The sequence below is a fragment of the Pseudomonas proteolytica genome (assembly GCF_007858275.1).
Taxonomy (GTDB): domain Bacteria; phylum Pseudomonadota; class Gammaproteobacteria; order Pseudomonadales; family Pseudomonadaceae; genus Aquipseudomonas; species Aquipseudomonas proteolytica.
Window position 1 is genome coordinate 1 of sequence record NZ_VFEV01000002.1, and the last position, 226,881, is coordinate 226,881.

The window sequence follows — 226,881 nt, forward strand, 5'->3', positions numbered from 1 at the left end:
TGGGCTGCGAAGCAGCCCTAAACCCTGCCATCGCGGTTTACCTGAAGAAACGCGGCGGGCTTTTCGGGGCTGCTTCGCAGCCCAGCGCGGGGCAAGCCCGCTCGCCACGGGGGGTGTCAGTTTCTGAAAGTTGTGTAGATACCTATGCTGCGATAGCGCCAGCCCAACCAACACATACTTAACGTTACAAAAAAGGGCGGCACCCTAACGGATGCCGCCCTTTTTACCGCGCCCGCTTTTTACAGCTTGGCGCTCAGCAATGCCTCCAGCTTCTCCTGGTCACGAGCAAACTGGCGAATGCCCTCAGCCAGCTTCTCCGTGGCCATCGCATCCTCGTTGGACTCCCAGCGGAACTGCGCTTCTGTCATATGCACACGAGGTTCACCGGCATGGCCTGGCGCCAGTTTGCGTTCCAGCTTGCCATTGTCGGCCGCCAGTTTCTCCAGCAAGTCCGGGCTGATGGTCAGGCGGTCGCAGCCGGCCAACTCTTCGATCTGGCTCAGGTTGCGGAAGCTCGCGCCCATCACCACCGTCTTGTAGCCATTGGCCTTGTAGTAGTTGTAGATGCGCGTTACCGACTGCACGCCTGGATCATCGGTGCCGGTGTAGTCGTTGCCATTGGCCTTTTTGTACCAGTCGTAGATACGACCGACAAACGGCGAAATCAGGAACACCCCGGCTTCAGCGCAGGCCACAGCCTGGGCGAAGGAGAACAGCAGGGTCAGGTTGGTCTGGATGCCTTCCTTTTCCAATTGCTCGGCGGCGCGAATGCCTTCCCAGGTGGATGCAATCTTGATCAGCACGCGGTCGCGGCCAATACCTGCCTTTTCGTACAGGTCGATCAGGCGATGCGCACGCTTGAGTACCGCGTCAGTGTCGAACGACAGGCGCGCATCCACCTCGGTGGAAATACGCCCCGGCACCACTTTGAGGATCTCTTGACCTACAGCCACCGCAAAACGGTCACTGGCCAGGCCCACATCACCGTTGCAATCCTGCACGCAGGCATCCAGCAGCTTGGCGTAGGCTGGAATTGACGCAGCCTTGAGCAAGAGGGAAGGGTTAGTGGTGGCATCCTGCGGCTTGACGCGAGCGATAGCTTCAAAATCGCCGGTGTCGGCAACTACAGTGGTGAATTGCTTGAGTTGTTCCAGCTTGGAAGTCATGGGCGTGCTCTGTCCTATGGGTCTGATGACATTACCCGAGGGCTGCTAGCCGCTCAAGGGCGCAAATGCGTTCGATCGTTTGCGAGGGCAACAACCTGAAAACAGGCGTTTGAATGACCGACCTTGCAGGTAAATAGGAGGGCAAAATCGTAATCGGGTTCAACCCGATGCAATAAACACCGAGAGCAAAGGTGGGAGCGGGCTTGCCCGCGATAGCGACGGACCGAGCACCGCATAAACTGACTGGCACCCTCCGTCAGCGACCCTCCAGCAGCGCCCCAGCCTGATCCAGCAAAGCCAGCGGGTCCGCAGCCTTATGAATATCCACCGACAACAACTGCCGAAACCTGCGCGCCCCAGGAAACCCGGTGCCCAACCCCAGCACGTGCCGCGTAATGTGATGCATCGCCCCACCCGTAGCCAGGTGCGCGGCGATATACGGCCGCAACTGCGCCAACGCCTCGGCCCGACTGATCACCGGCGCTGTACTGCCAAATAGCCGCTGATCCACTTCTGCCAGCAAATACGGGTTGTGATAGGCCTCGCGCCCCAGCATCACCCCATCAAACACCTGCAAATGCTCCGCGCACTGCTCCAGCGTCTTGATCCCGCCATTGAGAACAATCTCCAGCTCGGGAAAATCGCGCTTCAACTGCGCCGCCACGTCATAACGCAGCGGCGGAATGTCCCGATTCTCCTTGGGCGAGAGCCCCTCCAGAATCGCAATCCGCGCATGCACGGTAAAACTGGTGCAACCGGCGTCCTTCACCTGCCCGACGAAATCACACAGCTGGGCATAACTGTCCCGCCCGTTAATCCCGATACGATGCTTGACCGTCACCGGAATCGACACCGCATCGCGCATTGCCTTCACACAGTCCGCCACAAGAGCGGGGTGCCCCATCAGGCATGCCCCGATCATATTGTTCTGCACCCGGTCGCTGGGGCAGCCGACGTTCAGATTCACCTCGTCATAACCCGCGTCCTGGGCCATGCGGGCACAAGCGGCCAAATCCGCCGGAACACTGCCGCCCAACTGCAACGCCAACGGGTGCTCGGCTTCGTTGTGACGCAGGAAACGTTCGTGATCGCCATGGAGGATGGCGCCAGTGGTGACCATCTCGGTGTAGAGCAGGGCGTGCTTGGAGAGCAGGCGCAGGAAGTAGCGGCAGTGGTGGTCGGTCCAGTCCATCATAGGTGCAACGCTAAAGCGCCGAGACAGTGCGGGGCTTGATTCTGCTGGGCTAAAGCTCTGTTTATCTAGCATTTTACTCAACGTGTTCTTGGCGTGTTATAGGGCGTTTTCAGGCGTTTTTCAGGGCTCGGTGGTACGATGTACCACCTCAAAACTGACGCGTACCACTTTCGATATGGCGACTATCAGGGCAAGAAAACTGGCGGATGGGACTGTGAGCTACACGGCTCAGATCCGCATCAAGCGCGACGGAGTGCAAGTCTACCAAGAGAGCCAGACCTTCGCCCGGAAACAGGCAGCCCAGGCGTGGACGCGTAAGCGTGAGTCGGAGCTTGATGAGCCCGGCGCGATAGAAAGGGCGAGCCGGCAGGGCGTCACCGTCAAAGAAATGATCGAGCAGTACCTGCTGGAAGTGGAAAAGGCCCGGCCGTTGGGCAAAACCAAGAAAGCCACGCTTGAAGCCATCGGCAAGATGGATATCGGCAAGCTCAACGATACTGACGTCACCACCCAATGCCTGGTCGACTTCGCCCTTTGGCGAATGAGCCGAGAGGGTGGTGGGGTTCAGCCACAAACCGCTGGCAACGACCTGGCGCACCTCGGCGCTGTCCTGGCCATCGCCAAAGATGCCTGGGGCTACCAGGTCGATCCGCTCGCCATGGGCGGTGCCAGGCGTGTGCTGCGTAAGCTGGGCTACAACCTAAAAAGCCGGGAGCGTGACCGCCGACCAACTTTGGACGAGCTGGGAAAGGTGCTGACGCACTACCAGGCTATGCAGGCAAGGCGCCCGACGGTCATCAACATGTTGAAAGTCGTGGGTTTTGCCCTGTTCTCCACACGGCGGCTGGATGAAATAACCCGTATTCGCTGGGCGGACGTCGACGAGCCTGGTCAGCGGGTGCTGGTGCGCGACATGAAGAACCCCGGCCAGAAGATCGGCAACGATGTTTGGTGTTTTCTGCCGGACGAGGCGTGGCAGATCGTCCAGTCAATGCCAAAGGCTGGCGACGAAATATTCCCCTACAGCCCTGAATCTATCTCGACGTCCTGGGCGAAAGCCTGCAAGTTCCTGGAAATTGTAGACCTGCACTTTCACGACCTCCGTCATGAAGGTGTGAGCCGCCTGTTTGAGATGGACTGGGATATCCCGCGTGTGGCGAGTGTTTCCGGGCACAGGGATTGGAACTCTATGCGGCGATACACCCACCTGCGTGGGAAGGGTGACCGATATGTTGGCTGGGAATGGCACGAGAAAATATTGAGGGCGCCCGTCCAACTGGGCGCCGCATCAATGAAGTGGCTCAAACGGCGGGTTTTATCCCGTTGAGCTGGTTGTGTTCTTTAACTGCTGCGGCGCGCTGTAGGTCGAGGTAGACGGCCAGATCAGTGAGGTGGATGCCCCTGGCAGACTTTTGGCTCGGCTCCATGCGGGTGATGGGCAACTTGATCTGACCGCCCATCACCTTGCGCTGAAACATGTCTGGCGTCAGGTGCGTGAAGTAGTCCCGACAAACCAGCTCCAGCGGGATAATTGCTTGGCCGGCGTATTGGGCCATCAGGATAAAGGCTGTATTCATAGCTAAACTCCTGGGCGGCCTTTGAAGGCGATCCAAATGTAGTGGCGACCCTTGGCGGTAACCTTGATTTTGCCCACCTGTTTATTCCAGCTGATCAGGCGAAGCTCTTGCAGGATGGTGGTCAGCGTGTGGCCCTGGTGCCAACCCGCCAACGCCTTTATGCAGCCCTGGGCCAGGAGACCACGGAAGTCTGTGTGCCCGAAGTTGGTGCCTTGGAATGCGGCTTGCATTTGCTCATCGCTCACCAGGTCGGTGATGACGCGCACGTTCGGGTCGCGTCGGTAGCACTTATGCGTCATCGCGGCCGCCCTCTGTTACCCGGCCTTGCGTGACCCGTTTGAAACCGATCACCCAAACCCAAGGATTCGCGAAGTAGTCGCCTCCGGTGCTTTCCCAGATGTATCGGAAGTGCTCTTGCACCGTTGCGTTGTAGATGTAGCCGGGAATTGACCCGTGACCGCCCTTAGCTCCCTCGGCAATGCATTGCTCATTTGTAATCGCGTGCAGTCGCTCGACGCGCACGTCGGTTATCTCCAGCAGGATGCGGCTGACCCAGCGCGGCATGTGAATGGACGGGCGGCTCTTTCCTAACGTGACCATTGCGCATCCGGTTTGCCTGACAGCCCCATCTGCTGGGTAATGGATCGGCTCACCTTTGCTCAGGTCTCGCGGCGCGACCGCATCAACCTGTGCGTCCGCCGCCCAGGTCTCGCGCACCCACAGGCGGTCGCCGGGTGTCCCGTAGGGGCATTTGGCGGGAATCGGCACCAGCTCACCCGTGGCAGAGGTCTCCCAAAAGCCATGCGGTATCTTGAGTACCCGCCGCGTGACTGTCTTCTGGCCGGAAAGGATGGTTTGCACCATGGTGCCGCTGAACAAAATTGGTCGTTCAGTTGTTGTGCTCATGATTTTCTCCCCATCACATCCAAAGCGATTGATGAATGAACGTCGGGCGGGTCTTCAGTTCTGCGGGATGCGCGCCATCCGCCTGGACCTCGCACACAAATCGGTGCCTCTCGCGGTTTGGTGCAGTCAGGGCTTTCGTGAGATCAGGCACTGCACCTATGCATTGCTCGTATGCATCTGGTCCTTGCCAGAGTTGAGCCGGCAGCACCTGGCAATCTGTGCGGGTTGCGTCTGCGCACAGATAAAGCAGGAGAAGGACGGTCATAGAGTGACCTCCCGTTGTGCCACGCTCAGGGCAATTGCTACCGGCTGCACCCAAATCGACACGTTGCTGAGCATGAACGTCTCCCCAGCTTCGGAAAGCAGCAACGTCATGCCAAACACGTCTGCCATGGCCTTTGCCGCTGCGCGCGGTACCGCGTTTCCGATCCGCTCCCGGTGGTTACCGTCGTTGATGCCATCCAGCATGAAGAACTGCGCCTGCTCAATCTTGCGCACACGTTGCATCACCTGAATTTCATGGGCTGTCTGCGGATCTGTTGACCAGTGATCCTCTGGATCAAACAGCGATTGCAGCGCGGCCAGCTCTAGGGTGGTGAACGGGCGGTGCCAGGTGCCGTCGAGACTGGTGATCATGCAGGTCAGTCGGTCGTTGGGCGCCGGCATACGCTGATCGGCAACCGACCATCGGCCATTGTCGTGGCAGGCACTGGCGGAAACGGCACCGGCCGGGGTGTTGTAGTCGACCACTCCGTAATGCCCGCCGGTCAGGTATGCGTCGCCCTTGGTGCGCGACATGCCCGGGCGCGGATCTGCGATCGATAAAGCACCGCTGGCAACCTGCTGCGAGCCGGTCACTGTCTTGGCGCTCTCGCTCCAGGGAGTGATCCGTAGCTTTTGCGTGCTGGCGTTCGGGTGCCAATTTTTGTAAGCCGGATCTGCCACAGCGAAAGCGCCTTGCCCGGTGGTGCTGCCGGCGATCACGGTGCCGGCCGGCTTGCTGTAGTCGGTGACCAGGTATTTGCCGAAGCCTTTCCCGGCGCGGCGTGGATCTTGGACGCAATGCCCTGAGCCGTGGGCGCTGGTCACTGATTGTGCTGATCGATTCCACGGCACAACGCGGAATTCGTTGCTGTGTTTGGCGGGGCCGGCATGGCGAGGGTCGGCAACGCTGAACGTGCCTTGTCCTGGGCTGCGCTGCCCGGTGACAACACCACAGTGCCGGTCGAAGGGCAGCACTCCGTACTGGGTGTATTCAAACTTGCTAGTAGGCCGAGGGTCGGCCACCGAGAACTTGCCGTTGGTTGGGCTCGACCGGCCAGCCACGGTGCCGGCGGTGTCCTGCCAGTCATGCACACCGAGATAACCAGCGCGATATTCCGGCACGATCACAAAGTCCCGCAGATGCCCGTCCTCAATTGCAAACCGGCTCAGACTGCGCCAGTCCTTCCCTGCTTCGACCAGGGCGAGGCGCACCCACGTTTTCCATTGCAGCGCGGGCACCCGGTGCATTGGCCCCGCCTGATCGATATCGCCGGCAAGCGGCATACGACTTAAAACGTCGCCAACTGCCTGTAGGCTACGTTTTTCCGGCTCATACAAGAAAGCCGGCACCTTCTCGACGTGCCTGGCCACCAGCAAGAAACGCTTGCGGCTTTGCGCCAATCCGCCGATTTCGCCGCAGTCATGGGTGGTTTCGGCCACGGCATAGCCGTAGAAGCTGAGCAGTTTGTTGATCTGGTCCAGCAGGTGACGACCACGGGTCGCCAGCCGTGGCACGTTTTCAAATACGATCAGCGACACTGGGTTGTGCTTCCAAGCCTCGCACATCAACCAAACACAGCGCAGTGTCAGCTCGTTGAGTGCCTGGTACTTCGGTGTCTGGCTCATGGTTTCTGACAAGAGGCCCGAGGCGCCTTTGCAGGGGCTGCTGATAAACACCGCGTTCGGATCTTCGTTGCCGGCGGCACGGCGTAGATCCTCGGCAGTGGCTTCTTTCCAGCCTGGGGGCGGCTGCTGGCCGTGGAACGCGGTGTATTGCTCGCGGGTGAACAAGTCCATCAGCGTGCCAGGTACGCCGGTCATCATCTGGAAGTCACGTAACCCGGCCGGGTCGACGTCGACCCCACCCAAGCAGCGCCATTCGGCTTGGACTGGGCCCAGAGCTGGCTTGGAGTCGCTGAAACCAGCGGCGCCGCTGCCGAGGCCGCAGCAGAGGTGGAAGTGGGTCAGGGTGCGCTTAAACATTAGAAGCACCTCGCGCACCGGAGCATTTTTTGCACTCTTGGTCGGCTGTGTTTGCGAGCAACTCGTCTGCATTCCAGCCGTGGTCGCGCCGTAGATTCATCAGGTCTAAGACTTTTTGCGCTCGTACAGCGATGAAAGCCGGGTATGAGCAGTCTCCAGCCGCCAGATCTTCGACAAACTCTTCCAAAGCGAACATGGCCGCCATTTCATGGCCGCGACTCCAAGAGACGACTTCACCGCCGTCTACTTCTTTTGGTACAACAGATCCCTTTGCACCACGGATAACAATGGTGTCGTATCGTGGTGTGGTAGCCTCTACGGTGCCGCCTTTGGGTTGATTCACTTGCATGGTGCTTCTCCTTTGGGTGGTCGGTGTCGAGGGGTTGCAGCCCCTCGGCACCACCTTCTTACTGGCTTTCGCCGATAGGGTTTTGCTTGCGCACCAGGTGCACCAGCAGGTTTTCAAACTCGACAACTTCATCTGTCTCGGATTGCCACTCCAGAACTGCCTGGATCTGTTCCCGGCTGCACTCCAACACCAGGATCTCTTCGTTGTTAACCGCCTGAACCTCCAGAATATCGACCAGCCCGGCTGGGTCGTAGGCTTCGGCGTGAACGATTTTCCCGGTCTCGCCAATCCAGTCCTTAAGGCCTTTCAGAAGCCTGAGCCGGATTGTTTCCCCGTTCTGGCCGTCACCGGTGATGACTTGTACGTGCATGGTGCTTCTCCTTTGGGTGGCAGGCGTTGCAGCGCCAAAACCGAGGATTTCAGAACTGAACGAAGTCGGTTTCGACGACATGCCGAACCGCGCTCAATGAATTGAGGCGTTGTTCACTGGTGAGGTTGAGCAGCAGGCTGAGAGCGTCCACAAGAGCCATCAACTGCCCAGCGTTTTTTGCTTCGCGCAGACTTAACTGATGGCCGTGTTCATCGAGCAGCGAGGCCGTGTAGGCAGGCGCGAGCTTGTTGAAGGTGCTGACTAACTGGTCTTCACGCTGTGCTACGGCGTGGCCGAAAGCCCCCGCTTGTTGGGCGGTGAGTTGACTCAGGGCAGAAGCGCTCTTCTGGCTTTCTGTTGTGTGAGTAATGCCGAGGTGAATATGGGCAATGCGGCTTTCGAGGGCTTCACTGCACTGGATGGGCTGGCTGCTAACGATTGTTAGCGCACCTCGAAAGTACGTTGTTTGCGATTCGCTCTGCAGGGCGTGCCGGGTGGTGCCGCCGCTGCTGTACAACTCGCGGAGTTCGTCCCAGTCAAAAGTTGATTCAGCGTTTGATATCGATTCGAAAATAACGATGGGCTTGCTTGCGTCGAACAGAGCGCGCGTACGGCCAGTCGGCGTCGCATATTCCGGCGAACAGGCTGTGAACTCTTCTTCGCCGAGGAGTTTCCAGAGGTAGCTGATAAGGAAGGATTTGCCGCTGCCCGCTGCGCCTTCGACGTGCAGGAAGGGGAAGCTATGATGATCTGAGCGGATTCGGTCGGCGTGCACCGCTCCGAGCCACCAGGCCATTGCGACAATCCCTTTCGTGCCAAAAACGGTGAAAAAGTCGTCAAATTGAATCGCTGCTTTCAGTTCGTTTTGCATGGTGCTGCTCCTGTTGTTGCGGTGGTTACACGCCCTGGAATACCCAGCAGCGAATGGTTTTCGGTTTGTCGAAAGCGTCCAGCGCCCGCGCCGAGTTGACGGCCTTGTTGGACTCCAGAAACTTGGGTGATTTGCTGGTCTTGAGCAGGCGCTTCAGGTCACTGAGTGCCGGTACCTGCTGGCGCTTGTTGGCCGCCATCTCTACAAATTCGTTGAGGTTCACGGCAATCAGCTCATCCCGGCGGGCGTGGTTGAGCGCCCCTGTTTCGTCCATACCGTTGAGGAAGTCGTACAGGTCCCAAAACTCAGTAACGGTTGGGTGGTCGGCGTTGATTGCTTGCTGGCGCTCCAGGGCCATGCGACTGACCTCGGCGTGTGCCAGGGCTTTACGGTGCTCGCCAAGCGGTACAACGTCGGCCAGGGCGTCCACCAGGCTGCGCAACTGGGCGTGGTTTTTCGCGATACGCACCGTGCGAATGCCGGGTTGTGCCAGCAGCTCCTGCTCGTAGCCGGAGGTGTTTTCTTCCATCAGGCGCATGGTGTTGGCTTCGCGTTGCAACGCCTTGACCAGGAAGCCGCTGATCCTTTCCATCGGCATGCGCTCCAGCTGCTCGGCGAACTGCTTGGTTTCCGGGGTGTGGTGCTCGCGGGTCAGGTGGACGTGGCAGAGGCGCTGAAGGATCGGTTCTGAGGCGTTCACTGCGTTGTTCTGCGCAATCAGCAGCGCGGCGCGGAATGGCGGTTCGTGGGTGTCGTTGCCATTGTTTTTCACGCCAGTAGAGCGAACGCTGCGCCCGTTGTAGGCGGTTTTCAGTTCGTCCCAGTCGAAGTGCTTTACGGGCTGGCCTTCCTTCTGTTCACGCTCGGACTCGATCAGTACCACCGGCAGGTTGCTGACCTGCGAGAAGTTGCGCGCCCTGCTGGCCGCTGTTGCTTTGGATGGGTCGAAACCTTCGTAATCAGTGCGTCCGACCAGTTTCCACAGCAGCTCGACCAGGGTGGTTTTACCTGAGCCGGCCTCGCCTACCAGTTCCAGGAACATCAGTGATTTGTGGATCTGGCGGATCTGCTCGGCATGCAAAGCGCCCAGCCACCAGGCCAGCACCACAAGGCCCTGGACGCCAAAGCAGCGCCAGTAGATGTCGAACCAACCTTCGTTGTAGGCATTGAGGTCGGTATTGATATGCAGCACGGGCGACTGGCTCTGGGACTTGATACTCAGCTTGCCCAGGTCGAAAAAGTCTTCTTTGTTGCGCACCTGTGCCGCCCCGCCGAAGAAGGCAAGGTCGTTGAAAACATAAGCGCCGTGCTCGCGGCTGTAACCAATCCATTCGATGGTGTTGACGGTTTTCAGGCAATCGAGCTGTGGCGCCAGAATCCGTTTCAGTTGTTGGGCGCTGCCCTCAAACATCGCCCCGTTAGAGACGTTGAGCAGGCGATTGGCGAACTCAGGCGCCGACGTGAGTTGCTTGGCCGTGAACGTGCTTTTAATGGCAGGCCCTTGTGGGCGCTCGATACGGAAGTAGTACCAGGCCTCGTCGGTAAGGTCGTTGCGCATGTAGTACAGCGCTTGGAAGTTGCAGTTGGCGATGCAGGCCACTGAGCCGGCTTGGCGCAGTGCCTTGTAACGCTTTTGTTCATCGTTGAGCAGTTGGTCCTCGTGACGCTGTGAACTCTCAAGGTCACTCATGGCGCGGTCGTACTTATCAATGTCAAGCCGGAACCAGTACAGGCGCTTGCGGAATGTGAAGTTGAATTCCTTGCGTTCGTCGCGCAGGTAGATGAGGAACCCCTTTTCCTCAGCCGAGTCAGCCAGCAGCAGGTCACCCTGGTGGCGAGCGTCATCAAGGTCTTGCTCGATGCGCTCAGCACGTTTCTCGTCGCCCTCGATCGACTTCCAGCGGTGGTGCAGATCGTTCCAGTCGACCTTTTTACCGTTGGGCTGCGGGATCACTGCCGCTTTGCAGGTGAAGCCCAGGTCGCGGGCCTCTTTGACCCAGCGGCGTGTATTGGCTTTAGCCACCGGTTCGTTATCCAGTGCCCACACCAGGGTCGGCAGGCGCTTGTCAGCGTCATGGCGCAGCTTGACCAGGGCCTTGAGTGAGTCAATCGGGCAGGGAGCACTGGACATCATCGACACAGCCGACACGTCGTTATGCAGCAGCGCGATAGCGTCGAAGATCCCTTCGACGATAAACAGCTCGTCGACCTCCAACAGGTCTACGCTTGGCGGGCACCACCACACGCCTTTGTAGCCTGTTGCACCTTCGCCGGTAGGGCGAAAGCGCGCTTTCATCTTGCCGAAGCGGTCAGGCCGATCTATCAGGCGTTCCCAGTAGCCGCCTTTCTCCAGGGCAAAACGCACCGTGGCGCTGCCGATATTGAGCCGGCTATCCCAGTAGTTTTCCTGGGTGAACCATCCGGCGATCAGCTCAAATTTGAAGCCCCGCGCAAACTCCAGGTAGGCGCGGGCGGTGGCAAGGGGATTGTCCGGTGTCGACGGGGCGGTCTTGCTCCAGTCGTTGAACAGGTCGTCATACACGTCCTTTATATAGACGCGGTGGTCGCACTTTTCCGGCCGTCCACAGATCAACGTCCAGGGCGAATCGTAGAAGGTGTACAGAGTCTTCTGGCCACAGGCAGGGCAAACACCCTTACGCATATAGTCGGTGCCGCGCATGTGCTTGAGCTGGTAATCCCGCTCAATGCGTTGGATGACGTCGGCGCGCAGCCTTTCTTTCATTTCCATCGGGGCTTACTTCGCTTCGTCGAGACTGTGTTTAAGGGCGCCGATCAGGCGTTTCTGTGCAGCCATCACCGGGAAGGCGACGAGCAGCGAGCCATGCCGCAAACCCTCGGGGATCATGCGAAAGCGGTCGTCGTACCAATGCTCGTTGAACTGCTGTGCGTACTGAGCACGCAGCACCTGAAGCAGGGCCTCGGCCTGGTCGCGAGGCAGTTTTGCGGTGATGGCGACGTCGATTTCCATGGTCCACCTCGGATTTCGGGCAAAGCTCACCCAAACCCACGGCAACCGGGGAAGGGCGGGATGTTAAAAAGGGGCTTACTGAGGGTGTGGTTTGTGCACGGTGTTGCGTTGGTCGAGCAGTTTTTGCGGGAGCAGTCGTCCCGAAATAGGGCGGCGCTGTTGGGTCAAGGTGTCCAGCAGCCAAATGACAGGCCGGAATGGGCCGCTACTGGGGTAGATCCCGAGCCAGGCAATGCGGTTGCACGTCATGCTTTCAAACTCGGCCACGGCCAATTCAGCAATGCGTTGCACCAGGTGCGGCGGCACTTCCAATGACAGCGTCAGGTACTGGGCGCAGTTATCCAGCAGTTGGGTGTCACCGGCCAGGTGTTGGGAGCGGTGGCGGTACAGATAGGCCACGGCCGCTTGCTGCATCGCTACGCGATAGTCGCTGGTGGGGTTGGCGGTTAAGTTGATGGCGTTCATACGGATGCAGTCTCCACGTCCAGTTGGTCCAGCAAATCGGGTTGGTTGGTATCGGAGCGGCTATCGCGTATCGCCTTTTGGCGAGCTATGTACGGCGCGATTGGGACTATGGTCAGCGGCTTATCAACACCCGATGGACTGAGTTGAAAGTCGATGGTTTGAGTGCCAGTGAAAGTTGCTCCGCACACCACGTTCGTGCATTGGTAATACAAAGAGCGGAAACATGGCGTTTGCCCCTCAGACGTCCGAATACGCAGCGGGCCGTAGCAGGCAGGGCAAACCAGCTTGTAGGTGCTCAATGCTTTTGCCCCCGGCCGTGCAGCATGATCGTTGCCAGAACCTCGGAATGGCGCGCCGCTTGGTAATGGCTATGAGCGCTCAAAATGGCCTCAGCTTCGTCTCGCTCAATGACCCCGTCGTCCAATGCCTTGGCGATGATCTGGTCGACGACGCCGCGCTTGGCGGCAGCGTTTACTGACCGGCTGTAGAGGTCGACGTTGTCGAGCGTTTCAGGCTTGGCCAGGGGCACAAACATGCCGCCGTACATGGCTGCTATGTATTCCGGCAGATGGGTGGTGCCGGCGTCCTGCTCCAGCATATGGATCTGCTCATCACTCAAAGGCCGGCTGCCGGCATTTTCGTAGATGTGGTTATCGAATTTTTTGATTTCGTAACCGAGGCGCGCCGCAGCGCATTCGCGACCACCTTTGTAGTCGCTGATGACAGCGCTCATGACTTGCCGCTTGGTCGCTAGAACTGGGCGTTTCATCTTCTGGTTTCCCCTTGGAGCCAGAGGCCCTAGTTTGTAATGACGCCGTCTTTGATTCCGAGCAGCACGGCGGCGCGGTGAGCTTCACCGCGCAAACACTTCTTCTGTCCGTTCAAAACCGCGTACACCGTCGACGGGTTGAATTCATTTTTTTCAGCCCAGTCTTTGGCCGAGATCCCGAGACGTGCGAGACGGTCACGGGCCTCTTGGCAGGCTTGCTCGATAGGGGATGCGTTCGGCATAGTCTCGTTTCGTGTGGTTTCGTGTGGTGATAGGCGAAGTATTTCCCATGTTTGTGGGATCGTCAAGTCTTGATGGAGACAAATGTGGGTATTGGTGACCGCCTCAAAGAGGAACGGGAGCGCTTAGGGTTCAGTCAGACTGAATTTGCAGCCGTCGCAGGGGCTTCGAAAAATAGCCAGTACAACTACGAGAAAGGTGAACGAAGCCCAGATGCGGTTTACCTCGCAGCTGTGGCTGGGAAAGGGGTGGACATTCTTTATGTGGTGACTGGAGAGCGTAAGCCGCGGTCGACCGACAGCATCGGTGCTGATGCTGCAGAGCTACTGGATGCTTATCAGCACATCAATGAAGCAGATCGTCAGGTCTTGCTACGCATGGCCTTGGCGTTTGCATTGGTGGGTAGGGCCGCCACCGAGTAGCTGAGGTTAGGCAGACGGATGCAACACACCGACCAAGATGGTCGGTTTTTTATGGAAGCTCAAAGGAGAAGATGAATGGCGCTGAAGCCTTGTAAATCTTGTAAGCACACCGTGGATACCACAGCAAAACTCTGTCCAAGCTGCGGCGTTAAAGATCCAGGTGTAACCGTAGGGCAGCAGGTGTTCGGGCTTGTAATTCTGCTTGTCATCATCGCGGTGACTGTTTCGATGTGCTCAGGCAGTGGCGATAACAAGCCTGCCGAAAAAGCAACTCAAAGCGCTGCTTTGCCCTCTTACTCAATTACCCAAGACGATTATCGAGAGGGCAGGCCTCGAAAAGTTGAGGTCATGCTGACCAAGCGTTTGAGTGACGCAGAGCTTGCCGAAGTAGCCAAAGCTGTTCGCGCTGATACAAATGTTAAGGCTGAAAAAACTTTCATCGGGTTCCGAGTGGAAGGGCAAAGCGACAAAGCATATTGGGCCAACGCTAGTTTCGACCCTGACTACAGAGCGTCTCTCATCGGCACTAGCGCTCAGGACTACCAAACCCTGAAAACGATGGACCTCAAGTCCTACCCGGACATGATTGGTAGTTGGTTGCAGGATGGGGCGCTGGGCCATGTGATGGTGCTGTACAAGCGGGATGGCAAGTACTTCATTGACTCTATTTTCCCCGGTGGAGGGAAAAACACAGAGAGCTTCACCGCCAAAAAACTACCTGATGGGGGGTTACGTCTGGACGATCCCGAGCAAGACTTTGGCGAGTATTACGTCGTCGACGCAAAGGGTAATTTGCAGGGTTGGGGCGAGAATGGTGTGTACATGACGTTGCAGCCCCACAAGCCAGAGTTGTAACAGAGGCTCACAGTTTTTTTGTTCGTGGGCTGATGACACACCAACTTTGTGATGAGCATCCGTTGTTCTCCGGGAGACCTTGACGGTGCCGTGTTGGCACCGGGCTCCCGTTGCATGTGAAAGGAGTAATCGCATGATGGGGAACAATAGCGTCTCGAACAGCCAGTCGTCAGCCGTAAACTCGGACTGCCTGAGTGAACAAGAAGTCATATTGTTGGCGTTGTTTCGGGCCATAAGTGCCCAACAACAAAATGATGTGATACGACTTTTGGAAGTGTTTGCGCAGGCTCCTGAGTAACGCCCACAGGGCCCCGGCCAGGTGCCGGGGTTTATGCCAACTTGTCGGCTTGCGCCTTTTTCCACTCACGATCTACGGCGCGTTTGGCCGTCTTCTCACTGGCATACAACCACCGCAACCGCCTCGGCTTCGCCTGATCTCCCGCAGTTATGGTTTTTTCCTTCCCGCTTTTCTCATCCCGGTAGTACGCAATAATCCCTGTGTAATCCCCCGCGTTTTCCTCTGCCAGATCCTCAACATTGTCCTCGGGCAGCTTGCTCTCCAGCTCCAGGCTCACGGTGTAACCGCCGTCAGCAGTGAGGCTGTGTTGCACATTCCCGCCGTACCAGATGATCTCGTCGATTTCCGTCTTAACGCCCTGGAGCGTATAGGTCAGTTCGGGAATCAGATCCGGCCGGCCCATGGCGAGGGTATAGCTGAGGGTGGCGCTGCCGCGTTGCAGGCGCCGGAATTCGGCACGGGCAGCGCGCAGGGCTGATTGTTGGTCGCTGTAAGTGTGGCGCAGGTCTTTGAGGTTGTCGCCGCCGCCGGCAATGGCTTCCTGTTTCTTGGCGCTGTTGACGTCGTAGTAATAGGCACGCACGCCGTCGTAGCTGTCGCGGTCGGCTTGCAGGTAACGGTGCTGGTCACCGTCGATGCGGGTCAGGGTGATGTGTGGCAGATCCAGGCCGCTGGCGGTCTTGCCGCCTCCGGCCGGGAGGCACAGCAGGCAGCCGGCTTTGACGCTGGCCACCGCGTCGAACTCTTCGCCCAGGCGGCTGATCAGGTTGGCGTCGGATTCGTTGGCCTGGTCCAACTGCAGGATGGGCAGGCTGTCCAGGGCGCCGGCAATGGTGGCGGTGAGGTTGTTGCCGATGGCGATATCGCCCAGGACTTCGCCGAGGGTGGTGTTGCTCCAGCTGCGCTCGCGTTTGGTCTTCAGGCCCTTGCGCAGGTCCGCTGAGCGGGCGCGGATGCTCAGGACGTCCGGCGCGCCGCTGTGTTCGGTTTCGTCGACGGTGTAGGTGCCTTTGTCTACCAGGCCTGTATCACTCCAACCCAGCCACAGCCGCAACACTGCGCCCTTGGGCGGGATGGTCAGCATGCCGTCGTGGTCGCTGAGGGTGATGGTGAGTTGATCGGCCTCGACGCCGCGATTGTCGGTCAGCTCCAGGCTCATCAGGCGCGGGCTGATCTTCTGGGCGATATCGAGGCCGTCCACGGACAGACGGAACGCCGGCACCGGGTAGGCCGCGTCACGGATGAAGCGTTGGGCTGTGTCCTTGAGGTAGCCGGTGACCTTGGACAGGGCGGCCTCGATCACAGCAACCCCCGCAGGATGTTGACGCCGATGTTGGTGGCAGCGCCGAGCAGGTCGATACGGTCGTCGTCGGTGCGTTTGAGGCTCAGGGTGAACTCAATACGCCGTGGTGTGCCATTGCTGAAAAATATGGTTTTGGTTTCGCTGAGGCTCTCGATCACCCAAAGGCCGTAGATTCGGCCGCTGCCTTCAACCATCGGCCAGGCCTTGCCGGTGTTTGCCATCAGGCGCAGGGCGTCCAGGCTGAGGGCGCTGCCGGCCAGTTCCGGGAAAATGATGCCGGGGAGGGTGATGGAGTCGTCGCCACGGCCCACGAACTGCCGCGCGGGAGCGGCGCCGACGCGGTTGTTGCTGGCGTGGCGCCAATCGGTTTGGCGTTGCAGCTCTTGGTAAGCGGCTGTGGAGAGGCTGAACACGAACATGCCGAGGGCACACATCATGGTGATTATTCCCGGTCAGAGAGTTTGCTGCGCTGACGCGCCTTTTTTTCGTTTTCGATCTTGTTGAGCATGGCGCGCAGGGTCTTTTCCATGCCCTGCAGGTCCATGCCTGGCGCCGCTGTTATGGTGAATTCATAGGTGTCGTGGCTGTCGTACACGGCTGCGGCCGGTGAGCTGCTGATGGGCGGGCGGTTATCCACGGCCAGCGCCGGCATGGCGGTGGCGCTCAGGGCCAGGGTACCGGCTGCTGTAAGTTGCTTGCCCATGCTACTCAGTGCGTCGAGCGGACCTTTCTGGCCGCCCTCCAAGCCTTTGGTCAGGCCTGCCATGGTGAACCCACCCAACTCGGCGAACACTCGTGACGGGCTGTGAATGCCGAGCTTTTCCTTGAACCAACCGATGCTGGCGTCGCCGATTGAGCTGATGGCCGTCTTGACGCTGCCAAGTCCAGCCATGAGGCCGTTGACCAGGCCGTTGACGATCATGTTGCCGAACTCGGTAAAGCGGCTGGGCAGATCCACGCCCAGGTAACTCAGCACCCCGGCGAAGGCCTGGTAAATCAGGCCGATGGGGCTGAAGTTGGCCAGGGTGTTGATGATGCCGCCGATCCCGCCGCTGAAGCCGGCTTTGATCTCCGTCCAGGCGTTGGCGAAGTAGTTTTTCACCGCGTCCCAGTTGGTGTAGATCAGGTAGGCACCTGCGGCCAGGGCGGCGACCACGGCGGCGATGACCAGGACAATCGGGTTAGCCGAAAGCCCCCACAAAGCGATGCCGACAGTGCGCAATGCAGTCACCAGCGGCCCGATCAAGATGCCGCCCAAGGTTCGTAGAACCGTTCCGAACACCTTGAAGATGCCGATGATGCTAGGCAGTTTGATACCGAACATTGCCAGGCCGAAACGCAGCATCAGGAACGGCCCGAGAATGCCCGCGAGTGTAAGGGCGAGACCGCCGAACAAGGCGGACAGTACAGCCACGCTGGCGACAACCTTCAACAGGGACGCGGTGAGGGCGGGGTTGGCCTTGACCCATCCGTTGACTTTGTCCAGCACGCCGCCGAGTGCATCCATGACGTCGACCATGGTGGCTCGCATGGTCTCTCCCGCACTGCTTTTGGTGTTGAACAGCTTGTTCTGTAACACCTGCCACCGGCCTTCGATGGCATCGGCACGGATATCCATTTCTTTTTGCATGGAGCCATTGGCGGCTGTGTCATCGACCAGTTTGAGCTGGCGGCGCAGTTCATCCAGGTTGTTGACCAGCTTGGCGGCGTCCTTGCCGTACTCTTTACCGAAAATTCGCGTGGCTACTTCGGTCCGTTGCTTGGGGTCTATCGTTTTGATGCGTTCAAGTACCGCCATCATCGTGCCCATGGCATCGGTGGTCATGCCGCCCTGGACCTCATTCAGGTCCATGTTCACCATTTTCATGCCTTCACGGAATGTCTTGCTCTGCATGTTCGCGATAGCCAGCTCGCGCACCATCGCCCGGGAGGCGCTGGCGGCGACTTCGGGTGCCGCGCCCAGCGACAGGAACGTGCTGCCCAGGGCCGCAGCCTTGCGATAGTCGAGCTTGTCGGCCACGTCACTCATGCGGGTAAGCGTTTCAATGATGTCGCCACCCTTCGAGCGGGTGCTGTCATCGAGGTAGTTGAGCGCGTCACCCAACTCGGCGATGTTCTTGATCGGCACCTTGTACAAGCCGGCGATCCGGCCCATGTCTTCGCCGACCTGCTCAGCGGGAAGGTCAAAGGCAACTGCGGCAGTGGCCGAGACTTTTGCCATGGTCAGCAAATTTTCTTTGCCCTGGATACCGGCCCGGGCCTGGGCTTCGACCAGGGCGGCAAATTCGGTCGTGGCGATGGGCATTTCGTTGCTGGCCGCTTTGATCGCGTCTGCAAACTCGTAGTAGGTGCTGGTGAGTTTGCCGTTGTCGTCGCGCGCGCCGTCCACCTGTTTGGCAACGCCCATCATGGCGCTTTCGAAGTCGACGTATTCCTTGACCACGCCGATGACCGGGCGGCTGGCCGCGTAGGCCACACCCAGGCTGGCACCACCTGCGACAGCCGCGCTGCCGGCGAACTGCTGCCCCTTGTCATACGCACTACGGGCCGTCGCTGCGCGCTTGTGCTGGGCGGTCAGCTCGGCCATCCGCTTACCCTGCGCGCTGATGCTGGCGTTGGTGGCGCTGATTTGCTCGCGCAGCTGGCGTTCGTGTGTGCCCAGGTTCTTGGTGCTGATCCCCGCGTCATACAGTCGTGAGCGCAGCCCCTGGAGCTGCTCGCTCTGCTGTTGGTGCTGCTGTTTCAGCCGCTGGGCCTCGCGCACGGCCGTTCGAAAATCCTTTGCCATCGCCCTGGTCGGCACGCCGGTCGCGGCAAACTGCTGGCTGAGGGTTTTGACTTTGGCCTGCGCAGCATTCAACGCCTCGTTGGTCTGCTCGACAGCTGCACGCTGTGACCGCCAGACGGTGACGTCTTTCTGCTGGGTGTTGAGTTCCTTCAGGCGGTCGCGGGCAGCCTTGAGTGCGCGGGCGGTCTCCAGGCTGCCGTTGTTGATTTGCTTCAGCGGGCGGGTGGCTTTGTCGATGGCACTGAGCAGCACCTGAAGTTTCAGATCATTTGCCATCGGTGGAACTCCGCACCCTGGCACGCTCGCGCCAGTCCATCAGGTCTTGCAGGCCCAACTGATCCATATCAGCCGGTGCCCAGTGAAAAACCACGGCCAGATCGGCCATGGCGTCCTCTACGCAACGAGGGATGCATCCGTCTTCGCCGACTTCTGCAACAAAAAACCACTGATCTTGCTGCTGAGGGCGAGCAGATCGGCCGGGTCCATGCCGGAGACTTCAATGGCGGTGAGGGTTGGGCTGCTGATGCGCGGTACGACCTTGATCAGGCTGGCGACGTCCATTTGCAGCAGGTCCACCAGGCTCACGCCGCGCAGCTCGCCCGAGCTGGGTTTGCGCAGGGTGATGCTGTCGATGGTGGTGACGCCGCGACGGATCGGGGAGTCGAGGACGACGGTGTTGTCGTCGGCCAGTGGTTGAACGTCGGGTTGCTCGGTGGCTGCTGGTTTCATTGGAAAAGCTCCTAGTGATGAACGTGTGGGGTTGTCGATCGAGGGCGGGGATCAGACCCCGATGGCCTTGCGCTGTTTCTCCAGCATGTCCTTGCCACCGACCTTCTCGATGAAGTTGAGCAGGTCGATTTCGATGATTTCTTCGTTGTCGACGGTCAGCTTGTAGTAGGTGCAAGTGGTGGTGATGGAGTGTTCGGTGTCTTCGCCTGGCTGGGCGTCGCCCATTTCGATGGTTTCGTGACGGCCGCGCACCACGATTTCCACGGCGCTGACTTCGCCTGTGTCGTCCTGCTCATAGGCGCCGGAAAAGCGCAGTGCCACACCCGAGGCGTTGACTGCGCCGAACTGTTTGAGGCTGATCAGGTCGAGGCCACCGGTTTTCCATTCCAACTGGATGCCGTCATCGGAAAAGCCCAGGTCTGCCTTGACCGGGCCGTTCATGCCGCCGCCGCGATAGGCTTCCATTTTGCGGCCGAGGGCGGGCAGGGTGACGGACTTAACCAAGCCACGGTAGATGTTGGCGTCGTTGAACAACATGAGGTTTTTGAGCTTGTGGGGCAGGGCCATGGCGGTGTTCTCCGGGGGGATGGCACAGGGTTAACTCCCCTCGCGGGGAGGCCCGGTTTAGCTGTTGATCTGGCTGGCGAACTGCATCAGGTAGCGGTCGGTGATGCGCTGGCGAAGCGTGAGGTCTTCCAGGGGCGGCACTGGGGTGTAGTCGTAGTCCAGGGTCAGCTTGCCGGCCTTGAGGGTGTCCTTGTCGTTAATGTCTTCGGGGTACCAGCAACTGCCGCCGATCAGGTAGCCCTGGGCGATCCATTCGCGGAACTTGGCGTTAACGCCCTCGATGATGTCCCGCACCAGGGAGGCGTGCATGGGCTTGTCGACCGCCCACATGTGCGCCTCGGCCATGGTGTCGGCAAGGATCTGCGCGGTACGGGTGTAGTTTTCGAAGGCGAACAGCGGATCGTCGCTGCACGTACGGCTGCCCCAGAATCGGAAGCCGCCCTCGTTGATCAGCGTGGTGACTTCGTTGCTGTTGAGGTAGTTGGCATCGGTTGCCGGGTTTTGCAGATCCCAGAACACGTCGGCGCTGATGCCGGTCACGCCATTGACGGCGACGTTGGAGATAGTTTTGTGCCAGCCGATTTCCTGATCGATCTTGGCTCGCAGGCCCAGGGCGCGCGCCACTGCCGAGGCGGTAACGGTTGCATTGGTGACGGTGCTCCAGTTCTGGAACTCCGGCCAGATCACCATCACTTCACGGGCGCCGAAGCTTTCGCGGTAGGCGACCACTTCTTCCTTGGTTTTGCAGTCCCAAGCACTGACGTAAGCGAAGGCGCGCAGGTCCTTGGCAATCGATACCAGGGCGGTGGCTACCGGCTGGCTGTCGAGGCCTGGCACGCCGAGAATGCGCGGCGTCATGCCCACACGGGCTTTGGCAGCGAGCAAGGCTTTCATGCCGGTGTACTTGCCATCGGCGGTGGTGGTGCCGATCAGGGCGCTGGTGGTGGCCGCTTCGTCGGCGCCTTCCTTGACTCGCACCACGATGGTATAGGGCTTGGTCTGGTCTGCGATGGCTTGCAGGCTGGATGCCAGGGTGCCTTTGACACCGGCTTTGGCAATGGCGCTTTGCACATTGGTCAGCAGGACCGGGGTGTCCAGCGGAAACATCAGGGGGTCTGCATCCTCAGCCGTGCAAACCAGGCCGATGACTGCGGTGGAGATGGTGCGAATGGGGCGGGTGCCGTCGTTGAGTTCGATGACCCGCACGCCGTGGAGATAGTCTGAACCGGCCATGGGTGGTTGCCTGCGCTGTGATGGAATGACAGTGCACAGGCTGCCGCGCGCGCGCCGATTGGGCGAGCGCGCGGGCTTGTAGTCGCAACGCTTACAAGTTCTTGGCAGCGACCCAATCTGGTATTACTGGCCGGAATTGTCTGTCTGGAAAATGTTCCGCGACGGGCCAGGCTCGCAGGTCCAAGCGATAACGCTGCAACTGCTGATACTGTTCAGTTGTAAGCGTTGTAGCCTGTTGAAGCTCTAACTCGTCACGATGGCGCACAACCAAGCCGTCGGTGTTTGCCAGCGCTGAGTCGCGCCAAATTCGTTCGCGCCGTTCAAGTTCTGCGTCACTGGGCAGTGGTGGGTCAACGGCAACAGGCTCTCCCTTTGAATTGGCTTGAATGACTTTACCTTGGGACTGTGCGACTAGGAGCGCCAGGTACTTGTCCTGGGGCAGGTCCCGCAGTTCGGCCTTCGGAGGCAGCGAGCATTTAGGGTTCGGCACTTCAATTAGGGGCGGAGCCGCGTCAGGGTCGGGGACGCTAATCTGTGGGGCCTCTGCGCCTTCATCAGCATCACCAGGAACCCAATCGGGATCAGTAATCTTGATTTCTGGTTGTTCCCACTTGGGATCAACTACCAGGATAGTCCGGGGGCCGTGAACCTCATCGGTATAGAACCCGACACTTTTTGAGTGAAAATACGCGCTCATCTTAATAACCCTCCGCTTCTACGATAAGTGTCAGCCCGTACTGCGGATTTAACCCCCATTCATCTACGCGCAAATTGCATCCTGTGCGGGTCAGGTCGGCATACGCACATGAAACGGTTGCCGGCGAGCCATTGGTATGAAGAAACGAAAGTTTCACTGAGTCAGCTTGCTCTGCAAAGGCAACAGGCCATGTAACCGCACCCGCCCATGCCGTCGAGACATCACCGATATAGATGGAGACCCGCTGACGTAGCAGGCCGGTATCGGCGCATTTCCACCAGCCTGGAATACCTTTCTGGCAGGTGTTTTTCGGCAGGGTGGTTTGGGTGATGAAGTAAACCGGCTGTTCATCAAAAGCCCTCCTGAAGTACGGAAGATTTATGTCGCCGCCCCATAATCCAGCCACGCTAATCGCGTCGCGGGTCAGCTTTTGATTGAACTTTACATCTGACTGAGATACGGAGTAGACGTCGTAGATCCCATGCCCAACAGCGGTAGGCGGAAGCCCATCCAGATCGGAAAATGCATGACGATGCACTTTGCGAGCAAGTTGCAAAATATTGCCGGTTGAAGTCTGCAAAAAGTAAGGAAGGTCGGGGTTATCCGATACCAATCCTGCTTGGCTAATCCAATCACTGACAATGCGCTGGGCTAAGCGCACATCTGTCTGCCCAATGGTGTAGGTATTGTTCTTATCTGCTTTGTCAGCCGGGTTGAAATTGGTGCTGTACCACAGGTGCCCAAGCTCTACCGCATCAACCTTTGCCGCCAATCCCTCATTGCCCCAGGCTAGGGACAAAAGGTTGCTAGCACCGTTCGCAACATAGCGCTGTCTTGTTTCGTCTATGGTGAGAACGTCCCGAAGGTCGTAACCATTCCTTGTCGTGGGCTTGTTACTCAAGCTATCGAAGCTGTGTCCGTGGGAAGACAATGACAGGTTAATGATATGGCCCACTGAGCCATCAGGTTTCTTGAACCTAAAATACGGGGCGGCTGGATCTCCATTCACCACACCCGCCGCCAGTATGCTGTCTGCTGCAACCCGCTGTTCAAGCAGATCATTGGTCTGGTCTTTGGTGTAAGCGTTGTTGATGCCGAATCCGTCGAGCGTGGTTGGATTGCTGCCCGACTCCACAATGCCCCGCGCGTTGATCGTAACTCGGTGATAAGTACCCGGCGCTTTGTCCGCCGGCAGCACAGCACCAATCGAGCGATCCACATAATCCCGAGTTGCCAGGACTACTGACGGATCAATCTTCAGCACGATGTTGGCCAGGCTGGAAACGATCAGATTCATTCGAATAATCTGCGTTCGACCGGACCCTTGAGTCAGCAGCGGCTTGAAAGTTGGTGCGCAGTTGGCGACGGCCACCAGATCGCCGTCCGTGTCGTACAGGCCTATTTCCCGAATCCAGAAACCGCCGACGTTTTCTGGGATGACTTGTTCGGCAATGATGATGCCGGCGTTTTTCGGGTCTGGCTTGAGCTGGTTGAGCGGTGCACGGCGCCACTCGTTGATCAGCTTGGTTTGCAGGCGGTCGGGGAACGGGTCGGTGCCGTTGGCATCACCCACACCCATCTGCGCGAACGTCCAGGGGACGCCCAGGGCATCCGCGTTTGCCTGTTTGGCCTCGCCGATGGCCGTAAGAATGGCTTGAAACTGGCTGTTCTGGTCGATCATGGGAGGATGTCCATCGTATCAATGTGATGTTCGCGACCGCCCAGGCGCAGATAGCCGCTGACTTCGATGTCGCGTTGGGTCGGTGGGTAAACGCTGAGTTCATCGCCTTCGTTGACGCAGGCGCCGATATAGAAACTGCCGGTGGTTTCCAGGCTGATGGCCAGGCCGGTGAGGTGGCGGCTGCGAGGTTTGGCGTCATCGATCAGGAAGGTCAGCTCCTGATACATTTCTTCGGTGATACCGGTTTCCAGCACGCCGACTTTGAGCTTGAAGGTGCCCGGTACACCGACCGGCACGTCCTGCCACCACTCAATAATCTCGATCAGATAGCCCAGGGGCTCGACCACTCGGCGCAACGCCCCGATGGTGCCCTTGTGCGAATGCAGGTAGTACGCGGCCCGGATCGCCGCGCGCTTGGTTGACTCCGACCAGGTGCTGTCCCAGCGGTCGACCGAAAATGACCAGGCCAGGTACGGCAACACAGCGAGCGGGCACAGGTCCGGGTTCCACAGCAGACGAATCGGAATAGGCACCCGCTGGATCTGCGCCAGTGCCACGGCCGCGTCACGCTCCAACTGCGTCGAGTTGCCGGGTAGCAGGTGCTGGGCGCCCATCACTCCACCCCAACCGATAATTGAATCTCGGTGCAGAACGGCGCCTGGTAAGGCGTGGCGATGATGTCGGTCCAGCCTTCCAGCACGACCTTGCGCACGCCCTCGACGTGCAGCGCGGCGTGGATTGCTGATTCTGAGACTTCCATGCCCAGTCGACGGCGTTGATAGACGTAGTCCCTCAGGCGTTGTTCGGCTGCGGCCCGTGCAGGTTCAGTTTCCGGGCCACTGGTTTTCAGGTAGAGCTTGGCTTTGACCTGGTAGCGCAGGATCTGCGCGGCCTGGACGGTGAGCCGGTCGGCGACTGGGCGGCGGTCATCGTCACTGAGGTAGGCATTCACTACGGCCAGCAGCCCAGGTTCGGCGCTGCCATCGTTGAGCATGCCTTGCACTGTCACCACGACCACGGCCGGGGAAGGGCTTTCCGCCGTGGCGTCGGCAACCCGGCCGTCAGCAGCGCGGGCGTGGAAGATATAGCTGTTGCGCGGGCCGGCGGTGCTGAGGCCTTCCCAGGCCATCTGCGTGCGTTCGCGCAGGCTATCTTCATCTTCCATGACGCGCGCCACGGGCGGGGATGCTGATGCATTGCCCTCCTGAATCACCAGGCGCTTGACGTTGAAGTTGGAGGCCAGGTTGTCGAGGTCGGAGCCTTTGGCAAAGGGCAGCAGATTGGCGATTGCCGCTTCGTTGACGCGCTGACGCCAGATCGTCTCGCGGTAAGCGTTCTCTTGCAGCAGCTTGGTCAGCGGCTCCGACTCCAGCTCAAGGCGCGCGGCGATTTTTGCCTGTTCCTCGACCGGCCACAGGCTGATAGCGTAGGCCTTGCGCTCGGCAAGGATCTGCTCGTAATCGATCTGCTCGACGATCTGCGGCGCGGGCAACAGGCTGAGGTCGATGGCGGCGAACGTGTTCATACACTGGCCCCCAATTGCAGCGGCAGGCTCATGCTCAACGGCTCATTGGTGTCGACCAGGGTGCCGTCCAGGTCCAGCACCGATTGGCCTTGCAGATTGGCGCCAAGGAACTGCACCCGGTTCAGGCTGATACGCGGTTCCCAGCGCATCAACGCCATGACCGTTGCCGCGTACACGCGCAGGCGTGTGGCATCGTTGAAGGGGTGGTCCACCAGCTCGGGCAGCAGGCTGCCGTATTCGCGGCGCATGACGCGGGTGCCGATCCGGGTGGTGAGGATGTCGGTAATCGACTGGCTGATGAGGTCCAGATCGCCGATGGCGCCGCCGGTTTCTCGGTTCATTCTGGTTTCCCCGTCTTGCCGCTGCCTGGCATGACACCGCCGTGCGGGTGTTCCACCAGGCTGATACCGGCCGCAACCACGTCTTCGGAGACGGTTACGAGGCCGACCACGTTCTGGTTGCCGGTTTGGTTGTAATCGCCCTGGTGATTGATAGGGCCGATGATGTTGATGCCGCCCTTGCTGACCAAGCTGGTTGTGCCGCTGTCGGGCAGGGTGGCGTTCAGGTGGTGGGTGACACTGTCGTACTCGATCACCGCGCCATCGGCGTAGGTGCGACGGTGCAGGCCGGCGCGGTTGCCGTTGGCGGGGATGTGATCGCTGAACAGACCGGTCACGACGACGCCATTGGCGAGCTGGCCGGATGGGCTGAACAACATGACTTGTTCGCCCTCTGTCGGCGGGTCCCATGCCTGATCGGCTCCCGCGCGTTGAGCGATCCATGGCAGCCAGGCGGTGGTCAATTCGCCGGTCTTTACCTTCACGCGCGGGGGCATCATCTGGACTTCGGCGATGACGCCGAGGCGGATGAGGTTTTCGAGCATGCGGGAGAGGGCGGCGAAATTGTTCATGGCGCCGATGGTGGCGCCACGCGTGCGCGGGTGCAGCTTCGCTGCCTTGTAGGGAGGGGTTTTACAGTGTCAGGTGCGCAAGCAAGCTGTCACGGATCACATCAAGATCCGCCTCGGTGAATCCCAGCACTTCACGTTGTTCGTATTGCACGTCTGGAGCGCCACGCTCTGCGCGGTCCTTCAGCCCGTACTGGTGAACCCTGGCAATTCGGGCGATTCGCCCGGTAAAGCCCACGGATATGGCGTTGCTGTCGCCTCGGGCCTTGAGGTAGGTGGCGTTCTTCAGCTTCTTGAACATTTCCAACTTGCGGCGGATATGCCCCTGCTTACCACGCAGATTGCGCTGTTTACGGGGGGCAAACTTGCTGCCGTCCGGGTTCTGCTGGGCAGTAACCCGTTTTTGTTGGCTGCGGCGCAGCTCCTGGCCGATGCTGCGGGCCAGTTGATTGCGTGCCCCAGGCTCAAGCCGTTCCAGCAGCGTCGCTGCCCAGGTCTCGAGGGCTTCCAGATCATTTGCCATCGGGCACAAACCATTCGCTGGTGTTGCCCTGGGCGCCAGGCTTCCAGTTCGGGTCGAGGTATCCCGCTACACGCTGTGGCTCGTTTGGGTGCTTGACGGTGGTGTTGCCCTGGTCATCTTGGCCGACGATCACTTTCTCTGTCAGCGGCAGGGTAATACTGAGGTCCACCAGGTCTTTATTGAGAATTTCGGCCTCAAATTGGAAGCCGTTCTTCACTTTATCGAGGTTGTCGAGCAGCTCGGATTGGTTGACGCTGAGCCAGCCCAGCAGTGGGAGCATTACGCTATCAGGGTGTCCTGCGAACTCTGTGAGGATGATCTGCAGTTCAAAGCTGTACTCAAAAGAGAGGCTTGGCGCAGAGGTGCAACGAACTTTGCCGTTGTTGATAAAGATCAGCAGCCGGTCAGGGTTGTGCTTGAACTCGGCGACCGTGGCCAGGAGGTGGGCGCGCAGGCTTTCGGGTTTGTTCATGGTGCTGCCTGCTGATGTTGATAAACCATATCGACCTGCGCCGCACAGTCGGCCCAGGCGGCTTCGACGCGGTCCTGGTCGGTGAGCTGGTCGCCATTATTGCGTGGGCTGGTCGCCGGCAACTGGCACGGCACCACGGCCGGACATCCACTGACGATAAGCGTCGGCGCCGGTAAGGGCGGGGCGCTCCCGCAGCCGGCGAGCAGCATCAGGCAAAGGCTGAGTAGCCCAGGTGCGTAGTTCGGCGTTTTCACGTTTCAGTTCCTCTATGGTTCGCTTGCGCTTTGCCAGGCCTTGGCGCAACTGATCCTGTTGAGTGCGCAGGGCGCTCTGGGCGTCTCGCTCCTGCTTCAGGGTTTTAGTGAGCGTGTTTGCGGTGGTCAGGTTGCGGTCGGCGTCTGCGCGGGCGGTCTCGGCCGCCGCCTTTGCCAGCTCTGTGTTGCCCTCGGCGATGTTGATGCGCTGTTGCTGACCCCAGATCAGCAGCGCCAAGGCCCCGAGCAGGGCAATGCCGTACAGGGCCTGGCGCAGTGTGCTCATGCGCGGTACCAGCCCAGTTTGTTCATGACTTCGCTATCAAGGTGAGTGATTGGGCCGCGCACTATCACGCATCTGCATCTGTTCATTAGGTGGAGTGCTTCGCCCAATTCCCGCATGTCGTCCTGTTCTGTGCTTTCCGGCACCACCAGCAGATCGCCGTCCTGCACCCGCAGTTTTTGCACCGCTTTGAAGTCGATCATGCCGCCACCCCTTGCCCGCAACCGCAGTCGGTGTGGCGTTCGTAGGCGCGCTGTAGCTTCACGTCGTAGAGGTTTCGCTGATAGTTCGGGCCGTTGTAGAGCTTGGCGAATTCGGCCCATTTGCGGGCTTTCAGCGCCTTGTGCAACACCGGGTCGGTTTCAATGAAACGGGTGAAGGCGTCGAACTGCTGCGATTCGCCGGCACTCATGGCCGCCACGAAGTCCTGCACGCTGGTGTAGCCCAGGCGCTGCCAGTGAAAGCCCATGATCTGGAACGCCCCCCAGGACGCAGATTCAAGGGCGGCGTTGTCGTCGATCAGACGGGCCATCGCCAAGCGCTGGTGTTCGGCGGTACCGCCGGAGTATCCGCCCGACTTTGGGTTGACCAGGGCGGGATTGACGGCGGCGAGCTGGTCGGCGTGATATTTGAGTTCGGCGGCGTCGTCGCCTTCGTGCCGAACCTTGGCGAGCTGGCGGTACATGATGTGCCGTTCGAAAAGGATCACTGGTTTGCCGTTGTCGAGGAAGCCCTTGCCCTTGGATTCCACTTCGTTGATGGCATAGATGCTTGCCAGCGGCACGCCGAGGCGTTCGGCGGCAGCGATCAGATCGTTGTTGCGCAGCAGCTGGGCGCAGTCACCGCCGGCCAGGCTGGTTTGGGTTTTTTCGCCGGCTACGCCATCAACGACCAGACCAACCTTGAGCTGATAGGCACGGACAGCGATTTCGGTGTTGTCGCCGTAGCTGCCGTCCACATCCAGCTTGGCGCCGTGGGTGTTGAGGTTCTTTTGCAGTGTGCGGACGGCTTGCGAGCGGTCGCCGTGGCGTAGGGTGGTGGTCATGCGCTGGGCCTCAACAGGGCGGCGACGTTGCCGCGAGAACGGAATATCAGGGTGCAGAGCAGCACGATGGAGACGGCTTGCCAGAGGCTGGTGGGCTGGCGGTACAGGAGGATTTCCAGACCGCAGATGCACAGCGCGGATCCAAACAGGCTGGCGAGTAGCGAGATGCTGCGCCGGTACCGCGCAGCGCCTCGGGTGTAGCAGGCCAGGCGCAAGGCGCTGAGCAGATAGGCCACGGCCGTGATCAACTGCACGATCAATTCGATGTTTGGCATCTCAGCTGCCCCCTCTGATGCGGCGGACGATTTCCCAAAAGTCAGCTTTCTCAACCCAGACCATGAGCTTGATGCTGATGGGGATGATCACCAGGGCGCAGCCGAACGCGGCGCCGCCGCTGGTGATAAATGGCAGGGCTTGCAGCGCCATGGGGGCAAAGAGGTAGCCCACACCGGCCGACAGGAACAGAGAGCCCAGACGCTGCCAGACCTTGAGGTCGTGCTTGGTACTGGTCACCAGCCAAGCGCCGAGGATCGCGCCGAACAGGGCTTCCCCGTCGATGATGGGCGTGATGGTTGCCAGGCCCAGGCCCATGAGCAGGCCGGTCACGGCGCTGGAAGTCGGATCAGCCATGGTGTGGGTTTCCTTGGTTACAGGGGATCAGTCCCATAGCTGCACCATCTGCCGCTGCGGGGCGCTGGCTTGGGCTTCGGGCATGTTGACGACAAGGCCTTGCGGCAGGATTGGGCCGTGATCGGCCAGGCCGGGGTTGGCTTCAAGGACGGCTTCGGTGACGCCTGCGGTGCGGCCGTAGAAACGCCAGCACAGCACGTCGACCGTGTCGTTTTGATTGGCACGGACGGCGACGGCCATCACACCAGCTCCACGGTGGTACGGGGGCGATCAAGAAAGTCGCGCACAGCCCAGCGCAGGTCGCGGCGGTAGTCGTCGATGGTGGGGGTGACTTCTTCGGCCTTCTGGCTGCCAGTATTGGTGGCGCTGTAATCGCGGTAACGCTCGCAGACTTCGGCACCGGTAGCGGCTTCAATGGCACGGCGGTAGAGGTGGACCTTTACCGACACGTCTTTGATGCGGTCACCTGGTACGTCTTCCAGCGTGGCGTGGCCGGCCGCTTGCTGGGTTTCCCGCCACTCGGCCAGCTCGCGGTTGAGGTTGATGGCGGCAGAAATAACGGCAGTTTCCAGGCGCGCCGGGGTGACGCTGTCGTTGATGCGCAGCGTGGCGCGCAAGTGGTCCAGGTCAATCGACGGCCAGAAGGGGTCGGTGTTGATATGACCGCCTGCGACTGGGCCGCTGGCTACAAATGCGCTCATGAACTGCACTCGAAAATAGGTCGCCGGTGGTCGGGGCTTCACGTTCAGGAGGAGCGGCCTGGCCGATCCGCCCCGAGCCGGCGGGGTGCGTGGGGACGCTCGGTTAGCTGCTTGGTGCAGCGTGTTTCTTGAGGAGACGCTCAACGCGCTCCAGATCCTTCTTGCCGCCGCAGTTGGTGTTCAGCTCAATAGCGCGGGCCAAATGTTTCTTCGCGGAGTCCAGGTAGCCGAAGACGATTACCTGATTTTCGGAGGTGTCATCGTCAGCAACCTTTTCGGCGAATGCCTTGCCCAACGCCAGATGCAGCTTGGCTTTAGCCTGGTCGGGCATGTCTTCTTCACCCGCGATCTGCTCGGTGCGCAGCAGCAGACCCAGATCAAAGGTGCCACCAGCCTTTTGCGCCTTCAGGGCCACTTCGGCGATTTCTTCCGCGACGATGGTGCCGGTGGTGCGTTCGAAGCGGTCAGGCATCAGCAGCGCGTAGTTGATGACGTATTCGGCAATGTCCAGGGCCCCGGCAAAGTCCCCGGCGTCCATCCGCCAGACCATTAACGTGGTCAGCACCTGGTCCTGGGCGCCTTTGCCTTCGGCAAGAACACCCTCCACATAGGGGACGTACTCCGGCAACAGCTGCCGTTTCAGCTCCGCTTTGCCTTCGGTCGACTGCACCTGTTTCAGGCGCAGATAGTCCTGTTGGAGCTTGGCGAGGTGCAGTTCGTAAACGGTTGAACCTTCCATGGTCATGGCAGGACCGGCCACGGCAGCCGCTGCAACGGCTGCTGTGACGCGCTGGAAGTGACGACGGCAAGGGTTGGTCATGATTGCCGGCCTCAGCTCAAGGTGATGTTTTCGGCCATGGCAGCGCAGCCCAGGTCTTCAATCACGTAGCTTTCATTGACCGATTCGAAGTTTTCGATGCGGTCGCGTTTGGCGTTGTCGACGACAGTGCGGCGGCGGGTGTTTTCCTGCCAGTAGATCGACAGGTTGTCGAGACGAGTCACCAGCAGCCCGTTGGCCGGGAAGTGCGGCACACGCACGGCTGGCAAGTTGCCGATGCGTTTTTGGCTGGTGACGATATCGGCCGCAAGCATTTCGGTCGGAGCCTGGGTTTTGTTGATGATCGGGAAGTACTTGTCGGCCAGCAGTTGGCGACCGCAGATCACGACCAGGTCGGTGTCTTCCTGGTACCAGGGCTCGATAAGCTCGTTGACCATGCTCACGACCAGGGCGTCGATGTTTTCGAAGTCCTTGCCGGCGCCGATCTGGATTTTTCCGCTGCCATCGACCACTTCCTTCATCACCCGGGCGGGGTTTTCCAGGCGCATTTTTTCCAGCCAGCCGACGTTGACGTCCTGCAACAGTTGGTTGATTGCCGGGTTGGAGGTTGCGGCGCGGCTGGTACCGTTCCAGCCGATCATGATCCGGTTGAGTGCTTGGGCCTTGATGATGGCGTCGCGAATGCGCGCCTGAAAGTCCTTGAACTTGGCCCATTGGTCCAGCTTCTGGTAGCGGATGCCCGTGTCGAAGTTGGTCTGAGTACAGACGTACCCACGGTTGTCCAGGCCGCTTGGGTCGCGGGGTTCACGGTCTTTGACGGTGGTGTCGGTGGTACTGGCAATGGTGCCGTCGATACCAATACCGATTTTTTCACCCGACTGCTCGGAGACACCAAACACGTTGATGGAGCTGAGGAACGCGCTGGATTCCTGAATACGGGTTTCCAGAGTCTGCGCGACGCTTGGGGCGGCGGTGAATTTGGTGGTGACGTCGCCCACCCCGTGCAATTGGGCGAGTTGTTGCAGGTAGGCGTTGAAAAGGACGCGAGTATCGTTACGCATGGTGTTCTCCGATGTTCCTTGGCTGGGTGTTGTCCGTGATGTGGATCAGCAGTCGGTGACGAGCTTCCCGTCACCACCCGTAGCAGCAGGGCGAGCGGCGAACTGCGTTTTCGTGCCGTTGTTGTCCGGGGTGTTTTCGAGCTTTTTGACCAGATCGCTGAAGTCAGCAGATAGCTTTTCGTGGGCTGCCTGCAGCTTCTCGCGAGCGGATTTTTCAGCGGCAAAGGCTTCGCCTTGGCTGGCAACATGCTCGGCCATGGCCTCAACGGATTCGCCGAGTTCTGCAAAAATAGCGGCGTCCTTGCCTTCCTTGTCCTTGCTCTTGCCGAGGGCTTCGAGAACGCGGCTGAAAATGCCTACAACTTTGCTGCTTTCGTCCTCGACGTCTTCGAATTCAAGTGCGACCTCGATAGCCTCGGAAAACAGGTTTTCGGGGTTGCTTTTGCGACTTGCCAGCGGGTTTTTGTCCGGGTGCTGGGAGCTGAAGGCAAGCATTTCAGTGCCCAGGCTCGCCGGGCTGTCGGTGACCGCGATACCGTCCAGATAGGCGCGGCCGGTGTCTGCGAACTTTGGGCGAATCTCGATGCTGGTGAACATTTTCTGCCGGGCCTTGTTCATGGTGACCAGGTCGGCAGTCGGTTCGATTTGGGCAAACAGCGCCAGCTTTTTAGCCCCGGCAATTTCGATTTCTTCAGTCTTCAGCGCAACCACATCACCGTAGGCACGGAAAGGGCTGTCGGGCAGCATGCTGCGCATGTGCTCGATCCAAACTCGTGCCCCGTAGGTGTTTTGGCTGTAGGTCTCGGCGGCATCGACCAGCCATTGCCGTTCGATCTGGCGACCGTCAGTGGTGGCGCCTTCAACGGCGACGCGGAAAAACTTGGAGCGTTGTTTCTTGGCTGGGGTGTCGGTTTTGCCGGCCATGCGTGAATCCTCAGTGCGGTGGCTGTGTGCCTTGGCGATGAGCGCATGTTGTTGAGCGCGAGCGTGACGGGCAATGACGTGCTCTTGTAGAACGGGCTGTTACAAGGACGGGCGCGGGTACTGTACGCGCGCGGGCGGCAGCATCTGCGCCATGAATGCCATCGTCGAATTACCTACCGATCACCGCCGCCATGCCAAACACCTGTATTGGCAGGGCTATCGCGTGTGCGAGATCGCCGAACTGATCGGGGAGAAGGAAAAAACCCTGCACAGCTGGAAGGCCCGTGACGAATGGGACCGGGCCACGCCTCTGGAGCGTATTCAGGCCGCGACCGAAGCGCGGTTGGTGCAGTTGATCCTCAAAGACCCCAAGTCAGGATCGGACTACAAGGAAATTGACCTGCTGCACCGCCAGCTTGAGCGGCAGGCGCGCATTCAGCGCTTCAATGAGGGCGGTACCGAAACCGAACTGAATCCGAACCTGGCCAAGCGCAACGAAGGGCCGAAGAAAGCGCCGAAACGCAACGAGTTCGACGAAGAACATATCGAAAAGCTGACCGAGGCCTTCATTGATGGCTGTTTCGGCTACCAGCTCGATTGGTACAAGGCCGGCAATCAACGCACCCGCGCAATCCTCAAATCCCGGCAGATCGGCGCGACGTACTATTTTGCTCGGGAGGCGTTGATTGATGCGCTGACCACAGGGCGCAACCAGATTTTCCTGTCGGCTTCGAAGAATCAAGCGCACATCTTCAAGGCCTATATCCAGGCGTTTGCCCGTGAGGTGGTCGGTGTTGAACTGACTGGCGACCCGATCATTCTGAGCAACGGCGCCGAGCTGCACTTTCTGGGCACCAACGCCCGGACGGCCCAGGGCTATCACGGCAATTTCTACTTCGACGAATTCTTCTGGACGTTCAAGTTCAAGGAACTGAACAAGGTCGCCAGCGGCATGGCGATGCAGAAGCAGTACCGCCGGACCTACTTTTCGACGCCTTCCAGCATGGCGCACGAAGCCTATACGTTCTGGACGGGGGAGCGCTTCAACAAGGGCAAGCCAGCGGCGCAGCGGGTCAAAATCGACGTTTCCCACGACTCGCTGCAACAGGGCCGGCTTTGCGAGGACCGTGTCTGGCGGCAGATCGTCACCATCCTGGATGCTGAAGACCGTGGCTGCGACCTGTTCGACCTCGACGAACTGCGGCAGGAGTACGACGCCGAGGCGTTCCAGAACCTGCTGATGTGCCAGTTCATCGACGACGGCGCCAGTATTTTCCCGCTGGCAATGCTGCAGCCTTGCATGGTCGACAGTTGGGACCTATGGGCCGAGGACTACAAACCGTTTGCTGCCCGGCCGTTTGGGGATCGTCAGGTCTGGGTCGGTTACGACCCCGCCGAGAATGGTGACAGCGCGGGGCTGGTGGTAATCGGCCCGCCCACGGTGCCTGGCGGCAAATTCAGGGTGCTGGAAAAACACCAGTTCCGGGGTATGGACTTTGCGGCCCAGGCCGAAGCCATCCGCCAGGTCACCAGGCGCTATTGGGTGACATATATCGGGATCGACATCACTGGCATGGGCTCCGGCGTGGCGCAGTTGGTGAAGCAGTTCTTCCCGAACATCACCACTTTCAGCTATTCGCCCGAAGTCAAAACCCGCCTGGTGCTGAAGGCTTATGACGTCATCAAAAACGGCCGCCTGGAGTTCGATGCCGGCTGGACGAACATGGCGCAATCACTGATGGCTATCCGCAAAACAATCACCGCCTCCGGGCGCATGTTCACTTACACGGCCGGTCGCACAGACGAGACGGGCCATGCCGACTTGGCGTGGGCGCTGTTCCACGCGCTGCACAACGAACCCCTTGAAGGGCAGACCACGGCGAATACCGGATTTATGGAGTCTTACTGATGAGCAGACGCAAGCGCGGAACCCAATTAGCCACCGCCCAGCCTCCCATTGAGGGGGATCTGCTGCCACCCGAGGCTGGACCCGTTGAGGCGTTTACCTTTGGCGACCCGACGCCGGTACTCGATGGCAGGGAAGTCCTGGACTATCTGGAGTGCTGGGCCAATGGGCGTTGGTTTGAAACCCCCATGTCCATGGATGGCCTGGCGAAGACGACGCGGGCCAGCGTGTACCTTCAGTCGGGGCTGAACTTCAAACGCAACATGTTGGCCCGCACGTTCGTTCCCCACCGGCTGCTGAGTCGCCAGGCCTTTGAGCAATTCGCCCTGGACTGGCTCTGGTGCGGCAACTGCTACCTGGAGAAACGCAGCAACATGCTGCGCGGCACCATGGGCCTGCTGCCACCGCTGGCGAAGTACATGCGCCGGGGTGTCGACTTGGAGACCTATTACCAGGTGCGTGGCTGGAAAGATGAGCACGAATTTGCCCCCGGCTCGATCTGCCACCTGCGTGAGGCGGATATCAATCAGGAGATCTACGGCTTGCCAGAGTGGCTGGCTGCGCTGCAAAGCGCGTTGCTCAACGAGAGCGCCACGCTGTTCCGTCGCAAGTACTACAACAACGGCAGCCATGCCGGTTTCATCCTGTACATGACCGACGCGGCGCAGAAGGAAGAGGACATTGACTCACTGCGCACGGCGCTGAAGAACTCCAAGGGACCAGGCAACTTTCGCAACCTGTTCGTCTATGCCCCGGCCGGGAAGAAGGACGGTATCCAACTCATTCCCGTGAGTGAGGTAGCGGCCAAGGATGAATTCAGCTCGATCAAGAACATCAGCCGCGACGACTTGCTCGCGGCGTTGCGCATTCCGCCACAGTTGATGGGCATCGTGCCACAGAACGCGGGTGGGTTTGGATCGTTGCGGGAGGCTGCTGAGGTTTGGGCGGTCAACGAGCTGGAGCCGCTGCAGGCTCGCCTGGCCCAGGTCAATGACTGGCTGGGTGAGGAGGTTGTCAGCTTTAAGGAGTTTGAGCTTCCAACGGGGGGGAAGTAGTACCCCCGCGCAGTAAACGAGGCGACGAGCTGGTGCGCTAACACCCGCTCGACGCTGAATCACTCGTACATGCCGAGTGCTCCAACCAAGGCCTCGCCCCACTGCGCAGGGGGTGCGAAGCCTAAGCGAATCCAATTGTCGAAACAAGGATCACTTATGAGCACACCAATAATCCCGTGGATGGGCGGCAAGCGTCGCCTGGCAGATCGCCTTATTCCGCTGTTTCCGCCTCACGAATGCTACGTCGAGGTCTTTGCCGGCGGCGCTGCGCTTTACTTCATGCGGCCCCAAGCGGCACCCGTTGAAGTCCTCAACGATATCAACGGCGACCTGGTGACGTTGTACCGGGTTGTGCAGAACCACCTGGAAGAGTTCGTGCGCCAGTTCAAGTGGGCGCTCAGCTCCCGCCAGGTGTTCGAATGGCAGAAGATGACCAGGCCGGAAACCCTCACCGATATCCAGCGGGCTGCCCGGTTTTTCTACCTGCAGCACCATGCCTTCGCCGGCAAGGTCAGCGGGCAGACCTTCGGGACCGCCACCACTGGACCGGCTATCAACCTGCTGCGGATCGAGGAAAACTTGTCAGCAGCCTGGCAACGGCTGTCTGGCACCTACGTTGAGAACCTGGGCTGGCTTGAATGCGCCGAGCGGTACGACCGCCCGCACACCTTCCATTACATGGACCCGCCTTACTGGCAAACCGCTGGTTATGGGGTGGACTTCCCGTTTGAGAACTATGAGCGGATGGCCGAGTTCATGCGGCGCTGCAAGGGCAAGGTGATGGTCAGCATTAACGACCACCCAGATATCCGACGTGTGTTTTCGGGGTTCCATTTCGAGACGGTGGACATTCGATACAGCACGGCGAATCAACGGCAGGGGAAAGCCGAGGTCAGTGGAGAGCTGGTGATCATGAACTGGGAGCCGTCGGCATTGGGAGGGTTGTTCTGATCTGATTGCAGCGTCAAAACAATGAGCCGCCCTTGAGGCGGCTTTTTGCTGTCTGGAGGTTGGCTTTCACCATGGAAAAGTCCGCACGGAACGATGAAAGTTCGCCCATCTTCGGCGTGAAAAAACCCAGTCCAACATAGCATTTGCACGGTATCACGGCAAGGTTAAAGGGTTGTTCGGGCCAGTAAATGCTGGGCTTTCTTGGGGGTGAGGCTCTATCGCCAGTGGCGGCAGTGAGGGTCGATGACTCGCGTTCGTGGAGTTGGCGTGCCACAGGTCGAGCGTGGGGGACTGACGTGCTACATGGCGAGCCAGTGACGTGGTCCTGCACCTGGCGCGCGCCGTCGTCCCCCCACCTCGCCTGCGGGCTAAATGGGTCGCTTTTTCTGCACACCTGCACCCCCCTCAACACGGGGCTGGCTGGGGGCCGCTTTCCGATTTCCGAACTCGGAAATACCTGCGGAACCCTGCACCGAGGGGGTATTTTGTGGAAGGGCCTTGGAGGCTCTGTTGTTGAGTGGGAGGGGGGGAGTTTCAAAAAGAGTAATTTCAGTAATCTCCCCACAGGAACGGTCTGGAGACCACGTATTCCGTGGGTTTTGAGATTACAAAAAGGAGTAACAGAGAAGTAATTGAAAAGGTAATTTATTATCAAGCTGTTGATTTTAAAGGGTTTTATAAAAGTGGAGAATTACATTTATAAAGAGTAATCAGATTACTTCAATATTACTTAAAGATTACCTTTTTCTCGAAACATAAAACCATTTAATTTCAATGGCTTGAGCGTGAAAGGCGGTCAAGATTACTTATGTTACTCTTTTTTTTTGCCCGAAAAATTTTCGAGTCTCAGCCCCCTCTACGTGCATGTGCGCACGTGTGGACCGCTTCTGTTGATCACGGTGATTAATCTGGGCGATAGGAGATGCTTGGGCGGTGTGTGGATAGTGCCGGGGTTGGAGCGACAGAACATCGCGACAGGAGTAAGCGCGGTGGCTCTAGCGGTCCTGGTGGAATGCTGGTTTGGCAGGTAGGTGGTACGAAAGTGGTACGGGGAGTTTTTGAGTGGTCTGTATGCCTTGTGTTTCGTGGCCTACAGAATTAATAGTTCCAATCCATCATGGGTGCAACAGAAAACCTCCTAGATACCGTATCTGCTGGGTTAGCTATTGTTTCTGGGGGAATTGTCTGCATTTAGGTACTTCTCATTTACTACCATTTACCACTGTTTTTGCTTATTTTCGAAAGTCCGTTGCTACAATGTAGCAACTCAATCCAGTCGTGTAGCAAAACCCATGGGATCTATCACCGTTCGCAAGCGCAAGGATGGCTCTGTAGCGTACACCGCACAGATCCGCATCATGCAAAAGGGTGTGACAGTTTATCAGGAAAGCCAGACTTTCGACCGCAAGACCACGGCCCAGGCTTGGCTCAAGCGACGCGAAACCGAAATGGCCGAGCCGGGTGCAATTACCAAGGCCAACCGCAAGGGCGCGACGGTAAAGGAGATGATCGAGCGCTATCTTGATGAATACGAAAGGCTCCGGCCGCTGGGCAAGACGAAGCGCGCCACCCTCAAGGCGATCAGTGAGACCTGGCTGGGCAAGCTCGAAGACAAGGGCATCACCAGTCAGAAGCTGGTCGAGTACGCCAATGACCGAATGCAGAAAGACGGCATTCAGCCGCAGACCGTGGGTAACGATTTGGCGCATTTGGGTGCAGTGCTGTCGGTGGCTCGGCCCGCCTGGGGTTACGACATTGATCCGATGGCGATGCCGGATGCGCGCAGGGTGCTGCGCAAGATGGGTGCGGTATCTAAGAGCAAGGAGCGCGAGCGCCGGCCGACCCTGAAAGAGCTGGACGCCCTGCTGCAATATTTCGGCGAGATGCGCGACCGCCGCAAGCAAGAGATCGACATGGTCAGGGTGACCGTGTTTGCGCTGTTCTCCACGCGCCGTCAGGAAGAGATCACGCGGATCAAGTGGGGTTCTATAGATGAGGCGCGCCGGATGGTCCTGATCACCGATATGAAGAACCCCGGCCAGAAATACGGCAATGACGTCTGGTGCCTTGTGCCTGACGAGGCCTGGGCGGTCATGCAGTCGATGCCGAAAGTGGCGGATGAGGTGTTTCCGTACAATGCACGGTCGGTGTCAGCCTCATTTACCCGGGCGTGCCACTTTCTGGAAATTGACGACCTGCATTTTCACGACCTGCGGCATGACGGCGTAAGCCGGTTATTTGAAATGGGATGGGATATCCCGAAAGTCGCCTCTGTTTCTGGGCACCGGGATTGGAACTCGATGCGTCGGTACACGCATTTGAAGGGAAGCGGCGATCACTACAAAGATTGGCCGTGGCTGGAGCGGGTTATATCGGGCCCCACGATCGAGGCCCGGAAGCGTGTCAGGAAACCCGACGCAAGCTAGATCTCCCCATCAGTTTTTCATGCTCGGTTCGCGCCCTGGCGTGCTGAGCATCCAGATAGGCGGCCAAGTCGTTGAGGTGCACGCCGCGCGCTGACTTTTGGCTGCTTTCCAGGCGCACCAGCGGCAGGTCGATCTCGCCGGCAGCCACCTTAAGCTTCATTTTCTCTGGGGTCAGGTGGCTGAAGTAGTCAGCACAAACGCGCTCCAGGGGAATGATGGCCATGCCGCTGTACTGGGCCAATAGGAGAAACGGGGTATTCATTTGATGCTCCATGCCGCGCGTGGCGGCAGAAGGTTGGTAGGGGTTAGCCGGCAACAGCATCTTCGCAGCGGATATCCATTGTGTGTTTCGCTTTCACGCAAGAAAAGCGACGGAAATCAAAAGGCGGAAAATTCCCTGCCAGGGGATGAGCCCTCCTCAACGTGATGTGAATCCGGTAGTCCTGTAAAACTCAAGGGCCACCTTAGGTCGGCTGTGGTTTTTTCTGCTCGTATGCGATGCGGTTCATTACGCAAACTGGAATTGCAAATCCTTGGATATTTGTTTTGAGGGTTTCACAACCGTCTTCGACGATTCCGCAGGCCACACCTCGACGGAAACGCATTCCCCTCCCGAGGTAATTGCGCAGGATGATTTCCCATGACTCGTCGTCGTAATAGAAACCCGTGATCTCAGTCCACTTGGCCGTAAAGCCGTTTCCAACAATGCCTTTAGATGTGAGGCAGAAAATTTCTATTTGGTGTTCCTGTTTGACTGGTACGGCGTAAATTCGGCCGTTCGGTGCTACTGGCGGGAACGTCTGTCCATTGCCTAAGTGACGAAATTCCATGGTGCCGCTCCGCATGCATAAGGTTGCATGACACCGTATGCCAGGCTCTGAAAAGCCCAAGCCTACAAATCTCAACGCCTTACGCCATTGGGTTTCCTAAAAGCCTTCGTAAGCTGTCGGAATCAAAAGAAGGAGTGGCGCCATGGGTAAAAAAACAACAACGATACGACACGGTTTGCTGGCCGCGGCACTGGCCTTTCTGGTTGGGTGCTCTGGCACGCAGGGGGCTAGGGCTGTGCAGCTTCCTGAGCCAAAGGATGTGCCGAGAGAAAAGTGGTCTGATGCTATGCATGTCTTGACCTCAATGGGGATTTCGGGGCAGCGGGATGTTCCAATCGAGCGGTCGGATGCAGTTGATGAAGCAGGCCCTGTCGGCGGCTCTGGAGTAGTGCTTGGGGATGCTGGATTAAGCGCGGTTAGCTTCGCGTCGCCACCTACAGACCAGAGTGATGGCGCAGCAGCGGGAATTGGCATGGGTTTGATGCTGTTAGGTGGGGCGAGCGATCCGGCGCGCGCAATCCAGGTCGTTGCTTGGGTGCCCGCTGACCAGGCAAACACATCGGACGAAGCATCTGCTCTTGCATTGCGTAAGGTCGAAGAGGCCCGTAAGAAGGTCTTTACCAATGGCTTATCGAAGCTGCTAATGCAGACAGGCAAATATCCTGATGGCCATTCCCGCGGCTACGCCTCCCTGACAGATAGCTACGCGGAGAAGCCGATTCCATACAGTGATGAGATTGCTAAATCGCCGAGTTTTCTGAGATCGCCTTTCAGCTACGGGCCGATCTTCATTCGTAACAACCAGTTCACCCTTGATGCCTACAAGAACAACATGACGACTTCGGAAGCCATGCTGCTTGCATCGAAACACCTGCCAGAGTGGATCTACATCTACCACCCTGGACAGCGGCTGAGAAAAAACTCGATCCCTGCAGCAATCTTCAATCAGGGCAGGGCACTCTACTTTGTAGGGAAGTAGATCTGCTGGACTGTAGCGCCGTGGGTTTTCGAAAACCTGCGGCGATTTGTTGGGTATGCCTATCCAGATACAGGCTTATTTTACCTATTTCGGGCTTCCTGCTTGATAAGTAACACCCAAAGTGCAACAGTATTAGTAGAACGCCCTAACTGATACAGGCACCCATCATGTTCATCCGCGCATACCTCCGAGCATCCACCGAAGAGCAAGACGCCGGCCGCGCCCGCGCCTCGCTCGAGCAGTTCGCCAGCGACCATAACAAGGTCATCGCCAGCGTGTACCTAGAGAACGCCAGCGGCGCCACCGCTGACCGGCCGGAGCTGCTGCGCCTGTTGAAAGATGCGCGCAAGGGTGACGTGTTGCTGGTGGAGTCGATAGATCGGCTATCCCGTCTCCCGGTGGAGGACTGGCAAAAGCTCAAGGCGGCTATTGACTCCAAGGGCCTGCGCATCGTCGCGCTCGATCTGCCGACCAGCCACCAGGGAATGCAGGACACGAAGGGGGACGAGTTCACCGGGCGAATGCTGGGTGCGATCAATTCAATGCTCGTGGAAATGATGGCCGCTATTGCGCGCAAGGATTACGAACAGCGCCGCGAGCGCCAGGCTCAAGGCATCGAGAAGGCGAAGGCCGCCGGCAAGTACCAGGGGCGCCCAGTGGACGCCGATCTGCACAAGCGCGTGACCGAGTTACTCGGCGCCGGCCTGGGGATTCGCGCGACGGCACGGCACGCCAACTGCTCGACCACCACCGTGCTGAGGATCAGGGACCAGATCGCTTTAGCCTGAAAAGGGCAAAGTGGAAATCAAAAATAAACGCTTTTTGGTTTGGCTTGGCGTGCAAAGGAAAATGCACATATTCTCAGAGCTCTACTCGGCCAGTGCTGTCGAGCTCTATTCCCCAACCCTGCGGAAAAAAGAATGGAAGCAAACTGGGTTTTTGGCATCGGTACCATCGTTGCCACACTGCTTGGACCGATCCTTGCGGTTCAAGCACAAAAATATCTTGAGCGCGTAAACGAGTCCAGAAACCAAAAAACCTGGATCTTCAGCACCTTGATGGCGACTCGGGGGGCAAGGCTCTCACCCGATCATGTTCGCGCATTGAACATGATTGATCTCGCTTTCAACGGGGGCCGCTCAAACCGCCGAAAGGCGTCAGAAACAGACGTGTTGGATACCTGGCGCGATTATCTGGACCACCTTACCTCAACGATAAACGAGAGCAACGCGGAAAGGTGGATAGAGAAGCAGCAAGAGCTACTGATCCTAATGTTGAGTGCAATGGCCGCGGATCTAAATCTTCGGTATGACCGGGTCCTTCTACGAAACGGAGCCTACATTCCAAAAGGCCACACAGATCTTGAGCTCGACCAGCAAAAGCTCAGACACTACGCAATTGAAGTCCTTTCAGGGCAGCAACCGATTAGCATGAACGTGACCGGCTTCCCTTTCAGCGAGGAAATGACAAATTCGCAAATTAAGTTGCAGGAAGGACTTTCTGACGTTTTGGCCGGGCAAGGTCACTTGAAAGTTAGGATAGAGCCCACAAGCGCACCAGAAACTGACGAGAAGGCTCCCACCTAAACACTGTCAGATCGGCGGCCGGAAAAAAGTAGATCCATTATCGGTAACAAAAAAGCCCCACCAGAAAGATTCTGAGTGGGGCTTTTTCAGGCCTACTGCTGCCACCCTGCTGTCACGGAGAAATGATACCGACAGAGGAATAGCGTCAAAGGCCTGATTTATATGGTGTCCCAGGGCCGGTTCGAACGGCCAACCTTCCCCTTAGGAGGGGCAAAATTTTCCGATGTTTACAAAGGTCAGCCTGAAAAGGGGCTGCATCAGCGCGTTGGTGGGCTGCTTGGCGCTGGCCAGGGCATTCGGGCAACAGGGTTCAGTACCACCACAGCGCTTAAATCCGCTATGAAATGAACAAGTAGCGACGCGGCTTTGCGCACTGTCGAGCAGCAGTGACATCCTTTCCGAGTTCTACCCAGGCTGTATTCGCCGCCTGAGTAGTATTCCGGCCGCATGGAATGCGCTGGCTCGTCTAACGGCTCAGGTGCCGTAGCAATGTCCTGATAATTCTGGCGCGCAGGAGGAAGCTTGCGACTGACACCGCAAGCGTCATACCGCCTGCCAGTTCGCCGAAACGGGCGAACGCAGCGATGTTCACCAAGGCGAGAAGCATGATGCCGTAGAACTCGGCATTGGCCTTGCCGGCAGCCAGAACCTGATGTTCGGTGAGCATCCACTTCTGCGACAGGCAGAAGGGGCATACGGACGACTCCGGCTCACGGCCGCCCACCGGTACTCCATTGATGTAGAAAGGCGCGCTGGTGACCACCTTTGGAACCATCATCTTCTTGCAGCACTGGCACTTAACTTTGCTCATGACGTGAACCGGCTGGACTTGGCACATGCCTGAACGTTACCCGAGCACTGGCGAATCCCAAGCCACCACCATGCGCATCTGCCGATGTGCTGAAAAATCAGTCGGTGTGATGCTTCTTATCGAGATGATCTGCGACCTTGTAGCCAATCACCGCAGCCGCTCCCAGCGTGCCGACCACGCCGATGACCGCATAAACCAGTAGCTCAATCGAGTCCATGTCTTGCTCCTTCTGGGTTGAAAAATTTGCACTGGCTTCAGCTTCTCACCCGTTGTGCCAATCCCAAGGATTTCAATTCTTCTCAACTCCCTTTCCGCCGGTAGCTGGCTGATTGAATTCGAGGGCAACCAGCGCACCGCTGATATCCGCTTCGCGACACGTTTCAAAAAAGCATGCTCACTCCCCATCTATTGCTTATGGAAGTCTGACGCGTAACTTCCCATAGAGAATCGCCGGTTTAGGCGAAGGGGTGTCGTGAAGAGGTGTTGCCGCTGTAGCCCGCATGGTTACTGGGTTTCAGGTTTTTTAGGGTGTCTTTTACAGGTTAAGGGGTGTCGTAAAGGGGTTTTGTCGCCCAGGTAAGGGGTGTCGTGAAGAGGTGTTGCCGCTGTAGCCCGCATGGTTACTGGGTTTCAGGTTTTTTAGGGTGTCTTTTACAGGTTAAGGGGTGTCGTAAAGGGGTTTTGTCGCCCAGGTAAGGGGTGTCGTGAAGAGGTGTTGCCGCTGGTGTCGTAAAGGGGTTTTGTCGCCCAGGTAAGGGGTGTCGTGAAGAGGTGTTGCCGCTGCAACCCGCATGGTTGCTGGGGTGCAGGTTTTTCAGGGCGTCTTGTGCAGGTTAAGGGGTGTTATAAAGGGGTGTCGTCGTCCAGGTAAGGGGTGTCGTAAGAAAGTGTCGTCGCTACAGTCCCGGGACTTCACAGTTACAATGTGCCGTATGACAGCGGGGGATCGACGACGGATGACAACAGAGGGTCTGAAGGCATCCGTCAGGCGCGCAATGTTACAACAAATGGTCGATAGATGACGATCTACTCACAGAGGGAAAGGGTGTGTTCGGCACAGAAAAGATTTAAGGTGTCAAGCCATAAGCTTGATGGAACTGCGGGATAAGCCCCCCCTATCATTTGAGGGGCTTGGGTATTGATTGCGTTCGACTACGAAGCGGTTGCCTGTGGTCGACCTTAGCTATGGATACTGGCTTCGCACCACTTCTATGTCATCTGCGGTAAGCTCAGGATCAATAGTACTCATGAAATCGTGAATTTCTTGCTTGGCTTGAAACTGTTCAAACCAGAGGAGGAAAGCAGTTTCATATACTATTGTCTTTACTACTCCATAAATAATTTTTGAAATTTCTTCGAATTTATCGTGCAACTCAAATCCTTGACAGAGTCGTACAGCATCAGCGAGCCTGTCTGGTCGAACACCAAGTTTCCGGGCGAATCCATGCATATCGGATTGAACGACTGACATTAACTCTTCTTCAGGGGCAAGGCTGCCAGGAAGGAAGTCAAATATAGGCGCAGTGTATTTGACTACTCCTTTCTGGTCTGCATCAATAATCCCTTTTATCGCGAAATTTTTACTCTGCCTAGCATATCTGACAACCACCTCGTATACGTGTGACTCTCCGTTTAAAAAAATTATCTCATGAGTTCTTCTGATATTGCTTCCGTATATATCCAGAAGTTTCTCAAAAAAAACTTTGGCTTTATTATCCTCAAGGAAAAAAACCCCTTTTCTAACGGGGGCTACTCCTAGTTCATTAAGGTAATTGTTGTTTAATGCTGCCCCCCAATGAGCAACCTCAGGCCGCTTCATAACTATTACGCGCTCAGCACCGAGCTTAGAAACTATGAAAGGTGAGTGAGTTGCTAAGAAAAGTTGCTTTTTCCTATCAGAGGAGAGGTAAGCTAATAAATCTACAATACGATCTTGTGCCGCTGGAGTAAGGCCTGTTTCGGGCTCTTCTACAAAAAACACTCCTGGCCGATTGTATTTCTTCGACAACGTCCAGTAAATGAACAATACAAGTTGCTCACCCATTGAGGCTGTGAAGTTGTCGTGCTCATTTCCATTTTTTGTAAAGACGAAACGAGGGCAGCTTTCATCGTCCCCCGTCGCAACTTCTTCAATACAAATTGAGTCGTAACTGCTGCCTAACACGTAATTTACCAGGCTGAGTTCTTTTTCTGGCAACTCAGCTATACCCCCTTGACCAAAAGTACTTTTGAAATTTACAAGGGTAGCGTTGGCTGTACGAAGGTCGGAAAGTGGTTCCGTGACGATCGCCGACAATGCGCCACCAGGAAAGTTAATGACCTCCCCGTTATGAAGCACCACTTCATGCCTATAGAATTCAATCCTGTTGTAGCCTAGATCTGTAAGATAAGAAAAGAAGCTACTCTTTCCCGCACCGTTTGCGCCCACAACGGCGAAAATCCCCCCAGTTGCAAATTCACGGTCGGCACTACCCGGAATAAATTGCTTCAAAGATATTATACCTTTAGCAGCAACAGGGACATCTTTTAGTCTGTTCCAGTAGTCAGCAATAGCGGCCTTTTTCATTGTAAGCCCCAGTGCTCTTCTTCCATAAATGTAATGACCATTTCCTCGGTCAAACTGTCCGACTGATAAATTTTATCTAGTATCGCCCGCGCGCTCTTTCCAACATGGCTGTCATAGACTTGGCCTTCCATCCAGCCAATCAGATAAATAACTAGTAGCCGCAATTGAACAGGAATAGCGTCGTTCACACTTGATGCGGCGCGCTCTTGGTAAATACCTAGCAGGAAAACAAGCTTACTATTATCCTCGCTATTGCCCTTGATGGACTCTCTCATGCGTTCAAAGCTAGACAGGTGTAAAATATTCTGTTCTGACCGATCATTAGCAAAGTATATAAGCCACGTTAGCAGAGTAGACTTATTTAGTTTGAACTTACTGCCAGAGCGGACGTTAGCGCTACATGCCGCAGCAAGTGCGTCGATAGCGCTTGTCACCTGCATCTCAGTGTCTCTTGGAACAGGCGTCCCTGCTCTATAGAACTCAACAAGATTTACGTCAGTTATTTTTTTGCTGATAATCTTGGTGTGAACTGCATATGTGAAACGAGCAATGACATCATCATAAGCCAATCTATTATTGTTGAAGCCTATTCGCGATCCATCAATATCCAAACTACTCATGTAGGAGACGAAGTTTTTAATCTGTTCGCGAACAGGGCCAAAGAAGGTGTTTCGTTTTTCCGCAGGTGTTAATGTTACACCTTGATTGAGCCTAAAAAATAACTCATAAGGTTCACCTTCCTGATAATCATACAGTTCATGGATTCTAATGGAGTACTGCTCAATCCGAAATCGCACACGGTCTGGAAGTTGGTCAAATCGTAGCCCGTTCAGCTTTTGGATCTCTTCGTCGTAAGGTTCGATGTTGCCATCAATAGCGAACTCATTTTCAAGAAACTCAACTATAGCACTTAATCTTTGCTGTCCGTCGAGTACTTCCATCAATTGATCATTTCCCGTTACCACAAAAAACACAGGAGGGAACTTCCAATCTCTAAGTATAGTATCAATAAGACCTTGCTTCTTGGCCCTGTTCCATACCATGTCGCGCTGAAAATCTGGACGGAGGTCTATGCTTCCTCGCTTGATCCTTTGATATATGCTTGAAATGTCTGGATCTTTAGCGTTTATTTTCATGACTTCCTTCTCGTGTATCCGACGGTTTCGCGGCATTTGAAGCGCGCATTCATATTGCTAACGGTTGTCATAACTCATGTGTATTTCGTGCTATCACTATTATTAGAGTATTGCTGTAGTACGATCCGAGTAGGTGGCTACGAATCGTTTGGCTTAATTGCCAATCAATAGTCCCCCTAGTGAGCCCCGAAATTTACTCGCTCATTGGGAAACGATCAAAACCCTCAGCTTGATGCCATATACGGCTCGGGTAAACTCGAAAGCTACTATTTGGCCAGCTCTCTGTCTACGTTCGACTCATTCTTGCTGCCTACACCGAGTTGGCTCTAACCGAATTCTGCCGTTGCCCACCGGCGATTTTTGGCCGACTCCAGCCCGATGCAAATGATGATTCCCGGGCAATAGCGGCCGGTCGCGACCCGCAGCTCTCGACCTGTGGCGGCCTCTCGGATATTTAAGCTAGTCAAGCATTCATGATGTCACTAGGGGTACTCTCTATCCCTTTGAAACATGCTCAGGGAGCGTATTAGGACAAATTGCTCCATGTCTCATGATGGCCATTTTTTCCACAGTTGTGGCTAGGCAGCGTCAGCTGAATGAGCCAAGCTGAAGCGACCATCAAGCACAGGGATTTGCGGAAATGCGCGTTATCAATCTGAAGATTGAGAATTTTCGTGGTGTTAAGTCGGCTGACCTCACGTTTGACGGGCACACCCTGTTGGTAGGGGGCAACAACGTCGGGAAGAGTACGATTTGCGAAGCCTTGGATCTGGTTCTAAGCCCCGACAGGCTTTCCCGCTTTCCCCCGGTTCAAGAATTCGACTTTTACAACGCCTCGTACCTGGATGCTGACGGGGCGATTCCTGTAAAGATCAAGATCGAAGTCATGCTGATAGACCTCAGTGGAGAGGTTGAGCGCACCTGCGCCGCTCACACGGAGCTGTGGCATGTCAAAGATAAACGTCTGCTGGAGGCTGGTGAGATAGATGCCGCCGCGCCTCCCGATGTCATTCGATGCCTGCGCATTGAAACCCAAGCTTTCTACAACCCGGAGGAGGACGAGTTCGAGGCGGACACGTTCTTTTCATACAGCCCCAGCCTCGATGATGGCGAGCTTCAGCGTGTAAAGAAAACAGTGAAGCGGCTGTTTGGATTCCTATATCTCAGGACCTTGCGCACAGGCTCACGCGCTCTCAGTCTTGAGCGGGGTTCTCTGCTCGACCTGATCCTCCGGTTGCAAGGCGTACGCACGGGCTTATGGGAAAAGTCCATCAAGCGGCTTCGAGAGCTGGATCCTCCGATTGATTCGGATGCCGCTGACCTTCGACCCGTACTGGACTCGATTGAAGACAGGCTTGCCCAGTACATTTCCGTGGGTGGAGCTTGTAAGACCACTCAGCTATTCGTTTCGCAGCTGACGAGAGAACACCTACGCAAGACGATGTCGTTCTTTATTTCCATCACAGCGGATCAAAAGCCAGTCCCATTCCAGCATGTTGGGACCGGTACACTGAACACGCTTGTGCTGGCACTGTTGTCTTTCATCGCTGAGGTGAAGAAGGATAACGTGATTTTCGCAATGGAAGAGCCTGAGATAGCCCTGCCTCCGCATACGCAGCGCAGAATTGCGAAGTACCTCTTAGAGGAGACGACTCAGTGTTTTGTCACCTCGCACTCGCCGTATGTGATCGAACGATTCGACCCCTCACAGATCATCATCCTACGGCGTAATGGCGAGGCAGCAGTGGAGTCGACGACCGTAGCATCCGGCACGACGCTAAAAGGCAAGATGTACAAACGCCATGCGCGCCGTGGCTTGGCGGAAGCGATGTTGGGGCCTGGGGTGATTATTGCGGAGGGGATCACTGAGCACAGTGCACTGACCGCAGTCGCTGAGAAGATGGAGCAGGCCAACCCGGATCTGTTCGCCTTGGATCTAGCAGGCATCACAATTTTCCCGGTCGAGGGCGACGGTTCGTTGCCTAATTTCGGTGCTTTCTTCAAGGCACTTGGGCTACGTACGTATGCGTTCTATGACTACAAGCCACGCAAGGCCGAGGAAAATCAGAAGTTTGCTGAGGCCTTCGATTTTCCGAACGAGATTCCATACCCAAACATCGAACAACTCCTGGTAACTCAGACACCGGTCGAGCACCAATGGACATTCCTGTCCGCACTCCGTGAATCTGGTGATCAGGGGAACATTGGCATTCCTGCCGAGCGCCCTGACGACAAGGGAGTTAAAGACAATATGCTCAAGGCGCTTAAGAGCAATAAGGGGAATGGATATGCAGCCCGGTTGCTGGATCTTTGCGCGCTGCATGAGCTACCTCCGGGCATCACCGACTTCCTTACGCGTGTTTATAACGACTTTCCAAAACCTGCTCCTGCTGCTCGGCCTGGTGATGGACCGGCTGAGGAAGAGGATGAAGAAGATCTAGTAGGCGCCTCATGATCATCTGTGAGCGGCGTCAGACGATTCTGGACGAAGATGGCCACCTCCTGATAGTCGGAGGGCCTGGCAGCGGGAAAACCACTATCGCCCTCCAGAAAGCCACGAGGATTATTGCTGCTGGGTTGCTGCCGGGGCAATCAATACTCTTCCTCAGTTTTTCTCGCGCAGCTGTGGCTCGGGTTGCAGAGGCGTCCAGCTTGCTGGTCGAGAAGACGGTACGTTCGCAGCTAAGTCTTCAGACCTTTCATTCCTTTTGCTGGTCATTGCTCAAAAGCCATGGCTACCTGCTTGGCTCACCCAAGGGCAAGCTCAAGATACTACTGCCTCAAGATGAAAAGTCCCTGTCCGGTGGTGTGAAAGCACCGAAGAAAGGAGAGCAGGGGACGGCCGAGTGGCTCTCGTGGCAAACCGAGCGGGAGCGGTTGTTCGCTGAAGATGGACGAATCTGTTTTGACTGGTTTGCCCCGAAAACAAGTGAACTGCTCGAAAGGTGTCAGTTGCTTCGTGAGCTGGTGGCAGACACTCACCCTGTGATCATTGTTGATGAAGCTCAAGACACTGGGAGTGCGGCTTGGGGTTGCATTCAGAAGCTAGCCGACCTTTGTCAAATCATTTGCCTGGCTGATCTTGATCAGCAGATTTTTGACCACTTGGAAGGTGTAGGTCCGGAGCGAATCGAGAGTATCAAAGAGGCTTTAGCTCCCGTTTTTGTAGATCTTGGCTCCGAAAACAACCGTAGCCCAGGCACAGACATCGCTGCTTTCGGCAATGACATCTTGGCGAAAACGCCGAGAAAAGTCCCATACGCCGGTGTTGGTCGCATGCTGTACGACCCAAAAAAGGAACCACTTCAGTGGATACGTGTGGCGCTCGGTCGATTTTTCAATGGCGCTAAAGCTGATGGTCTGAAATTGGAAAACTTGGTCATCCTCGCAACAACCGGCAGTGGCGTCGCCAAAATTTCAGCTGCCTTGAACGGGGGCGCCAAGCCTATTCCCCACAAAGTGTTGTTCGACGAAGCCGCAGTTCTGCTTTCGGCCAGATTGGCAGCCTTCCTTCTGGAGCCCAAGCTTCCTGAGCGGCGTGCAGCTGATATCGCAACATGCCTCGAATTGCTTGCCTCAATCAGGCGTGCGGATGGAAGTGCTACGGCGATCAAGCAGGCAGCAACCTACTTGATGTGGAGTGCCAATATTGCCGCAGGCAAGCCCCCAAAGACGAATCTCGCGAAGAGCGCTGAAGCAATCATCAGCGGTGCTGCTGACCTTGTACTTACCGGTGACCCTGGCAGGGATTGGATACTAATCAAAACGCTGCTCTACCGGACCGGAGTTACGGAGTTCATACAGGTCGCGGGAGCCCTCGACTATTTGATCGCTTTCAATCGTGGCAAGCGAATCAGTGCGAACTTGTCTGAGATGTGGATGACGTCTGGTGCCTACACCAAAGCCCGTCAGGGGCTGGATAACGCACTGGTGCAGGACCAGTTGCTTGCTGACGGGAACGATACCGGAGGTATACATGTGATGACGATCCACAAATCGAAGGGCAAGCAGTTTGATGCGGTGATCTTGGTTCGAGAAAGCATCAGGCAAGGCGCCAGGGAGTTTCGCTCCTCCTTGGTCTGGCGGGGTGATGCACCACCATACGACCGCAGCCGGAAAATCCTTCGCGTTGGGGTTACCCGTGCACGACGTTACGTTCTGATGCTGGAACCGGTATTTCCAGCATGTCCTATTATGTCCGGCTTCAGATTGTGAAGAAGATACGGACACCCTCCAGCCCTGTCGCAACTCAGGCGCTGTCGCCTCGAAGTGAACCTCCGTACCGTACGACTTAAGCTGACCGACGAATCGTTCTACCAGTTGCTGTGAAGGTTGACCAGGCCTCACTGAATATGAACCCCTTTCGAAACCGCCGGCTGGCGGTCTCAGCATTCCGTACTTTTTCAACGATTGATCTGATTCTCATCATTGGATTCGCGTCTGCTACTGACTGAAATTGCTCACGCTCGATGGCGTCGGCGAGTAAATGCGTGGCAGGTCCACAGGTTACAGATAGATGCAGTTTGGATCTTTAACCATCATTCCACTGAAGCTCACCCGGTTGCGTAGGATCATTAAATCGGCATGCTGGACGCATGCATAAGCGTCTGCTTTTGGCCGAGGTCGTGTAAAAACGTTTTTGACTGCGTCAGGTGCTCAAAACCGGACTGGAAATCGCGTCTCTACGCGAAATCCACATCTGCAGACGAGCCGATAAATTTCAGATTTAATGTAGACGCGGACACTTCAATTTTGGCGAAGCGTTTTACACACTCTGGGCCGTTAGCCGCCTCTGGCATTTTTATATTTTTGCCTGCTGCATTCGTGTAAAGGTGCCTCTATAAAGAGTGCAGATTATTCCTCCCAGCCATGGAGGGGCTACCTACGAAACCTACAGAACCTAGTTTCGTAGGTTTTGTAGGTCGACCTACCGGCCTTTTGAGTAAATAAGCAGGGACGAGGCTATGTATTTCGCCAGACATATCGCGTCGATGGGCGGCCACCTTTCTCACCGACAACCTCGTAGCCAACGATGAAGTCGTGTTCTACCAGAATTGCGAGCGCATTATTCACGGCGTCCTGCGAGCCCAATCCCGTCCAGTCCTTCTGGCGCACCTCTCGTGCGGTAAACGGCTCGGGTAATTTCTGCTGACGTTCCAGGAGCAGGCGGGCCCCCAGTAGTGGGGCGTTAATTGCTGCACCGTACAACCGCTCTGCATGGCTCATCAGGTAGGCCGCCCAGTCAATTGCTCGGGTAGCAGCCTCTGTGCTGACCACTTGCTGTCCTCCGCCCATAAGCTCGAATAGAAGTGCTAATCCGGCAATGGTCTGCGGCATTTTTAGGAAGTGGGACTGCAATGCTGGATGTAATTCTTCTCTCCGGCTTTCCTGCATGTGACGGGTATACCAAGCGTTAAATATCTCCTGTGCCTCTGGGCTGAATCTGAGTGCAGAACGAGGCTCATCGGGTATTTGGTCTAGCTGCTCTATAACCCAATCCACGCGCTCAGTGGCGGCTTTGTTCGGCCAGCGGTCCACCAGACGCCATTCGCGGACATCGTCGGGATAGACGGCGAGTTGTAGGCGCTGAATCAGGCCGTCATCCAATTCGCCGCTGATCGCGGCGCGCACCAGCGATGCGATTCGTGACGGTTGAATGCCGCCGATCAAGGATAAGCAGCATGACTCGATGAAAATGGTGCCGCGCCCAATGCGGTCGTAGGTGAATGAGCCGTTGCCATCGAAACACTCCAGGTAGAACGCGCGCGCAACAGAACCGTCCTCGCTCTGTATCGTCGCCAGCCAGCCTCCCAGCTCGTCACGCACTAGCAGTAGGCCGTTGGGGTTTTCGTTGAGCAGTTCGCCGAGTTTCTCGACAGTTGAGTCGTTGACCATATACCGGCGCAGGACTGGAGCCTGCATGTCGCTGGAAAGTCTGTTCAGTTCCGCCAAAGCTGCGTTCTTGTCGCCGTTACCGAGAAGTTTTTTTGCCTTGACCTTGGCGGCGTTGCGCTCCATTTCGAGTAGCTCGCTGCTGGCCTTGTGCTCGGCCTCAGCCAAGCCGTACTGTTTGCGCTCCCTGGACTCCAGGGCATGCAGTGGGCGCAGTGCCTGTTTGAGTGCTGGCGATTTCATCGCTGATGGCCGACCGATGATGACGCCCCATTGATTGGGGACTACCATCCAGTCGTCGTGCTGTTTCGGGTGGATGGTAAATTTGCGACCCACCACAGCGCTGACAGCAACCACGAGTGCGACCCCAATAAAATCTGGTGGGCACTGGGTTCGTTCAGCGACGTCACGTACATATTCCCGCAGGTCGGCTGGCAATAGCTCGTCACGCCAGGGCATGACCTGAGACAGCCCGCTCGGGAGCGGCTTTGGCGCAATTTCCAGACTCAGATATGAGTTAAGTGCCGGTTCGGGCATCTCTGCCAAGAACGGCGGGATCTGCTCGTGTGTGGTCATTGCTCATTTCTCTCGCAGAGATCCTGAGTGACGCCATCGCGCTCGCTGATCTTGCTCTCCAGCCAGGCCTCCACCTCCGCGACGACGAAGTAAACGCCAGCCTGTTTGCTCGGTCCAAACTTGATGGGGCGAGGGAAGCTGGGGTCGGTTTCGCGCAGCTTTTCGAGGCCAGAGCGGCTCTTGTCAAAGCAGTGCTGCAGAGAGGTGTGACTAATCAGGTATTTCTTGGGGGCATGTGTCGGCATGTGTGAGTCTCTGTGTGTAAGCCGACACAGATTTAATACCCCAGACAGACCGCTGTGGCGCGTTTTCAAACCGGAATAGCGACGGAAAACGTGTTGTCGGTTGTTGAGGTAAAGACGACAGCCAAGGATGGACTCCGCGGGCAGGAAGGCTGTCATAAAGCTGGCATAACCGAGCTAAAACCACCCATTCAGGCACAAATCAGGCATTTTCGATTAACGCTAAGCTAATGATTTATATATATTATTTTGTGAGTTTGGGGGGCTGGTCTTCCTCTGTTTCAAACCGAAGACGGCAATCGCACAGAGCGGCGCCCTGACAATAATCCGGCATGTCAGCGATTGGACATACTCTCGCGTGAAAAATGGCTCTTTCTGAGGGTATATTCCCAAATCCCTGCTTAATTTTTGCTACAGCAAGGACAATATTTTCAATATAGCACTGAAAAATAAAGGATTTTTATATCAGTAGCTTCGATCCATCATCGGCGCGACAGAGAAACGGCGTGAGAGTCCAGCAGTTTGTAGGGACATTGGAAATCTGAGTCAACAAGGCGAGTGGCGCGCAGTTTATCAGGGATGGATCTTGGGTGTCGGGAGAGGCGAGTGCTTTCATGGCGCACGCAGGTCTGGAGTATTAATGCGGTTGTACGGATTTCGCTGGTCGAGAGTCCCTGGAAGTGTGGGAGAAAACCCTGCGTGATAGGCGCGCCATCAGTTGCAGAGCTTTGTGAGGACCGGCGTTCCCATATTGGCGCGCCGGTGGGCTCAGTGGCGTGGGCGTTAGTGCCCGCCCTTCATGCGGCGGGCGATCAGGTAGAGCCCTAAACCGACCAGTGCTGTCGCTGCGCCTATGTAGCCGGTGCTGGTCCAGCCATACCCTGCGGTAATTGCCATTCCGCCAAACCACGGTCCCAGGGCATTCGCCAGGTTGAACGCGGCATGGTTGGAAGCCGCGGCCAAGCTCGGTGCTTCATGGGCGATGTCCATCAGGCGGATCTGCAACGGTGCGGCCAAGGCCACCATGGTGCCGACCAGACCCATGCTCAGCAGCACGCCCCATAGCGAGGACGCCGCGAAGGGGAAAAACAGCAACACCGCCATCGACCACACCAGAATCAAGCCGACTGCGCGAAACTGCATGCGATCAAACAATTTGCCGCCCGCGATGTTGCCGATAATGCCGCCCACACCAAACGCGGCGAGGCCGAATGGGATCCACTGCGGCGACACTTTGGTCACTTCCAGCATGGTCGGGGCGAGGTAGCTGAATACGCAGAACATTCCCGCAAAGCCAATAGCACCAATGGACAGCGCCATCCACACCTGCGGCTTGGTGAAGGCGCGCAGTTCCTTGCGCGGGTCGCTACGTTGTTCATCATGGCGGTGGGGGACGAATTGCCAGACCAGGGCGATGGTGAAGAGGGCGATCACGCTGACCAGGGCAAACGCTGAACGCCAGCCCAGATGCTGGCCGAGGAAGGTGGCGATGGGGTTGCCGAGCAGCATCGCCAGGGTCAGGCCCATCATCACGCGGGCGACGGCACCGGCGCGTTTGTCGTTAGGCACCATACTCGATGCCACTACAGCGGCAATGCCGAAGTAGGCGCCGTGGGGCAGGCCGCTGATAAAGCGGAATGCCACCAGCGAGCCAAAGGTCGGGGTGAACGCGGTGGCCAGGTTGCCCAGGGCATACAGCCCCATCAGCAACAGCAACATATGCTTGCGCAGCAGCTTGGCGCCGAGGATGGCCAGTAGCGGAGCACCGACCATTACGCCCAGGGCGTAAGCGCTAATGGCGTGGCCAACCTGAGGTTCGCTTAAACCCAGATTGCCGGCGATGTCGGGCATCAGGCCCATGATGGCGAATTCGCCGGTGCCGATCGCGAAAGCGCCCACGGCCATGGCAGCTTCCATTTTGGCGGCGCTGCGCGCGGGCAATACGTGCCCGGGTGTTTGGTGGATAGACATGGATCGCTCTGTTTGAGTGGATTGCACGAAGGAACGCCGCCGATCCTACGTAAGCAGCGGCGAAAGTGTCTAGAACAGGCTTTTTTCACAGAGTTCCATGTGGATGGCGGCCCTGTGACTCCACGTCGCGTCTCCCGCGCTTGACACTGGCGCGTTAAAACCCTCGATTTAGAGCTGTCAATTGGCCAAACGGCGCATAAACGCCTTTTGCCGTGATATTCTGCGCGCCGTCTTGGTCTAGTCTTTCTCTGGTGCGTACATCCGCATACGTCCCAGCGATTGGCTGTCGCCGAGGTAGCTGAAGCCAATAATGATAAGAAGTCAGCGCAGAAGGGACATAAAAGTGAGGTCGATACGTCGGCCTTGTGTGCCCACCCTGCAGTTCTTGCGAGTACGGGAACCAGCAAAACATTGCCTGATGTTTTGCGCACCACGGTTGCCGGAAGGTCGAGGGCGGTAGGGCGGAAGGCGTTTTATCATAGGTGCTACGATGTTTAAAAAAGTGAACACCGCCCTGCTGGGGTTGGCTTTGTCGATGGGGATTACTTCCGTTCAGGCGGAAGAGGCAAAGAAAGTTGATGTGCTGCTGATCGGCGGCGGCATCATGAGCGCGACCCTGGGTGTCTGGCTCAATGAGCTGGAGCCGCAATGGTCGATGGAGATGGTCGAGCGCCTGGACGGCGTCGCCGAAGAAAGCTCCAACGGTTGGAACAACGCCGGTACCGGTCACTCCGCGTTGGCTGAGCTGAACTACACCCCGGAAAACAAGGACGGCATCGTTGAGATCCCGAAAGCGGTCGAGATCAACGAAGCGTTCCAGATCTCCCGCCAGTTCTGGTCGTGGCAGGTTCAGCAAGGCGTTCTGAAGAACCCTCGCTCGTTCATCAACTCCACGCCGCACATGAGCTTTGTGTGGGGCGATGACAACATCAAGTTCCTGAAGAAGCGTTACGAAGCGCTGCAGGCGAGTCCGCTGTTTGCCGGCATGGAATACTCCGAAGATCCGGTACAGATCAAGAAGTGGGTTCCGCTGATGATGGAAGGGCGTGACCCGAACCAGAAAATCGCCGCTACCTGGTCTCCGATCGGTACCGATGTGAACTTCGGCGAGATCACCCGCCAGTTCGTCGCTCACCTGCAGACCACGCCCAAGTTCGACCTGAAACTGTCGAGCGAAGTGCAGGACATCACCAAGAACGCCGACGGTTCGTGGCGCGTCAGCTACAAAAACCTGAAAGACGGCACCAAGACCGAGACCGACGCCAAGTTCGTGTTCATCGGCGCGGGCGGCGGTGCCCTGCACCTGCTGCAAAAGTCGGGCATTCCTGAAGGCAAGGAATACGCCGGCTTCCCGGTTGGCGGCTCGTTCCTGGTAACCGAGAACCCAACGATTGCCGAGCAGCATCTGGCCAAGGCCTACGGCAAGGCTTCGGTGGGTTCGCCGCCGATGTCGGTGCCGCACCTGGACACCCGTGTGCTGGATGGCAAGCGCGTGATCCTGTTTGGCCCATTCGCGACCTTCTCCACCAAGTTCCTGAAAGAAGGCTCGTACCTGGACCTGCTGACCAGCACCACGACCCACAACATCTGGCCAATGACCAAAGTCGGTATTCGTGAATACCCGCTGGTCGAGTACCTTGCCGGCCAACTGATGCAGTCGGATGACGACCGCTTCAAGGCGCTGCAAGAGTACTTCCCGAACGCCAAGAAAGAAGACTGGCGCCTGTGGCAGGCCGGTCAGCGTGTGCAGATCATCAAGCGTGACGAAGAGCAGGGCGGCGTCCTGAAACTCGGTACCGAAGTGGTCAGCTCTGCCGACAACACCATCGCAGGCCTGTTGGGTGCATCGCCAGGTGCGTCCACCGCAGCGCCGATCATGCTGACCGTGATGGAAAAAGTGTTCAAGGACAAGGTGGCTACCCCGGCCTGGCAGGAAAAGCTGAAGCAGATCGTGCCTAGCTATGGCACCAAGCTGAACGGCAGCCCTGAGCGCGTTGCGCAAGAATGGGCCTACACCGCCAAGGTTCTGCAACTGACGCCTCCGCCAGCCATTCCTGAAATGGCAGCGCCTCAAGCGACCGAGGCTGCCAAGCCTGCGGCCGAGCCGAGCAAGCCGGCGGCTGATATCGCGCTGTAAGCGGTTGAGGCAGTCCTGATCCAGGGCTGCATCGATACTTGAAAACCCGCTGAACCGGAAACGGTCAGCGGGTTTTTTGGTTGTGGCGTTTCGATGTATTTACACCGGTCAAATACGGAAACCTTTTTTGACCTGTTCATGCAGATGAAGCGCCAGGTGATTGCCGCTATCAGACAGTAGATAAACCTGATGCGGCGACAACCCCGGTAACTGAACGCCAGGAATGACTTGGGTCAGCCCTGCGACCATACGTTCCTCCTCGATCAGCCCCACCGCCAACCCACACATGATGGCGGCTTCTACGGCTGTTGAACTGGCGCTCTCAAGCAGGATTCGGTAATACACCCCGTGCTCTTTCAGCACACGCAGGGCCGACTCCCGGTATGGGCACCCGCTCAACTGGACGGCGATGGGAAGCGGTGCCTGTTCAGGTCTCTGGAAGTGCTCGGCCACGACCCACACCGGCTGTATTGCACCCAGCCGCTCGCCTTGTTCCAGCGGTTGCGCGCTGACGATCAATGCCAGGTCAACTTGCTCACGACTGAACATCATGGACAGTTCGCCGCTGGACCTTGCCTCCACTTCCAGCTCGAGCAGAGGGTTGTCTGCAATCAGTTGCGGAAGGAAGTCACGCATAAACGCCGGCGCGTAGGAGTCAGGTAAACCCAGGCGGATTTTGCCCTGCATGCGCTGTGGGGTTAGCGAGGCGAGTAAACGGTCATGGCTTTTCAGGAAATCAGTGGTCTCACTCAGCAATTTCTTGCCATACATCGTCAGCTCCACACCCTGGTTGTTGCGACTGAAGAGCCTCTGGCCTACCAGGTTCTCCAGCTTGTGAATTTGTGTCGTGACGGTCGAGGCGCTGCGATGCACATGGTTGGCGGCTTCGTTGAAACGCCTGAAGCGGGCAACAGCATGAAAGGTACGCAAGAGGTCAATGTTCAGTTGCTTGTTCATGATCCCTCTTTTCGGGATTAGTTATGCTGATTATTCAAATATACAAAATCATGCCTTCATCCTAGTCTTTGGGTCAAACAGGAGCGCGCTGCATATCGAATAAAAAAGAGTCGGAGCGTACATATGGATATCAACACGCTGGTTGTCGCATCTTTGCAGAATCATCATGAGTTTGGCGGGCACATTTGGACGATTGAAAACGCTGAGAAATATTCGACATTGCCTGGGTACACCTCGGCCCTTAATCAACAGGTCAGTGAAGAAATACTGGCACTGATGACAAAGTTGAACACTGAGGGCATAAGCGATGCAGGCTTGTGTGCCGCGCCTTGTGGGTCGGGCTCCTTGGGCGAAATCCTGTATTCGGTTGCCTCTGACTTGGTTGATCTTCTGGGACCGGGGAGCTTGCATTACGTTGAGCTGGGTCCGGAACCGGTGAAGACGTCTGCGCTGATGGGCTATTTGCTTGACTGCGGCAGCGAACCGCAACACTACACAGCAGTGGATATCAACAGCGCTTCGCAGGCGGTCATGCGTCGAGTGGTAGAACCGCTGCTGCCAACTCCCCAAGGGTTTTCCTACCTGGCCACTGACTTTCGTGACCTGCACAGGCATCAGCTCGAACGGGGGCAGGATGTAACGCTGATCACAATGCTGGGGTTTCAAGAGGGCAACGAGTTGCCCGACACCATTGGCGAGATCATCCGCCGGGTAGGCGGTACGCGAACGTACGTCTTATCAGAAATGCAGCTGTCCACCGCTGAGGGGGACGCTCATATCCATCGTTTTTATGGGCACGATTGCATGAGCCGGTTTTCTGACCTGATCGGTTTGAAACTGGGCTTGAAGAAAACGGATGACCATCGAGTCGTCATTTCCCAGATTGAGCACCACGACCACTGCTACCGCGTCGCCGCAACGTTGCTCCCTGTCAATGATGGTCACAATGACGGCTATCTGTTGACGAATGTCTGCCTGAAATACACCCGTGAACAATTCATCCGTGTGCGGCAGGAATACGGCAGTTGCCGGGTCATTGGCGAGTATTGCAGTGGCGATGGCAGTGTCATGTATCAGCTGGCTGAGTACTGCCTGGACCACGAGGGAGGTTTGTAACGATGAGGCGAGACAGTGACCTACCCGTCTTTGCACAGGGGGCCGGACGGCTGAAGTTGGCATTGCAGGCATCGCTTTCGCCATCATCGTTGCGCTGCAAGCATCCTGGTGCATTGCTGGATACCTTGCAGCATTGGAATGATGGCTACTTGAACAAGACGGCGCCTGTGCTTGGGTACCAGCGAAGCCTAGCCGAACTGGGCTATGCCAGTTCGTCGGTGGATATTGCCGCGGCTGAACAGTTGACAGCAGTGGCACAGGTTTCGGGGTTGTTCAGTGAAGAAGGCGTCGTGCAATTACGCCGGGCCTGTTATCAATTGGAAGCAGGCTCTACCACCAGTGATTGGATTATTTCCAATCGTACCCGGGCGGCTACCGAATCTTCGACCCTGCTGCGGGAAATGATGGGCAGTCGCGCCTTCTTGTTAGCGGTGTCACGGATTGCAGGCGTTCCCTTGGTGCCACATCCGTTTTTGCGGGCGCGTTCGCAGGTTAACTATTTTTACCCGCCTCAGGCCCCCGAGGCCAAGGCCCAAGTCGGCATGTGGCATACCGATGGTACGAGTTTCGTCTTGAATATCCTGCTATCGGGCCCTGACGAGTATGAGGGTGGGGAGTTTGTCTTTTTTGAGGGGCCAAACGAGCTCTTTGATGTGAATGACTTGGGTGAACGTCTTTGCACCAGTGTGGCCAAGGCCTGCGGTGATGCTGTTTATATCTACGGCAGTCGTGTGTTTCATGGGGTTCGCCCACTCATCTCCGGTAGGCGCATGTCGCTGGTGCTTTCATTCCATTGTCCTTACAGCGCAGCCGATGTGAACAAGTTCTGGCACCTTGCTTCCGATGACGGTGTGTTGAGGACGATCAGGCCATGGCTTCAACTTAAGCGCGACTTGGCCTTACCTGCCGATGAGCAATACCGGCGGCTCGATATTGAGCCTATTACCTTTGCCGACCTGGCGGTTCGCCAATGAGGTTTCTCAAACTCATGCGCCTGGATGCGCTGAAGCTACTGCTATTGCAGGTTGTATTTGTCCTGTCTTGGAGTTCCGGTTTCATTGGGGCCAAGATGGGCGCCCAGGATGCCGGCGCGTTCAACTTGCTGTTCTGGCGTTTCTTGCTGGTGTCAGTGTGCCTGGCGCTGTTTTTGAATGTCGCACTGCTGAAGATTTCCTGGGCGCAAATCCGCCATCATGCGGTGATTGGTTTCCTGTCGCAGTTTCTCTATTTGAGTTGCGTCTATGTGGCCATTCAAAATGGTTTGCCTCCAGGCATTGCGGCGATCATTGCTGCCCTACAGCCGCTGATGACAGCGGCCCTTTCTTCAGGCAGTACCGTGGAGCGCAGCGGGGGCTGGCAGTGGTTGGGGTTGATGATCGGTTTTTGTGGCGTGTCGATTGTGATCGCTGGGCAATACCGCAATAGCGGTGCCGAGGTCGGGCTGGTCATGTATCTACTGCCGCTTGTTTCGGCATTGGGGCTGACGATGGCAACGCTGTATGAGCGCCGCGCAGCACTGACGCAAACTCATCGCAGTACGCTGAGCCTGTCGCTGTTCATTCAGTCGCTGTTTACCTTGATCGGCTTTACCGCTGCAGTGCTCTACACCGATACGTTGAGTGTTCCACAGGGGGCTGGCGTGTTGATCTCGATCGTTTGGTTGACGGTTTTTTCAACGTTTATCGCGTATCTGAGCCTTTGGATGCTGCTAAGGGTAATGACGGCCACCCATGTGGCGGTCCTGGTTTACCTGGAGCCACCCGTGACGTTGGTCTGGGCAGCACTCATGTTTGGCGATGTGATTTATACATCGACCTATGTGGGCATCGTGGTGGTGGTGGCGGGGCTGATTCTGGTGCGTTTGAAACGACAAACCATGGTGTGTACGCCATAAGCCGGGAGCGCTTTTTTGCCCCACTAGGTCGGCTTTTTCGTTCCCAGCAACCGCAGTTCCTTGAGCAACGCTGCCCCCAGTTGTTCGGTGCCCACCTCCTTGTACCCCACAGCCTTGATCTTGCCATTCTGTTCCGCCTGGATGATGACCACCGGGGTCTCCTTAAGCGTACCTGCCTCGATGTGCATGGCGTATTGGGGAATGTCCATTTTGATCGGTGTACCGGCTGCCTTGCCCTTCACATTGATCAGAAACGCCGCGCAACCACTGTCTACATCCTCGTTGGTGGCGGACCGCCCGCTGACAAAGCAGGTCTCCGGCAGGTCGGGCCAGGCGATGGTTTGCCCCAAGGCCAGGGCGGGTGTCAGGAACAGGGCAGCGAGCAGAAGCGTACGCACGTTGGGCAGTCTCTCAAGGGCAATGGAACACAGGTTTTACCAAAGCAGGCCCGTTGCAGCAACGCCAGGGTTCAGCCCAGGCGCCGCATACCAGCGGCTTTCGCGGCGTCTAGATCAAAGGTGGCGGTGTATTCACACCCGGCGGCGTGGGCACAGCGTTCGATCAGGCAGTCGGCGAAATCCGCCTTGGTTGTGGTAAATCGGCGCACGGCCTGCCAGATGACTTCGGCATGTTCGATGATCAGTTCGCGGGTACGCAACAGGGTTTCCAGAACGGCTACCACTTGCGTCTTGGTGCAGGGGTAGCAGCTCTGTAGTACCCAGACCAGTTCCACCACCGAAACCAGGCTGACGAAACCGGGCGCAGCAACGGTCAGGGATTCGATCAGGTGCGAGGCCTTGGCCGATTGCGCCGGATCATCCTGGGTGACGTAGCGCACCAGCACATTGGTATCCAGGCCAATCATCCAGCCTTCGCTCCCTGCGCGGCGATTGCCTGGTTCATGTGTTCAATGCTGACGGCCTTGGCGGGTTTGCGGATCAGCCCCTTGAGGTCCTGGATGCTGTGGTTGGCGGCGATGATGGCGAACTTGCCATCTTCCATTTCGACAAATTCCACCCGGTCTCCGGTGTCCAGGCCCAATGCGGTCCGGACTTGAACGGGGATGGTGATTTGCCCTTTTGAGGTGAGTGTGGCGGTGGCCATAATGAAGGTCTCCATCGGGATATTCCTTACCTTAGGGTAAGGAATAATGGAGGACAAGATCCGTTGGTCCATAGGTTGCTCTTCTGTGGGGTCAGTGATCGGAATAGTTAAAACCCTAGTCCGCTTTCGTTCCCTCGACACCCCACAGACAGCCCTAAAGCAATACAACCTATGACCTGGCAATTTGCCTTATTGCACGACTCGATAGCACGGCACATACGCCGCGCCGCCGGGCAGCTTCATCCGGTGCTGCTCCACGAACGCTTTCAACAACTCATCCAGCGGCTTCATGATGGTCGGGTCGCCGTGGATCTCATAGGGCCCGTTCTGTTCGATCAGGCGGATGCCCTTGTCCTTGACGTTACCCGCTACGATCCCTGAGAACGCCCGGCGCAGGTTGGCCGCCAGTTCATGGGCGGGCAGGGCGTGGCTCAGTTGCAGGCTGGCCATGTTGGCGTGGGTCGGGTCGAACGGGCGCTGGAAGCCTTCGTCGATCTTAAGCAGCCAGTTGAAGTGGAAGGCGTCGTTGCGCTCGCGGCGGAACTGTTTGACCGACTTCAGGCCTGCGGTCATCTGCCGGGCGACTTCCGCGGGGTCATCAATGATGATCTGGTAGTGGGCCTGGGCCGCTTCACCGAGGGTCGCACCGACAAACGCATGTAGCTGTTGCAGGTACGGCGCCGCTTGTTTGGGCCCGGTGAGGATGACCGGGAACGGCACATCACGGTTGTCCGGGTGCATCAGGATGCCCAGCAGGTACAGGAACTCTTCGGCCGTGCCAGCGCCACCCGGGAAGATGATGATGCCGTGGCCGACGCGCACGAAGGCTTCCAGGCGTTTTTCGATATCCGGCAGGATCACCAGTTCGTTGACGATCGGGTTCGGTGCCTCGGCGGCGATGATGCCCGGCTCGGTGAGGCCCAGGTAGCGCCCGCCGGTGATGCGTTGCTTGGCGTGGGAAATGGTCGCGCCCTTCATCGGGCCTTTCATCACGCCCGGGCCGCAACCGGTGCACACGTCGAGGCTGCGCAGGCCCAGTTCGTGCCCGACTTTCTTGGTGTATTTGTATTCTTCGGTATTGATCGAGTGCCCACCCCAGCACACCACGATCTTTGGCTCGACCCCGGGCCGCAACGTGCGCGCGTTGCGCAGCAGGTGGAACACGTAGTCGGTGATGCCCTGGGAGGTGCTCAGGTCGATGCGTTGGCTATCGAGTTCGTTTTCGGTGTAGACGATATCGCGCAGGGCGCTGAACAGCATTTCGCGGGTGCTGGCGATCATTTCACCATCGACGAATGCATCGGCGGGCGCGTTCAACAGTTCCAGGCGTACGCCGCGATCCTGTTGATGGATACGGACTTCAAAATCCTTGTAGGCGTCGAGGATGGTCTTGGCATTGTCGATATGGGCGCCGGTGTTGAGGATTGCCAGGGCGCATTGGCGGAAAAGCGTATAGATGCTGCCGGAACCGGCTTCGCTCAGTTGCTGAACTTCACGTTGCGACAGCGTTTCGAGACTGCCCTTGGGGCTGACGGAGGCATTGATGACTTGGCGTTGAGGCATTCTTATTCCCTGAAAGCGCAGCCACCGGGCGATGAACAGCCAGTGGCATGAGGATGACGAGCGCCGAATACGGTCGCACAGGACGGGCATTTTCCCTGCCCTACAGGCAGGACGCAAACTCCGTACAGCTTCATCATGCCGCACAATTTGCGCAATTCGCGTCCTTGTTGGAAAAATATAGTGCCTTTCCCCGCTGTGGATTGGATTTTGAGAACAGAAGAATTGCGACTATCGTGACGCTTCGGTTTTTCGGACGTCATAGACCAGTACGATTGACGCCGTAATGGCCACCATTGGCCATCGGCACCTTGGAAGAGGCAGAAATTTTATGATCATCAAACCGCGGGTTCGTGGCTTTATCTGTGTGACCGCCCACCCTGTTGGCTGCGAAGCGAACGTCAAAGAGCAGATCGACTACGTGACCGAGCACGGTGCCATCGAAGGCGGCCCGAAGAAAGTCCTGGTGCTCGGTGCGTCCACCGGCTACGGCCTGGCAGCACGTATCAGTGCCGCTTTTGGTTGTGGCGCCGACACCCTTGGCGTGTTTTTTGAAAAAGAAGGCGAAGAAGGCAAGCTCAGTTCTGCCGGCTGGTACAACAGCGCCGCTTTCCACAAGTTTGCCGCCGAAAAAGGCCTGTACGCCAAGAGCATCAATGGCGATGCGTTCTCTGACGAGATCAAGCGCCTGACCATCGAAACCATCAAGAAAGACCTGGGCAAGATCGACCTGGTGGTCTACAGCCTGGCCGCGCCACGCCGCACCGACCCGCAAGGCGTCGTGCATAACTCTACCCTCAAGCCGATCGGCAAGGCTGTGACCCTGCGCGGGATCAACACCGACAAGGGCGTTGTGGTCGACACCACGCTGGAGCCGGCGACCCAGGAAGAAATCGACGGCACCGTCAAAGTGATGGGCGGCGAGGACTGGCAACTGTGGATCGACGCCCTGCGTGACGCCGACGTGTTGGCCGAAGGCGCCAAGACTACAGCGTTCACTTACCTGGGCGAAAAGCTGACCCAGGATATCTACTGGAACGGCTCCATCGGCGAGGCCAAGAAAGACCTCGACAAGAAAGTCCTGACCCTGCGCGACAACCTTGCCGCACTCAAGGGCGATGCCCGTGTATCGGTGCTCAAGGCCGTGGTCACCCAGGCCAGCTCGGCAATCCCGATCATGCCGCTGTACCTGTCGCTGCTGTTCAAGGTGATGAAAGAGCAGGGCACCCACGAAGGCTGCATCGAGCAGGTCTACGGTCTGTTCAAGGACAGCTTGTACGGCAGCGAGCCGAAGCTTGACGCCGATGGCCGCCTGCGTGCCGACCTGGCTGAGCTGGAGCCAAAGGTCCAGGACGCCGTCGCGGCGCTGTGGAACCAGGTCACCGACGACAACGTCAACGAGATCAGCGATTTCGCCGGCTACAAGGCCGAGTTCCTGCGTCTGTTCGGTTTTGAGATTGATGGCGTGGATTACGACGCTGACGTCAATCCGACCGTGAAGATCGAAGGTCTGGTCCAGGCTTAACCCCTTGTAGGAGCCGGCTTGCCGGCGAAAATCGTCAACGATTACGCGGGGTGCCTGGCGCCCCGTGGCGTTCTCGGGTTTTTCGCCGGCAAGCCGGCTCCTACAAAAAGCTCACATTTGGGAACCGTCCTACCTTTCCTTGCTTGCCCCTTCTTGACCTTGGTGTGCCAGACTGCGTCCGTTATCACACTAGGCTAACGGAGGATCTTCATGACGATTCGTGCAGTAGTTTTTGATTTCGGCGGTGTCCTGTTTGACTGGAGCCCGCAGCATCTGTACCGCAAGCTGATTACCGGTGACGAGGAGCGCCGATGGTTCCTCGAGAACATCTGTACCCAGGCCTGGAACACTGAACAGGACGCTGGGCGCACCCTGGCTGAGGCTACCCACAGCCTGATCGCCGAACACCCGCAACATGAGGCCTTGATCCGGGCCTACTACGACCGCTGGCATGAAATGCTGCGCGGCCCGCTCGCCGATGGCGTGGCGATTCTTGAAGACCTGCATGAAGCCAAAGTACCGTTGTTCGGCTTGACCAACTGGTCCGCAGAAACCTTCCCCTATGCCCGCGCCAACTACCCGTTTCTCAAATACTTTCGCAACATCGTAGTGTCCGGCGAGGTGAAGCTGATCAAGCCTGACCCGGCGATCTACCGCGCCAGCCTCGATCAGGTGCGTGCCCATCTGCCGGATATCCGGGCCGAAGAACTGGTGTTTATCGACGATGTGGCCGAAAACGCCAATGCCGCCAGTGCCCTGGGCTGGCAGGGTATTCACCACGTATCACCCGAGCAGACCCGGCGCCAGTTGCAGGCTTTGGGGGTGAGCGTCTAGCGCGCCCATTGTTCGATCACGAAGTCGACAAAGGCCCGCAGCTTGGGCAGGCGATAGCGGTCCTGCGCATATAAAAGGTGCATCGAGCGCGAGGGTGGCTGGTAGCTTGGCAGCAGCGCCACCAGCCGCCCCGCCAGTAGATCGGCGCCGACCAGGGCATCGGGCAGCATCACGATGCCCATGCCTTCGACAGCGGCACGGTGCAGCGCCTGGGAGCTGTTGATGGTCATGGGTCCGGACACGGCGACTTCCACTTCACCCTCGGCTCCCCGCAGGCGCCAGAGTTTGTCGGCGTTGCGCCAGTCATCGGTCGACGGGTAGGCGAAAGCCAGGCAGTCATGGGCCTGCAAATCCATGGGCTGCTGGGGCGTACCCCGGCGCGCCAGGTAGTGCGGCGACGCGCACAGGGTCATGGTGTAGTCCTGCAGGGGCCTGGCGATCAGGCTGGAAGGTTGCAGCTCACCCAAGCGGATCGCCACGTCGAAGCCGCTATCGATCAGGTCCATGGCTTGATTGCTCAGGACCACGTACAGCTGGATCTTTGGGTAGCGTCGGGAAAACTCACTGAGCGCCGGTGCCAGGCGCTCGGCACCGAACGCGGGCGGCGCGGTGATGCGTAGCAACCCTTGTGGCGCCTTGCTGTGGATTTGCTCCGCCAATTGCTCGGAGTTGGCCACCAACCCCAGTACCTCCAGGCAGCGCTGGTAATAGAGGCCGCCGAACTCGGTCAGGCTTTGCTTACGGGTGGTGCGTTTAAGCAGGCTGACGCCCAGGCGTTGCTCCAGGGCGCGCAGGTGGTTGCCGACCATGGTGGTCGACAGGCCGCAAGCCTGGGCCGCCGCGGTCATGCTGCCGGCCTCTACCACTTTGACGTAGACGGTCATTGCCTGGAACAAATCCATTATCAACCCTTGATTCAAAGTCATTGCAGATGTGCGCAGTTTATCCAGCTTGAGTGGCTAACGATACTAAGGCCCTGACCCCTATGGAGCCCGATGCCATGACCGCCGCTTGCCTGATGACCACCTATCAACCCCTGGCCCTGAGTTTTACCCGTGGCTTGGGCACGCGCCTGTGGGACCAGCAGGGCCGTGAGTACCTGGACGCCGTGGCCGGAGTCGCTGTGACCAATGTCGGTCACTCCCACCCGCGGCTGGTGACGGCAATCAGCGAGCAAGCCGGGTTGCTGTTGCATACCTCCAATTTGTACAGCATCGACTGGCAGCAGCGCTTGGCCCAACGGTTAGCCCAGTTGTCCGGCCTGGATCAGGCGTTCTTCAACAATTCCGGCGCCGAAGCCAATGAAACCGCGTTGAAACTGGCGCGCCTGCATGGCTGGAAAAAAGGCATCGAGCAGCCGCTGGTGGTGGTTATGGAGAACGCCTTCCACGGCCGCACCCTGGGCACCATGGCCGCCAGCGATGGGCCGTCGGTGCGCCTGGGGTTCCAGCGCCTGCCGGGGGACTTCATCAAGGTGGGCTTTGGTGATTTGCTGGCATTGGAGGCGGTGACCCGTGAGTTCGGCCCCAGGATAGTTGCCGTATTGCTGGAGCCGATCCAGGGTGAAAGTGGTGTGCAACTGGCTGCGCCGGGTTACCTGAAAGCGCTGCGCGCGCACTGCACCCAGCATGGTTGGCTATTGATGCTCGATGAGATCCAGACCGGCATCGGGCGTACCGGCACCTGGTTTGCTTTCCAGCAGGAGGGAATCGTCCCGGACGTCATGACCCTGGCCAAGGGCCTGGGCAACGGTATCCCGATTGGCGCCTGCCTGGCGCGCGCCGCGGTGGCCAAGCTCTTCACCCCCGGCAGCCATGGCAGCACCTTTGGCGGTAACCCGCTGGCGTGTCGCGTGGGCTGTACGGTGCTGGATATCATCGAGGAACAAGGCCTGCTGGAGAACGCCGCGCATCAAGGCGAGCGGCTGCTGGCGCGGCTCCGGGTGGAATTGAGCGAGCACCCGCAAGTGCTGGCGATCCGTGGGCGCGGCTTGATGATCGGCATTGAACTGGCCACGCCGCAGCGCGACCTGGCCGAGCGGGCTGCACGGGAGCAGGGGTTGTTGCTCAATGTCACGCGCGGCAAGGTCATTCGCCTGCTGCCGCCCCTGACCCTGGATAGCAAGGAGGTGGAGATGATTGTGCGGGCCATCGCTCGTTTACTGTAAATCTGGCCCGTTCAGCCACTCCTGGTTCATCGTTTGGCTGTCGCCCAGGTACTCCAGCAGCCAGGTCATGGCCGGGGACAATTTGTTCTGCGCCCAGGCCACGCAGGACGGGCTGGCCGGGAAGGGCCGTGACAGTTGCAGCGCCGCCAACTCGCCACTGTCGATCAACGGTTGCACCAGATGCGCCGGAACCATGCCGACGCAGAGCCCATCCTGTAGGCAATCCATGGCCGATGCCCAGTTGGGGACCACCAGGCGCCGTTGGTTGTCCAGGGTCCAGGTGTCGCGCTTGGGCAGGTTGCGTGAGGTGTCGGTCATGCACAGCGACGCAAAGGGCCGCAGTTGATCGTCACTGAGCAAACCCTCGACCTGCGCCAGCGGATGCCGGGCGCTGGCCACGCATAACCAGTTCAATAGCCCCATGTCACGAAAGGTGAAGTGGCTGGCCACCGGCACCGCGCTGGTGGCGCCGATCACGATATCGGTGCGTTCGTCTGCCAGGGCGTCCCATACGCCGTTGTACACCTCGTACTCCAGCAGCAGTTCCACGTCGGGGAACTGGCGATAGAAGTCCAGGACCAACTGCCGGCAGCGCTGTTGTTTGACGATGGAGTCCACCGCCACTTTCAACTGGCCGCTCCAGCCATTGGCCACCTGCTGGCACAGGCGGCGGGTGCCGAGCATGGTTTTCATCACGCCACGGGCTTCGTCGATGAACAGGCGTCCGGCAGGTGTCAGCTCCACATCACGGTGGCGGCGGACAAACAACGGCACCGCCAGCCATTCCTCGATTTGCCGTACGGTGTAGCTGATGGCCGAGGGTACGCGGTGCAGTTCCTGGGCGGCGGCGCTGAAGCTGCCATGGCGAGCTACCGCATCCACCACATCCAGGGAGTATTCGGACCACATGGGCGTTGCCTTCAAAAATATTGATAAGAGTGTTCAATTATTATCGCTTCACAGCGCAACTGTCAGCTTCATAATAGGCGCCAGTCAGCAAATTGTTTGATGGCAGTACCTACAAGGCTTCAATGAAAAATTCTTTTGGTTTTACCTGGTACCTGGCGGGGCTGAGCATGCTCGGCTACCTGGCCATGGATATGTACTTGCCCGCGTTCGGCGCCATGGGCGAGCACCTGCAGATTTCACCCGGTGCAGTGGGCGCCAGTCTGAGCATTTTCCTCGCCGGTTTTGCCTTGGGGCAACTGCTCTGGGGGCCACTGTCTGATCGCCTGGGGCGCAAGCCAATCCTGCTGGCCGGCCTGAGCCTGTTTGTGCTCGGCTGCCTGGGGATGTTCTGGGTCGAGACCGCGCCGCAACTGCTGGCCTTGCGCTTTGTGCAGTCGATTGGGGTGTGCAGCGCTGCCGTCAGTTGGCAGGCGCTGGTGATTGACCGTTACCCGGCCGACAAGGCGCATCGGGTCTTCGCCAGCATCATGCCGCTGATGTCCCTGTCTCCGGCGCTGGCGCCGCTGTTGGGCGCGGTGGTGTTGAATCACTGGGGCTGGCAGGCGATCTTCGCCGTGTTGCTGGGTGTCTCGCTGTTATTGCTGGTACCCACGCTGTTACTCAAACCTATGCCCAAGCGCCTGGCCGCCGATGGCGAAAAAGCCCGGCTGGGCTACGGGCAACTGTTCAAGTCGCGGGTGTTCACCGGCAATGTGATGATCTTTGCCGCGTGCTCCGCCAGTTTCTTCGCCTGGCTGACCGCATCGCCATTTATTCTCGGTGGCATGGGCTACAGCCCCAATGACATCGGCCTGAGTTATGTCCTGCCGACCCTGGCGTTTCTGGTGGGTGGCTACAGTTGCCGCAGTGCCTTGCAACGATTCCAGGGCAAAGTCCTGTTGCCCTGATTGCTGGTGGCGTACTGCATCAGCATGGTGGTTCTGTATCTGGTGGCGACCCTGACGGTGCCGACACTGACCACCTTGCTGATTCCGTTCTGCCTGATGGCCCTGGTCAACGGCGCCAGCTACCCAATTGTAGTGGCGAATGCGCTGATGCCTTTTTCGGAAAACTCCGGCAAGGCTGCCGCGCTGCAAAACACTCTGCAATTGGGTTTGTGCTTCGTCGCCAGCCTGCTGGTGTCGTCGCTGATCGAAGAGCCCTTGCAGATCACCGTGATCGTGATGCTGGCGACCGCACCGCTGGCGGTATTGGGTTACTGGCTGGCGCGGTCCAAGTCGGATGAGTCGCAGTTGGCGGCCGCTTAAAACGTCACTTCCATGTTCACGGTTGGCGTCGAGGTACGGCTGCCTCGGCCGCCATCCACACCGAACTTGTTATGCCAGTATTCGTAGCCCACCCCCAGGTACAGGTTGGGCTTGACGCTTTTACCCGGTCGTACCGCAACCATCAGCGCGGTGCGCATCAGGGTCTCGGCGGCGGTGTCGCGGCTGTTGTAGTCGTGGCCCTTGTCACCGACATGGTTGATGAACCCCTGGAACTTCGCGCCATGGTTGCCGATTTCGAACGGGCGCATCCACGTCAGGTTGAGCATGTAGGTGTCGTCGAAGGTGTGGTTCGGATCCTTCGCGCCAGGGATACCGGAATGGTTGTTTTCCTTGTAGTACATCAGGCTTAGGTCCAGCACCCCGACGGTATTGAACTTCAGGGTCGGCCCGATCACCACGGCGCGTTTTTTCGCCGAGGCCAGGTTGTTGTTGCGGTTGGCATCGAAGCCCAGGGTCAGCGCGTAGTCCTTGATCAGCCCGGTGCCCAGTGGCCTGTCGAATACCCGTGATGCATACAGTTGGTGCCGGTAGACCGCATACACTTCGCTGCCACCGTGGTCGGTGCCCTTGCGCGGGTCGCGGCTGTCGGACAGGAATACGTCGAGATGCAGAAAGTTGCTGCCGTACTGGTAGCCGCTGGCATGGGTGAAGCTGTAGATGCGTTTGCTGAAGTCGTTGGGGTTGTTTGGATTGGTGAACTGTTGCCCGTAGCGAAATCCTACGCTGTTGTTCATCCATTCCACCGCGACAGCCTCCCCGCCGCCGAGGAGTGTGAGTAAAACGGTTGCGCCGTGCAGTGCCTTTTTCATTGTTTTAGTTCCTTTGGCGTTTGGCTCATGGCAGCCGTGCCGGGCCGCCGGGCGCAGTATCGGCACAATCGCCGTGATGCTCAAAGAACAGAATATCGACTGGCCTGCTGCCGAATCGGCAGCGCGCAAGTTGGCCCGAAGGTCAGGAAATACGGGGGGTACAGGGGGATTCTTCGCGTTCGCGCAAAGCGATTTCCTCGCCTATCAGGTGGGCCATCGACTCGACCGCTGTAGGCAAATCCCGGCCCTTGCGCGCATACAGCCCCAGGTCGCTGAACATCCCGCCTTGATCGCTCAAGGGGATATGCAGCAGTTCACCCCTGGCCAAGTCGGCCTCGATCCCGATCCGTGTCTGGAATGCCACCCCTAGCTGCTGGCGCGCCAACTGCCGTGCCAGTTCCATGGAATTGCTTTGCAGCAACGGTTTGTACGCGGCCGGCGAACGCTTGTGCAGTGGGGCGATCAAGTGATGGATCGACAGTTCACTGTTGGCCTGGATCACCCCGTGTTCAGCGCACAGGGTGTAGCTGACGCTGGCATGGGCGGCCAATGGATGTCCCGGTGCCACCAACGCACCAAGGCGGAAATGGCCGACACACAGTTGCGTGGTTTCCGCACTGCGCGGTAGCGCGAAGGCCAACCCCAGGTCTGCCTGGCCGTTGATCACCGCTGCCGGAATCGATTGTGAGCCCTGCACGGTTACACCGATGGTCACCGCCGGGTAACGCTGGCGCATGCGCTTGAGCACGGCTGGCAGCAACTCCACCGTCGCGCCTTCCACCGTGGCGATTTCCACATGCCCGGTCTGTACCTGGTTCAGGCCTTCCAGTTCGCCGCGTACCCGTTCCACATCCTGCAACACCAAGGTCACATGGCGAGTCAGGATTTCCCCGGCAGCGGTCAGGCGCAGCCCGCCTGGCAGGCGCTCGAACAGGGTCGCGCCCACTTCGTCTTCGAGTTTGAGAATCTGCCGGTTCACCGCCGACGAGGCGACGTTCAGTCGGCGCGCGGCTTCACGGATCGAATGGCAGCGGCGGACCATATCGAAGTAGCCAATGGCCGCAGAGTGGATGCGCAGCGTGCGGTTGAGCATTTTTTTCTGATCCTTGTGGGCACGGCTTCGAGCCTTGGGGCAGGGCGGCTGAATGGATTTTTGTAACGTCGATGCCAGGCATCTTGTGGAAATGATTGTATACAACTCTATGGACATCCAATCTTTCTATTGCATACAGTGAGCGCACAACAAAAACAGAGATCCCCTCACCATGACTATCCCGAAGGCGTCACCGCAACGGCCAGAAGATGAGAATCTTGGCGTCGCTGCCAACATGGCTTACGGCCTGCAGCATGTACTGACCATGTACGGCGGTATCGTGGCCGTGCCGTTGATCGTCGGTCAGGCGGCTGGGTTGTCCCCGGCCGATATTGGCCTGCTGATCGCCGCGTCACTGTTTGCCGGTGGCCTGGCCACGTTGCTGCAAACCCTGGGCCTACCGTTTTTTGGCTGCCAGTTGCCCTTGGTGCAAGGGGTGTCGTTTGCCGGTGTGGCAACCATGGTGGCGATTGTCGGCAGCGACGGTGCGGGCGGTGTGCCGGCGATCCTTGGCGCGGTGATGGCCGCGTCGCTGATCGGATTGCTGATCACCCCGATCTTTTCGCGAATTACCAAGTTCTTCCCGCCCCTGGTCACGGGGATCGTGATTACCACCATCGGCCTTACGCTGATGCCGGTCGCCGCCCGTTGGGCCATGGGCGGTAACAGCCGCGCCGCCGATTTTGGCAGCATGCCGAACATTGGCCTGGCGGCCATCACCCTGGTGCTGGTGCTGTTGTTGAGCAAGGTGGGCAGCGCCACTATCTCGCGCCTGTCGATCCTGCTGGCGATGGTTTTTGGTACGTTGATCGCGGTATTTCTGGGCATGGCGGACTTCTCCACCGTGACCCAAGGCCCGATGATCGGCTTCCCCACGCCGTTCCACTTCGGCATGCCGACTTTCCATGTGGCCGCGATCCTTTCCATGTGCATCGTGGTCATGGTGACATTGGTGGAAACCTCGGCGGATATCCTCGCGGTGGGCGAGATCATCGACACCAAGGTTGACTCCAAGCGCCTGGGCAACGGCCTGCGTGCAGACATGTTGTCGAGCATGTTTGCGCCGATCTTCGGTTCGTTCACCCAAAGCGCCTTCGCCCAGAACGTGGGCCTGGTGGCGGTGACCGGGGTCAAGAGCCGTTATGTGGTGGCCACGGGCGGCCTGTTTTTGGTGATCCTTGGCCTGTTGCCCTTTATGGGCCGGGTGATTGCAGCAGTACCAACCTCGGTACTGGGCGGTGCCGGGATCGTGTTGTTCGGCACCGTGGCGGCCAGCGGGATCCGCACACTGTCCAAGGTCGATTACCGCAACAACATGAACCTGATCATTGTCGCCACCTCCATCGGCTTTGGCATGATCCCCATTGCCGCGCCGAGCTTCTACGATCAGTTCCCCAGCTGGTTCGCCACCATCTTCCACTCGGGGATCAGTTCCTCGGCGATCATGGCGATCCTGCTGAACCTGGCGTTCAACCACTTCACCGCCGGTAACTCAGACCAGCAGTCGGTGTTCGTCGCCGGCACCGAGCGCAGCCTGTGCTTCCAGGATGTGGCGGCACTGCGGGATGGGGATTACTTCAGCAAAGGCAAATTGTTTGATGCCGAGGGCAAGGAGATACCGGTGGTAGCGGACTCGCAGCACAAAGCGACGGCGCCGGGCAGGGCTGAAACCAGCGAGGTTTAGCCCGAATACCACGCACTAAATGTGGGAGCGGGCTTGCTCGCGAAAGCGGTGGATCAGTCGGTACATCCGGCGACTGAAAAACTGCTTTCGCGAGCAAGTCGAATCGTCGCACCGCCGCTCCCACATTTGATTTGTGTGGTTTCAAAATCGGGGGCGACAGGCTTCATCCAAAAACTTCACCACGGTGCCCATGCAGGCCTGGCGTTCTTCGACATGGGGCATATGGTTGGAGTCTTCGAACAGCGCCCGGCGCGCACCCTTGATCTCCAGCGGTGTGGCCTGGTCGTGCCGCCCGCAAATCATCAGGGTCGGTACTTGGATCTGCGTTAACCGGCCATTGCTGATCGGCCCGTGCAAGGCGTTGTACACCGTTGGATCGGCCGCCATCTGGGCGAAGGTGCGTGCCACTTCTGCGGGCCACGGGTTGATTCGGCACAGGGGCTGATCATCGAAGCCGGCAGCCAGGTTGGCGGCGATAAACGCGCGCAGGCCCTCGGGTTGGCGAGTCGCGTGTTCACTGCCGAGCCTGGCGCCCCAGGCATGCCCGAGGATCGCGTAATGCCCGCTGATGTGCAGGTGGTCGAGCAGGTTGTCCAGTTCGTCGAGAAATAGTTCAACCGTCCAGAAATCGTCGGGCTGGTGGGGCAGGTGGGTGGAGTGGCCATTGCCCAGTTGATCGTAGTGAATCACCGCATGGCCACTGGCAGCCACGTCCTTGAAGGCGTCCAGATAGTCATGGGTACCGCCGGGGCCACCATGGAGGATGACCAATGGGGTCTTGCCGCTGTCGAGGTTCCCGGTCACGTGATACCAGGTCTGATAGCCGCGAAAGGCGGCGTAGCCCTGGCGGGTCTGTTCGATGAATTCCATTTCCGGCCCTGCCATCAACAATTGGTCAGGTACACGATAATTTGAACAAAGCGTTTAAGTAACTGGCAAAACGGCTAGGTTTTTCAGCGGGACCTGCACTAGCGCCTTTTGTAGGAGCCGGCTTGCCGGCTCCTACAGGGGGTTATTGCTTTTGCGGATCAAACTGCTTGTCACGGATGAACAGCGCCGGGATCACCCCGCAGATAAAGTACGCGGCGCCCATCACCAAAAAGCCCACGCCAATCGAGCCATGGGACGCCAGGAAGCCAATGGCCGCCGGCGCGACCGCCGCGCCAATCCGCCCAATGTTGTAGGCACCGCCCACGGCTGATCCGCGAAATTTCGCCTCGAAACTCTCGGTCATGTAGGTCGCATTCACGCCGTAGGGAATGCCATACAAAAAGCCGAAGGCAATCAGCAGCCAGAGGATATTGTCCGGGCTCTGGTACAGCACGATCACCGGCAGGAACACCGCCGTGCCCAAGGCGCCGAAGGCAAACACCACGCGCCGACCCAGGCGATCAGCCGCGAGGCCGGCGAGGATCTTGCCGAAAATCATCGCCGCGTAGGTACCGACCATGTAGCTGGTCATCGACTTGAAGTTCATCCCCAGTTCGCCTTCCAGGTAGGACGGCATCCAGTTGTTGACCCCGTAGTAGCCGAACTGCAGGAAGCCTGCGGTCAGCGCCCAGAGCAGGAACATGCGGCTGGCCTTGGGGTCGCTGAAGATCAGCTTGAACATGCCATCGGGCTTTTTCGCCGAGACGTGCTGGATGCCTTCGGCTTTTTCCCGCGCGCGGGCGGCCTGGGCGTTGAGCCAGGCCTGGGGTTCCGGCACCAGGCGCTGCATCAGCACGGCGAGGATCACCGGGATGATCGCCACGTAGAACAGCCAGCGCCAGCCGTGGTCCGGCAGGATCCAGCCGGCCAACAAGGTGGCGACGATATAGCCCACCGACCAGCCGGCCTGCAGGGTGCCGAGCACGGTGGTGCGGTAGCGGGTCGGTACGTATTCGGCCATCAGGGTGTTGCAGGCGACATACAGCGCGCCCAGCCCGAGAGAGGCGAAGAAGCGGGTGGCTGCAAACTGCCAGTAGCTGTGGGTCAGACCGAGAATCGCAGTGCCTACCGAGAACAGCATGATGCTCCACACCACGGTCTTGACCCGACCAAAGCGGTCGCAGGCCCAGCCTCCATAAATCCCGCCGACCGCCATCCCGGCCAGGGTGAAACTGCCCAGGCTGCCGGCCTCGACACTGGTCAGGCCGAACTCGGCCTTGAGGCTGCTGAGGCTGTAGGACAGGAGCATCAAGTCTGCGCCATCGATCAGAAGGCCGAGGAAGCAGAAGATGAAGACAATGATCCACAGGTTGTTTTTTGCGGGCGACAACGCACCCGCCGATGTGGCGACTTCCATAGCGATACCTTGTTGTAGTTGTAGGGCACAGGTTATGGGTGTTGCAGGTTGGAACGCTGTTGCATGAACAAAGAAGATCTACTGTGGGAGCGGGCTTGCTCGCGAAAGCGGCGTGTCAGTCAACTTTAATATCGAATGATGCACCGTCATCGCGGCATAGGTATCTACACAACTTTCAGAAACTGACGAACTCTCCTGTGGCGAGCGGGCTTGCCCCGCGCTGGGCTGCGAAGCAGCCCCAAAAAGCCCCCCGCGTTTCTTCAGATAAATCTCGATGGCCGGGTTTAGGGCTGCTTCGCAGCCCAGCGCGGGCAAGCCCGCTCGCCACAACGGCGCTATCTGCCTGGATTTAGGCGTTGCGGCAAAGTTGTGTAGATACCTATGGTCATCGCGAGCAAGCCCGCTCCCACACAAGCCCGGTTCCCACATAGGGTTGTGTGGGGTTTAGCGCTGGGCCTCGCGAATCATGTTGCGTGCGATCACCAACTGCTGGATCTGCGTGGTGCCTTCATACAACCGGAACAGGCGCACATCACGGTAGAACCGCTCGATCGCGTATTCGCTCACATAACCCGCGCCGCCGTGGATCTGCACGCAACGGTCAGCCACCCGGCCGCACATTTCCGTGGCAAACATCTTCGCGCAGGAGGCTTGGGTGCCGATATCCAGGCCCTCGTCACGCTTGCGCGCCGCGTCCAGCACCATGCAGTGGGCCGCATAGATCTCGGCCTTGCTGTCGGCGAGCATGGCTTGGATCAACTGGAATTCGGCAATCGGCTGGCCGAATTGCTTGCGGTCGATGGCGTAGCGCAGGGCATCGTCGAGCATGCGTTCGGCGGCGCCCACGCTGACGGCGGCGATGTGCAGGCGGCCCTTGTCGAGTACTTTCATCGCCGTCTTGAAACCCACGCCTTCGACGCCGCCGATCAGTTGCTCGGCGGGCACCCGCACATTGTCGAATATCACGTCGCTGGTATGGGCGCCTTGCTGGCCCATCTTATGGTCGCGCTTGCCCAGGGACACGCCCGGTGTATTGCGCTCGATGATAAAGGCGCTGATGCCACCGGAGCCCTTGATGTGCGGGTTGGTACGGGCCATCACTGTGAAAATCCCGGCGTGGGGCGCGTTGGTGATAAAGCGCTTGGTGCCATTGATCACGTAATGCTCGCCATCGCGCACGGCGGTGGTTTTCAGCGAGGCGGCATCGGAGCCGGAATCCGGTTCGGTCAAACAGAACGAACTGAGCAACTCGCCGCTGGCAAGCTTGGGCAAGTAGTGTTGTTTCTGCGCCTCGGTACCGTCCAGCAGGATGCCGAGGGAGCCGATGCCGTTGTTGGTGCCGAAGTAGGAGCGGAATGCTGGCGAGGTGCGGCCCAGCTCGAAGGCGATATGCACTTCTTCTTCCATGGTCACGCCCAGGCCGCCATAGGCTTCGGGCAGGGTCAGGCCGAACAGGCCCATGTCCTGGAATTGCTGGACGATGTCCGCCGGGATTTCATCCGTCTCGGCGACTTCGTTTTCCCGTGGGATCAGCGCTTCGTTGACGAACTGGCGAATGGAGTCCAGCAGGATATGAAGCGTTTGCGAATCTCGGATCATGTACATTCCTCGGCGGCCCGTTCGGCGGGCCGTTTGTATTGGATCTGCGGGCCGCGCACCGATCTGTCTAGCGGGCGGCGGCCTCGATGTTATTGACCATGTGCTTGAGACGCGGCCCGATGTCGTCTTCGAGTTTTTCCCGGGAAAGGTGAAAACTCGGCCCGCCACAGTTGAACGTCAGCAGCCCATGTTGTGTGTGCAGCATGGGCACGGCGATGGCGTTGACATCGCGGTGCCACTCACCGATCGACATGCAATAGCCGAAGTCGGTGTAATCCCTGAATGCGCGCTCCAGCCCTTTGCGAATCGTCGGCCAATCCTCCAGATGGCGCTGGCGGATATGTTCGAGCATGAACTCCCGCTCACTCTCCGGCATTGCCGCCAGGCAGGCGCGGCCCGCCGAACTCAAGTGCAGCGGCAGGCGCGTGCCGATCTGGCGGCGCATGGTCATGTTCGCTTCGCCCTGGACCACGTCCAGGTACACCATGTCCAGGCGATCCCGGGAGGCCATCGCGACGGCAGCCTGGGCGTACTTGGCCATGGTCTCCATCAGCGGGTGGGCGGCGGCCCGCACCGACAAGTTGGATAGCATCGCGTAACCAAATGCCATCACCCCCACATTCAACTGGTACCGGCCAGACTGCGGTAGGTGCTTGAGGTAGCCCAGGCGGGTCAGGGTGTGGGTCATGCGCGTCACCGTCGGTTTCGGCAGGCCGGTCTTGCGCGCCAGTTCCTGGTTACCCAGCACGCTTTCGCTGGGGGTAAAACAGCGCAGCAGTTCCAGGCCTCGGGCCAGCGCGGTGATGAACTGCCGGTCCTTGTCTTCCTCCTCTTCGTTGCTCATCGGATCCAGCCTCACGTGTTCAAAACCATGGGGGCCTGCAGGTGTCTGGGATGGACTTGGGTCCGGGTTGCGACGGTGCATGGTAATCATCCTTTTTTTGTAAAATCAACAAAACAAAATATGATTTCGCTGTGCGGAATTGTTGGTTATGTTGGTTTTTTATCGCTGCTCTCTAATTAGTCTTTTTAAAACAATAGCTTATGGTTTTATTCGATGGGTTGCCGTGCTTTTGCATTTACATCTGCCATATCGGCACATACTATTTTGTGTAATTACGAAATACTATTTCGCACAGCAAAACAATAGCTGGCTACGTCAGAAAATCCGGCAGTCGGCGACACAGACCTTCAGGAATAACAACAATGGGTGCATTAACAGGTTTGCGCGTACTGGATTTGAGCCGGGTCTTGGCCGGCCCATGGTGTGGTCAGGTGTTGGCGGACCTGGGCGCGGAAGTGATCAAGATCGAGCGCCCGCACAGTGGCGATGACACACGCGGCTGGGGACCGCCGTGGATGCAGACCGCCGCTGGCGAGTCATCCGGGCAGGCTTCGTATTACCAGTCCACCAACCGCGGCAAGTTGTCGGTGGCCATCGATCTGGCCAGCGTCGAAGGCCAGGAACTGGTGCGGGCGCTGGCGGCCAGTTCCGATGTGCTGATCGAGAACTACAAGGCCGGCTCCTTAGCCCGATATGGCCTGGACTACGCGACCCTGGCCGCGCTCAACCCGCGCCTGGTGTATTGCTCCATCACCGGCTTCGGCCAGACCGGCCCACGTGCCGAAGAGCCTGGCTACGACTTCATCATCCAAGGTATTGGCGGCCTGATGAGCATCACCGGCGAGCGCGATGACTTGCCGGGGGGCGGCCCGCAAAAAGTCGGTGTGGCCTTTTCCGACCTGATGACCGGGCTGTATTCCACCGTGGCGATCCAGGCCGCGCTGCTCAGCCGTGAACGCACGGGCGTCGGCCAGCATATCGATATGGCCCTGCTGGACGTGCAAGTCGCGACCCTGGCCAACCAGAGCATGAACTACCTGGCCTCCGGCAAAGTGCCTCAGCGCTTTGGCAACGCCCACGCCAATATCGTGCCGTACCAGGTGTTCCGTGCGGCAGACCGCGACTTCATCATCGCCTGCGGCAACGACAGCCAATTTATCGCCTTGTGCCAGAGCATCGGCTTGCCACATCTGCCGGATGATCCGCGCTTTCGGCGCAATGCCGATCGTGTTGCCCATCGGGGCGAAATCGTCGAGTTGCTGTCGGCGCATTTCCTCGGCCGCACGGCAGACGAGTGGGTCAGCTGCATCCACGCCTCGAAAGTGCCGGTGGGCGCGATCAACAACATCGCGCAATCGCTGGAAGAACCGCAGGTAATCGCCCGCGAACTGATGGTGAAGATTCCCCACCCGCAAAACCCGGATTTCGCCATGGTCGGCAGCCCGATCAAGATGTCCGGCACCCCGGTGGAGTACGTACGGCCAGCGCCGATGTTGGGCCAGCATACGGATGAGGTGTTGGCTGGGCGGTTGGGGTTGTCCGGTGAGCAGTTGGGGCAGTTGAAGCGTAGTGGGGTAATTGAGCAGTTGCCGTAACGAGGGGCCTTTTGGTCAGCGCTGCAATATTTTGCCCAACGCGCCCATGTCCATGGCCTCATTCATGCTCAACGGGCCGGAAAAGGTGAAGGGTTCCTTGTAAAGCGATTCATAGTGCATCTCTACAAATACGTCATTCCTTTGCAGGAAAAAGCTCATTTGCAGTAGGCACAAGGGGCCGAACTGTGTGCTTTTAGTCGGCTCCAGAATCGCGATGTCATTACCAGGCCTGACCGCAGCGCCTTCGGTGGGCCAGCCTTTGGCGAAGCACTCGGGATTCAATCGCGCCTTCTCCAGCACGGCGGGCCAGCGACTGTCCCCCAGCCCGTTGAACTGCTCGTCGCCGACGCGAACAGTGAACGAGGTGATGATGCCCGGCCCGATCCCTTCGTTGGACAAATACAGCCCGCTTTTTTCCGCCGTCAAATGCGGTGTAATCCCCAGGTAGGGCCTTACGGAGAGGCGGTTGTGCTCGCGCATCAAGTCCAGTTGCCAGAAGGAAATCGACGCGGCGGCAATGGAAATCACCACCGCTGCCAGTGACAGGAGCGTGCCGAAGGAAAACCTGGGCTTTTTCGGTGTCGGTGTGGCGGTGGGGCGGCGGGGCTTGAAAAAGGGGTGGTGATGCATTTTTTTCACGGAGCGACTTCCTGTCGGTTTGGTTTGCCACTTTTCTTGGGTTCATGCTGTAGAGCGTTGCGGCTTGCTGTAGACAGCCGGGCGATGATAGCGCACCCAAACAGCGCCTTGTGCACACGTAAAAGCGCATTAAATGGTTGACTTATCCTTTTCAATCAGTAAGATACGCCGCATTCCGCGATAGCTCAGTTGGTAGAGCAAATGACTGTTAATCATTGGGTCCCTGGTTCGAGTCCAGGTCGTGGAGCCAGACAAGGTTCCAGAGAAGGCTTTCAAAATCTCTGAGACCCCCGAAAAACCCGCCTTCTGGCGGGTTTTTTCGTTTTGGCGTTCTGTCGGATTCCGGTGGATACCAGCCATTTTAAGGGTAGAGTTTGGGATAAAGGTCAGTTCGATAAAAGGGAGTACCCTTATGTCGCGCACTACTGCTCCACTCTCCGACGCCGCTTGCCGTTCGGCCAAGCCCACAGACCGCGCCTACAAGCTTTTCGACGGCGACGGCCTTTACCTTCTAGTCCAACCCAATGGCCGCAAAGGCTGGCGTCTCAGATACGTCAAACCTGATGGCCGGGAAGGACTGACCTCATTCGGCAACTACCCCATCGTTGGCCTCGCGGATGCGCGCCGCAAGCGCTTGGAGGTCAAGCGAATGCTGGCGGCTGGCATTGACCCTATAGGAGCCAAGAACCAAGCCAAGACGGACGCTCTGATCAAAGGCCGCACCTTTGAAAGCGTTGCCCTCGGCTGGCACACGGAAATGTCAGCCAAGTGGGCACCGGACTATTCCAAGACAGTGATGAGTCGCCTCAAAACTCACCTCTTCCCGCTGATCGGCGCCCGCGCCATTGTCGACCTTGATACCCACGACCTTATGCGGCCCCTGGACGCGATTAAGAAGCGCGGAACGATAGACATTGCTTTAAGGGTACAAAACTACCTGCAGAGCATCATGCGCGAGGCAAAGCGCCTCCGGCTTATCACCGTAAACCCTGCTTACGACCTCGTAGGCTCGATCAAAGCCTCGCGGGTCGTCCACCGCCCCGCCTTATCCTTATCGCGCTTGCCTGAATTGCAGGAACGGATCGACACCTATAAAGGCCGCGCACTTACCCGGCTGACGGTCTTGCTGTCGCTGCACGTGTTTGTACGCTCCAGCGAGCTGCGCTTCGCCCGCTGGAGCGAGTTCGACCTCAAACGTGGTGTCTGGGAAATACCCGACACGCGACCAGCGTTGGAAGGCGTACCCTTTTCCACAAGGGGTACGAAGATGGCAGGCGATATCCATCTTGTACCCTTATCGCCGCAAGCGATCGCCCTGCTCGAGCAGATCCACGCAATCACAGGCAAATTTGACTTGGTGTTCGCAGGCGATACCAAGTCTTGGAAACCAATGTCCGAAAACACGGTGAACAGCGCGCTTAGGAAGATGGGGTACGACACCAAATCCGAGATCTGTGGGCATGGGTTTCGTTCGATGGCCTGCAGCGCACTGATCGAGTCAAGTTTGTGGACGGACACAGCCATCGAGCGGCAGATGAGCCACAAGGAACGCAACAACGTCCGCGCCGCCTACATCCACAAGGCCGAGTTCATCGAGGAGCGCAGGCTGATCATGAACTGGTGGAGTCGCTACCTTGAGGCTAATCAGCAGAAGCATGTCAGCCCACGCGAATTCGCCAATCAGACGGGTGCGAATGTCACTCGCCTAAAAGCAAAACGTGGCGCAACTGAGTAAGCGCTCGGTCCTCATATCTCAGTGATCCGTTTGTCCACGCGGGTCCATCCAAACAGGGCTGCAAAGCCGCCCTGTTTGGATGGACCTCACTTAAAAAATCTAAAGCCCACGCAATTGTCTGTGGAAAACCACTGATTTCCATTAGTGGATAATTTCATCCACAGCCGCAGAACTCCCGAAAATTCGAGCCTTGACCCTAATTCTCCACAGGCGTAGAAAAGGTCGGGCAAAGCGCTGTCGTTGACAGCAACCCAGGTAGCCAGAACCTTTAAGGCTACGCCACACCGTGGTGGTTCTCCCAAAGTGCGATTAGCGTCCGGCGGCTCGCACGGTCACAGCGATGTGATGGATGCCTACTTTTACTAGTGTGCCCACTGCGGCAACTCATACCCCTTCATATCTGCCCTGCAGCAACTTATCCGCGTGGCCATTTCATTGCGCCAACCTGCGCCCGTCTCTTTCTCCCGGAAAGAGACGGGCGCACCTACCACTGCTGCAGCCCACCTCGTACCAGGCTTTGCGGCATTCCCCCTCGTGACAATCGGCGCGACAAACACCGATGTCACCAGCAACAGCGATGCCGATGATGGTGCCGCAGCCCAGGGAATGGACTGCACCTGACTGACAGTCAGGTATGCCCCGGTCGTCGCTTCACTGCCTTCACCTGACTCAGGATCTCGCGGCGATGGTCTCGTCAGCCAATGCAGCCTCCACCCGCCCACTTCCTCGGAAGTGTTCAGGAGGCCAGATCATGAGATGCCCAAGCTCCCGGTCGTAAGGAGCCGCCAGTCCCGCGTTAGTGGACAACCCTCACAGGTCGCAGGGGCCTTGATCCCTGATAACACTCAACATTCTTGGCGGGATGACGTGGGGGAAGGTTTTAAGAGTTTGGCTTCGAGAGGAATGTGATCATGGCGTTGGTAGGTAGACGGGATGGGCGCAATTTTGGCTATGGTCGGCAGCTGAGCTATGCCGGGCCGCAAGCGCTAAAAGATCTGTTTGGCGGCGGGCATTACGGCACGGTGATCGCTGGCAGGCGTTTGTGCGCTGGTGTCGGTCGGAGGATGGCCCGGGGTTTAACGATGCTCGGCAGATTGATCGGCAGACCTTGCTGGATTACGCGGCGCATCTGCGTCACCTGGTTGAGCGCAGCGATCTCGCCATCGCTACCGCACAAAATCGGCTGTCCAGCGTGAATCGGACCATGGCTGCGCTTCGCGGTGATCAATATGTGAAAGTGCCAAGTCCGAGCAAGGCTTTGGGAACACAGCGCATCACCGTGCGCACGACAAATCCTCAAGGCCAAGATCACGAACACGTGATGCGCATCGTCGAAGCGCTCCGCGAACAGCATCCGCGTGCCGCCGCCATCGCTCAATTGGCACGTGCCACTGGCATGCGTCTGCGAGAAGCGATTCTGGCCGACCTACCGCGACTCAAGCGTGAAGCCGAACACTACGACAAGATCAACATCCAGGACGGCACCAAAGGTGGCCGCGGCGGCGCAACCGCGCCTCGTTGGATCACGGTGGATGACCATATTCGCGAAGCGCTCAGGTACGCCGAACAGGTCTCTCCCGACGGTAGCCGCAACTTCCTGGCACCGAACGAGAGCTACCTTGATTTCCAACGGGAAATCGTCCGCCCCGCCCGAGATATCCTCCATACGCACAACCTCAAAGGCTTCCACGAACTGCGCGCGGCTTATGCGTGCGAACGCTATGAGCAGATCACCCATCACCTAGCGCCCATCAACGGTGGCAGGTGCAGGCGCCTCGATCCACGCCTTGATCGAGAGGCCCGCTTACAAATCAGCTATGAGCTGGGACACGGTCGAATCGACGTGGTATCGGCGTACATCGGTGGTCGGGTATGAATAAACCATTCGATATGGAGATCTTCTTGGCTGGGGCACTGACTGGCGCACATGCCACACGCGAACGTCACATCCGCCAGGCCAAGACTATTCAAGCAGCCATTTCTGAACGCTGGAGCCGAGATAATCCATGGACATGGCAAAGAAAGCATCTCGTTTGGTTTTTGAACCATCACATGAGCTCAAACTCGAAATCGACGCGCTACTACTACCTGCTGACCACAAGCCTGATCACTCTGCGCCTAGGAAAATCCTGGAATTTTCCACGTTAGCCGAATGCCAGCAACTGCGCGCTCTGTATCCCTCACCGGCAGATTGAGCCAGCCAACGACTTGACGGGGATTAGGGCGGACCTCTTGAGCCCCTGAACCTAACCTCTGTTGTTTGATAACCTCTATGTATTACTGATGGACTGAGGGTTGTAGCTCGAGGCTACAGGCTTCACCTGAGACGTAGAGGCTGAAGGCGGTGATAAACAGTAGTCTGGTGGCGAAGCTAAGGGCTGAGAATGCAAGATTGGTTGCCTTGCTGGATGCTCATGGCATCGAATGGCGCCCGCCTGCTGAGCCAGTCAAGATAGCGATTGTCCAAGCAGAACAATCACAGCAACTCGATACTGATGGAAAGCTTGCCCTATTCCGAAGCTTGTTTCGTGGTAGGACGGACGTTTATCCCACCCGCTGGGAAAGCAAGGCAGGCAAATCAGGATACGCACCCGCTTGCGCAAACGAATGGAGGCCTGGCGTTTGTGAGAAGCCCCGAATTAAATGTGGCGACTGCGGTAACCGCCAGCTGCTTCCGCTGACCGATGAGGTGGTCTATCGCCATCTGGCGGGCGAAGTGGTCGTTGGTATCTACCCCCTACTCTCTGATGACACTTGTTATTTTTTGGCGGTCGACTTCGATGAGGCCGAATGGCGTGATGATTCCAAAGCTTTTGTGCAGTCATGCCATGAGCTGAACGTCCCGGTGGCGCTGGAAATATCGCGCTCAGGCCAAGGGGCTCATGGCTGGATTTTCTTTGAGCGTAATGTTCCTGCCTGCGATGCGCGCCGCCTCGGTGCCGCAATCATCAGTCATGCCTGTGAGCGCACCCGCCAGTTGGCGCTCAGCTCCTATGATCGACTGTTTCCAAACCAGGACTATATGCCCAAAGGCGGCTTTGGAAATCTCATCGCGCTCCCTTTGCAAAAGCGGGCCAGGGCCCAAAACAATAGCGTTTTTGTAGACGACTCGCTTGAGCCTCATCCTGATCAATGGGCCTTCCTGGCATCGATTCAGCGCATGAGTCCAGAAGATATCCAGCCCGTTATTATCCAGGCGATGGGTAATCGGGACCCTCTAGGGGTCGCCTATGTCGATGACGAAGGTGATGCAGAACCTTGGAAAGATCGTGAATCGAGATCACGTAAATTGACATGCCCGTTGCCTGCTGCTGTCAACATCACGCTGGCTAACTTAATTTACTTTGAAAAGTCGGAATTGCCACAGCCATTGGCAAACCAGCTTGTCCGGCTCGCTGCCTTTCAAAATCCTGAGTTCTACAAAGCTCAGGCCATGCGCATGTCAGTGTGGAACAAGCCAAGGATTATCGGCTGTGCCCAGAACTTCCCCAAACATGTTGCGTTACCACGTGGCTGTTTGGATGCTGCGCTGGAGCTTTTAGGGGAAAACGGGGTTACCGCTATTCTTAAAGACGAACGCTTCGCGGGCGACCCCATCGACGTGAGTTTTCTCGGGACCCTGCGTTCTGACCAAGAGGCTGCTGTCAGCGCAATGCTAAGTCATGACACCGGTATCCTCTGCGCACCGACTGCTTTCGGTAAAACAGTGAGTGCTGCTGCGTTGATTGCCGCACGTGGCATTAACACGTTGGTGCTTGTGCATCGGACGGAACTGTTAAGGCAGTGGCAAGAGCGCTTGCAGGTGTTCTTGGGAGTCGGGAATGGTGTCGTTGGAACTCTTGGAGGCGGAAAAGCGAAGCTTACCGGCATCATCGACATTGCCGTAATGCAGTCGTTATCGCGAAAAGGCGAGATCAGCGATCAGGTAAAAAACTACGGCCAGATCATCGTTGATGAGTGTCATCACCTATCAGCAGTGTCATTCGAGACACTACTGAGGAGCGCGACCGCGCGGTACGTGCTGGGACTCACGGCAACCCCAGTGCGCCGAGATGGGCAGCAGCCTATTATTTTCATGCAGTGCGGACCGATCCGACATTCTGCTGCTCGGCCAGCGAATGCGCCTCATGACCTATCTGTCGTGCCTCGATTGCTGTCCAAACCAATAGTGGTCCCCGACGGCTTTGGGATTCAGGACGTTTTTCGGCGTCTAGCCGACGACTCTGAGCGGACAGCCAAAATCGTCTCGGAGATTGAGCTGGCGTACAACGAGGGTAGAAAAATTCTAGTGCTAACGGAGCGGACGGAACATGTGGATGCCCTTGAATTAGAATTGAAGCAGCGTGTGCATAACCTTTTCACGCTTCATGGGCGAGTGCCTAAGAAACAGCGCCTTTCCCGTATGCATGAGCTTGAGTCCCTTCCCCCTGATGCTCCACGGGTGCTGTTGGCAACAGGAAAACTAGTAGGTGAAGGCTTCGATCACCCGCCGTTGGACACGCTGGTGCTGGCAATGCCCATCTCATGGAAGGGAATCCTTCAGCAATATGCGGGGCGGTTGCATCGATCGCATGCCGATAAGGCCGACGTGCGAGTGATCGACTTCGTTGACGAGGGTAATGTCGCGCTGCTGAGGATGTGGGATAAGCGCCAGGCGGGTTACAAAGCGATGGGCTACCGTATGGCTGATTCCATGGCCACCATGGACCTACTCTAACTCTAACGTGGTTGACAGTTGATCATCCTATTAAGTGAGACGTGGTTCGTAGGCCTGTTCCCGCCGTGCCGCTCGAAGAATTGCTAACTTGGAGGTAGCTATGTCCTCAATTGAGTTTTATGTGCCTGGTGATTATGACAGCCCTTTAACAGCCAGCGGTCGAGGTCGCACTATCGCAGCGTTTCATCTTGCGCAGGGTGACGTTGAGTTTTTGACCAAAGTTACTGAAATGCGTCGCGACGTACTTAATCGTCTCATGAGCCCTTCTGCCGTGAGCTATTGGATCGCTCAGAAATGGCTGGAGAAAGCCCATGATGTCGGGAGGATTCAGCTTCTTCGACTCACAGCTAAGGGTTTGGTCACATGTAAAAACAGTGTCAATGGCGGAGGAAATGTACCTACAACCGCAGCGCTGGTAGCTCGGTGGAGGGCCAATATGAAACGAGGCGGCGTATCCTCGTTCACGCTAGTTTCGTTTGATCCGATCCCTGACTGAGTAGCCGCTGAGCTTTGGCCAGGTGGCTTTGTTTGTCGAGGCACATACACGCATTCAAACCAGACTGACGACACAGCGTACTTATACAGAAGTCACATCGACCGGTTGAATCCACAGCCAAAGCAGTCACTCGGATGTGTTTTCCTCATCCATCACAGTATGGCCTGCGTACGCCACCTTCAGAAGCTTGCTGCCGCCGTGCTCATGGGGTATCGAAAGAACTCCAATAAAAATACGGGCTTGATTAGGATAATCGTAGGGATATGAATACTAAAAATCAGCATAATTTCATTGTAAAACAAATACTTATTTTTTTATTCGAGTCCAGGTCGTGGAGCCAGATAGAGAAAAGCCTGCAGCGATGCAGGCTTTTTTTTGCTTGGGATTTGATGCCTGATACTACCCGTCAATGTTGGGCAATGCTGCCAGATAGAGCTGCCCATACGCCTCAACCAGCTGTTCCAGGTTAAACGCCAAGTTCCGTCCACTGGGGTTGGGCAGCACCCAGACCGCAGCATCCCCCAACGTCCGGGATTGCAGGCCCCACGCGACCTCTCGCTGACCCGACAGTGCGCAGTAACCCGCCTTGCCCAAGAACGCCACATAGCGCGGTGCATAATGGCGGATCTTGTTTTCAAAACCCTCAGCCGCCGCCTTGAATTCCTCTCGCGACAATTGATCCGCCCGCGCCGTCGGCCGCTCTACGACCGTTGTCAGCCCGCAGTGGTGCTGCAAGAGCGTCCGGTCATCCTCGGGCCGCACTTGATGCGGGGTAAACCCGGCCAGGTGCAAGGTGCGCCAGAAGCGGTTGCCGCGCCCAGCAAAGTGATGGCCCTGGGCTGCTGCGAGCAGGCCCGGATTGATCCCGCAAAAAATCACTGCCAGCCGCTCGGCCAGGATGTCTTCCAGTCCTTCATTCATACGGGGCACCCTGCGCCAGGTTGTTCAGCAACCACTGGCTGAAGCTGCGCGCCAGTGGGTCGTTTTCGCTGTCGCGGTGGGTCAGCAGGGCCCAGTTGGGGCCGCGGATGGTCGCGTCGACCAACGGTTGCAGCAGGCCGCTGTCCCGTGCGTGCTGGCTTAGCAATAGGCTGACCAGCGCGATGCCCAGGCCGCCACAGGCTGCGTCCAGCAATAGGCCAGGGTCGGAGAAGTTCAGGCCCTGGTCCTGCTGGCCTACGTCGATCCCGGCCTCTACCGCCCAATGGCTCCAGTCCATTTCCCGCTCGCCATGCAGGGTAGTGCGCTGCTCGCGGGGCAGTGCCAGTACGCGGGGATGGGCGGCCGGATACAGGCGGTCGGCATGCAGCACTTTGAAGCTGCATTCGGCCTGGGCGCTGATGTCATCGCGTACGGCGAGGTCGATGGTCTGGGTGCCCATGTCCGGTACTTCATCGGTGCTGAACAACCATAAATCCACGTCCGGGTGGCGCTGGCGGAAGTCGGCCAGGCGCGGCAGCAGCCAGTGGCGGGCAAAGGCGGGGGTGGTGTTGAGCACCAGTTGATTGGCTTTGCGGTACTGCCCTAGCCGGCGCACGCCCACCGACAGTTGTTGCAACAGGGCCTGGGTGGTGCTGAGGAAATCGTGGCCGGCATCGGTCAGGGCGACGCTGCGTCCATTGCGAAAGAACAACGGCTGTTCCAGGTACGCTTCCAGGCTGCGGATCTGCTGGCTGATGGCCGATTGGGTCAGGTGCAGCTCGTTGGCAGCCTTGTGAAAACTGCCCAGCCGCGCTGCCGCTTCAAAGCCACGCAGTGCCCCCAGGGGCGGCCAGTGCTTAAGCATGCTGATAAGTTTCTCTAATCATTTGTCTGCAAAATCCATCGTTTGTCCGGCGATTTTGCCAAACGTAGCATGCATCCTCATAACGTGTACGCCGTTTTTGGTGAACACAAGGGCTTAACTCAGAAGGGGTTTGTCATGCTGCATAACGACATGCAACACAGCGATTGGTGGATGCCGGCGGAGTGGGCCAGGCATGCGGCGACCTGGATGGTCTGGCCCCACAATCAGGCGCTCTGGGAGTCGGGATGGCGTGTGACCTTGTCCCAGGTGCAGGCGGATTTTGCCCGGGTCGCCAATGCCATTGCGCGTTTCGAACCGGTGAAACTGGTGGTTGACCCGTCTGCACTCGACAGTGCCAAAGCCCTGTGCGGCCCCAACATTGAACTGATCGCACTGGCGGTCAACGACAGTTGGTGCCGCGATTCCGGCCCCAGCTTTATTGGTCACCCGCAACTGGGGCTGGCCGGTGTCAGTTGGCGCTTTAACGCATGGGGTGGCAAGTCGGCCCATGACCTGGATGAAAGCCTGGCCAGGCGTACCCTCAACCACTTGGGCCTGCCTTGTTTCGGCACGCCGTTGAGCAATGAAGGCGGGGCGATCCATGTGGATGGTCAGGGTACGTTGATCACCACCGAGTCGGTGTTACTCAACCCCAACCGCAACCCGGGCATGAGCAAAACCGAGATGGAGGCGATCTTTGCGCGCTGGTTGGGGGTGACAAAAACCATCTGGCTGCCGGGCGATCCGCAGTATGTCACCGGGGACATGACCGATGGCCATGTCGATGGCGTGTGTGCCTTTGCCCGGCCTGGCGTGTTGCTGGTCGACGCCACCCATGATCAGGCTTCGGTTTACGCCGAAGTAGCCAGGGAAAACCGTCGCGCCCTGGAATTGGCTACCGATGCCCAGGGTCGCCGGTTCGAGTTGATCGAACTCTATGAGGCCAGCGAGGCGGTGGAAACCGACGCCGAGGTGTTTTGTGCGTCCTACACCAACTTCTACATCGCCAATGGCGCGATCATCATGCCGGCCTATGGCATTGCGGCCGACCAGGTCGCCGCCGATGTGCTGGCCCAGGCATTCCCTGGTCGTGAGGTGGTGCCGGTGCGTATCAACCACCTGGCCCATGGCGGCGGCGGTGTGCATTGCATCACCCAGCAGCAGCCGGCCTGGCCGGTAAAGGGGTGATGCCATGACCCTGCTGACCATCGCCACCACCCAGATGCCCTGCACTTGGAATTTGCAGCACAACCTTGATCAAGCCGAGCGCCTGGTGCGTGAGGCGGCCAGCCAGGGCGCCCAGGTCATCCTGCTGCAAGAGCTGTTCGCCACGCCGTATTTCTGCATCGAACAACAACACAAGCACCTGGCTTTGGCCGAGGAGTATCGACATAGCACGCTGCTCAAGCGCTTCGCCGCGCTGGCCAAAGAACTGGGAGTGGTGCTGCCGTTGAGCTGGTTCGAAAAGGCCGGCAATGCCTACTTCAACTCATTGAGCATGGCCGATGCTGACGGGCAGTTGCTGGGGGTGTATCGCAAGACTCATATCCCCAATGCCATCGGCTATCAGGAGAAGGAATACTTCAGCCCCGGCGACACCGGTTTCAAGGTCTGGGACACCGCGTTTGGCCGTCTCGGCGTGGGCATCTGCTGGGACCAGTGGTTCCCCGAGACCGCACGCTGCCTGGCGTTGCTGGGTGCTGAGGTGTTGCTGTTTCCCACCGCCATCGGTTCCGAACCCGGCTGTGCCAGCCTGGACTCCCGTGATCACTGGCAGATGACCATGCGCGGGCATGCGGCGGCCAATCTGCTGCCGGTGGTGGCGGCCAATCGTGTTGGCCGGGAAGTGGCGACCACTGATGCGGCCTTGCAGATGGACTTCTACGGCTCGTCGTTTATCTGCAATCACAAAGGCGCGCTGCTGGCCGAGGCTGACCGCACCAGCAGCGGTGTGCTGCTCCAGCGCCTGGACCTGGCGAGCATGGCCGAAGAGCGCCTGACCTGGGGCATCTACCGCGACCGCCGTCCGGAAATGTATGGCGGCTTGCTGACCCAGGACGGTCGCCACCTGCATCCACGCTGGCAGACCCAAGGGGTATGACATGAAGCTGATCCACTGCACCCTGGCCCTGAGCATCGTCATCCCGACGGTCCAGGCCGATGAAAAGATCCTGCGCCTGTACAACTGGGCCGACTATTTTGCCGAGGACACCCTGGCCCGCTTCACCGCCGAAACCGGGATCCAGGTGATCTACGACGTGATGGACAGCAGCGAGACCCTGGAGGCCAAGCTGATGGCCGGTGGCAGTGGCTACGATCTGATTTTTCCTGGCGATACCGTGGGCGAACGCTTGATGCGCGCTGGCAGCCTGCAACCGCTGGATCCGGCAAAACTTGAGGCTTTGGCGGATATCGAGCCGGGCCTGCAACAACTGCGCAACCATTACCGTGCGTCCAATCAGGCCACAGTGCCCTACACCTGGGGCACGATTGGCCTGACCTATAACGCTGAGCAAATCCTACAGCGTATGCCGAATGCACCGGTCAATAGCCTGGACCTGTTGTTCAAGCCAGAGCTGGCCCGCCAATTTGCCGATTGCGGCATCTCGCTGATCGACTCGCCCGATGAAGTACTGGCCGTTGCGCTGATCTACCTGGGGCGCGAACCGCGCAGTGCCAAGCCCGAGGACCTGGCTGCGGCCAGTGAACTGTTGCTCAAGCTGCGGCCATTTATCCGCAAGTTCCAGTCGCAGCCGGTGACCGACCTGGTCAATGGCAACCTGTGCCTGTCCCTGGGCTACAGCGGCGACATGACCCAGGCGCAACGGGCGGCCGATGCGGCGGGTAAAAAGGTACGGTTCCAGTACCACATTCCCCGCGAAGGCACGACGGTGTGGATGGACACCATGGCCATACCCGTGGATGCCCGGCATCCGGAATACGCCTACGCGTTCATCAACTTTGTCATGCGCCCAGAGAACATGGCGGCCATCAGTAACACCACCGGTTACCCCACGGCCAATGCCAAGGCTCGTGCCGGCGTTGATCCCACCATGGGCAATAACCCGCAGATTTATCCGGACGCCACCACGTTCCAGCGGCTGGTGGCCGGCCAGGATATTCCCCAGGCCGATATGCGTGCACGCATGCGGGTATGGACTAAATTCAAGACGGCCATCGGTCAATGATGGCCCACACAGAGGTACACATGAGTACACGTCGCCAATTCATCAAACAGGCCGCAGTGGTGGCCAGCCTGGGCGCCGCCACGTCCATGGGGCTGCCCGTTTTAGCGGCGGTCCAGGGCCGCTGGTTCATGCTCGATGAGGGTGAGAAACACCAGCGCGCCTTTATCGCCTTTGGCGCTCAGGAGTCGATCCACGAAGACTTTACCCCCGCCGTGCAAGACGCCTTGGGCCGTATCGCCAGGGCGATTGCCGAGTACGAGCCAGTCACGGTGTTCTGTCGCGAGGATGAGCGTGAGCTGGCCGAAGAAAAATGCGGCACCCGCAATATCACCTTCGTACACGCCGAGTTGGATGACATCTGGATGCGTGACACCAGCGCCAACTTTGTCGTGGATGACCAGGGCCAGTTGGGCGCGGTGGACTTCAACTTCAATGGCTGGGGCAACAAGCAGCAGCACGCCGACGACGCCGAGTTGGCGGCGCACGTTGCCGAGCTGGCAGGCGCAACCTCTATCCGCACCGACCTGGTAGGTGAGGGCGGTGCCATCGAAGTGGATGGACACGGTACCGGGATCATGACCCAAAGCAGTTGGATCAATGCCAACCGCAACCCGGGCTGGAGCAAGGCCGATGTGGAGGCCGAACTGAAAGCCCGGCTGGGCTTGCGCAAGATCATCTGGTTGCCGGGCATCAAGGGCAAAGACATTACCGACGCCCATGTCGACTTTTACGCACGTTTTGTCGCGCCGGGCGTGGTCATCGCCAACCTGGACACTGACCCTGAGTCTTACGACCACAAAGTCACTTTGGCCCACTTGGACATTCTCAAGCAGGCCACCGATGCCGATGGCCGGCCGCTGCAAGTGCACACTGTGTCGCCGCCACTCAACCCCCGCAGCAACCGCTTTAGCCGTGACAACCCGGATTATGCCGCCGGCTACATCAACTACTTTGTGATCAATGGCGCGGTGATTGCGCCAGAGTTTGGCGACAAGGCCGCCGACCGCAAGGCCTTCGACCTGTTGTCCAAACTCTATCCGGGGCGCAAGGTGGTGCAGCTCAATATCGACGCCATCGCCGCAGGCGGCGGTGGTATTCACTGCGTGACCAGCCACCAGCCTTGGGTTTAGCCCGTTGCCCCGGCAAGGCGCCCGAGCCGCAGCCAGCCAATCAATACGGCGGCGATCAGCAGGAAACCCAGGTAGCCAAACAGCGGGTATACCTGGCCGACCAGGCTGATAAAGCCGATCAGGCTGCCGGCAAAAGCCAGCGCAGCAAAGGCCGCCGACCCCACACGGAATTTACGGGTGCCGGGTGGCAGCAGGCGCGCCGAGAAGGAGTACAAGGTGCCGACGGCGGTGTTGAGGATCATCAGGAAGATAATCACCGCCATCAGCAGGCCGAGGGCTGGCGAGGCTTCGCTGGCGATGGACAGCATGGGCATCGGCAGGTCTGCCACGCTGTCCAGGCGCGACAACAGTCCCAGGCTCATCACCAGCATCAGCAGGCCCAAGATGGCGCCGCCGAGAATCCCGCCCCACACCGCCTGTTTTTCGCTTTTCGCCGCGCCGCCCATGATCGCCAGGATCGGCACGCCGGCCACGATGTTGTAGGACACGTACAACAATGCCCCCAGCAGCCAATGGCTGGCGCCGGCACTCTGGCGGCTGGCCACCTGATCCAGCTCGGCGAAGCTCAAGCCCCGGGTCGCCGCGCCGTAGAGTGCTACGCCGACGGCGGTGAGGATCAGAAACGGCGTGACCGAACTGATCAGGCCGATGACTTTGTGTACGTCCAGGCACACGATAGCGATTACCACCAGGGTGACCGCCACGCTGCCCAATGTGGCGGGGATGCCGAACTGCTGCTCCAGCAACGCGCCGCCGCCTGCCAGCATGACCACGGTGACCGCAAACATGAAAAAGGTGATCATCAGGTCGACCAGTACCCCCAGGTGTCGCCCGCACAACGCATACACCACGTCTTTATGGGAGGTGGCACGCAGGCGGTTGCCCATGCCCGCCAGCGCCATGCCGAGGAAGGTGAACAGTGCGGCGCTGAGCACCGCACCGAGCAACCCCCATACGCCGAAATCGACGAACATCAGCAACAGTTCCCGGCCCGAGGCGAACCCCGCACCAACGATCACACCGACAAATGCACCGGCAATCTTCAGACTTTCTTTCATGACGACTTCCCTTGAATTGTTGTTGTTAAGGGGCGTGCGAGCTTGCTTGTGAAACACCGTGACGACAACGGGCTGTCCTCGCCAGGTATCAGCGGGTTGGCGGGCCGACCCAGGCCTGGACTTCGATTTCTACATCGACCCCCAGCGCCAGTTGCGCCCCGACGGTGGAGCGCACCGGGAAACCTTGTTTGAAGTAGCGCGCATACACCTCGTTGAAACCGGCGAAGTGCTGCATATCCGACAGCCACACCGTGGCCTTGACCACTTGATCAAACCCCACGCCGCATTCGGCCAGGGTTTCGCCGATGCGGCTCATGACGGCTTCGGTTTGCTGCTGGATATCACCGCGTACCACTTCGCCTTTCGGGTCCATGGGCACTTGCCCAGAGAGGTACAGCAAATCGCCCACCCGAATGGCTTTGGAAAACGGGTAGGGCAGGTGGCTGGGGTAACGCTGGAGACTTTCTGGCATGACAGGGAACCTCTGCAGAGTGAATGATCAGCGCAAGCGGGCGGGAGCCATGCGCTGTGGTTCGACGCCCTGGCGCCGCAGCGCTTCGGGCAAGGGTTGGTCGAGCAATAGGGCAAAGGCCAGTTGCGAGACTCCGGCCGCCGACTGGATGCCATAACCGCCCTGGGCGGCGAGCCAGAAGAAGCCTTCACAGCGCTCGTCCCAACCGACCACCAGGTCGCCATCGGGCACGAAAGAGCGCAGGCCGGCCCAGCTGTGACGGGGCCGCCGAATGCTCAGGGAGGTGGCGGCTTCGATGTGATAAATCCCGGTGGCGATGTCCAGCTCTTCGGGCATCACGTCCTGTGGCGGAACCGGATCGGCGTTGGCCGGTGAGCCCAGCAGTTGGCCGGCGTCGGGTTTGAAGTAAAAACTTTCGTCGATGCCGATAACGGCGGGCCAATTTGCAAAGTCCAGGCCTTCGGGGCCGTCGAAGGTAAAGGCGGTACGCCGACAGGGTTGCAGGCCGATCGGTGCTACGCCGCATTGCTGTGCCACCTCATCGGCCCAGGCGCCAGCGGCGTTGACCAGGTTGCGCGCGCGCAGTTGTCGGCCGTTGGCCAGTGTCAGTAGCCAATGACGGTCTTGGCGGGTGGCGCTGCTCAACTGCGCGTCACACTGCAAGACCCCTCCGGCACGACGCATGGCCCGCAGGAAACCCTGGTGTAGCGCATGTACATCGAGGTCGCGGGCCTCGGTTTCAAGCATGGCGCCGGCGATGACGTCCGGGCGCAGGCAAGGCACCAATGCCAACGCCTGTTCGCGATCAATCAGCGCGACATTGGCCGCGCTGGCCTGATGGCTGTCGAAGGTTTTGTGTAGCAACGCTTGCTGCTCGTGACTGGCCACATACAGGCAGCCGCGTGGCTCGAGCAGCGCGTGCTCGGTAAAGCCTGCCGGTGGTTGCTCGTAGAAGGCCCGACTGGCGCGGGTCAGCGCTTGAATCTGCGCAGTGCCGTAGGCTTCCATGAACATGGCGGCAGAGCGTCCGGTAGCGTGGTAGCCCGGCTGGCTCTCACGTTCGAGCACCACCACACTGGCTTCGCCGGCCAGGCGATAGGCCAGGGACGCCCCCGCAATGCCGCCGCCAATGATGGCGAAATCGAAACAGTCACTGTCCTGCATGCCGAAGTCCCTTCTGTGTGCGAATGAGGTTTTTCTCGTTTTTGATAATTCTCACATAAGAGAAATGTAGGATATGAGAATTTTCCAGTCAAGCCTTCGTCGTGGGTTAATATTCCGGCCCTAGTCCTTACCCCGTTTTTTGTGCGACAGAGAGTCCGTATGAGTTCCGATCAGACAGCGCCCGCTTCGTATTCCACGGCCCATCCGCTGATAGATCGCAGCCAGGTAGGTGCCCGTTTGCGGGGGATTCGCAAAGACCAGAAGCTGACGCTCAAGCAGTTGTCCGAGCGTTCGGGCGTGGCGCTGTCGACCCTGTCGAAGATGGAGTTGGCGCAGGTCTCGGTCAGCTACGAAAAGCTGGCGGCGGCGGCGCGGGCGCTGGGCGTGGACATTGCGCAGTTATTCAGCCCGGTGAAGACTGCGCTGAACCTGGTCCAGCCCACGGTGGTCAGCACCGCCATTGATAGCGCGGCGGGCTACAGCACGGGCAATTACGATTACCACCCGATGGCAGGGGATTTCCCCGGGCGGCGCATGACGCCGATGTACGCGCGCATTTTCGCCCGGGAGCTGACCCAGTTTGACGACTACATCCGCCACCCCGGCCAGGAGTTTGCGGTGGTGCTGTCCGGGCGGGTGCGGATTCAATTCGAAACGGGCGAGTCCATCAGCATTGGCTGCCGCGAAACCGCCTATTTCAACAGCGGCATCGGCCATATCTACCTGGCGGAAAGCGAGGCAGACGCTGAAGTGATGGTGGTGATGACGGATTACTGAGGCGCGCTGGCGCCACTGCTCATCCGGTACTCCGCCTGGCCGCTGTGTTCATCGACCTGTTCATGGGTCACCACAAACCCTTGCGACAGATAGAACTGGCAACTGGCGGTGTTGTTTTTATACACCGCCAGGGTCAGCACGGGCCGCTGCGTCCTGGCGTGAGCCATCAAGCGTTTACCGATGCCCTGGCCCTGGCAGTCGGGGGCGACAAACAGCGCGGCCATCTGGTTATCGAGCAGCGAGTAGAAACCCACGACCCTTGAGTCGCGTTCCATGACGTAGGTTTCCGAGGCCGGGATATACAGGTTGCGCATGTTCTCGACCTGCGACTGCCAGAAGGCGGCGTCGATAAAGTCGTGGGCGATGAGCGAGGCATCCAGCCAGATTTGCAGGACGCTATCGAGGTCTTTGGGTTGCAGGAGTCTGATCATTTTTCCAGTCTTGCGATGGGTTATTCGACACTCAGGCCGGCCGCTTTCCACTCGTCAAACCCGGCGCGCAGCCGACGCGCGGGCAAGCCATGGGCGTGCAAGGTGTTGATGGCATCGGTGGACAGCACGCAATAAGGCCCGCGGCAGTAGGCGACCACGTGCTTGCCTTTTGGCAGCTCTGCCAAACGCTGTTGCAGGGCCTGCGCCGGGATGTTCAGCGCGCCGGGCAAGTGCCCTGATGCGAACTCATCTTCGGGGCGTACATCCAGCAACACCACGCTCTGGCTTTGCATCTGCAACAGTAACTCCTCGATGGAGATACCCTCCAGGCGCTCACGTCGCGACAGGCTGTCGAGGGCGACCTCGCGTATCTCGGCATGCTGGAACGCCAGGTAGCCACGCAATGCTTCCAGCAAGGGCGCCACCGGACCGGCTCCCAGGCTATAGAGCACCCGTTTGCCATCGCGGCGCGTCTGCACGATGCCCGCGCGCTTGAGTTGCTGCAAATGCTGCGAAGCATTGGCGACAGACACCCCGGACAGTTGCGCCAGTTGTTCGACAGAGCGTTCTTCCTGGGCAATGTGTTCAAGCAGGGCCAGGCGATGGGCATGGCCCAGGGTCCGGGCAATGTCAGCCAGGGCAGTGAAATGATCGGCGGGGAATACGGGGCTTGACGTTTTCATGGCAAAGATCCTAGCATCGGCCAAACATTCAATCAATTAATTGAATGTTTGCTTGGAGGCGCCTAAGCCTCTGTGTTGCTCTCACCGCCAACGATCAAAAGGAGTAGGGACGTGCTTGAGTTTCTTGGGTATTCGGTGGTTATCGGGGCCGGTGCGACCTTGGTCATGGACCTTTGGGCGTTGTTGCTCAAGCGCTGCCTGGGCGTGCCCTCCCTGGATTTCACTATGGTGGGCCGTTGGGTCGGCCATCTGCCACGTGGGCGCTGGATGCATGCCGGTATCGCCAAATCGCCTCCCGTGCCGGGGGAGCGTCTGTTGGGGTGGGTCACCCATTACCTGATCGGGGTGTTCTTCGCGGCTTTGCTACTGCTGATGGTGGGAATTGAGTGGGCGCGGCAGCCGACGTTGCTGCCGGCCTTGAGCTTTGGCGTGCTGTCTGTGGTCGCCCCGTTCTTTGTCTTGCAACCGGCGATGGGGGCAGGCATCGCTGCGTCCAGAACGCCCCAGCCCAACACTGCGCGGTTGCGCAGCATTGTGGCCCATGGGGTGTTTGGGATGGGGCTGTACCTGGCCGCTTGGGCGTTGCTTCTGATTACAGGGTCTGCACGATGATCTGGCTCTTCAGGTCGCTGACCATGCTTTCGATCACCGGCTTCATCGCCTTGAAGTCCTCGGGGCTGCACACCGTGTTGGCATGGGCAAACTTGAAGTAGCGGGTGATCAGGACCGTATTGCCTTCCTTGGCGTAGGTGGCCTGGTAGTCAAAGCCGGCCTGTTGCAGGGACTGCGGCTTGGGCACGGCGAGGACGGTGACTTCCTTGGGGAACTCGAAGCGGGCCTGCTCCTGGGTTTCTCCCGAGAGGCAACCGAAGCCTTGGGTGCGGTCTTTTTCCGAGGCGAAGGCAAATACGTTCTGCGCAATGCCGCCCACCAGACTGCTGAGCGCCGGCACGCCGGTGGGGCCTGGCAGGTTGACCAGGTTGTCGGTGCGCCCTTCAAGGGTGTTCTTGAACGGGTTGACTTCATCTTGCAGCGAGTCGCTTTTGAACGTGCCCTGGCCCGTTTGCCCGTACCAGCCGAGGACATTGCGGATCATCGAGTCGCGGTCTGCTGGTTTCATGGCATTGAGCAGGTAGCGATTGAACTCCGAACCCCAGCCTTCCACGGTGGTGGCGTGCACAAAGTCCGCCGCACCGTTGCTGTCGACCTTGAACAGCAGGTCGTTGCTGACCTTGCCGGTTTGCCCGGCCGGGGTCTTGGCCAGTTCGCCGGACTGCGTCAACAGCACCGGTTTGCCCAGCACCGGAATCGGCAGGTAGCCCGCGGCGATGGCCGCGGCAGTCGAGTCCAGGTACAGATCCAGGGCCGGCACGTAAGTGATCGCATGGTTGAGCACACCCAGGGTAGGCACTTTGGCCAGGGTGTAGCTGTTTCCCTGGTTGACCAGCACCGGTGAGCTTTCGATTGCTACCGCGCGCAGCATGGCTTCAAGCAGGGCCACGTGGTCCTTGCAGTCGCCATAGCGGTTATCCAGCACGGCCTGGGCCGGATGCGGCACTACGCCGCCCGCGCCAACATATACCGCCACATAACGAATGTTCTTGCGCACCCAGTCGCTCAGGGCCAGGGCTTTGCTGCGCGGGGTGGTCAGGTTGGCCGTGAGTTGCTTGGCCAGGGCGGCAATGGCCGGTGTCACTTCTACCTGGGCCCTGGCCTTATAGGCCTGGGCAAAGTCCTTGTAGCTGGCGAAGGTCGAGACCGCGAGGAATTGCCCGTAATCGACATAGGACACGGCGCCGTTTTCAATGCGCGCCTTGGCCTGCGGTACGTAGTCCCAACGGTACACCTTGCGCCCAGCGGCGGCGGCCGGGGTACTGGCCTTGAAGCCCCGGGCGTCGACAAACAGCGGCTTGTCGGCCGGCAAGTCGTAGCTCAGGCTCAACTGCTCGGCGTCATAGAAGTCCGGCACGAAGAAGTCTTCGAATTGCTGGGGGAACAGTGCCGTAGTGCGCTGGCGCTGGTAACGCAGGACCAGCCGGTCACCGACCGTCACCTGCGGGAAAATCACCACCTTGACCCGCGAGTCCTGGAACATCGGCGCCTGCGAAGAGGCTGTCTCCTGTTGTTCCTTGATCTGCTCGGCGCTCACCTTTACCTGGCGGCCGTCGGGTTTACGGGTGAAGGCTTCAAGCACTTCGAGGGTTTCCAGAGAACGGTTGTAGCTCAACGAACGTTGCGCGTTGCTCTTGATCGCGCGCTCTTCGTTGATCCGCGTAACCAGTTCAATGGTCTGGACGAAACTGCCATCGGCATTGATCACGTAGGACTGTTGATTTTTTTCGAAGGTGGCCGAGTGGTCGGTTTCATCGGTGGCGGCCTGGGCCGTCAGTGAACAAGCCGCCAAAAACAGTACGCCCAGCAGGCGCAGGGAGGGCAGGTAAAAGCCTTGCATAGAGATCCTTCTGACTAATGCGACGCTCACCCGGCGAGGGCGAGCGCATTGCGATAAACAAAGTGTTTAATGCGACGCATTATTATATAGATGCTCGGACAATGCAGGCTTTTTAATGGCAACCACGTGGCTGCGGGTCAGCGGTTGTGCACATCGCCCAACGAATCACGCTGCATCGACTGCAGGTTTTTTTCGATGGTTTCGCAGATGGCTTCGGTCTGGATCTGGTGTTCACTGGAGCGAAACGGGCTTTGCAGGTCGGTGCCGATCCGTTCGATGGCCAGCAGCATAAACCCCACCACCGTCGATGCCAGCGGGGTGAACCAGCCCAGGGACTCCACCAACCCCACCGGCACAATCAGGCAGAACAGCGAAATAAACAGCCGTGGAAAATACACATACGGGTAGGGCAACGGCGTATTGGCGATGCGCTCCATACCGCCCTGGCTGTTGGACAGGTCGACCATGGTGGATTCGATCCGCGCCAGGCGAATGCTGTCCAGGCGCCCGGCCTTGTACTCGCGGGCCAGCAGGGCGGCGGAACCAGTGAGGATGTCGTTGGCAAAGTTGTTGGTGGCACCGTTGCGCGCGAACTCGTCCATGGGAATAAACGCCCGCACTTCCTCGGGGCACGGCTCGCCCCGCAGGTGCGCCGCCAGGCAATTCACATACGCCACATGGCGGCGCAGCAGGGTCGACTTGATCGGGTTGACCTCGTTGTCGGGGTCGTCCAGCAACGTCAGCACCTGGCGCGCAAAGCTACGCGAATTATTCACCATCGCGCCCCACAGCGTGCGTGCTTCCCACCAGCGGTTATAGGCGCTGGTGTTGCGAAAACTGATCAGCACCACCAGCGCCGAACCGAGCAGCGTCAGGGGCATCAGCGGCAGGTTGATCTTGGCGTTGAGGAACAGCATGAAGTCCACGGTGACCGCAATATCCCAAAGCAGCAGCCAGAACAATGCCCAGCCTACATAACCCATGGTCTTGATAATCAGGCGGTACTTTTTGACGATGGCAGCTTTCAAACACAAACCTCCGAGCGGGCGAAAAGCATCAATGCCCTAGCTCGGACGGTATATGTGCAAGAAAGGTTCGCTGGTGGCCTACCCCAGTGAGCAGACTGAGGGTTGCCGTGGCGAGGGGGCTTGTCCCCCGTTGGGCTGCGCAGCAGCCCCAAAACCACCCCCTCAGCCCACCTGAAGAAACTCAATGGTCTTATTGAAATGGGGCTGCTGCGCAGCCCAACGGGGGACAAGCCCCCTCGCCACTACCAGCTTCTTTATCCGCTGCTCTCTACAGCCAAACTCAGGCGTCGTGCAGGGAAATACGCGAGGTTTCCGGCAGGGCCAGGCCACCGGCCAGGGCCAGCAAGGCCACGGCAATCAGGTAAAACGCTGGCGACAGGTTGCTGCCGGTTGTGCTGATCAACCACGTGGCCACCAGTGGCGCAGTGCCGCCAAAGATCGTGTAGGCCATGTTGTAGGTAATCGCCGAAGCGGTGTAGCGCGTGCGGGTCGGGAAGGTTTCCGAGAGCAGGGCGGCCGTGACCACACCGCACAACACCGCACCCACCGCCAGCAGCATCACGCCGACGATCGACGCAACGAACGAGCCGGAGCTGGCCATCAAAAACGACGGATACACCACCACCATCAACAGCCCGCAGGCGGTCATCACCGTGACGCGTCGCCCGACGCGGTCGGAGTACCAGCCCGCCGCCGGGCACATCGCCGCGGCGAAGATCAGCGCAATCAGCGACACCAGCAGCGCCGTCGCCCGACTCAGGCCACCGGCCACTTGCAGGTACGTCGCAAAGTAGGTGGTGAACATATAAAACGACAGCGCCGTCAGCGACACAAACGCGCCCAGGCAGCAGATCGCTGCGCCATGGTTGCGCAGGGTTTCCTTGAGCGGCGAGTGGGCCACGGCATGCTCTTGTTTCACCGCCTGGAACGCCGGTGTTTCATCCAGCCGCCAGCGCAGGTACAGCCCCACCAGGCCCAGCGGCGCGGCGATCAGGAACGGCAGGCGCCAGCCCCAACTGCCCATGGCCTCGGCTGACAGCGAGGCTTCCAGCGCATAGGCCACCACCGCCGCCGAGGCGAAGGCGGCAAAGGTCGACACGGGGATAAAGCTGCCGTACCACGCCCGTTTGTCGCTGGGCGCGTGCTCCATCAGGTAGGCACAGGCCCCGGCGTATTCACCCCCGGCGGAAAAGCCCTGGGCGCAGCGGATCAACGACAACAGGATCGGCGCCGTAACGCCAATCGCAGCATAGGTGGGCAACAAGCCGATCAAGGTCGTCGCACCAGCCATCAGCAATATCGTCATTGCCAGGGTGCGCTTGCGGCCGATGCGATCGCCCAGCATGCCGAAAAAGATCCCGCCCAGGGGCCTGAACGCAAAGGCCACGGCAAATACCGCGAACGTCTTGAGCAACGCCGCGCTGGCATCGCCACTGGGGAAAAACTGCTGGGCGATGGTGGTGGCGAGAAAGCCATACACGGCAAAGTCGAACCACTCGACAAAATTGCCGATACCGGCGGCGACGATGACTTTTCTCAGGGTTTGCGGCGGGACCTGTTCAGTAGATGCGCGCGTCATGGCGGGGCCTCGGCATTTCGTCAGTGATCGCTCGATTATCAGGAAAGAGCCCGCAGCGACTTACTTCAAAAGTGTCATCGGCGTAGTCAGCACCGACCTGCCAAGGCAATGAAGATCAAATGTGGGAGCTGGCTGGCCGGCGATAGCGACAGGTCAGCCAACATCAATCCCAGCAATGCCGCCGCCAGCGCAGCCTCGCAGGGCGAGACAGCTCCCACCTTGATCTTCAGGGATTGGAAGATTGCATTTCAGATCCGCTGGCTGGCGCGTTCGAGGATCCTTGGGCCCGGGCCTTCCTGGGCCAAGGTGTCGCTGGGGTTGCGCAAGGGGCAGTCGTTGAGTGACAGGCAGCCGCAACCGATGCAGTTGTCCAGGCTGTCACGCAGGGCTTCCAGGGTGCGGATGCGTTCGTTGAGGTTGTCGCGCCAGGCCGAGGACATTTCTCCCCATTGCGCGGCCGTCAGTTTGCTGTTCGGTGGATAGCGGCCCATGGCGCGCTTGATCTCTTCCAGGGGGATGCCGGTGCGCTGCGCCACCTTGATGATCGCGATGCTGCGCAGCACCAGCGACGGGAAGCGTCGTTGGTTGCCAGCGTTGCGCGTGCTGGCGATCAAGCCCTTGGATTCGTAGAAGTGCAGGGTGGAGATCGGTACGCCGCTGCGCCTGGCAACCTCGCCGATGGTGAGGGAGCGCACACCGTCGGGGTTCTTTTCTGCTGCCATGGGTGTTGCCCTCAAGTTAAGTTGAGGTTTTATAGTCCTGCCCGATCTTTGCTGCAACCGCTTTCCATCGCCAGTGCGGGGTGGGGCGGCAGCGAACACACCACAAATGAGCGGAGCAGGGCATGGGCAGAAGGATGCTAGTGGGCGGGGGCGTGGCAGCGGTAGCGGTGCTGGCCCTGGTTATCACGTTATGGGGTAATCAACCCTCAACCCAGGCCGCAGCGGCGTGGCCGGTGGCCAAGGTGGCGCTGGCCAAGGTGCGCCAGGGTGAGGCCCCTCGCCAGGCCTTTGCCGCCGGGGAACTGGAGGCGGCCAACCAGGTAGAGGTGGCGGCGGAAACCGCCGGGCGTATCACGCGGATCGCCTTCGAATCCGGGCAAGGGGTCAAGGCCGGGCAGTTGTTGGTCCAACTCAATGACGCCCCCGAACAGGCCGACCGTTTGCGCCTGCACGCCCAACTGCGCAATGCCCAGACGCTGTTCCTGCGCCTTAAAAAGCTTGCGGCCGTGAATGTTGCGACCCAGGAACAACTGGACAACGCCACCGCCGCCCTCGACATGGCCAAGGGCGAGCTGCAACAGGTCGATGCGCTGATTGCGCAAAAAGCTATCCGTGCGCCATTCGCCGGGCAGGTGGGGATCCGCCGCGTGCATCAAGGCCAGTACCTGCAGACCGGGGAAGCCATCGCCAGCCTGGTGGATGCCCAGCGCCTGCATGTGAATTTTGCCCTGGCTGAACAGGCGGCCCCTGGCTTGCGCGTCGGCCAGAGCGCCCAGCTCACGGTGGATGCCTTGCCGGGCGAGCATTTCCTGGCGCAGATCAATGCCATCGACCCGCTGATCGGCCAGTCGCGCTCGGTGCGGGTGCAAGCCACCCTGGCCAATCCGGGCGGGCAGTTGCAGGCTGGGATGTACGCCAGCGTGCGTCTATCGGCGGTGCAATCACCCACGGTGCTGGTGGTGCCGGAAACCGCCATCACCTACACCGCCTACGGGCAGACCGTGTTTATCGCCAGCGCCGATCCGGCCGGCGCCTTGAGTGTGCGCCGCGTGCAGGTGACCACCGGGGAGCGCTGGCAGGGCCTGGTGGAAATCACCTCGGGCCTGGCACTGGGCGACCAGGTGGTGGTTTCCGGGCAGCTCAAGCTCAGCGACGGCATGCCCGTCGAAGCGGTCGAGCAAAACACGTTGGACGTTGAAGGGAATCGCGCCTCATGAGCTTCACCGACAGTTTTGTACGGCGCCCGGTACTGGCGCTGGTCGTCAGCAGCCTGATCGTCCTCGCCGGCCTGTTTGCCCTCGGCAAATTACCGGTGCGCCAGTACCCGTTGCTGGAAAGCTCGACCATCACCGTCAGCACCGAATACCCCGGTGCCTCGGCCGAATTGATGCAAGGCTTTGTCACCCAACCGCTCACCCAGGCCGTGTCGTCGGTGGAGGGTATCGATTACCTGGCGTCGTCGTCGGTCCAGGGGCGTAGCGTGATTACCCTGCGCATGACCCTCAACCGCGACTCGACCCTGGCGTTGGCCGAGACCATGGCCAAGGTCAATCAAGTGCGTTACCGCTTGCCCGATGATGCCTACGACCCGGTGGTCGAACTCTCGGCCGGCGACTCCACCGCCGTGGCCTACGTGGGGTTTCCCAGTGACACGCTGTCGATTCCCGAGCTCAGCGACTACCTGTCGCGGGTGGTCGAACCGCAGTTGTCCGGGATCGACGGGGTCGCCAAGGTGCAAACCTTCGGCGGCCAGAACCTGGCGATGCGCCTGTGGCTGGACAGCGATCGCATGGCCGGGCGCGGGGTGACCGCCGCCGATGTGGCACAAGCGGTGCGCAGCAATAACTACCAGGCCACGCCAGGGCAGATCCGTGGCCAATTCGTGCTGGCCGATATCCATATCGACACGGACCTGACCAGTGTCGAGGCCTTCCGTGACCTGGTGATCCGCAATGACGGCACGGCCCTGGTCCGCCTGCGCGATGTGGGCACCGTGGAGTTGGGCGCAGCGGCGACCCAGACCAGCGCCACCATGAATGGCCGTCCGGCGGTGCATCTGGGGCTGTTTCCCACACCGTCGGGCAACCCCCTGGTGATCGTCGATGGAATTCGTCAACTACTGCCGCAAATCCAGCAGACGCTGCCACCTGGGGTCAACGTCGCCCTGGCCTACGAGACCGCACGCTTTATCGAGGCGTCCATCGAGGAGGTGCTGCACACCTTGCTGGAGGCCATGCTGATCGTGGTGCTGGTGATCTGGCTGTGCCTGGGTTCGCTGCGCAGCGTGGCGATCCCGGTACTGGCGATTCCGTTGTCGATGCTCGGGGCAGCGGCCTTGATGCTGTTCTTCGGCTTCAGCCTCAACCTGCTGACCCTGCTGGCGATGGTACTGGCCATCGGCCTGGTGGTGGACGACGCCATTGTGGTGGTGGAAAACGTCCACCGGCATATCGAAGAAGGCCTGACCCCGGTGGCCGCGGCGTTGGTTGGCGCCCGCGAAATCGCCGGGCCGGTGGTTGCCATGACCCTGACGCTGGCGGCGGTGTACGCGCCCATCGGCCTGATCGGCGGCCTGACCGGCACGTTGTTCCGCGAATTTGCCCTGACCCTGGCGGGGGCGGTGATGGTCTCGGGCGTGGTCGCCTTGACCTTGTCGCCGGTGATGAGCTCGCTGCTGCTCAAGCCTGGGCAGCAAGAAGGGCGCATGGCCAAGTGGGCTGAACGGGTGTTTGGCGGGCTGGCCGCGACCTATGGCCGGGTGCTGGGTTACTCCCTGGCGCGGCGCTGGATCAGCGGCGGCGTTGCCTTGCTGGTGTGCCTGAGTCTGCCGTGGTTGTACACGTTGCCCCAGCGCGAGCTGGCGCCTCCCGAGGACCAGGCGGCGATATTGACCGCCATCAAGGCCCCGCAATACGCCAGCCTCGACTACGCGGAACGCTTTGCGAGCAAGCTCAACCGGATCATGGAGAGCCTGCCGGAAACCACCGACACCTGGATCATCAATGGCACTGACGGGCCGGCGGCCAGTTTCGGCGGGATCAACCTCAGCGCCTGGCAGGCCCGCGAGCGTTCGGCCGAGCAGGTCCAGGCCCAGTTGCAGCAGGCCGTGGGCGAGGTCGAAGGCAGCAGCATCTTTGCCTTCCAGGTCGCCTCGCTGCCCGGCTCCAGCGGTGGCCTGCCGGTGCAGATGGTGCTGCGCAGCGCCCTGGATTACCCGGTGCTGTACCAGACCATGGAAACCCTCAAGCAGCGGGCCCGTGACAGCGGCCTGTTTGCCGTGGTCGACAGCGACCTGGACTACAACAATCCGGTAGTCAAAGTCAGCGTCGATCGGGCCAAGGCGGCGAGCCTGGGCATTGGCATGCGCGATATCGGCGACTCGCTGGCGGTGCTGGTGGGCGAGCAGTACATCAACCGCTTCGCCTTGTATGGGCGCTCGTATGATGTGATTACGCAAAGCACCGAAGAACAGCGCCTGACCCCCCAGGCCCTGGCCCGCCAGTATGTGCGGACCGAAGGCGGCCAGTTGATCCCGCTGTCGGCCCTGGTGCATCTGGATATCACGGTGGCGCCGAACCGCCTGTTGCAGTTCGATCAGCAGAACGCCAGCACCCTGCAGGCCATCCCGGCGCCCGGCGTTTCCCAGGGGCAGGCGGTGGCTCTGCTGGAGCAACTGGCCGACGAACTGCCGCCGGGGTTCAGTCATGACTGGCAGTCCGAGTCACGCCAATACGTGCAGGAGGGCAGTGCGCTGGTATGGGCGTTTCTCGCCGCGATGGTGGTGATCTATCTGGTGCTCGCGGCGCAGTACGAAAGCCTGGTCGATCCGTTGATCATTCTGGTCACCGTGCCGTTATCCATTTGCGGCGCGCTGATCCCGCTGGCACTGGGCTGGGCCACGCTGAATATCTACACGCAGATCGGGCTCGTGACCTTGATTGGCCTGATCAGCAAACACGGGATCCTGATGGTGGAGTTTGCCAATGAGATCCAGGTGCGCGAGCACCTCGACCGCGCCGAAGCAATTATCCGCGCCGCGCAGATCCGCTTGCGGCCGGTGCTGATGACCACGGCGGCGATGACCTTCGGCGTATTGCCGCTGCTGTTCGCCGACGGTGCCGGGGCCAATAGTCGCTTTGGCCTGGGCGTGGTGATCGTCTGCGGGATGCTGGTTGGCACGCTGTTTACGCTGTTTGTCCTTCCCACTATCTATGCCTGGTTGGCGCGCGATCATCGGGTGCAGGGCCTGCGCCAGCGGCAACTGGCGGATGCCGAACGCCACCTGGCGCCCGGGCATGTCGAGGTGCGCCCATGAACATATTTATTCATTATCCGTTGTTGCTGGGGACGCTGGCCTGCCTGGGTGCCTGCTCGGTGGGGCCGCAATACCGCGCCCCCGAGATCGCGCCGATTCAGCTGGCCAGCCCGCAGGCCGAGGACTTCGCCCAGGGAACCGCGCAGCCGCTGGCCGCCTGGTGGACCTTCTTCGACGACGCCCAACTGGCGCGCTTGATCGAGAGCGCCGTGGCCCACAACCACGATGTGCGCCAAGCGCGGGCAAACCTGCTGTTGGCCCGTGCGTACGTCGACGAGCAAGCGTTGCAGCGCCTGCCGACCGTCACCAGCACGGCGGCGTACCAGCGCAGCCTGGAGCAGCAGCCGGTGACGGGCGCGCGGCCGAGCCGCAGCTTGTCCGAGTCGTGGCGTGCCGGCCTGGACCTGCAATGGGAGCTGGACCTGTTCGGTCGCCTCGACCACTTGAACCGCGCCGCGCAATCACGGGCCGAGGCCTCGCAGGCCGACCTTGAACAGGTGCAACTGAGCATCGCCGCACAAGTGGCCCATGCCTATTACGCGGCGCAGGGCCAGCGCCAGCAACTGCAACTGGCACATGATGCCGTGCGCAGTTGGCAAGTGACCGTCGGCCTGACCGAGGCGCAAAGCCAGGCCGGGAGTGGCCTGCCAGAAGAGTTGGAGAGTGCCCGGGGCAATGCGCTGCGCGCCCAGGCGACGATTGCGCCCTTGCAGAGCCAGCTGCAACGTAGCCTTTACCGGCTGCAAGTGTTGTCGGGGCAGCGCCCGGGCAGTTTCAGCGTCGACCTCGACCCCTTGGCGCCGGGGCCACTGGCGCGGCAATTGCCGCTGGGGGATGTCGACCGGTTGATCCGCAATCGACCGGATGTGCTGCAGGCCGAACGGCTGCTGGCGGCGCGCGTCGAGGACGTGGGCGCCGCCACCGCCGACCTGTATCCGCGCTTGAACCTGGGTGGGTTTATCGGCTTCTTCGCCTTGCGCGATGGGGATCTGGGCAGCGCCTCCCGGGCTTTCGAATTGACCCCGGGCTTGACCTGGCCGGCACTCAACCTGGGCACGGTGCGTGCACGCCTGCGCGGCGCCCAGGCCCTATCGCAACGGGAGACCGCACACTTCGAACAGGTGCTGTTGGTGGCCGTGGAAGAAGTGGAGGGCGCCATTACCCAACTGGCCGAACACCAGCGGCATCTGCTCAACCTGGTGCAATCGGCCCGGCATGTGGAGACGGCGCTGGATATCGCGCAGCGGCGTTACAGCGCAGGTTCCGGCAGTTACTTGTCGGTGCAGCAGAGCCAGCGCGACCTGCTCAGCCTGCGCCAGGCCATTGCCCAGGCGCAGGCCGCGTCCTATGGCAATGCGGTGGACTTGTACAAGGCGCTGGCCTGGCGGGCGCCGAGGCTTTACCCTGCGGCCCTCAGCGAGGCCAACGGTGCCTTGAAAAGGAACAGCAGTTGAACCAAAACACATTGTCCATGCGCCTGGAGTGCGTGGCGGCGCAGGTACCCGCCGGTGCGCGCCTGGCTGATATCGGCTCGGATCACGGCTACCTGCCGGTGGCGTTGATGAACCGGGGCGCCATCGTCGCGGCAGTGGCCGGCGAGGTGGCGCTGACCCCGTTCCGCGCGGCCCAGCGGACCGTGTGCGACAACGGCCAGGAATCGCACATCCACGTGCGCCTGGCAGATGGCCTGGCGGCCATCGAGCCGGCAGACCGGATCGACACGGTCAGCCTCTGCGGCATGGGCGGCGAGACCATCCGCGACATTCTTGAGCGCGGCAAGCTGTACCTCAGCGGCCAGGAGCGTCTGATCCTGCAACCCAACGGCGGCGAACAACCGCTGCGCCTGTGGCTGATGGACAACGGTTACCGCATCCTCTGCGAGGAGCTGCTGCGGGAAAATCGCTTCGACTATGAAATCATCGTCGCCGAGCGCAGCGGGCCGGTGAGCTACAGCGCCGAGCAACTGTACTTCGGCCCGCTGCAGATGCAGGCCCGCAGCGAGGCGTTCCTGGGCAAGTGGCAGCGCCTGTTGCGCTACAAGCAACGGACCCTGGACCAATTGGCCGAGGCGCGACAGGCGCTACCTGAGCAGAAGGTTGCGGAGCTGACGCAGGAGGTGCGCTGGATCACCGAGTTGCTGGTGTAGATCGCCACCCTCAGAAATGCTCCAATACGCCATCCTCCGACCCAGGTGACCCGCATGCCAGACGCTACAGACCAAGCCTTCTACGACCGTGCCGATGCGCATATCGAGCTGTCGAACGAGCAACTGAAAACCCTCGAGAACCTTGGCCAGGTCAGCGCCTCGATGATGTTCGGCACGACCCGTTTCAATGCCTGGGCGAGTGCGCGCAACTTCAAGTCCGGCGCACAAATGGCCGAGTCGCGGGAAGCGATGCTGAAGTATTTCTGCGACCAGTACCGGATGATGCTGGAAGACAATCTGGATGATCACATCAACAATTTCAGCCAGTACATGACGGCCCCAGGCAACTGACCGTCATTTAAGGGCGGGCGTTTACTCAATACCCGGCTGTTTACTTGGCAAACGCATATTCCCCACCCTGTTCCAGCGCCTTGCGATAGGCCGGCCGGGCCTGGAACCGCTGGACCCACGCCGCGAGGTTCGGGTAGGCCTGCAACTTGCCCTGGGCCTTGGCGATTTCGCCAATAAAACTCATCTGGATATCCGCGCCGCTCAGCTCCTCACCCAGCAGGTACGGTGACTGCGCCAGGGCGTTGTTCAGGTAACCCAGGTAATTGGCCAGTTCCGACTCGATCCGCGGATGCAATGGCGCGCCGGCTTCACCCAGGCGGCCGACATACAGGTTGAGCATCAGCGGCAGCATCGCCGAGCCTTCGGCGAAGTGCAGCCATTGCACGTAGGTGTCGTAGGCGGCTGTGGCGGGGTCCGGTTGCAGGCGGCCCTGGCCATGGCGGCGGATCAGGTAGTCGACAATGGCGCCGGACTCGATCACCACACGCGAGCCATCTTCAAGCACCGGCGATTTGCCCAGCGCATTGATCGCCTTGAGCTCTGGTGGCGCGAGGTTGGTTTTTGGGTCGCGCTGATAGCACTTGAGCGCGTAGGGCAGGCCGAGTTCTTCGAGCAGCCAGAGAATGCGCTGCGAGCGTGAGTTGTTGAGGTGGTGAACAATCATCATGGGAGGCTCCGCCGGGCGAGAGTGGGGTGTCTGGGAACAGACTGCTGTGCGGGCCTAGAGTGCCCTGAATCAGCTGGGCGTGTCAGAGGCAATCGGCGTGTCCTGGGCAGCTTCGGCTTCCAGTTTCAACCGGTCGGCCTTGCTGATGTACTTGTCTTTGCTCTTGGGGGCCAATTTGGCATTGGCCTTCTTGGCGTTGGCTTTCAAAATCTGGTTGAGTTTCTTACGACGGTTCATGCTTTCTACTCAGCGCGTTAATGCCTGGATGATATCAGTATGGCGAGCGGGCTCGCGCTGCCATTTATCAGGCGCGAACAACCCCTGTGGCGAGCGGGCTTGTCGGAACGCCGCATCGCCCGCGCTGGGCTGCGCAGCAGCCCCAATAAACACTCCGAGTTTTACCAGATAATCCGAGGTAGCTGATTTTGGGGCTGCTGCGCAGCCCAGCGCGGGCGATGCGGCGTTCCGACAAGCCCGCTCGCCACAGGTCATCACCCTAACCACAGATCGCTTGGGCTCTGGGTTAACGCACTACATCCAGCGCGGTGTATTCATACACGTAATGGATTTTGTCCGACGTTGACTCCAAGGTCATGGCGAGCCCCAAGTCCTCGATAAACGCGCGCGTGGTTTTATAGTCGCCCTGGTCGCATTCCAGTTTGATCGCGTCGCCCGTCAAGCTGGCAAACACCTGCCGCGCTGGAAAGCGTTGGCCCACCACGCAGTTCAAGGGCGTGATGCGGGATGTGTCGGTCGGCTTGGCCGGCACATCGGCCATGGTCATGCGCGCGCTCAGCGTTTGGCCTGGGGTCCAGGTTGGCGGAATATCCAGCGTGATTTCGTGGGTCAGCAGTACGCGCCCATCGCCTATGCCATTCATCTTCGACTTCAACTGGATCAGGTCGGCCTGGGTGAGGCGGTCGACGTTGAAGCGCTCGCTGTAGATCTCCTTCTTCTTCAGCAAGCCACCCTGGGCAGTGAACGTCTCGGAAACCGGGCTATCCTTGCTGCCGTCATCCTTGGTGGACTGGGACGTGTAGGTCAGCGTCTTGAACTTCGGTTGCAGCAGCGGCGAATCAAGGCGCTGGAGCACGCTGGTCGGCACCTGGACATCGTCGATATGAGTTTCGGCCACGGTTCGAGGATAGTCAGCCGGTGCAATGTCCGGACGCAAGCGGGCGAGCAACGCACCGTCCACGCCACCCTGCAGCGAACAACTGACCCGCGATTGCGTGCCCTGTTTGCCCTCCGGCTCGACCAGCAGCACCCGCTCTACCCGCCGTGTGCCGGGCGCGGAGCCGGGCTGGGGCGGCATGGCCTGCCACTGGTCGCCGACCTTGAGCTCGCTGCGAACGTACACCGGGCTGTTTTTTTGCAACGACCCAGGTTGTTCCAGCAGTGGCGCGATGCGTTTGGCGACGTCGTCGACACCGCCTTCAACCACAAAACCCCAGTAATAGTAGAGCCCCAACTTGCCGAGGTCGGTGCTCTCGTCGAAGTAGGACAACAGCTTCAAGCCGGCGATCGGCGGGGCGCTGACCAGCACTGAATTTTCCTCGCCGTTGGCGCGATTTTTAACCGCGATCCACGTGGTGTTCTTCTCCCGCACCAGCGGCGCATAGGCCTGCCAGGCGTCGCCGTGGGCGTGCAGGCTGGTGAAGAAACGGGCGTCACACTGGGTGAACGCCTTGAGCGTGTCGGTCAAGGCGGCGTCGCTGGCATGGGCCAGGGACGGCAGCAGCAGGGCAGAGGCGAGCAGCAGCGTAGGCGTGGGCAACTTCATTGGCGGGGATGTCCTTATCGGCGTGGGAGCTGGGCATTATCCAGACATTTATTGGCCTGGGGCAACGCAGCTCAGTGTTTGCGCTGCGTTTCAACCTTGCAGGCGCGGGCCCCAGTCCTCGGTCATGCCTTTTTCCAGGCGCCGTTCCAGGGTACGCCGCCATGACGGCACCAGCGGCAGCGCCAGGCATTCGCGCAACAACTCGGTCTCTACTTGCTTGTCGAACAGCACGGCGGACAAGCGAGCCAGTGACCAGTCGGCAAAGGGCCGTTCGACCCGTTGCAGGCTATCGCCCGCGCTCACCACGCCTTCCTCCAGCACCCGGTAGTACCAGCCGGTGCGGCCCGATTGCTGCACGCGCAGGGCCAGGTTGGCGACGGCGAAGCGGTCGCTGAGCTTCCAGCACGGCATGCGTCCCTGGGACACCTCGAGCAATGCCGTCCCGACCCGAATCCGATCGCCCAGGCAGACGTCATGCTCGCTCCAGCCGGTGGTACTGAAGTTCTCGCCAAAGGCCCCCGGCTGCGTCAGCAAGGGATGAGCGCCCAATTCGTCGGCCCAACGGGCGTAGTGCTCGAGCGGGTAGTGGTGAATGGCTTTTTCCACCCCGCCATGTACGCGCAGGTCGCCCTGTTCGTCGCCGTGAAGGCCCAGGGTGCAGACCTTCAGTTGGCCCTGTTGCGGCTGTTTATCGATGGCGCTCTGGGTGCCTGGGCGGGTGAATGGCTGCACGCGGCCGGTGAGCAAGGTGTCGAGGCGGATAGTGGGCAGACTCATGCAGGGACCTCCGGTATTTGATGTTCACGACAGATCAACGCGGGTGGCGAGCGCCGGCTGCTTGAAAGCGGCCCGGAAGGCGTTCGCGTGCTGCACAGCGAACCGATCTTCAAGAATGCGGTGTTGCCCTAGGTGGCAGGGCAACGGACAAATCGATCAGGACGGCATGGAGCAAGCGCAGAGGATACCTTGCCGTCGATGATCTCTTCACTGGCAAGACGTCCCACCACCGCCGCCAACATCACCCCAGGGTGCATGGCGCACACGTACACACCGCCGACCTGTGGCAGGTAACCGATGATGGGAATGCCGTCGGCCGGCATTGGCCTGAGCCCGACGCAGGCCAGTTCAGGCTCAATGCTGACCACGCCTTGGAGTTCATTCTGGATCGCTTGCGCCGTGCGTCGTGCAATCGCTATTGGCTGGTTGTCCAGGGTGTCGTCCAGGTAATCCTCTGCCGCCAGCAACGTACCGTCCGCAGCGTGCCGAACTTCCATTTCAGGGCTGGAGATCAAGGTTTTTACCAGGCTGGTGTGGGTCTTGTAGCGGATGAAAATCGCCGGGGAGGCGTTGATTGGGAGCTCGGCGCCGAGCATCTCAGCCAGCTTCGCAGTGCCTGTGCCCGCGGCCAGCACGACCACATCGGCCGCAATAAACCCCCTTGGCGTCTCGACCCCCGTTACCTGATCACCTTGAGTGGCAAAGCCCAGCACCTGAGTCTGGGTGAGCACCGTGGCCCCATGGGCCTGGGCACCATTGACCAACACGTGGGTGGCGGCCACGGCATCCAGGGCACCCTCTTCAGCGGCATAGGTTGCTTGTTCGGGTGGATGCTTGAGGTTGGGCTCAAGGTCGAGAATCTGCGAACGGCATACGCGACCGGCTGAAGGCACAGGTGCTGCGCCGTAAGTCAGGGCGCCAGTCCAACGGATCTCCAGCCCTGGGAGCTGGGCCTGGAGGCGGTGATATTCCTGGATGGCTGCACCACGTAATTGCCCAATCGGGTCGGGGGCTGGATGGGTGGTGTTGATCCAGGCGAATGAAGTCTTGGTTACGCCGCAGGCGATATCCTGGGCCTCGATCAGGGTGACCTTCGCGCCCTGGGTGGCCAGGTGATAGGCCAGGGAAGCGCCGACGATACCGGCACCGATGACGATGATTGTGTGGGCTGGGCTGTTTTCCATGGCAACCTCGGGTTTGTCGACATGGGAAGGGTACGACAGTGGGCAGTTGGGGAGTACGCTTACTGACTGACAATGGGCACAGGGCGCCTGCAATGCCGAGCGCGACCGGCTGAAAACGACCCGGAGCGCAAGGTGAGGTATCTGCGGTTGCTTCGACGCTTTTGTATGAGCATCATCAGGCTTCGACAAGGAGACGCCCCTATGCCAAAACCCGTGCTTCATCTGATGTCAGGCAAGATTGCATCCGGTAAATCAACGCTGGCCAAAAACTTGGCAGCCGAACAGTCGGCGATCCTGCTGAGTGAGGATAATTGGCTGTCGCGGCTTTACCCTGATCAGATCAAGTCAGTCACCGATTACGTGCGTCTGTCACGTCAGATTAGAGAGGTGCTGGGCCCGCTCGTCATCGATATGCTCAATACGGGCGTGACGGTGGTCTTGGACTTTCCCGCCAACACACCTGAAGATCGACGATGGTTGCGCAGCCTCGCTGACTCAGCCGAGGTTCCCCATTGTGTCCACTACCTTGAGGTGGACGAGGACATATGTCGAGGCCGGTTGCATAGGCGCAACCGCCGCGCCGAACATGAGTTTTCTGCGACAGATGCGCAGTTCGATCTGATCACTCGCTACTTTCGGGCGCCGGACGAGGATGAAGGACTCCAGATTAAAACCCACCGCCTTTGACGGGCAGCAGCGCCTGGAGAGGACATCCGAAGTGTCCGCTTCTGCCCCAGCGTGAATCGACCGGGCTTTCGTGGACATCTCAGGGCTGCAATGTTCGAGAGCGACAACATTGCTCTAGCCCGCGCTCAACCCCCACAACACATCCAGCACATGTTGCGTCGGCCGCTCGACGTCCCCACCACGGTGGGCAATACCGAGTTCACGCCACAACAAGGGCTGTAATGGCCGCATGACGATCCTGGTATCGGGCAGTGGCGTGGAGGCTTCATGGGGCAACAGCGTCGCGCCATAACCGGCCGCGACCAGGCTTTTGATCGCATCGTTGTAGTTCAGTTGAATGCGCGGCGTGGGCTGTCGTCCATCACTGGCGAACCACTCCGAGGTCAAGCGCGAAAGCCGAGTGGTGTTGTCATTCAGAATCAATGGCTGAGCGGCCAGCCAACCAGGGTTCACCACATCCGGGCAATCCCAGCGTGCCGGCAAGAAAGCCATGACCGGGTCCCGCCGCCAGGGCTCGATCCGCAATCCCTTCACCGGGGTCTGTGGCAGCGCGACCAGACCGATCTCCAAAGAGCCCTCGGCAAGCTTCTTCAATGTTTCCTGCGACGTGAGCACCGCGACCTGCACATCGATAGCGGGATGGCGTTGGCTCAATGTCTCCAACGCTTGCGGCATCAGCTGTGCGATCGCCCCGGTGGAGGCACCCAGTCGCACACGCCCGGCCAAGCCCTGCACCTGACGCTGCACGTCCTCAAGCGCTTGCTCTGCATCCGCCAACAGGCGCCGCGCGCGCTCCACCAGTGTTTCTCCAATCGCCGACGGCTGAACGCGCCCACGCGTGCGCGACAACAGCTTGCCGCCAACCCGCGACTCCAGGTCGGCGATATGCAAACTGACCGTGGGTGGCGCGAGGTGTAGCACACGGGCCGCCTCGGCAAACGAACCCAGGTCGGCAATGGCCACCAACGTGCGCAGACGGTCCAGGCTGATTTCGCGCATGAGTCATTCCTTGTTCAGAAAAACTGAATTTCATCGTTTGGAAATTCAACTTTTCCTATCTTAGCCCCGGATTGAAGGTTGGAGCTCCTGATTTCCTATGTGCGAGAGCATTCCATGGCAAGCCCCCTTGTATTCATCGACGGCGACCAAGGCACCACCGGGTTGCAAATCCACCAACGTTTAAGCGGCAGGACCGATCTGCGGCTCATCACCCTCAGCCCCGAACACCGCAAGGATCCGCAACGTCGTGCCGAAATCATCAACGCCTGCGACATCGCGATTCTCTGCTTGCCCGACGAAGCCGCCCGCGACGCTGTAGCGAGCATCGAAAACCCCGCCGTTCGGGTGATCGATGCGAGTTCGGCGCACCGCACTCATCCAGACTGGACCTATGGTTTTGCCGAGATGGACGCGCAGCAGGCCCAACGCATCGCCACGGCGCGGCGGGTCAGCAATCCCGGTTGCTATCCCACGGGGGCGATAGGGCTCCTGCGCCCATTGCTGCAGGCCGGGCTACTGCCCAGGGACTTCCCGACGAACATTCATGCGGTGTCGGGCTATTCCGGAAAAGGGCGCGCCGGAGTGCAAGAGCATGAGGGAGAGGGCGCATCACAGGCGCCGGCGTTTCAGGTTTATGGCCTGGGGCTGGCACACAAACATATTCCGGAGATTGAGCAGCAAAGCGGTCTGATGGAGCGGCCGATGTTTGTGCCGGCCTATGGGGCTTTTCGGCAGGGGATCGTGCTGACCATACCGTTGCAACTTCGGTTGTTGGCGCCGGGCGTGGATGCGGTGCGGCTGCATGCGTGCCTTACGCAGCACTACATCGATGCAGACCATGTACAGGTGATGTCGATGCAGGAGGCCAAAGGGTTGACGCACCTTGATCCTCAGGCGCTCAACGGGACTGATAGTTTGCGATTGGTGGTGTGTGCAAATGATGAAACGGGGCAGGTTGTGTTGGCTGCAGTGTTTGACAATCTGGGGAAGGGAGCCGCTGGAGCGGCGGTGCAGAATCTGGATCTGATGCTTGCCGCAACATGACTGCGACTACCCACGGGCTCTCGAGTCTATGGCTGGAATGTTCGTGCGGGTGTTCCTCTAGGGATAGATCGCTCTAAAACCTCAATGCATCATGTCTCGCTGCCAGGTCTATTTATGCCGCTGGGTTTTCATAAAATGCACGCCAATGGCGATGATTTCGTTGTCGTAGACTCGCGAACTTCCCCCAATCCAATCGCAAGCAATTTGGCTGGGCTATTGGGGGATCGCAATCGAGGAATCGGCTTCAATCAAATCGCGGTGATGCTCGATTGCGATGATGCAGATGCGCGCTTGATGTTCTGGAATGCGGATGGCTCATCGCTGGACGCTTGCGGCAGCGCAACGCGGGGGGCGGCGGATATATTGATGCGCGAATCGGATATTACGTCGGTAGCCCTGCGAACCAACCGTGGCCTGCTGACTTGTGAACGCACTTCAACCGGCGCCATTTCCGTCAATATGGGAAAGCCGCTTTTCAACTGGTCGGATATTCCTCTGGCTCTTGAAATGGATACTTCGGTGTTGCCACTTGCCGGTGACCCAGCAGCTTGTAGCATGGGAAATCCGCACTGCACCTATTTTGTGGATGACCTGTCAGCCGTTGAGATAGCGACGATTGGACCAGTAATTGAAACCAACCCTTTGTTTCCCCTCAGGACAAACGTGCATTTCGTCCAGATCATTGACCCAGAGCACATCCGGTTGCGTATTTGGGAGCGCGGAGGGGGCATTGCGCTGGGGTCAGGTTCCTGCTGTTGTGGCGCCGCGGTCAATGGAATTCGTCGTGGTTTTTTAGACAATTGCGTTGAGGTTGAATGTGACGGGGGAGCTGTAACGGTTCAATGGGATGGCGTGGGACCAGTCTTTCTCACCGGGCCGGTGGAGACGACCTTTTCAGGAATAATCACGGATACGCTGTTGAAAATCTGAGTTTAGGTGGGCCGCTATCTGAGGGAACGGGACCGAGGGAAAGCCAAGGCACAGACGGGACGGGACAGATTTATTGCGCCCTGCTTTAAATGTCTGTTATTGGTTGGTTTCGGTCTTTCTCGACCGGCTACAGTCGGCCAGAAGCGGACGCTGCCAGTGAAATTCAGCGTTAGCGTTAACGAGCCGGCAGGGATGATGTGTTAATCACTTAGCCCACCCTTCTGGGTCTCATTATCCGCCACACTAATGCCGCGGTGATAAATGCACCAATTACGGCTCCTGGCATGACAACGAAGAGCACCAGTAAGCCAAGACCAAAGTCATCTGCTAACTCAGCTCTTGATTTGGCTCCCGTGCTAGCCATTTCAAACATCACAACTGCTTCACCAAGCAACCAGTAGGCTGAAGGGAGTGCTATGAGAAAGGCCAGTATAGTGATTGCGGCACGCTTATACATTCTGAAAGCCTAACGATGAGGGTTTACTGAATTCAGTATAAATCACGCAGCTCCTGGCCGAGTAGCAGCCACACGCGAATGGGGCGCTATGCGTCGCGGGGGCTGCTTTGTGTCGTTATCTGCCTGATGCCTAAGGCGGCTAGTCAGGGCGGAGGTATGGATCGAAAGGAGTCCGATGGTACATAAATGGTACGAGCTAAAGCTGGGTTAGCTGTAGGCCTTTGTTTTAAAGACTCTTTGGTTTAGTAGTTCCAATCCATCACCGATAAAGCCGTTGACCTTGCGCTTGACCGGCAGCAATCGACCCTAAGCTGCCTTTCATGATGGCCTGCTAGCGGCCATAAGCCCACGTTCGATCACGGACTACGTTACAAGCTTCGAATGCACCAGCGCTATGCCGTTTAACGCTCCGCGACAGCACTGCCTTATTGCTCGCGGGTTGAGTGACCAAAGGGCGTTGAGCCGAGTTTCTTTCTTCGCAGAAGAGTGTGCGTGTCCCTACAGAGATACCGTTCAGACAAAGTCTCAAAGCGTAATGTCATCTGTAATCAGCCATTAATTGCAGCGAGAAATTTCCTACAGCCGGAACGGCTATTTCCTTCGAGTAGGGTTAGCTTCGCCCGCCACTATAGCCATCTTCGAGTCTGCAAAGCGGTTGATGAAGATGGTCTCACCACGTGTTCTGGTAATGGAAAACCACAGTCCCCGGCGCAGCGCTCTGGTCAATATGTTACGTCGGCTCGGAGTAAGGGAGGTGTTGCAAGCCAGCACCAGCGAACAGGCGATGATCCTTATGCAGCGCACCGGCGGCGTGGATATTGTGCTGTGCAACCTGGGGAGCAAGAGCTCTGAGCAAGTGGAGTTCCTGCGTTATGCCAGCCAAATCGGTCTGGTGCAGGCCGTCGGATTGTCCAATGAGATGCGTCCGGAGCTATGTCGGGCCTTGAGCCACATGGATTTTTTTTCGGGTGTACAACTACTTGGCATCCTGAGTACCCCGTTGCAGCCACAAGCGCTGGATCGCTTGCTTAAGCGCTATCGGTCGGTACCGCCGGCACCACTCAAGCCTCCGGCGGGGGTACCGCTTCCCAGCGAAGAGGAGATACGCCTGGGCCTGGCCCTGGGCGAGTTCCGCGGTTGGTTCCAGCCCAAGCGGATGATGAACGATGGCAGTCTCGCTGGCGTGGAGGCTTTGGCGCGCTGGGAACACCCTGCCCGTGGTTTATTGTTGCCCAAGGATTTCCTCGCGGCGGTGCTGGCTTATGACCTGATCGATGAAATGTTCAAGCAACTGCTCGAACAAGGCCTGAAATTGCTCGCCGTGCTGCATCGGCAGGGCTCCGAGCTGGAAATGTCGTTTAACCTGCATGCTTCGCAACTGGCCCGCCATGGTCTGATCGAGCATATCCAGGGCGCACTGCAACGCTACGGCCTGTGCGCTTCGGTGTTGGTGTTCGAGCTGGCTGAAAACGGCTTGCTGGACTTGCAATCTCCCACCCAGGAAAACCTGCTGCGCCTGCGCTTGATGGGCTGCGGCTTGTCGATCGATGATTTCGGCGTGGGTTTCTCGTCACTCAAGTTGCTGTGCCAATTGCCGTTCAACCAGATCAAGCTCGATGGCGACCTTATCCGCACTTTGAATGAGCCGCGTAGCCAAGCCATGGTCGGCAGCACTCTGGCCCTGGCCCGTTCGCTGGACATGAGCCTGGTGATTGAAGGCGTCAGCAGCCGGCATATTCGTGATGCTCTGATCAGCCTCGGTTGTGAAGTGGGCCAGGGGTTTTTCCTGGCCCGGCCAATGACCGGCCACGACCTCCTGCATTGGCTGGCGCGTGAGGACGTACAGCCGGTAACTTCGCCGGCGAGTTAGGCGGCAAAACCTCAGAATTTTCCTACAATTCAGTCGTGTTCGTGTAACTTGAGCGACGCGTCGGCTGGTCGTTTATCCATCGTTTTGCGTCGACCGAAGCCTTCCGGCGCGCCTTACAGGAGGTTACATGTATACCGCTTTGGTTGTGGATGACCATCCCTTCATTCGCTCGTCCGTCAAGATGCTGCTCAGCCAGGTTCAGTTCGAAGTCGTGGCCGAAGCGGATAACGGCGCAGATGCCGTGCAATTGGCACGCGAGCATGTGCCCGACCTGATCATTCTCGACATCGGCATGCCCAAGCTCGACGGCCTTGAGGTGCTTAACCGAATCGCGTCCCTGCGCCTGCCGAGTAAAATCCTGGTGTTCACCTCGCAGTCGGCGCTGTTCTATTCAATGCGCTGCATGAAAGCCGGTGCGGCAGGGTTTATTTCCAAGACCAATGACATGGAGGAAGTGACCAAGGCGATCAAGGCGGTGATGGACGGCTACACTTTCTTTCCCAACCTGGCACACAGCTCGGTACGGCGCAGTGATCTCGAGGCCACGGACCACGAGTTGATCCAGAATCTCTCTGACCGTGAACTGACGATTTTGCAACAACTGTCCCAAGGGCTGACCAACAAGGAAATCGGCGACGCCATGCTGATCAGCAACAAGACAGTAAGCACATACAAGACTCGCCTGATCGAAAAGCTCAACGTCAAATCGGTGGTGTACCTGGCCGATTTTGCCAAGCGTAATAACCTCATCTGAATGAACATTTTTCTTCGACACGGCTTGCTGGGCCTCCTGTTGCTCGGTTCCCTGGGCCATGCCCTGGCGGCGCCGCAAATGCTCAAGCTGCACGGTCGCTCCGACGTCAGCGACTACAGCGTGGGCCTGGACGAGGCCGACTGGGGCTGGCTACGGAGCAAGGGCACGCTGGTGTTGGGGTCTTCGGCGCCGGACTACTCGCCGTTCAGCATCACCAGTAACCGCCACGATTACGAAGGTTTCACAGCCGACTACGCGCAGTTAATGGCGCAGTTGCTGCACGTCAACGTGCGCGTGCAGCGGTATGCCTCGCGCAATGAGGTGCTGGCGGCGCTCAAGTCTGGCGACGTCGATATGCTGGGCAGTTCCAACGGTTTTGAGGCGGCGTACGCGGAGCTTCAGCTGTCTGACGCCTATGCAGAGGACCAGCCGACCCTGGTCAGCCGGGTCGGCGACAGCCAGAGCCTCGACCCCGAACTGGCCGGCAAGCGCGTGGCAATGCTTTACCACTACCTGCCACCCAAAACCGTGGAAGACTTTTATCCCAAGGCCACCTTGCAGCTGTACCCGTCCACCCTCAGCGCCATAGGCGCCGTGGCGTTCGGCCAAGCCGATGTGTACCTGGGGGACGCGATCAGCGCCAATTATCTGATCAACCGCAACTACCTGAACAACGTGCAACTGGCGGACTTCTCTCGCCTGGAAGTCAGCAACTTTTCGTTTTCGGTAAAGCGTGATAACACGCGCCTGCTGCGGATAATCAATGCGGCACTGGCGGCGGTCCCGGTTACCGAGCGCCAGACCATCCTGCGCCGCTGGAGCGCAGGCGGAGCAAGCATGCCTGGTCAGCATCCGTTGCATTTCAGCGTCAGTGAGCAGCGGTGGTTGGACAAGAACCCACGGTTGCGGGTGGCGATTGATGAAGGCTTCCTGCCAATGTCGTTCTACGGCGCCGACGGCGAATTTCGTGGTATCAGCGCCGACGTCCTGGCCAAGGTGGCCCTGCGCACCGGCTTGAAGTTTGATATCCAGCGGGTGAGTTCGGTGCGCGAGATGATCGACTCCCTCACCAGCAACGAGGCTGACCTGCTGATCACCATTACCCCAAGCGAACAGCGCGAAGCGGTCCTGCGCTTTACCCGCCCGTACCTGGCCACGCCGTTTGTACTGGTCAGTCGTACCACGGCCGGCAGCCCCAGTACCCTGGACGATATGCATGGCAAGCGACTGGCGGTCATCAGCGGCGACTCCAGCCGCGACATGCTAACCGAGCAATACCCGGGTATCCGCCTGGTGGATGCCGACAGCGCCCATGACGCGATGGAGAAAGTCGCCAATGGCGAGGCTGATGCAGCGGTCAACTCGCTGATCACCGCACGCTATATGATTTCACGGCAATACCGCGATCGCTTGCGTATCACCAGCACCGTGGGCGTTACCAACTCGCGCATGGCCTTTGCTACGGCCCGCGGCTCGCTGGAACTGTTCTCTATCCTGGACAAAGCGCTGCTCAGCATCGCCCCCGAGGAAATGGACGAACTGACTAATCGCTGGCGCAGCGAGGTGGTGGTGGGCGACAGCTATTGGCTGCGCAACCGCAGCGCAATCATTCAGGGTTTCGTGATTGCCGCCGTGTTGCTGTTGATTGCCCTGGGCTGGATCGCTTACCTGCGGATGCTGATGCGCAAGCGCAAGCAGGCCGAGCAGGCGTTGAGCGACCAGGTTGAGTTCATGCGGGTATTGATCAACGGCACACCGCACCCGATCTATGTGCGCGACCGCCAGGGCAAGCTGCTGATCTGTAACAGCGGTTACCTGGAAGTGTTCAACGTCGAGCGCGAGCAGGTGATCGGCAAGACCGTATTGGACGGTGTACTGGGCGATCCGGATGAGGCCGCGGCGTATCACCGTGACTACCTGCAGGTGATGGAAAGCGGCGAGGCGCAGTTGCAGGATCGCAGCTTGATCATGCCCGATGGCCGAGTACTGACCATCTACCACTGGATGCTGCCGTACCGCAGCAGCACGGGCGAAGTCAGCGGCATGATCGCTGGCTGGATCGACATCAGCGAGCGCCAGCGTCTGCTGGAGGACGTCCACGCCGCCAACCGCGCCAAGACGACCTTCCTTGCGACAATGAGCCATGAAATCCGTACGCCGATGAACGCGGTGATCGGCATGCTCGAACTGGCGACAAAAAAGGCCGACCAGGGCGTGATGGATCGTTTTGCGATTGATGTCGCTTCAGGCGCGGCGCGTGGTTTGCTAGACCTGATCGGCGACATTCTTGACATCGCCCGAATCGAGTCCGGGCGTTTGTCCCTGAACCCGGAGCGCGCCAACCTGCGGGAGTTGCTGGAATCGGTGGTGCGCATTTTTGAAGGCCTGGCGCGGCAGAAACAGCTGCAACTGCAACTGCAGCTGGACCTGGAGGCCGGCGTCAATTGCGATGTGCTGATCGATCCGCTGCGCTTCAAGCAGATCGTGTCCAACCTGCTGAGCAACGCCATCAAGTTCACCGCCCAGGGCCACGTGCGCTTGAGTGTTCGAGCCCAGGCAGGCAAGGAACAGTTGGCGTTGAGGTTACGGGTGGAGGACTCCGGTATCGGCATAGGCGAAGAGGACCAGAAGCGCCTGTTCAGCCCCTTTACGCAAGCCAGCAACAATGACCAGTCGGCGCGCAGCGGCTCGGGCCTGGGCTTAGTCATCAGCCGCACCCTCTGCGAAATGATGGGAGGGCACCTGACCCTCGACAGCGCATTGGGTGAAGGCACTCGCATCGACGTCAGGCTTGACCTGACCACGCTTGAGCCGTTGGCCGACGTTACCCCGGTCGAGGATGAGCCGGCAGTAACGAGCCCCGCTTTGAGCATTCTGGTTATTGATGACTACCCGGCCAACCGCCAGTTGCTCACCCAGCAACTCAATTACCTGGGGCACCGGGTCGAGGACGCCGAAGATGGTGCCCACGGATTGCGGGCCTGGCGTAACGGGCAGTTCGATGTGGTGATCACCGACTGCAATATGCCGCTGATGAACGGCTACGAATTGGCGAGGGCTATCCGGGCCGAAGAAACTGCCCGCGGCGTACCGCCGAGTCTGATTCTGGGGTTTACCGCCAATGCACAGCCGGAAGAGAAGGGCCGGTGCCTGGCCGCCGGCATGGATGACTGCCTGTTCAAGCCCATCAGCCTCAAGGACTTGAGCGCACGCTTGGCCGGCCTGGCGACGGAGCAGGGGAGTGCTCCCCCCGGATGTTCCACAGATGACGATATCGACCTGACCAGCGTTGAGCATCTGGCCGGCGGCAACATTGCTTCGATCAAAAGCCTGTTGGGCGACCTGGCCGCCAGCAATGAACAGGACATGGCGCGCTTGATGCAGTTGTTTACTCGACACGACTTGCAAGGCCTTGCCGACCTGGCTCACCGGGTCAAGGGCGGCGCACGAATCATCAAGGCCCAGGGGCTGATTCGCTGCTGTGAAGACCTAGAGAACGCCTGCAACGGGCTGGAATCTGCGCAATTGACCGAGGCGGTGGATGCGCTGCATCAACAGATGGAACACCTCGGCGAGCGATTGGAGCGCTATCTGGCCTGAGCTATCGGTAGGAAATTTCCTACAAGAACGCGGCACCGTTCGTACGTAGTCCACTCCCCCCAACACCGATACTGAGCCTCGTTGAACGGCCCTACCGACCAAGCGGACCGGGCCCTGCAACCTGATTGAAGCCCAACCGGGCTTCAGACTTTCCTCAATATCTGGATTACGTTATGAACAAGTTTGCGCTCAAAGGTCTGTTTGCCGCTGTCGTCCTCGCTGCTGCTTCCCAAGCTGCCATGGCCGCTGACGGTGAAATCAACTTCGTCGGCAGCGTGACCGACAACACCTGCCCAGTGGTCGTGACTGACCTGAACGGTTCGGCCGGTGCCGGCGATGTGGGCCTGGGCGATGTGCCTGCCACCTCCCTGGCGACCGTCGGTGCTATTGCCGGTGGCGGCGCGTTCACCCTGACCATCGACACCACTGCTCCTGGTTGCAGCGTTACCGGCAAGAGCGCCGTGGTCAAGTTCCTGTCCCTGAGCGGCACTGCCGGTGCCAGCGGCCAGTGGATCGGCATCAGCCCGGACGCCGGTCACGCCACCAACGTTGCGGTACAGATCAAGGACGCCACCGACAAGGACGTGCAACTGGGCCTGGAATCGGCTCCGTACCTGGACCTGACCCAACCGTTGCGCTTCACCGCCAACTACATCGCCACCGGCACTGCGACTTCCGGTCCGGCCAACGCCAAGGCTGCGTTCACCGTCGAGTACCAGTAAGCCCTGTTGATGCGCCGCTGCAGCGTTGATGCGCGCAGCGGCCATCCCCTCGCTCACGGCAAGAGGATGATCGAAATGAGCGTTTCCCCCTTCAAGAAAGCATCGGCTCTGGCACTGTTGCTCAGTGCGGCACTGCTCAGCACGGCCAGCCAGGCCGGCGTGATGCTCGGCGGCACGCGGATCGTGTTTGACGGCAACAAGCGTGACGCAGCGATCACCGTCAGCAACACCACGGCGCAGCCGTACATGGTGCAGACCTGGGTCAACACCGAAGCCGATGACATGACCACCGCCACGCCCTTCGTGTCCACGCCACCGCTGTTCCGCCTGGACCCGCGCAAAGAGCAAATGGTGCGTATCCAGAAAGTCGCCGGCAACCTGCCGACCGACCGTGAATCGGTGTTCTATTTCAACGCCCAGGAAATTCCGGTCGCCAGCGAAGGCAATGCCAATACGCTGAAGATCGCCATGCGCACCCGCGTCAAATTGTTCTATCGCCCAGCCGGACTCAAGGGCAATGCGATGCAAGCGCCGTCGAAACTGACCTGGAGCCTTACGCAGGAACAGGGTAAGGCAGTGCTGGTGGTCAGCAATCCGTCGCCGTTCCACATCTCGTTTATTGGTGTGACCGCAAAGTCCGCAGGGCAGAGCGTCGAGGTCAACGAGCCAACGATGGTCGCGCCGATGAGCAGCCAGCGTTATCCGCTGCCGGGTTTCAAAGGCACCACGGGTGAGGTGGTGTTCTCGGCCATCAACGACTACGGCGGCTACAGCGAGCCGCAGACCGTGCCACTGAACCGCTGATTCCTTTTCTTTCTGTAGATGTTTGCGCGTGCCACGGCTGTGGCGCGGCGGCCGGGTATTGCCATGCGAATCGATAACTCCTTCAGCTTTAGTCGTTTGCCCTTGTGGGTCGCCGTGGCGGCCGCCTGTGCCGGTGAGCTGGCCCTGGCCGGTGAGCCCGCCAAGTTCGATGCCAGTTTCATGCATTCGTTTGGCGGCACCGGTGCCGGTCCCAACCTCGACCTGGATGCGGTGGCGAACAGCGGCAGCATCGGCCCCGGAACTTACCCGGTACTGATTCGCTTGAACCAGAGCTTTTTCGACCGCCGTGACATGACCTTCATCAAGGATGAGCAGGGCAGCGATGTGCGTGTATGCCTGTCCGAAGCCTTTCTCAGGGAGCTGGGTGTGAAGCTGGATGCATTTAAAGTGCCCGGCGAAACGCTGCCCGCGTGCATCGACCTGGCGGCGCTGATTGAAGGCGCCTCGGTGACCTTCAACGCCAACTATCTGGCCCTGGATATCAGCGTGCCGCAGATCGCCCTGACCCGGGATGCGGCCGGCTACGTGGCGCCCTCGGAATGGGACCGTGGCATCAATGCCGCGATGCTCAACTACCAGTTTTCCGCCGCGCAAACCAACAGCGACGCCCGCGGCACCGGCAACCAATACAACCTGTATGCAACGGGTGGTTTTAACCTCGGCGACTGGCGTTTTCGCTCCAGCTCATCGTTTCGCCAGGACGATGAAGGTGGCCGCCAGTGGCAGCGCAGCAATACCTATGCGCAGAGGGACATCACGCCACTGAAGGCCACGCTGACGATGGGCGAGAGCTTCACACCCGGTGACGTGTTCGACAGCGTGCCGTTTCGCGGCGTGCAACTGGCGTCGGACATGGGCATGTTGCCGGACTCGATGCAGGGCTACGCCCCAGTGATCCGCGGCATCGCCGAAACCCAGGCCAAGGTCGAAGTACGCCAGAACGGCTACTCGCTGTACACCACCTACGTGGCGCCGGGCGCCTTTGAGATCAACGACCTCAACGCCGCCTCGGGCAGCGGCGACCTGGAAGTGATCATCACCGAAGCCGATGGCCGCGAACGCCGCTTCACCCAGCCATACGCGACCCTGGCCAACATGCTGCGGGAAAATACCTGGCGCTACAGTGCGACGGTGGGCGAGTACAACTCGGCCAACGGTGGCGAGCGGCCGATGTTTACCCAGGCGTCGCTGGCCTATGGCTTGCCGTTCGACCTGACGCTGTACGGTGGCTTTTTGGGGGCAGATTTTTACCGTGCCGGTGTGGTGGGCGTGGGCAAGAGCCTGGGCAGCATCGGCGCCGTGTCGATCGACGTCACCCAGGCCCAGACTGACGTGCCCAAGGCCGTCACAACCAAAGGCGAAAGCAAAAAAGGCCAGAGCATCGGCCTGCGCTACGGCAAGGCATTTGAAAGCGGTACCTCGGTGCGCTTCGCCGGTTACCGCTATTCCACCGAAGGCTATCGCGACTTCAGCGAAGCCGTGGATTTGCAGCAACCCAACGACTACAGCCAGTTCTCCAAGCGCAGCAAGGTCGAGGCCAGCGTCAACCAGGCCCTGGACAACTACGGCTCGCTGTACTTGAACCTGAGCAAGCAGAACTACTGGGGCTCCTCCCGGGAAGACAAGCAGATGCAGCTGGGTTTCAACACCCAGTACAAGGGCGTGACTTATGGTGTGTACGCCAGCAAGACCCTCACTGACAACTTCGGCGAGAACAACCAGGTGGTGTTTACCGTGTCCATGCCCCTGGGACAAACCCGCAGTACCGGCACGTTCAGCGTTACCCGCAACAACGACGGCAGCCTGGATCAACGGGCCGGCCTCAGCGGCCGCGATGGCAACCTGAACTACAACGTCAACGCCAACCGCGTGGAAAACCCCGGCAACAACGGTTCGGCTCTGCTCGGCTACCGCGCACCGTTTGCCCAGTTGGGCGCTGGTGTGAGCGTCGGCTCGGGCTACCGGCAGACGTCGGTCAGCGCGGCGGGCTCGGTGCTGGCCCATGCCGACGGCGTCGAGTTCGGCCAGACCCTGGGCGAGACCGTGGCGCTGGTGGAGGTCAAGGACACGCCGAAGGTCGGCCTGCTGAATGCCCCGGGCACCCTGACCAACGACAAGGGTTACGCCCTGGTGCCGTACGTCACGCCGTATCGCAAGAACCGCGTGGCCGTGGACACCAGCGAGCTGGAAACCAACGTCGATATCGCCGAAGGCGTGACCAACGTGGTGCCGCGTCGCGGTGCGGTGGTCAAGGCGGTATTCGCCGCCAGCCGTTCGGAAAAAATACTGCTCAACGTACGGCTGCAGGACGGCTCGCTTTTACCTTTCGGCACCACCGTGCAGGACGACCAGGGCGCCAGCGTCGGCGTGGTCGGCCAGGCCGGGCAAGTGCTGCTGTCGGCCAGCAAGGGCACGACCTACACGATGAAGTGGGGCGGCAAGGCTGCCCAGCAATGTGAAATCAATTTGGATATCAACAGCACGCCAGCCACCGACGGTTACCGGCTGATGGATGCTATTTGCAGAGAACCTCGTCCATGAAAACTTTTAGTGTTGCGTCCTCGGCCCCAGCCTTGGTTTTGCCCACTCGTCATGTCTGGAAGAAACGCTTGATGCTGAGTGCGCTGGCAGTGCTGCCAGTGGCTATTTCGCAGATGGCTGCAGCTGACTGTACTTCCACCGATGCGACCCAGAGCATTCATGCGGTGGGCGACCTGTTCATCCCTCAGGACGCCCCGGTGGGATCGACCATTGGCTTGGTCAAGTACACCCGGTTTCCTATCATCAACTGTACAACGACTACCCCGTTTTCAATCCAGTCCACCATGCTGACTGCCAAGGCACCTACGGTCACCGCAGCCATTGGCTCGGCTCAAGGCAGCCAGCTCTACGCGACTAACGTTCCTGGCATCGGGGTAGGGGTTGTCAACGAGACACGCCCCAGCTACCTGTGTTTGACCTCCGGTAGCTGGTACTTTCCGCTCGCATTCAACGGCTGCAATACCGGTGGGTTTAGCGCGAACACCAACAATAGCCTGATCCTGATCAAAACCGGACCTATCCCGGCGGGAATCAACGATTTCGGCAACTTGCAGGTGTACACCGTCGATATCAACAACAACGGCACCCCGTTCAACTGGATTGATGGTCGCCTGACCGGAACGGTGACCGTTGCCGGCTGCAGCATGCCCGCAGCCGTGGGCAATATCATCGACGTGCCCATGAAAAACTGGGAGAAGCGCGTCTTCAACGGCCCGGGCAGCGTCACGCCCACCGAAGGGTTCAACATCGCGCTCAACAACTGCGTGGCCGGGACCTATGCCGGGAATCCTACCTGGAACTATTTCCGCGGCAACAACGCGAACATCCGTCTGGACGGCGCCAAGGGCTCGACGATTGTCGACGCCAGCCAAGGTGTGCTCGGCCTGAACAGCGAAGCCACCGCTACAGGCGTCGCCGTGCAAGTGCTGAAGCAGGATGGAACCCCGCTGCCACTGGGCGTCGACGTACCGATCATGCCGGTCCAGGACGGCAATACCACTTTGCAGTTTGGTGCGCGTTACATCCAGACCGCAGGCGACTCCACCGGGCCGCAGCCTGGCATCGCCAACGCCACTGCCAATTTCACCATTACCTACAAATAGGAACGACCCCATGCAACGTTTTACCCGTCGCTTCATGGCTGCATGCGTACTGTCCACCGTGGTTGCCAGCGGTGCAGCAATCGCCAACGATCACCCGACCATCCGCGCCATGTCCGGTGCCGAGCAAATCACACAATTGCCGGCCGCCAAGACCGCGCTGATCGTGATCGACTTCCAGAACGAATACTTCACTGGGCGCATGCCGATCCCGGACGGCGCCAGCGCACTGGCGAAAGCCCGTGAGCTGATCAAGTATGCCGATAACCACAAGATTCCGGTCTACCACGTGCAACACGTGTCGCCGGCTGGCGCTGCGGTATTTGCCATTGATGGCGAGACCGTGAAATTCCACAAGGATATGCAGCCGCGTCCTCAGGATCACGTCGTGCAAAAGAACACCGTCAGCGTGTTCGCCAGCACTGACCTGGCCGCACAGCTGAGCAAGGCCGGGATCAATACGCTGATCATCAGCGGTCTGATGACCCACGCCTGTGTCGCCGGTGCAGCCCGTGATGCAGCGCCACTGGGCTTCAACGTAATCGTGGCGTCCGATGCGTCCGCCACCCGTGCGATCACCCGTCTCAATGGCCAGAGCGTCGACAAGGACGCCTTGCATCAATCGGCACTGGCCGAAGTTGAAGACACCTTCGGCGACGTGATGACCACCGAGCAGATCATCAAGCTGCCCGTGCGCTAAGTCGCTGCAACCCGCCCGGCGTCACACCCGGGCGACCTTATTCCTTTCAGATGAGCCGACTTCAATGACGAGTTTTCCCATACGCGTGCTGGTTCTCGAGGATCATCCTTTTCAACGTGCGGTCGCCGTGAGCATGTTGCGCCAGTTGGGTTGCCGCGAGGTCTTCGAGGCAGTGGACGGCTTACACGCCCTGGCTGTGTTGGATCAAGTGGGCGCAGTGGACATTGCCCTGTGCGACTTGTGCATGGAAGGCATGGATGGCCTGGAGTTTCTTCAGCAGGTGGGAAGTTCCGGACTGGTCGGCTCAGTGATTATCAGCAGCTCCCTGTCGGCCGATGTACGCCGCACGGTGCAGCAGATTGTTTCGTTGCTGGGCCTGGAAATGCTCGGGGATGTCGGAAAGCCGTTGCAGGCGCACACCCTGGAGAACTTGCTAAAAAAGCGCTCCAGTGGCCCTGGTGTCGCGCCGCCCGACGCTGCGCCGGTACGCCTGGCCAGCGATGAAGAAGTGCGCTGGGCCCTCAACGAACAGCAATTGCAAGCCTGGTACCAGCCCAAGGTCGACATGAATACCGATGACGTCTGCGGCGTGGAGGTGCTGACCCGCTGGGTGCACCCGTTGCGCGGCATCCTGTCACCGGCGGTGTTCATGCCCGTGCTGGAACGCTGCGGCTTGCTCGATACGCTGCTGTTCATGCAGATGAACCAAGCCCTGAGCCTGCAGCGACTGGCAAAAAATACCGGCCTGAAGCTCGACCTGTCGTTCAACCTGCACACCAGCCAACTGACCAACAGCAACCTGACCGCGGTGATCAAAGGCATTCTGTCCCTGCACGAAGCAGTGCCCGCCAGCCTGACCTTCGAACTCACCGAAAGCGGCTTGCTGGAAGCCCCGGCCACCAGCCTGGAAACCCTGGTACGCCTGCGCATGATGGGCTGCAAATTGTCCATCGACGACTTCGGCGCCGGCTTCTCGTCGTTGCAGCGCTTGTGCCAGCTGCCGTTCAACGAGATCAAACTCGACGGTGAGTTTATACGCACCTTGCTACACGAACCGCGCTGTCGGGCAATCGTCAGCAGCACCCTGGCATTGGGGGAGACCCTGGGGATGTCCGTGGTAGTGGAGGGCATCGAGACTGAGGAACAGCGCGAGACGTTGCTCGCGATGGGATGCACTCAAGGACAGGGCTACCTGTTCGCCCGGCCCATGAATGATGTGGATCTGCTGCGATGGCTACCGGCCGCATCGAGAGTTGATGGACAATTATGATCTTCCCTCCGGCCACTATGTACGAACTAAAATCCGCGCACTGAACCATCCTGTTTTCGTTGAAGCGTCATGCCGTTGTCTCAGCCCAGGAGCGGACCACATGCGAATGTCTGCTTTTGGCTGGTTGCGGCCTGTCATGAAGGGCAGCCACCGACCCATTGCCACCGTTCAGCATTTGGCTAAAATCGACCAAGAATAGACTGCCACCCATAAGTGAAAACTGATGTTTACCTGCCCATGCTGCGGATATGCAGTCTTCGAGCAACACCCAGGGTCATACGACATTTGCCCAATTTGCTTCTGGGAGGATGACGTGTTCCAACTCTATTACCCTCACCAGGTGGGTGGACCGAATAGATGTAGCTTGATCGAGGCGCAGGTCAATTTCGTCCAGTTCGGTGCCTGCGAGCGAAGCATGTTGAAGAATGTGCGAATGGTTAGCGATAGCGATATGCGGGATGGTGAGTGGTTCCCACTCTGGACTCGCCGAGTCGCCATTCCAGATCCCGACTCCGACAACCAGCATCCTCAACACATGAAGTCGAAGTACGACCTCTACTATTGGCTGCGGACCTAGCAGCGCAAATTGGCGTACTAAGTCCAAATTGATCGGAAGCAGTCTATTCCAAACGGCTGCTTTTGGCCGATTTCTGCCGGTGACAACCGACTGAAAACGGCCAAAAGCTGCCCCCTCATCCCCATACCGGTCTACCATGCCACCCCGACAGTGGCCAAACGCGCTATCGGCCCCAAGCCCTCAAGGTATCGCCAATGACCTCGTTTACCCGTAACAGCCCATCCTCAACCTCATCGAAGGCGGCGCAATGAGCATCGACCAGATCAGCCTGCCCAAGGGCGTAGGCCCGCACGCTAGCAAGTTGTTGGACGCGATTACCGGCGCCAGCACCCTCGACGACCTTAACCGCGCTGGCGGCAAGGCCGAAGGCTTTGTGTTGGGGCTGGAAGCCAGCAAAGCCATCAAGAGCCAGATCGCCGAGTCGTTGTATGTGGCATATGACGACGCCGCGAGTCATCGGGCCAGCGAACTGAAGGGCTAGCCACTACAGGGCATGTCGCCGCACACGTAGCCCCGCAACTCGCCCGATGGGCAGATGCTTGTGTAGGAGCTGGCTTGCCAGCGAAAAACCGGAGAGCGACGCAGAACACCTGATGTCCTGCGTTATCGCTGGCAAGTCAGCTCCTACGAGCGGGAACCGGAAGCGCACGGTGGACGAGTTTCTACAGTTCATTGAATTTTTGGTGGCGGGTTTGAGTCATTGATAAGGGCTCGGCACCACTTGCGAGCGCCATCTACATAGGGACCGCCAATGACCTTCTTTATCTTCCTGCTCGCCTGCGCCACCGCCGCCAGCACCGGCATCATGTTCAAGCCGGGTGCCTGGTATGAATCCCTGGTCAAGCCGCGTTTTACCCCGCCCAACTGGCTGTTCCCGGTGGCCTGGACGCTGATCTACCTGCTGCTGGCCTGGGCCGGTTATCGCTTGAGCCTGATCCCCGGCAGTCAAACGGTACTGGCCTTGTGGGCTGCGCAGATTGCATTGAATACGCTGTGGACCCCGGTGTTTTTCGGCGCGCATCGGATCTTCGCCGCGATGGTGGTTATCACCCTGCTTTGGCTCACCGTGGCAACCATGGTGGTGTTGGCGGTGCGCCTGGACCTGATCACTGGATTGATCCTGTTCCCGTACCTGGCGTGGCTGTGTGTGGCCGCGGCGTTGAATTTCTCGATCCTGCGCAGTAACCGTTGATGGCCTACCAGCCTTGGCCCGCCAGTGCGCCTGAACTGGCACAAATGCGCCGCTTCAATAAAAAGCTTGCCTGGCTGCCGCGCTTTAAAATCCGCAATCGGGTCACCCCTCGATTAATCCAGGCGTTATTGCGCGTCAGTCAACACAGCAAGAAGGGGCCCGCGGCTGAGGCTCGGTTGGTAGGTGTAGATGGCGCTCAAGTGCCCGTGCGCATTCTGCGGCCCAGCGGCAGAATCAAAGGCGTGGTCCTGGATATCCACGGCGGCGGCTGGGTGATTGGCAATGCGCAGATGGATGATGAGTTGAACCTGGGCATGCTGCGGGAGTGCGAGGTGGCGGTGGTTTCGGTGGATTATCGGCTCGCGGTGGACACGCCGATTGAAGGGCTGATGGACGACTGCCTGAGCGCCGCGCGCTGGTTGCTCACTGAGCACGAGTTTGCCGGCCTGCCGATGATTGTTGTGGGCGAATCGGCTGGTGCCCACCTGGCCGCGGCGACGTTGCTGGCGTTGAAGCAGTGGCCGCAACTGCTCGCGCGGGTCAGCGGGGCGCTGTTGTATTACGGCGTCTACGATTTGGCCGGCACGCCGAGCGTACACGCAGCCGGGCCGCAGACGCTGTTGCTCGATGGTCCGGGGATGGTCGACGCACTGCGCCTGCTGACCCCGGGCTTGAGCGATGAGGCGCGTCGGCAGCCGCCGTTGTCGCCACTGTATGGCGACTTTACCGGCTTGCCGGCTGCGTTGATGTTTGTCGGCGAGTTGGACCCGCTCAAGGATGACACCCTGGACATCGCCAAGCGCTGGGGGGCGGCCGCGCAGGTGCAGGCGTATCTCTTACCGGAGTCGGCACATGGCTTTATTCATTTTCCGGTGGCGTTGGCCGAGCGCGTGCTTGTGCATGGTCGTGCGTGGATAACCGCCAGGATCCAGGCGTCGGATCGTTAAGCGTGTACGCCGGTCCTGAGACCTGGCAGGGCGGGCCGGTTTGGCTTCAGCCTGCTGCGCGGTGGAGTTTTTTCACCCGGTACATATCGCCATCGGCATAGCTGAGCAGGGTGTCGGCATCTTCCCCATCAGCCGGGTAGCGCGCCACGCCGATACTGCAGGATGGCATCTTCACCGGGCCGAATTCAGGGCCAAGGGGGGCGGCCATGATGGCGAGAATCTGCTGCACCTTCTCGGCCACGGCGTCTTCTGAATGAAGGTCGGTCAACAGTACGGTGAACTCATCGCCACCCATTCGCGCCACCGTGTCGGTCTCACGCACGCAGCTTTCCAGGCGCCGCGCAATGGTGCACAGCACGCGGTCGCCCGCGACGTGCCCGTGCACATCGTTGATGCCCTTGAAGTCATTGATATCCAGGAACAGCAAGGCCAGGGTGCTGTTCTGTCGGCGTACGTTGCGCAAGGCCGAGTCCAGCCGATCATTGAACAGCGAGCGGTTGGTCAGGGCGGTCAGCGGGTCGTGATGGGCGAGGAAGCGCAGTTCCTCCTCGGCCTGGGTGAGGGCCGTTATATCCCGTGCCACGCCGATCCGCGCGCCGACGTCCTCGGACCAGAATGCTGCCCACAGAATATGGACGATGCCGCCATCCTTGCGGATATAGCGGTTGCGGAAGTCGACATGGGGCTGGCCGTTCATCACCCGGATAATCGAGGCTCGGGTGGCCGCCAGGTCCTCAGGGTGCATGTAGTCGGTGATCAAAGTCCCGGTCAGCTCGTCGGCACGGTAGCCGAGCAACGCCTCGCAGGCGTCGCTGACAAATGCAATCTGGTTGTCCCTGTCGACCACGAAAACCGTATCCAGCATCAGATGGATCAGTTTGGGATAGAGCGCTTGCAGGTCAACGGGCATAGGTCAGTGCTGTCCGGTTCAAATAACGGCCTGATCATATCCTGAACCCGCAAGCTGGCAACGAGGAATCTTGACGATCGGCCTACCGCCGATCTACCCATACCGTCTGCGCATTGCAGAATTCCCGCACGCCGAAATGTGACAATTCGCGGCCAAACCCACTCTTTTTCACCCCGCCAAACGCCACCCGAGGATCGGACACGCTGTAGGCGTTGATAAAGATCCCGCCGGTTTCCAGTTGGTTGGCGATTTCTCGGGCCTTGGCCGGGTCGTTGCTGAAGATGCTCGCGGTAAGGCCGAACTCGCTGTCGTTGGCCAGGGCTACCGCATGGTCGGCGTCGCGGGCGCTGATGATCGAGGCGACGGGGCCAAACAGTTCCTGTTTGAAGGAGGTCATTTGGTCGGTGACATTGGCCAGTACGGTGGGGGCGTAGTAGTTGCCCGGCCCTTCGATGGGATGGCCGCCGAGCAACAGGGTGGCGCCTTCTTCCAGGGTGGCCTGGACCTGGCCGTGCAACTCGTCACGCAGGTCGAAACGGGCCATGGGGCCGATGTAGGTGTCGTTCGATGTCGGGTCGCCCATCACCAGTTGGCGGCTGGCTTCGAGGAACTTGGCGGTGAAGGCTTCGACCACGCCTTGCTCGATGATCAGGCGCTTGGCGGCGGCGCAGACCTGGCCGGAGTTCTGGAAACGGCCGATCAGGGCGGCTTGCACAGCGGCGTCGAGGTCGGCGTCGTCGAGCACGATGAACGGGTCGGAGCCGCCCAGTTCCAACACGCACTTTTTCAACGCGGCGCCGGCCTGGGAGCCAATGGCGATACCGGCGCGCACGCTGCCGGTAAGGGTCACGGCGGCGATGCGTGGGTCAGCGATGGCCTTGGATACGCCGTCCGGGGTGACGTTGATCACTTCGAACAACCCCTCGGCAAAACCGGCTTTATGGAAGGCTTGTTTCATCAGGTAGGCGCTGCCCATCACGTTGGGCGCATGCTTGAGCACGTAGGTATTGCCGCTGAGCATGGTCGGCACCGCGCCGCGCAATACCTGCCAGACCGGGAAGTTCCACGGCATCACGGCGAGGATCGGGCCCAGTGGGCGGTACTCAATCTGGGCGCTGCCGTTGTCCACCAGCGTCGGCTCCGGCGCAAGCATGGCGGGGCCATGGGCGGCGTACCACTCGGCCAGCAAGGCGCATTTCTCGATTTCGCCACGGGCCTGGGCGATGGGCTTGCCCATCTCCAGGGTGATCATTTGCGCCATCTGCTCGGCTTGCTCGCGCAGGGCGCCGGCCAGGGCCAGCAGCAATTGGGCGCGTTGTGCCACGGGCGTGTTGCGACCATTGGCAAAGGCGGTGCTGGCGCGGGTGAGGGCGGCGTCCAGTTGCGCGGCGGACTCGTACGGGTAACTGCCCACGGTTTGGCCATTGGCGGGGTTGATCGACAAGGCATGGGTCTGGTGAGAAATAGCGTTCATGGCACCGTCCTGCGCAACATTGGGGAAGGTGCCCAGCGTACGGGGCTGTATCTTTTCCGGGAACTGAATAATATTAAGCAATACGTTCACGATTGGAGAATGAATTGGATCTGGTGCAACTGGAGATTTTCAAGGCCGTAGCCGAGCAAGGCAGCATCAGTGCCGCCGCGCAGTTGATTCACCGTGTGCCGTCGAACCTGACCACGCGCATCAAGCAACTGGAGCAGGACCTGGGAGTCGAGCTGTTTATCCGTGAGAAAAGTCGACTGCGCCTGTCGCCTGCCGGCTGGAATTTTTTGGGCTACGCGCGGCGCATTCTCGATCTGGTGCAAGAGGCCCGCGCCACTGTGGCGGGGGAGGAACCCCAGGGGCCATTTGCCCTGGGTTCGCTGGAGAGCACCGCCGCCGTGCGTATCCCGGCGTTGCTCGCCGCCTATAACCAGAAACACGCCAAGGTCGAACTGGACCTGAGCACCGGGCCCTCGGGGACGATGATCGAAGGCGTGCTATCGGGCCGACTGGCGGCCGCGTTTGTCGATGGCCCGGTGCTGCATCCGACCCTGGAGGGGGTGGCGGTGTTTGAAGAAGAGATGGTGGTGATTGCGCCGTTGCATCATGGGCCGATCACCCGTGGGCAGGATGTGAACGGGGAGAGCATCTACACCTTCCGTTCCAACTGTTCGTACCGGCACCACTTTGAGCGCTGGTTTTCCCAGGATGGCGCGGTGCCGGGGAAGATCTTCGAGATGGAGTCGTACCACGGCATGCTCGCCTGCGTCAGCGCCGGCGCGGGTTTGGCGCTGATGCCACGCAGCATGCTGGAGAGCATGCCGGGGTTTACCACGGTGAGCGTGTGGCCGCTGGCGGACGAGTTCCGCCTGCTGAACACCTGGCTGATCTGGCGTCGGGGCACGGTGTCACAGAGCCTGGACAGTTTTGTGCAACTGCTCCAAGAGCGGACCCATTGTGGCGAGCGGGCTAGCCCCGCGCTGGGCTGCGAAGCGGCCCTAAACCCCTAGCGCGGTGTTTTTGCCTGAATAAGTAGTGGGGCTGCTGCGCAGCCCAGCGCGGGGCAAGCCCGCTCGCCACGGTGGGTTTTTGTCAGCTAGCGAATCGTCAATTTCGCCATCAGTGGCGTGGCGCCCAACTGCGCCAGACAAAGGCGTGTGGCCGTTGGAGGATGAATACTCGGTGCCTCATGTGGCGAGCGGGCTAGCCCCGCGTTGGGCTGCGAAGCGGCCCTAAACCCCTAGCGCGGTGTTTTTGCCTGAATAAGTAGTGGGGCTGCTGCGCAGCCCAGCGCGGGGCAAGCCCGCTCGCCACAGGGGGGGGTGTCAGCCACCGAACTGCAGGGTGCCCATCGCCAATTTGGCCATCAGCGCTGTGGCGCCCAATTGCACGAGCCACAAGGCCAGACCGCCGAGGAAGACGCCCAGGGCGACTTGCAGGACCAGGCTTTTTTGCCGCTTGGCTTGAGGCGTGCGCGGGGTGAAGTGGTCCAGTTCGTCGCGGTCGGCACGCAGGTCCAGGTCGTCGTTTCTCATAGAAAGTCTCATCGCAAAGGGCAGTCGTGCTTCAGTCTAAGTGGCTTGCCTTGCCAGCGCTGAGCTTTTTGTAGGAGCGAGCTTGCTCGCAAAGGATCCGAGGGCGTCGGCTCCTTCAACGGGCTCGCGTTATCGTTGAGGTTTTTCGTCGGAACGCCGCCCGGAGACAAGCTCGCTCCTACGGGGGCAAGGCACAAAAAAGGGGAAGCCATTGGCTTCCCCTTTGTACCTCGCGATCAGGCTTACAGCACCTGCACAATCGCCTTGGTCACGGCATCGATGTTCGCCTGGTTCAACGCGGCCACGCAGATGCGGCCGGTGTCGAGGGCGTAGATGCCGAATTCGCTGCGCAGGCGGGTGACTTGCTCTACGGTCAGGCCCGAGTAGGAGAACATCCCGCGCTGGCGACCGACGAAGCTGAAGTCGTGGCCCGGAGCAGCCTTGGCCAGTTCGCTGACCATCTGCTCGCGCATGCCACGGATGCGCAGGCGCATTTCGGCCAGTTCGGCTTCCCACTGGGCGCGCAGTTGCGGGTTGTTGAGCACCGCCGCCACGATCGCCGCACCGTGGGTCGGCGGGTTGGAGTAGTTGGTGCGGATCACGCGCTTGACCTGGGACAGGATGCGCGCGCTTTCTTCTTTTGATTCGCTGACGATGGAGAGTGCACCCACGCGCTCGCCGTACAGCGAGAACGATTTGGAGAACGAGCTGGACACAAAGAAGGTCAGGCCGGACTCGGCGAACAAGCGCACCGCCGCGGCGTCTTCGTCGATACCGTCGCCAAAGCCCTGGTAGGCCATGTCGAGGAATGGCACCAGGTTCTTGGCCTTGACCACTTCCAGTACGTCTTTCCAGTCGGCCGGGCTCAGGTCGACGCCGGTCGGGTTGTGGCAGCAGGCGTGCAGCACGACGATGGACTGGGCGGGCAGGGCGTTGAGGTCTTCCAGCAGGCCGGCACGGTTTACGTCGTGGGTAGCAGCGTCGTAGTAGCGGTAGGTCTGCACCGGGAAGCCGGCTTTTTCAAACAGCGCCTGGTGGTTTTCCCAGCTTGGGTCGCTGATGGCGACGACGGCGTTGGGCAGCAGTTGCTTGAGGAAGTCGGCGCCGATTTTCAGTGCGCCGGTGCCGCCAACGGCTTGGGCGGTGATCACACGACCAGCGCTCAACAGCGGTGATTGCTCGCCGAACAGCAGCTTTTGCACGGCCAGGTCGTAGGCGGCAATGCCATCGATCGGCAAGTAGCCACGGGCGGCGTGTTGCGCCACGCGAATGGCTTCCGCTTCGGCAACGGCACGCAGGAGTGGAATCTTCCCCTCCTCGTTGCAGTAAACGCCTACGCCAAGGTTGACCTTGGTAGTACGGGTATCGGCGTTGAATGCTTCGTTGAGGCCCAGGATAGGATCGCGTGGTGCCATTTCGACAGCGGAGAACAGGCTCATTTTTGCGGCAGCTCTATGGGGGAATGGAGGGACGTGTCGCGCTCCAGCCGAATGCACTAGAGCGGTGCACAAACGGGGAGCTAGTATAGAGGCCAACACCGCTCGCGGCGACAGCCGAAACGGCTTTTCGGCCAAGTTTTTCGGTTTATTTATCGACCGTTAGTCTTATTGCAACATTGATGGCCTCAGGCATGTAGGGCGGTTGCCTTGAAACCCGTCACATTCGCCTCCACTTCTACAGCTATCATGGTTTTTTCCTACTGCCTGCTCTGAAGTTTTGCGGGCTGTGGTCTTTTTCGTCCCCGACGGGTTTACAGTCTGGGGTGACTTCAAGAGGTACGTTATGTCGGATTTCCAACTAGTCACCCGCTTTGAACCTGCTGGCGACCAGCCCGAAGCTATTCGCCTGATGGTCGAAGGCATCGAGGCCGGCCTGGCGCACCAGACGCTGCTCGGGGTGACCGGTTCGGGCAAGACCTTCAGCATCGCCAACGTGATTGCACAGATCAACCGCCCGACCCTGGTGCTGGCGCCGAACAAGACCCTGGCCGCGCAGCTGTACGGTGAGTTCAAGGCGTTCTTCCCGAACAACGCGGTGGAGTACTTCGTTTCCTATTACGACTACTACCAGCCCGAAGCCTATGTGCCGTCTTCCGATACCTTTATCGAGAAGGATGCGTCGATCAACGACCATATCGAGCAGATGCGACTGTCGGCGACCAAAGCCCTGCTGGAGCGCAAGGATGCGATCATCGTCACCACGGTGTCGTGCATCTACGGCCTGGGCAGCCCGGAAACCTATCTGAAGATGGTGCTGCACGTCGATCGCGGCGACAAACTCGACCAGCGTGCCTTGCTGCGGCGCCTGGCGGATTTGCAGTACACCCGCAACGACATGGACTTCGCCCGCGCGACCTTCCGGGTGCGGGGTGATGTGATCGATATCTACCCGGCCGAATCGGACCTGGAAGCGATCCGTATCGAGCTGTTCGATGATGAAGTCGAGAGCCTGTCGGCCTTCGACCCGTTGACCGGCGAAGTGATCCGCAAACTGCCGCGCTTCACCTTCTATCCAAAAAGCCACTACGTGACCCCGCGTGAAACCCTTTTGGATGCCATGGAAGGGATCAAGGCCGAGCTTGCCGAGCGCCTCGAATACCTGCGCGCCAACAATAAACTGGTGGAAGCCCAGCGGTTGGAGCAGCGCACGCGTTTTGACCTGGAGATGATCCTGGAGCTGGGTTACTGCAACGGCATCGAAAACTACTCGCGCTACCTGTCGGGTCGTGAGTCCGGTGCGCCGCCGCCGACCCTCTACGACTACCTGCCGGCAGATGCATTGCTGGTGATCGACGAATCCCACGTCAGCGTGCCGCAAGTCGGCGCCATGTATAAAGGCGACCGCTCGCGCAAGGAAACCCTGGTGGAGTACGGCTTCCGCCTGCCTTCGGCACTGGATAACCGGCCGATGCGCTTTGACGAATGGGAAAGCATCAGCCCGCAGACCATCTTTGTTTCTGCCACGCCGGGCAACTACGAGGCCGAGCATGCTGGGCGGGTGATCGAGCAACTGGTGCGCCCCACCGGCCTGGTCGACCCGCAAATCGAAATCCGCCCGGCCCTGACCCAGGTCGACGACCTGCTGTCGGAAATCACCAAGCGCGTGGCCCTGGAAGAACGGGTGCTGGTCACCACGCTGACCAAGCGCATGTCCGAAGACCTTACCGATTACCTGGCCGACCACGGTGTGCGTGTGCGTTACCTGCACTCGGACATCGATACCGTGGAACGTGTAGAGATCATCCGCGACCTGCGTCTGGGTACCTTCGATGTGCTGGTGGGGATCAACCTGCTGCGTGAAGGCCTGGACATGCCCGAGGTGTCGCTGGTGGCGATTCTCGATGCCGACAAAGAAGGTTTCCTGCGCTCCGAGCGCTCGCTGATCCAGACCATCGGCCGTGCCGCGCGTAACCTCAATGGCCGCGCCATCCTGTATGCCGACCGCATCACCGGCTCCATGGAGCGCGCCATTGGTGAGACCGAGCGCCGTCGCGAAAAGCAGATTGCGTTCAACCTGGCCAATGGCATCACCCCTAAAGGTGTGTTCAAGGACGTGGCCGACATCATGGAAGGCGCCACCGTGCCCGGTTCGCGCAGCAAGAAGCGCAAAGGCATGGCCAAGGCCGCCGAAGAAAGCGCCAAGTACGAAAACGAACTGCGTTCGCCGAGTGAAATCACCAAGCGGATCCGCCAGTTGGAAGAGAAAATGTACCAGCTGGCGCGGGACCTGGAGTTTGAAGCGGCGGCGCAGATGCGTGACGAGATTGGCAAGTTGCGTGAGCGGTTGCTGGCGGTCTGATTTGCGCTGACTGTTGGGCCTCATCGCAGCATAGGTATCTACACAACTTTCAGAAACTGACGAACTCCCCCGTGGCGAGCGGGCTTGCCCCGCGCTGGGCTGCGAAGCAGCCCTAAAACCAGCCACTACGGAGTATCTGATACACCGCATACGGCTTGTTGGGGCTGCTGCGTTGCGGCAAAGTTGTGTAGATACTTATGCTCATCGCAGGCAAGCCAGCTCTCACATTCGGATGTGTGAATACATTCAGATGTGGGAGCTGGCTTGCCTGCGATGGCGGCGCCTCGGTCTAATGGGCTTCCCCCGCCTTGAGCCCCGCCGGCAACGCCTTGGTCAAAAAGATCGCCAGCATACTCACCGCCAACGCCAACCCGACAAAGTGAAACGCATCGTTATAGGCCATGATCTGTGCCTGCTGATGGGCAATTTCACTGAGCTTGGCTAGCGCCGCCGTTTCATTGCCAAACGTCTGCGTCAGCGTCGCCATGCGCTCGGCCACTTGCGGGTTGGTCGGGACAATCGCCTCGCGCAAGTAATCAAAGTAGGTCTTGGTTCGCGCATCCAGCAGGGTTGCCAGCAGCGCAATGCCGATGGCCCCGCCCAGGTTGCGCAGGATGTTGAACAGGCTCGACGCCGAGCCCGCGTCCTGAGGCAGGATGTACGCCGTGGCGATCAACGAAATGGTGACCATGATCAGTGGCTGGCCAAGGGCACGGATGATCTGGATCTGGTTGAACTGGCTGCCGGCAAAGTCTGGATTGAGCACGCCCGAGGAAAAACTCGCGAAACCAAACAGGCCGAATCCCACCGCGCAAAGCCATTTCGGTGACACGTATTTCATCAATTTCGGCACCAACGGGATCAGGAACAGCTGCGGCACGCCCATCCACATGATCACTTCGCCGATTTGCAGGGCGTTGTAGTTCTGGATCTGCGCCAGGTACAGCGGCAGCAGGTAGATCGAGCCATACAGCCCCACGCCCATGCCCAGGCTGGAAATACTCGACAGGCCGAAGTTGCGGTTGGCCAGGATACCCAGGTTGATCAGCGGGTTGGGCTTGGACAGTTGCACGATGACGAAAGTGATCAAGCTCAACAGCGCGATGCTGCCCAGGCTGACGATCAGGCTCGACTCCAGCCAGTCCTTGCGATGCCCCTCTTCAAGAAACACCTGCAAACAACCGAGGCCCACGGCCAGGGTCAGGATGCCCATGTAGTCGGTGCTTTTGAGTAGCTCCCAGTGCGCGGCCTTTTTCTCCAGGCCGTAGAGCAGGCCGGCGATCATTAACAGCCCTGGCGGTACGTTGATATAGAAGATGTATTCCCAGCCCCAGTTTTCCGTGAGCCAGCCGCCGATGGTCGGGCCGATGGACGGCGCAAAGGTGGCGGTCATGGCGAACATCGCCATGCCCTTGGCGCGATGGTGTTCGGGCAGTTTGATCAGGGTCAGGGTGAAGGCCAGGGGGATCAGCGCGCCGCCGGTAAAGCCTTGCAGGGCACGGAATACAATCATGCTTTCCAGGCTCCAGGCCATGGAGCACATCAGCGAGGCGATCAGGAAACCCACCGAGACCCACACCGCCAGGCGCCGTGCCGACAGCAACTGCACCAGCCAGGCGGTGAGGGGGATCATGATGATTTCGGCGACAAGGTAGGAGGTGGAAATCCACGAGCCTTCTTCCAGGGTGGCCGACAGCGCGCCCTGGATATCCTTGAGCGAGGAGTTGGTGATCTGGATGTCGAGCACCGCCATAAAGGCGCCGAGCATCACGCTCATCACCGCGATCCAGTCGCGCCGGGTCGGTTCGCCGACCGGGCGCAGCAGTTGATCACCGGCCATGGTCAGGGTCTTGGATCTGCACTTTGACAGTTACCGACATGCCGGGGCGGATCTTGCCCTGCAACGGGTTGTCGGCGGCAAACGTAAGTTTTACCGGGATCCGTTGTACGACTTTGGTGAAGTTGCCGGTGGCATTGTCTGGCGGCAATAGGCTGAACTGCGCGCCGGAAGCCGCGAACAAACTGTCGACGCGGGCTTCGATAGGGGTGTCGCCATAGGCATCGAAGATCAGTTCGGCTTTTTGCCCTGGGGCCATATGGCCGATCTGGGTTTCCTTGAAGTTGGCCTGGATCCAGATGTCTTGGTCTGGAACGATGGACAGCAGATACGCGCCGGTCTGCACATATTGGCCGTTGCGCGCGGCGCGCTGGCCGACCAGGCCACTGATGGGGGCGTGGATTTCGCTGCGGGTCAGGTTCAACTCGGCTTGGGCCAGGTCGGCGCGGGCATTGGCGATCTGCGCGTCGAGGCGCTTGATCTCGGCGTTCAGGGCGCTGACCTGTTGGCGCTGGCCTTGCAGGTCAGCCTGGGCCTTGGCGACCTGGGAGCGGGCGATGTGGTTGTCGGCAGACAGGGTAGTGACGCGTTCTTCCGAGACATAGCCGGGTTTGCGCAGGGTTTGCGCGCGGGACAAGTCGATCTGCGCGCGGCCCAGGGTCGCCTGGCTGGACGATACCTGGGCATCGGCGGCGGCGATCAGGCTGGCCTGCTGGGTCAGTTTGCTCGTGGCCTGCAGGCGTTCGGCCTCGCGGGTGGCGAGGGTCGCGTTGGCGCGGTCGATGGCCAGCAGGAAGTCGTCCTGTTCCAGGATGACCAGCAACTGGCCTTTTTCCACGTGCTCGTTGTCGCCCACCTTGACCTCGGCGATGCGCGCGCCGAGCTGGCTGGAGACCCGGGTGATTTCGCCCTGCACGTAGGCGTTGTCGGTGCTTTCATAAAAGCGCCCCTTGAAGAACCAATGGGCAAAGAAGCCCGCGGCGATCAGGGCGACGATAAACAGGAAGATAAACAGGCGGCGTTTGAGTTGGGCAGGCATGGCGGCGCAGTGTCAGTTACAAAAGGTAATGGAATATAGCCAGCTAACGATCTGGCAAATAGCTATGTCGTGGTTGCAGGCCCAACCTTGGCTTATATGCCCTTTGTTGATCGGCCCACGCTGGAGCCGGGGGGCTTGGGGCTGTTACCATTCGCCCCTTGTTTTATTTTCAGCTTTATTGCCCATTCGAGACCCGCCATGACCACCGTCCGCACGCGCATCGCGCCATCGCCTACTGGGGATCCCCACGTCGGCACTGCCTACATCGCCTTGTTCAACTACTGCTTTGCCAAGCAGCACGGCGGTGAATTCATCCTGCGGATCGAAGACACGGACCAAGTGCGTTCGACCCGTGAGTCGGAACAGCAGATTTTCGATGCCCTGCGCTGGCTGGGCATTACCTGGGCAGAAGGCCCGGATGTGGGCGGCCCACACGGCCCTTATCGCCAGAGCGAACGCAGCGACATCTACAAGAAGTACACCCAGCAACTGGTCGACATGGGCCACGCCTTCCCGTGCTTCTGTACCGCTGAAGAGCTGGACCAGATGCGCGCCGAGCAACAGGCCCGTGGCGAAACCCCGCGCTACGACGGCCGCGCGCTGCTGCTGTCGAAGGAAGAAGTGGCCGCGCGCCTGGCCGCTGGCGAGCCTCATGTGATCCGCATGAAGGTGCCGAGCGAAGGCGTTTGCGTGGTACCGGACATGCTGCGTGGCGACGTGGAGATCCCGTGGGATCGCATGGACATGCAAGTGCTGATGAAGACCGACGGCCTGCCGACGTACTTCCTGGCCAACGTGGTCGATGACCACCTGATGGGCATCACCCATGTGCTGCGTGGCGAAGAGTGGCTGCCGTCGGCACCGAAACTGATCCTGCTCTACGAATACTTCGGCTGGGAACAACCGCAGTTGTGCTACATGCCGCTGCTGCGTAACCCGGACAAGAGCAAGCTGTCCAAGCGCAAGAACCCGACTTCGGTGACGTTCTACGAGCGCATGGGCTTTATGCCTGAAGCGATGCTCAACTACTTGGGCCGCATGGGCTGGTCGATGCCGGACGAGCGCGAGAAGTTCTCGTTGCAGGAAATGGTCGATAACTTCGACCTGTCCCGCGTGTCGCTGGGCGGGCCGATCTTTGATATCGAGAAGCTGTCGTGGCTCAACGGCCAATGGTTGCGTGACCTGCCGGTAGAAGAGTTCGCCAGCCGTGTGCAGCAGTGGGCGTTGAACCCCGAGTACATGATGAAGATCGCGCCGCTGGTGCAGGGCAGGGTGGAGACGTTCAGCCAGGTCGCCCCTCTGGCCAGCTTCTTCTTTGCCGGTGGCGTGAACCCGGATGCCAAGCTGTTCGAGTCCAAGAAACTCTCGGGGGACCAGGTCCGCCAGTTGATGCAGTTGATCCTGTGGAAGCTCGAAAGCCTGCGCCAGTGGGAGAAGGATGCGATCACCGCGACTATCCAGGCCGTGGTCGAATCCCTGGAATTGAAGCTGCGCGACGCGATGCCACTGATGTTTGCCGCGATTACCGGGCAAGGCAGTTCGGTGTCGGTGCTTGATGCGATGGAAATCCTTGGTCCGGACCTGACCCGTTTCCGTCTGCGCCAAGCCCTTGATTTGCTTGGTGGTGTGTCGAAGAAAGAAAACAAGGAATGGGAAAAGCTGCTGGGCGCGATCGCCTAGTCAGGTGTTGGTGAGGTCAAAACCCCGGCTTTGCGGGGTTTTGATGGTAAGTGATTGTTATCCCGGCAAAAAACTTTGGAAATTGTTGAAAATAAATTTGACAGCCTTTCAAAGCGCCATTAAGATTCGCCCCGTCCTCACCGATGAGGGGCTATAGCTCAGCTGGGAGAGCGCTTGCATGGCATGCAAGAGGTCAACGGTTCGATCCCGTTTAGCTCCACCAATTTACAGGTTCAAGGTCTGGCCACACCGTCCTTGAATCGATCAGAACTCAGCTCTGATCAGTTGTACAGAAGGTTTTGTCCCCTTCGTCTAGTGGCCTAGGACACCGCCCTTTCACGGCGGTAACAGGGGTTCGAGTCCCCTAGGGGACGCCAGTTTCAACAAGCAGCTCGCAAGGTCTGCTGCGTCGCGAGACGAAAAATCCGGGGCTATAGCTCAGCTGGGAGAGCGCTTGCATGGCATGCAAGAGGTCAACGGTTCGATCCCGTTTAGCTCCACCAATTTACAGGTTCAAGGTCTGGCCACACCGTACTTGAATCGATCAGTTCTCAGCGCTGATCAGTTGTATAGAAGGTTTGTGTCCCCTTCGTCTAGTGGCCTAGGACACCGCCCTTTCACGGCGGTAACAGGGGTTCGAGTCCCCTAGGGGACGCCACGATTACCCGCTCTGCGGGATTTTTAAGGGTCATTCAATTATTGAATGGCCCTTTTGTTTGTCTGGCGTTTGGGTTTTCTCCCTCCCTCTTCAAAAAACCTCTTCTGACCAGCGGTCGAATTCACCGCTTGCTAAAAAGTATTATGCAGATAATATTTTAACCGTAATATTCGGAGGCCGTCATGAGCGATAAAAAAGCGCAAACCCGTGAACGTATTCTGCAAGCCGCCAGTTCCGCGCTGATCCAGCGTGGCCCGGCCGAACCGAGTGTGGGTGAAGTCATGGGCGCCGCGGGGCTGACCGTGGGTGGCTTCTACGCCCACTTTGAAAGCAAGGACGCTCTGATGCTGGAGGCGTTCGAGCAGCTCTTGGCGCGGCGTCGGGCATCTATCGACGATATGGACCCCAGCCTGACAGGCGAAGAGCGCCGAGCCCTGGTAGCCGCGTTCTACCTCTCGCGCAAACACCGCGATTCTACCGCCCAGGCCTGCCCGATCCCGGCCACGGTCGGCGAGATGAGCCGGCTGCCGGATGAGTTTCGCGATGTATTGAACCAGCATGTCGAGTTGATGGCCGCACAACTGGCCGCCAGCCCGGAAGACACCGACAAGGCCCTGGCCGACATGGCCTTGATGATTGGTGGCCTGGCATTGGCCAGGGCTTTGGGGCCGGGCGAATTATCGGATCGTGTATTACGCGCCTCCAAGTCGGCAGTGCGCTGAACAAGGCTTGTGAGCCTGGGGAGTGAATGGATGAGCACCTTGAGCTGGATTCGTCGAGTCAACGGCACCGTGGGCAGGCTGGCGCCGCAAACCATCGCCAACCAGATGCGGCGTGCCTTCATGACGCCACGAGACTTGCCGCCGCGTGATTGGGAGTTGCCATTGCTGGCGCAGGCCGAGCGCGTCACCTTGCGCTTTGGCCTGTCGGCCCTGCGCTGGGGCCAGGGCCCAGCGGTGCTGATGATGCATGGCTGGGAAGGGCGCCCGACCCAATTCGCCAGCCTGATCGACGCACTGGTGGGCGCGGGTTACTCGGTGATTGCCCTCGATGGCCCGGCCCATGGTCGTTCGCCGGGCCGCGAAGCCCATGTGGTGCTATTTGCCCGAGCGATGCTGGAGGCCGCCGCTGAATTGCCGCCCTTGCACGCGGTGGTTGGCCATTCCATGGGTGGCGCCAGTGCGATGCTGGCCATCCAGTTGGGCCTGCGCACCAATGCGCTGGTGAGCATTGCTGCCCCTTCACGCTTGCTCGATGTATTGCGCGGCTTTGCTGGCGTAGTCGGCATGCCGGCGCGGGCGCGTGCGGCGTTTATCCAGGAGGTCGAGTACTCCCTGGGCATTCCGCTCAAGCACCTGGATGTGGCCCACTATCAAATGAATATCCCCGGGCTGATCGTGCATGCCGAAGACGATACCTTCGTCCCGGTCAAAGCTTCGCAGATGATCCACGAGGCCTGGTTCGACAGCCGCCTTTTACGCCTGGAGCAGGGCGGCCATCAAAAAGTCCTGGCCGACCCAAGGGTGGTCGAAGGTGTGCTGGCGCTGCTCGCCGGCTGCCGTGAGCCGGCCCGGCAAACCGCTTGAGCCAGGCGATAGGTTACACTGCTCCCCGCCGACATTAATCGACCGGGAGCAGGGCATGGGCTGGGACTTGGCAAAGCCGTTTATCTTCGATCTGCAGGTGGCCCCTGAGGACATCGACGGCCTGGGGCATGCCAACAATGCCGTCTACGTGTCTTGGCTGGAGCGTTGCGCCTGGCGCCATTCCCAGCGCCTGGGCCTGGACCTCACCGAGTACCGGCGCCTGGACCGGGCCATGGCGGTGGTGCGCCACGAAATCGATTACCTGGCGGCCGGCTACGAAGGCGATGAGCTGCAGCTGGCAACCTGGATCGTCGATTGGGACCAGCGTCTGAAAATGACCCGACGCTTCCAACTGATGCGCCCCAGCGATGGCACCACCTTGTTGCGTGCGCAAACCACCTTTGTCTGTATCGAGCTCTCCAGTGGCAAGCCCAAGCGCATGCCAGCGGAGTTTATCGAGGGCTATGGCGTAGCGCTTACGGCATTGTCCATGTAGGAGCGAGCTTGCTCGCGAAGAACGTCAACGATAACGCGGTCGATCAGTTTTACCGTGTCGTCTGGGCGTTTTTCGCGAGCAAGCTCGCTCCTACTGGGGGCGGTAGGGTTAACGGTTGCTGTGGGAAACCCAGTAAACTGCGCCACGTTTTTCGTTGAGTGTTTTCCATGCAAATTGCTTTGGCGCCCATGGAGGGGTTGGTCGACAACATCCTGCGGGACGTGCTGACCCAGGTGGGTGGTATCGATTGGTGCGTGACCGAATTTATTCGGGTCAACGACCGCCTGCTGACCCCGGCCTATTTCCACAAGCTTGCCCCTGAACTGCTGCACGGTGCCAAGACCGCTGCGGGCGTGCCGTTGCGCGTGCAGTTGCTCGGTTCCGACCCGGTGTGCCTGGCGGAAAACGCCGCACTGGCCTGTGAGTTGGGCTCTGAGGTTATCGACCTGAACTTCGGCTGCCCGGCCAAGACCGTCAACAAGTCCCGCGGTGGCGCGGTGCTGCTCAAGGAGCCGGAGCTGCTCAACCAGATCGTCGAACACGTGCGCCGTGCCGTGCCTGCGCATATCCCAGTGACCGCCAAGATGCGCCTGGGCTTTGACAGCCCGGACGGCGCTCTGGTGTGCGCCACGGCCCTGGCTGAAGGTGGCGCGGCGCATATTGTGGTGCATGCGCGGACCAAGGCCGATGGCTACAAGCCGCCTGCACACTGGGAGTGGATCCCGCGGGTGCAGGACGTGGTCAAGGTCCCGGTATTTGCCAATGGTGATATCTGGTGTGTCGAGGATTGGCGGCGCTGCCGTGAGATCAGCGGGGTCGAAGACATCATGCTCGGTCGCGGCCTGGTAGCGCGTCCCGACCTGGCCCGGCAAATCGCCGCCGCGCGCGCTGGTCAGGACGTGGTGGAGATGACCTGGGAGGACATGCAGCCCATGCTCCAGGAGTTCTGGAGGCAGTCCGTGGCGCAATTGACCGAACGCCAGGCGCCGGGCCGACTGAAGCAGTGGCTGGCCATGCTGACGCGAAATTACCCGCAAGCCGTGGAGCTGTTTACCGCGTTGCGCAGGGAAACCGATCTTCAGCAGGTTAGCCGTCTACTCGGAATGCCCCATCCGCAAGGGGCCTGAAATTTTTCCTGCAGCCTCTCTTGAAATGTAATTGGCGGTCCTTATCTAGGGATTACACGATGCCGAATTCGGGTCGTGGAGATAAAGAACCTTGCTGATATTTCAGGAGATTTGACTATGAGTACTGCATTTTCCCTGGCGCCGCTGTTCCGCTCCTCCGTCGGTTTTGATCGTTTCAACGATCTGTTCGAGACCGCACTGCGCAATGAGCCGGGCAGCAGCTACCCACCCTACAACGTCGAGAAGCATGGTGAAGACGAGTACCGCATTGTCATCGCGGCTGCCGGCTTCCAGGAAGACGATCTGGAGCTACAGGTGGAGAAAGGCGTATTGACCGTCAGTGGCGGCAAGCGCGACACCAAGGCTGAGAGCGTTACCTATCTGCACCAAGGTATTGCCCAGCGCGCCTTCAAACTGTCGTTCCGCTTGGCGGACCACATTGAAATCAAGGCGGCGGACCTGAGCAACGGCTTGTTGAGTATCGATCTGTTGCGGGTGGTGCCGGAAGAAGCCAAGGCCAAGCGCATTCCCATCAATGGCGCGCAGAAGCCAGCTTTGCAACATTGAGTCCATGTATTTAAGTTTTTCACCTCCTCTGAAAAGGGCGCCTCTGGCGCCCTTTTTTTGTTTAAGGTTCTGTTGGGCGGGCAAGTAATTCAGATGCCGTCAGTTAAATTCATGTTTGGTTTGATTGTATATTTTGAGCATTTTGAGAGTAGGTGTGTGTAACTTTTTTGTAGTTCTAGTCAACTGTGAGTGTTGCAGCGGTTTTTTGTTTTTTGATTTTGCTTGGCGTGGCAGCAGTATTAAACGTGCGGGAAATATCATGGGTGATGCAAAGACAGTTCAAACAATCGTGACGTTCTTTTTCCATGGCGCAGTTTATTAGCGAGTATGACCTGTTTTTTTCAAGGGACGGCCTTGTAAGGCAGGCCTTTGCAGAAGTCTATAGGTAAAAGTCCGAAATTGTCTTTTGATGTCCTTATGTTTTCCGCGATTTCTGGAACTCGAACGTTTTTTACTCCACGAAACTAGGGACTTCGAATCGGTGGCTGCCGTTTCAAGTCATAAGTAAACACTGTTCGTTATGGGGGCCTGAGCGCCCTGTGCTGTCTTGAGAAGAGGAATGACGCATGTCTTATCTATCTATAAACAATCCTCCAAGCGCGAATGTCGCTAATCGCCAGTTTGATTTGCCGACACCGGTACCCACGCCACCTGGAGGAAGCGATGCGAGCAAGTTGCTGGGTAATAAGTTGAATGTGTTGCCGGAATATAACCGGGCTACAGGCGGCGGACGCGACAATATTGTTGTGAGTGTTGATTCTCTTGCAAAACTGTTCGACATGTTTGAGCTTGTTTTCAAGGCGATGCGAGACCTGTTGTCTGGCAAAAAGCCCTTACCCGAACCAACACCGGGGGATAAAACGGTAACTACCGGCCTGGACGGCAAAGTGCAGGTTGACGCTGGCAAACAACCGGAGAAGAAGGCACAGATCGACAGCAAGCCCCAGATACTCGGCAATGACGCCAAGGTGCAGGTCGAGGCTGAAAAATCGCAGGAGAAGAAGACGCAGGCCGATGGCAAGCCCGTGATGCCAGGTGCAGATACGAAAGTGAATTCGGATGTGGGCAGGCACCCCGTGGTGCTACCCAATATCACAATTACACCGAGGGTTCCTGGTACCGACTCCAAGGCATCGTCTGACACGGTTGTGCGGGTAAACGTCGATCTCAATGTGAACAATTGCCACTGCCCGGAGGACTCTCATCCTGCTGTGCCAAAGGTCGACACTCGTGTGCGGCCGCATCCGAGGCCGCTCCCGACGATCGACCCGCAAGCCCGGCCCGACTTGGTTCACAGGCCAATAGTGTCCTTGACCGACCGCCAGGTAACACCTGATCGGGTGCCTGATTTGGCAGTACCGGAAACCGACGCGCAGGTGCCGCCTGCTGTTCGTCCCCGGCCAACCCCAGTGATGCCGTCGCACGACCCCAAGCCTGAGCCAGACCTGACGTCGCCTGGCCCTGATTGCCGCCCGGGTGAAAGAAGCTGGGCGCGGGGCTTGTCTCGCCGGTTCTAGTGCGTCCGCTACATCAGTAAACACCCACTAAAGTTCTTGATTTCAATCAGTGACCTCTTCGGCAAAGTTTAGGCCGGAGGGGCACTTTGTGGCAGGAAAACTAATGTCTAACTTAACTATTAACAGAGCTACAAACGTGCCATGTGATTGTTTGGGTAGGGTAGAGGGGGACTTTAACTCGTTGCAGCCACAGCGTCTTAGGCAGACCGCGGGCTTCGTTGACCTATCTAACAGTTTCACGGATTTCAGGGGTGACGTTGCAACTAAGGAGGCGGAACTAAAAAATCTTGTTTCAGCGTTCATGAATCTGCTGAGTCAGCTATCAGCGTTGTTGTCAGGACGGGATAAAGAGAAACGCGTCCAAACCGATGTGATTCCTGACAAGCCTACACCGGCAGTGCCAACGCCCGATTCACACCCGGTCAGGATTGAGGGGCTTTCGGAAAAGCGCAACGGGGCCAAGGCCGATGATATCTGGAGCGGCTTTCGTCAGGGCCCGGATGGTAACTGCGTAACGGTATCGGCAATCAAGGCGGCGATGCATAAATTCGGACAGAGCCCTACTGATATTTATAAAGAAGTCAGTAAAACCGAGCGCGGTTATCACGTTGTGATGCGAGATGGCTTTCGCTTGACGCTGACTCATGAGGAGTTGAAGCAAGCGGCGCAGGGCGCGCGTTTTGTTGGAAAAGACAAGGGAATGCTCAAGGATGCTCAGTTTCTGTTTGCCGTCAGCGCCAAGCGCGCCCAAATGGAAAACAACGATGGCCGAGCGGCTAGAAGTTTTAGCGCGGCAATCCGCAGCCTGAATGATGGTGAGGATGAGAGAGGGGCGGGAGAGGGTTTCCTGCGGTTGGGCTTGAAGAAGCACATGAAGCGTGTGGCGGTAAGTGTGCTGGCCAGGGGGCAAGTCGGCATGGTCAACCGCACCGGGCATTCGGTTGCGGTGATTGGTGGCAAGGAAGAGTTGTGGGGCCGGAAAGGAAGGACGCCCAGCCAGGGGCACGCAGTCGCGTTAGTCGACTGATGGGGGGTGGTTGGTAGGTAAATAGCGGTTTTTACAGTGGGTGTTGATTCAAGAATAAAAGTGGTTGTTTTTATCCTGCGCAGGTTTTTATTCGTCATTGTGTTTTTAAGTTTGAATTCGTCACTTATCGGCTCTGTGTTGTTTGTCGTGTCTTTAATAATGTTTTTAGGTAGGAGACTCCTATGAGTATCGGTATGTTTGGTCGGGTGTTGTTTGATGGTTTGAATGCGGCTCATGAATCTGTCCGGCGTTTATCGACAGTCACATTGTCGGCGGCCGGGGGGAACAAACCCCGCGATATTTTGAATGCGTTTGCCGCCACGCGACGTAACTTTGGTGAGTCTTTTGATAATAGTACCCATGCCGCAGTCATTAAATTGATGATGATGACCTTTGGTCAAAGTCCACATGATATGTTTGAAAAGGTCAAGGCGGTGGGCGACGGTTATGAAATCACGATGAAAGATGAGTTCAGGGTTCATGTGTCTGCCGAGGAACTAAGGATGACCGCGCAGGCATCACGGTTTGCCGGGAACGATGGCATGGCGGTTTCGGACGCCAACGTAGTGCTTGCGGCATTTATCAAGCGCAAGCAACTGACCGGCAATCATGAGCGTTTCGAAGACGTCCTGCTCAAGAGTCTAGAAGGTGAAACTACCCAAAACTTCTTGCGTGGTATGGGCCTGATGGGTTTTGCCCAGTTTGTGCCTGCAACCTATATGGCGGCGCGTGGCGCATTGGGTGTCGTGGAGACCCATAACTTCGGCTCGGCTTTTGTGATGGACAACACCCAACATCTTTATTCGGAGCAGCGCAAGGTAGATAAAAGTTATGGGTTCATGTTGTTCAATGATAAAAAAACGCCTGATGTGTCGCCCGAAATAGTTGATGAAAAGGCCCCGCCTCTTTCCAGTGTGCCAGTGGGTATCCGCCCCGCTAATATCTGGAGTGGTTTTTACCAGGGCGTAGAAGGTAACTGTGTCACCGTGTCAGCGATCAAGGCCGCCATGATGAAGTTTGGGCAGAATCCGCAAGGCATCTATAAAAAAATCTCCGCCACCGCTGACGGATACGAAGTGGTCATGCGCGATGGCTACAAACTGACGTTGACCCGCGACGAATTGAACAAGGCCAAGGTGCAATCAGGTTTGAAGGGCAGCAATCAATCCCTTTTGGACGATGCCAATTTTTTGTACGCCGTAAGTGCCAAACGGGCGCAATTGGAGAACAACGACGGCCGGGGAAACCAGAGCTATGAGGTCGCCATGGATACCTTGAACGACGGTGAGTATCCCGGATCGGCGCTGCGCAGGCTGGGGCTGTATGCCTACATCCGAGAAAGCACTGTGCAAGAACTGGCTGACGGGGCCATTGGAACGCTGGCGGACACCCACCATTCAGTGACGGTCGTTGATGGGATGTTCGACATGTATGGAGAAAAGCGCAGCCTGGCGCCCTCCAACTGGAAGGGCTACTTCGTGCGAGCGTTGAAATTGGTCTGATGCCCCGTGCTGGGCCTGGCGGTTCATCTGGCGGATTGTTTTCAGCCTCCGGCAGCGCCCCTCAAAAGTTGCGTGAACGCGTCCACCGGCAGTGGCCGGCTATGCAAATAGCCCTGATACAGATGGCACCCCAAGCCTTGCAGGAACGCCAGTTGCTCGCAGGTTTCCACGCCTTCGGCAATCACTTCCAGGTTGAGGCTGCGCGCCATGGCTACGATCGCGCGGATGATCTCTGCATCGTTGGGGTCGTGGGTGGCATCGCGCACAAATGACTGATCGATTTTCAAGGCATCGACCGGCAGGCGCTTGAGATAGGTCAATGACGAATACCCGGTACCGAAGTCGTCCATGGCAAAGCTGACCCCGAGTTTTTTCAGGCGGCGCATTTTGCCGATGGTGTCGTCCAGGTTCTGGATCACGATGCCTTCGGTGATTTCCAGCTTCAGCAGGCTAAATGGCAGTTGGTGCTGCTTGAGGCTGCGTTCCACCCGTTCGACAAAGTCGTTCTGGCGAAACTGCCGGGGGCTGATGTTCACGCACAGGCTGAAACCTTTGGGCTCAATCAGGCCTTCGGCAATCAGCCTGGCAAAGGTGGCGCACGCTTCATCGAGGATCCAGGTGCCCACCTCGAGGATCAGACCGCTGTCCTCCAGGACCTTGATGAACTCTGTCGGTGATTGTGCGCCCAGTTGCGGATGCTGCCAGCGCACCAGAGCTTCGGCGCCGACAATGCGATTGCCCCGGGCATCGACCTGGGGTTGGTAATGCACGCTGAACTCGCCCCGCGACAACGCCAGGCGCAGGTCGGTCTCCATGCGCAAGCGCTCGCTGGCGGTGCGTTGCATGCTGTTATGGAACATCTGCGTGGTGTTGCGCCCGGAGTCCTTGGCCCGGTACAGGGCAATATCCGCGCGCTTGAGCAGGTCGGCCGGGGTCGAGCCGTGATCGGGAATCAGCGCAACACCAATACTGGGGGTGACCTGCAAGCGCTGGCCGTCGAGGAACATCGGTTCCGACAGCAGCTCGCGCAGGGTGTCGGACAGCAGCTGCACCTGCTTGCTGACCTCCATGCGCGTACCTTCCAGGCCGCTGAGCAGCACGACAAACTCATCGCCACCCAGGCGCGCCACGGTGTCCTCCATGCGCACGCTGGCTTCCAGGCGCGCGGTGACGATTTTCAGCACGGTATCGCCCACCGGGTGCCCGAGGGAGTCGTTGATGTGCTTGAAATGATCCAGGTCCAGAAACAACAGCGCGCCTCGCAGGTTATGACGCTTGAGCAGGGCAATCTGCTGGCTCAGGCGGTCCATCAGCAAGGCGCGGTTGGGCAGGTTGGTCAGCGGGTCGTGATAGGCCAGGTGGCGGATCTGCGCCTGCGCGCTTTTCAGCAGGCTCACATCCCGTGCGGTCAGCAGCAGGCATGGCGTTTCATTGAGGGTAATGGGCTCGACCGACACTTCCACTGCCAGCAACTCGCCGCGCTTGTTGTGCCAGAGCATGTCCAGGTGGTGGATGCGGCCCTTGATCTGCAGTTCGGCGAGCAATGCCGAGCGTTGGTTCTCATCGGCCCAGATGCCGATCTGGTACAGGGTCAGGCCAATGGCTTCCTCGGCGCGGTAGCCGGTCAGGCGGCAGAAGCCGTCGTTGACCTCCACGTAGCGCCCGGTGTCACGCTCGGTAATGGACACCGCGTCGGGGCTAGAGTGAAAGGCCTTGGCGAATTTTTCCTCGCTGGCCTTGAGCGCCGCTTCCGAGCGCTGTTGCTGGGTGATATCGCGCAGGGTGGTGACCACGCAGGGCTGGTTGCCGACCGTGATCAGCCGGCTGGAAATCATGCAGGTCAGACGCTGGCCATTCTTGTGGTGGACGATGATCGCCACGTTGTTCAGCGCTTGCTCGCGGATCACCTGCTCGATGCGCTGCAGGCGTTGGGTCGGCTCATCCCACAAGCCGATCTGCTCGGCGGTGTGATTGATGACTTCGGCGGCGGTCCAGCCAAAGGTCTGGCAGAAGCTGGGATTGATTTCGATGAATTCGCCGCTCGACAGGCGGGTGACGCAGATCGGGTCGGGGCTAGCGAGGAACAGGCTGGCGAACTTCTCTTCAGAGGCGCTCAGGCGCTGTTCGCGTTCCACCTGGTCGGTGATATCCAGCAGCGTGCCGGCCATGCGCAGGGGCGCGCCCTGGGCGTCCCGGTAAAGGCGGGCGCGGCTTTCCAGGTAGCGCGAACTGCCGTCCTCCAGTTGCACGCGGTAGGTCAGCTGGTAATTGCCTGCCGGGCCTTCACGCAGGGTGCGATAGGCGTCGCGCATGCTGGCGCGCTCCTCATCGGGCATACCTTCAAAAAACGCATCGAAGGACTCATGGAACGGATGCGGCTCCAGGCCGTGCAACTGCGCCGCCCGGGCTGAGCCGTAGAGCATGCCGCTGGGGATATGCCAGTCCCAGGTGCCCAGTTGGGCCGAATCCAGGGCCAGGTCCAGGCGTTCCTGGCTGTCCTTGAGGGCCTGTTCGGCGTTCTTGCGCTCGGTGGTGTCGAGGAACGTGCTGATCAGGTAGGCCTGGCCGTCGAGTTCGACCTTTTGGGCACTGAGGGTGCCGTCATGGATTTGCCCATTGCTGGCGCGAAACTGCACTTCCATGGTGATGGGTTCGCCCTTGCGCTGGGTCGCCTTGACCAGCAAGGCCCGTTGCTCAGGATGCACCCACAGCCCCAGGTCCAGAGTGGTACGACCGATGGCATCGGCCACCGGCCAGCCGAACAGGCTTTCAAAATACTGGTTGGCCTCACTGATCAGGCCGTCTTCCTGGCGAGTCAGCAGGACCATGTTCGGGCACAGATGAAACAGGGTGGCGAAGCGTTTTTCCGAGTGGCCCAGGGCATGTTCGCGCTCGCGTTGCTGGGTGGTTTCGCGAATCACCCCGATCATGCGCCGCCGCCCGGACGCGTCCGGCAGCAGGCTGCCGTTGATTTCCAGCCAGTGCAGGCTGCCGTCCGGCCACTGGATGCGGTGGTGCATGGCGTGTTCGAAGGGCGCGCCCGCCAGGACGGCGTGAAAGGCCCGGATCACGCGGCCGCGGTCCTCGGCGGGCAGCAGGTCGAGGTAATCCAGGTCTTTGGGCAATGGCTGGCGGGGGTCAAAACCAAACAGCGCCTGGGTGCCGCGCGACCAACTGATTCGCCCGCTGTCGATATCCCAGCTCCAGGCGCCGAGCCGTGCGGCATTGAGCGCCGCCAGCAGCTGCGGGGCGTTCTCCCAGCTTTGTTCCGCCTGCTGGGGGTCCAGGGCGTGAATGCGAGGCAGCGGCGGCACGGGATCGACAGTGTTGGGCATTATCAAGGGGCCTTGGCTCGATGGGCATTCGGCGCGGGAGCAGGGTCTACAGGCCGCACGGCCTCATGCCGGCATCCCCGCCGGATCAACCTGTGCATCCAATAGGCTCATGAAAGCCCGCGCAGCGTTCGACAACGTCCTTTCGGTGTGCACGATATAGCCTAGCTGGCGACTGAGCTGTATGCCCGGTAAAGCGATGCTGGCCACTTGATCATCAAGCATAGTGCGCGGCAACACGCTCCAGGCCAGGCCGATCGAAACCATCATCTTGATGGTTTCCAGGTAGTTGGTGCTCATGGCGATGTTCGGCGTCAGGCCCTGGGCCTCGAACAGCCGGTGCACGATATGGTGGGTAAAGGTATTGCCGCCAGGGAAAACCGCCGGATGGCGGGCAATGTCGGCAAGGCTGATAGTGCCGTTATTGGCCAGGCTGTGTTCGGGCGCCACCACGAAATCCAGGGGGTCATCCCATACCGGGGTGGCCCGCACCAGGCTGTGGGGCTCCGGCGCCAGGGTGATGACGGCGACTTCGGCGCGGCCATGGAGGATTTCCTCGTAGGCGACTTCCGAATCCAGGAACTGAATATCCAGCGCCACGTTCGGGTATTCCCGGGTAAACGTGCGCAATACCGGCGGCAGGCGGTGCAGACCGATGTGATGGCTGGTGGCCAGGGTCAGGCGCCCGCTGACTTCGCCGGTCAGGTTGGTCAGGGCGCGACGAGTGTCATCCAGCACATTAAGGATCTGATAGGCGCGGGGCAGCAGGGCGCGCCCGGCTTCTGTCAGGCCCACTTCACGGCCCAGTCGATCAAACAGGCGCACCTTCAGTTGCTGCTCAAGGCCGGCGATACGCTTGCTGATTGCCGGTTGCGTCAGGTGCAGGCGTTCCCCGGCTCCGGAGAAGCTGCCGGTTTCGGCGATAGCAATAAAGGCATTGAGGTTGGCCAGATCCATGGTGGTATTCCAGTGAGTTATCCAAAGCATGAAAAATATGAATTTGAGTTATTTAATGTAACGCCATAGCATCAGCCTCACAAGCCAAAGGGTTATTGAATCGTTCAACGCCCAGGGCATAGAAAGACGCTGATGAGGACCGACTGATGGCCGGCAAAACGCTTTACGACAAACTCTGGGATTCCCATGAAGTGAAACGGCGCGATGATGGGTCGTCGCTGATCTACATCGACCGTCACATCATCCACGAAGTGACCTCGCCACAAGCGTTCGAAGGCCTGCGACTGGCCGGGCGCAAGCCTTGGCGCGTCGATTCGATCATCGCGACCCCGGACCACAACGTGCCGACCACCCCGGAGCGCAAGGGCGGCATCGAAGCCATTGCCGACCAGGTCTCGCGCTTGCAGGTCCAGACCCTCGACGACTATTGCGACGAGTACGGCATCACCGAATTCAAGATGAATGACGTGCGCCAGGGCATCGTCCACGTTATCGGCCCGGAGCAGGGCGCAACCTTGCCGGGCATGACCGTGGTCTGCGGCGACTCCCATACCTCCACCCATGGTGCGTTCGGCGCCCTGGCCCACGGTATCGGCACCTCCGAGGTGGAACATGTGTTCGCCACCCAGTGCCTGGTCGCCAAGAAAATGAAGAACATGCTGGTGCTGGTCGAAGGCACCTTGCCCTTTGGCGTCACCGCCAAGGACATCGTGCTGGCCGTGATCGGCAAAATTGGCACCGCTGGCGGTAACGGCCATGCCATTGAGTTCGCCGGTAGCGCGATTCGTGATTTGTCCATCGAAGGCCGCATGACCATCTGCAACATGTCCATCGAAGCCGGTGCCCGTGTGGGCATGGTGGCGGCGGATGAAAAAACCGTGGAGTACGTCAAGGGCCGTCCATTCGCTCCACAAGGCGCCGATTGGGATGCCGCCGTGGAGGCCTGGAAAGACCTGGTTTCTGACAAAGATGCGGTGTTCGACACCGTGGTCGAACTCGACGCTGCCCAGATCAAGCCACAAGTCAGCTGGGGCACTTCGCCGGAAATGGTCCTGGCCGTCGACCAGAACGTGCCGGACCCGGCCAAGGAAGCCGACCTGGTCAAGCGTGGTTCCATCGAGCGGGCCTTGAAGTACATGGGCTTGAAAGCCAACCAGGCGATCACCGACATCCAGTTGGACCGGGTGTTTATCGGTTCCTGCACCAACTCGCGGATCGAAGACCTGCGCGCCGCGGCGGTGATCGCCAAGGGCCGCAAAGTGGCCGCGACCATCAAGCAAGCCATTGTGGTGCCAGGTTCGGGCCTGGTGAAGGCCCAGGCCGAAGCCGAAGGCCTGGACAAGATCTTCCTCGAAGCCGGTTTTGAATGGCGCGAGCCGGGTTGCTCCATGTGCCTGGCGATGAACCCGGACCGTTTGGAGTCCGGCGAGCATTGCGCGTCCACCTCCAACCGTAACTTTGAAGGGCGTCAGGGCGCCGGTGGCCGCACCCACCTGGTGAGCCCGGCCATGGCCGCTGCGGCTGCCGTCAACGGTCGTTTCATCGACGTTCGCGAATTGATCTGAGGAATACCCGATGAGAGCTTTTACCCAACACACAGGTCTTGTCGCACCGTTGGACCGTGCCAACGTGGACACCGACCAGATCATCCCCAAGCAGTTCTTGAAGTCGATCAAGCGCACCGGTTTCGGCCCGAACCTGTTCGACGAGTGGCGCTACCTGGACGTGGGCTACGCCTACCAGGACAACTCCAAGCGCCCGCTGAACAAAGACTTCGTGCTCAATGCCGAGCGTTACCAGGGCGCCAGTGTGTTGCTGGCCCGGGAGAACTTCGGTTGCGGTTCCAGCCGTGAACACGCGCCATGGGCCCTGGAAGAATATGGCTTTCGCAGCATCATCGCGCCGAGCTACGCCGATATCTTCTTCAACAACAGCTTCAAGAACGGTTTGTTGCCGATCATCTTGAGCGATGCCGAAGTGGACGAGTTGTTCCAGCAAGTGGAAGCCAATGTCGGCTACCAATTGACCGTCGACCTCGCGGCGCAAACCGTGACCCGTCCGGACGGCAAGGTGTACCACTTTGAAGTGGATGCGTTCCGTAAGCACTGCCTGATCAACGGCCTGGACGATATCGGCCTGACCTTGCAGGACGGCGATGCCATTGCGGCGTTTGAAGCCAAGCACCGGGCCAGCCAGCCTTGGTTGTTTCGTGATGCCTGATTCTATGTAGGCTGGACTGGCCCCTTCGCGAGCAAGCCCGCTCCCACATTCGATCGCATTTCAACTGAAGGAACTCGGTCGAATGTGGGAGCGGGCTTGCTCGCGAAAGGGCCTGTATGAACAACACAAAAGCCAGGAGCATCACCATGACCAGCACCGCCCACACCCAAGTCGTGCAAAAACAATTCGGTGAACAGGCCTCGGCCTACCTGAGCAGTGCCGTGCACGCCCAAGGCACTGAATTCGCACTGCTGCAGGCCGAACTGGCCGGGCAGGGCGCGGCGCGCCTGCTGGACCTGGGTTGTGGCGCCGGTCACGTGAGTTTCCACGTAGCACCGCTGGTCAAGGAAGTGGTGGCCTACGACCTGTCGCAGCAAATGCTCGACGTGGTCGCCGCCGCTGCCGCCGACCGTGGGCTGGACAATATCCGCACCCTGCACGGGGCCGCCGAGCGCCTGCCGTTTGCCGATGGCGAGTTCGACTTCGTGTTCAGCCGCTACTCGGCCCATCACTGGAGCGACCTGGGCCTGGCGCTGCGCGAAGTGCGCCGGGTGCTCAAGCCGGGCGGCGTGGCGGCATTTGTCGACGTTTTGTCACCGGGCAGCCCGCTGTTGGACACTTACCTGCAAACCGTCGAAGTGCTGCGCGACACCAGCCATGTGCGCGACTATTCCGCTGGCGAGTGGATGCGCCAGCTCAGCGAAGCCGGCTTGCATGTACGCAATAGCAGTCGCCAGCGCCTGCGCCTGGAATACACCTCGTGGGTCGAGCGCATGCGCACGCCAGAGGTATTGCGCGCAGCGATCCTGGCACTGCAAAAGGCGATGGGCCAGGAAGTGCGCGATTATTTTGAGATTCAAGCCGATGGCACCTTCAGCACCGACGTGCTGGTGGTCTGGGCCGAACGCTAATAATTTTCCCGACCTGCCCGAGGGCGGGTCGCTTGATGAAATGAGGAACGCATGAGCAAGCAGATTCTGATTCTCCCTGGCGACGGCATTGGTCCGGAAATCATGGCCGAAGCGGTCAAGGTCCTGGAATTGGCCAACAGCAAGTACAGCCTGGGCTTTGAATTGAGCCACGACGTGATCGGCGGCGCGGCCATCGACAAGCATGGCGTGCCCCTGGCCGACGAAACCCTGGACCGTGCCCGCGCTGCCGACGCCGTGCTGCTCGGCGCCGTGGGTGGGCCGAAATGGGACAAGATCGAACGTGATATCCGCCCGGAGCGCGGCCTGCTGAAAATCCGCGCGCAACTGGGCCTGTTCGGCAACCTGCGCCCGGCGATCCTCTATCCGCAACTGGCCGACGCATCGAGCCTCAAGCCGGAAGTGGTGGCAGGCCTGGATATCCTGATCGTGCGCGAGCTGACCGGCGGTATCTATTTCGGCTCGCCACGGGGTGTGCGCGAGCTGGAAAATGGCGAGCGCCAGGCCTATGACACCCTGCCGTACAGCGAGAGCGAAATCCGCCGTATCGCCCGAGTCGGTTTCGACATGGCCCGCGTGCGTGGCAAGAAGGTCTGCTCGGTGGACAAGGCCAACGTCCTGGCCTCCAGCCAGTTGTGGCGCGAAATCGTCGAAGAAGTGGCCAAGGACTACCCGGACGTCGAGTTGAGCCACATGTACGTCGATAACGCCGCCATGCAACTGGTGCGTGCACCCAAGCAGTTCGACGTGATCGTCACCGACAACCTGTTTGGCGACATCCTGTCCGACCAGGCCTCGATGCTCACCGGTTCCATCGGCATGCTGCCGTCGGCGTCCCTGGACACCCACAACAAGGGCATGTACGAGCCGTGCCACGGTTCGGCGCCGGATATCGCGGGGCAGGGCATTGCCAACCCGCTGGCGACCATCCTGTCGGTCTCGATGATGCTGCGTTACAGCTTCAACCTGAGCGAAGCGGCGGACGCGATCGAGAAGGCGGTGAGCCTGGTGCTGGACCAGGGCCTGCGTACCGGCGACATCTGGTCGCAGGGTTGCACCAAGGTCGGGACGCAGGAAATGGGCGACGCAGTAGTCGCCGCGCTGCGGAATCTGTAATCTCTCGGGCCCGCTTGCAGTTGTTGCTGCAAGGCGGCCCACTTTTTAACAAGGTGTAGTTGCGATGAAACGTGTAGGTCTGATCGGTTGGCGCGGTATGGTCGGTTCCGTGCTCATGCAGCGGATGCTGGAAGAGCAGGATTTCGATCTTATTGAGCCGGTGTTTTTCACCACTTCGAATGTCGGTGGCCAAGGGCCGTCCGTGGGCAAGGATATCGCCCCGCTCAAGGACGCCTACAACATTGAAGAGCTCAAGACCCTCGACGTCATTCTGACCTGCCAGGGCGGCGACTACACCAGCGAAGTCTTCCCCAAGCTGCGTGAAGCCGGCTGGCAGGGTTACTGGATCGACGCCGCCTCGAGCCTGCGCATGCAGGACGACGCCGTGATCATCCTCGACCCGGTCAACCGCAAGGTCATCGACCAGCAGCTCGACGCCGGCACCAAGAACTATGTCGGCGGCAACTGCACCGTCAGCCTGATGCTGATGGGCCTGGGTGGCCTGTTCGAAGCCGGGCTGGTGGAGTGGATGAGCGCCATGACCTATCAGGCGGCCTCCGGTGCCGGTGCGCAGAACATGCGTGAGCTGATCAAGCAGATGGGCGCGACCCACGCGGCCGTCGCCGATCAACTGGCCGACCCGGCCAGCGCGATCCTCGACATCGACCGTCGTGTGGCCGAGGCCATGCGCAGCGACGCCTATCCGACCGAGAACTTCGGTGTGCCATTGGCCGGTAGCCTGATCCCGTGGATCGACAAAGAACTGCCGAACGGCCAGAGCCGCGAAGAGTGGAAGGCCCAGGCCGAGACCAACAAGATCCTGGGGCGCTTCAAGAACCCGATCCCGGTGGACGGTATCTGCGTGCGCATCGGCGCCATGCGCTGCCACAGCCAGGCGCTGACCATCAAGCTGAACAAAGACGTACCGATCGCCGATATCGAAGGGCTGATCAGCCAGCACAACCCATGGGTCAAACTGGTGCCGAACAACCGCGATATCAGCATGCAGGAGCTGAGCCCGACCAAGGTCACTGGCACCCTGAATGTTCCGGTGGGGCGTCTGCGCAAGCTGAACATGGGCACCCAGTACCTGGGCGCCTTCACCGTGGGTGACCAACTGCTGTGGGGCGCGGCCGAGCCGTTGCGCCGGATGTTGCGGATCCTGCTGGAGCGTTGATCGCTTTTTGGTGTTGAACAAACCCGCGTTCTGGTGACAGGCGCGGGTTTTTTATTGCGCCTGGGGCCGTCATCGCGGGCAAGCCCGCTCCTACACTTGAATGTGTTCACAAATCAAAATGTAGGAGCGGGCTTGCCCGCGATAACGGCCCCCATCACACCACAAAGCCTGGGTTAATTGCCTCACCCCCCACCACCCGGTAAAGTGCCGCTCCCCCCGCAATGCCCGAGGCAGCCTCCATGACCCAGACCTTTGATATCGCCGTGATCGGCGCCACCGGCACCGTTGGCGAAACCCTGGTACAGATCCTCGAAGAGCTGGATTTCCCGGTCGGCACCCTGCACCTGCTGGCCAGCAGTGAGTCGGCCGGCGCTTCGGTGCCATTTCGCGGCAAAAACGTGCGGGTGCGGGAAGTCGACGAGTTTGATTTCAGCAAGGTGCAACTGGCCTTTTTCGCGGCTGGCCCGGCGGTCACCTTGAGTTTTGCCCCGCGCGCCACTGCGGCGGGGTGCTCGCTGATCGACTTGTCTGGGGCCTTGCCGGCCGAGCAGGCACCTCAGGTGGTGCCGGAAGCCAATGCCCACGTTCTGGACGGCTTGAGAAAGCCCTTCCAGGTCGGCAGCCCGAGCCCGTGCGCCACTCATCTGGCGGTGGTCCTGGCGCCTTTGCGAGGCTTGCTGGGCATCCAGCGCGTCAGTGTCACCGCCAGCCTGGCCGTGTCTGCCCAGGGCCGTGAAGCCGTGAGTGAGCTGGCCCGGCAAACCGCCGAATTGTTGAATGTGCGCCCCCTGGAGCCAAAGTTCTTCGATCGGCAAATGGCCTTCAACCTGCTGGCCCAGGTCGGTACGCCGGACGCCCAGGGCCACACGGCCCTGGAAAAACGCCTGGTCCACGAACTGCGCGTCTTGCTTGATTTACCGTTGCTGAAGATTTCCGCAACCTGCGTTCAAGCTCCGGTGTTTTTTGGCGATAGCCTGAGCGTGTCCCTGCAACTGGCGGGCCCTGTGGACCTTGGCGCAGTCAATCGCGTGCTGGAGTCGGCGCCGGGCATCGAACTGGTGGAAGAGGGCGATTACCCTACCGCTGTTGGGGATGCGGTCGGTCAGGATGTGGTCTACGTGGGCCGGGTGCGAGCGGGCATTGACGACCCAGCGGAACTAAACTTGTGGCTGACGTCAGATAACGTACGCAAAGGTGCTGCGCTTAACGCGGTGCAACTGGCGCAGTTGTTGATAAAAGACCTTGCGTAAAAGATACTTGGCGGCAATTTGTAGATTGATTCTAGCTAAGCGCTATGCTTGGCCCCATGCACGAAAAGTTGCGCGTCGGTGACCTATCGGCTCGCCATGCCGAATGGCAGCGGTACCCAACCTTCTCGCGGGCCGAGGAGTGTTCAAACAAAGGATGAGGCTATGGTTCAAGTTCGCAAACTGGTGTTAGCAATAGCGGCCGCCTCGGCGCTGTCCTCCGGTATGGCGCAAGCGCTGCAACTTGGGGAGATGACACTCAAGTCGAAGTTGAACCAGCCGTTGTCGGTGGAGATCGAGCTGCTCGATGTAGGCGGGCTGAGCGCCTCCGACATCGTACCCAGCCTCGCGTCTTCCCAGGCCTTTGTGGATGCGGGCGTGGATCGCCAGGCGTTCCTTGATGAACTGAGCTTTACCCCGGTGCTCAACCCCAGCGGTCGCAGCGTGGTTCGCGTTACCTCCAGCAAGCCCTTGCCCGACTCCTATGTGCGCTTCCTGTTGCAGGTGCAATGGCCCAATGGGCGATTGATGCGCGACTACAGCGTCTTGCTGGACCCGGCCAAGTTCGAGCAAAAGGCCCCGGAGGCCATTGCCCCGGCACCGCGCCTTGCCCCGCCTGCGGCCAGCAGCGTCAGCAAGGCGGCTGAACACACTACGACTTCCCGCGACACCCTGTGGGAAATCGCCGCTAAAAATCGCAATGGCGGCTCGATCCAGCAGACGATGCTGGCGATCCAGGCGCTGAACCCTGGGGCTTTTGTCGACGGCAATATCAACCGCATGAAAACCGGCCAGGTACTGCGCCTGCCGGACCCGGTACAAAGCACCAGCCTGCCGCAACCTCAGGCGATTGCCGAAGTGACTGCGCAGAACGCGGCCTGGCGTCAGGGGCGTCGCGGTGCCACCAATCAGGCAGCGGGGCGGCAGCAACTGGACGCCACCAAGCGCACCCAGGCCGGTGCCGCGCCGTCGCAAACGGCTGCCAAGGACAACCTCAGCCTGGTCTCGGCCGAGGCTGCCAAGGCTGGAGTCAAAGGCGCCGCAGGGGATAGCAAGGCTTTGAACAACAAGCTGGCGGTGACCCAGGAAAGCCTGGATTCGACCCGCCGCGAAAATGAAGAACTGAAAAGCCGCATGACTGACCTGCAAAGTCAGTTGGACAAGTTGCAGCGGCTGATTGAACTGAAGAACAACCAATTGGCCAAGTTGCAGGCCGAGGGTGGCGCACCGGCGCAGCCGGCGGCCATGCCTGCGGAGTTGGCGGCGGCGCCCGTTGCACCAGCACCTGCTACCCCGGCGCCAGCCGCCGAAGCGCCCGTGGTTGCGCCTGTGGAAAGCCCGGCTGAGCCCGCGCCCGTGGCCAGCACCGAAGGCAAGTTCAATGACCTGCTGACCAATCCCATCGTTCTCGGGGTGATTGGCGGTGCCGCTGGCCTGCTGGTATTGCTGCTCCTGCTGCTATGGGCGCGTCATCGCAATGCGCGCCTGGAAGAGGAAAAACACCTGCGCATGGCGCGGGCGCTGGCCGAGGAACCGGAGTTCTCCTCGAGCCTTGACCAGGACATGCCGTCGGACAGTTTCGAAGGCCTTGAAGTCCCTGCGGCAAACGTCAAGCTGGCTCCAGCTCCAGCTCCAGCTCCAGCTCCAGCTCCAGCTCCAGTTGCCGTGGCGCCTGTGCCTGCACCGGTGACCAGCATGGCGCCGCCGAGCAAGCCGATCATCGAACCCGGCTCCTCCGACGCCCTGGCGCTGGCCCAGTCCCACCTGGATCGTGGTCACCTGAACCAGGCGGCCGCCGTGCTGGAAGAAGCGATCAAGCTGGAGCCCAAGCGCAGCGATCTGCGTCTCAAGCTCCTGGAAGTCTATGGTCAGCAGGGCGACAAAGATGGCTTCGTAACCCAGGAGCGCCAACTGGTCGCCAATGGCGAAAATCACGCCCAGGTCGAACTGTTGAAAAACCGCTACCCGGCCATGGCCGTGCTGGCAGCGGGTGTCAGTGCTGCCGTCGCCGCCGCTGCGCTGGATGCACAGTACGTCAAGGATCTGCTCCAGGAAGATCCGGCGCCCGCCGCCACGCCTGAGGCCGATGGGTTCGACACCGACTTCGACCTGAGCCTGGATGACCTGGAAGCCGCTTCGCCGGCCGTGGTTGCACCAGAGCCCGAGATCGGTGATCTGAGCTTCGAGTCGGTATTGCAGCAGCAGAATGAAGCCAAGGCCAGCGAGGACGATCTATCGGATTTTGACCTCGACTTGCAATTGGATGCGCCAGCCTCTGCGTCCGATGACGACTTCCTCTCCGGTCTGGAAGAACAGATGAAGGACCTGCCGCCGGTAGAGCCGCCCACCCTGACACCGGCCGCGCTGGAAGATTTTGACCTGCCGGAAGACTTTGATCTGTCCCTGGCGGACGAACCCCCGGCGTCAGCCAAGCCGGACGCATTCGCTTCGGAGCTTGACGATGTCAACGCCGAACTGGAGCGTCTGTCCCAGAGCCTGGAAAGCCCGTCGATCGAGCCGAGCTTCACTGCCGAAGACGCCGCCAAGGGCGACGATGAGCCGGAGTTCGACTTCCTGTCGGGCACCGACGAAGTCGCCACCAAGCTGGACTTGGCCCAGGCTTATATCGATATGGGGGATGAGGGCGGTGCGCGCGACATCCTCGCCGAAGTCCTTACCGAAGGCGATGAAAAGCAACGGGATGAAGCCAAGGAAATGCTCAGCAACCTGGCCTAAAGCCATTACGCAATTCCTGTAGGAGCGAGCTTGCTCGCGAAAAACTCAAGGGCACCGCGTTCTTCCAGGATGGACGCGTTATCGTTGACGATCTTCGCGAGCAAGCTCGCTCCTACAAAAATCCTCAAGCCATATATAATGGCTGCCTTTGCGCAACTCATCAGGCCCTCAGCTCTTGGCAAATATAGATAACGCGGCCGCCGAAATGGCGGCCGCTGGCTTTTTCAGAATCGCCCTGGGCGTTGAATACAAAGGCTCGCGCTATCGCGGCTGGCAGCGCCAGGCCTCGGGCGTGCCGACCGTACAGGAAACCCTGGAGAAGGCCCTGTCGAAGGTCGCCGACTCGCCGGTTTCATTGATGTGCGCCGGGCGTACCGACGCCGGCGTGCATGCCTGCGGGCAAGTGGTGCATTTTGACACCCAGGCCGAGCGTTCGATGAAAGCCTGGGTCATGGGCGCCAATATCAATCTGCCCCACGATGTTAGCGTCAGTTGGGCCAAGGTCATGCCGGCGCACTTCCATGCGCGGTTCAAGGCGATTGCCCGGCGCTACCGCTACGTGATCTATAACGATCAGATCCGTCCGGCACACTTGAACGAAGAAATCACCTGGAACCACCGCCCGTTGGACGCCGAGCGTATGGCGGAGGCGGCCCAGCACCTGGTGGGGATCCATGATTTCAGCGCATTCCGGGCTGGCCAGTGCCAGGCCAAGTCGCCGATCAAGGAAGTCCACCACCTGCGCGTCACGCGCCACGGCAAGATGATTGTCCTGGATATCCGTGCCGGTGCGTTCCTGCACCATATGGTGCGCAATATCGCCGGCGTACTGATGACCATTGGCACCGGCGAGCGCCCGGTGGAATGGGCCAAGGAAGTGCTGGAGAGTCGGGTGCGTCGTACCGGTGGGGTGACGGCGCACCCGTTCGGCCTGTATCTGGTGGATGTGGAATACCGCGATGAGTTCGAGTTGCCGCAGCGTTTCATCGGGCCACACTTCCTCACAGGTTTCACTGAACTTGACGGCTGACGCCTGGAAAAGCATTTGTTACCATCCGGGACTTTCCTGGACAGCCCCCTGAGGTTCCGACGATATGTCAGGCGTTCGCAGCAAGATTTGCGGGATTACCCGCATGGAAGACGCGCTGGCGGCAGTCGAGGCGGGGGCTGACGCCATTGGTTTTGTGTTTTATGCCAAGAGCCCGCGTGCGGTTACGGTGCAGCAGGCGCGGGCGATCATTGCCGGCTTGCCGCCGTTCGTGACCACCGTGGGGCTGTTCGTCAACGCCAGCGCCTGTGAGCTCAACGAAACCCTGGATGCCGTCCCCCTGGACCTGCTGCAGTTCCATGGCGACGAAACCCCGGATGAGTGCGCCGGCTACCATCGCCCTTATATCAAGGCCTTGCGGGTCAAGGCCGGGGACGATATCGCCGCCAGTTGCGCCGCCTACGCCGGGGCCAGCGGGATTTTGCTCGATGCCTATGTCGAGGGCATTCCTGGTGGTACGGGCGAGGCCTTTGACTGGTCGCTGATTCCCCAGGGCTTGAGCAAGCCGATCATCCTGGCCGGCGGCCTGTGTGCCGAAAACGTGGCGCAGGCCATCGCCCAGGTTCGCCCGTATGCGGTGGACGTCAGCGGCGGGGTGGAGCAGGGCAAGGGCATCAAGGATTCTGCCAAGATTCGCGCATTCATGCAGGCAGTGCGCAGCAGCAGTGGCGCGATGTGACGGCTGGCAGTCTGCCGCCGTCAGTAACTACCACTGTGTGAAACAGGCCGGCGTTGCCCTCGGGCGGCGCCAATGAAGTGGCAGCCACGCGTTGGCGGGTTGTCTGGAAGGCTGAGGGCAGGTGCAGGAAATGGCTGGTCGAACGTCTGACCCCGTCCTGCAGCTGTTATCGCCACATCAATGAATTTAGCTCAAGGGCATACGCGGGGCTGTGTTCAAGCCACCGGTACTGGAGAAAGAAAGCATGAGCAACTGGTTAGTAGACAAACTGATCCCCTCGATCATGCGTTCCGAGGTGAAGAAAAGCTCGGTCCCTGAAGGTCTGTGGCACAAGTGCCCATCCTGCGACGCGGTGTTGTACCGCCCAGAGCTGGAAAAGACCCTGGACGTTTGCCCCAAGTGCAACCACCACATGCGTATCGGCGCCCGCGCCCGTATCGACATCTTCCTCGACGCCGATGGCCGTGCCGAGCTGGGCGCTGACCTGGAGCCGGTGGACCGTCTCAAGTTCCGCGACGGCAAGAAGTACAAGGACCGCCTGACCGCTGCGCAGAAGCAGACCGGTGAAAAAGACGCGCTGATCTCGATCAGCGGCAAGCTGCTGGGCATGCCGGTGGTGGTATCGGCCTTTGAATTCTCCTTCATGGGTGGTTCGATGGGCGCCATTGTCGGTGAGCGCTTTGTACGTGCCGCCAACTACGCCCTGGAAAACCGTTGCCCAATGATCTGCTTCGCCGCCTCGGGTGGTGCGCGGATGCAGGAGGCGTTGATCTCGCTGATGCAAATGGCCAAGACCTCTGCGGTACTGGCGCGTCTGCGCGAGGAAGGCATCCCGTTCATCTCCGTGCTGACCGACCCGGTCTACGGCGGCGTTTCCGCCAGCCTGGCGATGCTCGGCGACGTAATCGTTGGCGAGCCCAAGGCACTGATCGGCTTTGCCGGCCCACGTGTGATCGAGCAGACCGTGCGCGAAAAGCTGCCGGAAGGCTTCCAGCGCAGCGAGTTCCTGCTGGAGCACGGGGCGATTGACATGATCATCGCCCGCTCCGAACTGCGTCCACGCCTGGGTAACCTGCTGGCACAGATGATGGGCTTGCCGACACCAGAATACGTCGCGCCTAAAGTCGAACCTATCGTCGTTCCGCCGGTGCCTGCAAACCTATGACCCAACGAACCCTGGGCGAGTGGCTCGCCTACCTTGAGCAGTTGCATCCGTCAGCCATCGACATGGGCCTGGAGCGCTCGCAACAGGTAGCGGCCCGCCTCGGGTTGGGTCGGCCCGCGCCGCGAGTGATCACGGTCACGGGTACCAACGGCAAGGGCTCTACCTGCGCCTTTGTCGCTGCGTTGCTGCAGGCCCAGGGCTTGAAGGTGGGTGTCTATAGCTCGCCGCACTTGCTGCGTTACAACGAGCGCGTGCAACTCAACGGTGTTGAAGCCACCGACGAGCAATTGTGCGAAGCCTTTGCGGCGCTGGATGCCGGGCGCGGCGATACCTCCCTGACCTATTTCGAGATGGGCACCCTGGCTGCGTTCTGGTTGTTCGAGCGCGAACAGCTGGATGCCGTGGTACTGGAAGTGGGCCTGGGTGGTCGCCTGGATACTGTCAATGTGGTGGACGCCGACCTGGCGTTGATCACAAGCATTGGCGTGGACCATACCGATTACCTGGGTGATACCCGTGAATCGGTGGCCTATGAAAAGGCCGGGATCCTGCGCCCAGGCAAGCCGGCACTGTGTGGTGACCTGGATCCGCCGCATACCTTGCTGGACAAGGTGCGCGAACTGGATTGCCCCTTCTTCCTGCGGGGCCGGGATTTTTCCCTGGACGTGGCAGACGATCATTGGTCGTGGCGTGGTGTCGATGCGCGGGGTCTGGGCGTCGAGTTGCACGGCCTGCCGCTGCTGAACCTGCCCATGGAAAACGCCGCACTCGCCCTGCAAGCCTACCTGTTGCTGGATCTGCCATGGAATGCCGGGCAGATTGCCGATACCTTGCAACGTACACGGGTGGTCGGGCGTCTGGATCGCCGCGCGTTCGAGTGGCAAGGCAAGCGCCTTGACCTGTTGCTGGACGTTGGTCATAACCCGCATGCTGCGCAGTACTTGGCGCGCCGTTTGGCCAGCCATGTGCCGACGGGTCGACGCCTGGCGGTGTTCGGCTTGCTGTCGGACAAAGACCTGGAAGGTGTGGTCGCACCCTTGCTGAGCAGTGTGCAGGCGTGGGCGGTTGCGCCGCTGGATACACCTCGCAGCCGTTCGGCCGATGATGTACAGGCGCTGCTGCAGAACCTTGGTGCGACGGTGACGTCCCATGCAAGCGTGACCGCTGCATTGGAGGCTCAATGCGCGGTAGCAACGGCCGAGGACGAGATTCTGTTGTTCGGATCATTTTATTGTGTTGCCGAGGCGCTTGAGTGGTTGGCCCGGCGCTCCACGGAGGAAGCTGCACATGGCATTACTGGATAGCGCATACAAGCAGCGAATGGTCGGAGCCTTGGTGCTGGTGGCATTGGCGGTGATATTCCTGCCGATGCTGTTTTCCCGTCAGGACGAGCAGCGCCAGGTCACGGTTGAAGCGCCGGCTGCGCCCCAGGCCCCGGTAATGCCTCAGGTTCAGGTCGAGCCGGTGGTGGTGCCTGAGCCGCAGGCGCTGCCCGAGGAAGAGCCAGTGCCGACGGATGCAGAAATTGCCCAGCAGCAGGCACCCACGGCGCCAATTCAACCCAGCGTTCCCGTAGTCAAGCCAGCGCCAGTCGTGGCCGCCAAGCCTGCGGCGCCTGCTCCAGCGCCAAAACCTGTCGCGCCGCAGCCTGCTGCGCCAGGCAAGCCGGATGTCGGTCAAAGCCGTATTGATCCCAATGGCCTGCCGATCAGTTGGTCGGTGCAGCTTGCCAGTCTGTCCAACCGCGAAAGTGCCGAAGCCTTGCAGAAGACCCTGCGCAGCCAGGGCTATAACGCTTATATCCGTACTGCCGATGGCAAGAACCGGGTGTTTGTCGGGCCGCTGATTGAGCGTGCCGAGGCTGACCGCCTGCGTGACTTGCTGGGGCGTCAGCAGAATCTGAAGGGTTTTGTGGTGCGCTTCCAGCCAGAACGCGGCTGATTCTGGCTCCAAATGTGTGTGCAGGCTTGTGTGGGGGCGGGCTTGCCCGCGATGACGGTGCATCAGTCGATATTAAAGTTGACTGACACGCCGCTATCGCGGGCAAGCCCGCTCCCACATTGGTTTATGCCCGTCTGAGATGGCCGCAGCTTGCCACAACCCATTGATTTGCAATGGACCGCCAATCACCGCTTACCGATAGCCCAGCGCTCTGCTAAAATGCGCCGCCTTATCCGTCTGTAGGCTGCACTGTGCCATTTACCTGGGTTGATTGGGCGATCGTAGCCATCATCGCCATCTCCGCATTGATCAGTCTAAGCCGCGGCTTCGTCAAAGAAGCATTATCGCTGCTGACCTGGATCGTTGCAGGAGTCGTCGCCTGGATGTTCGGCGGATCTCTGGCCGTTTACTTGGCTGGCTACATCGAAACACCTTCGGCTCGTGTCATCGCGGGCTGCGCCATCATGTTCATCGCCACGCTGCTGGTGGGAGCAATGGTCAATTATCTTATCGGCGAATTGATACGTGTCACCGGCCTCTCCGGGACCGATCGATTTCTCGGCATGGCCTTCGGTGCCGCGCGTGGCGCGTTGCTAGGGGTCGTTGCGGTCGGGCTGTTGAGCCTGGGCCCGGTGCAGCAGGATGCTTGGTGGCAGGAGTCGAGTCTCGTGCCAAAATTTCTATTGGTTGCAGACTGGTCCAAGAACCTCATATTGGGGTGGAGTAGTCAGTGGCTGGCCAGCGGTATCAGCGTACCCGCTGATATTCCGTTCAAGGAGCACCTCTTGCCGGGCAACACGCCGCAGTAAGTAGTGTTCAGTCAAGATTCATTAAGTAGGGGTTGCGTCGCATGTGTGGCATCGTCGGTATCGTCGGTAAGTCGAACGTCAATCAGGCGCTGTATGACGCGCTAACCGTCCTCCAGCACCGCGGCCAGGACGCTGCCGGTATTGTGACCAGCCACGACGGCCGGTTATTCCTGCGCAAGGACAATGGCCTGGTACGTGACGTGTTTCATCAGCGTCACATGCAGCGCCTGGTCGGGCATATGGGTATTGGCCATGTGCGTTATCCGACTGCCGGTAGCTCGACTTCGGCCGAAGCTCAACCGTTTTACGTCAACTCGCCCTACGGCATTACCTTGGCGCACAACGGTAACCTGACCAATGTTGAACAGTTGGCCAAGGAGATTTACGAATCTGATCTGCGCCACGTCAACACCAGTTCCGATTCGGAAGTGCTGCTCAACGTGTTTGCCCACGAACTGGCCCAGCGCGGCAAGTTGCAGCCAACCGAAGAAGACGTGTTCGCCGCTGTGACCGACGTGCATAACCGTTGCGTGGGTGGCTACGCAGTCGTGGCAATGATCACCGGCTACGGGATCGTCGGTTTCCGCGACCCGCATGGCATCCGTCCTATCGTGTTCGGCCAGCGTCACACCGACGAAGGCGTCGAGTACATGATCGCCTCCGAAAGCGTATCCCTGGATGTACTGGGCTTTACCCTGGTGCGCGACCTGGCCCCGGGCGAAGCGGTGTACATCACTGAAGATGGCAAACTGCACACCCGCCAGTGCGCGATCAACCCCAAGCTCACCCCGTGCATCTTCGAGCACGTGTACCTGGCGCGCCCGGATTCGATCATCGACGGTGTCTCGGTGTACAAGGCGCGCCTGCGCATGGGTGAGAAGCTCGCCGAGAAGATCCTGCGCGAGCGTCCAGAGCACGACATCGACGTGGTGATCCCGATCCCGGACACCAGCCGCACCGCTGCGCTGGAATTGGCCACCCGCCTGGGCGTCAAGTTCCGCGAAGGTTTCGTCAAGAACCGCTACATCGGCCGCACCTTCATCATGCCGGGCCAGGCGGCTCGCAAGAAGTCGGTACGCCAGAAGCTCAACGCCATCGAGCTGGAGTTCCGCGGCAAGAACGTGATGTTGGTGGATGACTCCATCGTGCGTGGCACCACCTGCAAGCAGATCATCCAGATGGCCCGTGAAGCCGGGGCGAAGAACGTGTACTTCTGTTCCGCTGCGCCTGCCGTGCGTTACCCGAACGTGTACGGTATCGACATGCCGAGCGCCCACGAACTGATTGCGCACAATCGTTCGACCCAGGATGTGGCTGATCTGATTGGCGCTGATTGGCTGATCTATCAGGATCTTCCTGACTTGATCGAGGCGGTTGGCGGCGGCAAGATCAAGATCGAGCAGTTTGATTGTGCGGTTTTCGATGGCAAGTACGTGACCGGTGATGTCGATGAGGCTTACCTGAACAAGATCGAGCAGGCGCGCAACGACTCCTCGAAGATCAAGACCCAGGCGGTCAGCGCGATCATCGATCTGTACAACAACTGATTGACTACCGGCCCTGAGGGGCCGGTTTTGTATCTTAAATAAAGAATTGAGTGAAGGAGTGGCAGCATGAGTCAGGAATGGGATGCCGGTCGGTTGGACAGCGACCTCGATGGCGTGGCTTTCGATACCCTGGCTGTGCGCGCCGGCCAGCACCGCACGCCGGAAGGTGAACACGGTGACCCGATGTTCTTCACCTCCAGCTACGTGTTCCGCACTGCGGCGGACGCGGCGGCTCGCTTTGCTGGCGAAGTGCCGGGTAACGTTTACTCCCGTTATACCAACCCGACCGTACGTGCCTTCGAAGAGCGTATCGCGGCCCTGGAAGGTGCAGAGCAGGCCGTCGCTACGGCAACGGGCATGGCGGCCATCCTCGCGGTGGTCATGAGCCTGTGCAGCGCCGGTGACCATGTATTGGTATCGCGTAGCGTGTTTGGTTCGACCATCAGCCTGTTCGAGAAGTACTTCAAGCGCTTTGGCATTGAAGTCGACTACGTGCCGCTGGCAGACCTTTCTGGCTGGGATGGGGCCATCAAGGCCAATACCAAATTGCTGTTCGTCGAGTCACCGTCCAATCCGCTGGCAGAGCTCGTAGACATCACCGCCCTTGCCGAAGTAGCGCACGCCAAAGGTGCGATGCTGGTAGTGGATAACTGCTTCTGCACGCCCGCCCTGCAGCAACCGCTGAAGCTGGGCGCAGATATCGTGGTGCATTCGGCTACCAAGTTCATCGATGGCCAGGGCCGTTGCATGGGCGGTGTAGTGGCCGGTCGTGGCGAGCAGATGAAAGAAGTAGTGGGTTTCTTGCGCACCGCAGGCCCGACCCTGAGCCCGTTCAACGCCTGGATTTTCCTCAAGGGCCTGGAAACCCTCAGCCTGCGGATGAAAGCCCATTGCGCCAACGCCCAGGCCCTGGCCGAGTGGCTGGAACAGCAGGACGGCATCGAAAAAGTTCACTACGCCGGCTTGAAGAGCCACCCGCAACATGAGTTGGCCCAGCGTCAGCAGCGCGGGTTTGGGGCGGTGGTGAGTTTTGAGGTCAAGGGCGGTAAAGAGGGCGCATGGCGCTTTATCGACGCCACGCGCCTGATTTCCATCACCGCCAACCTGGGTGACAGCAAAACCACCATTACCCATCCAAGCACCACCTCCCATGGGCGCCTGGCCCCGCAGGAGCGTGAAGCGGCCGGTATCCGCGACAGCCTGATCCGGGTTGCAGTGGGGCTGGAAGACGTGGCTGACTTGCAGGCCGATCTGGCCCGCGGGCTGGCTGCCTTGTGATCGAGTGGTCCCAGGAGGCGGCTGGCGCCAGTAATGGCCGGGTCGCGTTGGTAACGGGCGCTGCACGGGGTATCGGCCTGGGGATCGCTGCCTGGCTGATCAGCGAAGGCTGGCAAGTGGTGTTGGCCGATCTTGATCGCGAGCGGGGCGCCAAAGTGTCCAAGGTGCTGGGCGATAACGCCTGGTTTATCACCATGGACGTGGCCGATGAGCAGCAGGTGGCCCTTGGGGTTGCTGAAGTGCTGGGCCAGTTCGGGCGCCTGGATGCCCTGGTGTGCAATGCCGCGGTGGCCGACCCGCGCAATATCACGTTGGATAGCCTGGACCTGGCTTACTGGAATCGGGTGCTGGCGGTGAACCTCAGTGGGCCGATGCTGCTGGCCAAGCACTGTGCACCGTATCTGCGTGCCCACGGCGGTTCTATCGTCAATCTGGCTTCTACCCGGGCCAGGCAGTCGGAGCCGGACACCGAGGCCTATGCGGCGAGCAAGGGTGGCCTGCTGGCCCTGACCCATGCGCTGGCCATCAGCCTGGGGCCGGAGGTTCGGGTCAATGCTGTCAGCCCTGGCTGGATCGATGCCCGTGATCCCGCCGCGCGCCGCGCAGAGCCGTTGAGTGACGCCGATCATGCGCAGCATCCTGCGGGCCGGGTTGGGACGGTTGAGGATGTGGCCGCCATGGTGGCGTGGCTGCTGTCGCGCAGCGCTGGGTTTGTGACGGGGCAAGAGTTCGTGGTGGATGGCGGCATGAGCAAGAAGATGATTTACAGCGAGTAGGGCGGGTAGCTGTCTTGACGTGATTTTGTCTTTTTCAGAAAAACTTCAAGCAGGCTATTGACTTAGGTCCGCTATCTGCGTAAATTTCGCGGCCTCAACGAAGCAAAGGGTGATTAGCTCAGCTGGGAGAGCATCTGCCTTACAAGCAGAGGGTCGGCGGTTCGATCCCGTCATCACCCACCACTTCTTGAGAGTTTTGCCTTCGGGTAAGACGCAACGTTAAAAGTTGCACCGACGCGCAGCGGTAGTTCAGTCGGTTAGAATACCGGCCTGTCACGCCGGGGGTCGCGGGTTCGAGTCCCGTCCGCTGCGCCATATTTTCCAGGTCCGACATGTCGGGTTTGAGATTGAACAGCCAAGGCTGCTCAATCAGATGTTTGAAGGCGGTTGAAGGTGACACTTCAGCAGTCTGAGCGATACGCAGCGGTAGTTCAGTCGGTTAGAATACCGGCCTGTCACGCCGGGGGTCGCGGGTTCGAGTCCCGTCCGCTGCGCCATATCTGTTCCGGGGTCCACTGAACACCCCGAGAGCGCCAAAGCAAGCTTCATGCTTGATTGGATCGATAGCAAAGACCCTGGTCGAAAGACCGGGGTTTTTTGTGTCTGCGATTTGATGATGCGACCTGTAGGGGAGGGCTTGCCAGCGATAGCGTCGTCAAGATCGCCATCGCCGGCAAGCCGGTTCCTGCAGGGTGTCGATCAGAAGCCCAGCTTGTCCCGCAGCCCGTAATACCACGCGCCCATCGCTGCAAATGGAGTGCGCAGCAGTTGGCCGCCCGGGAACGGGTAGTGCGGCAGGTCGGCAAACGCGTCAAAACGCTCCGCTTGGCCTCTGAGGGCTTCGGCCAGTACCTTGCCCGCCAGGTGCGTATACGTCACGCCATGCCCACTACAGCCCTGGGAGTAGTAGATGTTATCGCCGATGCGGCCAACCTGGGGCAGGCGAGACAAGGTCAGCAGGAAGTTGCCGGTCCAGGCGTAGTCGATTTTTACATCCTTCAATTGCGGGAAGGCCTTGAGCATCTTCGGTCGGATGATTGCTTCGATATTCGCCGGATCCCGCGCGCCATACACCACGCCACCACCGAAGATCAGGCGCTTGTCGCTGGTCAGTCGGTAGTAGTCGAGCAAGTAGTTGCAGTCTTCGACGCAGAAGTCCTGGGGTAGCAGGGTTTTAGCCAGTTCATCCCCCAGAGGTGCGGTGGTGATCACTTGTGTGCCGCATGGCATCGACTTGGCTGCCAGTTCGGGCACGAGGTTGCCCAGGTACGCGTTGCCGGCGACGATGATGAATTTAGCCTTTACCTTGCCTTGCGCCGTGTGGACCACAGGGGTGGCGCCACGCTCGATACGCACGGCGGCGGACTGTTCGTAGATAGTGCCGCCCAGGGACTCCACTGCCGCCGCTTCACCCAATGCCAGGTTCAGCGGATGGATATGCCCGCCACTCATGTCCAGCAGGCCGCCCACGTAGTTCTCACAGGCCACTACCTCGCGGATGCGCCGCTCGTCGAGCAACTCCAGCTGCGTATGGCCGTAGCGCTCCCACAAACGCTTCTGCGATTCCAGGTGGCCCATGTGCTTGCTATTGAGCGCAGCGAAGACCCCGCCGTCCTTCAAGTCGCACTGAATCTGGTATTTGGCTACCCGCTCACGAATGATCCTGCCGCCCTCAAATGCCATTTGTCCCAATAGCTGTGCCTGTTGGGGGCCGACGCTGCGTTCGATCACATCGATATCACGGCTGTAGCTGTTGACGATCTGGCCACCGTTGCGCCCAGATGCACCGAAACCTACCTTGGCGGCTTCCAGTACCGTCACGCGAAAGCCGTTCTCCAGCAGGAACAGCGCGCTCGACAACCCGGTATAGCCGGCGCCGATCACGCACACATCGGTTTCGACTTCACCTTGCAGCGCTGGCCGGGGAGGAACCGCATTGGCGGACGCTGCGTAATACGACTGGGGGTAGGGGGTGTTCGCCATACTGGAACCTCTGTTTTATATTTTTTACGAGTGCGCCGATCCTACCTCAGTTGAAAATACCCTGCCAGCCACCCGGAAAAAGCCGCGCGGCTAATGAAAAATAAAAAATTCGCATATTCATAGGCTTAGCTTCAAAAAAGGTGTTGACACCCCTCGGGAATTCCGTAGAATGCCGCCTCACAGCAGGCACGTAGCTCAGTTGGTTAGAGCACCACCTTGACATGGTGGGGGTCGTTGGTTCGAGTCCAATCGCGCCTACCAAACAAAATCCGCTCTGCTGGGCGGTCTAGAAGGGCTCACCGAAAGGTGGGCCCTTTTTTGTTGTCTTGGATTTCTACAGAACGTTCACAAAATATCGGGTTCGTTCACGCTGGGCAAATTGAGCGCTGATCTCGTTACGGTCAGGGTGTGGCTGGAGTCAGGCAATGTTCGTTGAGGGTGATGCCGAGGGTGACAATTTCATTGTGCATTTCGACTGTGCCTTGCAGCACCTCTTGTACCCAATAGCTCTTAAATTCTTTTCGGTGATGCTTGAAGGCCGCTACCTCCGCCCCACCTCCAAGATATTCACCAGTACCCTCTTCGTACTTCTGTGATGTCTTGTGCGATATGAGTTGGCGGTGTTTGATTGTGTTGCTGAATCCAGCTAGATATCGAAACCAATGGAGCTTAGTGGCTCGTGTTATTTCCTTTCTCAGTGGGCCTTCAGGAAGGGTGTCACGCACCTTGCTGATGGTGCAATCCTCGATGGGTATTGGATTGGGGAGTGCCATGGCGTTAACTATCTGAGCAAAGATATCGAATGTATTGCGGGTAATATTGATTGCGGCAATCAGGTTTGCTTCGCTCGCGATCTTGGCAGCCGCGAACTCCTCTAGCTCCTCGTCTGACCCTGCCATCATTGCGGCAGCAAACATTTTAATTCCGTCTGGGTCGTGATCAGCGTAATAGGCGGCAAACGCCTTGCGAGCCGCATTCTTGTGGTACTGATATATGCATAGGGATTGATAAACCGAGTCGACGGTACTAAGCAGCCATTTTTTGTCGGGTTCGCTGGTGCGAATATGATCCTTGAGTGCAGGTAAATCCCACCTTCTCCGCATGGTTGCTCCTTTGACTGTTTATTTTATGGGATAGCTTACGATAGACATCTGGGCAGTCAGTGCGACCATCTGATCCCCTTGCAACTCGACCGCAGGGAAGCTGGAGAGTCGAACATTCTGACCCGAAAGATCCAAAAACAGCGTAAGCGGTCAGGCATCATCTCTTGCGTGACTAAGCCGGTTGCCAGCGATGTGGTAAGAACTCCCCAATTTCACTTGCCCGCTGCGTCGGCACCGCGCCGTCGGCCAGATAACAACTCAACGCTGTCCAGCGTTTGAAGCTGGAATACAAGGCTTCGGTAATCGAATCAAGGCGTTAAAAGGCCCGCTCTCGGCACTGATCTTGGTGTAGTCGTCGGATTGCTTTTGCATGGGGCACCTATTGGGAAGCGTGTGGTCGCCTCTCAGTGAGGGGACTTGCGTAAGGACTGAGCAAGATTAAAAATTAACTAATGGCCCAATCGGGGACTAACATATCGCTCATTGCCTCAAAGCGGGTAGGCTTTTGATTAGCCACGGGCCGTTTAATTAGGAAGTGGGTTTGACTCGTGTTTTCTCTTACACAAAGCCCGCGACAGTCCAAGGCAAGCATGAAATCAGGCTCCGAAATTTCCTTGATTACTGGATGCACCTGAAACTGACCATGAGGATCATCCACTATATTAGCGAGCATATTTGCGGTATCCCTGAGGTAATCAGAACTGCGCCCAACCCGCAGAGAGGTTCCAGCTGAAGTTATCCCACCGCCCGGGCCCATATACACCTTGCCGTCATGTTCAACAAATGTAGTGATTCCTGCCTCGCGCAATTGACTGATATCTGAGGAAGAAAAGGTATTTCCCGCAAGTACTCCATTAAGTTCATATTGCGCGATGTATTGAGGCCATGAGTTAGCCAGCGTTGCAAAGAGGTCGGTATTAGCGAATCCCGCTCGATTTGGGTGAGGGAGCACGTCTACCACGGCCACTACATCTCCCCCTATCATACAAAAAGCAAGGTAGTCTGCTGGTTTGGAGAAGAATTGTCCTGACGGGATGATTTCGTCGCTTAGGTGGAAGTGCAACATGTTCCAGTCTGCATACAGCAAGTCAGTTCGAGTGTGTTTTTTTGACCCGCTGGTGTCGTTGCGGATAATCAGCCCTCGACCTTGATAGGGATTGACATTCTCTCCAGCAGTGAATTTCCTTAGCAAGCTTGACAACCCGCGTTGCGCGCTCAGCGGAAGATTGGCCTTTGGGAATGCATTAGACAATGCAACCTTGCGCGGTAAAGGAGCAATGTAACGACATCTGAAGTCCAGCCATCTATCTAGCGGGCAGTTCAATTTCTCGTCTTCTTGCTTAAACCTGAGACCAAATTTTCGAATCAGTATTAATGCAATATCATCAATGTTTTTCTGAAAGACATCATTCGTACTCGGCATTCATTCCCCTTGAGGCTCAGGTAATCTGGTGGAATATAGACGCATCAATTTTATGAGGAAACACTCAGGTTAACCTCACGCTTATAGTGTAGAAAGTTAAGCTCCGAGCATCCCCTCTTGCGCAGCTAAGCCGATTGCTACCGATGCGGCTGCAACTCCCCAATCTCACATGAAGAGCTTGATGCTTTGATGATGCTTGTGCGGAAAGAACCAGTAGAAGATGTCGTGTGTATCGCTCATGGCGTGATCATCACCCAGCACAAACTCCTTCAGTGGATCTAAGTAGGGTGTGGAGTGGCCGGTTTTTAAAAATTCCTCTACCGACGTGGCAGATAGTAAGTGACCAACCATGGCGCGTGCGTACTTCAGGGCGTTTACTGGGGTGTGGACACTCGAAACCGGGCTGTTCGCATACTTGAAGAAAAGGTTGATTTTGAGCGTTAGAGACTCACGCCAGCTATACAGGCTGTGAGTCAGAGATGGAGGCATCCCGTGGACTCAGTCAATGTGTCCACGGGATTATTTGGTGACGTCACCGTGAAGCTGCTAGCTCGCATTTTTGCAGGTGTGCTTGACCTACTGCCTCAGGCACCACAGTGAGACTGGCACCACCAACAAACACCCCCATCCTTATTGACTGTCGGATGTAGTAATTCTTGCCACCCACCGCAACCAAGTTAATCACGTTGTCGCTGAATTCCGACTCTGTACCAATCGTGTGGCTACCCGCGTTTACCAGTCGGTAGAAGTAGACGCGATTAGCTGTCTCACCAATCGTCTTGCCATCCACTGTCACGGTCTTTTTTAAGCCCTGACCCGCGAAGCTATCCCGGTAAATGTAAAGTCCTGCTTGGTCCTGTGGGGGCGCTGAGAAGGTCTTTAGCTTGGCATCTGCATCAGGGGCACCCATTGGCACTGATGCGCAGCCGGTGAGGAAAGCGAAGCCAATAGCGGCTCCAAGCATCTTAATGCGAGTGTGCATCGTAAGTCCTTTATCGGTTAGGGCTCTATCGGGTGTCAGGCGACTCCAAGCTGCCGTCGATAGTATTGTGCCATGATTCAATAGCCGCATCAGATACCAAGGAGTGTCCGGGATTAGTAGACCACTACAGAGGTTTAAGAGCAGATTGCTTACTGAGTGACGTAAGCATATTGAGATGAGAACGATTTTCTCCTCAGGTGGGCCCTTTTTTGTTGCTTTCTTGCCGGCCTCTGCCTTGGCGACCGCGAAGTTCATACCAAACACTGCGAAAGCGCTCATGGCTTACCTCCCTGCGTGCGCCTGCCTCGCCGGCTGGCGTGATTCGTTAAAGTGGGTGATATGCTTTGCTGCTTATCAAACAAGGAGGTGGTAATGGCCGGTAAAAAGCTTGAAGCGTTCCGCGAGTGGTTCACCCCGCGTAAGCGGTTATGGGCTGGGGTCACTTTTCTTGCCACTGCGGCATTCGGGCCGCTTTTCTATCCAGGCCTAAATGGTTATTGGGGTTGCTTGATTGGTCCCGGCGCCATACTTCTCGGCAGTACATGGAATCCCCAAGCTCACGATAAGCAACAGTGAAGTGTTCGGCAGCGGGGTCACGCTTCGCACGCCGCTGGGGAATCAAGGCAATACAGGACTGTTGTGGGGCGCTACTTCAACCCCGACCTGACAGCGCGCAGCCTCGGTGGCTTTGCGCAACTGCAACATAAGCTCAATGAGCGCTCCTGCGCCGGCGGTAGCTTTACCTGGATGAAGGTCCGGGAGCAGCCTGAAGGTCGTGACTGGCTACCGCATCCCACCGCTCAAACTGACCGCTTACCTTGAGTTCAAGTCGAGTGAAGCCTGGAGCAACCGCGTGCAGGCCACTTATTTCGACGCGCTGATTATCGCCTGGATGGCGTTGCCAGCTTTGGACGACGCAAGGTCGACCGCTACACCACCGTCGATATGATCAGCCAATACCAACTCAGTGAAAATGATCAGGTCAGCACGGGCATTCAGAACCTGTTCAATCGCAGTACTACCTGCTCTACAGTCAACAATACCATCCACCTGCCGGCGCCAGGCACGGTGTTGACCGCAAGTTACACACCGCTGGTAAATGCGGGAGTTGCGCCTGATTGATCCACGATCGCGACACTCATATTGAGCCGACCTGCAGGGTGTTATAGAACAACACCCTTGCAGTGCCTTCTGAGGCTGTCTGGACCTTAATTATGGGTTTGAAAATGAAAGTAGAGAAAAACAACAAGATCTTCGCCGCTCCCATTCTCTTCTCGTTATTGATGCTTCAGTGTGCGCCGGTATGGTCAGGGCAAGTCACAAGTGTTGTTTCCAATGATCTGACTTCAGCCGTCGCCTGGAGGCAGACGGCTGCCGAGTTCGAGGCGCTTTACTATCAAGGTTTCAATATTGCCAAGATGCGCCTGGACAGTGCCCTGCAAGCGCACAAAGCCGGCGATCGGCCGTTGGCGATTATCAGCGACATCGACGACACCGTCTTGAGCAGCAACAGCTACTGGGGCTACATGATCAATTCGGGCAAGGAGTTCTTCGATGATGCCGCCTGGGATAAATGGGTGGCTGAAAACGGCCCGGTGGCCACGCCCGGCGCAGTGGAGTTTTTGAATTATGCGCAATCAAAAGGGGTAGAGGTTTTCTACGTCACGAGCCGTGACCAGGGCGACAAAACCTATGAATACGCCTTGGCAAACCTGCGCAATAGCAAGCTTCCCTTTGCGGATGAAAAGCACCTGACGGTTTACCGCGACACATCCAATAAAGAGCCCAGGCAACTGGAAATTGCCAAGGATTATGAAGTGGTCGTGATGTTGGGCGACAACCTCAATGACTTCAAGCGCAAGTACTACGTGTCCGATGTGCAGCAGCGCATGGCGCTGATGACCGAAGACAAGCAACAGTTCGGTCGCAAGTTTGTTCTCTTCCCCAACCCTACCGATGGGCACTGGCTTAAAGCTATTTTTGGTGATTCCGAGCCACCAGCCACACCGCAAAACAGCGCCAAATTCAAGGCCGCAGCTGCGTCCAGAGCTTGGCAGCCCTGATCAAGCAGGTTCACCCGGCAGGGCATGCCACGATTTGAACCACGCAAATCGTGGCATGCCTGTAATTGCCTGCCATCCCCTCACAAACTTTATTGGTTTGCAGCAACAATTTTTCTTGTTGGACACCCTCCGCTCCAAGCAGCAAAGATGCCCGCCAATGACCCTCGACCTACCCGGTCAATAATAAAAATCCGCGTCGGGCTCCCCGCCATTGCTTATCAGCGAGGCAGGCGTCGCAGCACGCAATCAAGGACTCAACGCCATGCAAACTGTTGTGAACCTTTGGCCGCTGATTGGCGTGCTCGTCATCGTGGTCGGCTTCGTGTTGCGCTTCAATCCGTTGCTGGTGGTGACGGCGGCAGCGATTGCCACCGGATTTGCCGCGCACTTCCCCTTGGAAAAAATCCTCGCCACCATGGGCGATGGCTTCCTGCAGACCCGCGCCTTGCAACTGATCCTGTTGCTGCCCCTGGCCGTTATCGGCCTGCTGGAGCGCCATGGCCTGCGCCTGCACGCGCAGAACTGGATTGCGCGCTTCGAGCGCGCCACCGTCGGGCGTCTGTTGATCATTTATCTGTTTGTTCGCGAATCCACAGCGGCCATGGGCCTGACCAGTCTTGGCGGGCATCCGCAAATGGTGCGCCCATTGCTGGCGCCCATGGCGGAAGGCGCGGCCGAGAAACGCTTTGGCAAACTGCCGGACAAGGTGCGCCACAAGGTCCTGGCGATGTGCGCCGCCACGGACAACGTGGGGCTGTTTTTTGGTGAAGACATCTTCGTGGCCTTTGGTGCGATTGCCTTGATGCACACCTTCCTGCTGGGCTCTGGCATTGATGTCGAACCGCTGCATATTGCGGTCTGGGGCATCCCCACGGCGATTTGTGCGTTCATTGTGCACGCGATACGTTTGCACCGCTTTGACCGAAGATTGACCCGCGAACTGACAGCCACCGCGCCCGCCAGCGTTCAGCCGGAGGCCGCGCAATGATCATTTCTATCCAATATCTGTATTGGCTCGCCGGGGTTTTGTTGCTGATTACCGCGGGCATGATCCTGGCTGACCGCACCCACCCCAAACGCTGGTCAAGTGCGTTGTTCTGGCTACTGTTCGCCATCCCGTTCCTGGTGGGCGAGCACTTGCCGTCGGTGGTCGTGGGCGTCGGCGTGGTGCTGATGGCGTTGATCGCCGGGCTCGGCGGGGTGGGGCGTGGTGCCCATGTCGAGCTGCATGACAAAGCCTCCCGTGCCAGCGCCGGCCGGCTGGGTCATAAACTGTTTATTCCGGCCCTGGCCATTCCGTTGACCACCGTAATCGGCTCTGTGCTGCTCAAGAACGTCGAGATTGGCGGCGTGCCACTGCTGGACCCGAAAAACACCACGTTCGTATCCCTCGGCCTCGGCTGCCTGATCGCCCTGGGCCTGGCCTGCTGGCTGACCCGCGACACGCCGGTGCAGGCCTTGCGGGAGTCGCGACGCCTGACCGAAGCCCTGGGCTGGGCCATGGTCTTGCCGCAGATGCTGGCGATGCTCGGCTTGCTGTTTAACGAGGCTGGCGTAGGGACGGCCGTGGCTCACGTCACCACCACCTATATCAACCTGGATTACAAGCTGGTGGCGGTGATGGTCTATGTGTTGGGCATGGCGCTGTTCACGGTGATCATGGGCAACGGTTTTGCCGCCTTCCCGGTGATGACCGGCGGTGTTGGTGTGCCGGTACTGGTGGGGATTTATGGTGGCAACCCGGCGGTAATGGCGGCCATTGGCATGTTTTCCGGGTACTGCGGTACGTTGATGACGCCGATGGCGGCGAACTTCAATATTGTGCCCGCGGCGCTACTGGAATTGCCTGACAAAAACGCGGTGATCAAGGCGCAGATGCCCACGGCGTTGATGATGTTGCTGGTCAACATCGTCCTTCTTTATGTGTTGATGTGAGGTGGTGATGGGGACTGTGCTACTGACGGGGTTTGAGCCGTTCGATCAAGACCTGATCAACCCGTCCTGGGAAGCTGTGCGTCAACTGGACGGGGTGCAATTGCAAGAAGGCGTCACCATCATCGCCCGCCAATTGCCCTGTGCCTTTGCCACTGCGGTTATCTGTTTGAACCAGTTGCTGGCCGAGCATCAACCGCAACTGGTAATTGCCACCGGCCTGGGGCCAGGGCGCAGTGATATTTCTATCGAGCGAGTGGCGATCAACCTCAACGATGCGCGGATCCCGGACAACCTGGGGGCTCAGCCTGTCGATACGGCGGTGATCCCTGAAGGGCCAGCGGCCTATTTCAGTACCTTGCCGGTCAAGGCCATGGTCAAGGCGGTGCGCGACGCTGGCATCGCCGCTTCGGTCTCGCACACGGCGGGCACCTTTGTGTGTAACCAAGTGTTCTACAGCTTGCAGCATGCCTTGGCGGGGTCTGGCGTGCGCAGTGGGTTTATCCATGTTCCTTTTCTGCCAGGGCAGGGGGCCGGGCCTCAGCCCTCAATGGCACTGGGGGCTACAGTCGAAGGGCTTAGGGTCGCGGTACTGGCCGCGTGGAATACGCCGCAAGATATCCCGGAGAGCGGCGGTCAGGTTTGCTGACGGCCTGGCGTCATCCTTCGTTTACAAGGCCTGGGCCGATCCGTAGATTGCATCAGGGCCCGATAATGGGCAGCGAGCATAAGAGGGAGCCCAGCAGTGTCCGTCAAAGAATCGGCTGTATTTGATCGTCCGTACCGTGCATTTCTGTTTGATATGGACGGTACCCTACTCAACTCTATTGCTGCCGCAGAGCGGGTCTGGGCTGCCTGGGCGCGGCGCCACGGGCTGGATGTCGAGGCGTTTCTGGGGACCATCCACGGTGTTCGGGCCATCGATACGATCAACCGCCAGGCGTTGCCGGGGGTGGACGCGCAGGCTGAGGCGCGAGGGATTACCGAGGCAGAGATCGAGGATGTGGAGGGCGTACTGGCAATCCCAGGCGCTGTGGCATTTTTGCAGAGTTTGCCTGCCCACCGCTGGGCCGTGGTCACGTCTGCGCCCAAGGCCCTTGCCCTGCGCCGTATGCACGCGGCAGGCCTGGTGCCGCCGGCTGTCATGATCACGGCTGAGGATGTGGCCAGCGGCAAGCCGGATCCGGCCTGTTACCTGCTGGGCGCCCAGCGTCTGGGGGTGCCGATAGGTGAATGCCTGGTGTTCGAGGATGCCCCGGTGGGGATCCGCGCCGGTGAGGCGGCGGGTGCGGACGTCCTAGTGGTGACCTCGGCGCATGGGGAGCCAATGGTGACGGATCATCCGACGATTGCGAGTTATGACCGCGTACATGTCCAGTGCGACGCCGCCGGTTCACTGCGCTTGCGGCCTTCTACACCGGCTTGAATGCCTCGCCACGCTTGGTCAGCAGGATGTTTTCAGCGCTAGCCCACTGGTAGCCCAATGGATCTTTGATGCTCCCGTGGGTAATGGTGCCCGTGATCAGGTGCAGCAGATGAAGTTGACGCAGGCCCGCGAGGACGTCATCGGGCTTGCCGTGCAATTGCGCGGAAGACTTTGGGTGATCTGCCGAGAGTTGTGCGATCAAGAACAATAGGTTCTTGGCGTTATGTTCTATGTCCATATCGATAACGTTTTTTATGGGATGTATGGGTATGGGTGCTACCGAAGTGGATAGTTCCTCCTGATTTAAGCATGGGATCCAATCGCTGTTTCAAGAGGGGGTTTTCTGGCGGGCCTGGCGAAACGCTCGACGACTGAGTTTTCGCTGGATCGCAGCCTGGATGGGCTTGAGGCAGAAGCAGAACAGATAGCCACCGAGAAACAACGCCAGGTCTGGCCATGAATTGGCATCCTGGACGGTGGTAGTGCCTTCCATATAAAACCTGAGGCCATACCCGATCGCTACGAAAGCCAGGGCAATCACCAGGGCGATTATCCAGGATTTACGGGTATAGGGCTCTTTGCGGGATCGCCTCATTAACGCGCTCCGAGGGCACTGTAAGGTTTTGTAGCGTTCCTGGAGGGGTTTGTCTGTTAAACGGCCCGCAAGTTCCGCGGGTGAGCCGGGGGAGGGGATGGCAAGTGGCTGGGCCTGGCGCGAATGCTGCGCTGATCACGGAATACCGTAGACAGGCCAAGAGGCTTTCGCCAGCCGTTACAGGGGACGAGCGGGCTGGCTACTGGGAGGGCTTCAAGGTGTTTCGCGTTTGTCCGGTGCAGTCAGGCCTGCCTGGATGCGCTGGTAAATCTCTTCGCGATGCACGGCAACATCTTTGGGAGCATTGATGCCGATTCTTACTTGCTGGCCGCTAACGCCCAGAATGGTGATCGTAATGTCATCACCGATATTTATGCTTTCACCGACTTTGCGGGTGAGTATCAGCATGGACTTCTCCTTGATTGCTTTGAAGGACGCATGTTCTAACAGGGCGGATGTCGGTTGCGTGTAGCTTACTGTGAAGCGCTTCCCTGTGGCTGCCTCTTTTAGGACGCATGGAGGCGGCATTAATTCCCATGGCGCCATCATACAGGTCTGGGAAACATCCTTCGCAATGTTTAAGCCAACGTTTATGACGGCCAGAATAGGCAGCGAATGATAAAGTTGCCTCTTTGATCATTAAAGGGGCAGGGCAGTGCGTAAAGTAGCGATGGCAATTGTGGTATTGGCGTTGGCCGGATGCGGTGAAGGGCCCAATCTCGACACCCCCCGAGACAAAGCTGAAGCCGCCAAGGCCCAGGCGCCTGCGGTTGCCGCTGTGCAGTGGGATATCCTGGTGCGCTCGCCCGACAACAAACTGCAGGCGCTGACCGACCTGACCGCCTGGTTGCTGGAAAACGGCTTTACTTTCTATCTGGCCAAGGAAGACGGCAAGGACCTGGTGCTGTTGGGACCATTCGCCAGCAAGGCCGAGGCCGAGGCTCGCCAGGTCCAGTTGCAGGAAAGGCTGGTGAAAAAGAAGAAGACCGACGCCGAGTCGCTGGTGATCGAGCACAAGGTCCGCCAGTAACAAGGGGGTTGGCGGGATCCGCGGATCCCGCTCGCGTTTATCCGCAGGCCTTGAGGTTCACCGGGCCGACGAACTCGTTGCCGCGCCCCATCACGCATGCCACGGTTTGATTGCGCTGGCGCTCCCAAGGCTGCACGGGATAGGTCCGGTTCCAGGCTTCATACAACTGGCGGTCCTGTTTCGACAGGCGCAGACCGTATTGTTTACTCATGTAAAAGTAAGTCCGGGCAATCATGCCGCGGATAGATGGCCTGGGCATGACCTTCTTGGCCTTGAAGTCCACTTGAGTCAGGCATGAACCGTATTGCCCGCTCTGCACTGGCAACCAGCCAAAGCTGAAGTTGTTGCGATCGCCATTGACCTCGCCGATGCTCGGTACCAGGTTGTGCAGGTCGGCTTCCGCGCGCTTGAAGACAGTATCGGTACGCGTGCAGTTTTTGCGTCCGCCGTCTTGCCAGCACTGGCGTTGATGCCCGATCTGCCAAGCCGGGACAATATGCTCCCACTCGATGCGCGCGGCCCGGTTCGCGTTTTTACGTGGGATGTAGCCGCAGGCTTTCAGGTCTACCCGGTTACCCGTGTATTTGCAGCCGCAATAAAACTCCGTGGATTGCGGAGCGTAGAGTTTCCAGGCGATTTTCTTGGCTTCACTGAAGGTGCGTGGGGCTTGGGCGTGGGCGGCGGTGGCAAAAAAAACACAGAACAGGGCGATAAAACGGACACTCATTGACTCAATCTTCCTTCGGCACGACCCAGAAAATCTGCACCCCACCATCATCGCGATAGGCGAGGGTGACGTTGTCGTTTTCTGCGATTTCCTCCAGTAGTCGTGCCCATTCGTCCTCTGGTTCCTCGGGCAGGCGAAAAATCAACGCGGCTTTGTTTTTTTGGGCGTTGGTGGAATTGATGATTTTTTGCACGCGGATCGCCAGGCGTTGGTAGGCGTCGGGAGGTGTTGGTGTTGCAGCGGAGGGCTTGGCCACGGAGGAGTCCTTAGTTAGCTGTACGAACATACAGTATTTAACTGTGAGAAAATTCGCAACTGCTTAAAATCCAAGAAGTCTGTGTGGCGGCAAATTTATGAAAGGCAGGAATGTTTTTTATAGGGGCCGGCTTACCGGCGATAGGGGGATGTCAGTCAATGATGCAACATCAGGTAGACCGCTATCGCTGGTAAGCCTGCGCCTACAGCGATAGCGGCGTATCGGTTACCGAGTGAACTCAGTATTCCCAGAAGATGCGCTGCAGTTCCTTGCTGTCCTGGGTCTTGGTCAAGGCGACCATGGCCAGGATGCGGGCTTTCTGCGGGTTCAGGTCATGGGCCACGACCCAGTCGTACTTGTCGTCAGGCTGTTCGGCGTTGCGCAGAACGAAACCGCCGGCATTGACGTGGGAAGAGCGAATGATCTGTACGCCTTCCTTACGCAGTTCCTGCAGGGCAGGCACTACCTTGGCCGGTACCGAGCCATTGCCGGTGCCGGCATGGATGATGGCTTTGGCGCCAGCCTGGGCCAGGGCTTTGTAGGCGGTGTCGCTGACGTTGCCATAGCCGTAGGCAATTTCAACATCCGGCAGGCTCTTGATGTTCTTGATATCGAACTCCGAGCCCATGGTGTGACGCTTGGCTGGCTGGCGGAACCAGTAGGACTTGCCCTCTACAACCATGCCCAGTGGGCCCCAGGCGCTTTTGAAGGCCTCAGTCTTGATGTTGATCATCTTGCTCACGTCGCGACCCGACTGGATCTCGTCGTTCATGGTCACCAGTACGCCTTTGCCGCGTGCGTCCTTGCTGCCGGCTACGGCCACGGCGTTGTACAGGTTCAGCATGCCGTCGGCGGACATGGCAGTGCCCGGGCGCATGGAGCCCACGACGACGATTGGCTTGTCGGTCTTTTCCACCAGGTTGAGGAAGTAGGCGGTTTCTTCGAGGGTGTCGGTGCCGTGGGTGATCACGATGCCGTCCACGTCCTTGCTGTCGGCAAGTTCGGCGACACGACGACCCAGTTGCAGCAGGTTTTCGTTGGTGATGCTCTCGGAAGCAATCTGCATCACTTGCTCGCCACGCACGTTGGCGATCTGGCTGAGCTCGGGAATGCCGGCGATCAATTGTTCGATACCGACCTTGGCCGCCTGGTAGGTGGCGCTGTTGGCCGCGCTGGCGCCAGCGCCGGCGATGGTGCCGCCAGTGGCCAGTACCACCACGTTGGACAGCTTGGTCTTGGATTCAACTTCCTTGGCCTGGGCGGCAACCGGGAAGAGCAGCAGCAGGGCTAAGGCGCCCGGAACAAAGTTCTTGAGTGCAGATTTCATTATTTTTCTCTCTAGTTTTGATGAGTGCATGTGCAGGTTCATCCAGAACACCCCGGGCTGCGCTGAGCACCACAAGGTGCTGATTAAGAGCAGGATTTGTACCAGCGAGATTTTGTTTGAGGATTGTTTTTAACCTGCTGATTTAAAACAAATTTTTAACGGTGTGTGAGTTTTTGGCTTTAGCTCGTGTCCGAATTTCCGAACGCTGGCGGCTTCGGCGTTCGGTTGTCCGAAATTCATTCCGGAAAAATCAACAAGACGCTTCTGAAATGCGGCCGCAGGTCTGTCGTTTTAGAGAACGATCGCCTAGCCCGGATGTTTAGGCACGAGGGGGGTGGGCTGTAGGGCAGGAAGTAGAGCGTGCACGGAAAAAGCCCGTTTCTTTCGTTGACAAAATTCAGCCTTATTCGCATAGTTTGTTTAGCGCAAACGTTTGCGAGATGTTTCACGAGCACTCCGTGAGTGAGGTGAAGCTGCAGGCGTTGCTCAAAATAATCATAAGATCGGAGTGAACCCATGAAGCTGCCATTCGCTGGACGTTTGCTTGCTGCCGCTGTCCTGGCTGCCGCATCCGCTGCCCTGCCTCTTTCCTCTGCATTCGCTGATGACAGCGCCGCCAAACCCAAGGTCGGCCTGGTGATGAAGTCCCTGGCCAATGAGTTTTTCGTCACCATGCAAGACGGTGCCAAGGACTATCAGAAAGCCCATGCCGCCGATTTCGACATGATCACCAACGGGATCAAGAACGAAACCGACACCTCGGCCCAGATTGATATCGTCAACCAGATGATCCTCGCGAAAGTCAACGCAATCGTCATCGCGCCCGCCGACTCCAAGGCCCTGGTCAACGTACTGAAGAAAGCCTCCGATGCCGGGATCAAGGTGGTCAACATCGATAACCGCCTCGACCCAGAAGTGCTGAAAAGCAAAAACCTCGAGGTTCCCTTCGTAGGCCCGGATAACCGCAAGGGTTCGCGCCTGGTCGGCGAGTACCTGGCCAAGCAGTTGGCGAGCGGCGACAAGGTCGGGATTATCGAAGGTGTGCCGACCACCACCAACGCCCAGCAACGCACCGCCGGCTTCAAGGATGCGATGGATGGGGCGGGTATGAAGATTGTCTCCGTGCAGTCCGGTAACTGGGAGATCGACCAGGGCAACAAGGTCGCGGCTGCCATGTTGAGCGAATACCCAGACCTCAAGGCGCTGCTGGCCGGTAATGACAATATGGCCTTGGGTGCCGTTTCTGCGGTACGTGCGGCAGGCAAGGCCGGCAAGGTCCAGGTGGTTGGCTACGACAATATCGCCGCGATCAAACCGATGCTCAAGGACGGCCGCATCCTGGCCACCGCCGACCAGGCGGCTGCGCAGCAAGCAGTGTTTGGTATCCAGAACGCGCTGAAGCTGGTCAAGGGTGAAAAGGTCGAGTCCGTGGATGGCGTGATCGAAACGCCGGTAGAACTCGTCCTCAAGCAATAATCCCTGGCTGCGCACTACAGCGCCCGTTCACGTCGAGCGGGCGCCTGGAGATTTTCCTATGTCATCTTCCGCACCGACCACTGTCCTCTCGGTCAGCGGTATCGGTAAGACCTATGCCCAGCCTGTCTTGTCTGACATTACCCTGACGCTCAATCGCGGCGAGGTGTTGGCACTGACCGGTGAGAATGGCGCGGGCAAAAGCACCCTGTCGAAGATCATCGGTGGCCTGGTTACACCCACCACCGGGCAGATGCAGTTCAACGGCCAGGACTATGCCCCGGCCAGCCGCACCCAGGCGGAAAAGCAGGGGATCCGCATGGTGATGCAGGAGCTCAACCTGCTGCCGACCCTGACCGTAGCCGAAAACCTGTTCCTCGATAACCTGCCCAGTCGTGGTGGCTGGATCAGCCGCAAGCAACTGCGCAAGGCCGCGATCGAGGCCATGGCACACGTGGGGCTGGATGCCATCGACCCGGACACCCTGGTTGGCAGCCTGGGCATCGGTCATCAGCAGATGGTCGAGATCGCCCGCAACCTGATCGGCGACTGCCATGTGCTGATCCTCGACGAACCGACGGCAATGCTTACCGCCCGTGAAGTCGAGATGCTGTTTGAGCAAATCAGCCGCCTGCAGGCTCGGGGCGTGGCAATTATCTACATTTCCCATCGCCTGGAAGAGCTGGCCCGCGTGGCCCAGCGCATTGCGGTGCTGCGTGACGGCCAACTGGTGTGTGTCGAGCCAATGGCCAACTACAACAGCGAGCAACTGGTCACGCTGATGGTCGGTCGCGAGTTGGGCGAGCACATCGACCTCGGCCCGCGCACCATTGGCGCGCCTGCCTTGACGGTCACGGGCCTGACCCGTTCGGACAAGGTCCGGGATGTGTCCTTTGAGGTGCGCGCCGGTGAGATCTACGGCATCTCCGGACTGATCGGTGCCGGTCGTACGGAGTTGCTGCGCCTGATCTTTGGTGCCGACCTGGCCGACAGTGGCACGGTGGCCCTCGGCTCGCCGGCCCGGGTGGTGAGCATTCGCTCGCCGGTGGATGCGGTAGGGCACGGCATCGCGCTGATCACCGAGGATCGCAAGGGCGAGGGCCTGTTGCTCAGCCAGTCCATCAGCGCCAACACGGCCCTGGGCAATATGGCCAAGGTGTCCAGCGCCGGCCTGGTCAATGGGCGTGATGAAGCGGCGCTGGCCAAGCGGCAGATCGACGCCATGCGCATCCGCAGCTCCAGCCCCGCGCAATTGGTGTCCGAGCTGTCGGGAGGCAATCAGCAAAAGGTGGTGATCGGCCGCTGGCTTGAGCGCGATTGCGCGGTGATGCTGTTCGACGAACCGACCCGTGGCATCGACGTCGGCGCCAAATTTGATATCTATGCGCTGCTTGGCGACTTGACCCGCCAGGGCAAGGCGCTGGTGGTGGTGTCCAGCGACTTGCGCGAGCTGATGCTGATCTGCGACCGCATCGGCGTGCTGTCTGCCGGACGCTTGATCGAAACCTTCGCGCGTGACAGCTGGACCCAGGACGAATTGCTTGCCGCCGCGTTTGCCGGCTATCAGAAACGTGATGCGTTGCTCAACGAAGCAGCGCCCAGGACAACCCCATGAAAACAGCAACTCCAACCGCAAAAGCCGGCGGCAATTTCTACGGCCTGGGCACTTACCTGGGCCTGGCAGGTGCCTTGATGGCGATGATTGCGCTGTTCTCGGCCCTGAGCAGCCACTTTTGGTCCTATGACACCTTCAGCACCATCGCCAACCAGATTCCCGACCTGATGGTGCTGGCGGTCGGCATGACGTTCATCCTGATCATCGGCGGCATCGACCTGTCGGTGGGTTCGGTGCTGGCCCTGGCAGCATCTGCGGTCAGCGTGGCGATCCTCGGCTGGGGCTGGAGCGTAGTCCCGGCGGCGTTGCTCGGCATGGGCTGTGCGGCCCTGGCCGGGACCATCACCGGTTCCATCACCGTGGCCTGGCGTATTCCGTCGTTCATCGTGTCCCTCGGCGTGCTGGAAATGGCCCGTGGCGCGGCCTACCAGATGACAGGCTCGCGCACCGCCTATATCGGCGACTCCTTTGCCTGGCTGTCCAACCCGGTGGCATTTGGTATCTCGCCATCATTCATCATTGCCTTGCTGGTGATTATCGTTGCCCAGGCGGTCCTGACGCGCACTGTGTTCGGTCGCTACCTGATTGGTATCGGCACCAATGAAGAAGCGGTGCGTCTGGCGGGGATCAATCCAAAACCCTACAAGATCCTGGTGTTCAGCCTGATGGGGCTGTTGGCCGGTGTGGCGGCACTGTTCCAGATTTCCCGCCTGGAAGCGGCCGACCCGAATGCCGGCTCCGGCCTGGAGCTGCAGGTGATTGCCGCAGTGGTGATCGGTGGCACCAGCCTGATGGGCGGGCGTGGTTCGGTGATCAGCACGTTCTTTGGGGTGTTGATCATTTCTGTATTGGCAGCCGGCCTGGCGCAGATCGGCGCGACCGAGCCGACCAAGCGCATCATTACCGGCGCCGTTATCGTGATTGCCGTGGTGCTGGACACCTACCGCAGCCAACGCGCAAGCCGGCGGGGTTGAGACATGGCAACCATCAAGGATGTGGCGGCGCTTGCGGGCATTTCCTACACCACGGTTTCCCATGTGGTGAACAGGACGCGCCCGGTCAGCGAGCCCGTGCGGCTCAAGGTCGAAGCAGCGATCAAGCAGCTGGACTATGTACCCAGCGCAGTCGCCCGTTCGCTGAAGGCCAAGACCACCGCGACCATCGGCCTGTTGGTGCCCAACAGCCTGAACCCGTATTTCGCGGAGCTGGCCAGGGGCATCGAGGATTACTGCGAGCGCAATGGCTACTGCGTGATCCTGTGCAATTCCGATGATAACGCCGATAAACAGCGCAACTATTTGCGGGTGTTGCTGGAGAAGCGCGTCGATGGCCTGATCGTTACCTCGGTTGGTGGCGATGACAGTGGCCTGGCGACTGGCCTCAAGGCGGTGCGCACGCCCATGGTCATTGTCGACCGGGGCCTGGAGGGCGTTGATGTGGATCTGGTGCGCATCGATCATGAGCAGGGCGCTTATCTGGCAACCCGGCATTTGCTGGAGCTGGGGCACCGGGATATCGCCTGTATCGGCGGACCGGCGCACACGCGTGTCGCGCAGATGCGACTGGCCGGCTACCAGCGGGCGTTGCAGGAGGCCGGTGTGGCGGCTCCTGCCAGCCGCGTATTGGAAAGTGATTTCACCAGTACCGGTGGCTATGCGGCGGCGGTGCAGTTGCTGGCGGATAATCCGCCCAGCGCGATATTCGCCGGCAACGATATGATCGGCTTCGGTGTGCTGCGTGCGGCCGCCGAACGCAACCTGCGGGTGCCCGCCGAGCTGTCGGTGATTGGTTTTGATGACATTCAAATGAGCCGCTATGTCTACCCCGCGTTGACCACCGTGGGCCAGTCGATCCTGCAATTGGGGGAGATGGCGGCGGAGTTGTTATTGCGACGGATTGCGACACCGCAATTGCCGGCTGACCAACGCATTGTCACGCCGAGCATTGTCTTGCGTGAGTCAACGGCGCCGTTGGCTGGCGTGTTTGCCTCAAACCGCTGAACGAATTGATGAGTATTGATGTATGCCAGCAAAAGTAGTGGTAGTAGGCAGCCTGAACATGGACCTGGTGACCCGCGCCAGCCGGCTGCCTCGCGGCGGTGAAACCCTGGTCGGCCAGTCGTTTGCCACCGTGCCGGGCGGTAAGGGCGCCAATCAGGCGGTCGCTGCGGCGCGTCTGGGGGCTGACGTTGCGATGATCGGCTGCGTGGGCAGCGATGCCTATGGCGCCCAGTTGCGTGACGCGTTGTTGGTGGAGGGGATCGACTGCCAGGCCGTCAACGAGGTAGAGGGCTCCAGCGGTGTTGCGCTGATTGTGGTGGATGACAGCAGTCAGAATGCGATCGTGATTGTGGCTGGCAGCAACGGCCAACTGACACCCGCGTCGCTGCTGGCGTTCGACGCTGTGCTGCAGGCGGCCGAGGTGATTGTCTGCCAGCTCGAAGTGCCCATGGACACTGTGGGGTATGCCCTCAAGCGCGCTCGCGCACTGGGCAAGACGGTGATCTTCAACCCCGCGCCCGCCAGCGGGCCGTTGCCGGCAGACTGGTACGCGGCGATCGACTACCTGATCCCCAACGAAAGCGAAGCATCGGCCTTGAGCGGTGTGCCGGTGGATTCGCTGGACGCGGCCAAGGTCGCGGCTACGCATCTGCTAAATGCCGGTGCGGGCAAGGTGATTGTGACCCTGGGCTCGCAAGGCGCGCTGTTCGCCGATGGCCAGGGTTTCGAGCATCTGCCGGCGCCCAAGGTCCAGGCGGTGGATACCACGGCGGCGGGCGATACCTTTGTCGGCGGCTTTGCCGCAGCACTGGCCAACGGGCAGGGCGAGGCCGAGGCCATACGTTTTGGCCAGGTCGCGGCGGCTCTGTCGGTCACCCGTGCCGGGGCGCAACCCTCTATTCCCACATTGCATGATGTTCAAGGCTTTGTTCGCCCATGAAGAAGACTCCATTGCTCAACATTGCCCTGTCGCGGTTGATTGCCTCCCTCGGCCATGGCGACATCCTGGTGATCGGCGATGCCGGCCTGCCGGTGCCGCCGGGGGTGGAGTTGATCGATCTGGCGCTGACCCAGGGCATTCCTGATTTCATCAGCACCCTGCGCATTGTGCTCACGGAGATGCAGGTTGAAAGCCACGTGTTGGCTGAGGAAATCCTGCACAAGCAGCCGCCGGCGCTGGCGGATCTCAACGCGCTGGACCCGCGCGACCTGGGTGAGCGCCGCCTGCTCAGTCATGAGGCGTTCAAGCAGCTCAGCCACAAGGCGCGCGCGGTGGTGCGTACTGGCGAGTGCCAGCCCTACTGTAATATCGCGCTGGTGTCTGGCGTGACTTTCTAGCATTTCCCACAATGACAAGGAGTGCGTCATGCAACATAGAATCCCAACCCTGCGACACCTGTTTCGGAGTGTGCTGCTTTTGTCCGTGCTAACTGCTGCAAGCGCCCAGGCGGCGGAAAAAATCGACCTGATCATTGATACCGATCCGGGCGCCGACGATGTAGTGGCATTGCTGTTTGCGATGGCCTCGCCACAGGAGCTGAACATTCGTGCATTGACCACGGTGGCCGGCAATGTGCGCCTGGACAAGACCTCGCGCAATGCGCGACTCGCCCGTGAGTGGGCAGGGCGCGAGGAGATCCCTGTGTATGCCGGCGCGCCGCAGCCGCTGCTGCGCACGCCGATCTATGCCGAGAATATTCACGGCAAGGAAGGCATTTCTGGTGTGACCGTGCACGAGCCGAAAAAAGGCCTGGCCGACGGCAATGCGGTCGACTACTTGATCAGCACCCTGAGCACCGCCAAGCCCCATAGCATCACCATCGCCATGCTCGGCCCGCAGACTAACCTGGCTCTGGCGCTGACCCAGGCGCCGGAAATCACCCAGGGCATCAAGGAAGTGGTGGTCATGGGCGGCGCGCACTTCAATGGCGGCAACATTACCCCTGTGGCCGAATTCAATCTGTTTGCCGATCCGCTGGCGGCTGAAATTGTCCTTAAAAGTGGCGTCAAACTGACCTATCTGCCGCTGGACGTGACCCACAAGATACTGACCAGCGAGGCGCGCCTGAAGAAGATCGCCGACCTGAACAACAACGCCAGCAAGGTGGTAGGCGATATTCTCAATGAATACGTCAAGGGCGATATGGAGCACTACGGTATGACGGGCGGCCCGGTGCACGACGCGACCGTGATCGGCTACCTACTCAAGCCCGAACTGTTCACCGGACGCCAGGCCAATATGGTGATCGATAGCCGCGAAGGCCCGACGTTTGGCCAGACCATCGTCGACTGGTACGACGGCCTCAAGCACGACAAGAATGTGTTCTGGGTTGAAAACGGTGATGCCCAGGGCTTTTTCGACCTGCTCACCGAACGCCTGGCGCGCCTTGAGTAAGGCGCCTGCCGGTTGGTTGCTATTCGCGTAGCGGGTCTTCGACCCCCATATGGTCGGCCGGGTATTTCTCGAATATCTGGCCGATGAAGGCCTGTGCGGCCTGGGTGCCCAGTTCCTTGACCAGCAGGTCTATGCCGATGATTGCCAATTCTTCCGGGCTGCCTGGGCTGTAGGAGCTTTGCCCTTGAGGCCATTTGGCTTTGATATCGGCATTGATGGTAACGATGGTCATCGGGTTCTCGCGGTTCGCAAAGGCTGGACTGGCGCGCAGAGTTAACCATTTTGCGCCGCGTTTGGCACTGCTACTTAGGCATGAAGTGAGCGCTGTGCGACACTGGTGCCCTGTTTAATTGTCAGGACAAGCCACGTGCACATCGATTTGACCAACCCCAAGAGCCTTACATTGGAAGCCGTTCGCCAAATGATTGCCAGTGCCAGCGACGACCAGCACACCCAATTGCGTGTGACCAAGGCCGGTATTGCCTATATCTCCTCCTGCGTGGTGGGAGGGATGGAGGTCAACGGGCTGTTGTTCCGCCTGGAAACATGGGCGGCAGGGTCTGGCTACGTGGGCAGGGTGGCGGCCAGTGATGAGGTGTGGGTGACGCAGATTTATAACGCGCTGAAACAGAACTGGCCAAACCCGCCCTTTGACTACATCGACATCTACTGACACTTGTTCATATCTGGTGACGATTGATTCATCAGGCCGTGGCGCTGAGTCAGGCAGACTCGCTTACGGCCAATTGTGACAATTCTGAAACCAATTGGCCAAATCACGGTCGCACGATCTCTGTCCATTTTTTATCAAAGGAGGCTTCATGCCTTGGAAGCTCGCATCATTCGGTACCTTGTTGGCGGCAGCCGTCCTGGCGGGCTGCAGCACTGCGGGTACCTCTGAGCCGGCCAAAGACACGGCTGCGGCTGAGCCTGTTCATACACGCTGCGAATCGAAGGCTGCAGAGTTTGCGGTCGGCCAGAAAGCTTCGCCGCAATTGCTGGAGCAGGCCCGTACCCGTGCGGGTGCGCAGAATGCACGCATTCTCAAGCCCAACGATATGATCACCCTCGAATACCGCTCCGATCGCCTGAACCTCAATACCGATGACAACCTGGTGATCACCCGCGTCAATTGCGGCTAATAACGCTTTTGCATCACCCATAAAAAACCCCGTCACATGGACGGGGTTTTTTTGATTGGCGTAGAGATTACTCTGCGCGAACCTGTGCAGCTTGCATACCCTTTTGGCCTTTCTCAGCCACGAAGGAAACGGTTTGGCCTTCTTTCAGGCTTTTGAAACCGTCGCTTTCGATAGCTTTGAAGTGTACGAACAGGTCGTCACCGCCACCTTGAGGAGTGATGAAGCCGAAGCCTTTTTCATCGTTGAACCATTTAACGGTGCCGGTTTGGCGATTAGACATGGTGTATCTCCAAGAAACATATATTTTCAGTAGTGCTGTGCTGCTCAGGCCAACTGGGCACACTGGGCTATCATAGTCGAAATGTTCGGCTTGGGAGCCCCCCCAAGGCACTGTTTGCTAATCAATCGCGTCTTCTTCAGTGCCATGGCTGGCTGTAAGCCCCGGTTTACGGGGCTTTAGCACGAAATATCAGCTAGTAAAAAAAGCCGTAAAAGCTGTGTAAATTGTGCGAAATAGCAGTTTTCAGAGGGTTTTCAGGTCATTTTGGTGGGCTGATTTCTCGCCACGCTTACTTTTTCTTCACGACCTTGCAGGACGAAATAGCCGCGACTGCTTTGTTTTTTAGCTCCTCGCTGGCGTTCTGGTTAGTCATCAGTTCCTTGATTTCCGCCGTGCTCAATTCCGCGTTGATTTTGTCCGCGCCGCATTCGCAATGGGCTTTGGCGATTTTGGCATCAACGTTCTGGCTGGCGGCGTCGCTGCAGTCCTTTACAAAGCTATCGCGGGCACCAGCGGGCCAGTTGGAGGGGGCGGCGGCCTGAGCGCCAATGGAGAACAGGGCCAGGGAAGCGGCAAGGGCGAAGATCGAGGTGCTGCGCATGGTGAGATGCTCCTTGAGTCGATAGGACGGACGGCGATTTTCAGTGTGTTTGAGGCCTGTCGTACAGCCCAAGTTCACTTTTGGCTGCAAAAGCCTGGGGTTTGTCGCTACCAGGCTGCAGGGGCGCGCCATGACCGTTCATCTGTGCTAGCATCCACAGCCTGGCTTTTTTCTTGCCAGATTCCTTTTTGTTTAACTCCAGTCACTCTGGTTCGATTATCGGTTGGCCGAAAGGCTCCTGCCGCTGTAAGGCAGGCGTTCAGCAATGAGCGGCCTGGTGTTGGATCTTGTACTGGCTCATCCCAACCCACGTGACCTTTGGTAGGGGTCACCACTAGGAGAGGAGGCGCCATGCCAACTATTACTCTTCCCGACGGCAGTCAACGTTCATTCGATCATTCGGTTTCCGTAGCCGAGGTCGCCGCATCCATCGGTGCAGGCCTGGCCAAGGCCACCGTAGCCGGCAAGGTCGACGGCAAGCTGGTTGACGCCAGCGACCTGATCTCCACCGATGCCAGCCTGCAAATCATCACGCCCAAGGATCAAGAGGGGCTGGAGATCATTCGCCACTCTTGCGCGCACTTGATTGGCCATGCGGTCAAGCAGCTGTATCCAACCGCGAAGATGGTGATCGGCCCGGTCATCGACGAAGGCTTCTATTACGACATCGCCTACGAGCGTCCTTTCACTCCGGACGACCTGGCGGCCATCGAACAGCGCATGCATGCACTGATCGAGAAAGATTACGACGTCATCAAGAAAGTCACGCCGCGCGCCGAAGTGATCGACGTGTTCACCGCCCGTGGCGAGGACTACAAGTTGCGTCTGGTGGAAGACATGCCGGACGAGCAGGCCATGGGCCTGTATTACCACGAAGAATATGTCGACATGTGCCGTGGCCCGCACGTGCCGAACACGCGCTTCCTCAAGTCGTTCAAGTTGACCAAGCTGTCCGGTGCCTACTGGCGCGGTGACGCGAAGAACGAGCAATTGCAGCGCATCTACGGCACCGCCTGGGCTGACAAGAAGCAGTTGGCCGCCTACATCCAGCGCATCGAAGAAGCCGAAAAACGCGACCACCGCAAAATCGGTAAGCGCCTGAACCTGTTTCACCTCCAGGAAGAAGCGCCGGGCATGGTGTTCTGGCACCCGAACGGCTGGACCCTGTACCAAGTGCTTGAGCAGTACATGCGCAAGGTTCAGCGCGAAAACGGCTACCTGGAGATCAAGACTCCCCAGGTCGTCGATCGCAGCCTGTGGGAGAAATCCGGGCACTGGGCCAACTATGCCGACAACATGTTCACCACCCAGTCGGAAAACCGCGACTACGCCATCAAGCCGATGAACTGCCCGTGCCACGTACAGGTGTTCAACCAGGGCCTGAAGAGTTACCGCGAGTTGCCGATGCGCCTGGCCGAGTTCGGTGCCTGCCACCGTAACGAGCCATCGGGTGCGCTGCACGGCATCATGCGCGTGCGCGGCTTCACCCAGGATGACGCCCACATCTTCTGCACCGAAGAGCAGATGCAGGCCGAATCCGCCGCTTTCATCAAGCTGACCATGGACGTTTATCGCGATTTCGGCTTTACCGAAGTGGAAATGAAGCTGTCCACTCGTCCGGAAAAACGCGTTGGCTCCGACGAATTGTGGGATCGCGCCGAAGCTGCACTGGCCGCAGCGCTAGACAGTGCGGGGCTTGCGTACGATCTGCAGCCGGGCGAAGGCGCCTTCTACGGGCCTAAGATCGAGTTCTCGCTGAAAGATTGCCTTGGCCGTGTCTGGCAATGTGGTACCTTGCAGCTCGATTTTAACCTGCCGATCCGTCTGGGAGCCGAATACGTCTCCGAAGACAACAGCCGTAAACACCCGGTTATGCTGCACCGGGCGATCCTCGGCTCGTTCGAGCGGTTCGTCGGGATCCTGATCGAGCACTACGAGGGCGCGTTCCCTGCGTGGCTGGCTCCGACTCAGGCAGTGATCATGAATATCACTGATAAACAGGCCGATTTTGCCGCTGAAGTGGAAAAAACACTCAACGAAAGCGGATTTCGTGCCAAGTCCGACTTGAGAAATGAAAAGATCGGCTTTAAAATCCGCGAGCATACTTTGCTCAAGGTTCCCTATCTTTTGGTTATCGGAGATCGGGAAGTCGAGATGCAGACTGTCGCTGTGCGTACTCGTGAAGGTGCTGACCTGGGCTCGATGCCCGTCGCCCAGTTCGCTGAGTTCCTCGCGCAAGCGGTTTCCCGGCGTGGTCGCCCAGATTCGGAGTAATTATTATTAAGCGTGAAATGAGACAAGATAAACGAGCTGCACCGAAAGCCCCGATCAACGAGAATATCTCGGCACGCGAGGTTCGTTTAATTGGGGCTGAGGGTGAGCAGCTTGGGATTGTGTCAATTGAAGACGCGCTTCTTAAGGCTGAAGAAGCCAAGCTCGATTTGGTGGAAATTTCCGCCGATGCTGTACCGCCTGTCTGCAAGCTGATGGACTACGGCAAATCGATCTTCGAAAAGAAGAAGCAGATTGCCGCAGCCAAGAAAAACCAGAAGCAGATCCAGGTTAAAGAAATCAAGTTTCGTCCAGGGACGGAGGAAGGGGATTACCAGGTAAAACTGCGCAACCTGGTACGTTTCCTGAGTGATGGGGACAGGGCCAAGGTATCCTTGCGATTCCGCGGCCGTGAGATGGCCCACCAGGAGCTGGGTATGGAACTCCTCAAGCGGGTTGAAGCTGACCTGCTGGAGTACGGTTCCGTCGAACAGCATCCTAAGATGGAAGGACGCCAGCTGATCATGGTCATCGCCCCGAAAAAGAAGAAGTAATCAATAGGGCACGGCAGGCCTTCTGATTATGTTTATCAACTGAATGCGGAGTATCCGAACATGCCAAAGATGAAGACTAAAAGTGGTGCTGCTAAGCGGTTTCTGAAAACTGCTAACGGTATCAAGCACAAGCACGCTTTCAAGAGCCACATCCTGACCAAAATGTCGACCAAGCGTAAGCGTCAACTGCGCGGTAGCAGCTTGCTGCATCCGTCTGACGTGGCAAAAGTCGAGCGCATGCTGCGCCTTCGTTAATTTTGGATCAAGAATAGAGGAAGTAACTCATGGCTCGTGTAAAGCGTGGCGTCATTGCCCGTAAGCGTCACAAAAAAATTCTGAAACTCGCTAAAGGCTACTACGGCGCGCGTTCACGCGTATTCCGTGTTGCCAAGCAAGCGGTAATCAAGGCAGGCCAATACGCCTACCGTGACCGTCGTCAGAAAAAACGTCAGTTCCGCGCTCTGTGGATCGCTCGTATCAACGCTGGTGCTCGTGTTAACGGTCTGTCCTACAGCCGTTTCATCGCTGGCCTGAAAAAAGCGTCCATCGAAATCGACCGTAAGGTTCTGGCTGAACTGGCCGTGAACGAAAAAGCGGTGTTTGCTGCGATTGTCGAGAAAGCTAAAGCCACCTTGGCTTAAGTACCCCCGACAGTCACCCTGGGCTACTCCGTAGTCCAAGGTGGTAAACGTCATAAATAGGGGAAGAGCCTTCAAGCTCTTCCCCTATTTTGTATCTGGAGTCTGTACATGGAAAACCTGGACGCGCTGGTTGCTCAAGCTCTTGAAGCTGTGCAAAGCGCTGAAGATATCAATGCCCTGGAGCAAATCCGGGTTCACTACCTTGGCAAAAAGGGTGAATTGACTCAGGTGATGAAGACCCTGGGCAATCTGCCGGCAGAAGAGCGCCCGCAAGTCGGCGCGCTGATCAACGTTGCCAAGGAGCGTGTCACAGAGGTTCTCAATGCGCGCAAGGCGTTGTTCGAGGAGGCCGATCTTGCGGCCAAGCTCGCCGCCGAGTCCATTGACGTGACCCTGCCTGGCCGCGGCCAGACCTCTGGCGGTCTGCATCCGGTTACCCGGACTCTGGAACGTATCGAGCAGTTTTTTACCCACATCGGCTACGGCATTGCCGAAGGCCCTGAGGTCGAAGACGACTATCACAACTTCGAGGCGCTCAACATCCCAGGCCATCACCCGGCCCGGTCGATGCACGACACCTTCTATTTCAATGCGAACATGTTGTTGCGCACCCATACCTCGCCGGTACAGGTCCGCACCATGGAATCGCAGCAGCCGCCGATCCGCATCGTCTGCCCAGGCCGTGTGTACCGTAGCGACTCCGATATCACCCACTCGCCGATGTTCCACCAGGTCGAAGGCCTGCTGGTTGATCGCGATATCAATTTCGCCGACCTCAAAGGCACCATCGAAGAATTCCTACGGGTGTTCTTCGAAAAAGAGCTGGCGGTACGTTTCCGCCCGTCGTACTTCCCGTTCACCGAGCCTTCCGCTGAAGTCGACATGGAGTGCGTGATGTGCAGCGGTAAAGGCTGCCGCGTCTGCAAGCAGACCGGCTGGCTGGAAGTCATGGGCTGCGGCATGGTTCACCCCAACGTGCTGCGCATGTCCGGGATCGACCCGGAAGAATTCTCGGGCTTTGCCTTCGGTATGGGCGTCGAGCGTCTGGCCATGCTGCGTTACGGCGTGAACGACTTGCGCCTGTTCTTCGACAACGACTTGCGGTTTCTCGCGCAATTTCGCTAGTCGTAACGAACCTTTAGGAGAGCAGGATGAAATTCAGTGAACAATGGCTGCGTGGCTGGGTAAGCCCGCAGGTAAATCGCGATGAGCTGGTTGCTCGTCTGTCGATGGCCGGTCTTGAGGTCGATAGCGTTACGCCGGCCGCCGGTGTTTTCAGTGGTGTGGTAGTGGGCGAGGTGCTGAGCACCGAGCAGCACCCGGACGCCGACAAGCTGCGTGTGTGCCAGGTCAGCAATGGCGCGCAAACCTTCCAGGTCGTATGCGGAGCGCCAAATGTGCGCCCGGGCCTGAAGATTCCGTTCGCGATGATCGGTGCCGAACTGCCCGGTGATTTCAAGATCAAGAAAGCCAAGCTGCGTGGTGTCGAGTCCAACGGCATGCTGTGCTCCCAGGCGGAGTTGCAGGTTGGCGAAGGCAATGATGGCTTGATGGAGCTGCCGACCGATGCGCCAGTAGGCCAGGACATTCGTGTCTACCTGGACCTGGAAGACGCCAGCATCGAAGTCGACCTGACCCCGAACCGTGGCGACTGCCTGTCCCTGGCAGGCCTGGCCCGTGAAGTGGGCGCGTTGTACAACGCGCCGGTCACCCGTCCAGTGGTTGCTGCTGTGCCTGCGGTGCACGATGAAGTGCGCTCGATCGAAGTGCTGGCGCCAAGCGCGTGCCCGCGCTACTTGGGGCGTGTGATCCGCAATGTCGACCTGTCCAAGCCGACCCCCCTGTGGATGGTCGAGCGCCTGCGTCGGGCCGATGTACGCAGCATCGATGCTGCCGTCGACATCACCAACTACGTGATGCTGGAGCTGGGTCAGCCGCTGCACGCCTTCGACCTTGCCGAAATCAACGGTGGGATTCGTGTGCGTATGGCCGAGGAAGGCGAAAAGCTGGTCTTGCTCGATGGTCAGGAAGTCACCCTGCGCAGCGATACCCTGGTGATCGCTGATCACTCACGCGCCCTGGCCATTGCCGGTGTGATGGGTGGTGAGCACAGTGGCGTATCCGCGACGACCCGTGATGTGTTCCTGGAAAGCGCTTTCTTTGACCAGATCGCCGTGGCAGGCAAGGCTCGTTCCTACGGCCTGCACACCGATGCCTCGCACCGCTATGAGCGTGGCGTGGACTGGCAACTGGCCCGTGAAGCCATGGAGCGCGCTACTGGCCTGCTGCTGGAAATCACTGGTGGTGAAGCCGGCCCGATCACTGAGACCGTCAGCGAGCAGCACTTGCCGTCGATTGCACCGGTGACGCTGCGCGCCCAGCGCGTTGAGCAAATGCTCGGCCTGGTGATTGAAGACGCGGAAATCGTCCGCCTGCTGACCGGCCTTGGCCTGGGCATCAGCGCTGATGGGGCAGGGCAGTGGCGTGTAGCAGTGCCAAGCCATCGCTTCGATATCAGCCTTGAAGTCGACCTGATCGAAGAGCTGGCCCGTCTATACGGCTACAACCGCCTGCCGGTTCGTTATCCGCAAGCGCGGCTGGCCCCGCAACCCAAGGCTGAAGCTCGTGCGCATCTGCCAGAGCTACGCCGTCTGCTGGTCGCCCGTGGTTATCAGGAAGCCGTGACCTACAGCTTCATCGATCCCAAGCAATTCGAACTGTTCAACCCGGGCGTCGAGCCATTGTTGCTGGCCAACCCGATTTCCAACGACATGGCAGCCATGCGCTCGTCCCTGTGGCCGGGCCTGGTGAAAGCACTTTCCCACAACCTGAACCGCCAGCAGGACCGCGTACGTATGTTTGAAAGCGGCCTGCGCTTTGTCGGCCAATTGGACGGCCTGAAGCAAGAGCCAATGCTGGCCGGTGTAGTCTGCGGCAGCCGTCTGCCGGAAGGTTGGGCGCAGGGTCGCGACCCAGTGGACTTCTTTGACGTCAAGGCCGACGTGGAAGCGGTGCTGGGCTTCGCTGGCGCGCTGGATGCCTTCGCGTTTGTTCCCGGCAGCCACCCAGCGTTGCATCCGGGCCAGACTGCGCGTATCGAGCGCGAAGGTCGCCTGGTTGGTTTCGTTGGTGCCATCCACCCTGAACTGTCGAAAACCCTCGGTCTCGACCGTCCGGTCTTCGTCTTCGAGTTGGTATTGGCTGAAGTCGCTGCAGGCAAGATGCCTAAATTCAGCGAGCTGTCGCGTTTCCCGGAAGTACGTCGTGACCTGGCCCTGGTGGCAGATCGTGATGTAGCGGCCAGCGCTGTGCTGGAAGTAATCCGAGAAAATGCAGGCGAATGGCTGACGGACCTCAGGCTATTTGACGTCTATCAGGGTAAAGGCATTGATCCGCATAGAAAAAGCCTTGCAGTTGGCTTGACCTGGCAGCATCCATCGCGCACTCTTAATGACGATGAGGTGAATACCACGACGCAAAATATCCTCACCTCGCTCGAACAAAGGTTGAACGCCACGTTAAGGAAGTGACGTATGGGGGCTTTGACGAAAGCTGAGATGGCGGAACGTCTGTACGAAGAGTTGGGTCTGAACAAGCGCGAGGCCAAGGAATTGGTCGAGCTGTTTTTTGAAGAAATCAGGCACGCTCTGGAAGACAACGAACAGGTCAAATTGTCCGGTTTCGGCAATTTTGACCTGCGGGACAAACGCCAGCGGCCTGGCCGCAATCCAAAAACGGGAGAAGAAATCCCGATCACGGCTCGCCGTGTGGTCACCTTTCGTCCAGGGCAGAAGTTGAAGGCCCGAGTTGAGGCTTATGCTGGAACCAAGTCATAACGACGAGCTACCCGTCATCCCAGGCAAACGCTACTTCACCATCGGTGAAGTCAGCGAGCTATGTGCGGTAAAACCGCACGTACTGCGCTATTGGGAGCAGGAGTTTCCTCAACTCAACCCCGTCAAACGCACAGGGAACCGTCGGTATTATCAGCGCCAGGATGTGCTGATGATCCGACAGATCCGTGCGTTGCTGTACGACCAGGGGTTCACCATCAGCGGCGCACGCCAGCGTATGTCCGGTGATGAAGCCAAAGACGACACCACCCAATACAAGCAACTGATCCGCCAGATGATCTCCGAACTGGAAGATGTACTGGTTGTTTTGAAGAAGTGAAACAAGCCTTTAAAATACTTCCACATTTCAAATGCTTGCGGTATATTCCTGATCGCTTCGTTACGAAGCGAACCCAGTTTCACGCCTAGTCGGGGCGTAGCGCAGTCCGGTAGCGCACTAGCATGGGGTGCTAGGGGTAGAGTGTTCGAATCACTCCGTCCCGACCATATAATTCAAGGGGTTGCGAGATTTTATTTCGCGACCCCTTTTTATTTTCTATCGGTTTTACTCCCACAAATCGTCTGGCTTTCGGTGGAATCCTCATTGTTTCCGTGTAGAGCTGAAGCCAGCTTTGGCGCTCTCTAGCACGTTTTTTAGGACGACGTTGTCGCCCTTTCTTGGTGCTTTCAGTATCTAAGGTGCTCTTCTCTTACAAGCCATCGACAGGGTACCCATCGGTTTGTACTCGTCAGGCCGACGGAGCCTTCCCGCGTAGAGGTAGTCTTCTTGGAGATACCAGGATCGAATAGCCATTGGGAGCTGCGCAGGCCGCAGAGTGCCTCTGCTTTTCTTAGGAGTGCGCGTATAGGCGTCAAAGCTATCCACAAAGGGCGTGGGTATATCTGTGGATAATGACCCAGGCACTGCGGAATACAGGGCTTGCAATGTGCTGGTCATTAATTGAGCAGGTTTCGTGTGCAGCTGACGTCGGCGAGCAGGCTTAGGGGCGCGAAGTCGCTATCGTTCGGCTTGGATCTACAGTTTTACGTCACGCCTGCACTCGTCAGCCAACCATGCCTCAATACCTAATGCCGTAAGTGGATCAATACCAGCAGAGTAGATCCCACGCGGCCCTTCCATACTCACCTTGCGCCACCCGCTGCCCACGGCCAAGGCTTCGGCCTCAGTGTATTGCCTGTCCGGTGGCCGCCTGGTGTTGGTCGTGGAATTGGGGGACCGGGCCGTGGAGTTCCTGCAATCCCCTTACGGCGAAATGTTCGGTGTGAGATACCCAAGCCCGCCAGTCACCTGCCGACGCTGGTGACCGAGACAGCGGTCAGCCGATGGGGATTGCGCGTAATTCCGATGGCTGGATCACTTACCCACGCGGTCTTCAATTGCAGGCGGAAATGGTCGCACGCTGGCAGGCAGCGGTAACAGCTTATGCACCGGGTGTGTTCAAGCCTTTCGTGCAGTCGCTTTACATCGAAATGGCCGAACATCCCGACCATTCACCGAGCCCAATTCACTTGATATTGCGCGCCGGGTGCAATGTGATCCTGCAGTTTCTCGAAGGACTCAGTGCGGCCGGTGTCAACCATGTGGTTTTGAATTTCAAGTACGGCGAACGCGATGCCGCTCAGGTGGTGGAAGAAGTTGGCCGAGAAATTTTGCCGCGACTTGAGGACAGCGAAGCCGGCCGAATGGGAGCAATCTGATACGGTTTCTTATGGTGGATCTGAGCCTTTTTTGTGGCTAGGTCGGTGCTTTATAAAGTGCGCGACCGGAGTGCGAGCGGATTGTGCCCGGCCGGCCACTTTTTCAGACTCTTTGAAGATCGATGGTCTCGGCAGTCCTCAGGAACCACCATGAATACCCGCCGCACGAGATTTCATTCATGGAATGGCCATTGGTCCACAGGAAGGAACCTGCGGCACCGCAGCGTTCCGTCGCGAGCTGGTGGTCACCGAAGACATCCCCCGGGACCCAAGCTGGGAGCGTTTTCGCGGCCTGGCGCTGGGGCATAACCTGCGTTCCTGCTGGTCGGTGCCTTTGCTCTCCCATCAAGGATGCGTGTTGGGTACATTTGCCCTGTACCAGAACCGCGCCCATGCGCCGGACGAGGCGCAGATTCAGCGACTGGCCTGCGCGGCCCAACTGGCAGTCATTGCGATCCGCCATGAGCGTGACGGCCAACGTCTGGAGGAAAGCGAACAACGTTTTCGTTCATTGTTCACTTACAACCCCAACCCGGTGTTCGCCCTCGATCTGGCCGGCAACATCCAGAGTGTGAATCCAGCAGGCCTTAAGCTAAAGCCGCACACCGCAACCGATTTTATTGGCCATCACTTTTCCCATCTGGTGCTCGAAGAAGACCTGCAGCGGGTCAGTCAGCATTTTTCCGCAGCCCGCGCCGGAACGCCTCAACGCTTCGAGGCACGGGTTCGCGACGAGGGAGAGAAGCTGTTGACCATGGACATCTCTAACCTGCCGATCATGGTCAATGGAGAGATCGTTGGGGTATTTGGCATTGCCCGGGACATCAGCGAGCAGAAGCATTTCGAGCGCCAATTGAGCTTTAACGCCAGCCATGATCGGCTGACTGGTTTGCTTAACCGTGTTTCGCTTGAAGACCAGCTCATTCTGGACTGTCACATCAGTCGTCGGCGTAAGCGTCGTCTGGCGGTGATGTGCATTGATCTGGACGGATTCAAATCCATCAACGATTCGATCGGGCACTACTTCGGCGATCAGGTGCTGATTGAGGTGGCGCAGCGTATGACCCAGCAGGTTCGTCCTGGTGATACCATCGTGCGCATGGGCGGTGATGAATTTATCGTGCTGCTGCCGGACCTGCTTCGTGATGAGGACGTTGTACCGGTGGCCGAGCGCTTGATGGCCAGCATTGCCAAACCCTACTGCATCCAGGGCATGGACCTGCACGTGAGTGCAAGTGTCGGTATCACCCTGAGCGATGGTCACATCGAGCAGCCGATGCAGCTGATCCAGCAGGCTGACATGGCCATGTACAAAGCCAAGCAGCAAGGCCGCAACAACTTCCAATGGTACACCAGCGATCTTAATCAGCGCGTTTGCGAGCACGCGAGCCTGCGCAATGACCTGCAAAAGGCTATCGAAACTCAGTCGTTCAGGCTGCACTATCAACCGCAGATAGACGCGCGCACGGGGCGGGTGGTCGGGATCGAAGCGTTGCTGCGCTGGGAGCATCTGGAAAAAGGATTCATCTCGCCAGCGGTGTTTGTGCCGGTGGCGGAGGATAGTGGTCAGATCATCCCACTGAGCCTTTGGGTCCTCGATACAGCCTGCGCGCAGCTGCGCCAGCTAGGCGAGCAGGGCGTCACAGGAATCTCGATGGCCGTAAATATTTCGCCGATGCATTTCCAGCGTGGCCAGTTCGTCGAGTGTATCCAGACAGTGCTGAGCAAGCACGGACTTAGCGCGGGGCAGTTGGAGCTGGAGATTACCGAGTCGCTCTTGCTGCATAACGTTGAACAGGCGATCGATACGTTGCACCAGGTCAAGGCCTTGGGGGTGCGAATTGCGCTCGATGATTTCGGCACCGGTTTTTCCAGCCTCAGCTACCTCAAGCGTTTGCCCATCGACAAAATCAAGATTGACCGCTCGTTCATCCAGGAAATCGCCACCGACCATCACGATGCAGCGATTACCCAAGGCATTATTTCCATGGCCCATCACCTCAGCCTGACGGTGGTTGCCGAAGGCGTGGAAACTGCTTCTCAGGTGGATTTCCTGAAGGGCAGTCGCTGCGATATTTTTCAGGGGTATTACTTTGCCAAACCGATGCCCTATGCAGAAATCGAAGCGTTCCTGAGCCAACCCGCATCCCACCCCTGACCGGCAGTTCTGCCGGGCCCCAGGCCTGAAAATCAGACGCAAAGGTAAATTTTCAGACTCCCGCGCAGAACTCCCTCTCCCCAGGCAAGGCGCTCCCTGCGCCTTTCTCACACACTCGGCTCTAACGCTATCGCGCTGCATAACAACAAGAGCCGCGAAAAAAATGACCAGTTTCCAACCTGCTACCGAAAGCCAGACCGGCCACATTGGCGCCCGTCAGACCCGTGTCGAGGACGCCGCATTGTTGCGTGGCCTGGGCTGCTATGCCGATGACGCTGCGATCCCTCCGGGCACGCTACATGCGGCGATCATCCGTTCACCCCACGCTCATGCGCGGATTACCTCGGTGGACTTTTCCAGAGCGCTGCTGATGAAAGGCGTGCACGGTGTGCTGGTCGGCGAAGACGTCAAACGCTGGGCGCTGCCGTTTCCGGTGGGTGTGCGTCAGCCGATGGAGCACTGGTGCGTCGCCGTCGACAAGGTGCGTTATGTCGGAGAGCCGGTGGCCGTGGTGATCGCCGAGAGCCGCTACCTGGCCGAGGACGCCATCGAAGGTGTGCGCGTTGAATACGAGCCGCTGCCCCCGATCATCGATCCTGAACTGGCCACCGCCGAACAGGCGCCGATCCTGCACGAAGCTGTCGGCAGCAACGTGGTCAACGAACGGCGCTTTCGTTATGGCGAGCCGGAGCAGGCGTTCGAGCAGGCGCCGCACAAGGTCTCGCTCAAAGTGAAGTTTCCGCGCAGTTCCTGCACACCCATCGAATGCTATGTGGTGCTGGCTCAGTACGAGCGCGCCACCGGCATTTATGACGTGCTCGCCAATTTCCAGGGTCCCTATGCGTTGCACACGGTCATGGCGCGCGCACTGAATGTGCCCGGCAACCGCTTGCGTTTGCGCACGCCGAAAGATTCCGGCGGCAGCTTTGGCATCAAGCAGGGCGTGTTCCCTTACGTGGTGATGATGGGCCTAGCGTCACGCAAGGTCGGCGCACCGGTGAAATGGGTCGAGGACCGTCTGGAACATCTTCAGGGGGCTTCTTCTGCGACCAATCGGGTGACCGAAATTGAAGCGGCAGTAGAAGCCGATGGCCGCATCACCGCTTTGCGTTATGACCAGATCGACGACTGTGGTGCCTACCTGAGAGCGCCCGAACCGGCGACGTTCTACCGCATGCACGGCAACCTGACGGGGGCCTATGCAATCCGCAATTTGCAAGTGCGCAACCGGGTGGTGCTGACCAACAAAACCCCTTCAGGCCTGAACCGTGGTTTTGGTGGCCCGCAGGTGTATTTTGCCCTGGAGCGGCTGCTGCAACACATCGCCGTGCAGTTGAAGCTTGATCCGTTGGACGTGATCCGCCGCAACCTGGTGCCGGCCGATGCCTTCCCTTATCGCGCGGCCGCCGGTGCGTTGCTCGACTCCGGCAATTACCAGGCAGGCATTGCCTTGGCGGCGGCTGATGGCGGTCTCGACGAGTTGCTCAAGCGTCGTGATCAGGCGCGTGCCGAAGGCCGAATCTATGGCATCGGTTATGCCGCCGTCATCGAACCGTCGATTTCCAACATGGGTTACATCACCACCGCGATGACACCCGAAGAGCGACGCAAGGCCGGTCCGAAAAACGGCGCTGTCGCAACCGCAACCATCAACGTCGGCCCATTGGGTGACGTCAGTGTGCACGTGTCCTCGGCACCGCAAGGGCAGGGCCATCAAACCACGGTCGCTCAGGTCGTCGCCGAAGTGCTCGGGGTTGCGCTGGAGTCCATCGTGGTCAACGTCGAACTGGATACCCAGAAGGACGCTTGGTCGATTGCCTCGGGCAACTATTCCAGCCGCTTCGCCGGTGCTGTGGCTGGTGCCGTCTACAAGGCAGCGCTGAAGATCCGTGATCGCCTCGCCGCGATTGCCGCCGAGCAATTGCAGGCCAGTCCCGAGGATATTCGTTTCGCGGGCGGCAAGATTTTTGTGGTCAATGGCGGGGCGGTGGCGCCATTCCATCGGATTGCCGGTGCGACCCACTGGTCGCCGGGCCTGCTGCCGGAAGGTGAAAGCGGCGGTCTGCGCGAAACCGCCTTCTGGAGCCCGCCGCAATTGGTGGCACCGGACGACCAGGATCAGGTCAATAGCTCGCTGTGCTACGGCTTTGTCTTCGACATCTGTGGTCTGGAAATCGACCGCATGACCGGCGAGATCCACATCGATCGCTACGTCACCTGTCATGACGCCGGCCGCCTGCTCAACCCGGCGCTGGTCGATGGCCAGATTCGTGGTGGCTTTACCCAGGGCCTCGGCGCGGCACTGATGGAAGAGTTCGCCTATGGCGAGGACGGCAGCTTCCTCTCTGGCACATTCGCCGATTATCTGGTGCCGACCGCACCGGAAGCGATCGAACCGGTGATCCTTCACATGGAAACGCCATCGCCATTCACCCCACTGGGCGCCAAGGGGGTGGGCGAGGGTAACAATATGAGCACGCCGGTATGCATCGCCAACGCGGTGGCCGACGCCCTTGGTCGCTCGGACATTCGTCTGCCACTGACGCCATCAAAAGTACGCACGCTCATCGGGATTGACGAGCCGCCACGGCCCGCGGGGATGGAGCCCGATGAAAACCTGGACGCGGAACCTGCCGCTGGACCGGCACTGCGGGCCAACGACGCGGTGGTGATTCCTGCTTCGCCGCAACAGGTCTTCGATACCTTGCTCGACCCGCAAACGCTGGCAGCGATCATTCCCGGTTGTCACGACCTCGTGCTTGAAGGTGAAAACCGTTATCGCGCAGACGTCACCGTCGGCGTCGGCATGATCCGCGCGCGCTTCGAGGCCAAGGTTGCCCTGAGTGATCTGGACCCTCCGTATTCATTGCGTCTGTCCGGTTCCGGCAGCAGCTCGATGGGTTCGGCCCAGGGGCAGGCCAAGGTGCGTTTCGTCGAACTGGAAAATGGCCACACGCGTCTGGAATACCAATACCAGGTGGCGGTCAGCGGCAAAGTCGCCGCAGTCGGCGGCCGAATGTTGCAAGGGGCCTCGAAAGTGATCATCGGACAAATATTTACTCGCCTGTCACAACGGGTCAGCGGCCGAGCCATCTCCACCGGCTGGTGGGCGCGGATGCGGGCCTCGCTTGGCGCGCTGTTTGGCAAGGGAGGTGCGCAATGAAACCGGCTGCTTTCGATTACGTTCGGGCTGACACTCGTCGTCAGGTGGTTGAACTGCTCGCCGAGTACGGCCAGGAGGCTCGCATCATCGCCGGTGGCCAATCGCTGATGGCGGTGCTGAACATGCGCCTGGCTCAACCCAAGTTGCTGATCGACATCAATCATGTGGCTGAACTGGCCTATATCGAACTGCGCAAGGATTGCCTGGCCGTAGGCGCCGGGGTACGACAGGCGCAACTGCTGGCGCGTTCGACCCTGATGGACGAGGTGCCTTTACTGGCACTGGCGATGCCCTGGATCGGCCACTTCCAGACGCGTAATCGCGGCACGGTCTGCGGTTCGGTGGCTCACGCCGACCCCAGCGCCGAGTTGCCGCTGTGCCTGGTGACGCTGGGCGGTGAGATCGTTCTGGAGTCGAAAAAAGGCAAGCGCATCGTCAAGGCTGCCGACTTCTTCCAAGGCATTCTCACCACCGACAAGCGTGCAGATGAGCTGGTTGTCGAGGTGCGTTTTCCGCTCAAGAGCGAAGGCATCACTTATCGCTTCCGCGAAATCGCCATGCGCCACGGCGACTTTGCAATTGTCTCCCTGGCCGCGGCCATTGGCGCGGACCAGGTCGAGCTTGGCATCGGCGGGGTCGCCGACCGTCCGCAACGTCGCAGTCTGCCTCGTGGTGCGGCATTGCCGGACGCGCTCAATCAAACCGCCTGGTCGCTTGATGCACAGGACGACGTGCAGGCCAGCGCTGCCTATCGCCGCCAACTGATTCGCGAGCTGGGTCATCAGCTGATTGAAGGAGTCTGAACATGCGTGTAACTGCCGACCAAACCTTTGCGATTCGCCTGGAACTCAATGGCCGCTCCCGTGAAGCCCTGGCTGAACCGCGGACCCAACTCTGCGACTTCCTGCGCCACGACCTCGGTGCCACCGGCGTCCATGTCGGATGTGAACACGGCGTCTGCGGTGCCTGCACGGTGCTGGTGGACGGGGTCGCCATGCGTTCCTGCCTGATGCTAGCGGTACAGGGGCACGAGCGGCGTATCGAGACTGTCGAGTCCCTGGCTGACGACGACACGCTGAGCGACCTGCAACAAGCTTTTCGTCGTCATCACGCCTTGCAGTGCGGCTTTTGCACAGCGGGCATTCTCATGTCCTGCGTGGATTTCCTCGAACGGGTACCCAACCCGGACGAGACCCAGGTACGCGACATGCTTTCGGGGCATCTATGTCGCTGCACCGGCTACACCGGCATCGTCCAGGCCGTGCTCGAAGTCGCTGCCCAGCGCCAAACGAACAAAGGGGTATAACAAAAATGTTCGATCTCGGACGCAGTTTCCTCGCTGCCGTTGAACGCCGACCGCACGCCGTGGCGGTCAGTGACGGTGCGTTGAAGAAAACCTATGAAGACTGGTTCGTTGATATCCAGAGCGCCGCTTGGGGCTTGCAATGCCTCGGGCTGCAACGCGGTGATCGACTGCTGGTAGCGATGCAAAACCGCTGGCAGATGGCAACCCTGCATTGGGCCTGTCAGTTTGCGGGCATCGTCATGACCCCCTTGAACTGGCGTTCGACTGCCGAGGAACTGGGCTACTGCATCGAAGATGCGCAAATCCGTGCGGTGGCTTACGACGACGCTACCGTGACTGTCGTGGCCGGTTGCAGCGCCGCCACAAGGCTGCCACGGATCGCCGCCGGACTCCGTGCCGCCAACACCGATCTGAGTTTCGAGGAACTGTGTTCGCAGACCCCCTCCGGCATCATTTTGCAGGCCGACGCCGAAGACATTTCACTGTTGCTGTACACCTCCGGAACCACCAGCAAGCCCAAGGGCGTGCCCCGTCGGCACCGTTGTGAGCGCGCCGCGGCGGTTGCCCACGTAGCGCAAAACCTCTACCGCCAGAACGAGTGCACGCTAGGTGTCATGCCGCTTTACCACACCATGGGCGTTCGATCGCTGCTGTCCATGGCGCTGATCGACGGACATTTCGTCTGTGTGCCGAAGTTTGACGTGGAAGCCACGCTGCAGGCCATCGAGCGGGAAAAGGTCAGCAATCTGTACTTGGTGCCGACGCTCTACCACATGCTCATCGAACACCCGGCCTTTGCCCGCGAGCGAGTAGCCAGTGTGGAGAAGATCGGCTTTGCCGGTGCGCCGATGAGCGACGGTTTGATGCGTCGCGTCGAGCAGGCGTTCCAGCCGCAATTGTTCGTCAATCATTACGGCAGCTCGGAGATCTACACCTTCACCATCGACCAGCAAGCCAGCCGCAAACCCGGTTCGTCAGGGCGCAGTGCAATGAACCAGCGCGTGCGCGTGGTGCCGATCGATGCTGAAACAGCCGACGTGCAGGTCAACCCATTGGAGGAGGGCCAGATCATCGCCGACCTGGCGAGTGACGAGGCGTTCGAAGGCTACCTGAACCGCCCTGAAGCGACCGCCAAGGCGTTGCGTGACGGATGGTATTTCACCGGTGACATCGGCTACTTCGATCTGGAGGGCGATCTGTTCGTCACGGGTCGTGTCGATGACTTGATCATCACCGGCGGCGAAAACGTCAGCCCGGCAGAAATAGAAAACATGCTCTCTCTGCACCCGGCGGTGGAAGAGGTGGTGGTGGTCGGTCTGCCCGACGAGCAATGGGGCAAGATTATTGCCGCGTTTATCAAGCTGCGCGCTGAGGTCTCGGAAGGCGACCTCGATGCCCATTGCATCGCTTCGGGCCTGGCCAAATTCAAGCGGCCACGGCGTTACCAGTTCATCGACCAGATTCCCAAATCTCCAGTGGGCAAGGTGCTGCGGCGCGTGCTGCTGGCCCAATTTCAGGAACAGGCCTTGAAGGCCATCAGCTAATCATCCAGAGGACACTCCCATGCAACAACAAGCGATCCAGCAATTTCTCGACACCCAGTTCGATGGCTTCCAGGTTGACGTTGATGTGTCTCGCGAGCGCGCTGACATCATCCTCAACCGGGCGCCGTTGAACGTCATTTCCATGGGGCAGCGCGATCAACTGCGCCTGGTCTTCGAAGCCCTCGATGCACACAAAGACGTGCGCGTCATCGTGCTGCGCTCGGTGGGTGAACACTTCTCCAGCGGCGGCGACATCAAGGGCTTTCTCGAAGCATCGCCGGAGCACGTTTCGAAGCTGGCCTGGAATGTCGCGGCACCGGCACGTTGCGAAAAACCGGTGATCGTTGCCAACCGTGGTTACACCTTCGGCGTCGGCTTCGAACTGTCCCTGGCCTGCGATTTCCGCATCGCTTCGCAAACCACTCGCTACGCCCTGCCTGAGCAGAACCTGGGGCAGATCCCGGGCTCGGGTGGCTCCGCGCGCCTGCAGAAAATCATCGGCATCACCCGCACCAAGCACATGGTGATGCGCGCCAAACGCATCACGGGCGACCAGGCCTATGCTTGGGGTATCGCGACCGAGGTCGTGCCGGACACCGAACTGGAAAGCACCGTCGATGCGCTGGTCGATGAACTGCGGCGCTTCTCGCCGCTGGCTCAGCGCACGGCGAAAAAACTGATCAACGACAACGAAGACGCACCGCTGACCGTCGCGATCGAAATGGAAGGCCACTGCTACAGCCGCCTGCGTAGCTCCAAGGACTTCAAGGAAGGCGTTGAAGCGTTTCACAGCAAGCGTGCGGCCGTGTTTATCGGCGAGTAAATGCGTACCGGCGAGCAGGCCCGGGAGCATGTCGGCAACGGCGTGCGCCTCTACGGAGCAGGGCCTGCCGCCCCTTCACTGAGACTGATAGGACGCATCAATATTCGTTAATGGAAAACCTGTTGCGGGGCTCTTAGGGTGAGATCGGCTGCACCGAAATCCGTCCAATAAATATAAAAATCGGAGTTCCACTTATGGCTTCTAGCTGGCTGGTATTAACCATCGTGGCCGCCTACATGGTGGTCTTGGCGTTGATCAGTTTCTGGGTTCGACGCTCTACACAAAGCGCGAAAAACTTCACAACAGGAGGCAAGGACTTTCCGGCGATGCTGATCGGTTTTCTGATGATGTCCGAGTTCATCGGCACTACCGCGAGCATTGGTACGGCCCAGGCGGGTTACACCTATGGCATTTCCGCTGCCTGGAACATCGCCGCCCTGGGCGTCGGGTTCGTGATCTTCTCCATGCTGTTGGCGAAGAAGTACAAAGACCTCGGCGAGAACACCATTTCCGGGGCGCTGGCCCGCACTTACGGCGAGCCGGTACGCTTCGCGACGTCAGTGATCATGATCTGCGCGCTGTCGATCGTTGCGGTCTCGATCTATGCCAGCGGCGGGGCCGTGCTCGCGACCTTGCTGGGCATCGAGCGGACTTCGGCGATCATCATCGTCGGTATTGTTTCGGTGCTGTATGTCGGCATCGGCGGCATGCGTTCAGTTATCTATACCAACGTCTTGCACGCGATAATGATGTACGCCGGGATCGTCCTCGCCCTGGGTTTTGCCTTGAGCAAGATTGGCGGCATGGGCGAGTTGGTGGCGCGACTGCCAGCGCCGATGTTCGAAGTCGACAACGTCGGTTGGCCGAAGATTTTCGCCTGGCTGGTGGCCGGTATCGGCGCGACGTTCGCCACCCAGTACGTGGTGCAGGCAGTGAATACCGTCAGTGACGGGCGCAAGGCCCAACATGCGAGTTTCTACTGTGCATTGATGTTGATTCCCTACGGCCTGATCGCTGCGATGGTGGGGATGTGCAGCGCGGTGTTGTTTCCGCAGATTCCCTCGTTGCAGGCCTTTCCGCAAATCCTCGGGCACATGCACGAATGGATGGCCGGGATCGTCGTCGCGGGACTGGCCGGGGCGCTGTTCGGCACCATGGCCGCGCTCACCATGGGCATCGCCACATTGTTGCTCAAGGACTTCTATCAGCCGTTCTTCAACCCCCGAGGGAATGATCGCAAGAATCTCAACTTTGCCCGGACCGCGACCATCGTCGCCGGCCTGCTGCCCATCGCACTGGCGCTGTACGCCTCCGACGTTCTGGTGGTGACCTTCCTCGCCAAGGCCTTGCGCGCTTCACTCGCGGTGCTGGTGCTGATGGTGTTTTACGCGCCGACATTCGGCACGCGGCAGGGTGCGTTCATCAGCATCATCGCGTCACTGATCATCACCATCGGCTGGTTCCTGATGGGCAATCCCTATGGCATCGACAACGCCTACATCGCACTGGCCACGCCGCTCGTGATCATGACCTTGAGCCATTTGCTGCGCGGTGGCAAACCCGAACATGCCGACAGCACCAGGCCCGTCAGTGCGAGCACTACCGGAAACTGAATCCCGACGATTCAAACGGGCATGCCATCGGGGTGACCGGGCATGCCACCAAAACAATAATGATGAGGTAAGGCCATGCAGCCTGTGACTCTTTCCACCCCCGAAGCCGACAAGGCCGGGGACCTGCCAGCAGGCGCCAGCCTGCGTGGCTGGCTCGACCATTTGCAGCGCCGGCAGCGTTTGACAATGATACGTCCCGGCGTGGACCTGCGTTTCGGCGTTGCAGCGATTGCCAATCGTCTGGACGGCAAGAGCGCTTCACTGTTCCCCCAGCCGGGCGGCCATTCGATCGCGGTGGTGTCCGGTCTGTTGTCCGACCGGCAGTGGATGGCCGAGGCCATGGGCGTGGAGTCCGCTGAAGTGTTGGCGCGTTTCGAGGCGGCCAGCCTCAATCCCCTGCCGTGGCGCGAAGTCAGCGATGCAGTTTGCCAGCAAGTGGTGCATCGCGAGATCGACCTGAATCGACTGCTGCCAATTCCCACCCACAACGAGCACGACAGCGGCCCTTACATCACTGCTGGCCTGTTGATTACCCGCAACCCGCGCACCGGGGTGCAGAACGTTTCGATTCACCGCTTGCAGGTGAGCAGCCCAAATCGCCTGGGCGCGCTGCTGCTGCCACGCCATGCGCTGGCCTTCTTTCAGGAAGTCGAGGCGCTGGGTGAGGATCTGGAGGTGGCGGTGGTCATTGGGGCTGATCCGCTGACCTTGCTGGCATCCCAGGCCATCGTGCCCATCGATCACGACGAACTGGAAATTGCCGGTGCGCTGCATGGCCGTCCGCTGGCAGTAACGCGTTGTGTGACCAACCAGATTCGCGTACCTGCCGATGCCGAGATCGTCATCGAGGGCCGGTTGCTGGCCAAGGCGCGGGAGATGGAGGGCCCGTTCGGCGAGTTTCCGCAGTACTACGGCGAGCGCGCCGAACGCCATGTGATCGAAGTCGACGCCGTAACCCATAGTCACGACCCGATCTTTCACACCATCGTCGGCGGCGGCCTGGAACACTTGCTGCTCGGCGGCATCCCGCGGGAAGCGACCATGCTTGCGCACTTGCGCCGCAGCTTTCCGTGCGTGCGTGACGTGCACCTGAGCAAGGGCGGAGTGTGTCGTTATCACCTTTATGTGCAGATCGACAAACGCTCCGAAGGCGAGGGCAAGAACGTCATCCTCGGCGCGCTGGGCGGTCACTACGACATCAAGCACGTCACCGTGGTGGATATGGATGTGGACATTCATGACCCCATCGAAGTCGAGTGGGCTATTGCCACCCGTTTCCAGGCCGACCGCGACCTGGTGCTGATCCACGAATCCCAGGGCTCGAAGCTCGATCCGTCCACCCGCGACGGTGTCGGCTCGAAGATGGGCTACGACGCCACGGTGCCGCTGTCGGCACCGACCATGCGCTTCAAGCGAATCCAGGTGCCGGGCCAACAGGAAGTCGAGCTCGACAAGGTGGCGCACGCGGCACCGCAGGATTGGCAGTGCGTGCTCCAGAAGCACGATTGAACCCGGAGGCCGCTGGTGTTTAGCGGCCTGTTCCCGATAGTTCCAACCAGCTCAAGACACGTCTTGTGTGAGGCAACCATGACCACGACAACAACAACTGCACCGCCAACCAGCGCCGCTACCGACACACCGCAGATTCCACCGGGAAAGGCCTTGCTTGCGGCATTTGCCTCGACATTCGGCTGGGCGCTGGATTTGTTTGACCTGTTCATTCTGCTCTACGTGGCGCCGATCATCGGCCGTATGTTCTTCCCCTCGGACACCCCGACACTGTCGCTGGCCGCGGTGTATGCCTCGTTCGCCGTGGCCTTGCTGGTGCGTCCCCTGGGCTCGGCGATCTTCGGCGCGTATGCCGACAAACACGGGCGCAAGCGTGCGCTGATGGTGTCGATGGTCGGCGTCGGTATTTCCACGGCACTGTTCGGCGCCTTGCCCACCATTCATCAGGCCGGCATATTGGCCCCGATACTGTTTCTGCTATTGCGGGTGATTCAGGGCATTTTCGTTGGCGGCATCGTGGCCTCCACTCACACCATCGGCACCGAATCCATCTCGCCGCGCTATCGCGGCCTGATGTCCGGGTTGATCGGTGGTGCCGGTGCCGGCATGGGCGCGCTGTTGGCGTCGTTCACTTACCTGGTGTTGTCGGAAATTTTCCCCGGGGATGAATTTGACGTCTGGGGCTGGCGCTTCATGTTCTTCTGCGGGCTGCTCAGCACGTTTTTCGGGCTGGTGATGTTCCGCTATCTGGAAGAAACCCCGGTCTGGCAGCAACTGCAACAAGCGCGCAAGACCAAGGGGCCGGCGGTAGTGGTCGTGTCGCCGCTCAAGCGTCTGTTTGGTCGCGAGTACCGCAGCGTGATGCTGGTCAATCTGCTGATTACATTCGGCGGCGGAGCAACGTATTACCTGGCCTGCGGTTATCTGCCGACCTTGCTCAACGTGGTCGCCAAAGTGCCCCATACGCAAACTTCGCAGATGCTCATGTACG

214 protein-coding genes, 10 tRNA genes and 5 pseudogenes (1 of these 229 only partly in view) are annotated in these 226,881 nt (G+C 59.1%); 126 read left to right on the top strand and 103 right to left on the bottom strand.

The features are described from left to right. Positions 1–239: 239 nt before the first annotated feature. Both tal and dusA read right to left on the bottom strand, forming a co-directional pair. Positions 240–1,166 carry a transaldolase gene (gene tal / locus FIV38_RS01425; RefSeq protein WP_092231713.1) on the bottom strand — a complete coding sequence of 309 codons (927 nt, stop codon included), beginning with the start codon at positions 1,164–1,166 and terminating at the stop codon, positions 240–242. A gap of 256 nt (positions 1,167–1,422) precedes the next feature. After that, positions 1,423–2,433 (bottom strand): tRNA dihydrouridine(20/20a) synthase DusA, encoded by a 1,011-nt coding sequence (gene dusA, locus FIV38_RS01430; protein ID WP_029293850.1) that lies wholly within the window; start codon positions 2,431–2,433, stop codon positions 1,423–1,425. Between the two features lie 103 nt (positions 2,434–2,536). Between dusA and FIV38_RS01435 the strand changes: the two genes are divergently transcribed. After that, on the top strand, positions 2,537–3,688 hold the full coding sequence (locus FIV38_RS01435) for a site-specific integrase (protein WP_092231710.1): 1,152 nt from the start codon (positions 2,537–2,539) through the stop codon (positions 3,686–3,688). Here the strand turns inward: FIV38_RS01435 and FIV38_RS01440 are convergent. The 13 genes from FIV38_RS01440 to FIV38_RS01505 form a co-directional block, all read right to left on the bottom strand. Beyond that, entirely contained in the window at positions 3,663–3,938 is a 276-nt protein-coding gene (locus FIV38_RS01440) for a pyocin activator PrtN family protein (protein ID WP_092231707.1), read from the bottom strand. The genes FIV38_RS01435 and FIV38_RS01440 overlap by 26 nt on opposite strands. A 2-nt stretch (positions 3,939–3,940) precedes the next feature. Then, positions 3,941–4,237, bottom strand: coding sequence for a hypothetical protein (locus FIV38_RS01445; protein WP_092231704.1), 297 nt, complete (start codon positions 4,235–4,237; stop codon positions 3,941–3,943). After that, entirely contained in the window at positions 4,227–4,844 is a 618-nt protein-coding gene (locus tag FIV38_RS01450) for a hypothetical protein (protein ID WP_092231701.1), read from the bottom strand. The genes FIV38_RS01445 and FIV38_RS01450 overlap by 11 nt, the downstream gene beginning before the upstream one ends. A gap of 261 nt (positions 4,845–5,105) precedes the next feature. Continuing rightward, on the bottom strand, positions 5,106–7,091 hold the full coding sequence (locus FIV38_RS01460; protein ID WP_092231693.1) for a DNA cytosine methyltransferase: 1,986 nt from the start codon (positions 7,089–7,091) through the stop codon (positions 5,106–5,108). Continuing rightward, the gene (locus tag FIV38_RS01465) at positions 7,084–7,440 is read right to left on the bottom strand and encodes a hypothetical protein (protein WP_092231690.1); all 357 of its coding nucleotides are present in this window, start codon (positions 7,438–7,440) and stop codon (positions 7,084–7,086) included. Before FIV38_RS01465 ends, FIV38_RS01460 begins: the two co-directional genes overlap by 8 nt. 58 nt (positions 7,441–7,498) lie before the next feature. Next, the gene (locus tag FIV38_RS01470) at positions 7,499–7,810 is read right to left on the bottom strand and encodes a hypothetical protein (RefSeq protein WP_092231686.1); all 312 of its coding nucleotides are present in this window, start codon (positions 7,808–7,810) and stop codon (positions 7,499–7,501) included. 49 nt (positions 7,811–7,859) lie between these two features. Beyond that, entirely contained in the window at positions 7,860–8,681 is an 822-nt protein-coding gene (locus FIV38_RS01475; RefSeq protein ID WP_092231680.1) for a hypothetical protein, read from the bottom strand. Between the two features lie 25 nt (positions 8,682–8,706). Further along, positions 8,707–11,424 (bottom strand): toprim domain-containing protein, encoded by a 2,718-nt coding sequence (locus FIV38_RS01480; protein ID WP_167362638.1) that lies wholly within the window; start codon positions 11,422–11,424, stop codon positions 8,707–8,709. A gap of 12 nt (positions 11,425–11,436) precedes the next feature. Continuing rightward, the gene (locus tag FIV38_RS01485; RefSeq protein ID WP_057439570.1) at positions 11,437–11,670 is read right to left on the bottom strand and encodes a hypothetical protein; all 234 of its coding nucleotides are present in this window, start codon (positions 11,668–11,670) and stop codon (positions 11,437–11,439) included. A gap of 75 nt (positions 11,671–11,745) precedes the next feature. Beyond that, entirely contained in the window at positions 11,746–12,135 is a 390-nt protein-coding gene (locus tag FIV38_RS01490) for a hypothetical protein (protein WP_092231675.1), read from the bottom strand. Continuing rightward, a complete protein-coding gene (locus tag FIV38_RS01495; protein ID WP_092231673.1) occupies positions 12,132–12,434 on the bottom strand; it encodes an Ogr/Delta-like zinc finger protein in 303 nt (100 codons plus the stop codon). The genes FIV38_RS01490 and FIV38_RS01495 overlap by 4 nt, the downstream gene beginning before the upstream one ends. Next, the gene (locus FIV38_RS01500) at positions 12,431–12,904 is read right to left on the bottom strand and encodes a YmfL family putative regulatory protein (protein ID WP_092231670.1); all 474 of its coding nucleotides are present in this window, start codon (positions 12,902–12,904) and stop codon (positions 12,431–12,433) included. Before FIV38_RS01500 ends, FIV38_RS01495 begins: the two co-directional genes overlap by 4 nt. Positions 12,905–12,933: 29 nt before the next feature. Further along, positions 12,934–13,146, bottom strand: a complete 213-nt coding sequence (locus tag FIV38_RS01505) for a DNA-binding protein (RefSeq protein WP_092231667.1) — start codon at positions 13,144–13,146, stop codon at positions 12,934–12,936. Positions 13,147–13,230: 84 nt separating this feature from the next. Between FIV38_RS01505 and FIV38_RS01510 the strand changes: the two genes are divergently transcribed. Further along, a complete protein-coding gene (locus FIV38_RS01510; protein ID WP_092231665.1) occupies positions 13,231–13,566 on the top strand; it encodes a helix-turn-helix domain-containing protein in 336 nt (111 codons plus the stop codon). Positions 13,567–13,641: 75 nt separating this feature from the next. Beyond that, positions 13,642–14,421: a zinc ribbon domain-containing protein gene (locus FIV38_RS01515; protein ID WP_092231662.1), complete on the top strand. Its 780-nt coding sequence runs from the start codon at positions 13,642–13,644 to the stop codon at positions 14,419–14,421. Positions 14,422–14,750: 329 nt separating this feature from the next. Here FIV38_RS01515 and FIV38_RS01520 read toward each other — a convergent pair whose 3' ends face one another. The 26 genes and pseudogenes from FIV38_RS01520 to FIV38_RS01640 form a co-directional block, all read right to left on the bottom strand. Then, complete coding sequence (locus tag FIV38_RS01520) at positions 14,751–16,022, bottom strand: phage late control D family protein (protein ID WP_092231659.1); 1,272 nt, start codon at positions 16,020–16,022, stop codon at positions 14,751–14,753. Next, complete coding sequence (locus FIV38_RS01525) at positions 16,019–16,459, bottom strand: phage tail protein (RefSeq protein ID WP_029293881.1); 441 nt, start codon at positions 16,457–16,459, stop codon at positions 16,019–16,021. Before FIV38_RS01525 ends, FIV38_RS01520 begins: the two co-directional genes overlap by 4 nt. Before the next feature lie 5 nt (positions 16,460–16,464). Continuing rightward, positions 16,465–19,086 (bottom strand): phage tail tape measure protein, encoded by a 2,622-nt coding sequence (locus FIV38_RS01530; RefSeq protein WP_092231657.1) that lies wholly within the window; start codon positions 19,084–19,086, stop codon positions 16,465–16,467. Next, positions 19,076–19,195: a GpE family phage tail protein gene (locus tag FIV38_RS01535; protein WP_029293885.1), complete on the bottom strand. Its 120-nt coding sequence runs from the start codon at positions 19,193–19,195 to the stop codon at positions 19,076–19,078. The genes FIV38_RS01530 and FIV38_RS01535 overlap by 11 nt, the downstream gene beginning before the upstream one ends. Positions 19,196–19,203: 8 nt before the next feature. Then, positions 19,204–19,539: a phage tail assembly protein gene (locus tag FIV38_RS01540; RefSeq protein WP_092231654.1), complete on the bottom strand. Its 336-nt coding sequence runs from the start codon at positions 19,537–19,539 to the stop codon at positions 19,204–19,206. 51 nt (positions 19,540–19,590) lie between these two features. Continuing rightward, positions 19,591–20,106 (bottom strand): phage major tail tube protein, encoded by a 516-nt coding sequence (locus tag FIV38_RS01545; RefSeq protein WP_092231651.1) that lies wholly within the window; start codon positions 20,104–20,106, stop codon positions 19,591–19,593. A gap of 57 nt (positions 20,107–20,163) precedes the next feature. Next, positions 20,164–21,339, bottom strand: coding sequence for a phage tail sheath protein (locus tag FIV38_RS01550; protein ID WP_070994604.1), 1,176 nt, complete (start codon positions 21,337–21,339; stop codon positions 20,164–20,166). A 91-nt stretch (positions 21,340–21,430) separates the two neighbouring features. Further along, on the bottom strand, positions 21,431–22,036 hold the full coding sequence (locus FIV38_RS01555; RefSeq protein WP_235860943.1) for a phage tail protein: 606 nt from the start codon (positions 22,034–22,036) through the stop codon (positions 21,431–21,433). Position 22,037: 1 nt separating this feature from the next. After that, positions 22,038–23,717, bottom strand: a complete 1,680-nt coding sequence (locus tag FIV38_RS30175; RefSeq protein WP_235860942.1) for a phage tail protein — start codon at positions 23,715–23,717, stop codon at positions 22,038–22,040. Then, complete coding sequence (locus FIV38_RS01565) at positions 23,714–24,331, bottom strand: phage tail protein I (protein ID WP_092231644.1); 618 nt, start codon at positions 24,329–24,331, stop codon at positions 23,714–23,716. Before FIV38_RS01565 ends, FIV38_RS30175 begins: the two co-directional genes overlap by 4 nt. After that, positions 24,331–25,242, bottom strand: coding sequence for a baseplate J/gp47 family protein (locus tag FIV38_RS01570; protein WP_092231642.1), 912 nt, complete (start codon positions 25,240–25,242; stop codon positions 24,331–24,333). The genes FIV38_RS01565 and FIV38_RS01570 overlap by 1 nt, the downstream gene beginning before the upstream one ends. Continuing rightward, positions 25,239–25,583 carry a GPW/gp25 family protein gene (locus FIV38_RS01575; RefSeq protein WP_092231639.1) on the bottom strand — a complete coding sequence of 115 codons (345 nt, stop codon included), beginning with the start codon at positions 25,581–25,583 and terminating at the stop codon, positions 25,239–25,241. Before FIV38_RS01575 ends, FIV38_RS01570 begins: the two co-directional genes overlap by 4 nt. Beyond that, entirely contained in the window at positions 25,580–26,152 is a 573-nt protein-coding gene (locus FIV38_RS01580) for a phage baseplate assembly protein V (protein ID WP_092231637.1), read from the bottom strand. Before FIV38_RS01580 ends, FIV38_RS01575 begins: the two co-directional genes overlap by 4 nt. A gap of 61 nt (positions 26,153–26,213) precedes the next feature. Further along, a complete protein-coding gene (locus FIV38_RS01585; RefSeq protein ID WP_092231633.1) occupies positions 26,214–26,672 on the bottom strand; it encodes a phage virion morphogenesis protein in 459 nt (152 codons plus the stop codon). Further along, positions 26,662–27,144: a phage tail protein gene (locus tag FIV38_RS01590; protein ID WP_092231630.1), complete on the bottom strand. Its 483-nt coding sequence runs from the start codon at positions 27,142–27,144 to the stop codon at positions 26,662–26,664. The genes FIV38_RS01585 and FIV38_RS01590 overlap by 11 nt, the downstream gene beginning before the upstream one ends. Further along, a pseudogene (gene lysC, locus FIV38_RS30180) lies at positions 27,141–27,326 on the bottom strand (Rz1-like lysis system protein LysC); the annotation flags it as partial. The pseudogene lysC and the gene FIV38_RS01590, both read right to left, overlap by 4 nt. Further along, on the bottom strand, positions 27,241–27,684 hold the full coding sequence (gene lysB, locus FIV38_RS01595) for an Rz-like lysis system protein LysB (protein ID WP_092231627.1): 444 nt from the start codon (positions 27,682–27,684) through the stop codon (positions 27,241–27,243). The pseudogene lysC and the gene lysB, both read right to left, overlap by 86 nt. After that, the gene (locus FIV38_RS01600; RefSeq protein ID WP_092231625.1) at positions 27,681–27,884 is read right to left on the bottom strand and encodes a hypothetical protein; all 204 of its coding nucleotides are present in this window, start codon (positions 27,882–27,884) and stop codon (positions 27,681–27,683) included. Before FIV38_RS01600 ends, lysB begins: the two co-directional genes overlap by 4 nt. Continuing rightward, positions 27,881–28,726 (bottom strand): N-acetylmuramidase domain-containing protein, encoded by an 846-nt coding sequence (locus tag FIV38_RS01605; protein ID WP_092231623.1) that lies wholly within the window; start codon positions 28,724–28,726, stop codon positions 27,881–27,883. Before FIV38_RS01605 ends, FIV38_RS01600 begins: the two co-directional genes overlap by 4 nt. Further along, positions 28,723–29,001, bottom strand: coding sequence for a phage holin family protein (locus FIV38_RS01610; protein ID WP_070994594.1), 279 nt, complete (start codon positions 28,999–29,001; stop codon positions 28,723–28,725). The genes FIV38_RS01605 and FIV38_RS01610 overlap by 4 nt, the downstream gene beginning before the upstream one ends. Before the next feature lies 1 nt (position 29,002). Beyond that, positions 29,003–29,356, bottom strand: coding sequence for a putative holin (locus FIV38_RS01615; protein WP_070994593.1), 354 nt, complete (start codon positions 29,354–29,356; stop codon positions 29,003–29,005). A gap of 27 nt (positions 29,357–29,383) precedes the next feature. Next, a complete protein-coding gene (locus FIV38_RS01620; protein ID WP_092231622.1) occupies positions 29,384–29,596 on the bottom strand; it encodes a tail protein X in 213 nt (70 codons plus the stop codon). Then, the gene (locus tag FIV38_RS01625) at positions 29,596–30,057 is read right to left on the bottom strand and encodes a head completion/stabilization protein (RefSeq protein ID WP_092231620.1); all 462 of its coding nucleotides are present in this window, start codon (positions 30,055–30,057) and stop codon (positions 29,596–29,598) included. Before FIV38_RS01625 ends, FIV38_RS01620 begins: the two co-directional genes overlap by 1 nt. A 103-nt stretch (positions 30,058–30,160) precedes the next feature. Next, on the bottom strand, positions 30,161–30,877 hold the full coding sequence (locus FIV38_RS01630; protein ID WP_092231619.1) for a phage terminase small subunit: 717 nt from the start codon (positions 30,875–30,877) through the stop codon (positions 30,161–30,163). A gap of 11 nt (positions 30,878–30,888) precedes the next feature. Next, on the bottom strand, positions 30,889–31,896 hold the full coding sequence (locus FIV38_RS01635) for a phage major capsid protein, P2 family (RefSeq protein WP_092231617.1): 1,008 nt from the start codon (positions 31,894–31,896) through the stop codon (positions 30,889–30,891). Positions 31,897–31,941: 45 nt separating this feature from the next. After that, a complete protein-coding gene (locus FIV38_RS01640; protein ID WP_092231615.1) occupies positions 31,942–32,820 on the bottom strand; it encodes a GPO family capsid scaffolding protein in 879 nt (292 codons plus the stop codon). Positions 32,821–32,971: 151 nt separating this feature from the next. On the opposite strand from FIV38_RS01640, the gene FIV38_RS01645 reads away from it, so the two are divergent. The 4 genes from FIV38_RS01645 to FIV38_RS01660 all read left to right on the top strand — a co-directional run bounded on the left by FIV38_RS01645 (position 32,972) and on the right by FIV38_RS01660 (position 39,158). Then, positions 32,972–34,729, top strand: a complete 1,758-nt coding sequence (locus FIV38_RS01645) for a terminase ATPase subunit family protein (protein WP_092231613.1) — start codon at positions 32,972–32,974, stop codon at positions 34,727–34,729. Beyond that, on the top strand, positions 34,729–35,781 hold the full coding sequence (locus tag FIV38_RS01650) for a phage portal protein (RefSeq protein ID WP_092231611.1): 1,053 nt from the start codon (positions 34,729–34,731) through the stop codon (positions 35,779–35,781). Before FIV38_RS01645 ends, FIV38_RS01650 begins: the two co-directional genes overlap by 1 nt. Before the next feature lie 156 nt (positions 35,782–35,937). After that, a complete protein-coding gene (locus FIV38_RS01655; RefSeq protein WP_092231609.1) occupies positions 35,938–36,732 on the top strand; it encodes a DNA adenine methylase in 795 nt (264 codons plus the stop codon). 1,292 nt (positions 36,733–38,024) lie between these two features. Further along, a complete protein-coding gene (locus tag FIV38_RS01660; RefSeq protein WP_092231607.1) occupies positions 38,025–39,158 on the top strand; it encodes a tyrosine-type recombinase/integrase in 1,134 nt (377 codons plus the stop codon). On the opposite strand, the gene FIV38_RS01665 is transcribed toward FIV38_RS01660, so the two are convergent. Beyond that, positions 39,136–39,420, bottom strand: a complete 285-nt coding sequence (locus FIV38_RS01665) for a pyocin activator PrtN family protein (RefSeq protein ID WP_092231605.1) — start codon at positions 39,418–39,420, stop codon at positions 39,136–39,138. The genes FIV38_RS01660 and FIV38_RS01665 overlap by 23 nt on opposite strands. Positions 39,421–39,622: 202 nt before the next feature. Further along, positions 39,623–39,988, bottom strand: a complete 366-nt coding sequence (locus FIV38_RS01670; RefSeq protein ID WP_092231603.1) for a hypothetical protein — start codon at positions 39,986–39,988, stop codon at positions 39,623–39,625. Positions 39,989–40,130: 142 nt separating this feature from the next. On the opposite strand from FIV38_RS01670, the gene FIV38_RS01675 reads away from it, so the two are divergent. The 3 genes from FIV38_RS01675 (at position 40,131) to FIV38_RS01685 (ending at position 42,553) form a co-directional block, all read left to right on the top strand. Then, positions 40,131–40,967 (top strand): hypothetical protein, encoded by an 837-nt coding sequence (locus FIV38_RS01675; RefSeq protein WP_092231601.1) that lies wholly within the window; start codon positions 40,131–40,133, stop codon positions 40,965–40,967. A gap of 167 nt (positions 40,968–41,134) precedes the next feature. Next, complete coding sequence (locus tag FIV38_RS01680) at positions 41,135–41,755, top strand: recombinase family protein (protein ID WP_092231599.1); 621 nt, start codon at positions 41,135–41,137, stop codon at positions 41,753–41,755. A gap of 132 nt (positions 41,756–41,887) precedes the next feature. Beyond that, positions 41,888–42,553, top strand: a complete 666-nt coding sequence (locus FIV38_RS01685) for a DUF6680 family protein (RefSeq protein WP_092231597.1) — start codon at positions 41,888–41,890, stop codon at positions 42,551–42,553. 466 nt (positions 42,554–43,019) lie between these two features. Here the strand turns inward: FIV38_RS01685 and FIV38_RS01690 are convergent, their stop codons facing one another. From FIV38_RS01690 to FIV38_RS01700, 3 genes are all read right to left on the bottom strand, one after another. Continuing rightward, complete coding sequence (locus FIV38_RS01690; RefSeq protein WP_092237231.1) at positions 43,020–43,364, bottom strand: hypothetical protein; 345 nt, start codon at positions 43,362–43,364, stop codon at positions 43,020–43,022. A 1,183-nt stretch (positions 43,365–44,547) separates the two neighbouring features. After that, positions 44,548–45,930: an ATP-dependent nuclease gene (locus FIV38_RS01695; RefSeq protein WP_092231595.1), complete on the bottom strand. Its 1,383-nt coding sequence runs from the start codon at positions 45,928–45,930 to the stop codon at positions 44,548–44,550. Next, entirely contained in the window at positions 45,927–47,066 is a 1,140-nt protein-coding gene (locus FIV38_RS01700) for a DUF262 domain-containing protein (RefSeq protein ID WP_159439620.1), read from the bottom strand. Before FIV38_RS01700 ends, FIV38_RS01695 begins: the two co-directional genes overlap by 4 nt. A gap of 640 nt (positions 47,067–47,706) precedes the next feature. Here FIV38_RS01700 and FIV38_RS01705 point away from each other — a divergent pair. Next, positions 47,707–49,521 carry an ATP-dependent nuclease gene (locus FIV38_RS01705; protein ID WP_092231591.1) on the top strand — a complete coding sequence of 605 codons (1,815 nt, stop codon included), beginning with the start codon at positions 47,707–47,709 and terminating at the stop codon, positions 49,519–49,521. Continuing rightward, the gene (locus FIV38_RS01710; protein ID WP_092231589.1) at positions 49,518–51,281 is read left to right on the top strand and encodes a UvrD-helicase domain-containing protein; all 1,764 of its coding nucleotides are present in this window, start codon (positions 49,518–49,520) and stop codon (positions 51,279–51,281) included. Before FIV38_RS01705 ends, FIV38_RS01710 begins: the two co-directional genes overlap by 4 nt. A gap of 747 nt (positions 51,282–52,028) precedes the next feature. On the opposite strand, the gene FIV38_RS01715 is transcribed toward FIV38_RS01710, so the two are convergent. From FIV38_RS01715 to FIV38_RS01725, 3 genes are all read right to left on the bottom strand, one after another. Beyond that, complete coding sequence (locus FIV38_RS01715; RefSeq protein ID WP_092231587.1) at positions 52,029–53,534, bottom strand: YfjI family protein; 1,506 nt, start codon at positions 53,532–53,534, stop codon at positions 52,029–52,031. Next, positions 53,531–53,779: a helix-turn-helix transcriptional regulator gene (locus FIV38_RS01720; protein ID WP_092231585.1), complete on the bottom strand. Its 249-nt coding sequence runs from the start codon at positions 53,777–53,779 to the stop codon at positions 53,531–53,533. Before FIV38_RS01720 ends, FIV38_RS01715 begins: the two co-directional genes overlap by 4 nt. Before the next feature lie 780 nt (positions 53,780–54,559). Further along, the gene (locus FIV38_RS01725; RefSeq protein ID WP_092231583.1) at positions 54,560–55,747 is read right to left on the bottom strand and encodes an MFS transporter; all 1,188 of its coding nucleotides are present in this window, start codon (positions 55,745–55,747) and stop codon (positions 54,560–54,562) included. A 490-nt stretch (positions 55,748–56,237) separates the two neighbouring features. Between FIV38_RS01725 and mqo the strand changes: the two genes are divergently transcribed. Beyond that, the gene (gene mqo / locus FIV38_RS01730; protein WP_029293947.1) at positions 56,238–57,884 is read left to right on the top strand and encodes a malate dehydrogenase (quinone); all 1,647 of its coding nucleotides are present in this window, start codon (positions 56,238–56,240) and stop codon (positions 57,882–57,884) included. Positions 57,885–57,992: 108 nt separating this feature from the next. Here mqo and FIV38_RS01735 read toward each other — a convergent pair whose 3' ends face one another. Beyond that, positions 57,993–58,841, bottom strand: coding sequence for a LysR family transcriptional regulator (locus FIV38_RS01735; RefSeq protein ID WP_029293949.1), 849 nt, complete (start codon positions 58,839–58,841; stop codon positions 57,993–57,995). Positions 58,842–58,964: 123 nt separating this feature from the next. Between FIV38_RS01735 and FIV38_RS01740 the strand changes: the two genes are divergently transcribed. Genes FIV38_RS01740 through FIV38_RS01750 form a run of 3 tightly spaced genes read left to right on the top strand, consistent with a single transcriptional unit; the run spans position 58,965 to position 61,851 of the window. Continuing rightward, positions 58,965–59,957, top strand: a complete 993-nt coding sequence (locus FIV38_RS01740) for a hypothetical protein (RefSeq protein ID WP_092231581.1) — start codon at positions 58,965–58,967, stop codon at positions 59,955–59,957. A 2-nt stretch (positions 59,958–59,959) separates the two neighbouring features. Next, positions 59,960–60,931: a 2OG-Fe(II) oxygenase family protein gene (locus FIV38_RS01745; RefSeq protein ID WP_092231579.1), complete on the top strand. Its 972-nt coding sequence runs from the start codon at positions 59,960–59,962 to the stop codon at positions 60,929–60,931. Next, the gene (locus tag FIV38_RS01750) at positions 60,928–61,851 is read left to right on the top strand and encodes a DMT family transporter (RefSeq protein WP_420874883.1); all 924 of its coding nucleotides are present in this window, start codon (positions 60,928–60,930) and stop codon (positions 61,849–61,851) included. The genes FIV38_RS01745 and FIV38_RS01750 overlap by 4 nt, the downstream gene beginning before the upstream one ends. A gap of 23 nt (positions 61,852–61,874) precedes the next feature. On the opposite strand, the gene FIV38_RS01755 is transcribed toward FIV38_RS01750, so the two are convergent. From FIV38_RS01755 to ppnN, 4 genes are all read right to left on the bottom strand, one after another. Beyond that, positions 61,875–62,249: a hypothetical protein gene (locus FIV38_RS01755; protein WP_092231575.1), complete on the bottom strand. Its 375-nt coding sequence runs from the start codon at positions 62,247–62,249 to the stop codon at positions 61,875–61,877. Between the two features lie 71 nt (positions 62,250–62,320). Beyond that, complete coding sequence (locus FIV38_RS01760; RefSeq protein ID WP_070994575.1) at positions 62,321–62,716, bottom strand: PIN domain-containing protein; 396 nt, start codon at positions 62,714–62,716, stop codon at positions 62,321–62,323. Beyond that, positions 62,713–62,970, bottom strand: a complete 258-nt coding sequence (locus FIV38_RS01765; protein ID WP_029293960.1) for an AbrB/MazE/SpoVT family DNA-binding domain-containing protein — start codon at positions 62,968–62,970, stop codon at positions 62,713–62,715. Before FIV38_RS01765 ends, FIV38_RS01760 begins: the two co-directional genes overlap by 4 nt. 174 nt (positions 62,971–63,144) lie before the next feature. Continuing rightward, positions 63,145–64,518: a nucleotide 5'-monophosphate nucleosidase PpnN gene (ppnN, locus tag FIV38_RS01770; RefSeq protein WP_092231573.1), complete on the bottom strand. Its 1,374-nt coding sequence runs from the start codon at positions 64,516–64,518 to the stop codon at positions 63,145–63,147. A gap of 328 nt (positions 64,519–64,846) precedes the next feature. Between ppnN and fabV the strand changes: the two genes are divergently transcribed. Further along, the gene (fabV, locus tag FIV38_RS01775) at positions 64,847–66,040 is read left to right on the top strand and encodes an enoyl-ACP reductase FabV (RefSeq protein ID WP_029293964.1); all 1,194 of its coding nucleotides are present in this window, start codon (positions 64,847–64,849) and stop codon (positions 66,038–66,040) included. Positions 66,041–66,250: 210 nt separating this feature from the next. Further along, positions 66,251–66,874, top strand: a complete 624-nt coding sequence (locus tag FIV38_RS01785; RefSeq protein ID WP_092231569.1) for an HAD family hydrolase — start codon at positions 66,251–66,253, stop codon at positions 66,872–66,874. On the opposite strand, the gene FIV38_RS01790 is transcribed toward FIV38_RS01785, so the two are convergent. Next, positions 66,871–67,776 carry a LysR family transcriptional regulator gene (locus FIV38_RS01790; RefSeq protein ID WP_092231566.1) on the bottom strand — a complete coding sequence of 302 codons (906 nt, stop codon included), beginning with the start codon at positions 67,774–67,776 and terminating at the stop codon, positions 66,871–66,873. The two genes, FIV38_RS01785 and FIV38_RS01790, sit on opposite strands and share 4 nt — an antisense overlap. Positions 67,777–67,874: 98 nt before the next feature. Here FIV38_RS01790 and FIV38_RS01795 point away from each other — a divergent pair, with 98 nt between their 5' ends. Then, positions 67,875–69,041 (top strand): aspartate aminotransferase family protein, encoded by a 1,167-nt coding sequence (locus FIV38_RS01795; RefSeq protein WP_092231563.1) that lies wholly within the window; start codon positions 67,875–67,877, stop codon positions 69,039–69,041. On the opposite strand, the gene punR is transcribed toward FIV38_RS01795, so the two are convergent. Next, complete coding sequence (gene punR / locus FIV38_RS01800) at positions 69,033–69,950, bottom strand: DNA-binding transcriptional activator PunR (RefSeq protein WP_092231560.1); 918 nt, start codon at positions 69,948–69,950, stop codon at positions 69,033–69,035. The two genes, FIV38_RS01795 and punR, sit on opposite strands and share 9 nt — an antisense overlap. Before the next feature lie 122 nt (positions 69,951–70,072). Between punR and punC the strand changes: the two are divergent. Further along, positions 70,073–71,257 (top strand): annotated as a pseudogene (gene punC / locus FIV38_RS01805) (purine nucleoside transporter PunC). On the opposite strand, the gene FIV38_RS01810 reads toward punC, so the two are convergent. Together FIV38_RS01810 and FIV38_RS01815 are read right to left on the bottom strand one after the other, a co-directional pair. Then, a complete protein-coding gene (locus tag FIV38_RS01810) occupies positions 71,254–72,087 on the bottom strand; it encodes a nucleoside-binding protein (RefSeq protein WP_092231557.1) in 834 nt (277 codons plus the stop codon). The pseudogene punC and the gene FIV38_RS01810 overlap by 4 nt on opposite strands. 142 nt (positions 72,088–72,229) lie before the next feature. Further along, a complete protein-coding gene (locus FIV38_RS01815) occupies positions 72,230–73,180 on the bottom strand; it encodes a LysR family transcriptional regulator (RefSeq protein ID WP_092231554.1) in 951 nt (316 codons plus the stop codon). A 172-nt stretch (positions 73,181–73,352) separates the two neighbouring features. On the opposite strand from FIV38_RS01815, the gene FIV38_RS01820 reads away from it, so the two are divergent. Next, positions 73,353–74,864 (top strand): nucleobase:cation symporter-2 family protein, encoded by a 1,512-nt coding sequence (locus FIV38_RS01820; RefSeq protein WP_029293981.1) that lies wholly within the window; start codon positions 73,353–73,355, stop codon positions 74,862–74,864. Between the two features lie 141 nt (positions 74,865–75,005). Here FIV38_RS01820 and FIV38_RS01825 read toward each other — a convergent pair whose 3' ends face one another. The 4 genes from FIV38_RS01825 to FIV38_RS01840 all read right to left on the bottom strand — a co-directional run bounded on the left by FIV38_RS01825 (position 75,006) and on the right by FIV38_RS01840 (position 79,675). Beyond that, positions 75,006–75,734, bottom strand: coding sequence for an alpha/beta fold hydrolase (locus FIV38_RS01825; RefSeq protein ID WP_092231551.1), 729 nt, complete (start codon positions 75,732–75,734; stop codon positions 75,006–75,008). 142 nt (positions 75,735–75,876) lie between these two features. After that, positions 75,877–77,151 carry an MFS transporter gene (locus FIV38_RS01830; protein WP_092231548.1) on the bottom strand — a complete coding sequence of 425 codons (1,275 nt, stop codon included), beginning with the start codon at positions 77,149–77,151 and terminating at the stop codon, positions 75,877–75,879. Positions 77,152–77,595: 444 nt separating this feature from the next. Next, complete coding sequence (locus tag FIV38_RS01835; RefSeq protein ID WP_092231545.1) at positions 77,596–78,750, bottom strand: acyl-CoA dehydrogenase family protein; 1,155 nt, start codon at positions 78,748–78,750, stop codon at positions 77,596–77,598. Positions 78,751–78,817: 67 nt separating this feature from the next. Beyond that, complete coding sequence (locus tag FIV38_RS01840) at positions 78,818–79,675, bottom strand: IclR family transcriptional regulator (RefSeq protein WP_092231542.1); 858 nt, start codon at positions 79,673–79,675, stop codon at positions 78,818–78,820. A gap of 281 nt (positions 79,676–79,956) precedes the next feature. On the opposite strand from FIV38_RS01840, the gene FIV38_RS01845 reads away from it, so the two are divergent. Beyond that, positions 79,957–81,189 carry a CaiB/BaiF CoA transferase family protein gene (locus tag FIV38_RS01845; RefSeq protein ID WP_092231539.1) on the top strand — a complete coding sequence of 411 codons (1,233 nt, stop codon included), beginning with the start codon at positions 79,957–79,959 and terminating at the stop codon, positions 81,187–81,189. 15 nt (positions 81,190–81,204) lie between these two features. On the opposite strand, the gene FIV38_RS01850 is transcribed toward FIV38_RS01845, so the two are convergent. Continuing rightward, on the bottom strand, positions 81,205–81,828 hold the full coding sequence (locus FIV38_RS01850; protein WP_092231536.1) for a hypothetical protein: 624 nt from the start codon (positions 81,826–81,828) through the stop codon (positions 81,205–81,207). 174 nt (positions 81,829–82,002) lie between these two features. On the opposite strand from FIV38_RS01850, the gene FIV38_RS01855 reads away from it, so the two are divergent. From FIV38_RS01855 to FIV38_RS01885, 6 genes and pseudogenes are all read left to right on the top strand, one after another. Beyond that, positions 82,003–82,078: transfer RNA gene (locus tag FIV38_RS01855), tRNA-Asn, on the top strand. 162 nt (positions 82,079–82,240) lie between these two features. Beyond that, positions 82,241–83,563: a tyrosine-type recombinase/integrase gene (locus FIV38_RS01860; RefSeq protein WP_068576811.1), complete on the top strand. Its 1,323-nt coding sequence runs from the start codon at positions 82,241–82,243 to the stop codon at positions 83,561–83,563. A 911-nt stretch (positions 83,564–84,474) separates the two neighbouring features. After that, positions 84,475–85,439, top strand: a pseudogene (locus tag FIV38_RS01870) (integrase domain-containing protein). Then, the gene (locus FIV38_RS01875; RefSeq protein WP_083235917.1) at positions 85,436–85,711 is read left to right on the top strand and encodes a hypothetical protein; all 276 of its coding nucleotides are present in this window, start codon (positions 85,436–85,438) and stop codon (positions 85,709–85,711) included. Before FIV38_RS01870 ends, FIV38_RS01875 begins: the two are co-directional and overlap by 4 nt. A 196-nt stretch (positions 85,712–85,907) precedes the next feature. Next, on the top strand, positions 85,908–88,280 hold the full coding sequence (locus FIV38_RS01880) for a TOTE conflict system archaeo-eukaryotic primase domain-containing protein (RefSeq protein ID WP_092231533.1): 2,373 nt from the start codon (positions 85,908–85,910) through the stop codon (positions 88,278–88,280). 100 nt (positions 88,281–88,380) lie between these two features. Continuing rightward, entirely contained in the window at positions 88,381–88,776 is a 396-nt protein-coding gene (locus tag FIV38_RS01885; protein WP_139273532.1) for a hypothetical protein, read from the top strand. Positions 88,777–89,175: 399 nt separating this feature from the next. Here the strand turns inward: FIV38_RS01885 and mug are convergent, their stop codons facing one another. Together mug and FIV38_RS01895 are read right to left on the bottom strand one after the other, a co-directional pair. Then, on the bottom strand, positions 89,176–89,697 hold the full coding sequence (mug, locus tag FIV38_RS01890) for a G/U mismatch-specific DNA glycosylase (RefSeq protein WP_092231530.1): 522 nt from the start codon (positions 89,695–89,697) through the stop codon (positions 89,176–89,178). Continuing rightward, a complete protein-coding gene (locus tag FIV38_RS01895) occupies positions 89,690–90,562 on the bottom strand; it encodes a LysR substrate-binding domain-containing protein (protein WP_092231527.1) in 873 nt (290 codons plus the stop codon). The genes mug and FIV38_RS01895 overlap by 8 nt, the downstream gene beginning before the upstream one ends. A 135-nt stretch (positions 90,563–90,697) precedes the next feature. On the opposite strand from FIV38_RS01895, the gene FIV38_RS01900 reads away from it, so the two are divergent. Genes FIV38_RS01900 through FIV38_RS01915 form a run of 4 tightly spaced genes read left to right on the top strand, consistent with a single transcriptional unit; the run spans position 90,698 to position 94,880 of the window. Beyond that, positions 90,698–91,750 carry an agmatine deiminase family protein gene (locus FIV38_RS01900; protein ID WP_092231524.1) on the top strand — a complete coding sequence of 351 codons (1,053 nt, stop codon included), beginning with the start codon at positions 90,698–90,700 and terminating at the stop codon, positions 91,748–91,750. A gap of 4 nt (positions 91,751–91,754) precedes the next feature. After that, positions 91,755–92,663: an N-carbamoylputrescine amidase gene (gene aguB / locus FIV38_RS01905; RefSeq protein WP_092231521.1), complete on the top strand. Its 909-nt coding sequence runs from the start codon at positions 91,755–91,757 to the stop codon at positions 92,661–92,663. 1 nt (position 92,664) lies between these two features. Then, a complete protein-coding gene (locus FIV38_RS01910) occupies positions 92,665–93,750 on the top strand; it encodes an extracellular solute-binding protein (protein ID WP_092231518.1) in 1,086 nt (361 codons plus the stop codon). 20 nt (positions 93,751–93,770) lie between these two features. Beyond that, a complete protein-coding gene (locus FIV38_RS01915) occupies positions 93,771–94,880 on the top strand; it encodes an agmatine deiminase family protein (protein WP_092231515.1) in 1,110 nt (369 codons plus the stop codon). Here the strand turns inward: FIV38_RS01915 and FIV38_RS01920 are convergent. The 3 genes from FIV38_RS01920 to FIV38_RS01930 all read right to left on the bottom strand — a co-directional run bounded on the left by FIV38_RS01920 (position 94,877) and on the right by FIV38_RS01930 (position 97,574). Further along, complete coding sequence (locus FIV38_RS01920; protein ID WP_092231512.1) at positions 94,877–95,938, bottom strand: YkvI family membrane protein; 1,062 nt, start codon at positions 95,936–95,938, stop codon at positions 94,877–94,879. The two genes, FIV38_RS01915 and FIV38_RS01920, sit on opposite strands and share 4 nt — an antisense overlap. 88 nt (positions 95,939–96,026) lie before the next feature. After that, on the bottom strand, positions 96,027–96,410 hold the full coding sequence (locus FIV38_RS01925; protein WP_070994556.1) for a RidA family protein: 384 nt from the start codon (positions 96,408–96,410) through the stop codon (positions 96,027–96,029). A 27-nt stretch (positions 96,411–96,437) separates the two neighbouring features. Next, positions 96,438–97,574: an NAD(P)/FAD-dependent oxidoreductase gene (locus FIV38_RS01930; RefSeq protein ID WP_092231508.1), complete on the bottom strand. Its 1,137-nt coding sequence runs from the start codon at positions 97,572–97,574 to the stop codon at positions 96,438–96,440. A gap of 159 nt (positions 97,575–97,733) precedes the next feature. On the opposite strand from FIV38_RS01930, the gene FIV38_RS01935 reads away from it, so the two are divergent. After that, positions 97,734–98,351 (top strand): helix-turn-helix domain-containing protein, encoded by a 618-nt coding sequence (locus tag FIV38_RS01935; RefSeq protein WP_092231505.1) that lies wholly within the window; start codon positions 97,734–97,736, stop codon positions 98,349–98,351. On the opposite strand, the gene FIV38_RS01940 is transcribed toward FIV38_RS01935, so the two are convergent. Further along, entirely contained in the window at positions 98,345–98,782 is a 438-nt protein-coding gene (locus FIV38_RS01940) for an N-acetyltransferase (RefSeq protein ID WP_092231502.1), read from the bottom strand. The genes FIV38_RS01935 and FIV38_RS01940 overlap by 7 nt on opposite strands. A 20-nt stretch (positions 98,783–98,802) precedes the next feature. Continuing rightward, positions 98,803–99,465 (bottom strand): ArsR/SmtB family transcription factor, encoded by a 663-nt coding sequence (locus FIV38_RS01945; protein WP_092231499.1) that lies wholly within the window; start codon positions 99,463–99,465, stop codon positions 98,803–98,805. Between the two features lie 111 nt (positions 99,466–99,576). Here FIV38_RS01945 and FIV38_RS01950 point away from each other — a divergent pair, with 111 nt between their 5' ends. Then, positions 99,577–100,077 carry a DUF2938 domain-containing protein gene (locus FIV38_RS01950; protein WP_268876872.1) on the top strand — a complete coding sequence of 167 codons (501 nt, stop codon included), beginning with the start codon at positions 99,577–99,579 and terminating at the stop codon, positions 100,075–100,077. On the opposite strand, the gene FIV38_RS01955 is transcribed toward FIV38_RS01950, so the two are convergent. The 4 genes from FIV38_RS01955 to soxR form a co-directional block, all read right to left on the bottom strand. After that, a complete protein-coding gene (locus FIV38_RS01955; RefSeq protein WP_092231496.1) occupies positions 100,058–101,917 on the bottom strand; it encodes a DUF3857 domain-containing transglutaminase family protein in 1,860 nt (619 codons plus the stop codon). The two genes, FIV38_RS01950 and FIV38_RS01955, sit on opposite strands and share 20 nt — an antisense overlap. A 137-nt stretch (positions 101,918–102,054) precedes the next feature. Continuing rightward, positions 102,055–102,945, bottom strand: a complete 891-nt coding sequence (locus FIV38_RS01960; RefSeq protein ID WP_029294032.1) for a bestrophin family protein — start codon at positions 102,943–102,945, stop codon at positions 102,055–102,057. Between the two features lie 280 nt (positions 102,946–103,225). After that, entirely contained in the window at positions 103,226–104,524 is a 1,299-nt protein-coding gene (locus FIV38_RS01965; RefSeq protein WP_070994551.1) for an MFS transporter, read from the bottom strand. A gap of 248 nt (positions 104,525–104,772) precedes the next feature. Beyond that, positions 104,773–105,246 carry a redox-sensitive transcriptional activator SoxR gene (gene soxR / locus FIV38_RS01970; RefSeq protein ID WP_092231493.1) on the bottom strand — a complete coding sequence of 158 codons (474 nt, stop codon included), beginning with the start codon at positions 105,244–105,246 and terminating at the stop codon, positions 104,773–104,775. Between the two features lie 122 nt (positions 105,247–105,368). Between soxR and FIV38_RS01975 the strand changes: the two genes are divergently transcribed. The 5 genes from FIV38_RS01975 to FIV38_RS01995 are packed head-to-tail and all read left to right on the top strand — an operon-like array spanning position 105,369 to position 112,058. Beyond that, on the top strand, positions 105,369–106,463 hold the full coding sequence (locus FIV38_RS01975; RefSeq protein WP_092231490.1) for an efflux RND transporter periplasmic adaptor subunit: 1,095 nt from the start codon (positions 105,369–105,371) through the stop codon (positions 106,461–106,463). After that, entirely contained in the window at positions 106,460–109,561 is a 3,102-nt protein-coding gene (locus FIV38_RS01980; RefSeq protein ID WP_092231487.1) for a MexW/MexI family multidrug efflux RND transporter permease subunit, read from the top strand. The genes FIV38_RS01975 and FIV38_RS01980 overlap by 4 nt, the downstream gene beginning before the upstream one ends. Next, entirely contained in the window at positions 109,558–111,015 is a 1,458-nt protein-coding gene (locus FIV38_RS01985; protein ID WP_092231484.1) for an efflux transporter outer membrane subunit, read from the top strand. Before FIV38_RS01980 ends, FIV38_RS01985 begins: the two co-directional genes overlap by 4 nt. After that, positions 111,012–111,707: a tRNA (adenine(22)-N(1))-methyltransferase gene (locus tag FIV38_RS01990; protein WP_235860941.1), complete on the top strand. Its 696-nt coding sequence runs from the start codon at positions 111,012–111,014 to the stop codon at positions 111,705–111,707. Before FIV38_RS01985 ends, FIV38_RS01990 begins: the two co-directional genes overlap by 4 nt. Positions 111,708–111,761: 54 nt before the next feature. After that, complete coding sequence (locus FIV38_RS01995) at positions 111,762–112,058, top strand: DUF3144 domain-containing protein (protein ID WP_029294046.1); 297 nt, start codon at positions 111,762–111,764, stop codon at positions 112,056–112,058. Positions 112,059–112,098: 40 nt separating this feature from the next. Here the strand turns inward: FIV38_RS01995 and FIV38_RS02000 are convergent, their stop codons facing one another. The 5 genes from FIV38_RS02000 to FIV38_RS02020 form a co-directional block, all read right to left on the bottom strand. Further along, positions 112,099–112,725 (bottom strand): glutathione S-transferase family protein, encoded by a 627-nt coding sequence (locus tag FIV38_RS02000; RefSeq protein WP_092231483.1) that lies wholly within the window; start codon positions 112,723–112,725, stop codon positions 112,099–112,101. Positions 112,726–112,794: 69 nt separating this feature from the next. Beyond that, positions 112,795–112,962, bottom strand: a complete 168-nt coding sequence (locus FIV38_RS02005) for a DUF2986 domain-containing protein (RefSeq protein WP_092231480.1) — start codon at positions 112,960–112,962, stop codon at positions 112,795–112,797. Positions 112,963–113,248: 286 nt separating this feature from the next. Continuing rightward, complete coding sequence (locus FIV38_RS02010) at positions 113,249–114,508, bottom strand: hypothetical protein (protein WP_092231477.1); 1,260 nt, start codon at positions 114,506–114,508, stop codon at positions 113,249–113,251. Positions 114,509–114,598: 90 nt separating this feature from the next. Then, positions 114,599–115,285 (bottom strand): MOSC domain-containing protein, encoded by a 687-nt coding sequence (locus tag FIV38_RS02015; RefSeq protein WP_092231474.1) that lies wholly within the window; start codon positions 115,283–115,285, stop codon positions 114,599–114,601. Positions 115,286–115,413: 128 nt separating this feature from the next. After that, a complete protein-coding gene (locus FIV38_RS02020) occupies positions 115,414–116,469 on the bottom strand; it encodes an NAD(P)/FAD-dependent oxidoreductase (RefSeq protein ID WP_092231471.1) in 1,056 nt (351 codons plus the stop codon). Positions 116,470–116,670: 201 nt separating this feature from the next. On the opposite strand from FIV38_RS02020, the gene FIV38_RS02025 reads away from it, so the two are divergent. Then, positions 116,671–117,156, top strand: coding sequence for a P-loop nucleotide/nucleoside kinase family protein (locus FIV38_RS02025; RefSeq protein ID WP_070994541.1), 486 nt, complete (start codon positions 116,671–116,673; stop codon positions 117,154–117,156). Positions 117,157–117,270: 114 nt separating this feature from the next. Here the strand turns inward: FIV38_RS02025 and FIV38_RS02030 are convergent, their stop codons facing one another. Then, positions 117,271–118,155, bottom strand: a complete 885-nt coding sequence (locus FIV38_RS02030) for a LysR family transcriptional regulator (protein ID WP_092231468.1) — start codon at positions 118,153–118,155, stop codon at positions 117,271–117,273. A gap of 114 nt (positions 118,156–118,269) precedes the next feature. Here FIV38_RS02030 and argC point away from each other — a divergent pair, with 114 nt between their 5' ends. From argC to FIV38_RS02110, 15 genes are all read left to right on the top strand, one after another. Then, entirely contained in the window at positions 118,270–119,199 is a 930-nt protein-coding gene (argC, locus tag FIV38_RS02035) for an N-acetyl-gamma-glutamyl-phosphate reductase (RefSeq protein WP_092231464.1), read from the top strand. Positions 119,200–119,313: 114 nt separating this feature from the next. Continuing rightward, positions 119,314–120,129: a diaminopimelate epimerase gene (dapF, locus tag FIV38_RS02040; protein ID WP_070994538.1), complete on the top strand. Its 816-nt coding sequence runs from the start codon at positions 119,314–119,316 to the stop codon at positions 120,127–120,129. Between the two features lie 1,211 nt (positions 120,130–121,340). Next, positions 121,341–122,456, top strand: coding sequence for an EAL domain-containing response regulator (locus FIV38_RS02050; RefSeq protein WP_235860940.1), 1,116 nt, complete (start codon positions 121,341–121,343; stop codon positions 122,454–122,456). A gap of 127 nt (positions 122,457–122,583) precedes the next feature. Further along, entirely contained in the window at positions 122,584–123,210 is a 627-nt protein-coding gene (locus tag FIV38_RS02055) for a response regulator transcription factor (protein ID WP_029294068.1), read from the top strand. Then, complete coding sequence (locus FIV38_RS02060) at positions 123,211–126,810, top strand: transporter substrate-binding domain-containing protein (RefSeq protein WP_092231456.1); 3,600 nt, start codon at positions 123,211–123,213, stop codon at positions 126,808–126,810. A 173-nt stretch (positions 126,811–126,983) separates the two neighbouring features. After that, positions 126,984–127,532 (top strand): fimbrial protein, encoded by a 549-nt coding sequence (locus FIV38_RS02065; protein ID WP_029294072.1) that lies wholly within the window; start codon positions 126,984–126,986, stop codon positions 127,530–127,532. Positions 127,533–127,607: 75 nt separating this feature from the next. Continuing rightward, positions 127,608–128,336 carry a fimbrial biogenesis chaperone gene (locus tag FIV38_RS02070; protein WP_167362622.1) on the top strand — a complete coding sequence of 243 codons (729 nt, stop codon included), beginning with the start codon at positions 127,608–127,610 and terminating at the stop codon, positions 128,334–128,336. A gap of 63 nt (positions 128,337–128,399) precedes the next feature. Next, complete coding sequence (locus FIV38_RS02075) at positions 128,400–130,898, top strand: fimbria/pilus outer membrane usher protein (protein WP_092237220.1); 2,499 nt, start codon at positions 128,400–128,402, stop codon at positions 130,896–130,898. Next, a complete protein-coding gene (locus FIV38_RS02080; protein ID WP_139273531.1) occupies positions 130,895–132,001 on the top strand; it encodes a fimbrial protein in 1,107 nt (368 codons plus the stop codon). The genes FIV38_RS02075 and FIV38_RS02080 overlap by 4 nt, the downstream gene beginning before the upstream one ends. Before the next feature lie 10 nt (positions 132,002–132,011). Beyond that, complete coding sequence (locus tag FIV38_RS02085) at positions 132,012–132,698, top strand: cysteine hydrolase family protein (protein ID WP_029294079.1); 687 nt, start codon at positions 132,012–132,014, stop codon at positions 132,696–132,698. Positions 132,699–132,762: 64 nt separating this feature from the next. Next, positions 132,763–133,968, top strand: a complete 1,206-nt coding sequence (locus tag FIV38_RS02090; RefSeq protein WP_032866732.1) for an EAL domain-containing response regulator — start codon at positions 132,763–132,765, stop codon at positions 133,966–133,968. Positions 133,969–134,191: 223 nt separating this feature from the next. Continuing rightward, positions 134,192–134,545, top strand: a complete 354-nt coding sequence (locus FIV38_RS02095; protein WP_092231450.1) for a CPCC family cysteine-rich protein — start codon at positions 134,192–134,194, stop codon at positions 134,543–134,545. A 247-nt stretch (positions 134,546–134,792) separates the two neighbouring features. Further along, entirely contained in the window at positions 134,793–135,026 is a 234-nt protein-coding gene (locus tag FIV38_RS02100) for a hypothetical protein (protein ID WP_029294085.1), read from the top strand. A 270-nt stretch (positions 135,027–135,296) separates the two neighbouring features. Further along, complete coding sequence (gene tspO, locus FIV38_RS02105) at positions 135,297–135,737, top strand: tryptophan-rich sensory protein TspO (RefSeq protein WP_029294087.1); 441 nt, start codon at positions 135,297–135,299, stop codon at positions 135,735–135,737. After that, complete coding sequence (locus FIV38_RS02110; RefSeq protein ID WP_092231447.1) at positions 135,737–136,684, top strand: alpha/beta hydrolase fold domain-containing protein; 948 nt, start codon at positions 135,737–135,739, stop codon at positions 136,682–136,684. The genes tspO and FIV38_RS02110 overlap by 1 nt, the downstream gene beginning before the upstream one ends. 46 nt (positions 136,685–136,730) lie before the next feature. Here FIV38_RS02110 and FIV38_RS30655 read toward each other — a convergent pair whose 3' ends face one another. Both FIV38_RS30655 and FIV38_RS02120 read right to left on the bottom strand, forming a co-directional pair. Then, complete coding sequence (locus FIV38_RS30655) at positions 136,731–137,594, bottom strand: sensor domain-containing diguanylate cyclase (protein ID WP_092231445.1); 864 nt, start codon at positions 137,592–137,594, stop codon at positions 136,731–136,733. A gap of 82 nt (positions 137,595–137,676) precedes the next feature. After that, positions 137,677–139,068: an aldehyde dehydrogenase family protein gene (locus tag FIV38_RS02120; protein WP_092231443.1), complete on the bottom strand. Its 1,392-nt coding sequence runs from the start codon at positions 139,066–139,068 to the stop codon at positions 137,677–137,679. Between the two features lie 104 nt (positions 139,069–139,172). On the opposite strand from FIV38_RS02120, the gene ptrR reads away from it, so the two are divergent. Further along, positions 139,173–140,087 (top strand): putrescine utilization regulator PtrR, encoded by a 915-nt coding sequence (gene ptrR / locus FIV38_RS02125; protein WP_092231440.1) that lies wholly within the window; start codon positions 139,173–139,175, stop codon positions 140,085–140,087. 315 nt (positions 140,088–140,402) lie between these two features. Here ptrR and FIV38_RS02130 read toward each other — a convergent pair whose 3' ends face one another. Both FIV38_RS02130 and FIV38_RS02135 read right to left on the bottom strand, forming a co-directional pair. Continuing rightward, positions 140,403–140,612, bottom strand: coding sequence for a hypothetical protein (locus FIV38_RS02130; RefSeq protein ID WP_029294097.1), 210 nt, complete (start codon positions 140,610–140,612; stop codon positions 140,403–140,405). Between the two features lie 242 nt (positions 140,613–140,854). After that, on the bottom strand, positions 140,855–142,051 hold the full coding sequence (locus FIV38_RS02135; RefSeq protein ID WP_029294100.1) for an amino acid aminotransferase: 1,197 nt from the start codon (positions 142,049–142,051) through the stop codon (positions 140,855–140,857). Positions 142,052–142,394: 343 nt separating this feature from the next. Between FIV38_RS02135 and uvrB the strand changes: the two genes are divergently transcribed. Continuing rightward, the gene (gene uvrB, locus FIV38_RS02140) at positions 142,395–144,410 is read left to right on the top strand and encodes an excinuclease ABC subunit UvrB (RefSeq protein WP_029294101.1); all 2,016 of its coding nucleotides are present in this window, start codon (positions 142,395–142,397) and stop codon (positions 144,408–144,410) included. 289 nt (positions 144,411–144,699) lie between these two features. Here the strand turns inward: uvrB and FIV38_RS02145 are convergent, their stop codons facing one another. Next, entirely contained in the window at positions 144,700–146,250 is a 1,551-nt protein-coding gene (locus tag FIV38_RS02145) for an MDR family MFS transporter (RefSeq protein ID WP_029294103.1), read from the bottom strand. Beyond that, positions 146,240–147,286 (bottom strand): HlyD family secretion protein, encoded by a 1,047-nt coding sequence (locus tag FIV38_RS02150; RefSeq protein WP_092231437.1) that lies wholly within the window; start codon positions 147,284–147,286, stop codon positions 146,240–146,242. Before FIV38_RS02150 ends, FIV38_RS02145 begins: the two co-directional genes overlap by 11 nt. Before the next feature lie 198 nt (positions 147,287–147,484). Between FIV38_RS02150 and gltX the strand changes: the two genes are divergently transcribed. From gltX to FIV38_RS02215, 13 genes are all read left to right on the top strand, one after another. Then, positions 147,485–148,966 (top strand): glutamate--tRNA ligase, encoded by a 1,482-nt coding sequence (gene gltX / locus FIV38_RS02155; RefSeq protein ID WP_092231434.1) that lies wholly within the window; start codon positions 147,485–147,487, stop codon positions 148,964–148,966. Positions 148,967–149,113: 147 nt separating this feature from the next. Beyond that, positions 149,114–149,189, top strand: a tRNA-Ala gene (locus FIV38_RS02160). 78 nt (positions 149,190–149,267) lie between these two features. Further along, a tRNA-Glu gene (locus FIV38_RS02165) sits at positions 149,268–149,343 on the top strand. Positions 149,344–149,393: 50 nt separating this feature from the next. Then, a tRNA-Ala gene (locus FIV38_RS02170) sits at positions 149,394–149,469 on the top strand. A gap of 79 nt (positions 149,470–149,548) precedes the next feature. Further along, a tRNA-Glu gene (locus FIV38_RS02175) sits at positions 149,549–149,624 on the top strand. 182 nt (positions 149,625–149,806) lie between these two features. Further along, positions 149,807–150,346 carry a TetR/AcrR family transcriptional regulator gene (locus tag FIV38_RS02180; RefSeq protein WP_092231432.1) on the top strand — a complete coding sequence of 180 codons (540 nt, stop codon included), beginning with the start codon at positions 149,807–149,809 and terminating at the stop codon, positions 150,344–150,346. Positions 150,347–150,376: 30 nt separating this feature from the next. Continuing rightward, positions 150,377–151,210, top strand: a complete 834-nt coding sequence (locus FIV38_RS02185; RefSeq protein ID WP_029294112.1) for an alpha/beta hydrolase — start codon at positions 150,377–150,379, stop codon at positions 151,208–151,210. Between the two features lie 55 nt (positions 151,211–151,265). Continuing rightward, positions 151,266–151,706, top strand: a complete 441-nt coding sequence (locus FIV38_RS02190; RefSeq protein ID WP_092231429.1) for an acyl-CoA thioesterase — start codon at positions 151,266–151,268, stop codon at positions 151,704–151,706. 167 nt (positions 151,707–151,873) lie between these two features. Then, on the top strand, positions 151,874–152,833 hold the full coding sequence (locus FIV38_RS02195) for a tRNA dihydrouridine synthase (protein WP_092231428.1): 960 nt from the start codon (positions 151,874–151,876) through the stop codon (positions 152,831–152,833). 117 nt (positions 152,834–152,950) lie between these two features. After that, positions 152,951–153,400, top strand: coding sequence for an Hsp20 family protein (locus FIV38_RS02200; protein ID WP_029294118.1), 450 nt, complete (start codon positions 152,951–152,953; stop codon positions 153,398–153,400). 566 nt (positions 153,401–153,966) lie between these two features. Then, positions 153,967–154,917: a hypothetical protein gene (locus tag FIV38_RS02205; RefSeq protein WP_139273530.1), complete on the top strand. Its 951-nt coding sequence runs from the start codon at positions 153,967–153,969 to the stop codon at positions 154,915–154,917. Positions 154,918–155,020: 103 nt separating this feature from the next. After that, on the top strand, positions 155,021–155,944 hold the full coding sequence (locus FIV38_RS30195) for a hypothetical protein (RefSeq protein WP_235860939.1): 924 nt from the start codon (positions 155,021–155,023) through the stop codon (positions 155,942–155,944). Between the two features lie 182 nt (positions 155,945–156,126). Next, the gene (locus FIV38_RS02215; protein ID WP_092231422.1) at positions 156,127–157,446 is read left to right on the top strand and encodes a hypothetical protein; all 1,320 of its coding nucleotides are present in this window, start codon (positions 156,127–156,129) and stop codon (positions 157,444–157,446) included. Positions 157,447–157,487: 41 nt separating this feature from the next. On the opposite strand, the gene FIV38_RS02220 is transcribed toward FIV38_RS02215, so the two are convergent. Then, on the bottom strand, positions 157,488–160,781 hold the full coding sequence (locus tag FIV38_RS02220; protein WP_092231419.1) for an EAL domain-containing protein: 3,294 nt from the start codon (positions 160,779–160,781) through the stop codon (positions 157,488–157,490). A gap of 63 nt (positions 160,782–160,844) precedes the next feature. After that, positions 160,845–161,735 (bottom strand): LysR family transcriptional regulator, encoded by an 891-nt coding sequence (locus FIV38_RS02225; protein WP_029294128.1) that lies wholly within the window; start codon positions 161,733–161,735, stop codon positions 160,845–160,847. 146 nt (positions 161,736–161,881) lie between these two features. On the opposite strand from FIV38_RS02225, the gene leuC reads away from it, so the two are divergent. The 19 genes from leuC (at position 161,882) to FIV38_RS02320 (ending at position 180,900) form a co-directional block, all read left to right on the top strand. Next, positions 161,882–163,300, top strand: coding sequence for a 3-isopropylmalate dehydratase large subunit (leuC, locus tag FIV38_RS02230; protein WP_029294130.1), 1,419 nt, complete (start codon positions 161,882–161,884; stop codon positions 163,298–163,300). Between the two features lie 10 nt (positions 163,301–163,310). Then, on the top strand, positions 163,311–163,955 hold the full coding sequence (gene leuD, locus FIV38_RS02235) for a 3-isopropylmalate dehydratase small subunit (protein ID WP_003192559.1): 645 nt from the start codon (positions 163,311–163,313) through the stop codon (positions 163,953–163,955). A gap of 146 nt (positions 163,956–164,101) precedes the next feature. Then, a complete protein-coding gene (locus FIV38_RS02240) occupies positions 164,102–164,866 on the top strand; it encodes a class I SAM-dependent methyltransferase (protein WP_092231417.1) in 765 nt (254 codons plus the stop codon). A 51-nt stretch (positions 164,867–164,917) separates the two neighbouring features. Continuing rightward, a complete protein-coding gene (leuB, locus tag FIV38_RS02245; RefSeq protein WP_029294134.1) occupies positions 164,918–166,000 on the top strand; it encodes a 3-isopropylmalate dehydrogenase in 1,083 nt (360 codons plus the stop codon). Between the two features lie 64 nt (positions 166,001–166,064). After that, the gene (asd, locus tag FIV38_RS02250; protein ID WP_029294136.1) at positions 166,065–167,177 is read left to right on the top strand and encodes an aspartate-semialdehyde dehydrogenase; all 1,113 of its coding nucleotides are present in this window, start codon (positions 166,065–166,067) and stop codon (positions 167,175–167,177) included. 239 nt (positions 167,178–167,416) lie between these two features. Then, the gene (locus tag FIV38_RS02255; protein ID WP_092231414.1) at positions 167,417–168,427 is read left to right on the top strand and encodes an aspartate-semialdehyde dehydrogenase; all 1,011 of its coding nucleotides are present in this window, start codon (positions 167,417–167,419) and stop codon (positions 168,425–168,427) included. A gap of 162 nt (positions 168,428–168,589) precedes the next feature. After that, on the top strand, positions 168,590–171,160 hold the full coding sequence (locus tag FIV38_RS02260; protein ID WP_092231412.1) for a FimV/HubP family polar landmark protein: 2,571 nt from the start codon (positions 168,590–168,592) through the stop codon (positions 171,158–171,160). 205 nt (positions 171,161–171,365) lie between these two features. Further along, on the top strand, positions 171,366–172,190 hold the full coding sequence (gene truA, locus FIV38_RS02265; RefSeq protein ID WP_029294142.1) for a tRNA pseudouridine(38-40) synthase TruA: 825 nt from the start codon (positions 171,366–171,368) through the stop codon (positions 172,188–172,190). A 64-nt stretch (positions 172,191–172,254) separates the two neighbouring features. Next, complete coding sequence (locus FIV38_RS02270) at positions 172,255–172,887, top strand: phosphoribosylanthranilate isomerase (protein WP_029294144.1); 633 nt, start codon at positions 172,255–172,257, stop codon at positions 172,885–172,887. Positions 172,888–173,131: 244 nt separating this feature from the next. After that, positions 173,132–174,052 carry an acetyl-CoA carboxylase, carboxyltransferase subunit beta gene (accD, locus tag FIV38_RS02275; RefSeq protein WP_070995083.1) on the top strand — a complete coding sequence of 307 codons (921 nt, stop codon included), beginning with the start codon at positions 173,132–173,134 and terminating at the stop codon, positions 174,050–174,052. Further along, positions 174,049–175,356, top strand: coding sequence for a bifunctional tetrahydrofolate synthase/dihydrofolate synthase (gene folC, locus FIV38_RS02280; RefSeq protein WP_092231410.1), 1,308 nt, complete (start codon positions 174,049–174,051; stop codon positions 175,354–175,356). The genes accD and folC overlap by 4 nt, the downstream gene beginning before the upstream one ends. Next, positions 175,340–175,993 carry an SPOR domain-containing protein gene (locus tag FIV38_RS02285; RefSeq protein WP_092231407.1) on the top strand — a complete coding sequence of 218 codons (654 nt, stop codon included), beginning with the start codon at positions 175,340–175,342 and terminating at the stop codon, positions 175,991–175,993. The genes folC and FIV38_RS02285 overlap by 17 nt, the downstream gene beginning before the upstream one ends. A gap of 251 nt (positions 175,994–176,244) precedes the next feature. Continuing rightward, the gene (locus FIV38_RS02290) at positions 176,245–176,802 is read left to right on the top strand and encodes a CvpA family protein (RefSeq protein ID WP_092231404.1); all 558 of its coding nucleotides are present in this window, start codon (positions 176,245–176,247) and stop codon (positions 176,800–176,802) included. Positions 176,803–176,843: 41 nt separating this feature from the next. Continuing rightward, positions 176,844–178,349 (top strand): amidophosphoribosyltransferase, encoded by a 1,506-nt coding sequence (purF, locus tag FIV38_RS02295; protein ID WP_029294156.1) that lies wholly within the window; start codon positions 176,844–176,846, stop codon positions 178,347–178,349. Between the two features lie 66 nt (positions 178,350–178,415). Further along, positions 178,416–179,627: an O-succinylhomoserine sulfhydrylase gene (locus FIV38_RS02300; protein WP_070995079.1), complete on the top strand. Its 1,212-nt coding sequence runs from the start codon at positions 178,416–178,418 to the stop codon at positions 179,625–179,627. Then, positions 179,624–180,403 (top strand): SDR family oxidoreductase, encoded by a 780-nt coding sequence (locus tag FIV38_RS02305; RefSeq protein ID WP_070995078.1) that lies wholly within the window; start codon positions 179,624–179,626, stop codon positions 180,401–180,403. Before FIV38_RS02300 ends, FIV38_RS02305 begins: the two co-directional genes overlap by 4 nt. Positions 180,404–180,510: 107 nt before the next feature. Continuing rightward, a tRNA-Val gene (locus tag FIV38_RS02310) sits at positions 180,511–180,586 on the top strand. Positions 180,587–180,641: 55 nt separating this feature from the next. Continuing rightward, positions 180,642–180,718 (top strand) — tRNA-Asp (locus FIV38_RS02315). A gap of 105 nt (positions 180,719–180,823) precedes the next feature. Beyond that, positions 180,824–180,900: transfer RNA gene (locus tag FIV38_RS02320), tRNA-Asp, on the top strand. 202 nt (positions 180,901–181,102) lie between these two features. Here FIV38_RS02320 and FIV38_RS02325 read toward each other — a convergent pair. Next, a complete protein-coding gene (locus tag FIV38_RS02325) occupies positions 181,103–182,386 on the bottom strand; it encodes an NAD(P)/FAD-dependent oxidoreductase (protein WP_092231401.1) in 1,284 nt (427 codons plus the stop codon). 184 nt (positions 182,387–182,570) lie between these two features. Here FIV38_RS02325 and FIV38_RS02330 point away from each other — a divergent pair. After that, positions 182,571–182,647 (top strand) — tRNA-Val (locus FIV38_RS02330). Between the two features lie 140 nt (positions 182,648–182,787). Here the strand turns inward: FIV38_RS02330 and FIV38_RS02335 are convergent. The 4 genes from FIV38_RS02335 to FIV38_RS30200 form a co-directional block, all read right to left on the bottom strand. Beyond that, positions 182,788–183,489, bottom strand: a complete 702-nt coding sequence (locus tag FIV38_RS02335) for a hypothetical protein (protein ID WP_092231398.1) — start codon at positions 183,487–183,489, stop codon at positions 182,788–182,790. A 445-nt stretch (positions 183,490–183,934) separates the two neighbouring features. Next, positions 183,935–184,912 carry a hypothetical protein gene (locus tag FIV38_RS02340; RefSeq protein WP_092231395.1) on the bottom strand — a complete coding sequence of 326 codons (978 nt, stop codon included), beginning with the start codon at positions 184,910–184,912 and terminating at the stop codon, positions 183,935–183,937. Positions 184,913–185,077: 165 nt separating this feature from the next. Beyond that, positions 185,078–185,401, bottom strand: a complete 324-nt coding sequence (locus tag FIV38_RS02345) for a hypothetical protein (RefSeq protein WP_092231392.1) — start codon at positions 185,399–185,401, stop codon at positions 185,078–185,080. A 43-nt stretch (positions 185,402–185,444) separates the two neighbouring features. Beyond that, positions 185,445–186,173 carry a DUF2846 domain-containing protein gene (locus FIV38_RS30200; RefSeq protein WP_235860938.1) on the bottom strand — a complete coding sequence of 243 codons (729 nt, stop codon included), beginning with the start codon at positions 186,171–186,173 and terminating at the stop codon, positions 185,445–185,447. Between the two features lie 93 nt (positions 186,174–186,266). On the opposite strand from FIV38_RS30200, the gene FIV38_RS02355 reads away from it, so the two are divergent. The 7 genes and pseudogenes from FIV38_RS02355 to FIV38_RS02385 all read left to right on the top strand — a co-directional run bounded on the left by FIV38_RS02355 (position 186,267) and on the right by FIV38_RS02385 (position 191,315). Next, positions 186,267–186,470 carry a hypothetical protein gene (locus FIV38_RS02355; protein WP_092231389.1) on the top strand — a complete coding sequence of 68 codons (204 nt, stop codon included), beginning with the start codon at positions 186,267–186,269 and terminating at the stop codon, positions 186,468–186,470. Positions 186,471–186,620: 150 nt separating this feature from the next. Further along, positions 186,621–187,016, top strand: a pseudogene (locus FIV38_RS02360) (TonB-dependent receptor domain-containing protein); the annotation flags it as partial. A gap of 104 nt (positions 187,017–187,120) precedes the next feature. Next, entirely contained in the window at positions 187,121–187,957 is an 837-nt protein-coding gene (locus tag FIV38_RS02365; RefSeq protein WP_092237214.1) for a 5'-nucleotidase, lipoprotein e(P4) family, read from the top strand. A 262-nt stretch (positions 187,958–188,219) separates the two neighbouring features. Then, positions 188,220–188,945: a DUF969 domain-containing protein gene (locus FIV38_RS02370; protein ID WP_029294194.1), complete on the top strand. Its 726-nt coding sequence runs from the start codon at positions 188,220–188,222 to the stop codon at positions 188,943–188,945. Further along, complete coding sequence (locus FIV38_RS02375) at positions 188,942–189,892, top strand: DUF979 domain-containing protein (protein WP_092231387.1); 951 nt, start codon at positions 188,942–188,944, stop codon at positions 189,890–189,892. Before FIV38_RS02370 ends, FIV38_RS02375 begins: the two co-directional genes overlap by 4 nt. 7 nt (positions 189,893–189,899) lie before the next feature. Next, positions 189,900–190,538 carry a pyroglutamyl-peptidase I gene (gene pcp, locus FIV38_RS02380; RefSeq protein WP_029294197.1) on the top strand — a complete coding sequence of 213 codons (639 nt, stop codon included), beginning with the start codon at positions 189,900–189,902 and terminating at the stop codon, positions 190,536–190,538. 96 nt (positions 190,539–190,634) lie between these two features. Continuing rightward, positions 190,635–191,315: an HAD family hydrolase gene (locus FIV38_RS02385; protein WP_092231384.1), complete on the top strand. Its 681-nt coding sequence runs from the start codon at positions 190,635–190,637 to the stop codon at positions 191,313–191,315. Here FIV38_RS02385 and FIV38_RS02390 read toward each other — a convergent pair. The 3 genes from FIV38_RS02390 to csrA all read right to left on the bottom strand — a co-directional run bounded on the left by FIV38_RS02390 (position 191,302) and on the right by csrA (position 192,318). Next, positions 191,302–191,553, bottom strand: coding sequence for a hypothetical protein (locus tag FIV38_RS02390; protein WP_029294201.1), 252 nt, complete (start codon positions 191,551–191,553; stop codon positions 191,302–191,304). The two genes, FIV38_RS02385 and FIV38_RS02390, sit on opposite strands and share 14 nt — an antisense overlap. 90 nt (positions 191,554–191,643) lie before the next feature. Next, positions 191,644–191,910, bottom strand: a complete 267-nt coding sequence (locus FIV38_RS02395; RefSeq protein ID WP_029294203.1) for a hypothetical protein — start codon at positions 191,908–191,910, stop codon at positions 191,644–191,646. A gap of 213 nt (positions 191,911–192,123) precedes the next feature. Then, positions 192,124–192,318 carry a carbon storage regulator CsrA gene (gene csrA / locus FIV38_RS02400; RefSeq protein ID WP_007920550.1) on the bottom strand — a complete coding sequence of 65 codons (195 nt, stop codon included), beginning with the start codon at positions 192,316–192,318 and terminating at the stop codon, positions 192,124–192,126. A 247-nt stretch (positions 192,319–192,565) separates the two neighbouring features. On the opposite strand from csrA, the gene FIV38_RS02405 reads away from it, so the two are divergent. Then, positions 192,566–192,940 carry an SPOR domain-containing protein gene (locus tag FIV38_RS02405; RefSeq protein WP_092231381.1) on the top strand — a complete coding sequence of 125 codons (375 nt, stop codon included), beginning with the start codon at positions 192,566–192,568 and terminating at the stop codon, positions 192,938–192,940. A 37-nt stretch (positions 192,941–192,977) separates the two neighbouring features. Here FIV38_RS02405 and FIV38_RS02410 read toward each other — a convergent pair whose 3' ends face one another. The 3 genes from FIV38_RS02410 to FIV38_RS02420 all read right to left on the bottom strand — a co-directional run bounded on the left by FIV38_RS02410 (position 192,978) and on the right by FIV38_RS02420 (position 195,250). After that, on the bottom strand, positions 192,978–193,667 hold the full coding sequence (locus FIV38_RS02410) for an endonuclease (RefSeq protein WP_092231378.1): 690 nt from the start codon (positions 193,665–193,667) through the stop codon (positions 192,978–192,980). Between the two features lie 4 nt (positions 193,668–193,671). Beyond that, positions 193,672–193,923 (bottom strand): DUF1654 domain-containing protein, encoded by a 252-nt coding sequence (locus tag FIV38_RS02415; protein WP_029294216.1) that lies wholly within the window; start codon positions 193,921–193,923, stop codon positions 193,672–193,674. A 238-nt stretch (positions 193,924–194,161) separates the two neighbouring features. Then, a complete protein-coding gene (locus FIV38_RS02420; protein ID WP_029294218.1) occupies positions 194,162–195,250 on the bottom strand; it encodes an asparaginase in 1,089 nt (362 codons plus the stop codon). A 516-nt stretch (positions 195,251–195,766) separates the two neighbouring features. Between FIV38_RS02420 and FIV38_RS02425 the strand changes: the two genes are divergently transcribed. Genes FIV38_RS02425 through FIV38_RS02455 form a run of 7 tightly spaced genes read left to right on the top strand, consistent with a single transcriptional unit; the run spans position 195,767 to position 202,733 of the window. Then, positions 195,767–196,726 (top strand): sugar ABC transporter substrate-binding protein, encoded by a 960-nt coding sequence (locus FIV38_RS02425; protein WP_092231376.1) that lies wholly within the window; start codon positions 195,767–195,769, stop codon positions 196,724–196,726. A 58-nt stretch (positions 196,727–196,784) separates the two neighbouring features. After that, positions 196,785–198,338 (top strand): sugar ABC transporter ATP-binding protein, encoded by a 1,554-nt coding sequence (locus FIV38_RS02430; protein WP_029294223.1) that lies wholly within the window; start codon positions 196,785–196,787, stop codon positions 198,336–198,338. Then, entirely contained in the window at positions 198,335–199,312 is a 978-nt protein-coding gene (locus tag FIV38_RS02435; RefSeq protein WP_070995071.1) for an ABC transporter permease, read from the top strand. Before FIV38_RS02430 ends, FIV38_RS02435 begins: the two co-directional genes overlap by 4 nt. A gap of 3 nt (positions 199,313–199,315) precedes the next feature. Beyond that, positions 199,316–200,338: a LacI family DNA-binding transcriptional regulator gene (locus FIV38_RS02440; RefSeq protein ID WP_092231373.1), complete on the top strand. Its 1,023-nt coding sequence runs from the start codon at positions 199,316–199,318 to the stop codon at positions 200,336–200,338. Positions 200,339–200,360: 22 nt separating this feature from the next. Continuing rightward, on the top strand, positions 200,361–201,278 hold the full coding sequence (rbsK, locus tag FIV38_RS02445; protein WP_092231369.1) for a ribokinase: 918 nt from the start codon (positions 200,361–200,363) through the stop codon (positions 201,276–201,278). Continuing rightward, the gene (gene rbsD, locus FIV38_RS02450; protein WP_092231366.1) at positions 201,275–201,676 is read left to right on the top strand and encodes a D-ribose pyranase; all 402 of its coding nucleotides are present in this window, start codon (positions 201,275–201,277) and stop codon (positions 201,674–201,676) included. Before rbsK ends, rbsD begins: the two co-directional genes overlap by 4 nt. A gap of 28 nt (positions 201,677–201,704) precedes the next feature. After that, a complete protein-coding gene (locus tag FIV38_RS02455) occupies positions 201,705–202,733 on the top strand; it encodes a nucleoside hydrolase (RefSeq protein ID WP_029294232.1) in 1,029 nt (342 codons plus the stop codon). 19 nt (positions 202,734–202,752) lie between these two features. Here the strand turns inward: FIV38_RS02455 and FIV38_RS02460 are convergent, their stop codons facing one another. Beyond that, positions 202,753–202,965 carry a hypothetical protein gene (locus tag FIV38_RS02460; protein ID WP_029294233.1) on the bottom strand — a complete coding sequence of 71 codons (213 nt, stop codon included), beginning with the start codon at positions 202,963–202,965 and terminating at the stop codon, positions 202,753–202,755. Between the two features lie 135 nt (positions 202,966–203,100). Here FIV38_RS02460 and FIV38_RS02465 point away from each other — a divergent pair, with 135 nt between their 5' ends. Further along, on the top strand, positions 203,101–203,406 hold the full coding sequence (locus FIV38_RS02465; protein WP_029294235.1) for a hypothetical protein: 306 nt from the start codon (positions 203,101–203,103) through the stop codon (positions 203,404–203,406). A gap of 148 nt (positions 203,407–203,554) precedes the next feature. Then, the gene (locus tag FIV38_RS02470) at positions 203,555–203,875 is read left to right on the top strand and encodes an I78 family peptidase inhibitor (RefSeq protein WP_029294237.1); all 321 of its coding nucleotides are present in this window, start codon (positions 203,555–203,557) and stop codon (positions 203,873–203,875) included. A gap of 67 nt (positions 203,876–203,942) precedes the next feature. Here FIV38_RS02470 and FIV38_RS02475 read toward each other — a convergent pair whose 3' ends face one another. After that, positions 203,943–204,155, bottom strand: a complete 213-nt coding sequence (locus FIV38_RS02475; protein ID WP_007905882.1) for a cold-shock protein — start codon at positions 204,153–204,155, stop codon at positions 203,943–203,945. Between the two features lie 289 nt (positions 204,156–204,444). Further along, the gene (locus tag FIV38_RS02480; protein WP_092231363.1) at positions 204,445–204,756 is read right to left on the bottom strand and encodes a hypothetical protein; all 312 of its coding nucleotides are present in this window, start codon (positions 204,754–204,756) and stop codon (positions 204,445–204,447) included. A 351-nt stretch (positions 204,757–205,107) separates the two neighbouring features. Between FIV38_RS02480 and thrS the strand changes: the two genes are divergently transcribed. The 9 genes from thrS to FIV38_RS02525 all read left to right on the top strand — a co-directional run bounded on the left by thrS (position 205,108) and on the right by FIV38_RS02525 (position 212,562). After that, positions 205,108–207,030 (top strand): threonine--tRNA ligase, encoded by a 1,923-nt coding sequence (thrS, locus tag FIV38_RS02485; protein WP_092231360.1) that lies wholly within the window; start codon positions 205,108–205,110, stop codon positions 207,028–207,030. Further along, positions 207,030–207,581: a translation initiation factor IF-3 gene (gene infC, locus FIV38_RS02490; protein WP_169851780.1), complete on the top strand. Its 552-nt coding sequence runs from the start codon at positions 207,030–207,032 to the stop codon at positions 207,579–207,581. Before thrS ends, infC begins: the two co-directional genes overlap by 1 nt. Positions 207,582–207,641: 60 nt before the next feature. After that, entirely contained in the window at positions 207,642–207,836 is a 195-nt protein-coding gene (gene rpmI, locus FIV38_RS02495) for a 50S ribosomal protein L35 (RefSeq protein WP_002553160.1), read from the top strand. A 29-nt stretch (positions 207,837–207,865) separates the two neighbouring features. Then, positions 207,866–208,222 carry a 50S ribosomal protein L20 gene (gene rplT / locus FIV38_RS02500; protein WP_003174975.1) on the top strand — a complete coding sequence of 119 codons (357 nt, stop codon included), beginning with the start codon at positions 207,866–207,868 and terminating at the stop codon, positions 208,220–208,222. A gap of 108 nt (positions 208,223–208,330) precedes the next feature. Then, positions 208,331–209,347, top strand: coding sequence for a phenylalanine--tRNA ligase subunit alpha (pheS, locus tag FIV38_RS02505; RefSeq protein ID WP_003203624.1), 1,017 nt, complete (start codon positions 208,331–208,333; stop codon positions 209,345–209,347). Between the two features lie 26 nt (positions 209,348–209,373). After that, entirely contained in the window at positions 209,374–211,752 is a 2,379-nt protein-coding gene (gene pheT, locus FIV38_RS02510) for a phenylalanine--tRNA ligase subunit beta (protein WP_070995067.1), read from the top strand. A 3-nt stretch (positions 211,753–211,755) separates the two neighbouring features. Next, positions 211,756–212,058: an integration host factor subunit alpha gene (ihfA, locus tag FIV38_RS02515; protein ID WP_002553164.1), complete on the top strand. Its 303-nt coding sequence runs from the start codon at positions 211,756–211,758 to the stop codon at positions 212,056–212,058. Next, entirely contained in the window at positions 212,039–212,395 is a 357-nt protein-coding gene (locus tag FIV38_RS02520; RefSeq protein WP_003174972.1) for a MerR family transcriptional regulator, read from the top strand. Before ihfA ends, FIV38_RS02520 begins: the two co-directional genes overlap by 20 nt. A gap of 90 nt (positions 212,396–212,485) precedes the next feature. After that, a tRNA-Pro gene (locus tag FIV38_RS02525) sits at positions 212,486–212,562 on the top strand. A gap of 544 nt (positions 212,563–213,106) precedes the next feature. Here FIV38_RS02525 and FIV38_RS30830 read toward each other — a convergent pair. Next, positions 213,107–213,196: pseudogene (locus tag FIV38_RS30830) on the bottom strand (TIGR03759 family integrating conjugative element protein); the annotation flags it as partial. Between the two features lie 203 nt (positions 213,197–213,399). On the opposite strand from FIV38_RS30830, the gene FIV38_RS02535 reads away from it, so the two are divergent. The 10 genes from FIV38_RS02535 to FIV38_RS02580 all read left to right on the top strand — a co-directional run. Beyond that, positions 213,400–213,774 carry an LLM class oxidoreductase gene (locus FIV38_RS02535; protein WP_050558324.1) on the top strand — a complete coding sequence of 125 codons (375 nt, stop codon included), beginning with the start codon at positions 213,400–213,402 and terminating at the stop codon, positions 213,772–213,774. Between the two features lie 184 nt (positions 213,775–213,958). Then, positions 213,959–215,932: a putative bifunctional diguanylate cyclase/phosphodiesterase gene (locus FIV38_RS02540; protein ID WP_235860937.1), complete on the top strand. Its 1,974-nt coding sequence runs from the start codon at positions 213,959–213,961 to the stop codon at positions 215,930–215,932. Positions 215,933–216,095: 163 nt separating this feature from the next. After that, positions 216,096–219,095, top strand: a complete 3,000-nt coding sequence (locus FIV38_RS02545) for a xanthine dehydrogenase family protein molybdopterin-binding subunit (protein WP_092231357.1) — start codon at positions 216,096–216,098, stop codon at positions 219,093–219,095. Beyond that, positions 219,092–219,898, top strand: coding sequence for an FAD binding domain-containing protein (locus FIV38_RS02550; protein WP_076385044.1), 807 nt, complete (start codon positions 219,092–219,094; stop codon positions 219,896–219,898). Before FIV38_RS02545 ends, FIV38_RS02550 begins: the two co-directional genes overlap by 4 nt. Before the next feature lie 2 nt (positions 219,899–219,900). Then, positions 219,901–220,401, top strand: a complete 501-nt coding sequence (locus FIV38_RS02555) for a (2Fe-2S)-binding protein (RefSeq protein ID WP_076385042.1) — start codon at positions 219,901–219,903, stop codon at positions 220,399–220,401. A gap of 5 nt (positions 220,402–220,406) precedes the next feature. Further along, positions 220,407–221,945 carry an AMP-binding protein gene (locus tag FIV38_RS02560; protein ID WP_092231354.1) on the top strand — a complete coding sequence of 513 codons (1,539 nt, stop codon included), beginning with the start codon at positions 220,407–220,409 and terminating at the stop codon, positions 221,943–221,945. Positions 221,946–221,964: 19 nt separating this feature from the next. Next, entirely contained in the window at positions 221,965–222,768 is an 804-nt protein-coding gene (locus FIV38_RS02565) for an enoyl-CoA hydratase/isomerase family protein (RefSeq protein WP_092231351.1), read from the top strand. A 194-nt stretch (positions 222,769–222,962) separates the two neighbouring features. Beyond that, positions 222,963–224,381 (top strand): sodium:solute symporter family protein, encoded by a 1,419-nt coding sequence (locus FIV38_RS02570; protein WP_092231349.1) that lies wholly within the window; start codon positions 222,963–222,965, stop codon positions 224,379–224,381. A 75-nt stretch (positions 224,382–224,456) separates the two neighbouring features. After that, positions 224,457–225,890, top strand: coding sequence for a UbiD family decarboxylase (locus FIV38_RS02575; RefSeq protein WP_092231347.1), 1,434 nt, complete (start codon positions 224,457–224,459; stop codon positions 225,888–225,890). 78 nt (positions 225,891–225,968) lie between these two features. Then, positions 225,969–226,881, top strand: the 5' portion of a protein-coding gene (locus tag FIV38_RS02580; RefSeq protein WP_033040274.1) for an MFS transporter. It continues 437 nt past the right edge of the window; only the first 913 of its 1,350 coding nucleotides appear in the window; the start codon lies at positions 225,969–225,971; its stop codon lies off the right edge, out of view.

Bases quoted from the DNA above. Each gene is read 5' to 3' on its own strand.
- tal (WP_092231713.1), bottom strand. From the start codon at position 1,166: ATGACTTCCAAGCTGGAACAACTCAAGCAATTCACCACTGTAGTTGCC.
- dusA (WP_029293850.1), bottom strand. From the start codon at position 2,433: ATGCTAGATAAACAGAGCTTTAGCCCAGCAGAATCAAGCCCCGCACTG.
- FIV38_RS01435 (WP_092231710.1), top strand. From the start codon at position 2,537: ATGGCGACTATCAGGGCAAGAAAACTGGCGGATGGGACTGTGAGCTAC.
- FIV38_RS01440 (WP_092231707.1), bottom strand. From the start codon at position 3,938: ATGAATACAGCCTTTATCCTGATGGCCCAATACGCCGGCCAAGCAATT.
- FIV38_RS01445 (WP_092231704.1), bottom strand. From the start codon at position 4,237: ATGACGCATAAGTGCTACCGACGCGACCCGAACGTGCGCGTCATCACC.
- FIV38_RS01450 (WP_092231701.1), bottom strand. From the start codon at position 4,844: ATGAGCACAACAACTGAACGACCAATTTTGTTCAGCGGCACCATGGTG.
- FIV38_RS01460 (WP_092231693.1), bottom strand. From the start codon at position 7,091: ATGTTTAAGCGCACCCTGACCCACTTCCACCTCTGCTGCGGCCTCGGC.
- FIV38_RS01465 (WP_092231690.1), bottom strand. From the start codon at position 7,440: ATGCAAGTGAATCAACCCAAAGGCGGCACCGTAGAGGCTACCACACCA.
- FIV38_RS01470 (WP_092231686.1), bottom strand. From the start codon at position 7,810: ATGCACGTACAAGTCATCACCGGTGACGGCCAGAACGGGGAAACAATC.
- FIV38_RS01475 (WP_092231680.1), bottom strand. From the start codon at position 8,681: ATGCAAAACGAACTGAAAGCAGCGATTCAATTTGACGACTTTTTCACC.
- FIV38_RS01480 (WP_167362638.1), bottom strand. From the start codon at position 11,424: ATGAAAGAAAGGCTGCGCGCCGACGTCATCCAACGCATTGAGCGGGAT.
- FIV38_RS01485 (WP_057439570.1), bottom strand. From the start codon at position 11,670: ATGGAAATCGACGTCGCCATCACCGCAAAACTGCCTCGCGACCAGGCC.
- FIV38_RS01490 (WP_092231675.1), bottom strand. From the start codon at position 12,135: ATGAACGCCATCAACTTAACCGCCAACCCCACCAGCGACTATCGCGTA.
- FIV38_RS01500 (WP_092231670.1), bottom strand. From the start codon at position 12,904: ATGAAACGCCCAGTTCTAGCGACCAAGCGGCAAGTCATGAGCGCTGTC.
- FIV38_RS01505 (WP_092231667.1), bottom strand. From the start codon at position 13,146: ATGCCGAACGCATCCCCTATCGAGCAAGCCTGCCAAGAGGCCCGTGAC.
- FIV38_RS01515 (WP_092231662.1), top strand. From the start codon at position 13,642: ATGGCGCTGAAGCCTTGTAAATCTTGTAAGCACACCGTGGATACCACA.
- FIV38_RS01525 (WP_029293881.1), bottom strand. From the start codon at position 16,459: ATGATGTGTGCCCTCGGCATGTTCGTGTTCAGCCTCTCCACAGCCGCT.
- FIV38_RS01530 (WP_092231657.1), bottom strand. From the start codon at position 19,086: ATGGCAAATGATCTGAAACTTCAGGTGCTGCTCAGTGCCATCGACAAA.
- FIV38_RS01535 (WP_029293885.1), bottom strand. From the start codon at position 19,195: ATGGCCGATCTGGCCGTGGTTTTTCACTGGGCACCGGCTGATATGGAT.
- FIV38_RS01540 (WP_092231654.1), bottom strand. From the start codon at position 19,539: ATGAAACCAGCAGCCACCGAGCAACCCGACGTTCAACCACTGGCCGAC.
- FIV38_RS01545 (WP_092231651.1), bottom strand. From the start codon at position 20,106: ATGGCCCTGCCCCACAAGCTCAAAAACCTCATGTTGTTCAACGACGCC.
- FIV38_RS01550 (WP_070994604.1), bottom strand. From the start codon at position 21,339: ATGGCCGGTTCAGACTATCTCCACGGCGTGCGGGTCATCGAACTCAAC.
- FIV38_RS01555 (WP_235860943.1), bottom strand. From the start codon at position 22,036: ATGAGCGCGTATTTTCACTCAAAAAGTGTCGGGTTCTATACCGATGAG.
- FIV38_RS30175 (WP_235860942.1), bottom strand. From the start codon at position 23,717: ATGATCGACCAGAACAGCCAGTTTCAAGCCATTCTTACGGCCATCGGC.
- FIV38_RS01565 (WP_092231644.1), bottom strand. From the start codon at position 24,331: ATGGGCGCCCAGCACCTGCTACCCGGCAACTCGACGCAGTTGGAGCGT.
- FIV38_RS01570 (WP_092231642.1), bottom strand. From the start codon at position 25,242: ATGAACACGTTCGCCGCCATCGACCTCAGCCTGTTGCCCGCGCCGCAG.
- FIV38_RS01575 (WP_092231639.1), bottom strand. From the start codon at position 25,583: ATGAACCGAGAAACCGGCGGCGCCATCGGCGATCTGGACCTCATCAGC.
- FIV38_RS01580 (WP_092231637.1), bottom strand. From the start codon at position 26,152: ATGAACAATTTCGCCGCCCTCTCCCGCATGCTCGAAAACCTCATCCGC.
- FIV38_RS01585 (WP_092231633.1), bottom strand. From the start codon at position 26,672: ATGGCAAATGATCTGGAAGCCCTCGAGACCTGGGCAGCGACGCTGCTG.
- FIV38_RS01590 (WP_092231630.1), bottom strand. From the start codon at position 27,144: ATGAACAAACCCGAAAGCCTGCGCGCCCACCTCCTGGCCACGGTCGCC.
- lysB (WP_092231627.1), bottom strand. From the start codon at position 27,684: ATGAGCACACTGCGCCAGGCCCTGTACGGCATTGCCCTGCTCGGGGCC.
- FIV38_RS01600 (WP_092231625.1), bottom strand. From the start codon at position 27,884: ATGATCGACTTCAAAGCGGTGCAAAAACTGCGGGTGCAGGACGGCGAT.
- FIV38_RS01605 (WP_092231623.1), bottom strand. From the start codon at position 28,726: ATGACCACCACCCTACGCCACGGCGACCGCTCGCAAGCCGTCCGCACA.
- FIV38_RS01610 (WP_070994594.1), bottom strand. From the start codon at position 29,001: ATGCCAAACATCGAATTGATCGTGCAGTTGATCACGGCCGTGGCCTAT.
- FIV38_RS01615 (WP_070994593.1), bottom strand. From the start codon at position 29,356: ATGGCTGATCCGACTTCCAGCGCCGTGACCGGCCTGCTCATGGGCCTG.
- FIV38_RS01620 (WP_092231622.1), bottom strand. From the start codon at position 29,596: ATGGCCGTCGCCGTCCGTGCCAATCAAAACGACACGGTCGACGTGCTG.
- FIV38_RS01625 (WP_092231620.1), bottom strand. From the start codon at position 30,057: ATGAGCGCATTTGTAGCCAGCGGCCCAGTCGCAGGCGGTCATATCAAC.
- FIV38_RS01630 (WP_092231619.1), bottom strand. From the start codon at position 30,877: ATGACCAACCCTTGCCGTCGTCACTTCCAGCGCGTCACAGCAGCCGTT.
- FIV38_RS01635 (WP_092231617.1), bottom strand. From the start codon at position 31,896: ATGCGTAACGATACTCGCGTCCTTTTCAACGCCTACCTGCAACAACTC.
- FIV38_RS01640 (WP_092231615.1), bottom strand. From the start codon at position 32,820: ATGGCCGGCAAAACCGACACCCCAGCCAAGAAACAACGCTCCAAGTTT.
- FIV38_RS01645 (WP_092231613.1), top strand. From the start codon at position 32,972: ATGAATGCCATCGTCGAATTACCTACCGATCACCGCCGCCATGCCAAA.
- FIV38_RS01650 (WP_092231611.1), top strand. From the start codon at position 34,729: ATGAGCAGACGCAAGCGCGGAACCCAATTAGCCACCGCCCAGCCTCCC.
- FIV38_RS01655 (WP_092231609.1), top strand. From the start codon at position 35,938: ATGAGCACACCAATAATCCCGTGGATGGGCGGCAAGCGTCGCCTGGCA.
- FIV38_RS01660 (WP_092231607.1), top strand. From the start codon at position 38,025: ATGGGATCTATCACCGTTCGCAAGCGCAAGGATGGCTCTGTAGCGTAC.
- FIV38_RS01665 (WP_092231605.1), bottom strand. From the start codon at position 39,420: ATGAATACCCCGTTTCTCCTATTGGCCCAGTACAGCGGCATGGCCATC.
- FIV38_RS01670 (WP_092231603.1), bottom strand. From the start codon at position 39,988: ATGGAATTTCGTCACTTAGGCAATGGACAGACGTTCCCGCCAGTAGCA.
- FIV38_RS01675 (WP_092231601.1), top strand. From the start codon at position 40,131: ATGGGTAAAAAAACAACAACGATACGACACGGTTTGCTGGCCGCGGCA.
- FIV38_RS01680 (WP_092231599.1), top strand. From the start codon at position 41,135: ATGTTCATCCGCGCATACCTCCGAGCATCCACCGAAGAGCAAGACGCC.
- FIV38_RS01685 (WP_092231597.1), top strand. From the start codon at position 41,888: ATGGAAGCAAACTGGGTTTTTGGCATCGGTACCATCGTTGCCACACTG.
- FIV38_RS01690 (WP_092237231.1), bottom strand. From the start codon at position 43,364: ATGAGCAAAGTTAAGTGCCAGTGCTGCAAGAAGATGATGGTTCCAAAG.
- FIV38_RS01695 (WP_092231595.1), bottom strand. From the start codon at position 45,930: ATGAAAAAGGCCGCTATTGCTGACTACTGGAACAGACTAAAAGATGTC.
- FIV38_RS01700 (WP_159439620.1), bottom strand. From the start codon at position 47,066: ATGAAAATAAACGCTAAAGATCCAGACATTTCAAGCATATATCAAAGG.
- FIV38_RS01705 (WP_092231591.1), top strand. From the start codon at position 47,707: ATGCGCGTTATCAATCTGAAGATTGAGAATTTTCGTGGTGTTAAGTCG.
- FIV38_RS01710 (WP_092231589.1), top strand. From the start codon at position 49,518: ATGATCATCTGTGAGCGGCGTCAGACGATTCTGGACGAAGATGGCCAC.
- FIV38_RS01715 (WP_092231587.1), bottom strand. From the start codon at position 53,534: ATGACCACACACGAGCAGATCCCGCCGTTCTTGGCAGAGATGCCCGAA.
- FIV38_RS01720 (WP_092231585.1), bottom strand. From the start codon at position 53,779: ATGCCGACACATGCCCCCAAGAAATACCTGATTAGTCACACCTCTCTG.
- FIV38_RS01725 (WP_092231583.1), bottom strand. From the start codon at position 55,747: ATGTCTATCCACCAAACACCCGGGCACGTATTGCCCGCGCGCAGCGCC.
- mqo (WP_029293947.1), top strand. From the start codon at position 56,238: ATGTTTAAAAAAGTGAACACCGCCCTGCTGGGGTTGGCTTTGTCGATG.
- FIV38_RS01735 (WP_029293949.1), bottom strand. From the start codon at position 58,841: ATGAACAAGCAACTGAACATTGACCTCTTGCGTACCTTTCATGCTGTT.
- FIV38_RS01740 (WP_092231581.1), top strand. From the start codon at position 58,965: ATGGATATCAACACGCTGGTTGTCGCATCTTTGCAGAATCATCATGAG.
- FIV38_RS01745 (WP_092231579.1), top strand. From the start codon at position 59,960: ATGAGGCGAGACAGTGACCTACCCGTCTTTGCACAGGGGGCCGGACGG.
- FIV38_RS01750 (WP_420874883.1), top strand. From the start codon at position 60,928: ATGAGGTTTCTCAAACTCATGCGCCTGGATGCGCTGAAGCTACTGCTA.
- FIV38_RS01760 (WP_070994575.1), bottom strand. From the start codon at position 62,716: ATGATTGGCCTGGATACCAATGTGCTGGTGCGCTACGTCACCCAGGAT.
- FIV38_RS01765 (WP_029293960.1), bottom strand. From the start codon at position 62,970: ATGGAGACCTTCATTATGGCCACCGCCACACTCACCTCAAAAGGGCAA.
- ppnN (WP_092231573.1), bottom strand. From the start codon at position 64,518: ATGCCTCAACGCCAAGTCATCAATGCCTCCGTCAGCCCCAAGGGCAGT.
- fabV (WP_029293964.1), top strand. From the start codon at position 64,847: ATGATCATCAAACCGCGGGTTCGTGGCTTTATCTGTGTGACCGCCCAC.
- FIV38_RS01785 (WP_092231569.1), top strand. From the start codon at position 66,251: ATGACGATTCGTGCAGTAGTTTTTGATTTCGGCGGTGTCCTGTTTGAC.
- FIV38_RS01790 (WP_092231566.1), bottom strand. From the start codon at position 67,776: ATGGATTTGTTCCAGGCAATGACCGTCTACGTCAAAGTGGTAGAGGCC.
- FIV38_RS01795 (WP_092231563.1), top strand. From the start codon at position 67,875: ATGACCGCCGCTTGCCTGATGACCACCTATCAACCCCTGGCCCTGAGT.
- punR (WP_092231560.1), bottom strand. From the start codon at position 69,950: ATGTGGTCCGAATACTCCCTGGATGTGGTGGATGCGGTAGCTCGCCAT.
- FIV38_RS01810 (WP_092231557.1), bottom strand. From the start codon at position 72,087: ATGAAAAAGGCACTGCACGGCGCAACCGTTTTACTCACACTCCTCGGC.
- FIV38_RS01815 (WP_092231554.1), bottom strand. From the start codon at position 73,180: ATGCTCAACCGCACGCTGCGCATCCACTCTGCGGCCATTGGCTACTTC.
- FIV38_RS01820 (WP_029293981.1), top strand. From the start codon at position 73,353: ATGACTATCCCGAAGGCGTCACCGCAACGGCCAGAAGATGAGAATCTT.
- FIV38_RS01825 (WP_092231551.1), bottom strand. From the start codon at position 75,734: ATGGAATTCATCGAACAGACCCGCCAGGGCTACGCCGCCTTTCGCGGC.
- FIV38_RS01830 (WP_092231548.1), bottom strand. From the start codon at position 77,151: ATGGAAGTCGCCACATCGGCGGGTGCGTTGTCGCCCGCAAAAAACAAC.
- FIV38_RS01835 (WP_092231545.1), bottom strand. From the start codon at position 78,750: ATGATCCGAGATTCGCAAACGCTTCATATCCTGCTGGACTCCATTCGC.
- FIV38_RS01840 (WP_092231542.1), bottom strand. From the start codon at position 79,675: ATGCACCGTCGCAACCCGGACCCAAGTCCATCCCAGACACCTGCAGGC.
- FIV38_RS01845 (WP_092231539.1), top strand. From the start codon at position 79,957: ATGGGTGCATTAACAGGTTTGCGCGTACTGGATTTGAGCCGGGTCTTG.
- FIV38_RS01860 (WP_068576811.1), top strand. From the start codon at position 82,241: ATGTCGCGCACTACTGCTCCACTCTCCGACGCCGCTTGCCGTTCGGCC.
- FIV38_RS01875 (WP_083235917.1), top strand. From the start codon at position 85,436: ATGAATAAACCATTCGATATGGAGATCTTCTTGGCTGGGGCACTGACT.
- FIV38_RS01885 (WP_139273532.1), top strand. From the start codon at position 88,381: ATGTCCTCAATTGAGTTTTATGTGCCTGGTGATTATGACAGCCCTTTA.
- mug (WP_092231530.1), bottom strand. From the start codon at position 89,697: ATGAATGAAGGACTGGAAGACATCCTGGCCGAGCGGCTGGCAGTGATT.
- FIV38_RS01895 (WP_092231527.1), bottom strand. From the start codon at position 90,562: ATGCTTAAGCACTGGCCGCCCCTGGGGGCACTGCGTGGCTTTGAAGCG.
- FIV38_RS01900 (WP_092231524.1), top strand. From the start codon at position 90,698: ATGCTGCATAACGACATGCAACACAGCGATTGGTGGATGCCGGCGGAG.
- aguB (WP_092231521.1), top strand. From the start codon at position 91,755: ATGACCCTGCTGACCATCGCCACCACCCAGATGCCCTGCACTTGGAAT.
- FIV38_RS01910 (WP_092231518.1), top strand. From the start codon at position 92,665: ATGAAGCTGATCCACTGCACCCTGGCCCTGAGCATCGTCATCCCGACG.
- FIV38_RS01915 (WP_092231515.1), top strand. From the start codon at position 93,771: ATGAGTACACGTCGCCAATTCATCAAACAGGCCGCAGTGGTGGCCAGC.
- FIV38_RS01920 (WP_092231512.1), bottom strand. From the start codon at position 95,938: ATGAAAGAAAGTCTGAAGATTGCCGGTGCATTTGTCGGTGTGATCGTT.
- FIV38_RS01925 (WP_070994556.1), bottom strand. From the start codon at position 96,410: ATGCCAGAAAGTCTCCAGCGTTACCCCAGCCACCTGCCCTACCCGTTT.
- FIV38_RS01930 (WP_092231508.1), bottom strand. From the start codon at position 97,574: ATGCAGGACAGTGACTGTTTCGATTTCGCCATCATTGGCGGCGGCATT.
- FIV38_RS01935 (WP_092231505.1), top strand. From the start codon at position 97,734: ATGAGTTCCGATCAGACAGCGCCCGCTTCGTATTCCACGGCCCATCCG.
- FIV38_RS01940 (WP_092231502.1), bottom strand. From the start codon at position 98,782: ATGATCAGACTCCTGCAACCCAAAGACCTCGATAGCGTCCTGCAAATC.
- FIV38_RS01945 (WP_092231499.1), bottom strand. From the start codon at position 99,465: ATGAAAACGTCAAGCCCCGTATTCCCCGCCGATCATTTCACTGCCCTG.
- FIV38_RS01955 (WP_092231496.1), bottom strand. From the start codon at position 101,917: ATGCAAGGCTTTTACCTGCCCTCCCTGCGCCTGCTGGGCGTACTGTTT.
- FIV38_RS01965 (WP_070994551.1), bottom strand. From the start codon at position 104,524: ATGACGCGCGCATCTACTGAACAGGTCCCGCCGCAAACCCTGAGAAAA.
- soxR (WP_092231493.1), bottom strand. From the start codon at position 105,246: ATGGCAGCAGAAAAGAACCCCGACGGTGTGCGCTCCCTCACCATCGGC.
- FIV38_RS01975 (WP_092231490.1), top strand. From the start codon at position 105,369: ATGGGCAGAAGGATGCTAGTGGGCGGGGGCGTGGCAGCGGTAGCGGTG.
- FIV38_RS01980 (WP_092231487.1), top strand. From the start codon at position 106,460: ATGAGCTTCACCGACAGTTTTGTACGGCGCCCGGTACTGGCGCTGGTC.
- FIV38_RS01985 (WP_092231484.1), top strand. From the start codon at position 109,558: ATGAACATATTTATTCATTATCCGTTGTTGCTGGGGACGCTGGCCTGC.
- FIV38_RS01995 (WP_029294046.1), top strand. From the start codon at position 111,762: ATGCCAGACGCTACAGACCAAGCCTTCTACGACCGTGCCGATGCGCAT.
- FIV38_RS02000 (WP_092231483.1), bottom strand. From the start codon at position 112,725: ATGATGATTGTTCACCACCTCAACAACTCACGCTCGCAGCGCATTCTC.
- FIV38_RS02005 (WP_092231480.1), bottom strand. From the start codon at position 112,962: ATGAACCGTCGTAAGAAACTCAACCAGATTTTGAAAGCCAACGCCAAG.
- FIV38_RS02010 (WP_092231477.1), bottom strand. From the start codon at position 114,508: ATGAAGTTGCCCACGCCTACGCTGCTGCTCGCCTCTGCCCTGCTGCTG.
- FIV38_RS02015 (WP_092231474.1), bottom strand. From the start codon at position 115,285: ATGAGTCTGCCCACTATCCGCCTCGACACCTTGCTCACCGGCCGCGTG.
- FIV38_RS02020 (WP_092231471.1), bottom strand. From the start codon at position 116,469: ATGGAAAACAGCCCAGCCCACACAATCATCGTCATCGGTGCCGGTATC.
- FIV38_RS02025 (WP_070994541.1), top strand. From the start codon at position 116,671: ATGCCAAAACCCGTGCTTCATCTGATGTCAGGCAAGATTGCATCCGGT.
- FIV38_RS02030 (WP_092231468.1), bottom strand. From the start codon at position 118,155: ATGCGCGAAATCAGCCTGGACCGTCTGCGCACGTTGGTGGCCATTGCC.
- argC (WP_092231464.1), top strand. From the start codon at position 118,270: ATGGCAAGCCCCCTTGTATTCATCGACGGCGACCAAGGCACCACCGGG.
- dapF (WP_070994538.1), top strand. From the start codon at position 119,314: ATGCCGCTGGGTTTTCATAAAATGCACGCCAATGGCGATGATTTCGTT.
- FIV38_RS02055 (WP_029294068.1), top strand. From the start codon at position 122,584: ATGTATACCGCTTTGGTTGTGGATGACCATCCCTTCATTCGCTCGTCC.
- FIV38_RS02060 (WP_092231456.1), top strand. From the start codon at position 123,211: ATGAACATTTTTCTTCGACACGGCTTGCTGGGCCTCCTGTTGCTCGGT.
- FIV38_RS02065 (WP_029294072.1), top strand. From the start codon at position 126,984: ATGAACAAGTTTGCGCTCAAAGGTCTGTTTGCCGCTGTCGTCCTCGCT.
- FIV38_RS02070 (WP_167362622.1), top strand. From the start codon at position 127,608: ATGAGCGTTTCCCCCTTCAAGAAAGCATCGGCTCTGGCACTGTTGCTC.
- FIV38_RS02075 (WP_092237220.1), top strand. From the start codon at position 128,400: ATGCGAATCGATAACTCCTTCAGCTTTAGTCGTTTGCCCTTGTGGGTC.
- FIV38_RS02080 (WP_139273531.1), top strand. From the start codon at position 130,895: ATGAAAACTTTTAGTGTTGCGTCCTCGGCCCCAGCCTTGGTTTTGCCC.
- FIV38_RS02085 (WP_029294079.1), top strand. From the start codon at position 132,012: ATGCAACGTTTTACCCGTCGCTTCATGGCTGCATGCGTACTGTCCACC.
- FIV38_RS02090 (WP_032866732.1), top strand. From the start codon at position 132,763: ATGACGAGTTTTCCCATACGCGTGCTGGTTCTCGAGGATCATCCTTTT.
- FIV38_RS02095 (WP_092231450.1), top strand. From the start codon at position 134,192: ATGTTTACCTGCCCATGCTGCGGATATGCAGTCTTCGAGCAACACCCA.
- FIV38_RS02100 (WP_029294085.1), top strand. From the start codon at position 134,793: ATGAGCATCGACCAGATCAGCCTGCCCAAGGGCGTAGGCCCGCACGCT.
- tspO (WP_029294087.1), top strand. From the start codon at position 135,297: ATGACCTTCTTTATCTTCCTGCTCGCCTGCGCCACCGCCGCCAGCACC.
- FIV38_RS02110 (WP_092231447.1), top strand. From the start codon at position 135,737: ATGGCCTACCAGCCTTGGCCCGCCAGTGCGCCTGAACTGGCACAAATG.
- FIV38_RS30655 (WP_092231445.1), bottom strand. From the start codon at position 137,594: ATGCCCGTTGACCTGCAAGCGCTCTATCCCAAACTGATCCATCTGATG.
- FIV38_RS02120 (WP_092231443.1), bottom strand. From the start codon at position 139,068: ATGAACGCTATTTCTCACCAGACCCATGCCTTGTCGATCAACCCCGCC.
- FIV38_RS02130 (WP_029294097.1), bottom strand. From the start codon at position 140,612: ATGAGAAACGACGACCTGGACCTGCGTGCCGACCGCGACGAACTGGAC.
- FIV38_RS02135 (WP_029294100.1), bottom strand. From the start codon at position 142,051: ATGAGCCTGTTCTCCGCTGTCGAAATGGCACCACGCGATCCTATCCTG.
- uvrB (WP_029294101.1), top strand. From the start codon at position 142,395: ATGTCGGATTTCCAACTAGTCACCCGCTTTGAACCTGCTGGCGACCAG.
- FIV38_RS02145 (WP_029294103.1), bottom strand. From the start codon at position 146,250: ATGGCCGGTGATCAACTGCTGCGCCCGGTCGGCGAACCGACCCGGCGC.
- FIV38_RS02150 (WP_092231437.1), bottom strand. From the start codon at position 147,286: ATGCCTGCCCAACTCAAACGCCGCCTGTTTATCTTCCTGTTTATCGTC.
- gltX (WP_092231434.1), top strand. From the start codon at position 147,485: ATGACCACCGTCCGCACGCGCATCGCGCCATCGCCTACTGGGGATCCC.
- FIV38_RS02180 (WP_092231432.1), top strand. From the start codon at position 149,807: ATGAGCGATAAAAAAGCGCAAACCCGTGAACGTATTCTGCAAGCCGCC.
- FIV38_RS02185 (WP_029294112.1), top strand. From the start codon at position 150,377: ATGAGCACCTTGAGCTGGATTCGTCGAGTCAACGGCACCGTGGGCAGG.
- FIV38_RS02190 (WP_092231429.1), top strand. From the start codon at position 151,266: ATGGGCTGGGACTTGGCAAAGCCGTTTATCTTCGATCTGCAGGTGGCC.
- FIV38_RS02195 (WP_092231428.1), top strand. From the start codon at position 151,874: ATGCAAATTGCTTTGGCGCCCATGGAGGGGTTGGTCGACAACATCCTG.
- FIV38_RS02200 (WP_029294118.1), top strand. From the start codon at position 152,951: ATGAGTACTGCATTTTCCCTGGCGCCGCTGTTCCGCTCCTCCGTCGGT.
- FIV38_RS02205 (WP_139273530.1), top strand. From the start codon at position 153,967: ATGTCTTATCTATCTATAAACAATCCTCCAAGCGCGAATGTCGCTAAT.
- FIV38_RS30195 (WP_235860939.1), top strand. From the start codon at position 155,021: ATGTCTAACTTAACTATTAACAGAGCTACAAACGTGCCATGTGATTGT.
- FIV38_RS02215 (WP_092231422.1), top strand. From the start codon at position 156,127: ATGAGTATCGGTATGTTTGGTCGGGTGTTGTTTGATGGTTTGAATGCG.
- FIV38_RS02220 (WP_092231419.1), bottom strand. From the start codon at position 160,781: ATGCCCAACACTGTCGATCCCGTGCCGCCGCTGCCTCGCATTCACGCC.
- FIV38_RS02225 (WP_029294128.1), bottom strand. From the start codon at position 161,735: ATGGATCTGGCCAACCTCAATGCCTTTATTGCTATCGCCGAAACCGGC.
- leuC (WP_029294130.1), top strand. From the start codon at position 161,882: ATGGCCGGCAAAACGCTTTACGACAAACTCTGGGATTCCCATGAAGTG.
- leuD (WP_003192559.1), top strand. From the start codon at position 163,311: ATGAGAGCTTTTACCCAACACACAGGTCTTGTCGCACCGTTGGACCGT.
- FIV38_RS02240 (WP_092231417.1), top strand. From the start codon at position 164,102: ATGACCAGCACCGCCCACACCCAAGTCGTGCAAAAACAATTCGGTGAA.
- leuB (WP_029294134.1), top strand. From the start codon at position 164,918: ATGAGCAAGCAGATTCTGATTCTCCCTGGCGACGGCATTGGTCCGGAA.
- asd (WP_029294136.1), top strand. From the start codon at position 166,065: ATGAAACGTGTAGGTCTGATCGGTTGGCGCGGTATGGTCGGTTCCGTG.
- FIV38_RS02255 (WP_092231414.1), top strand. From the start codon at position 167,417: ATGACCCAGACCTTTGATATCGCCGTGATCGGCGCCACCGGCACCGTT.
- FIV38_RS02260 (WP_092231412.1), top strand. From the start codon at position 168,590: ATGGTTCAAGTTCGCAAACTGGTGTTAGCAATAGCGGCCGCCTCGGCG.
- truA (WP_029294142.1), top strand. From the start codon at position 171,366: ATGGCGGCCGCTGGCTTTTTCAGAATCGCCCTGGGCGTTGAATACAAA.
- FIV38_RS02270 (WP_029294144.1), top strand. From the start codon at position 172,255: ATGTCAGGCGTTCGCAGCAAGATTTGCGGGATTACCCGCATGGAAGAC.
- accD (WP_070995083.1), top strand. From the start codon at position 173,132: ATGAGCAACTGGTTAGTAGACAAACTGATCCCCTCGATCATGCGTTCC.
- folC (WP_092231410.1), top strand. From the start codon at position 174,049: ATGACCCAACGAACCCTGGGCGAGTGGCTCGCCTACCTTGAGCAGTTG.
- FIV38_RS02285 (WP_092231407.1), top strand. From the start codon at position 175,340: ATGGCATTACTGGATAGCGCATACAAGCAGCGAATGGTCGGAGCCTTG.
- purF (WP_029294156.1), top strand. From the start codon at position 176,844: ATGTGTGGCATCGTCGGTATCGTCGGTAAGTCGAACGTCAATCAGGCG.
- FIV38_RS02300 (WP_070995079.1), top strand. From the start codon at position 178,416: ATGAGTCAGGAATGGGATGCCGGTCGGTTGGACAGCGACCTCGATGGC.
- FIV38_RS02325 (WP_092231401.1), bottom strand. From the start codon at position 182,386: ATGGCGAACACCCCCTACCCCCAGTCGTATTACGCAGCGTCCGCCAAT.
- FIV38_RS02335 (WP_092231398.1), bottom strand. From the start codon at position 183,489: ATGCGGAGAAGGTGGGATTTACCTGCACTCAAGGATCATATTCGCACC.
- FIV38_RS02340 (WP_092231395.1), bottom strand. From the start codon at position 184,912: ATGCCGAGTACGAATGATGTCTTTCAGAAAAACATTGATGATATTGCA.
- FIV38_RS02345 (WP_092231392.1), bottom strand. From the start codon at position 185,401: ATGCCTCCATCTCTGACTCACAGCCTGTATAGCTGGCGTGAGTCTCTA.
- FIV38_RS30200 (WP_235860938.1), bottom strand. From the start codon at position 186,173: ATGAGCGCTTTCGCAGTGTTTGGTATGAACTTCGCGGTCGCCAAGGCA.
- FIV38_RS02355 (WP_092231389.1), top strand. From the start codon at position 186,267: ATGGCCGGTAAAAAGCTTGAAGCGTTCCGCGAGTGGTTCACCCCGCGT.
- FIV38_RS02365 (WP_092237214.1), top strand. From the start codon at position 187,121: ATGAAAGTAGAGAAAAACAACAAGATCTTCGCCGCTCCCATTCTCTTC.
- FIV38_RS02370 (WP_029294194.1), top strand. From the start codon at position 188,220: ATGCAAACTGTTGTGAACCTTTGGCCGCTGATTGGCGTGCTCGTCATC.
- FIV38_RS02375 (WP_092231387.1), top strand. From the start codon at position 188,942: ATGATCATTTCTATCCAATATCTGTATTGGCTCGCCGGGGTTTTGTTG.
- pcp (WP_029294197.1), top strand. From the start codon at position 189,900: ATGGGGACTGTGCTACTGACGGGGTTTGAGCCGTTCGATCAAGACCTG.
- FIV38_RS02390 (WP_029294201.1), bottom strand. From the start codon at position 191,553: ATGGACATAGAACATAACGCCAAGAACCTATTGTTCTTGATCGCACAA.
- FIV38_RS02395 (WP_029294203.1), bottom strand. From the start codon at position 191,910: ATGAGGCGATCCCGCAAAGAGCCCTATACCCGTAAATCCTGGATAATC.
- csrA (WP_007920550.1), bottom strand. From the start codon at position 192,318: ATGCTGATACTCACCCGCAAAGTCGGTGAAAGCATAAATATCGGTGAT.
- FIV38_RS02410 (WP_092231378.1), bottom strand. From the start codon at position 193,667: ATGAGTGTCCGTTTTATCGCCCTGTTCTGTGTTTTTTTTGCCACCGCC.
- FIV38_RS02420 (WP_029294218.1), bottom strand. From the start codon at position 195,250: ATGAAATCTGCACTCAAGAACTTTGTTCCGGGCGCCTTAGCCCTGCTG.
- FIV38_RS02425 (WP_092231376.1), top strand. From the start codon at position 195,767: ATGAAGCTGCCATTCGCTGGACGTTTGCTTGCTGCCGCTGTCCTGGCT.
- FIV38_RS02430 (WP_029294223.1), top strand. From the start codon at position 196,785: ATGTCATCTTCCGCACCGACCACTGTCCTCTCGGTCAGCGGTATCGGT.
- FIV38_RS02435 (WP_070995071.1), top strand. From the start codon at position 198,335: ATGAAAACAGCAACTCCAACCGCAAAAGCCGGCGGCAATTTCTACGGC.
- FIV38_RS02440 (WP_092231373.1), top strand. From the start codon at position 199,316: ATGGCAACCATCAAGGATGTGGCGGCGCTTGCGGGCATTTCCTACACC.
- rbsK (WP_092231369.1), top strand. From the start codon at position 200,361: ATGCCAGCAAAAGTAGTGGTAGTAGGCAGCCTGAACATGGACCTGGTG.
- rbsD (WP_092231366.1), top strand. From the start codon at position 201,275: ATGAAGAAGACTCCATTGCTCAACATTGCCCTGTCGCGGTTGATTGCC.
- FIV38_RS02455 (WP_029294232.1), top strand. From the start codon at position 201,705: ATGCAACATAGAATCCCAACCCTGCGACACCTGTTTCGGAGTGTGCTG.
- FIV38_RS02460 (WP_029294233.1), bottom strand. From the start codon at position 202,965: ATGACCATCGTTACCATCAATGCCGATATCAAAGCCAAATGGCCTCAA.
- FIV38_RS02470 (WP_029294237.1), top strand. From the start codon at position 203,555: ATGCCTTGGAAGCTCGCATCATTCGGTACCTTGTTGGCGGCAGCCGTC.
- FIV38_RS02475 (WP_007905882.1), bottom strand. From the start codon at position 204,155: ATGTCTAATCGCCAAACCGGCACCGTTAAATGGTTCAACGATGAAAAA.
- FIV38_RS02480 (WP_092231363.1), bottom strand. From the start codon at position 204,756: ATGCGCAGCACCTCGATCTTCGCCCTTGCCGCTTCCCTGGCCCTGTTC.
- thrS (WP_092231360.1), top strand. From the start codon at position 205,108: ATGCCAACTATTACTCTTCCCGACGGCAGTCAACGTTCATTCGATCAT.
- rpmI (WP_002553160.1), top strand. From the start codon at position 207,642: ATGCCAAAGATGAAGACTAAAAGTGGTGCTGCTAAGCGGTTTCTGAAA.
- rplT (WP_003174975.1), top strand. From the start codon at position 207,866: ATGGCTCGTGTAAAGCGTGGCGTCATTGCCCGTAAGCGTCACAAAAAA.
- pheS (WP_003203624.1), top strand. From the start codon at position 208,331: ATGGAAAACCTGGACGCGCTGGTTGCTCAAGCTCTTGAAGCTGTGCAA.
- pheT (WP_070995067.1), top strand. From the start codon at position 209,374: ATGAAATTCAGTGAACAATGGCTGCGTGGCTGGGTAAGCCCGCAGGTA.
- ihfA (WP_002553164.1), top strand. From the start codon at position 211,756: ATGGGGGCTTTGACGAAAGCTGAGATGGCGGAACGTCTGTACGAAGAG.
- FIV38_RS02520 (WP_003174972.1), top strand. From the start codon at position 212,039: ATGCTGGAACCAAGTCATAACGACGAGCTACCCGTCATCCCAGGCAAA.
- FIV38_RS02535 (WP_050558324.1), top strand. From the start codon at position 213,400: ATGGGGATTGCGCGTAATTCCGATGGCTGGATCACTTACCCACGCGGT.
- FIV38_RS02540 (WP_235860937.1), top strand. From the start codon at position 213,959: ATGGCCATTGGTCCACAGGAAGGAACCTGCGGCACCGCAGCGTTCCGT.
- FIV38_RS02545 (WP_092231357.1), top strand. From the start codon at position 216,096: ATGACCAGTTTCCAACCTGCTACCGAAAGCCAGACCGGCCACATTGGC.
- FIV38_RS02550 (WP_076385044.1), top strand. From the start codon at position 219,092: ATGAAACCGGCTGCTTTCGATTACGTTCGGGCTGACACTCGTCGTCAG.
- FIV38_RS02555 (WP_076385042.1), top strand. From the start codon at position 219,901: ATGCGTGTAACTGCCGACCAAACCTTTGCGATTCGCCTGGAACTCAAT.
- FIV38_RS02560 (WP_092231354.1), top strand. From the start codon at position 220,407: ATGTTCGATCTCGGACGCAGTTTCCTCGCTGCCGTTGAACGCCGACCG.
- FIV38_RS02565 (WP_092231351.1), top strand. From the start codon at position 221,965: ATGCAACAACAAGCGATCCAGCAATTTCTCGACACCCAGTTCGATGGC.
- FIV38_RS02570 (WP_092231349.1), top strand. From the start codon at position 222,963: ATGGCTTCTAGCTGGCTGGTATTAACCATCGTGGCCGCCTACATGGTG.
- FIV38_RS02575 (WP_092231347.1), top strand. From the start codon at position 224,457: ATGCAGCCTGTGACTCTTTCCACCCCCGAAGCCGACAAGGCCGGGGAC.